We start from the raw sequence: 224,084 nt of genomic DNA on the forward strand, positions 1-224,084 counted from the left end.
CGGCCTCGGTGAGGTCGCGCCAGCTTCCCGACATGCCGCGCACGTTCGCCCGGCCGCCCAGGCGCCCCTCGGTCCCGACCTCCCTCGCCACCCGCGTCACCTCGGAGGTGAACAGCGACAGCTGGTCGACCATGCCGTTGATCGCCTTGCCGAGGCGGCGCACCTCGCCCCGGGCACCGCGGTCGAGATCGATCCGGCGGGAGAGGTCGCCCTTCGCCACCGCGTCGATCACGTCGGCGGCCCCGCTGACCGGGCCCACGAGCGCGTCGATCAGCGTGTTGACCGAGTCGACGCTCTCGGCCCACGAGCCCACGCCGGGGCCGGGGGTGAGGCGCTCGCCGAAGCGGCCCTCCTTGACCACCTCGCGGCGGACCCGGTGCAGCTCGTTCGCGAGGTGCTCGCGGCGGTCGGCGACCTCGTTGAGCAGCAGGCGGATCTCGCTGAGGATCCCGGGAGGTGCGTGTGGCACCCGGCGGCGGAAGTCACCGTCGCGCCAGGTGATGAGCGTCTGAAGGATCGGTCGTAGATCCGATTCGCTGTAACGTCGCTCCTCGACGTCGGACACGGTATTGACCGTGGTCATATGACCTCCCTGACTCCCGGGGGCGCGGCCGTGAGTCACCCCAGTCTGTCACGGTGCGCAATGTGTAGTCCCACCTTCGATTCACCCCATGTCAACGGGAAGTGTGGTAGTCACGGAACAGTGACCAGTGCTCCCCGCGCCGTTCTGGCGGCGACCTTCGCCCCAGGAGACACGGCCGTCCCTGCCGCCAGGCGGTTCACCATCGAGGTGATGACCGCCTGGGCCGCCGCGTCCGTCCTGGCGGTCGCCGAACGGCTGGCCGCCGACCTGTCGTCGCAGGTCACGGACGTTCCCTTCGAGATCGTCTGGAGCCATCTGGGTGATGGCCTGCGGATCGAGGTGCGCCAGAGGCAGGCTCCCGCAGAAAGCCCCGGCGCGCCGTCCGTGCCGGTGGAGGAATGGGGTGTCACCTTCGCCGGCCAGCAACGCACGCACTGGGCCAAGATCCGCCTGGCCGGCTCCTCCGGACGTCCGTCCTCGGAGTGGGCCACCGAAGAGCCCAGCCGTGGGCCGATATGGATGGGTTTTCTCGCCGATGCGAGCGACCTGCTGGCAGGCACTCTCGACCCTGACATGGTGCCCGCGATCATCTCGCAGATCGTGGTGCCGCGGCTCGCCACCTGGTGTGCCGTCTATACGTGGAGCAACGGCGGCGGTCCGCAGCGTCCAGCCTACCTCTGGCACACCGACGAGCGGCGCATCGACGAGCTCAGGGAGGAGCTCGCCGACGCCCAGATCCCGCAGGGCGGTGGGTCCATGCAGCTCGCCGACTCGCAGGTGCTGGTCATCCCCCTCCTGGCGCGCGGGCGCACGCTGGGCGCGATGTGCCTGGGGCGGCCCGACCGGTTCGCCGAGGACGTGTTCCAGTACGCCGAGGACATCGGCCGCCGTGCCGCGCTCGCCCTCGACAACGCCCTGCTGTACGCCACCCAGGCGGCGGCGAACCGGGCACTGCAGCGCAGCCTGCTCCCTCCGGACGAGCCGGGCGAGATCCCCGGTCTCGACCCCGCCGTGGTCTACGAGCCCGCAGGGGAGACCAACGAGGTCGGCGGCGACTTCTACGATCTTTTCGCGGCCGGTGACAGCGCCTGGCGGTTCGCGGTGGGCGACGTCTGCGGGACCGGCCCCGAGGCCGCCGCGGTGACCGGTCTGGCCCGCCACACCCTGCGCCTGCTCGCGCGGGAGGGGTACGGGGTGGCGGCCGTTCTCGAACGCCTCAACCAGGCGATCCTGGACGAGGGGGATCGTGCCCGCTTCCTGACGCTGCTGCACGGGGAGATCACGCCCGTGCCGAGCGGACTGGACGTGGCGATGGTCTCCGCGGGGCACCCGGAGGCGCTGCGGCTGCGGCCCAACGGTGACGTGGAGGCCGTGGTGACCTCCCAGTCGCTGCTCGGGGTCTTCCCCGAGGCGACCTTCAAGGCGGAACTCGTCCACCTCGACCCCGGTGACGTGCTTCTCGCGGTGACCGACGGGGTGACCGAGCGTCGCAGGGACGGACGGCTGCTCGACGACGACGCGGGGCTCGCCAAGCTGCTGGCCGAGTGCGTGGGGCTGTCGGCGCGGGCGGTCGCCGAACGGATCCGCCGCGCGGTCCAGGACTTCGCCCCCGAGCCGAGCGCCGACGACATGGCGATCGTGGTCCTGCGGGCCCGCTGACGGGGACCGCCGACCGGTCGGAGTCGGTCATCGGCCCTCTCGCCGGCCGGGCAGGGCCGTCCTCACCTCACGGGAGACCGTCACCCCTTCACCGTCGTCACCTCACGGGAGGCCGTCACCCCTTCGGGGGAAGGGCGTCACCTTTTCACGGGGAGACCGTCACCTCACGGGGAGACCGTCACCCCTTTGACGGAGGGCCGTCACCCCTTCATGAGGTGAAACCGTCGCCCTCCGACAGCGGAGTGTGCGCTAAATATTGGTTTTCACGTGTTTTCTGGCGAACTCCAGCTGTGCCGACATCTGCGCGATGCGCTCGGAGACGACCAGGGAGCCGTGGCCCGCGTCGTAGCGGTACACCCTGTGCTCGTGGTCGCGCTCGGCGAGCCGGGCCACGTACGCCTCGATCTGCCTGATCGGGCAGCGCGGGTCGTTCTCCCCGGCGAGGATGAGGAGCGGCGCCTCGACCTGGTCGACGTAGGTGATCGGTGAGCTGTGCACGTACCGCTCGCGCTGTTCCTCGGGTGAGCCGCCGATCAGCGCGCGGTGGTAGGAGCGCAGCGCCTCCGTCTCCTCCTCGTAGGCGGCGACGTGGTCGGCGATCGGCACCGTGGCGATGCCCGCCGCCCACATCTTGGGCTGGGTGCCCAGGCCGAGCAGCGTGAGGTAGCCGCCCCAGGAGGCGCCGGACAGCACCAGCCGGTCGGGATCGCAGACGCCGCGGTCGACCAGGGCGTCCCTGACGGCGGCCACGTCGGCCAGCTCGATGTGCCCGACGTCGCCGTGGAGGGCGTTGCGCCAGGCGGAACCGTAGCCGGTGGACCCTCGGTAGTTGACCCGTACGACCGCGAAGCCGTGATCCACCCAGGCGGCCACCTGGGGCACGAAGGAGTCGTCGTCCTGCGCGGTGGGCCCGCCGTGCAGCATGAAGACCGTGGGGAAGGGGCCGGAGCCGCGCTCGGGACGCGAGACCAGGGAGTGGATGCGGCCGCCGGGTCCTTCCACGTCCACGTCCTCGACCGGGACCGACGGGGGTGAGGTGGGGCCGCCGTGGTTCATGACCACGTGGCCGCTGGTCGATCGGATCAACGGCGGGTGGGCGCCGCTGGACCAGGAGTACTCGACGGAGCCGTCGGGGCGGGGCGCGGCGGCGTCGATCACGCCGTGCTGGGTCTCGATCGGGAAGAAACCGCCGCCGGGAAGGTCGTAGCGGGTCAGGTAGGTGCGGCCCCGGTTGCCTCGCACGACGAGCAGCGAGCGGCCGTCGTCGTACCAGTCGGCGGTGATCTCGCCCGGGTCGCGCAGCCAGATCTCCCGCTGCTCGCCGGTCTGCGGGTCCCAGACGAGGGGCTCGCGGCGGCCCCTGCGCTCGTGCAGGACGAGCAGGCGGCGGTCTCCGGACACGGGGGCGAAGCGCAGGCCGATGAGTCCCTTGCCGGGGCCGTCGTACAGGTCGCCGACGAGCGCGCCGTTGCGCCGGAGCACGCGCAATCCGGGGTGCCGGGCGTCGCCGCGCTCGCTGTGGCTGATCGCGATCAGCGAGCCGTCCGGGGAGACCGCGGCGACGGCGGCCGCCTCGGTGTGCTCGTAGATCGTCCGTGCGGGCTCGCCCGGCTGGACGAGATGGATGGTGAAGCCCTGTCCGGGCCTGGCCATGCCGATGACCGCCTCGCCCGTCGCGGAGAGCCCGAGCCCGGCGGGGAAGCCGGGGTCGAGGTCTATCGGCTGGTCGGGGCCGCCGTAGAAGGGCTGGCGCATCCACCGGCCCCACTCGTCGCCGTCGGTGTCGTCGAACCACCAGATCCACTGCCCGGTGGGATCGATCGCGCCGTACGAGGTGCCCTTGGGCCGGGAGGTCGCCTGGCGGGTGGAGCCGCCCGCGCGGTCCCAGGCGTAGACCTCCCACGCCCCCGAGGCGTTGCTGCGGTAGACGGACCGGCTGGGAGCCTGACCGGCCCACACGGGCAACGTCGCGCGCGGCGCGCGGAACCTGGCCTGCCAGCGCTCCTCCGCCTTCATGTGGGGCTTCCCTCCGTCAAGGCGTCAGCTTCACGCGCCCGGGCGCGGGCTCGCTGAATTGCGGTCCAGTATGTCGTCTTCACCGGCTAATTTCTTGGGGAATGTCTGGGAATTTCGGACTAAAAGTCACATCAGTAACAGGTGTCTCGAAGGTGACTGTCAAGCACACGGCTTGCTCACCGGCGACGCTTAAAGGTAGACATACGAAAAGAAGCCTCCACGGGGCTCATTTCCGGAAGCCCTCCGATCCTGCCTCGCATAACTTCCGTATCCGTATGCCAGGCGCTGGGCCCCATTCCCACGACCGCCTCGACCGCGTCGTGCCCCAGGCGCATCTCGAACGCGAGAAGGCTTCGATCCGTCTCGACGAAGTGCTCGTTCAGGCTTTCCGTCACCCGTCGCTCCTTCGAATCGTCCACCGAAAGGAGCCCCAGCCGCTCCACCAGTGGCGCGAGGTGCCGCGGGGTAGGCGTGACCACTACGAGCTCACCCTCCCCCTTGAGCACTCGTGCGAACTCTGCCCCATTTCTAGGGGCAAACACATTGAGAAGCACATCTATCGTGCCATCTCGCAACGGCAGTGGCCGCCACACATCGGCCACCACCGCCCCCACCCGGGCATGTGCCCGCGCCGCCCGCCTGATCGCGTGCTTGGAGACGTCCAGTGCCACCCCCGCGGCCCCGGGCAGTCCGTCGAGCGCCCGCGCGAGATAGTGCCCCGTCCCGGCCCCGGCGTCCGCCACCACCTTCGCGCCGGTACGGCAGGCGCCGGCCACCGCCTCCGCCAGCGGGGCGTAGTGCCCGGCGCCGAGGAACGCGTCCCTGGCCGCCACCATGGCCGCGCTGTCGGCCGTTCCCGGCACCCGCGACCCGGTCAGCAGGCTGACGTATCCCTGCCTGGCCACGTCGAAGCCGTGCCCCAGGGCGCACCTCAGCACCCGCTCTTCGAGCTCCAGGGAACCGCGGCAGACCGGGCAGGCGAGGTGTTCGACGACATCGTCCAGCATCTCCCCATCATCTCGCGCCCCGCCGAGGGGGGAATTGTCATGATGAGCGGGAGGTCGCACCGGCTCAGGTGGTCTGCTGGATCTGCTGGAGAAAAGCGGCGTTGGACGGGGTCTCGCTGAGCCTGTCGGTGAGAAGCTCCAGCGCCTGCTGCCTCTCCAGGCCGCCCAGCGTGCGGCGCAGCCGCCAGGTGAGCCGCCGCTCCCGGGGGTCGAGGAGGATCTCCTCACGACGGGTGCCCGAGGCGTCGAGGTCGACGGCGGGATAGAGACGCTTGTCGGCGAGGGCGCGGCTGAGGCGCAGTTCCATGTTGCCGGTGCCCTTGAACTCCTCGAAGAGGCTGTCGTCCATCCGTGAGCCGGTCTCGACCAGCGCGGTCGCGAGGATGGTGAGCGAACCGCCGTCGCGCAGGTTGCGTGCGGCGCCGAAGAAGCGGCGAGGGGGGAGCAGGGCCGTGGCGTCGATGCCTCCGGCGAGGGTGCGCCCGCCGCCGGGGGCGAGGTTGTTGTACGCGCGGGCGAGCCGGGTGAGGGAGTCGAGGAGGAGGACGACGTCGTGCCCGTCCTCCGCGAGGCGCTTGGCGCGCTCGACGGCGAGTTCGGCGACGGCGGTGTGGTCGCGGTCGGGACGGTCGAACGTGGACGCGGCGACCTCGCCCTGGATGGACTCGCGCATCTCGGTGACCTCCTCGGGGCGTTCGCCGACGAGCACGACGATGAGGTGGCAGTCCGGGTGGTTGGCGGTGATCGCGGCGGCCAGGTCCCGCAGGACCATCGTCTTGCCCGCCTTGGGCGGGGCGACGATCAGCCCTCGCTGGCCCTTGCCGACCGGGGCGAACAGGTCGACGACCCTGCCGGTCAGCGATCCGGTCTCCAGGCGGAGCCGGTCACGCGGGTGGATCGGGGTCATGTCCGCGAAGTCGGGCCTGTGCCGCCGGGCGGCGGTGCCGTTCACGCTCTCCACCCCCTCCAGCCTCTCGTACGGGGCACGTGCGGTGGCCACGACGTGGTCGCCGGGGCGCAGGCCGTACTCGGAGATCTGGGAGGGGGGAACGCGGACGTCGTGCGGTGACGGCAGGTAGCCGCGGGTCCGGATGTGCCCGGTACGGTCGCGGATGTCGAGCAGGCCGGTCACGGTCTCGACGGGAGCGTCGCGCCCGGGGGACCGGCCGCCCGCGGTCGTGTCGTTTCCGCGGGGGGTTTTCCCCGCGCCGCCCGCACGGGGACGCGGGACCTTCCTGGTGGTGATCTTCTCGACGCGTGGTTCTTTGAAGACGGGTTCCGTGGTCATGAGTGACCTTTCACGGGAGATACGGGAGATGCATGAGACGGGGACCGCACACCTGAGACAGGGGCGGTGAGAGAGAAAAGCGAGAAACGGGGGCGGATCATCGCACGCGGCCTAGCCAGCGGTGCGTCACGCCCGGTATCACGGTAGCACCGTTGCCTCATCCCGAACAGGAGAGCGGATGCTACATCGGTCTATAACGGTCGCCGGGGTCGAGGTGTTCCCGCTGTGTGACGCGGTGGGGGCGATGGGCGAGTCGATCCGGCGCCCGATGGCGCAGATGTTCCCCGGCGGCTGTCACGGCGGGTCGGACGAGTGGATCCTGCACTTCCACTGCTATCTGCTGCGCGACGCGGCGGGCCGTACGGTGCTGGTCGACACCGGCATCGGCCCCCGTGACTCGCTCGCGGCGAGCTGGGCACCGGTGCCGGGCTCCCTGGGGGCGGAGCTGGCCCGGGTGGGGACGGCTCCCGAGGAGGTGGACGCCGTGGTCATCACGCACCTGCACAGCGACCACGCGAGCGGCGCGGTGGTCGCGGGGGCGCCGGTCTTCGCCAACGCCCGGCACCTTCTGCAGCGCGCCGAGATCGACGCGGCGGGCGAGGAGGTCCTCGACCGCGTCGTGCGGCCGCTGGGCGATCGGGTACAGGCGGTGGCCGGCGGGGCGGAGGTGCTGCCCGGCATCCGGGTGCTGCTCACGCCGGGGCACACCCCGGGCCACCAGGTCGTCCAGGTCGGCGATCTGGTGCTGACCGGCGATGTGGTGCTGCATCCGGTGCAACTGGAGGACCCGCGAGTGCCCTACCTCTACGACGCCGATCCCGAGCTCGCCACCCTCACGCGGGTGGAGCTGCTCGACAAGGTCAGGGCGGCGGGCGGGATGATCGGCACCGCCCACTTCGCCGAGCCCTTCACCAGGATCGCCTGAACCCAGCCCTTCCCCGGCCCTTCGGAAGGTCGGTCCGCACCGGAGGCGCCGGGGGAGGACGAGCACGAGAGGAGCGATCTTCGCCGTACCCGGCAGGTGGTCAGGGGTTCGTCCGGGGAGCCGCGAGCAGGTTGCGGCGTGCCTTGCGCCGGTAGCGGATGACCTGGAAGGCGCCCAGTGCCCAGATCGGGTACTGCGTGGCGAGGGCCCAGCGGAAGGCGTCCAGGCCGTTGTCGCCCCTGAGGTCGAGGGTGACCCCGATCAGGGCGATCACCAGTATGGACGCGACGAAACCGCCGCCGTTCACGATGCCGGTGGCCGCGCCGATCCGGGTGGCCGGGTTGAAGGTCCTGGCGTAGTCGAAGCCGATCATCGACCCCGGCCCGTTGGCCGCCAGCACCGCCATGAGCACGACCAGCAGCCAGAGTGGTGCCCGTCCCGGCCAGAGCAGTACGACGGTCCACGTCCCCGCGGTGGTGCCGATCACGACGAACACCATCCGGGAGCGGTGGAAGGGGAACCGTCCGGCGAGATAGCCGAGCAGCGGCCCGCACACCATGCCGCACAGGGTCAGCGTGGTGAGCAGCACCCCCGCCGTCGAGGGGGTGAGCCCCTGCCCCTGGACCAGGAACGGATATCCCCACAGCAGCAGGAAGGCCGCGGCCGAGCACTGGGTGGCCGCATGGGTCCACATGCCCAGCCGGGTGCCCGGTTCCGCCCAGGCCGCCTTCAGGCTCGGTGGCTCCCCCACGACCTGGGGGAGGGTGTCACGCAGGACCGTGATCAGCAGGAACGCCGAGACCACGCCCACGACGGCGGCGATCAGGAAGGTCGGCGTCCAGCCGTAGGTGTGCAGGGAGTGGATGAGGGGCACCGCGGAGGCGATCGCGCCCAGCTGGCCGAGCAGGCCGGTGAGCTGGACCATCAGCGGGTTGCGGTGGGCGGGGAAGGAGAGGCGGACCAGCCTGATCACGCTGATGAACGTCATCGCGTCCCCGCACCCGATCAGCGTCCGCCCGGCGATCCCCGGTAGCAGTCCTTCCGCGAGGGCGAAGACGAGCTCGCCGCCGGCCATCACCAGGGCCCCCACGATCAGCATCCGCTTGGAACCGAGCCGATCGACGAGCACTCCCACGGGCACCTGCATGCCCGCGTAGACCAGCAACTGGCACATGGCCAGGATCGAGAGTCCCGCCGCGCCGACGTCGAGCCTCGCCGCCGCCTCGATGCCCGCCACACCCAGCGACTGCCGGTGGAAGACGGCGACGATGTAGGCGAGTACACCGGTGGCCCAGAAGAAAATCGCCCTAGACCGTGGTGTCATGGGGCGAATATTACTTTTTGGGGGTTTTATCAATACGGGCGGGGTCGTGAAGAGCCGGGATCCGCCTTCCCCCGACCGGTCGCCCCGCGCTCCGGAGGGCGGCGAAGGGGGTCCGGGCATGCCTCAGCCGGTGTGACCCGAGGGTCGCACCGGCTGGGGGAAGGCGTGGCGCTTAGCGGTGGTCCGAGCGCCCGTGACGACCGGCCACGAGCTGGTCGGTGGAGGCCTGACGGGGCACGTCGACCCGGGGGTGGGGTGCGGTGTCCTCGACACGGTCGTCGACGCCGTCGCGGTCGCGGTCGACCACGGGGGGCGTGGCGGTCGCGGGAGCGGCGGAGGCGGCCACCGGGGTCGTGGCGGTCGCGGCGGTCGCCGGAGTCTTGGGAGCCTCTTCGAGCTTGCGCTCCAGCTCCCGCTTCTCCTCCTCCAGGCGGGTGACCCGGTCACGCGCCTCGATCCGCGAGGCACGGAGCCTGCGGCGGTGCGCGGCCGAGCGTCGCATACCCGCGAACAGCATCCCCAGGCCGAGCAGGAAAACCGCTCCCGTGGCGACACCCGCGAAGAAGAGCTCCAGCTGGGACAGCTGGAACAGGCGGTCGAAGACCGTGAACGAAGCGGTGGCGGTCGATGTCGTGGTCTCGTCCCAGGAGACCGCGATCACGGCCGCACCCGCGACTACGATCAAGAGAAGTCCCAGCGCTATCATGTGTGACCTCACCTCAGACTTGGGCTGTTGTGGTAGCCCTTGCTGCCCTCGACGAGCGGGATTATTCATCGGATCCCGATGGGCGTCGGAGAATATGACGGACAGGCTTCCTGAAGGTGCCACCGATATCGACATTTGCCTCGATATCACCATTAATAGCGCAGAACGCGGCTTTTCGCCGCGTACCCACCGGGCCGCTCCTGGCCGGACTTCACGGTGCTCGACCGCTCCCCGGCCCAGCGGCACGTAGCGGTTCCGTTCACCGGGGCACCTGATCGGCCGGGGAGCCGCCACCGTAGCCTGGTCTCGACCGAGGAGGACCCCGTGACGCGCATCCTCGTCGTCGACGACGAGCCCCAGCTCCTGCGGGCGCTGCGCATCAACCTGGCCGCGCGCCGGTACGAGGTGGCCGTGGCCGACGACGGCGCCGCCGCCCTGCGCCAGGCCGCCGACTGGCACCCCGACCTGGTCGTGCTCGATCTCGGCCTGCCCGACATGGACGGGGTGGACGTCATCCACGGGCTGCGCGGCTGGACGAATGTCCCGATCATCGTGCTGTCCGGCAGGGCCGAGAGCCGTGACAAGGTGGAGGCCCTGGACGCGGGCGCGGACGACTACGTCATCAAGCCGTTCGGCGTCGACGAACTGCTCGCCAGGATCCGCGCGGTGGCGCGCCGGGTCTCCGCCACCGAGGAGGAACCGGCCCGGTTCGTGATCGGCGAGCACGAGGTGGACCTGGCGGGCAAGACCGTCTCCGGCGGCGTACGGCTGACCCCCACCGAGTGGCGCCTGCTGGAGATCCTGGCCCGTAACCCCGGCAAGCTGATCACCCAGCGCCGTCTGCTGAACGACGTCTGGGGCGCCGCCTACGGCAAGGAGACCCACTACCTTCGCCAGTACATGGCCCAGATGCGCAAGAAACTGGAGCGCGACCCCGCCCACCCGGTCCACCTGCTCACCGAACCGGGCATGGGTTACCGCTTCCAGCCCTGACCTGCCCCTTCGCCGGAGCCGGTCTCAACCAGCGGACACCCCCGTGTCAACCATGAGATGACCGGGAATCGGTCAGGCGTGAGTCCGTAGACCCTTTCTGGAGGCATGGTTGAGCACGCGGGGGGTGGTCACCGTGATGCTCGGCGCCGCGGTGCTCTTCTCACTGTCGACGCAGGGCGAGGACACGCGTGCGAGGGCCGCGCCCGCCCGGGTCGCGCCACTGGACAATCCGGACGGCGTGCGTCCCGGCCTGGCGCCCGTCAGATCGGCAGGGGATCGGGGAGCCGCCGTCAGGCTGATCGGCAGACTCAAGGTCAGGCCGATGGGCTCCAAGGCCGGCTACAGCAGGGCCAGGTTCGGCGAGAACTGGGCCGACACCGCCAAAGGGGTGCCGTACGCGCGCAACGGCTGCCGTACCCGCGACGACCTGCTGGCCCGTGACGGCGAGGACGTGCGCTACCGCCGAGGATCCGACTGCGTGGTCGTCTCCATGAGGCTGCGCGACCCCTACACCGGCCGGATCGTCCGCTGGACCAAGAAGCGCTCCGACGAGATCCAGGTCGACCACGTGGTCCCGCTCTCCTACGGGTGGCGGATGGGAGCCTCCCGCTGGCCGATGTCCAAGCGCAAGCGCATCGCCAACGACCCGCTCAACCTCATCCCGGTGTACGGCGCCGCCAACGAGGCGAAGGGCGGCTCGGGACCGGCGTCCTGGCTCCCTCCCGTACGCGGGGTCCGCTGCGCCTACGTCGTCCGCTTCGCCCAGGTTGCCGTGAAATACGACCTGCCGGTCACCCGCGCGGACAAGAAGGTCATGCTCGCCCGGTGCAGGTGACCTCCGCTCGACCGCCCCGAGGTCAGAAGCGGCGGATCAGGGCCTGCTTGGCGGTGGTGAACTCCTCGTCGGTGAGGATGCCGTCCCTGTGCAGGTCGCCGAGCTCGCGTAGGCGGCGCAGGAGCGAGTCCGGGTCGTCGTCGGCGGCGGGTGCCGTGGCGGCCTCGATCGAGAGGGGTTCGGCGGGAGGCGGGTGGGCGCCCGAGGGGTGCGGCAGCCTGGCGAGAACGGCGGCGACGAGCAGGGCCGTGGTGCGGATCTCCTTGTCGAATCCCCACAGGAGCAGGCAGTTCGGGTCATGCTTGGGAGCGAAATTGTGGGGTGCCGTGCCCTTCACATGGAAACGCAGGCAGCCGTTCTCCATGCCCGTGGCCGGGAACCACTCCACGCCGTTCAGGTCCTTCAGCGCGAACCGCTGGGAACCCGCCGACTTCTTGACCCCCTCCGCGGCCCAGTTCCATTCGAGACGGATCGACTCGCCGTCGAACGTGGCCGTGCCGTCGCCGGCCGGGACCACCACGGGGAGTTCGGGGCCGGGCATGAGGTAGCGCTCCGAGGGGCCGTCCGGCACCTGCTCGATCACCAGTGCGTTGCGTACCTCGGTGACGAAATACTCGGCGGCGCCGGTGCGGTTGGCGTCGACGACCAGCTGGTAGGGGTCGGCGTTGTCGGCGATCCGCCCGCGCGTCGCCTGACTGAACGGGTCGGCGCCCTCCCGCAGGCGCAGTCGCAGCCTGCCGCCCTTCTTGCCGGTTTCGTACGCGATGCCGGCCACCGCCTCCAGCGGCACCCGCACCTCTCCCAGCAGCTGTCGCAGTTTCTTCACACTCCGGTCGTGGCCGGGCACGATCCGCAGGATCTCGCCGTCGAACGTCCAGGTTCCGTCGCGCACCATGACCTCCGCCATACGGCGATCGTATGGCAAAGGTCACGGGGGGCTCGCGATCGAGTGGGTTGAGTCATCCCGGACCGGTTCTCCGTCGTCCCGGCACGAGAGCTCCGGTCGTCTTCGGACTCTCCACCCGGGTGCGCCTTGTCGCCGCGAAGAGGCTTCCGGCGGGCGCCCGCCGGGGCCGAGAACGGCGTAAAGGAACGTCGGGAAAGGGTGAAGAAAAGATACTGACATTGGCGTTCGGGCATTTCCCGGGATTTCATGGAGGGGCGGAGTCCACCCCTCGGTAAATGCCTGTTCAGCAACAAATGTCCGCTATACGAAGGGGGTAGGTGTGAAGTCCGGGATCGAACCGGTGGGGTTCTCGCTCGCCGGGGGGTTCGTCACCGTCGTCGCCACGGCCGCGACCGCCTCGCTGCTCCTCGCTCCGGCGGAGACCGCCGGCCGCGTACTGATCATGGCGATCGCCGTGTGCGCCTACGCCGCCCGCGGGGTCCGGGCCGGGGTCGCGCTGGCGACGGCCGTCATGGCGTGGTTCTTCGGCACCGGATTCCTGGTCAACGGTGCCGGGGAGCTCAGCTTCGGCAGGCAGGACCTGCTCCGCCTCGGCCTGTTCACGATCGTCGCGCTGGGCACGAACGCGTGCGTCGCCGGATGCCGGATGGTCGCCGCCAGGCGTCGCCTCCGCGTCCCGTTGCCGGGAGAAGACCCCTCGCGTCTGGTCCTCGCCCGAAACTGACGCGCCGCACGGCCCGAGGGCCGGGTGATCGTGGGGCGCGGGAGGCCGTGCGCGTTCGAGGGATTCGACATCGTTCGAGGGATTCGACATGGAGAATGCCGCGCCCGGCCGGTGCCGGGTGCGGCATTCTCTTTTGACGACATTTTTTCATTTGTCAGGCTCGGAACTCGGCGAGGTTCAGAGCGGCGGTGTCTCGTCGGTGAACTTGGCGCAGTTCGCGGGGTAGGCGGGAGGTCCATGAGGTGTTCCCGGAGCGAAGAAGCCTCCCGTCCGGGGAACCGGCCGCCCGAGAAGACACTTCGTCCGGGCGACCTGACCGGACGAACTCTGGACCGTGAGGTGAAGGTACGGAAGGGCGCCGTCATGGAGGATCGTCGTCGCGACGTCCACCACGTCGGTGGGATGACCGGGGATCTTCGAAAGATCGTGCCAGAGCGGAGTCGTGCGCGGATCGCGGAGTTGTGCCGTCCTGTCGTTCCTGACCGACGCGGTGATCGGTTCGAAAAGCAGGTACGACACCGAGACGGCGGAGGTCGGTGCCCCGGGGCCGATCGGTCCCGCGGGTCCCTCCGGGCCAGGTGCTCCAGGCTCGCCCGCGGCTCCGGTGGCGCCGGTCGGTCCCACCGGTCCGGTGGCGCCGGGTTCGCCGGCCGGACCGACGGGTCCCGGAGCGCCGTCCGCACCCGCGGGCCCGGGGGCGCCGACCGGACCTTCCGGGCCCATCGGCCCGACGAGGCCGACCGGTCCTTCGGGGCCGATCGGCCCCGCGGGTCCTTCAGGGCCGATCGGCCCCACCGGCCCTTCCGGGCCGATCGGCCCTACCGGTCCCGCGAGTCCCTGGGGACCTGCCGGACCCTCGGGTCCTTCCGGGCCGATCGGGCCGGTGAGCCCGTCCGGGCCCTGGGGGCCGATCGGTCCCGCGGGTCCCATCGGTCCCACGGGACCGGTGGCACCCGTCGCGCCCGCGGGTCCCATCGCGCCCGCCGGGCCCGGTGCCCCAGGAAGGCCGGGGGCACCGGTGTCGCCCTTCGGACCCGTCGCTCCTGTCGGTCCTGCGGGACCGGGAACTCCCTTGGGGCCTGCCGGGCCGGCCGGGCCTGCGGGGCCGACCAGAATCGCGGGCCCTGCCGGATTCGCCAGGCCTGCCGTGTCCGTGGATCCCGCCGGTTTCGCGGGTCCCGCTGATTTGGCAGGTTCCGCTGGTTTCGCGGGCCCCGCGGGTTTGGCCGGACCGGGTAGGCCGAGCGGATCGCGTGGAACATCTGGAAGATCCGTTTTGGCGGGATTTTCTTTAGCGGGATTCGCCGGGATCGCCGATTCCGACGGCAGTTCGAGACTCGAAGATTTCTTTCCGCGGTCCCGGCCGCTCCTGCCCTTTCCGCTGCCCCGATTCTTGCCGGGACGATCGCGGTCACACACGCAGTTCTGTCCACGGCACTTGCAGTCTTCCCGCCCGAGGGTTCCGATCAGGGAGAAGCTCGCGCCCCCGGGCGCGCCGATCGTCCTCCCGACCGGGACGGTCTCGCTACCCGCGGCTCGCGTGCTGAGGAGAACGACTCCCGTGGTGTCGGTCACGGCGCCGGCCGGTGCCTGGCAGGAAAGTGCCAGAATGGCGCCGATTGCTGTTGTCGCGACGGACCGGTTTCGAGCGTGTTGGCTGGAATTAATGTTTTGAGCCCGTCTTCTACCGCTAAAAGTCATCGCATTCCATGTCTTTTGTGATTTCAGGAGATCGGATTGCTTGAACCGCGACGATGGCGGCAAGCAGGAGTTACCCGATGATCGACATGGCAAAGCGCGACCCTCGTTAAGAAGGTTTAAACGGATTCGTCAATGGCGGGGATATGTCCAGGTTGCTGGATTCCCCGTCGTACGGTCGCGGCAGATGGTGCTCTCTCGATTCGTATATCCGAGTCGAGGCATTTTTGTTGCCCGTAATGATTTTTGAGATGATTATTCGGGCCAAAATCAGTGACGTGCGTCGTGCCGTCCCCGGCGGTGGGACCGGAAGTGCCGGATCCCGCCGCCGACAGGTGTCGTGGGTGAACCGGTGGACGCCCTCCCGGGTCGTGTCCGCCGGTCGTGTCTACTGACCCTCGCTCGCCTGCGCCTCTCCCTGCTCGGCGAGCGTGCCGCACTTGTAGCCCGCCTCTCGCTCCGGCTGCAGCTGGAGGTTGCCGAGGAGCGTGCCGTCGATCGGGCGCCGGAAGGTCTCCAGCTTGTCGCAGTCGTAGAAGACGTAGGTGCCCTGGCTCTCGCCGAGCAGCATCATCCACCGGCCGTCGTAGAGGGGCTTGTTGTCGTCGGCGTTCTTGATGACGGCCCACTGGTCCTGGAAGCCGACGTAGGGGAGCAGGTCGTTCGCCCGTCCCGTCTCCTGCATCTCGATTGCGCCCCTGGTCATCTGCAGGATCAGCAGGAATCCCAGGCCGATGCCCGTGAGGGCGCCGGTGAGCACCTTCATGCCGGCGCGGCCGACGGGCTTGCGGCGCAGCAGCCGGAACGGCACCAGGAACGTCAGCACGCCCAGCCCCACCGCGACGACGACCATGACGGCGATGTCGAGGTCGCCCACGAGGTTCAGCAGACCCCAGTAGGTCGCGCCACACCACAGCGCGGCGAGCAGGGCGGCCACCCAGGGGCGGCGCCGTACGGCCGTCATGACCTTTCCGACCGCGCCGAGGGTCACCTTGTCGGCGAGCCAGCCCACCCCGACGACGAGGCCGAGGAGCGGCGCGATGAAGAGCAGGAGCAGGATCAGCGTCCCCATCAACCGGCCGAGCAGGACGGACTGGTCGATTCCCGCCTGCTGCGGGCTGATGCCGAACACGCCGTACATCTGCTCGACGCCGAGGTATAGGACGGCGTAGAACGCGACGCCGATCGGGACGATGATCGAGCCGATGCGCTCGATCATCGCCAGCACGCCGCTGCCCTCCTCCTCCGTGGGTTCCACGGGCTCTGCGGAGGTTTCGGCGGGAGGCGCAGGGGGGATATATGCCTGTCGCTCTGAAATATCCTGGCTTGTCACGAAGAATGATGTTAGGTCATGGCGATTGACGCGACGTTGACTATCTGTAAACGCGTCGGATCCGCCCTTCACCTGGGCGGGAGCAGTGGAGACCGGCTCTCCTCGAAAAACCGTCATAGGGGGACGAATCGCCCGCCCGGGGTTCCCTTGCTCGCAGTGTCCCGCAGTCCGGAGTGGTCCCACTAACCTCCGGGATGTCCTCCTGATCTGTGAAAAGTAACTATAAGTTTTTGCTGCGCGACCTAAAGTGATGGAGCTAGCCTGCCTACCGACACAGGCGGACCGTGGCGAGGGCGACGGGAGCGCGAGCGAACGACGAGACACGGCGAGAGATGGCGAGAGACGGTGAAGGCATGGTGATGGAAGGCGCGGTGGCCGTGGTCACCGGTGCGGCACAGGGCATCGGCGAGGCCGTGGTGCGAGCCCTGACGGCGACGGGCACACGTGTCGCCGCGCTCGACGTGAACGCCGAGCGGGTCGCGCGGGTCGCCGCCGACCTCGGCGTCGCGGTCGCCTACCCCTGCCAGGTCACCGACAGCGCCGCCGTCGACGACGTGGTCGCGCGGGTCGAGGCCGATCTCGGCCCGATCGAGCTGCTCGTCAACGTCGCGGGGGTGCTCTGCTCGGGACCCGCCGTCGCCATCAGCGACGACGACTGGGCTCGCACGTTCGCCGTCAACACCGGCGGAGTCTTCCACCTGTCCCGCGCGGTCGCCCGCCGGATGATCCCCCGCAGATCCGGGGCGATCGTCACCGTGGGGTCCAACGCCGCGGGCGTGCCCCGGACCAACATGTCGGCCTACGCCGCCTCCAAGGCCGCGGCCGCGCAGTTCACCAAGTGCCTCGGCCTGGAGCTGGCGCAGTACGGCATTCGCTGCAACGTGGTGTCGCCCGGCTCCACCGACACTCCCATGCAGCGTGCCCTGTGGGCCGGCGGCCACGACGCCAGGACGGTCATCGACGGCTCGCCGGCCAGTTTCCGGGTGGGCATCCCCCTCGGCAGGCTGGCCGATCCCGCCGACATCGCGGACGCCGTCCTCTTCCTGGCCTCCGACCGTGCCAGGCACATCACCATGCAGGACCTGTACGTCGACGGGGGCGCCACGCTCCGGTCGTAGTACGGCACACCCCCCGTTCCTGGATTTCTCCCGACAGGAGACCTCTTAGCCATGTCGTCGAACGACACCAGCACCATGTCTCGAACGCCCGACCTTCTGGGAGATTACGAGCCCGGCACCTTCTTCTTCACCTCGCCGACCAGGACCCTGCTCGCCAGAGGGGTGGTTCAGGAGGTCCCCGACTCCGGGACGACGAGCCTGCAGGGGCGCGTCGCCTCGGCCCTGCGCGACGCACGGGATTCCGGTCACCCCAATCCCGTGGTGGTGGGCGCGGTTCCCTTCCGCGACGACCGTCCCGCGCGCCTGCTGGTGCCCGCCACCGTCTGCTGGACGAGTCCGCCGACCGGCCTCTCCGCCGCCCCCGAGCAGGTCACGGGAACGTTCACCGGGGTCGGTCCGGTCTCCGATTCCGACGACTACATGCGCGGTGTGGAGAAGGCGCTGGTCAAGCTGACCGCCGGAGAGCTCCAGAAAATCGTGCTGGCCCGGACCCTGGACATCACCATGGGCGCGCCCGTCGACGTCGGCCGCATCCTGCGCAACCTCGTCCGGCGCGACCCACAGGCCTACGGTTACGCGGTCGACCTGCCGTCGAGCGACGACACGGCCCGTACCCTCCTGGGAGCCAGTCCCGAACTCCTCGTCTCCCGCTCGGGCCGCAGGATCACGACGAACCCGCTCGCGGGGTCCGCGCCCCGCCACCCCGACCCCGTCGTCGACCGCGAACGGGCCCGCGCTCTGCTCGCCTCGGACAAGGACCTTCGCGAGCACGCCCTGGTGATCGAGAGCATCGTGGAGGCACTGCGCCCGTACTGCAGGAAGTTGTCCGTCCCCGCCGGGCCCTCGCCGCTGTCCACCGCCTCCATGTGGCACCTGTCGACCCGGATCACCGGCGTGCTGGACGACCCGACGGTCACCTCGCTGGAACTGGCCACCGTGCTGCACCCCACCCCCGCCGTCTGCGGCACGCCCGCGAGCGCCGCGCGTGAGGCGATCGAGGAGATCGAGTCGTTCGACCGCGGTCTGTACACCGGCCTGGTCGGGTGGGGGGACGTGACGGGCGACGGCGAATGGGTCGTGACCATCCGCTGCGCCGAGGTCGCCGACCAGACCCTGAGGCTGTTCGCGGGCGCGGGGATCGTCGCGGGGTCGGTACCGGAGACCGAGCTCGCCGAGACGACCGCCAAGTTCCAGACCATGCTCCGCGCCGTCGGCCTGGACCAGGACCGCTGACCCGCCGGCACGGGAAACGATCCGCCGTCACGGGCGATGGTCCGCCACGGGGAGACGACTCGCCGTCACGGAGGAGGTTCACCGTCGCGGGAGGCGGTCCGCCACCGCGAGAAGGTTCCGGCACCGCAGAGGAGCCGCAGAAAAAACTGCCGAGAAGCCGCAGGAAACCCCACGAAAACCGAGGAAAGGAGACAGTGCCCGTGGCCCTCCCCCAGATCGCCTCCTACCCGCTGCCGAGGGAGAACGACCTGCCCGAGAACCGGGTGAGCTGGCGTCCTGATCCGCGCCGCGCCATCCTGCTGGTCCACGACATGCAGAACTACTTCCTCGCCCCCTTCGCCGCCGACGCCTCTCCGCTGACCGGGCTCATCGCCAACATCGGTCTCCTGCGCGACGCCTGCGCGGAGCTGGGGGTTCCCGTCGTCTACTCGGTGCAGCCCGGCGGTCAGAGCAGGAACGAGCGCGGCCTGCTCCAGGACTTCTGGGGGGCGGGCATCCCCGGTCCTCGCGAGAGCGAGATCGTCGCGAGCCTCCTTCCCGCGGAGTCCGACATCCTGCTCACCAAGTGGCGCTACAGCGCCTTCCACCGGACCGACCTGCGGACCCGGATGGACGCGATGGGACGCGACCAGATCATCGTCTGCGGTGTCTACGCGCACATCGGCTGCCTCATGACCGCCTGCGACGCCTTCATGCAGGACCTTCAGCCGTTCCTCGTCGCCGATGCCGTCGCCGACTTCTCTCCGGAACATCACGCCATGGCCCTCACGTACGCCGCGCAACGCTGCGCGGTCACGATCGCCACCCGTGGGCTGGTGGGCGGGTGGGAGCCGGTGCCGCCGCCCGCCGAGACGGTCGGCGGCATGTAGGCGGGCACGGTCGGCGAGGCTGCCTTGAATACTAGCGGGGGGTATCCTTTCGCAGGGGAAGCCGAGCGGAGGGGGCGAGATGTACGGATACACCGCCAACAAGCAGGACCATGTGCGGCGGCTACGTCGGATCGAGGGGCAGGTGCGGGGCCTGCAGCGGATGGTCGAGGAGGACAAGTACTGCATCGACATCCTCACCCAGGTGTCGGCGGCCAACCGGGCGCTGCAGTCCTTCGCGCTGTCCCTGCTGGAGGAGCACCTGGCGCACTGCGTGGCCGAGGCCACCGCCAAGGGCGGAGCCGAGGCCGAGGAGAAGGTGAGGGAGGCGTCCGACGCGATCGCCCGCCTCGTCCGTTCCTGAGCGAGTCGTGATGGGCGGCGCCGTTCTTGAGCATGCCCTGATGGGCGGCACCGTTCCTGAGCGAGCCGCGACGGACGGCGCCGTTCCTGAGCGCGTGGTGATGGGCGGCGCCGGTGGGTGGAAGGCCGAACAGGCCGGACGCGTGTGCCGGACGATCCCTCCTGGCCGTGACGCTGTCCGCCGCGACCGAACGCCGACCCCGGACGACCGGCGGGGACGGGCAAGCGCGGAGTCTCGGTGAGATGCTCCGCCCCCGCCCCCGCAGATCGTCAGGGCCGGACCGGCCTTTGCCGCCTCACGCCGTCGCCGGAGCGGCCCTCGGCGGGGTCGCCAGGCGCCCCGATCGATCCAGAACGGCGACGGCCGTGGCGCAGCCGAGGCCGATCAGTGCCAGGACCAGCCACGGCAGGCTCGGCAGGCCGACCCGCGTGCCCAGATCCAGGGCCGACCCGGTGAGCAGGTTGCCCACGGCGATGCCGACGCCGGCCAGGGTGCTGTAGAGCCCGTAGTACGTCCCCACCATGTGCCGGCCTCCGAAGGTGGCGACGGTCGCCATCTCGAACGGATAGATGATCATGGTGGCCAGGCTGAGCAGCACCGTGGTCCCCAGGACGGGGACGAGCGCGAGCATCAGGGCGGTTCCGCCGGGCGGCACGACGGCGGTGCCCGCCCAGGGTGCCGCCAGGGCGAGGGGGACGAAGGCGAGTCCCATCAGGACCAGGCCCCACGCGATGGCCTGCGGCGGTCGCCACCGCCGGGTCGCCCACGCGGTGAGACGGGCCTGGCCCGCCAGGGTCATCACCGCCGAGACGGCGAACACGAGGGTGATTCCCAGCTCACCGCCCGTGGCCCGGCGGATCTCCAGCGGCAGCCCCAGGTAGATCTGGAAGTTCAGCACGTAGGAGCCGATCATGGCCAGGGAGAACAGCAGGAACGGCCGGTCACCGACCACCTCGCGCCAGGCCGGCAGCACGCCTCGCCCCTCCTCGCCCTCCGGAGCGGCTCCCGCGGGCAGGGCTCGCGTCTGTGCGACCGTCAGGACCGCGAACATCACGCCCGCGACCAGGCAGACGAGCCTGAAGGCCACCGCGTTGAGCAGCAGGCCGACGAGCGGTCCGATCAGGATGCCGACCTGGGAGAAGGCGTTGAACACGGCGAACGCCTCGACCTTGCGCGCTCCGGCCTCGCGGGCGAGGTAGGCCCGTACGGCCGGGTTGAACAGCGCGCCGGCGAACCCGGTCAGGGCCGAGGCGACCACCAGCGCGGGCAGGGAGTCGGCCACGGCGAGCAGCAGGAACGCGACCGTGCGCAGCCCGCAGCCCGCGACGATCATGGGCTTGTGGCCGAGCCTGTCGGCGAGGGTGCCGCCCACCAGGAACATGCCCTGCTGGCTGAGGTTGCGGATGCCCAGGACCAGGCCGACCAGTGCGGCCGGCAGCGCCAGCGTTCCCGACAGGTGACCGGCCAGATAGGGCATCAGCATGTAGAAGCCGGTGTTGATGGTGAGCTGGTTGATCAGTAGCAGTCTCACCGGCCGGTCGAAGGAGCGGGCCAGAGCGACGGTGCCGCTCACCGGAGGCCACCTTTCCCGGTCGTCTCCCCGGCGGTTTCGGCGCGGGCGCCGTCTTCCGCGGCGGCCGGCGACGTTTCCACGACGCCGTCTTCCGGGAAGCCGGCACCGTCTTCGGGGAAGGCGACCCCCTTTTCCAGGGACACGTCCTTTTCCAGGGAGACGTCGCCGTCTTTCCGGAAGGCGTCGCCGTCTCTCGGGAAGCCGGCCGGGTCGGGTACGGTCGCGCATCGCGTCCAGCGCGTCACCTCGCGTTCGGCCGGATGGGCGATCTCGTCGGGGTCCGTCGTCGGGGGTGCGCCGAGCAGGCCGCGTTCCGCGCAGTAGTCGTCGTTGAAGACCGTGTCGAAGTAGCGGTGCGGACCGTCGGGGAAGATCGCCGCTATCCGGGTGTATCCGGGCAGCGTGCGGGCGAGCCAGGACGCCACCAGGGCCACCGCGCCGACGCTCCAGCCGCCGGTGGCGTACCGCAGCGCGGCCAGGCGTCGGCAGGCCCAGACCGCCTCCGCGGGCGCGACCCAGTGGACCTCCCCGAAGGCCTGGTACGCCACGTTGCGCGGGTGGATGCTGCTGCCCAGGCCGCGCATGAGCCGCGAGCGCGCGGGCTGGCCGAAGATGGTCGAGCCGATCGTGTCGACGCCGACGAGCCGCAGGTCGGGATAGAAGCGCCGGAGCGCGCGATGAACGCCGGCGCTGTGACCACCGGTGCCCACACTGCACACCAGGACGTCGATCCGCCCGAGCTGACCGGCCAGTTCGACGGCGAGTCCCGCGTAGGCGGCGACGTTGTCGGGGTTGGTGTACTGGTCGGGGCAGTAGGCGTCCGGGTGCTCGCCGAGCAGTTCCCGCACGCGCTGTCGACGGGCCTGCTGCCAGCCGCCCACCGGATGCGGTTCGGTGACGACGACGACGCGGGCCCCGTAGGCCGACAGCAACCGGTGCATCAGCGGTTCCATGCCCGGGTCGGTCACCAGCGTCACCGGGTGGCCGTGCACGATGCCGGCCAGCGCCAGGCCCAGCCCGAAGGTCCCGCTGGTGGACTCCACGATGGGTGCTCCCGGTCGCAGCAGGCCGCGCTCGCGCGCCCGCTCGACGATGTAGAGCGCGGAGCGGTCCTTGATCCCACCGGGATTGCCGCCCTCCAACTTCGCCCAGAATCCGTGCCCCAGCCCCGAGGCGATCTCGGGAACCCAGAGCACGGGGGTGTTGCCGACCACGTGCTCGGGAGTGTGGCAGGTGGCTCCGGTGATCAGCCGGCCGAGTGAGGCGGTGTCGATCTGCGGCCGTTCGGCCGCTACCTGTGGTGAATTAAGTGTGTATGTCATGATCCGTTTCCCCTGGATGCGATGTGATCAACTCGCTTCTGGGCACGCTTGAGCGACGGCTCCACCGCTCATGAGGAACTCGCGAGGAGCCTCGTGAGGAGTGCGGAGTCGTTGACCGGCGGGCCCGCGGGGCGGGCTATATACGGGAAACGGATTTGAGAAGGAGTAACACCGCGCCCGGGGGCGGGCGGACCGGTCGCGCGCGGCGCCACGCGGGCGACGGCGGGGGTGCCGGGGCCTCGTCGACGGCCACCGGGTCACCGATGACCGGGCCGGTCGGCACCGGGGCGCGCGTACCGGTGATCTGCGCTCCGGCCGCCGCCCCGCACAGGTGGTGATCCTCCTCGGCGGGTGGTGGCGCCGGGCACGGTACGTGATCCGCGGGCACCTCCGCGCCGATCGCGGTGATGGGGCCGGCGGCGGCGGTGGTCGTGGTCGTGGTCGCGGTGGCCGGTGACCGATGGCCGGGGGCGTGGAAGTGCCCCCGGTGCGCGGGGGCCACGACGCACAGTGCCAGATGCATCAATATGACGGCGCCGAGCGCGGCCAGTCCCAGCGCGAGGGTGACGCCTCCGCGCTGCGCGACTCGCCGCATCGACACGATCATGACCACAAACGTACATTACCGTCTGCGGTCGCATGACTCCGGGGGGTTACTTTATGTCGCTAAAGGGTGCTAGATGGGTAGTTATGAGGGCAGAGGGGCCGGTGATGCCGATGTGGGGTATCTCGGTGGATCCGCTTCGGCCGGCCTCGCGATGGCCGGGATCGAGGTGGAGGTCCTCGACGGTGCGGGCGAGGCGCTGGACGCGCGTCCCGCGCATGGTTTCGTGTACGGATGGGCGCGGGGACGTCGCGTCACGGAGGGTGTCGTGGCAGCGGTCAGGGGGCTTGGAAACCGGCCTTGGTCAGTGCGTCCTTGCCCTGCTGTGACAGTACGAGGTCGACGAAGCGCTTCGCCGCCTCGGGGGCGGGTGCGCCGGACAGGGCCGCGATCGGGTAGTCGTTGATCGCTTTTTCGGCCTCGGGGAAGTCGATGCCCTGGACCTTGCCGCCGGAGGCGATGACGTCGGTCCTGTAGACGAGGGCGGCGTCGACCTCGCCGAGTTCGACCTTGGTGAGGGTGGCCTTGACGTCCTGCTCCAGGGTGACGGGGGTGACCTTGAGGCCGGCCGCGTCCAGGGCCTTGACCGCGGCGGCGCCGCAGGGCACCTGTTCGGCGCAGAGGGCGACCTTGACCTTCGGGTCGGCCAGGTCGGCCAGATCGTCGACCTTGGCCGGGTTGTCGGCCGGGACGGCGATCTGGAGGACGTTGCGCGCGAAGGTGGTCGGGGTCGTGGCCAGGGAGGCGTCGGTGACGGTCTTCATCGTGGCCGGGCTGGCGGCGGCGAAGACGTCGGCAGGGGCGCCCGCGACGATCTGCTGGGCCAGGGTGGCGCTGGAGCCGAAGCTGAAGCGCACCGTGGTGCCCGGGTTCGCGGCCTCGAAGGTCTTGCCCAGCTCGGTGAACGTGCCGGTCAGCGACGCGGCGGCGAGCACCGTCAACGTCGTGGTCCCGTCGCCGGAGGAGGCCGTGGTGGGGGCCGGGGTGTCGGAGCCGCAGCCGGACAGGACGGAGGCCAGCGTGAGGGCGAGGGGGGCCGCGACGGCCCACCGGGGAAGACGCCTGAACAACGGGGGCTCCTTACCGGCTCACCGTGCTGAGTCGAGACATCGTGAACAACCACACTACCTTCGCATATTCCTGCTCCAATGGCTAAATCACCTGGCAGTCATGCGCTATTGACCCCTTCTCCATCGCATGTGCGAGGGCCGTCCAGGTCATCGGAGCGGCACCGGACGGACGGGGCGGACGGATCGGCGGGGTGGCGAGTGGAGGGGCCCTGCGTTCCCCCTTGGGGGGCGACGCCCTGCTCGGTGCACAGCGGTCCGGCCTCCGGTCGGCCCGAACTCCATAAGAAATGGCTCTTGGGCTTCATAAGAAGCCCTTATGGCACGCCCATTGCTCCACTGGTATTGCCGCACATAGCGTGAATATCAGCCGTGGTCATATCGAGCGAAGGAGGAAATGTGAAATTTGGGATATATCCCGCTTACATCTGCGGCCGAGATGTCACCGGCGAGAACGCCCAGCTTGTTCACACGCTCGCCGCTCGGGCCCTTATCGAGGACACCTTCCCCACCCTGGGGCTCAAGCGTGATCTCGATCTGGGAATCACCGATTCGCACACCGCGGGGGAACGTGTCGTGGGGGCGTGCGTCGTCGCCGACGAGAGCATGACGACCCTCGCCCTGGAATCGGCCGCCGCCGCCGCGCCGCAATGGAGGCGCGTTCCGCTCGGCGAGCGAATCGAGATCGGACGCCGCATCGCGAAAAGAATTCTTGAGCACCTCGACCCCCTCGTCGAGATCCTCGTCGCCGAGGGCACGCCGCGCTCCGCGGCCCAAGGCATGATCGGCGGGCTCCCGTACACCAGCTGGAGCCGGGAGACCCTCGAATGGTGCGCCGAGCAGATGGAGTTCCGCCGTTGGGACGGCGACCGTGAGATGATCCTGCGTCGCGTTCCGGACGGGGTCGTCTGCATCAACCCACCCCAGAACGCCGCGGCGGTCAACGCGCTGAACGGCCTCACCTCCCTCATCGCGGGCAACACCGTGGTGGTACGCGCACCGCGGGGGGTCGCTCTCAGCTGCATGTACGCGATGCGGGAGATCGTGGCGCCGGTGCTCGAAGAGGCGGGAGCCCCGCCGGGAACGATCAACGCCCTCTGCGGGCCGCCCATGCTCGACGCCTGGATGGCGAGCGAGCACGTCGACGACATCCTCTATTTCGGGGGCAGCAAGAAGGGGCTCGAGTTCGAGGGCGAGTGCATCGCCGCGGGCAAGAAGCCGATCCTGGAGCTCGCGGGCAACGACTGCTGCGTGGTGTGGCACGACGCCGACCTGGACGCCACGGTGGAGACCCTCACCCAGTTCTTCATGAACTCCGGACAGATCTGCAACGTGCCCAACCAGGTGGTCGTCCATCCGGCGATCGCGGACGAGATCATCGAGCGGCTGGTCGTGGCCACCCGGAGGATCCAGCCGGGATACCCGGACGAGGCCGGTGTGGTGCTCACCCCGGTTCTGGGGGTCGACTGGTTCTTCGGCTGCCTGGGGGAGGCCCTTTCCAAAGGTGCGAAGCTCGTCCACGGTGGCCGCCGCCTCGAAGTGGACGGATCACCGTCCGAGACGGGGTTCTTCGTCGAGCCGAGCATCGTCCGTGTCGACGGGCTCGGCAACGCCAGATCGCTCTCGGTGGTCCGCGACGAGACCTTCTTCCCGCTTCTGCCGATCATCGTCCCCGACGCCGGGACGGATGACGAGGCTCTCCTGGAGGAGGTGCTGGCCTTCGTGAACACCAACGCGTACGGCCTGCGTAACTCCGTCTGGTCGACCGGGACCTCGACGATCGAGCGGTTCCTGGAGGGGGTCGTCAACGGCGGCAACCTGAAGATCAATGATTCGCACAGTGGCTTCCTGCCCTTCCTGCCCAACCAGGGCGGGCCCGGTCTCACCGGCGGTGCCTTCGGAGAGGCGAGCCACCCCATGCTGCGCACCACCCGCCTGCAGGGTGTCAGCGTCATCCGCCCGGCGGACTGAGAAGGAGCATGCGTCATGACATCTCGCATTCTGAAGGCCACGGTGCCGGCGACGGCGGCCGAGGTGATCGAACGGCTCGGCGACGAGGCGACATTCCCCGCGTACGCCCGTGACATCGTCTCCGTCTCCGACACCGGCGACGGGCTCCGCCAGTGGGTGCTGGCCTTCCGCGGAGGTACGGCGCGGTGGGTGCAGCGCAGTCAGGGGTCCGGAGACGGCTCGCAGCCGTACCGCATCGAGTTCGAGCAGGTCAGCGGGGATTTCCAGCACCTCAGGGGGGTGTGGACGAGCACGGACCTGCCCGAGGGCTGCGAGGTCGTGTTCGACGTGAACTACAGCACGAGCGTTCCCCACTTCGCGGGGGCGATCGACTCGGCCGTCGGGCGGGTGCTGATCCGCAGTGCCCACCAGATCATGTTCGCCGTCGGAGGCCCGGTGCGTGTCACGGCCGGCGGTCACCACCTGCGGGACCTGCCGGAGGGCTTCGTACCGGAAGGGATCACGGACGACGCGGTTCGGTGACCTCCGGAGTCCCGGATCCCCGGAGCTCCGAACGCTTCGGCCCGGGGACGGGCCTTCGCGTTCGTCGCCACGCCGGTGTTCCGAAGCACCGTCATCGGTGGGGCGACGAAGGCGGGGGCACCCGTCGGGCCCGGAGATCAGCGGGAACTGATCGACAAAGCGGTCATTGCTTGACGAAATAGGCGAATGGGGGAAATTTCGCCAGATGGTCACTCGCTTTCGCGACCCGACCGGGGTTCACAAGCAAAAAGCCTGGTCACCATTTCTGGTGACCAGGCTCTCGCTTCGGGACATTCAACGTCGGGGTGACAGGATTTGAACCTGCGGCCTCTTCGTCCCGAACGAAGCGCGCTACCAAGCTGCGCCACACCCCGGTCGCACGTCCGGACTTGCTCGTGCTTGGGAAAGTCTAGCGGACTTCGTGGGTGCTTGCGTCGCCACGGCGACGGGGCACCAGAGTGAGGAGGCTCGCCTCGGGATAGCAGGAGAAACGCGCCGGGGCGTAGGGGCTGGTGCCGAGACCGGCGGAGACGTGCAGGTAGGCGGAGTCGTGGCGGCTCATGCCCTTGACCCGGGCCCGGTCGATGCCGCAGTTGGTGACCAGCGCGCCGTAGAAGGGGACGCAGAGCTGACCGCCGTGGGTGTGCCCGGCGAGCAGCAGCTGGTAGCCGTCGGCGGCGAAACGGGTCATGTTGCGGGGCTCCGGCGAGTGCATCACGCCCAGGCGCAGGTCGGCCGCCGCCGGGGCGGGGCCGGCGATCAGGTCGTAGCGGTCGAGGTTGATGTGGGAGTCGTGGATGCCGCCCACCGCCACGTCGAGATCGCCGACCTTGAGGCGGGCGGTGGTGTTGTTCACGTCCAGCCAGCCCTCGGCGGCCATCGCGGCGCCCAGCTCCTCCCAGGGGAGGTTGGGGATCTTCTGCCCGTAGTCGGCCTTGGAGGTGCGCCAGAGGTAGCGCGCCGGGTTCTTCGGCCGCGGCTCGTACATGTCGTTGGAGCCGTAGACGAACAGGCCCGGGCGTGACAGCAGGGGCTCCAGGGCGTGCATGAGAGGCGCGACCGCGTCGGGGTGCGCGATGGAGTCGCCGGTGTTGACCACCAGGTCGGGGTTGAGGGCGCCGAGCGAGCGCACCCACTCGATCAGCCTCCGCCTGCCGGGGGTGAGGTGCAGGTCGGACAGGTGGAGGATGCGCACCGGCCGCTGTCCCGGCTCCAGAACGGGCACGTCGAAGCGGCGCAGCCGGAACGCGTTGCGCTCGACGACCGAGGCGTACGCGAGGCCGGCCAGGCCGACGCCGAACAGGGACAGGGGCACCGCGGCTGCTTTCCTCACCTTCTCATCATGCCCGAGATCGAGCCCTCGAACGGAAACTCGGGATACGGCGGGGCTGGTGAGGCGGCAAGATGGACATCATGAGCGCATTGAAGGACAAGCTGAAGGCCGATCTCACGGCCTCCATGAAGAGCAGGGACGAGATCCGCACCCGCACGATTCGCATGGCCCTCGCGGCCGTGAACGTCGAGGAGGTCTCGGGCAAGACGGCACGCGAGCTCAGTGACGACGAGATCGTCAAGGTGCTGGCCAAGGAGGCGAAGAAGCGCCGCGAGGCGGCCGAGGCGTTCAGCGGTGCCGGCCGGGTGGAGCAGGCCCAGGCCGAGGTCGACGAGCAGGCCGTGCTTGAGGCGTACCTGCCCGCGCAGTTGTCCGACGAGGAGCTCGCCGGGCTCGTGGACGAGGCCGTCGCCGAGAGCGGCGCCACCGGGCCGCAGGCCATGGGGCAGGTCATGAAGATCGTGAACCCGAAGGTCGCCGGACGCGCCGAGGGCGGTCGCGTCGCGCAGGCCGTACGGGCCCGCCTGGCGGCGTCCTGACCTGACGATCCGGCGGAGCTGAGCGGCCCTGCCACCGCGGCTGCCCGGCTGATCCGGGTGCGGGGCCGCACCGGCGACAACCGGTTCGCCCCGAACGAGGGGTGCGGGCCCCGGTGCGGGGCCCACGCGGCGAGAGCCCTGCTCGCCGGACCTCTCGGAGATCCGGCGAGCAGGGCTCCGACGGTTTTGAGGCCGCCTAACGGGACGGCGGGGCTTCGAGGGCGTTACTACGGGACGACCGGGGCGACCGGGGCGCCGCCGAACGGACCGAACGGGTCACCTCCGTTGACCTCCCGGCCGTCGCCGCCCGGCCTGAACGGGCCGTTGCCGTTGTCGCCCCGGTTGTCACCCCGGCGGTCTCCGGGGCCGTCTCCGGGGCCGTCACCGTCGCGCTTCGGCGGAGGCTTGGGCTCGCACCGGCCGGCGGAACAGCCGCCGAAGCGCGACATGTTCACCGGGGTGAAGGGAGTCGCCTCGACCCCCTTGAGCGCGCCGAGCATGGAGTTCTTCCAGATCCGCCCGGAGATCGAGGCGCCGTACACGTAGCTGTAGTAGCGCCCGCCGATGGTCACGCCGGTCAGGTCGTGCTTGAAGGCGCCGCGCGGGTCGCCGAGGCTGACCGCGGAGGCGAGATCGGGGGTGAACCCGGCGAACCAGGCGGCGGTGTAGGCGTCGGTGGTGCCGGTCTTGCCCGCCGCCGGCCGGCCGATGCCGCCGACCTCGGTCATCGTGCCCTTGGTGAAGACCCCGGACATGATGTGGGTGGCCGCGTCGGCGACCTCCTCGTCGAGGACCTGCTTGCACTTGGGCTTGTAGGAGGTCTTCTTGCCGTCGCGGTCGGTGCTCTCGGTGATCACCATCGGGGTGCAGTAGGTGCCGCGGGCGGCGATCGTCGCGTAGGCGGCGGAGACCGTCACCGGGTCCATCTCGTTGATGCCGAGGGTGAAGGTCTCGAACTCCTTCAGCGGCTCGCCGTCGGCACGCTTGATGCCCAGGCTCTTGGCCATCTTGACCGTGTCGCAGAGGCCGACCTCCTGCGACAGGCGCATGAAGAAGGTGTTCACCGAGCCCAGGGTGCCGGTCGTCAGGGTCTTGAAGCCGCCGCCGCCCTCGCTGGAGTTCTTGACCTCGTGGTTCGTGTCGCCGACCACGTTGCCCTTGCAGTCGCGGAACGCGCTCCTGCTGGGGGCCTTGTAGCCGGAACCGGTGCCGAAGCCGTCGTTCAGCTTCATGCCCTGGTCCAGGGCGGTCAGCAGGGTGAAGGGCTTGAACGTGGAGCCCGCCTGGAAGCCTGCTCCGCCGCCGTGCGTCCTGTCGCCGACGAGGTTGTAGCTGATCTCGTTCTTCTTCTTGTTCCTGCCGAACTTGCGGCTGGCGGCCATCGCCTTCACGGCGCCGGTGCCGGGGACGATCATCGCCTGCGAGGCGACCGGCTTGTCGCTGGTCTTGACGTACTGCTTGATCGCCTTCTCCGCGGCCTTCTGCGCCTTCGGGTCGAGCGTCGTCTTGATGACGAGGCCGCCCCGCTGCAGCAGCCTCTCGCGCTGCTTGCGGGTCTTGCCGAAGTCCTCGTTCGTGGCGATCTCATGCCGCACGTAGAGGCAGAAGTACGGGTAGGGGCTCTCCTCGCAGCCGCCGGGAGCCTCGACGTTCTTGTAGCCGAGCTTCTTCTTCTTGGCCTCCTCCGCCTCCTGCGGCGTGATCTTGCCGAGCTCGGCCATCCGGTTCAGCACGGTGTTGCGCCGAACCAGCAGCCGGTCGCGGGAGGCCTTGCCCGCGTTGGGATCGGTCACGCTCGGGTTCTGCACGGCTCCGGCGAGGGTGGCCGCCTCCCACAGGGTGAGCTTCGAGGCGGGCTTGTTGAAGAAGCGCTTGGACGCGGCCTGGATGCCGTAGGCGCCCGCGCCGTAGTAGGAGATGTTCAGGTAGCGCTCAAGGATCTCCGACTTGGTGTACTTCTCCTCGATGGCCAGCGCGTAGCGCAGCTCGTTGAGCTTCCTGGAGAGCGTGGGAGCGATAGCGGCCTCCTGCTCCTCCTTGCTCTCCGCGGCGTTGACCAGCACGAGCTTGACGTACTGCTGCGTGATGGAGGAGCCGCCCTGGACGACCCCGCCGCCGGAGACGTTCTTCACGGCCGCGCGGAAGGTGCCCTCCAGGTCGATCGCCCCGTGCTCGTAGAACCGGAAGTCCTCGATCGCCACGATCGCCGTCTTCATGACGTCGGCGACCGCGTCCAGCTTCACCGACTCGCGGTTCTCGAAGTAGAACTGGGCGAACTGCTTGCCGTTGGCGTCGAGCAGGGTGGTCTTCTCCGCGAGTGGGGGCTCCTGGAGCTCTTCGGGGAGAAGGCGTAGCTCGTCCGCCGCCGCGTTCACCGTCAGCCCCGCGCCACCCACCGTCGGAAGCGCCACGGCGGCGACCAGCACACCCGTGACGGTCGCCGCGCCGAGCAGCTTCACCACGTTACCGATCGCGCCGATCACAGACCGCTGGTCTTTGCCTTGAGCTTGCACGAGTCCCAGAGTACGTCGGGCAGATGACCCATACGGTAACGGAACGCCATCTTAGTTTGGCTTTGTCCTGTATCTCGGGCAGGTGACTAGTCATTCCCGGCCAGATGGCCGTGGATGACCATGTGAGAATTTGGTCCCGCCGGGGTCTGTCGGCCCGAACGTCTGGTTGCGTACGTTCTCTTTCTGCAGCAATTGAATACCGAGGCCTGACGCCCGCGCCCGTCGGCCCAAGTCACGACTGACCACCTAAAGGGGAGTGGGGTCGAATGTGGATCACGGATTGGACCTCCCGTGCGGCCTGTAAGGGTGCGGATCCTGACGCATTGTTCGTTCAGGGCGCTGCCCAGAACCGAGCGAAGCTGATCTGCCGAGGATGCCCGGTCCGGACCGAGTGCCTCGCCGATGCGTTGGACAATCGCATCGAGTTCGGGGTGTGGGGCGGGATGACCGAGCGCGAACGCCGAGCGCTGTTGCGTCGGCGACCGGATGTCGACTCCTGGCGGGACCTGCTGGAGTTGGCCAAAGAGGAGTACGAGCGGACTAACGAGCTGATCGCCGGCTGAGTTCGCGCCGATCCCGTACGGCCGGCGCCGGGCGTCGGCCGTACATGCGTATAACGATTGTATGAAGGTCAGGGAGTGTGCCGCCGGGCGCGCTCCCTGACTCGTTTCCTCCTCCCGGAGACCGCGGAGGCCGGAGGGAGGCGCCTCCTGGCGGGCGGCCGGGAGGCGCCGGGCCGCACCGGCCGATCGGTCGGCGTCCGGGCGTCCCCTAGCGGGCGGCCAGAAGCCGACCCACCTCGCGCAGTCCTTCCAGGTCGTGCACGTCCTGCGCCATCGCGGGGACCCGCGCGACGGGCACCGTGGGATGGGCGGAGACGAAGTGCTCCTCCTCGCGCTGCTCGCGGGCGGCCAACTGCATTCGTCCGGCGTGCAACCGCAGCACGGCCGAGGTGAGCTCGTGCTCGCCGCGCGACTCCAGGTCCTCGGCGGCGGCGGTGCTCCGCGCCCCGGACAGCATGGAGGCGGGTGAGCGGTGCACCCGGTTGACCACGAGACCCGCGAGGGGCATGCGCTCCTCGGCGAGCCTCTCCACGAAGTAGGACGCCTCGCGCATCGCGTCGCGCTCGGGCGAGGCGACGACGACGAACGCCGTCCCCGGGGCCTGCAGAAGCCGGTAGGTCTGCTCCGCCCGAGCCCTGAAACCGCCGAAGACGGCGTCCAGCGCGGACACGAACGTCTGCAGGTCCTTGAGCACCTGCGCGCCCAGCAACTTGGTCAACGCCCCGGCGACGATGCCGAAACCGGCGTTGAACAGCTTGAACGCGCTGCGTCCCCCGGCCTTGGCGGGAAGCATGAGCAACCGGATGAGCTTGCCGTCGAGGAAGCGGCCGAGCCGCTCGGGGGCGTCGAGGAAGTCGAGGGCGGAGCGGGACGGCGGGGTGTCGACGACGATCAGATCCCAGTCGTCCGACCGCCTGAGCTGGCCCAGCTTCTCCATCGCCATGTACTCCTGCGTGCCGGAGAAGCTGGACGACAGGGACTGGTAGAAGGGGTTCGTCAGGATCTGACGGGCTCGCTCGGGGTCGGCGTGCGCCTCGATGATCTCGTCGAAGGTCCGCTTCATGTCGAGCATCATGGCGTGCAGACGGCCCTCCCCCTCGACGTCCGTGACGGGCCTGGGGGTGTTGTCGAGCTCGGTGAGCCCCATCGACTGCGCGAGCCGCCGCGCGGGGTCGACCGTGAGCACCACGGCGGAACGACCCCGCTCGGCCGCGCGCAGTCCCAGCGCCGCGGCGGTGGTGGTCTTCCCGACACCGCCGGAACCGCAGCAGACGACGATGCGGGTGTTCGGGTCGTCGATGATCGCGTCGAGGTCGAGGAACGGGGGGGTCTTCACGCTGCTCCCTGGTTGCGGATCGCTTCCGCCAGCTCGTACAGCCCGGCCAGATCCACCCCGTCGGCCAGCAGCGGCAGGTCGTAGCGAGGGCGGGCGGCCTCGTCCAGCGCCAGTCTCTCCTGCCGCTCCAGCTCGGTGCGGTGGGCGTGCTCGGCGATCTCCTCGCTCAGGGCCTCGGCCACCGTGACCGCGGCGGAGCCGCCGTCGGTGAGCCCCGCGGCCTTGAGGCCGAGTGCCAGCTCGCCCGGGTCGAACCTGCCCTCGGCGGCGGCCTCCAGGACCGGGGCGGGGAGCAGCGACTCGCGGATCATGTTGACGAAGATCCCACCGGGCGGAAGCCCGGCGGCGCGAAGCTCGCGCAGGCCGTCCAGGGTCTCCTGGACCGGCATCTCCTCCAGGAGCGTGACGAAGTGCACGGCGGTCTCCGGGGAGGACACGACGCCGTTCACCAGGTCGGCGTGGTTCTTGATCGGGCCGACCCTCGCCAGCCCCGCGACCTCGTTGGTGACGTTGAGGAAGCGTGCGATCCTGCCCGTCGGCGGCGCGTCCAGCACGACCGCGTCGTAGACCCTCCTGCCGTTCTTGCCCTTGCGCCGGACGGCCTCGCTCGTCTTGCCGGTGACCAGGACGTCGCGGAAGCCGGGGGCGATGGTGGTGGCGAAGTCGACGATGCCGATCTTGCTGAGCGCCCTGCCCGCCCTGCGCATGCCGTAGAACAGCTCGAGATATTCGAGCATGGCCTCCTCGGCGTCGACGGCCAGCGCGTAGACGTCCCCGCCGTCGGGCGCGACGGCGATCTTGCGCTCCTCGTACGGCAGCGGTGGCAGGTCGAAGACCCGGGAGATCCCCTGGCGGCCCTCGACCTCGACCAGCAGGACCTTTCCACCACCCGCCGCGAGGGCGAGCGCGAGTGCGGCGGCGACCGTGGTCTTGCCGGTCCCGCCCTTGCCTGTGACGACGTGAAGGCGTACGCCGTCCCAATCGGTGTCGCGAGCTCTCACTCTTCGAAGGCTACCCAACCGGTACTTGACAACTCCTCGGCGCCTTCCTCCGGAGGCTCCCCGAGCGCGGGCACCCGCACCGTTCCCCACCCGAGGAGGGCGGACCGGCACGGACGGCCACCCGCTCGGGAGTGCCGCGGCCGAGCGGGCGTGCGACCGTTTTCCGCTGGTCGCCGGGGTGAAGCGGGCCGCGGGCGTCGGAGCCGGACCCGGCGCGCGGCCCGGTGAACCGTACGCCGCCGTCTCGCTAATCGATCGGATGCGGAAAGTAAATATGCAGATTCTCACAGCCTCCCGGGGTGGACCGTCCTGATCGTCGGTCCGGGCCCGCCCGGGGACGGGTGAGGGAGGCGAGACGCCCGAGAGGGCGCGGTGGGCCGTTCGCCGCGAGCGGTCTCGCTAATGTGTCCCGCATGACGAAATGGGAGTACTCGACGGTGCCGCTGCTGGTCCACGCGACGAAGCAGATTCTCGACAACTGGGGGCAGGACGGCTGGGAGCTCGTCCAGGTCGTGCCCGGCCCCAACCCCGAGCAGCTGGTCGCCTACCTGAAGCGGCCCAAGCAGTGACAGGCGAGGAGAGACTGGCCGAACTCGGCCTGATCCTGCCGGAGGTGGTGCCGCCGCTGGCGGCGTACGTCCCGGCGGTACGTTCCGGCGGCCACGTCCACACCTCGGGGCAGCTCCCGATCGTGGACGGCAAGCTGATGGCGACCGGGAAGGTCGGCGCCGAGGTGGACGTCGAGGACGCCTACGCGCTCGCGAGGGTGTGCGCGCTCAACGCCCTCGCCGCGGTCGCGTCGGCGGCCGGGGGATTGTCGAACATCGTGCGGATCGTCAAGGTGGTCGGCTTCGTGGCCAGCGCCCCTGACTTCACCGGGCAGCCGCAGGTCGTCAACGGCGCGAGCGACCTGTTCGCCGCGGTGCTCGGCGACGCGGGCAGGCATGCCCGTAGCGCGGTCGGCGTCGCCGTCCTCCCGCTGGACGCGCCGGTCGAGGTCGAGGTGATCGCCGAGGTTCGCTGAAGGTCGTCAGGGGGTCCGGAGTCGAGAAGGGCCCCTGACGGCCCGGTGGGCTTCGCCGGCGGCGGCTGAGGTCTCTCAGATGGATGAGGCTCGGCGGGGCCGTACGGGCGCGGTGAGGGCCCGCCGGAGCCGTGTGGGTGCGCCCGCCGGGCGGGGCGGCTCCGCGGGCCGGTGACAGCCCGCCGCATGCCGGTTTTTATCCGGATGAGGCTGCATCTGTCGTAGCGAGGCTGTTTTTATCTGGGTTTAGCCGGATGGAACAACGATTGTCCGAATGGTGCGGTGGTTGTCCGGGGCGGCGGCCGTGCCACATGATGGACCTGAAACCGAGTGATGTTCTGGTGGAGGGTGTCAAATGGGCGGTATCCCGCTCCCCGGTGAGCTGGGCGAACGTGCACGCGACATTCTGGCCGGGCGGGTGGCCCCCGTCCCGGCCAGGGACGCCGCCACCGTGGTCGTCCTCCGCGAGGACGCCGGCGGGCTGGAGGTCTACCTGTTGCGGCGCAGGGCGAGCATGGCCTTCGCCGCCGGGGCCTACGTGTTCCCCGGCGGGTCGGTCGACCCGCGCGACACCGACCAGGTGATCGCCTGGGCCGGTCCCCCGCCCGCCGCCTGGGGCGAGATCTTCCGCGCGGACGAGCGGACCGCGAGGGGCCTGGTGTGCGCCGCCGTACGGGAGACGTTCGAGGAGTCGGGGGTGCTGCTCGCCGGACCGTCCGCGGAGTCCGTCGTGTCCGACACCACCGGCGACGACTGGGAGGCCGACCGGCTCGCCCTGATCGGCAAGACCCTCTCCTTCGCCGACTTCCTCGACAGGCGCGGCCTGGTCCTCCGCGCCGACCTGCTCCGTCCCTGGACGCACTGGATCACCCCCGAGGTCGAGGCCAGGCGCTTCGACACCCGGTTCTTCGTCGCGGCGCTACCGCCGGGCCAGCTCACCCGCGACGTCGGCGGCGAGGCCGACCAGGTCGCCTGGGTGCGGCCCGCCGACGCGCTCGGCCAGGGCGAGACCGGCCAGATCTTCCTGATGCCCCCGACGCACCGCACGCTCACCGAGTTGAGCGCCTACGAGAGGGTGCCCGAGGTGCTCGCGGCCGAGCGTGAGATCGTGACGTTCATGCCGGAGATCGCCGAGGTGGACGGGGAGATGCGCATCGTGCTCGACGACGACTACCGGTTCGGTGCGCGATGAGCGGGTTGCGGATCCCCCTGGAGGGGCCCGACGGCGCCGGCACGGACCACGCGTTCAACCTCCTCGCCCCCAACCCCTCCGAGATGACCCTGGACGGTACGAACACCTGGGTGATCGGCCTTCCCACGGGCGCGGAGGAGGTGTTCGTCGTCGACCCGGGACCGGACGACCACGAGCACCTTTCGCGGGTCGCCGGGCACCTGGCGGGCCGCCGGGTCGCCGCGATCCTGCTCACCCACGGCCACCACGACCACAGCGGCGGCGCCGCGACGTTCGCCGGACTGGTCGGCGCGCCCGTCAGGGCGCTGGACCCCGCGCACCGGCTGGGCGAGGAGGGGCTCGGCGACGGAGACGTGCTCACGGCCGGGGACCTGGAGGTTCACGTCGTGGGCACACCCGGCCACTCGTTCGACTCGCTCTGCTTCTGGCTGCCGCAGGACCGGGCGATCCTCACCGGCGACACGGTGCTCGGCCGGGGTACCACCGTGATCGCCTCGGACGGCGACCTGGCCGACTACCTGCGCTCCCTCGACCTGCTGCGGGCGAAGGCCGAGGGGGTCGGGGCCGAGGCGCTGCTGCCCGGCCACGGTCCGGTGCTGCCCGACCCGATCGGCGCCCTCGACGGCTACATCGCGCACCGGCGGCGGAGACTGGACCAGATCCGGGAGGCGCGGCGGCGGGGCGCGACGACGCCCTCGGAGATCGTCGAGATGGTCTACGCGGACGTGGACAGGGCGCTCCGGCCCTACGCCGAGATGTCGGTCCGCGCGCAGCTCGCCTACCTCGACGACTAGAGACGGTCCTCGACGGTCGGAGACGGTCGGGCCGGCCTCTGAGGGCGGTCCGCTCCGTTGGGGGATCCCGTTCGGAACGGTCCTTTTTCCGGCGAACCACCCTCCGCGCGCACTTCCTGTCTCCGCCGGGTCAGCGCGAGCGGTTGTGCAGCCGCTCCAGGTCCATGATGACCACGGCCTTGGCCTCGATGCGCAGCCAGCCTCGCTGGGCGAAGTCGGCCAGCGCCTTGTTCACGGTCTCCCGCGAGGCGCCGACCAGCTGGGCGAGCTCCTCCTGGGTGAGGTCGTGGTGGACCCGTACGCCGTCGTCGATCCGCTGGCCGAAGCGGTCGGCCAGGTCGAGCAGGGCCTTGGCCACCCGGCCCGGCACGTCGGTGAAGACCAGGTCGGCCAGCACGTCGTTCGTACGGCGCAGGCGCTGGGCGAGGGCGCGCAGCAGGTGGAGGGCGACCTCGGGGCGGCCGGTCAGCCAGGGCCGCAGGTCGTCGTGTCCGAGCCCGGCCAGGCGGACGTCGGTCAGCGCGGTGGCCGACGCCGTACGGGGACGGGGGTCGAACAGGGACAGCTCGCCGAACATCTCGCCCGGGCCGAGCACGCTGAGCAGGTTCTCCCGGCCGTCCGGCGAGGTGCGGGAGAGTTTGATCTTGCCTTCGAGCACCACGTAGAGGCGGTCTCCGGTCTCGTTCTCGCTGAAGAGGGTCTGTCCCTTGGGCAGCTCCACCTCCGAGATGCTCGTGCGCAGCGCGGCGGCGCTCTCACGGTCGAGCGCGGCGAACAGAGGGGCCTTGCCCAGCACGTCGTCGGAGTTCACAGTGCCTCCTGTTTCACGGCTCACGCAGTCATTGTGACCCATCCCGCCGCGCCACTCTCCAGAGGGCCTTGAGCGTAGGCTGTCGGAGTGCTTCGCAACGTCAGCCCCGGTGGTGAATCCCAGCTTGCCCTGGTCCGTCGAGCTCGTCGAATGGATCGGATTCTGGTGGAAACCTATCCTGACGCCCACTGCGAACTCGACTTCCGTGATCCTCTCGAATTACTGGTCGCGACGATCTTGTCCGCCCAGTGCACGGACAAAAGGGTCAATACAGTCACTCCTACCCTTTTCGCAAAATATCCTACGGCGGAGGACTACGCAGGTGCCGACCGGGCCGAGCTTGAGGGGATCATCCGGCCGACCGGCTTCTTCCGCGCCAAGACCACCAGCATCATCGGCATGGCCCAGGCCCTGTGCGAGCGCCACGGCGGCGAGGTCCCCGGCCGCCTCAAGGACCTGGTGGCCCTGCCCGGAGTCGGGCGCAAGACCGCCAACGTCGTGCTCGGAAACGCCTTCGGGGTGCCCGGGATCACCGTCGACACCCACTTCCAGCGGCTCGTCCACCGCTTCCGCTGGACCTCGGAGACCGACCCGGTGAAGATCGAGCAGGTCGTCGCCGGGTTCATCCCGAAGCGCGACTGGACGATGATGTCCCACCGCCTGATCTGGCACGGCCGCCGGATCTGCCACGCGCGCAAACCGGCCTGCGGGGTCTGCCCGCTCGCCGCGCTCTGCCCGTCGTACGGCCTGGGCCCCGTCGACGCGGCCCAGGCCGCCAAGCTGGTGCGTCCAGGGCCTTTCTCGTGATCTCCCCCCTGCCCGTCGCCGGATGACCGCCCGGCCTGCGTCTCCCGGTGTCTCCCCGTGTCCTCCGGCGCCTCCTGGGTGTCTCCCGGTGTCGGTGGATCCGCGAAGGCCGGGAAGCGCGGGGCGGGGCATCGTGTTGCAGAGAACCGGAGGTGTGCCCGTGGAAGAGGTCCCAGGGTGGTTGGAAACGCTGACGGAGCGGGTCACGGGGATGCCGCCCGCACCGCTGCTCCGCCCTCCGGTGTCCGGGGGGCGGCGGGCGGCGGTCCTCCTGCTCTTCGGCGAAGGGCCGCTCGGCCCGGACGTGCTGCTCATCCAGCGCAGCTCGCGCGGGCGTACGCACGCGGGACAGCCCGCGTTCCCCGGGGGCGGGGTGGATCCCGAGGACGACGGCCCGATCGGTGCCGCGCTGCGCGAGGCGGGCGAGGAGACCGGTCTCGATCCGGCGGGCGTCCGGGTGCTGGGGACCATGCCCGAGCTGTATCTGAGCCACAGCGACAACCGGGTGACCCCGGTGCTGGGCTGGTGGCACACCCCCTGCGCGGTGCACGCGGCCTCGCCCGACGAGGTGGAGTCGGTGGAGCGGGTCCCGATCCGCGAGCTCGTCGACCCGGCCAACCGGATCGTCCTGCGCCACCCGAGCGGTCACCAGGGGCCGGCGTTCCGGGTGCGCGGGCTGCTGGTGTGGGGCTTCACCGCGGGAGTGCTCGACGGGGTGCTCGGTGGTTCCGGCTTCGAGCTTCCCTGGGACCGGTCACGGGTCGAGGACATCCCGCCCGACGTCCTCAACCTCGCGTCCCGTTGACAGGGCGAGGCCGAGGCGGGCCCAGTCGGCCACGTCCTCGTCGGGATCGAGGGTGAGCCGCCGCAGCGCGGCCAGACCCGTCGGGTCCGGCGGGCTGCCCATGATGTTCGGCAGCGCGTACGCGGCCCCGTACCTTATCCGGGGATCGTCGTGCTCGGCGAGGGCGATCACCGACGGCAGCGCGCGGCGGTCCCTGAGATGGCCGAAGGCGATCAGCACCGAGTAGAGCACCAGGCAGTCGTCCTCCCGGACGGACATGGCCCGCAGCACCGGCAGCGTCCGGTCGACGAAGCCGAGCCGTCCCAGGATGTCGACCCCGAGCATCCGCTCGGCGGCGGTCTTCCCCGAGCACAACCTCCGTGCCGCGGTGAAGGTCTCCAGATCGCCGCGTTCCTGCAGCTGGGTGATCGCGCGCCAGCGTGCCGCACCCTCCTGATCGCGTTCTCGCAGCGCGGTCTCGATGAGAGACTCCACCGCCGCCCCTCCGATCATCGCCATCTGGCCACGATAACCGCAGAGAGCTCACGGAAGGGGTGCACGCGCGGGGCGGTGGCTGGATACCGTAAGGGAGTGAGCGGTGATCTCCTCGATCTCATCCTGATCGCCCTGATGGTGGCCTTCGCGGTGTCGGGATACCGCCAGGGGTTCATCATCGGGGCCCTGAGCTTTGTCGGTTTTGTCGGTGGCGGCCTGCTGGGCATGTTCATCGCCCCACCCCTCGCCGGGGCGGTGGTCGACGGCGAGACCGAGCGTGCCCTGCTCGCGATCGTCATCGTCTTCCTCACCGCCACGGTCGGGCAGTTCGCCTCGTCCACGATCGGCGCGGTGGTCCGCAGCCATGTCACCTGGGAGCCCGCCAAGGTCGTCGACGCGGTCGGCGGCACCTTCGCCAGCGCCTTCTCCGTGCTGATCATCGCGTGGCTGATCGGCTCGCTGGTGGCGTCGTCGCAGTTCACGCTGATCAGCGAGCAGGTCAACAGGTCCCTGCTGCTGAGCACGGTCGACCAGACGCTGCCCAGCGCGGCCAAGGACCTGCAGGTGCCGTTCAAGAACTTCATCAACACCTCCGGCTTCCCCAAGGTGTTCGACGCCATCGGGGGCGGCCAGCTCGTCGACGTCTCGCCGCCCGACCAGAGCGTGGCGAAGGGCAACAAGCAGCTCACCCGGGCACGCCGGGGCATCGTGAAGGTGCAGGGCGTCGCCACGAGCTGCCGCAAGCACATCGAGGGCACCGGGTTCGTCTACGCCCAGAACAAGATCATGACGAACGCGCACGTGGTCGCCGGGGTCAACCAGGGCCTGCAGGTCACCGACTACCTCAACAAGACCCACCCGGCCAAGGTCGTGCTCTACAACCCCGACCGGGACATCGCCATCCTCCACGTCCCCGGGCTCAACATGCCGATCCTGCGCTTCGACGGCACCGCGCAGAAGGGTGACGACGCGATCGTCGCCGGATTCCCGCACGGCCACGGCTACACCATGAACGTGGCCCGCATCCGGGTGCAGCAGAAGGCAAAGGGCCTCAACATCTACGAGCGCAAGTCCGTCGTCCGCGACGTGTACGCCATCCGCGGCCTGGTCCGCCAGGGCAACTCGGGTGGCCCGCTGCTCACCACCGACGGCAAGGTCTACGGTGTCGTCTTCGCCGCGGCCCTCGACCAGCAGGAGACCGGCTACGTGCTCACCGCCGCGGAGGTCGCGCCGGACGCCGAGGACGGCTCCAAGCTCTTCAACCAGGTCGACACCCAGGAGTGCGACCAGAACTAGCCCGTCGACGAGAACCCGCGAACGGCTCCCGGAGCCCTTCGCGGACCGTCACGGCCTCGCCCTCACCGCCGCGCGGAGGGGCGAACGTCAGAGAAGGGCCTCGATCCTGGCGATGGCCACCTCGGCCTCCAGGTCGTCGAGTTCGTGGGCGGTCCTGGCGATCAGCTCGTACGGCATCCCGTAGCGGCTGATCCGGTCGGCGCCCCGCACGAACAGCGTCGCGGCCCCGCGCCGGTTGCCCCGCTGCAGGTGGGTGAGGCCGACGCAGATCTGCGCCAGTCCCTGCCAGAGCTCGCGCTCCTCCTCAGGGGAGTTCTTCCAGCGGCCCTCAAGCACCTCGTGGGCGTGGAACGGCCGCCCCTCGCCGAGCAGGCGGCGCGCCTCGGAGATCGCCTCCTCGGCGCTCGGCGCGTAGTCGTCGGGGATGCGCTCCACGCCCTCGGCGCCGTGGGGCAGCGGGCGGCCGAACGCGTCGCGGGGGCGCTGGTTGCGCGGCCTGCCGTCGGGATCCCGGTCGCGTCCACTCATCGGTCGGGCTCCGGGTCGGACAGCCAGGCCACGAGTTCGGCGTCGAACTCCTCGGGGCGCTCCTCGTGCGGGAAGTGCCCGGCACCCTCGATGAGCCGCCACCGGTAGGAGGCGGCGACGTAGCGGCCGGAGCCCTGGGCGGTGCGCGGCAGGATGTGCCCGTCGAGCGCGCCGTGCAACTGCAGGGTCGGCGCGTTGACCTGGGTGCGCATGGTCTTCGCGTAGCGCCACCCGTCGGGGCGGAGCTGGGAGCGGCCGAACCAGCGGTGATACTCCAGCGCGCAGTGCGAGACGTTGCGAATGCGGAACGCGTCGCGATAGGTCTTCGCCACGTCCTCCTCAGGCCAGCCGGGCCCCGACCACTGATCGAGCAGCCGCCCCACCCTGGCGCCGGAGTCGGCGGTCAGACGCCGCTCGGGAAGCAGTGGCAGCTGGAAGCCCAGCGCGTAGCGGGCCGCCCTGAACTGGCCGAAGGGCTCGGTGAACAGCGTGGTGCGGAGACGCCGGGGGTGCGGTGCCGAGACCGGGACCAGCCGCAGGACCGCCTTGGGATCCGTCACGGCCATGGTCCAGGCGAGCAGCCCGCCCCAGTCGTGGCCGACGACGACGGCACCGGTCTCGCCCAGCGCCCGGATCAGCCCTGCCGCGTCGGCGGCCAGGGTGTGCAGGTCGTAGCCGCGCGGAGGCTTGTCGCTGGCTCCGTAGCCCCGCAGGTCGACGGCGACGGCGCGATAGCCGGCCGCGGGGAGCGAGACGAGCTGGTTGCGCCAGCTCCACCAGAACTGCGGGAACCCGTGGAGCAGCAGCACGAGAGGGCCCGTACCGGCCTCCACGACGTGGAAGCGGGTGCCGCCGGCGTGGACGGAACGGTGGGTCCACGGGCCCTCGATCCTGACCAGGGACTCGTCGGGCCTGCTCACTGGCTCGGTCTCACCGGGTCGCGATGGCCGCCCGTCTGGCCGGCCGTGGCCACAGCCGTGTCGAGAGCGGGGTCGTGCCCGCCGCTCTTGATGGTCTTGAGCGAGCGCAGCGTCCGCTTCATCCCGGTCAGGCCCTTGAGCCGCCGTATGCCGATGAAGACCAGCAGCGCGGCCACGATCAGGTAGAACACGGTGACGATCAGGAAGGCGAGCCAGGTCCACACACCTGCGGCGACCAGGGCGTAGGCGATCGTGAAGGAGGCGAGGATCAGGCACAGGTGCGCCATGAACGCCGCGGCGCCGAAGAGCCCGGCCGCCGTACCGACCCGTTTGGCGTCGAACCTGAACTCGGCCTTGGCGAGCTCGATCTCGGCGCGTACCAGGGTGGATATGTGGTCGCTGGCGGCGGCGACCAGCGCGCCCAGTGACTCCTCCTGTGGTTCCGCGGGCGGGATATGTGTCATGGACGATCTCCTATCGAGGGCCTTTGTCGAACATCATGCTGCGCGTCGAGGTGGTCGCGCACGCACACCCGCAGCGGAACCGGCGCCGCGAGCACGCCGGGGTGATCGCGTACGTGTCATCAAATACCTGCGTCATCAAGACTTCCGACTTTAGTCCTGAGGCGGAAGGGAGGCGTGGGGCTGCACCCGTTTGGTGAGGTCTCGGCTGTTCGGTGGTGAGAACCTGCACCGCGGGTCCGCCGCCGGGCGGACGGCACGTGAAGCCGCTGCGGGACCGTCGGACCCCTGACCGGGACGGCGACCGCCGGGGCGACTCCCGCCCCCTGAGGGAAGGAGTTCCCGGTTCCCGCGGGCTACGGCGGCCTTCGGCCGTGAAGATGATGTTCAACGGGCCGGGTGCTACCCCGGCGGCGGGCCGGTGAACATCGCCGGGCCGATGAGAGCCGACGAGAAAAGGCTTCCGGGCGAGAGGGACCCCGTCACCGCGGTGACCGGCGGGAGGGCCGGGAGACGCCGCCGTCACCGGAGCCTGTTGAAGGCCCGGCGACGTCGAGGGACCACGGGGAGCCTTCCGGCGAGACCACGTGAGACCACGTGAGACCACGTGAGAGCACTGAAGGTCCGCGACGGCGACGTCGAGGGACCGGGAGCCCGCGTGAGTTCGCCGGAGGCTCCCGGGGAGGGCTTCTCACGAGGGCTCGGAGTGCTCAAAAGCTCCGGGTGGGCCGTGTCTTCGGCGTCTTCGGCGTCTTCGGCGTCTTCGGCCCACCCGGGTTTTCCGGTCGGCTCAGTCCTCGCTCTTGGCGCTGGGCAGCTTCTCCGAGATGAGGTTCATCACCGTGCTGTCGGCGAGGGTGGTGACGTCGCCGACGCTGCGGTTCTCCGCCACGTCACGCAGGAGGCGTCGCATGATCTTTCCGGAGCGGGTCTTGGGCAGCTCGGGGACGACGAGGATCTGGCGCGGCTTCGCGATCGGGCCGAGGGCCTTGGACACGTGGGCGCGCAGCTCGGCCGCGATGTCCTCGCCCTCCTCGGCGTTGCCGCGCAGGATCACGAACGACACGATGGCCTGCCCGGTCACCGGGTCGGTCGCGCCGACCACGGCCGCCTCGGCGACCTTCGGGTGGGAGACCAGCGCCGACTCGACCTCGGTGGTGGAGATGTTGTGCCCGGAGACGAGCATGACGTCGTCCACCCGGCCGAGCAGCCAGATGTCGCCGTCCTGGTCCCTCTTGGCGCCGTCGCCCGCGAAGTACATGCCCTCGAAGCGGGACCAGTAGGTGTCGATGTAGCGCTGGTCGTCGCCCCAGATGGTGCGGAGCATCGACGGCCACGGGTCGCGGATCGCGAGGTAGCCGCCACCGCCGTTGCCCACGCTCTGGCCCTGGTCGTCGACCACGTCGGCGGTGATGCCGGGCAGCGGGCGCATGGCCGCGCCGGGCTTGCCCTCGGTGACACCGGGCAGCGGGCTGATCATGACGGCGCCGGTCTCGGTCTGCCACCAGGTGTCGACGACCGGGGTACGGTTGCCGCCGATGTGCTCGCGGTACCAGATGTAGGCCTCGGGGTTGATCGGCTCGCCGACGCTGCCCAGGATCCGCAGGGACGACAGGTCGTACTTCGCGGGGATGTCGTCGCCCCACTTCATGAACGTACGGATGGCCGTCGGGGCCGTGTAGAGCAGCGTGACCCCGTACTTCTGCACGATCTCCCAGAACCGGCCCCGGTGCGGGGTGTCGGGGGTGCCCTCGTAGATGACGCTCGTCGCGCCGTTGGCGAGGGGGCCGTACACGATGTAGGAGTGGCCGGTCACCCAGCCGATGTCGGCGGTGCACCAGTAGACGTCGGTGTCGGGCTTGAGGTCGAACACCGCGTTGTGGGTGTAGGCGGCCTGGGTGAGGTAGCCGCCGGTGGTGTGCAGGATGCCCTTGGGCCTACCGGTCGTCCCGCTGGTGTAGAGGATGTAGAGCGGGTCCTCGGCGTCGTTCGGCCGTGCCTCGTGGACGTCGGACTGCCGGTCCACGACGTCGTGCCACCAGACGTCCTTGTCGGTCTGCTCCACGTCCTGGCCGGTCCGCCGCACGACGAGGACGTGCTCGATGCCGGGGCACTCCTTGACGGCCTCGTCCACGGTCGGCTTGAGCGCGCTGGGCGCGCCACGGCGGTAGCCGCCGTCGGCGGTGACCACGAGCTTGGCGTCCGCGTCCAGGATCCGTCCGCTGAGCGCGCTCGCGGAGAATCCGCCGAACACCACCGAGTGGATCGCTCCGATCCGGGCGCAGGCCAGCATCGTGATCGGCAGCTCGGGGATCATCGGCATGTAGATCGCGACCCGGTCGCCCTTGCCGACGCCCAGCTCGGTGAGTGCGTTGGCGGCCTTGGAGACCTCGCGCAGCAGGTCGGAGTAGGTGAGCGTACGGGTGTCGCCCTCGGGCTCGCCCTCCCAGTGGTAGGCGACCTTGTCGCCGCGGCCCGCCTCCACGTGGCGGTCGACGCAGTTGTAGGCGATGTTGAGCTCGCCGCCGACGAACCACTTGGCGAAGGGCGGGTTCCACTCAAGGGTGGTGTCCCAGCGCTTCGACCAGGTCAGGCGGTCCGCCTGCTTCTCCCAGAAGGCGAGGCGGTCCCGTTCGGCCTCCGTGTAGGCGTCGGCGGTCACGTTCGCGGCCGCGGCCAGGTCGGCGGGAGGTGCGAACCGCCGGGTCTCCCGCAGCAGGTTCGACAGCGTCTCCTGGGTCTCACGCGACTTGGAACCAGGGTTCTCCGGGGCCACTACGCACTCCTCACGTACTGCTATCGACGGTCGTGTCCCACTTCACCAGGCCACATGTGTCCGCCACAAGAGGTCTAGACAGGTCTGTACCAACCGGTGATGAGGGGCCATATACGGTCAAACGCCTCATTTCTAGGGAGTTCCACCCACGGAACGCTGCGTTTTCGACACCGTAGGAATGTGGACGGCGTTGTTCAATGTGCGGTGGCGAGGTGGTGCGCCGGACGGTGCCATGCGCTCGGTGAACGGTTCGCACGCCGTGTTCCCCGAGCCGCCCCCGGTAAGCCTCCTGAGCCTCCTGAGAGAGGGCTCCCTGCGAGGGCTCCCGAGGACGGGGTGCCCCGAGGAGCTGTCTTCCCGGAGGTCTCGCGAAGGCCGCCTTCTCCCGCGAAGGCGGCCTTCCGAGGAGGTCTCCGTGGGTGGCCTCTCAGCGGCGAGGTCTTCAGAAAGGGTCTTCCCGGGCGGTCTCCCACGCATCTCACGGCCTCTCAAGGGTCGTTTCCCGCGGGGGAGGCTCCTTCGGACGGGCGGAGACGCGACCCGAAGTGCCGCATGGTCTGGCCGAAGTCCCGCCGAACGGCCCCGATAGGGTCGGGCAGCGTGAGCGACCCATTGGCTGTCATCGCGGGAATGCCCGGAGTGTCCGAGGCGGTCACCGACGCGCGCAAGGCCGTCGACCGGCTCTACGGGCACCGCGTGCTGCGACGTAAGAGTCCGGAGGTGTCGGCCAGATCCGCGTTGCGCGGCGCACGCGCGTCAGCGGCCCTGGAGGGCGTGGACGTGCCCCTCGAAGCCATCCCCGAGGTCACCGATCCCGTGGTACAGGGCGCGCTGCGGGTCTCGGCCGAACTCGGGCGACTCGGCGCGACCTGGCGGTCGGCGCCCCGCCAGGTGCTGGCCAGGCTGCATACGCTCGCGGCCTCGGGGCTCATCGGAGACGGCGGGGGTACGGGGGACCTCGGCCGCCCCAGGGCCGTCGCGGAGGCGCCCGACCCGCTCGGCCTGGGGGCCGCCCCCGGTCCGCAGGAGACGGTGGCACGGGTGGACGGGCTGGTCCGGCTGGTGACGGCCTCGTCGAAGGCCCCCGCCCTGGTGCTCGCCGCCGTCGTACACGCGGAACTGGCCGTGCTGCGCCCGTTCGGTACGGCGGACGGTGTGGTCGCGCGGGCGGCGGAGCGGTTGACGCTCGTGGAGTTCGGCCTGGACCCGAAGTCGCTGGTCGCCGTCGAGGTGGGCCACCTCGAACTCGGCTCCGCCTACGGGGAGGGGTTGCGGTCATATCTGAGCGGTACCCCCGAGGGCGTCGCCGCGTGGGTGCGGCACTGCGCGTCGGCGGTCACGCTGGGCGTACGAGAGGCCACGGCGATCTGCGAGGCCATGCAGCGCGGCTGACCTCGGACCGGCCGGCCGTGGGCTCAGCGGGTCGGTGCGAGGGCAGTGGGGTCGGCGGGGGCGGGGCAGCGGGGCGGCGCGAGGACACTTGCCCGCGTCCCTGAGCCCGTCCGCGCATTCGCGTCCGACCTGCCCCGGGATCGGCTCGATCGCACCCGTGGCCTGCCCGCCTACTCACTCATTGGTGCCGCTGAGTGACGACTGACCGCGCGTTCGATCACCGAACGTCACTGATTGCGGACATCCGGCGGGATCGGCCGTACATACCGACGGCGCCCCTGGTGTGGGGGCGCCGTCGCCGACATGTCCCGACCGAGTTACCAAGCGTGCACCTGATAATCGCTGAAGCGGGGCAAGCCCGATTCAGCGCGCCTCCCGCGGCTGACGGTACGTGGGTACTCGGCGGCCATGCCCGGACAACTGGTCCGTAAAACCTTTGTACGTCCGATCCGCGCAGATGGGAACCCCTGGGAGCAAGACCTTTACGGATCAGGGGACATTAATGGACGAATCCTCTCTTATGTCGTTTTATGCTTCGCTGCGCATGCCCGGTGTGGCGTCCGGCGGGTGCCGTGACGCCTCGGTGGCGATTACCGAGCGTCACCGTCGTTCGTGTGTGCGTGGCGCGCGCCTCGGCGGGACCGTGTCCGGAGACTGGACCGTTGCATTAAAAAAACTGGTGGAAATCCAGGATTACTCCTCGACGGAACTCAAGTTGATCGGGCAGCATGAGGTGTTATCTCCCCAAACCGGAGTAACTGCGCAGGTCGCAACACGACCCTCTCGCTGTGCTCCGGTCGGTTGTTGAAGGCTTTCTTCCGAAACGGGACCGGCTCTACCCCCCCAGAGCCGGACCGGTTGGCGACCCCCGCTCTCTCCCCCCCGGCGGGGGTCGCCCTTTTCTTCGAGCGCCCTCTGCCCCGGCGGCATGACCTCCCGACCTCCCGACCTCCCGGCCGACGACCGGTTATCCACAGGCTCTCCCTGTCGGCAAGGGTTATCCACAGTGCGGCGTTCGGTTTCCCCTGATGGGGAGGTCGTCGCGGAAAGTGGAGCCCCCGCACCCCAGGGAGGCATCCGTGGACCGTCCGCTGATCATCACCGAAGACCACGATCTGCTCGACGACCTGCTTCGTGTAGCCGCCGCGGCCGGAGCCGAGCTCGACGTCGCCCACGTGCCCGCGCACGCCCGGCCCTATTGGAACCGTGCTCCGCTGGTCGTCGTCGGGGGCGACGTGGCCGACGCCCTGGCCGCGACCGGTCCGCCACCTCGCTCCCGTGTCTTCCTGGCCACCCACACCTCCGAAGATCCCGACACATGGCGCAAGTGCGTCGCGGTCGGCGCTCAGGGCGTGCTGGAGTTGCCCGCCGCGGAGCGACAGCTGGTCGACGAGTTCGCCGACGCCGTCGAGCCGCCCGCGACACCCGGCTCCGTGGTGTGTGTCGCGGGAGGGCGGGGAGGAGCGGGAGCCAGCGTCCTGGCGGGTTCGCTGGCGATGGCCGCGTCCCGGCGGCGCATCCGCACCCTCCTCGTCGACGCCGATCCGCTCGGCGGAGGTCTCGACCTCCTCCTCGGCCAGGAGGAGTCCGACGGGGCGCGCTGGTCGGACCTGGTCGCCCGTGAGGGCAGGGTGAGCCATACCGCGCTCCAGGCGGCCCTGCCGACCTTCGCCGGGCTGACCCTGCTCTCCTTTCACCGGGGCGAGGTCGATCCGATCCCGGCCGAGGCGATGCGCTCGGTTCTTGAGGCGGGCCGCAGGGGCTTCGACCTGGTCGTCGTCGACCTGCCGCGCCACCTCGACGAGGCCGCTGTGGAGGCGCTCGGACGAGCCGCCACGACCCTTCTGGTCGTCACCGCAGACGTGCGCGGCGTGCTCGCCGCAGCCCAGGTGCTCGCCGGGCTGCGCGGGCACACGGGTGAGGTGCGGGCCGTCGTGCGCAGCGGGGTCCTGAACGACGACGTGGTGGCGGCCTCGCTCGGCATCCCGCACGGCGGCAGCCTCCCCGACCAGCCTCGTCTGGCCGCCGCGCTCGAGCGGGGGGACGTCCCCCCGCTCGGCCGCCGCACCTCTCTCGGGCGGTTCTGCTTCGCGTTCCTGCACGAGTTGTTCGGGCCGGACGCGTGAAGCGGGCCGACACAGCCGTGACGGTCTCGCCGGAGCTGGTGGAGGCGGTCCGCGTACGACTGGCTCGAACGGGCGTCGAGCCCAGTGCCGCGCACGTCGCGGTCGCGCTGCGAGCCGAGCGGGCGATGCTCGGTGACGCGGAGATCCTGGCGGTGGCCCGGGTCCTGTGCGCCGATCTCATCGGGGCCGGTCCTCTGGAGCCGTTGCTGGCCGAGGCCGAGGTCACCGATGTGCTGGTGAACGGCCCACGCGAGGTGTGGGTCGACGACGGCGGTGGGCTACGCCTGACGTCGATCGTCTTCCCGAGCGAAGACGCTCTCCGGCGGCTGGCGCAGCGCCTCGCCTCCGCCGCGGGCAGGCGCCTCGACGACGCGTGCCCGTACGTCGACGCACGTCTCGCCGGAGGTGTCCGGCTGCACGCCGTCCTTCCGCCCGTGGCGCCCAACGGCACCTGCCTCTCCCTGCGGCTCCCGCCCAGACGCACCTTCACCCTTACCGACCTGGTCGAAGCGGGCGCGATCAGGGCCGACAGCGTCTCCGTTCTCACGGCGGTGATCGAGTCGAGGCTCGCCTTCCTGGTCACGGGCGGTACGGGTACGGGCAAGCCGAAGCACTACTTGTGACACCATTAAACCATGAGCGAGTACATCCCCCAACGAGCCGTCATCTTGTGCCGAATCAGCGACGCCCGCGACGAGGACACGACCGGAGTCGACGACCAGGAGCGGCACTGTCGTGGAGTGGCCGACCGCCTCGGCTGGAAGGTCTGGAAGGTCGTCGTCGAGAACGACGTGTCCGCCTACAAGCGACGGAAGGTCCAGCTCCCCGATGGCACCCACGGCCTGCGGACCGTCCGGCCCGGCCTGCGCAACGCGATCACGTGGCTGTCGACCGGCGAGGCCGACGGGCTGATCGCCTACGACCTTGACCGGGCAGCCCGCGATCCCCGCGACCTTGAGGACCTGATTGACGCCGTCGAGATGCGCAAGCCACGGCCGCCGGTGGCGTCGGTTACCGGGTCACTGCGGCTCGCGAACGACGCCGATATCACCATGGCGCGGGTCATGGTAGCTGTAGCCAACAAGGCCTCCCGGGACACGGGCCGCCGGGTCTCAAACGCTCGCCTGCGCATGGCGACCAACGGTGAGTACGGCGGCGGGATCCGCCCATTCGGCTTCCTGAAGGACGGCGTCACCGTGGAGCCGGCCGAAGCGGCCGAGATCGTCAAGGCGACGGACGCCCTCCTCGCAGGGGCGAGCCTCCGTTCCGCCGTCCGCACGATCAACGCTGCGGGTGTCAGGACGTCGCGTGGCAAGGAGTGGAGCACGGTCGAGCTGAGGGACGTGCTCCTGCGTGCCAGGAACGCTGGTCTCGCCGTCCACAAGGGCGAGGTGGTAGGCCAGGCCTCCTGGCCCGCGATCGTCCCTGAAGAGTCCTGGCGGGCAGTCGTCGCGCTGCTGAGCGACCCCGCACGCAAGACGTCGCCGAGCAACCGGGCGCGGTGGCTCGGGTCCGGCATCTACATCTGCGGGGGGTGCGGGGAGACCGTTATCTGCTCTCGCTCCAGCCAGGCCCGGAACCCGTGCTACCGGTGCCGCCCGCCACGTGGAGGGTCCCAGCGTCCGGGCAACCATGTCACACGAACTGCGGCACCGCTGGACGCGTTCGTGGAGGAACTGGTCATCGAACGGTTGTCCCGGTCTGACGCGGTTGAACTGCCCCTGCAGGACCGGGGGGAGGACGTTGCCCCTCTGCACGTCGAAGCTGTCACGCTGCGGGCCCGGCTCGACGAGCTGTCGACGCTGCACGCTGACGGGGCGATCGACGCCCGCCAGCTCGTGACGGGCAGCACGCGGCTCCGCAGCCAGCTCAAGGAGGTCGAGAACCGGATCACCGCAGCGAGTCAGGGGAGCGTCTTCGCCGGGGTCGTTGGCACGGAGGACCCACGGGCCACGTGGAAGGGGCTGGACCTCGGCCGGAAGCGCGCCATCCTCGACGCATTGATGACCGTGACGATCCTTCCGGCCCGTCACGGGCGGGCTTCTGACGGCAGCTACTTCGACCCCGCCTCGGTGAGGATCGAACCGAAGCGGTGACCAGGAGGCCGAGGGAGGAGGCGCAAGCGCCCCTGTCGGCCTCCTCCCGCATGGCTCAGCGGGGCTCAGGCGGCGTTGCGGGTGCTCTCCGGCTCAGCAGCGGCCGGAACCGCGCCGCGCATCAGGATCGAGATGCGGGCCTTCTGCTCGGCCGTGAGCGGCGGAAAGCCATCGACGATTTCGCGGACGAGTGCCGCGTACTTGTACTCGTTCACCTCGGCCCTCACAGGTTCGACCTGCTTCTGTCTCGTGCGTTCTCTCACGGGTTCAAGGATTCCGGCCGGGGCGAATGGGCGCCAGTTACGACATAACTAGACCCTTTTGCGACTTTCGTTGAGTTGGGATGTGGTAGCCAGGCCATGTGGAGCCGTGATAGGGCTACTCCGAGACGGCTACGACACCATGGGGGCGCGTTTTACCGAAGCCTCCAGAACGCCCCAGGGTCGCCCTGTAGCCGCTTGGCGAGAATCCCGAGGGCGGTAATTGATAGGGCTGGAGAGCGACTCTCAGGGCCGTGTGGAGGCTAATGCGGCCGAAGGTCGAGGAAGCGGCCGAGGGTATCCATTCCCGCGATTAATTGGCCGGAGGTCGTGTCATTGGCCGAGGGTGTCCGTCCCTGATTTCCTGCATCCTCCAGCCTGCGGGTTCGGTGTGTGCCCCTTCAGTGTGCGAGCGCGGAGCGCGCGCACCCGTAGTACGAAGTACTACGGTCTACCCCTCTAATGACCTCTTCTTTTGGGGAGCCTCCGTGCACCCCACCCGGAGTCCTGGTGCACCCCCCCTGGAGTCTTCGGGCACCCCCTCCACTTTGACCGGGAGCCCTCGAGCATCCTCGCGCGTCGGAAATCCCAACTGGAAATCGGCTACGCGCTACTCGCCCCGCCTCTGGTGACCAGGAATTGCTACCGGATAGGGCCATCCTGGTACCGTGTAATTGCGGCATAAGCCATGAAATCAAAAAGGCCCGCGAGTGCGGTAACACTCCGGGCCGGTGAGACGAAGGATTGGGCTTCATCTATGGACAGTGTAGCAGGTCAGAGGGATATTGAGCGATTCGCACAGGCTAACATTCGCGTCGCACTCTCGGACCATTTAACAGCTTTCGACTGCCTCATGTACTGGTATTTCCAGTCGAACATGGACTACTACAACGGCCTTACGAAGCCGTTCAAGCGCGCCGATCTCATGGACGTTTTCGGCGTGAGCGTAGACACCATCAAGCGGTCCCTGAAGCGCCTCAGCTCCTCGGGCTGGATCAGCCTGGAAGACCTCGGTCACGAAGGCCAGCGGCCAACCCTCCACGACTGGCCGTCCGCTGAGGACACGTTCCACGGCATCAGGGATACGAAGTTCGCCAAGTACCTGGATGGCAAGGGCTGGGCGCGGCTCTCCCGCGAAATCATGTTCAGCGGCCTGTCGCCCCGCCAGATCCGGATCTGGGTCGTCCTGATGATCCTCAAGGGGCACGACAAGAACCGGCCGGAGAGCTTCGGGTGGGCCTACATCACGCACGCCGAGCTGGTCGCGTTGATCCGCGATCCCGGAACCAAGCTGCACCCCAAGACAGTCGGATCAGACACCGAGCAGCTGGAGGAACGCGGCCTCGTCGAGATCGACGAGTACGCCGTCCACGGCCGGATGAACCGCTACCGGCCGACTGACCGGCTCCACATCATCATGGTGGAGGTCGAGCCCGAGGCCGAGCAGGAAGAAACCGCCGAGATCATCGACTACATGCCCGGCTCGGAGCACATCCGCATCTGCCTCGAACTCCTCGACCGCTGGGTCAGTGGAACGATCGGCGAGGACTGGCGGGATCACGAATACGAGCGGGGCGAGGAGTATGACGAGGTTCTCGACGCCATCGAGAAGGCGCTCGAGGAAATGGGCGATCCGGCGATTGTCCGCATCCGGATCAACACCGGCCTGAAGACCTACGGGCCCGGCTACCCACTCGACTTCATCAGCAAGGTCCTGGACTTCAACGCCGACCCGCTCAGCGATGAGGAACTGACCAAGCTCCTGGACCACATCGACAGCCGGAGCCACTGAAAGGACACCAGCCGAGGACTCCGACATGCCAGCCTTCCCGGCCGTGCCGTACTCGGCAGTCACGTTCCCCGATGACGAGTGCCTGATCGTGCCCATGCGCCTGGCGGAAGGGCTGTGTACCGCCGGGACCGTCCTGCTCTGGCTGCTGCTGGTCCGACTCGACGAGAGGCACCCCGAGGTCGAGGTGTCCATGGCGCAGCTGGAGCGGCACACTGGCTGGACCCGCGCGGAAATCGGGGAGCATGCGCGGGCACTGGCCGCCGACGACTGGGTGAAGATCGGCAGGGGAAGCGTGCCCGTGGCCTACGTCTACCGGCTCCAGCGCAGGCCGACCGTCACCCAGATCAGGGAGTGGGCTGAGGACCTACGCGAGCCGAGGCGAAATGCCCCGTCCGTCCCCGTCCCGCTCAGCCCGCAGACCCACAGCCTCACGCGGCGTTCTGGCTCGGGCGGGTAGCTGACCCGCTACCCCCGCAGTAAATCGGGCGAGCGACGGATGCCCGATGCTCTCGACCACCCCATCGGACCCATACCGCGAGGCCTTCCCCGGCTCTCCGTGTCGTCCGGCAGCCCAGTCTCTCCGCACCGGCTCGGATTTTCTGGCCTGACGTCCTCGATCAGGACCACCGCGGATTGCCTTTCCGCAGGTCAAAAATAGTGCCGTATTTTCCTGGACCTCAGCCGGCGAAAATCGGCGAGGGTCTGGCCCGGGTCCTCTTCCACCCCCTACAGCGACACCCTCACGTCACGTGCCGCCTGGTGCCTACCGTGACCGTCGACCCCGTGCCCTGGTCCTCGTCGACCAGTTCGGCACCGTGCCGCCAACTCTCTGCCGTCGACCAACTGTCCCAGGCCCTCGGACACCTGACTCAGCGGTCGGGCTCAGATGGAGGCTCCTCGAACACGGCTCGGACTCGCTCGACAAATCGGGTGCCCCTCACCCAATTTCGGCGGACAAAGGGCCCAAGTACACCCTCCTCCTGAGCGATGCGGTGTGTGGCCAGAATCTGGGCGCGGGTATAGCGGCGACGCGTACCGCGTGGGTCATCGCTGGTGGAGCGGTTCTTGGTGGCAGGAAGGATGCCATCCCGCTCCCACTGACGAATGGTGTCAGGCCTGCGGTTCAGAACGGCGGCCAGCACCCCGATGGGGAAGAGGTCGAAGTCCCTGCCACGCTCCGAGACATAAGGCCTATAGCCTCGCAGCGGATTCGCCGGAGGCTGCGGATCGGGCGGAGGCTTCCGAGCAGGCGCAGCGGAGCCCGTCGGCTTGTCGTCGGCGCGCTCTTGTCGCTGAAAATCCGGCTGGTCGAGGCGAGGGCGACTGTTCCGCAGGGCAAAGCGGATGACATCACCCTGGCGGGCCCGGAGGTTGCCCCCGCCGATGTCGAAAAGATCAAGGCCGTGCTCCCGGGCGAAGCCGAGGACCCAGTCGTTGTCGACGTCGAGGTGGTCAGCGATCCTCTCGACGCTCCACAGGGGGTCTTCTCCAGGCGGGCACATGTCCGCCATCCTGGCGTACTACACGGGGCGATCCCTGCCACTTACCGGCAGCCGTCGACCAACTACGCCAAGTCCCCGGCCCCCTGTCGGTCGGGCCTTGGGTGCAGTCGGGCGCCGAGGGGGCCGGAACAGTGGCCGTGTCCGGCCGACTCGCCTGGTTCGTCAGGAGACGCGGTGGAACGAGAACTCGGTGCCCTTTTTGTCTGCGGGGATCAGCTGGTACACCGTCACGCCGCAGGCGTCGCATGAAACTGGGTTCCAGCCGAGTAGGGCAATGAGGTTCTCGCATTCGGAGCATTGAACGGCTGGGGTGTCGCATTGGTCGCAGCTGCCGCCCGTTATGGGGGAGCCGTCACCTTCCACATCAGGCCGCTCTGCTAGGTCGACTGAGCCGTGCTCGCAGTTGTCGGTCGGGCAGCTGTGCCACGGTGGTTCGTATTCGTCGTCCATGAGTCATGGCTATCAGGCCTGCGCGGGGTCGGGGTAGCCGGTTTCAGGATCGTCCCCTCTAGGCAAGCCTGCGACCGACGTACCCGGCGGGCGGCCGACGGCACCGCGTACGTCACCTGTACGTGAAATCGGTGACGTACCAACCCTCGGCGCCCTGGCGTCACGACTCAACCCGGGTTCGCCTCGGTAGTCCGGTTGGATGAGCTGCTGACAAACCCCGCAGACGTGCTCCACTCCCGAGCACCACCTCCGGCTTGGTCCTCCGCCCGCGCTTCAGATGTAGCCCTCCGTGTGTGAATTCCCCTGTCGGCAAGCCGATCGTCGGGCAAAGTGGGCGTCATGCGGCGCTTCCCCCAATTCGTCCGGCGACTCCGCCGCCAGCCCGTTCTTGAGACAAAATCAGCCAAGCTACTGCCGATCGGCTGGGCCTTAACCCTCACCCTGGCGCTTGCTGTGACGGCGACAGGGCTGCTGTTATTCGGCGCGTTAGCCTGGCTTGGGCTCCCTGCTGCCACCGGTAAGCGGCCAACCGTCGCCGAGTTCCTCGACACGTTGAAGATCGTGCTTGCGGTCATCGGCGGAATCGGCGGCGTAGTGGCCTTGGTCGTCGCCTACCGCAAACAGCGCATCAGCGAGGAGGAGAACCATCGGGCCCGAGAAACCGCTCGGCGTGAGGACGTCAAGCTGTATGTCGACCGCTTCGACAAGGCCTCAGGCAAGCTGGGGGACGCCTCCGCCGCCGTCCGACTGGCTGCCGTTCACGCCCTGGCCTCCCTCGCCGACGATTGGTCCGGAGGCCGTCAGATGTGCATCGACGTGCTTTGCGCCTACCTTCGCATGCCACTCGAACCCGACGCTGACCAGGACCCTGCAGGGCTGGCCACCTGGCGGGCCATGCGAGAAGTACGCGCCACGATCCTGCGCCTCATAGGTGCGCACCTGCACCGTGACGCCCCTATCTCCTGGGCTGGGGCCGACCTCGACTTCACCGGCGTTGTCTTCGACCAGGGCGCAGATTTCAAACATGCGGTGTTCTCGGGCGGCCAGGTCTCGTTCGCTGACGCGGTGTTCTCGGGCGACACGGTCTGGTTCACCGACGCAGCGTTCTCGGGCGGCCAGGTCTCGTTCTTCGGTGCGAAGTTCTCAGGTGAAATGATCTGGTTCACCGGTGCCGAGTTCTCGGGCGGCACGGTCTCGTTCGATGATGCTGAGTTCTCCGGTAGGGCGATCTCGTTCGGCGATGCCGAGTTCTCGGGCGGCGAGGTCTCGTTCACCGACGCGGTGTTCTCGAGCATCGGCATGGTCTGGTTCGGGCGCGCGAAGTTTGCGGGTGGCGAGGTCTCGTTCACCAACGCAGCGTTCTCGGGCGGCACGGTCTTGTTCACCGACGCAGCGTTCTCGGGCGGCCAGGTCTCGTTCTTCGGTGCGAAGTTCTCGGGCGGCAAGGCCTCGTTCTCCGGTGTGGAGTTCTCAGGCGGCGAGGTCTGGTTCAGACACACGGAGTTCTCGGGCGGCGAGGTCGTGTTCAGCGATGCGGGGTTCTCGGGCGGCGAGGTCGTGTTCAGCGATGCGGGGTTCTCGGGTGGCAAGGTCGTGTTCAGCGATGCGAAGTTTGCGGGTGGCGAGGTTGATCTCACAGCTGTTGCTGACTGGTCCTGCCCACCTATCGGGCTTCCTGACACGGCGGAGGGGCTACGACTCCCAGGGCAGCCCACAGCGCAACCAACTGATGAAGCTGGAGGCCAGTCGGCGAGCGGCGATCTGAACAGGGCTTCTGGCGCCAATGCCACCGGAGCGGTATGAGCCGCGCGACTTGGATGCTCTAGACGAAGGCTCGGCGGTTCTGCTGCCAGGGAGAGGCGATGAAACAGTCCTGGAACGTGCCGAATGACTTCTGGGTGATGCAACGACGAGCCCGTTGGCTGCGGACCCTGCGGGTGACCATCCAGGGTGAGCCCGAGCAAAAAGGAGCCAGGGGACGGCGGTCGGCAGTCGATTTCCAGCAGCAGGTCATCGACCAGATGGCTGTAGCTGGGCGGCGTGCCTTCACTGGGCCCGTTGCGCTGGACCTGTTCTTCAAGACCAGCCGCAAGAATCCGCCGGCGATCCATCGCGTCGCCAAGCACGTGCTCGACCTGCTCGGTCCAGCCGATTCGGCGGTCCGGCCGCGCCGAAGCAGTGTGCTGTACCGCGACGACCGGCAGGTCAAGTTCTTGTACGTGGACCTGGACCAGGCGTGGAACCGTGACGAATTACGAGCCTTGGATCCGGCGTCGGCGAACCCATCGGACATCTGGGCCCCACCTGCTCCTCGGTCCAGCCAGCAGCTGCTCCCCCCCAACCCCACGGAACCGACGAGTGACGGTGAGGGTTTGCGTCCCCGTATCGTCCGGTCCCATGAACCCGGCGGGCGGACGATGCTTATGGCTCGCCCCGGCCGGGACGTCATCGCCGATCTCATCTTGGCGAACCGGCTCAGGCATATCCGAGATGACGAGGATGACGAGGACTCCAGTCCTTTCGTCGCCCCCGACCTCCCCGACGACTTCGAGGACCCCCCAGACGATCCCACGATGTTTGGCGACGAGGACGCGGAGCTGTGGGCGTACATCGAACGTTCCAGCCGATTCTGGTGGCTGACACGGTTTCAGGAGGCGGTCCTGAGCCAGATTGACGCAGCGCTCTGCGCTGGCTTGTGCATGTACTTCGACGGCCTGTCCCAGACGACGCCGCCTGGTTGCCCTGAGCCGTATCGCAGCAACTTCGACCGTCTCCTCTCCGACTCGCGGACTATGAGTCGGCGGCAGCTTCTGGCACACCCGCTGACGCTGTCACTCCCCGGGCTTCCCCGAAACGGCCGCGAAGGCGAGGAGTTCAAATCGGCTCTCCGGCAGCGCATGGAGGAGTTCAAGGCGCGGCGCCCAATATTCAACTTCCTGACCGTCCCGGTGAAGATGACCTTCCTGGTCGTGCCTCCCGAGCAGGGCAAGGACCTCGACAACATCGCCCTGACGGCCGTACCTATCGCGCATGAGGTGCTCAGACCCCACATCGAGCCGCATCTGCTGGCTCCCCAGCCTCTCGATGATGAATCCGCTAGATGGTGGGCGGAGGCGCTTCGGCGGCTGCGGTCGCTCAACGCGAACAGCGTGACCGCCTACCAGGTGATCGAGCTGCCCCGATCCCCCCAGGACCCGCCGGAAGGGGTTCTTCGGCTAGCGCTCGGAGTGGCTTCGCGCCGCAGCTGGTGGGACCAAACGGCGGACTACGTCAACAAACGGATCGACACGGCTGATGATGTCGCGGATTGGGACCTGCACCTCTGGTAGAGGCTAGGCGTAAGTGGCGGCTGACATGGGGCTCCTGCGGGTCGAGGATGTGGTGGTACAGCGTTCCCACGCTCACCCCCAGCAGCCTGGTGATCGGGTGCGGGTGCCCGACGCCGTTAGCGTCGGGCACTGGCACGCCGCGCCCAGCGCGGTCACATCGCGGTATCGAGCCCGTACCACGGGTTACGCCTGCGCCGCTGCTCCGCATGCATGACGCGGGCCTGGGCGGTGCCGAGCCGCCGACACGCCTCGTCCCGGCGGCGGAGCTGTTCGGCCATGTGCGGCGCACCGAGCCGGTCCCACGCCGCCAGCCACTTCACCGCGCTCGGCTCCGGCACGCCGCATATGTCGACGATGACCTCCACCGTCTCGCGGTGCAGACTGCGTCTTCCGCCCAGCTGGGCTCCCACGGTGGACCGCCGCAGGCTCCCGCCACGGTCGTTGACCTCGTCGACCAGAGCGCGCTGCGACAGGCGCTGGGTGGCCAGCAGATTACGCAGTCCCTGAAGCAGGTCGGGGTAGTCGCGGAAGTGCGGCGGTTCGCCGTTGTTGTCCCGGATGCGCTGCGCGCCCACGGCGGCGGAGGCGGCTCTCCATCGGAGACGGAACTCCTCCTTATCGAGGCCGAGCACTTTTACCAGGACGTCCACCGTGGCGAACGGGGGCAGGACGCGCCCCGACAACGCCCGCGACACCGTGCTCTGCGAGAGGTTGGCTTTCGTCGCCAGCTGGTTCTGCTTCCACTTCAGCTCCTTCAGCCGCCCCTTCAGCGGTGTGATCAACGCGGCCACCCTCCTCTTGGCCTCGCTGTTCCTGGTGATGTCGATCACGGTCCATGTCATCGGCGCTGGATTCCTCCTCGCTCGCTGCAGGTCGGGATGACCTGCGGTGATGGCAGGAGCATGGGGTCGTCGGCCTGCGATGTCCAGCCGTAAATGATCGACTTGCGCCGCTGGCTACGAACAACGCTTTTGCTCAGCTCGCGGTCAGGCGTCGGCGCAGCTCGACGCCGGGGTACCGGCGATTCACCGTCTTTTCCATGATCTTTATGCACTCTTCGATTCTGACTCCTGATAAACTTTCTTCTCAAGAGCTAGAAACGGCCCCAAGGAGCACTCTGTGACCGACCTCCTCCCCGCCCCCGTCGCTCCGGCCGTCGCCCCCGTTGCCCAGCCCGTTCACTCGGCCGCCGACTTCGCGGTGAGCGACGCGGCCAGGGAGGCCGTCCTGGCGGGCATCCCCGCATCGACCCGGCGCGCGTACGCCGCCGACTGGTCAGCCTTCACTGCCTGGTGCGCCCGGCACGGTCGCCTCCCGCTCCCGGCGACGGCCGAGACCATCACTGAGTACGTCACGCACCTGACGGCGACTCCGTCGGCGAAGACCGGCCGCCCGCTGGCGCCTTCCAGCATCGAGCGGGCCCTGGCCGCCATCCGGACGATGCACAACGCTGCCGACGCTGTCCCGCCGCAGACCAAGGCCGCGCGTAAGGTCCTGTCCGGTTACCGCGAGCGCCTGGCCCTGGCGAAGGATCCGGCCGCTCGCACGCGTAAGGCCGACGCGGCTGTGCCGGATGTCCTGCGCGCGATGCTGACTGCCGTCGACCGCTCGACCCTGGCGGGGAAGAGGGACGCCGTGGCGCTGCTGCTCGGGTACGCCTGCGCCGCCCGCGTCTCCGAGCTGGTGGCTCTGGACATCGCCGACGTCTGCGAGAAGTCCGAGGGCCTCGAAGTCACCATCTACCGGCGGAAGATCAAGACGTTCACCGAGGTGGCCGTGCCGTACGGCCGCATCCCCGCCAGCTGCCCCGTCCGCGCGGTGCGCGATCTCCTGGCCGCCATGGCCGAGGCCGACCGCACGTCGGGCCCGCTCCTGGTGCGCGTCGACCGGCACGGCCGGATTGCCCCGCCGATGATGCGCAAAGGTCTGCCCATCGGCGACCCGCACGGGCGCATGACCGCCGAGGCCTGCGGGGAGATCATCGGCAGGATCGCTGCGGCCGCCGGGCTGGAAGGCCGCTGGACCGGTCATAGCCTGCGGCGCGGCTTCGCCACGGCCGCCCGCCGCGAGGGCGCCAACCTGGAGAGGATCGGCCGTCACGGTGGCTGGAAGGACGGCTCCACGGCCCTGCTCGGCTACCTGGAGGAGGGGGACAAGTGGAAGGAGAACCCCGTGGCGGGACTCTGACCGACCGCAGAAGAGCGCCCGTTCCTTGATGAGGGGGCGGGCGCTCCGTCATTCGTGGGTCAGGCTCGCTTCCAACGCCACTGCCCGTTGGGGTACACCGAGCACTTGTATCGCCGGTTGGTGACCTTCGCGGTGCCGAACTTGTTGCGGGCCGCAGCGGGGCAGTAGGCGCCGGGCGTAACGCATTTCCAGGTCTGGCCAGCACGCCGGTACTGACATGCGGCCGACAACGACACGGCAGGCGCGGACGCGACGACAGCCGATGCTGCGGCAGGCAGGGTGACGGAGACGGGCGCGACGAGCGCAGAACCGACCAGGGCGACGGAGGCGAGCAGGCGTCTGAACAAGGAGGGAGCTCCCAGAGCAGGGGATGGGGTCGCCTGTGAGACGGCTAGTCGTCGGCCCCAGTTGTCTGGGCGGAGCCGTTTCGTTGGGGTACCAGGTGGCCACGACCCCCGCCGGGCTAGCGCCAACCTGGAGAGAATCGGCCGTCACCGGGCTGTAGTCGTCCGACCTCGACGGCCGCCAGGAGCGCCTGCCCTCCCGACAAAAGGCACCCCACCCACCGTTAAGTCGCCCTCCCACAAGGCCTCCGGTCTGGGTTTCCGCGTAGCTGACGGCCCCCTGCGCGGGACAGTGGCCGATTCCGGAGTGGTAGTCGAGGGCAATTCCCGGCATTATCAATTGATTGATCGTGGCCAATACAATGAGCGTATGAGGCAAATCCGTGTATCGCCGGAGCGGTTCAGGCAGCTCCGGGAAAATGTAGGCATGAGCGCTCGCGCTCTGGCTCGTCTCATCGGTACGAGCCCTCAGCAAATCTGGCGCCTGGATTCCGGGCGATCCACCAGCATCAATTTCCTCGTCCGCCTGGTGCCGGTGTTCAGCGAGGATTCCGTAGCTGATGCCATCGTGGACCAGGGGCAACGTGCCCGGTTCGTCGAGCACTGCGCCCACCTGCGCACCCTGATTACGATCTAAACGCCCCAGTCGGGACGGCTCGAAAGACCCTCTGAGAAACACCTGTGGCTAACTCGAAAAAATAATCGGACACGATTCGCGCTCTGTCGTCCCTCCTGGTCAACACGACAGGAGAAAGAGAAATGAGCCGCAAGCGACCCGCTGTAGACGCGCGAGTCACCCGGTACCTCCGGGACAATTCCTCGGCTACCCCTAAGGCCATTCGGCGGTTCGCCGAGAAAATCGTGGTGCTCGAAAATGGCTGCTGGCGCTGGACAGGCGCGACTAATGCCCGGCGCTCCGGTGGACCGCGTGGTCTGTTCTGGGCCGGGACCAGGTTCCAGACCGCCTACAGGTGGGCCTGGGAGGCCATCAACGGCCTGGTGCCCGAAGGCCTGGAACTCGATCACTACGGGTACCCGGACGACGGCTGTATCGGCCCGCTGTGCGCCCACCCGGACCACGTCAGGCCGGTGACGCACCGCGAGAACGTGCTACGCGGCAATGGCCCGAGCGCGCGGAACGCCCGGAAAACGGCCTGCCCCAAGGGCCACCCGTACGACCGCGTAACCGCCCGAGGCTGGCGTCAGTGCTCCATCTGCACGGCCGCCCAGGCCCGCACGCGTTACGAGGCCACCAGGCCCCTGCATGACCTGACCGTGTCGACCATCTCCGCATCCGGCCGTCCGGCCGACTGATTCCTCAGGAGTACCTCATGATCAATTGGAACCACATCAGCGGCATCTCTGCCGCCCGCCGTGCGCGTGTCGCGAGCGTCGGCGATGCCCTCCATGGCTTCGCCGCTCACTTGGCTGGCGATGGCGAGGACGGCGTCAACGAGCCGCACTGGCCGGGCATTCACCAGCCACCTGTAGCGCGCCCTCGGCCGACCCTGGGCCCCATTCCGCCCGTGGGTAGTTCCCGGCCGTTGGTGGCCGCCACGGCGCCGCCTAGAGCTGGTTACGCGACGTTCCGGGGTGGGGCCATCGGCCACACGGTCCCGGCCGTCCAGGCCTCGCCGATCACCGGGATGACGGTGTAAAACGGCAGGTCCTGGAGCGTCTCGGACTGCTCCTGTGCGACATGAGCGGCGCCCCCGTCCAACGCTCATTCGCCACTCGGGCTCTCGAGGCCCTGGCGCTCGTCATCAACGGCCCTATCGCGTGACTCGGTCTGGTCGAGTCCTCGCCTCGCGGCGCCAAGTAGTTACTAGGTGGCTGGATCCGCATGTGGACGAAACGCGGATCTCCCCGTCCCTGTAGTTGGGATCCAGCCACCGCGAACGCGGAACGAGGTCCCAACTCAGGTCGGCCCCGCACAGGGGCCACCGCGGTTTGTCATACATGTCTCTGACCTGCGAAAACTTACGTGTGGACGGTTTGCCGGCCCGCCTCAGTCGCAGGGGTGCGTATTAAGTATGTTCAGGCCGGTGCGGCCGGGTCCGCCTCGGGTTCGTCCTCGACCGCGACGAACGTTCCCTTGGCGGGCAGAGTCACGACGAGTCCCCGGTCTCGCAGCTCCTCGACGGCCCTTCGGGCGGTGCCGAGCGCTACGCCGTACTCCTCGGCCAGGGCGCGTTCTCCGGGTAGGCGGGATCCGGGGCGGAGGTCACCGGCGGCGATGCGCAGGGCGATGTGGTCGGCCATCTGGGCGTAGACGTACGCCATGTCCGACGGGTTGAAGTCGGGGACTTCCTGCGCATCTGCCATAGCACTCAACGTAGAACGGCCTTGAGCTGCATAAATGTGTGGGTAGCGGTCTACCGCTGTACACCGCTCTATACCGCGTCATAGCCTGCGAGCATGGAAGGCGAAACCGGCGACGAGCCGAAGATCCTGGGCTACGAGGTCGCGCACACTGACGTTGGCTGGGAGGCGAAGTATCTCGGCCTGTTGACCGATAAGGCATTCGCGAACGGGTGCGAGCGGGTCCTGGTCGACGAGAACCTAGCCCGGCTGAGAATCCGAGCCGTGAAAAACCGGATCAAAGCGTGGTCCTGGGAGTACGAGCCGCCCGAGGACGACGTACCGGCATGAGTTCGTCCGCCTCGGCCGGATGCCGTGTGGTCGTCGACTCCCTGTTCTTCAGCCACACTTTCACCCAGTCGGCCCGAAGGCTCGTCGGCAACACCGGTTACGTGCTCTGGCTCATCACGCGAGGCTCGTCTACCTACGCCCTGGTCGAGATGGACGACGCCGTGCCTGGGTTTCCGGGCCAACGGCGGTGGACGATTCACACGGCCGATCTCACGGTGATCTCGTACCCATCGCGGGCGCGTGCCGAGCCGGTGTTCTACGTGGTCGGCTTCGAGAACTTCCCCGTCGTCCTCAAGGCTAATCGAGGGATCCGGCACGCGGTGCCCGGTAACCGCGCCGACCGCGATATCACCGAGGCGATCTGCGGGCTGGACGTCAGACCGGTCGACTCCTCGGGCATCGGCAGGATCGCGTTCGACTCGGGTTCCTCGCTGGCCTGTTCCGGTTGCGTGGCAAACCTCTCCGTCCGGCACCCCGAGGGCGACCCCGAAACCGGCGCCTCGGCAGGGTAGCGAGCACCGGGGATGTGTAACTGCCTGCGGCGGTTGGCCCACGGATATACGCTCTTCGCAATGTCCGTGTGGTTACGGCCTGGGCATCGGCGTTCGAGCTGTTTCGGAGCACTTTCCGAGGGAGCGAATTAGAGGTAGCCGCCTCTCGTCGATGCTTCCTGACGTTGCTTTCCCTCACGGCCATCTCGACCCGGGTGGCTCCCGGTAGGCAACCCGTTCCATCCCTAATCACGCCTTGCCAGAGGAACACCCGTTGCTGCGCCCGCAGCGTCGGTTGGTCATCGAAGCAAAGGACCAACGTGAAAGGGTTCCCCCAGTGGCTGCGCGTTCTCGTGGCAGCCCTGATCGCTCTACCCCTGCTGGTGCTCGTCCTGGCGCTGTTTCCGGGGCTGCTCTTCTGGCCGTTCCTACCGAAGGATCGCCAGGACTGGGTCCTCGAAGTGCTTGACCGCCTCGTGAAGTGGATCAGCGCGATGTTCGGTGGCGACCAGGACAGCTGAAGTCCGCAGTGTCCCGCAGGGTCCAGGCCGTACCGTCTGGATCCTGCGGGCGCGATCGAGGTAGCGGACCCGCTACTCGGCCCCGCTACCGTCCTGACCTGCATGGACGTTCTGAGGTAGCGGGTCGCCGGCAAAGTCCGGTGCCCCGAGAAACCGACCCCTGGGAGGGGCTGGAGACACCGAACCCGCCGCTACCTGGCAGTCAGCTCACGGCGCTCAACGGCGGCGTCGATCTCCAGGCGCTTGCACCCCTTCAAGACCCTGCCGTCGGCCTTGACATCCTCGGACGGGACACCGCAGCCCCGCACCAGCGACGAGACCGACTCGGCCGTCAGGTCCCCGTACGCCTCCGGCCGGGTCTCGGCGAGCATCTCGGCCAGCGTCTGCCACTGCAGGCCCGCGCGGCCGGTAGGCCACACGCGGACGACGTCGGCCAGGACATCAAGCCGAGGCTGTTCTTCCTGGCTGGTCTGGACGCGGCCACCGCGCAGCTGCACGGCCCGGTTGAGGATCTTCTTCGCCTCGGCCTCGGAGGGGTAGAACGACCTGACGGCGGAGGGGTCCTTCAGGCCAGTGACCATGCCCCACCCGGCGTCGATCTCCGGCCGGAAAGAGGTACCGGTGATGCCGCGCTTGTAGCTCCCGGTGCCGAGGATCATGTCGTTGGCCACCTGGTCCTGGACGGCCAGGCACCAGCGCATGTTGACGCACCGGGTGATGTTCGGCGGCAGGCTGTCCTTGTCGGGGATCTGGGTGGCGAGAATGACGATGAGCCCCAGGGCGCGACCGCGCTTGATCAGCCGCTCGGCGCCGACGGCGGCATCCTTGTCGGCCAGGAACAGCTCGTGCGCCTCGTCGATGAGGATGACGACCGGGTGCAGGCCGACGCCTGCGGTGGCCAGCTCCGGCGTCACCTTGCCCTCGGGCGCCTTGCCCTCGGCCCGGAATTTCTTGATCCGCTTACCGCGCCGCTCGGCCTCGGCCAGGCCCCACGCGATGATCCCGGCGCCTCCGGCGATGGCCTCATCGTCGACACCGCAGTAGTACTCCGACGCGATCGGCTCGAAGTCGGCGAAGTCGGCGGTGCCCTTGTACTCGGCGATCTTGAATTCCACCGTCGAATCCAGCGCGGCGACCAGGGCCAGGGCGCGGGCGGCATACGACTTGCCCGACCCCGGCATGCCTCCAATCAGCCAGTTCCGGGCGAACAGGGGCGAGGACACCGGGCGCTGGCGCTGGTCGGCGCCGAAGGCCACCGGCTCGAACACCGACGTCCGCGCGCCGTCGGCGAGGATGCCCCACTTCGGCGGGCGCATCTTCGACGCGGGCTGGTAGCCGACCCACAGGTCAAGCTGTCCGGCGTGGTCGGGGCCGGGAATCGGCCAGACCTGGTCGATGGGGAGCCGCAGGGCTGACGAGAGCTTGCCGCGCTTCTCGACCACTGACACGGCTTCCACGCCAGCCGGGAGGTTCACGCGCGCCAGCTGGCCGGGGCCGTCCCGGTGGATCTCGGTCGGGAACGTGATCGCCTTGGGGTCCTTCATCCCGGTGATGCCGAGAACGCACAGGGCTTCCCGGACACGCTCGGCCGTCAGCCGGTGGTACCTGGTCACGGAAACGGCGACCGAGGTAAGGGGCTTGTCCGCCGGGCGGCCGACCTGTGCCAGGCCAAGCGTCAGACCTCCGTAGAGCATCGCCTGAGCCCACCAGGGCAGCAGTACCCACGACGCCGTCCCGATGCCTCCCAGGCCCGCCAGGCCCGCCGCAGTGGCGACCATGCGACGGCGGACCGTCTGGTCTCGCTGCTTGACCAGACGCAGGTAGGCGTCACTGTCCTTGGCGATGACCATGGACCGCCGCAGCGGGCGGGACTCGGCGTCGGTCATCCACTGCCAGGTGCGGCCGACCAGGCGCCCGCCGCCGACCGGCGTCCACCGGATGACCCGCAGGCCGTACACCGGGGAGCGCCAGGCGTGGAAGGCGACACGGTAGGCGACGGTGCCCGCCCACCAGCGCGCCGCAGCGGCCAAGTCGGTACGGGAGCGAGCCCACGCGGGCAGAATCGGCTGACGGGTGACGTCTCGGCCCGTGACCGTGGCGTAGATGGCGACAGAGTCGCCGTCAACGTCCTCGGGAAGATCAACTGGCCTTCCGGTCAGGGTCTCCTCTGCGGTGCTCTCGGCGTCGATCATGGGGCTCTCGTCGACATCCGGGACCACGTGCAGGGTCGGGCGCTCGATCTCGGCAGCAGCCATCTCAGGCACCTCCGGCCGTGCAGAACGGGTGACGAGCGTCGAGGCCGCAGGAGGGGCAGGTGATGCCCTCGGCGACGTCTGCGGCGAGCTTGCGGACGATGTCGTCGAACCGGCGCAGGTGCTCGTAGGCGCCGAAATTCGGGTCGCCCAGGAACTTGGCGGCGTAGGCCGCGACCGCAGCGGGGCCGTAGTCGGTCAGGGCCTCGGTGATCTTGTTCAGCAGCCGGGAGCGCAGCCAGGCCGGGGCCGACCGGTAGTGGTCCGGGAGCAGGCCGAGCACATCCCCAGCCATCCGAGGAAGGTTTTCCCGGTTCGCCGGAGGCGTCGTGACGGCGTCTCGCGCGTTACGGTCCGCAACGACGCCTACGGCGAGAGGAGAAGCAGGGTTTTCGTCGTTGTTCTTCTTCCTGGTCTTCTGGTTGTTGTTCTTCTTAAAGAGGGTGGAAAATCCGTCGTTGGTCGCGACCTGCGACGATGCCTCGTTCTTGCTGGTGGCAGCCTCCGCCGGGTTATCCGTCACAGGGCCGACCTGGGCATCGGCGGTGTTTCCCCTGGTAGCGCCCATTGACGGGTAATCCGTCGTAGGTGCGGGCTGGCCGTGCTCACCAGCGACGGGAATTCCGTCGTTGGTCGCGACCTGCCGGTTTCCGGCCGTCCAGGGGTCCATGAGGATGTAGTCGGTGCTGCCGAGCTTCCCGCTGGCCGCGCGCTGGCGCTCCCGGATGAGGTAGCCGTAGCGCTCCAGCTCCTTGAGGGCGCCGCGTACGGCGTCACGCCCGTCCGGTGCGGCGGCGATGAGGGTCTTCTCCGAGATCCGGAAACCGACCTTGTGGGAGGCCATCCAGGCGAGGACGCCGCGCGCCTTCCAGGTCAGCCGCTTGTCGCGGACCCACCTGTTACTGATCGTCGTGAAGTGATCCGTGGGCAGTTCAGCCCGGCGGATCCCCGGGGTACGGTTGGGCAAGGTTCGCTCCTGGTAAGCGCAGGGGTGGCCCTAGACCCCGGGCCGGTGGTGGTGCACCGACCGGGGTCGCACTGTCTTGGTGGCTTCGTCAGGCCCTCGTGTGAGCTGAGGGCGGGGGCTCAGAGTTCGTCGCGAAGGGTCTGCGCGGTGGCGCGGCTGCAGCCGAGCGCCTTCCGGATGGCCTCCGCCGACGGCTTCGCCGGGAGAGCGCCGTTCGCGATCAGGAGCGTCAGGCTCGTCCGGTGGTCGCCCAGAGAGCGGCCACGCGGAGGGGTAGCCGTCCGGGTCTCCGAGCCTCCATCCGATTGCTGCTCAGCAGGGGCGGAGGGCGAAGGCCGCCGGGTAGCCGGAGGGGTGTACGCGCAAGCCTCCGCGCTGGTGCTCCGGCTGTGGTCCAGCGCCGTGAACGCGGCCAGGATGATCGGGAGAGCGGTCACGATAGCCACGGCCACGACGGGTCCGAGGGTGTGGAGGACCAGAGCGGAGAGGGAGAAATCGTCGGCCACGCCGGGGAGGTGGCGCCAGGCGTTCATACCGAGCGTGAGGGCCAGGAACAGGTACTCGATCCGCGTGAGCGTCTTACTCGCGATGGGTTGGCCGTGGGTGGCCATGTAGGCACGGGCGCCGACGACGACCAGCAGGGCCATGCTCATGAACGGCTCGACGAGCCAGGCGAACACCCATGACGGCGACCAGGCCGGAGCACCCTCGGAGGCGAACACCTGGACACCGGCCGTCGACCAGGCCAGCGCGAGCGTCAGCGACATCATGGCCACGGTGACCAGGAGCTTGCGCATCCGGGAGGCCTGCCAAGCCTTCATCGCCGGGTCCTGGGCCAGCTGGTGAAGGCGTGCGGCCTCGTGTGCAGCTCGGCGACGCTTGCGTACGCGGACGGTGTCCAGCTGCAGCGGGGTGTCGTCGTCCTGCAGCTCGGCCAGCAGCCTGGCCTCGGCCACCTCGGCCCGGAGCTGGCGCACGCGCCGGGTCTCGCCGGTCACGGCCGGGACGTTGGTGGCGGGCTGGGTCACGGGCTCCTGGGCGGCCAGGAATGCCTCGGTCTCGCTGATGAGCGCGGAGACGTCCTCCGGCTCGGGGATGCTACTAATGGTCATGGGTCCACTCCTGGTGTCACAGGCGGGGGTCAAGGCCCCGAGCAGGTGTTCCAGCACCGGCTTGGGGCCGATTCGCGCTAGGTGTGTCTTTTACGCGATATGGGCAAGACGACGCTGCTCTCCGCCCTGCTCTCCCTGGCTCACCCCGGCGAGAGGCTGCTGCTCGTCGAAGACTCGGCGGAGCTGAGACCGCTGCACCCCCACGTCGTCCGCCTTGAGTCGCGCCCGGCCAACCTTGAGGGTGCGGGCGGTGTCGGCCTGCGTGATCTCGTCCGTCAGGCCCTGCGGATGCGCCCCGACCGGCTTGTCGTCGGAGAGGTGCGGGGAGCCGAGGTAGTTGATCTTCTTAATGCTTTGAACACCGGTCATGAGGGAGGTTGCGGCACCCTGCACGCCAACACCGCGACCGATGTGCCACCCCGTCTGGAGGCGCTGGGGTGCGCGGCGGGTCTCAGCCGGGAGGCGGTCCACAGCCAGATCGCCGCCGCCTTGGACGTTGTCGTCCATCTGGTTCGTGACCGTGCCGACGGACGTCGCCGGGTCGCCGAGATCTGCATGCTGGTCCGTCGCCCTTCGGGGCTGGTCGAGGCCGAATCTGCTCTCACCTTCGCTCCGGACGGGCAGGTGACCCCCGGCCCAGGTCTGCCGGCCCTCGCGGCCCGAGCCCCCGGCGTCGCCGATTCATGTCAGGCGGTGTCCGCGTCCTGTCACCGCCGGGAGGCTTCCCCGGACGCGCCGGGTGATCCGGGTGATCCGGGTGATCCGGGTGATCCGGGTGATCCGGGTGATCCGGGTGATCCGGGTGATCCGGGTGATCCGGGCTTTGACGAGCCGAGGGCGTGGTCGGTGCCACGGTCGATGTCACGGCCGGCGACATGATGGCGACCGCCCTGGTCCTCGCCGCTGTGGCGGCGTGGCTGTGGATGGGGGCGGACCTTGGCGCCGCTCGCCTGCGCCGGATGAGGCGGCGCCGCCCGATCGTGCAGGGTTCCCTCCACGAGAGGTTCATCGCGCGGGCACGGCCTTCCAGGCGTGCGGACGCCTGGCGGATCGCGTCGATCGAGCTGTGCCAGGGGCTCTCCGCCGAGCTGGCGGCGGGACGGACGGCGGGCGAGGCGCTGGCGCGGGCCGTGGGGGCGGCGGGCTTTCCCGAGCCCGTGGCCCTGCGCCCGCTGGTCGCGGCGGCGAGAGACGGAGGTGACGTCCCCGCCGCTCTGCTGGCCGTGGCACCCGAACACGGCGGCGAGGCGTTCCGGGGGCTGGCCGCCTGCTGGAAGGCGAGCGTGACCGCCGGGGCGGGTCTGGCCGTTCTCGTCGACCGTGTCGCCGGTTCGCTGCGAGAGGCCCAGGCTCATCGTCACGAGGTCGCCGCCCAGCTCGCCGGTCCCCGCGCCACGGCCCGGCTGCTGGCGGCTCTGCCCGTTCTCGGTCTGCTGATGGCAGCCGGCCTTGGCATGCGCCCGCTGCACTTCCTCTTCGGCGGCCCGGCGGGTGCGGGCTGCCTGGTCGTCGGCCTCGCGCTCGACGCCTGTGGTCTGTGGTGGACCCACCGTCTGGTCACTCGTGCCCAGCGGATCTGACAGCCACGTGCCCAGAGGATCTGGCCGGTGAGTGCCCCGTGCGGGTTGCCCACCACCCTCGACCTGCGCAGGTCCCCCCACATCGCCCACCCCGGGTCCCAGCACGCCTTTCGGCCGCCAACAGGGAAGGAGCTCGTCGCCCTTCTCAGCACGCCTGCCGGGCAAGGTCAGACCCGCAACCTCGGGAGGGCTGAGGCCCGTGTCCAGGAGTGAGGAAGGCAGGACATTAGGCCAGGGGGTTCAGGAAGCCGTGACGTGAGGCCGACGGAGGCGAAAACCAGGACGTGGAGATGTGGGCAGAACGTGGAGACGTGGGGAGGAAAGGTAATGATCATCTTGCTGGCCGTGGTGCTCGCCGGAATCGCCGGCCGACTGTGGAGCACCCGGAGAGAACAATCCGACCGGCTCCGCCACGTGCGGAGTTCACCTCACCCGGCCGGGTTCCCCGGGGTGGGGCAGCCGACTGGGCTCCCTCGGGTGCGGCAAGAGGCGGAAGCACCCGCGTTTTCCTCTGCGGGGACGGTCCGAGGACCTGCGGGGACGGTCCGAGGACCTGCGGAGGTGGACCGAGGACCTGCGGGGATGCTCCGAGAGCCGAGAGGAAGGACGGCCCGGGAGCCGAGGGAGAGGCGACGGCCGGGCCGGGGCGAACTCGCGACCGCCGTAGCTCCAGGGCTGGTGGCGTTCCTGACAGTGGGCGGCCTGCCGGGAGTGGTCATGGGCGTCGCCGGTTTCTGGATCGCACTGATGATCCTGCGCAGGCGGGAGCCACCCGAAGTTCGTGAGGAACGCAGGCGGTTGACCGCGGATCTGCCGCTGGCGGCCGACCTCATGGTCGCCTGTCTGCGCGTCGGTCAGCCGATCACCGGAGCCATCGATGTCACGGTGGAGGCGATCGGGGGACCGCTGGGCGAGAGACTGGCCTGGGTGAGTGGCCAGCTGAGGCTGGGAGCCGCGCCGGAGGACGCCTGGCGGGCTCTGGCCTCCGAGCGCCCGCTCGCCCTTTTGGCCCGTGCCATGAGCCGGGCCGCGTCGAGCGGCGCACCGGTGGCCGATGTCCTCACCAGACTCTCCGACGATTCTCGCCGTGTCGCCCGCGCCGCGTCCGCGGCGGCCGCCCAACGGGTCGGGGTCCAGGCCGTCGCTCCCCTGGGACTGTGTTTCCTGCCCGCGTTCGTCTTCCTGGGCATCATCCCCGTCGTGGCCGGCCTCGCCGGCGAGGTGCTGCTCCCCTGAGTTATCCACAGACTTTTCCCCACAGCGAGGGGTTATCCACAGTGTGGTGTTCGGCTTCCCGATCAATCACATGCCCGCGCACGCCAAGCCTTGGAAACCGGGTATTGCGGGCCACGGCCTCGGCTCTTCCTCGAAGGGCCGAGGCCGTGTTCGCGTTATACGGCTGCCGGGTCGGGCCAGCCGTGCACACCGATGCCGACTCCTTCGCGGTAGAGCCTGATCCCAGCGACCGTGTACGGCACGGTGTTGTCCGGCAGGAAGTCGATGGGCACCCACTCGACCTTGGCGCACTTGTTCGGCTCGGCGTTGACTACCTCGCCGTCCCAGCGGAGCGCGACGAAGAAGAACCCGACCCGGGGCTGCCCCTCTGGAGACAGGTGGTGCACCACGGTGGCCGGTCGCAGATCACCTGGGGCGATGACAGCCCCGATCTCCTCGCAGGCTTCACGGATCGCGCAGTCGATCACGGTCTCGCCGGGGTCGAGGTGTCCGGAGGGCAGACAGTACAGCCCGTCGGCGTACCCGGTGCCCTGGCGCAGGCACAACAGGATGTGGCCGTCGCGTTCGAGGATCACGTGCACATCGACGGTGACCTGCTGGCGCTGCGTCATAAGGTCGGTGGCCTTTCCCGATGGGGTGACGCCCGCGACGATAGCTCAAGGATGTGGCTGGTGAGGGCCGAAGCGGCGTCTTGCGGTGACAGATGACCAGTGTCGATCCGATGGAAGGCGAACCCATCGGAAGTCAGGATGTCGCCCAAGTCCTCGTACAAGGTGGCCTCGGCGAGACTGGAGCCTTCGTGCTCGAACCGGGAATGCGCGCCCCGAACGGCGAGTCGTTGCTCCAGGACGGGCGCCGCGGCGGTCACCAGGACGGCTAGGTTTGGTCGGGTGGCTGGTGCGTTGAGTTGGCGGATGTAGTCCAGTGGGACGCCGTCTCTGCTCTGTAGTACGTAAGAGGAGGGCACGTATCGGTCGCAGACCACCACCGCCCCCTTCGCCAGCGCGGGGTGGATCTCAGTCTCCAAGTGGTGGTAGCGGTCGGCGGCTACCAGGCAGGCCAGCGCGGTCCCGGAGAACGTCGCGGTCTGCTGGCGGGCCATCGTGCCGAGGGGGCCGTCGGACGGTTCCCGGGTCGCCAACACCGGGCATCCGGCCGTGGCGAGTTGCTCGGCGACCAGGGCGACGAGGGTGGACTTGCCGGCGCCGCCGGGCCCGTCCAGGGTGATGAGCAAGCCGGGCATCACATGCTCCTCTGAAGGCGGGCGTGCTGGGCACGAGCGAGATCGGCCAGATGCTGGTGAATCTCTTCCTCGGTTGCTTCCCCGAATTGGATACCGGAGCTGAAGTTGAACTCGTCACGGCCACGCAGCGCCTCTTCGCCGCCGAGGTCGACGGGCGCGTAGTCGAGCAGTTGGTCAGCGGTGTACTGACCGGTGGCCATGAGCCGCGTCCACTCTGGGGTGCCGGGGTAGGGGCGGAACTGGAACACGCTGGTCCGGAACGTTCCAGGCTGGTTGTCGTTGAGGTCCCACAGACGGTGGATCAGGTCGACGGTGGCCCTCATCTCCTCCCGGGTTTCGGTGGGGAAACCGAGGATGAAGTAGCCCTTCACCTTGATGCCGCGGCTGGTGAGGCGCTGGACGACGCTGAGGATCATCTCCCGGGTGATGCGCTTGTCGATGTAGGTCAGCATCCGCTCGGATCCGGATTCGATGCCGAGCGCGACTTCCCGCAGCCCGCAGGCAGCGAGCAGGTCGAGAGTGGCGTCAGGCGCCCGGTGCAGAACGTTGATTCGGCCGGTGGCGTCCCACACCGCCCACTCGCCGATACGGGCCTGGGCGAAGGCGCCCATCATCTGGTCGATCACCCGCCGGGCGCCGAGGAACAGGTCATCGACGAACCGGAACGCCGTCACCCCGCGCTCGGCGCGAAGCTGGTGCATCTCGGCGATGATGTCGAGCGGGTCCCGCACCCGGATCGTCACGTCGGGGTTCGCACTGACCGCGGCGCCGCAGAAGCTGCAGTCGTAGGGGCAGCCGCGGGCCCCGACCATGTTGGCCTCGATGCGGCCGTCGTCGGCGAGGTATGGGTCCTGGGCCAGAAACTCCCGGTTCACAAACGGGAGGCTGTTGATGTCCGGGGCCAGGTGGTGGCTGGTGCCAGGTCGGCCGCCGGTGACCGGCGTGCCCAGGAGCGGGTCGATCCACATGAGGCCGGGCAGATCAGCCCGGTTACGGTGATCGGCGAGAAGTTCCACCACCCGGGTTTCGGCTTCGCCGAGGATGAGGGCGGTGCAGCGGGCCATGCGCGGGTCGGTGAGGATCGGGACGGGCATGGCCTTGGCGTGGTGGCCGCCGACCATGATGCGGATGCCGGGGGCAAGGGCGGCGGCGATGTCGGCGCTGATCTCGTAGGTGGGGGCCAGCAGGTTGAATCCGGCCCAGCGGGGGGCGGCCTGGTTGATCAGGTCGATGGTGTCGGCGATGGGTAGGCCGGCGGCTTCGGCGTCCAGGATGCCGACCTGGTAGCCGTGCTGGGCGGCGTAGGTGGCGATGTAGGCCATGCCGAGGACGGGCAGTGTGTAGTCGTTGACGCGGGGCCGGAGGGTGTAGTCCCGCAGGGGGGCGTTGACGAGGAGCAGGTCGAGCTGCGCAGGGGCGGTGCCTTGTTCAGTGGTGCGTACTCCCTTGATCAGTGCGTGCATGCTGGTCTCCCCAGGCGAGTGTGAGCACAGTGAGTGTGGATAGGTGCGGCCCGGCCAGGTGCTGCCAGCCAGCGGCGAACTCCGGTTCGGTGGCGGGCCAGGTGGTGGAGGGGTCTGCGAGGGCCGCCCAGGTGCGGACGGCGAGGTCGGCGTAGGGGTAGAGGCTGTAATCGCCGCTGTAGTCAGCGACGGCGGCTCCGGCGGTCCAGGGGCCGATGCGCGGCACCGCCTGTACGGCCTTGACCAGGACCTCGGGGTCGAGGTTCGCCCACTCGACATGGTGGGTCAGGTAGGCGGATGCGGCGGCTCGCAGTGGCCGCCGCTTGAACGCCATCCCCAGGGCGGTGAACTCCTCATCGGGGAGGGCGAGTACCCGCTCGGGGGTAGGGATCAGCGCAGTATCCCCAACTCGGTCGCCAGCGGCGGCTCGGAACGCGTGGTGCATCTTGCGGGCCTGTCCGGCGCGGATGACCTGCCGGATGATCGCGGTCGCCAGCGCCTCCCATAGGTCAGAGTTACGCCACCTCCGGACCGGGCCGAGCCGGTCGAGGGCTGTGCGCAGCCCCGCGGGGAGCGGCGCGTCGTGCAGGGTGGTGGGGTCGTAGGTGTCGAGAGTCGGGGCGGCACCGTCGCTGTTGAGCGGGGTGACGGTGTCGGGGTGGGTGATGAGCCAGGTGCCGGTGGGGGTCCGCATAGCGCGCAATGGAGTGGTGGTGTGGTCCCATCCGGGGTGGTCGAGCATGGTCCAGGTCATGTGCGCCTCCAAGGTGCGGAGTGGATTGGTGGGGCAGCTGCGGTCGAGGTGGGCCGCGTGGCCGCCACGGTAGGACATCGAATGTCATCGGGGCTGTCGTTTCATGGCTGTGGGAAGAGGGCGGACTATTACCGGTCTCGCCTGGCCCCGCGGGGAGTCCGGCACGGGAGGCCACTCGCCGTGCCGCCGCGCTGCTTATGGAGCCGTGGCTGGCTCGGTGTGGTGCTCGCCGAGTTGTCCGGCGATGCGGCGTGCGACTTGCGGTACGCCATCGGCCGTAGCGGAGGTGGCGGGTTCTTCCATGAAGGTGGTGCCCCAGGTGAAGAACTCGCCGTTGTGGTCGGCCCACACGGTCAGCTCGGGGCTGATGACGAGGCGGGGTGGGCCTTCGTCGTAGGAGATCTCCGAGAGGATCCCGTGTTCATGCAGCTCGGTCCGCAGACACCTGAGAGCGGTGATCGCGCCAGGCCGCCGGGTGGTCGCGCCGAACCGGTCGCCGACCGGCGTGCCGTAAGGCGGGATCACGACCGAGTCCTTTCGTCGGGGTGGGGCCGTGGCCCCGGGACGAATCCCGGGGCCACGGGGACTGGTGAACCCGGGTGGCCGTCCGCAGCGGGTGTGAGCTGCGCGGCGCGTGGAGGCAGGGTCCACCAGAGTTCGAGTTCGGCCTGTTCCATCAGGTCCCACAGCTCACCGGCGCTTTGGGCGTGGATGATGCGGCATTCGCGCGGGTCGCTGCATTCCCATGCTTCGAAGCGGCGGTGTCGCAGGCTCCACATGACCAGCCAGGTCGGCGCGTACTGCTGCACCTGCCTGGCGGCGCGGGTGGCGTCGGCGTCAGCGCGGGACAACATACTGTGCCGGGATCACGTCGGCCAGCAGCGGCAGCTCGCCTTCCAGGAGGCTGGCGGCGGGGCGGGCGCGCAGGATCCGGTAGTGCTCGGCGAGCTGGGCCGCTGCCACGGGCAGCCTCAGCGCGGAGCTGAGCAGGGGTGAGCCGGAGTGGCTGAGTTCGGGGCTGGTCCACCAGAAGTTCTCGCCGTCGGTGTAGGCGAGCAGGCCGAGGAAGACGGAGACGATGGCGTTGCCGGAGGCGAGGGGGTGGACGTCGGCCGAGATGCCGTAGACGTTGCCCAGGATGGCGGCGAGTTTCTCGGCGAGCTGGACGGCGGTCGGCTGTTCGGCGGGGGTGGGCGGCGGAGCGGCGTACGCCTGGGAAACCGGAGCACTGCCGCGCCTGCTCATGGGGTTGCCCTGCGGGGTCGCGTTCATGCTGCGGCCTCCCAACGGTGGGGCTGCTGCCGTCGGGGTGCAGGGGTGTTCGGGGGGCGGCTCCGGCCGGGGGCGGCGGTGGGCCCCGGCCGGAGGGTTTGGGGGGCGAGCGGCCAGGTGGCCGGCTTCAAGCCCGTGCTCGGAGGTGAGGCACTGTGGTCGTGCGCGCGAGCCGCGATGCGGGCCCTGCGGTGGGCGAGGGTGTCGCGGGCGAGCGCCAGGCGGGTCGCGCGGTCGGTTCGCGTCTCGACCGGGCGGGGTGCGGGACGTCGGCTGTCGTCGCGTCGGGCCGGTGCGGTGGCGGCGGGTCTTAGGGCCGGGCGGGGGAAGGGGCGCGGCGTTCGCTCGGGCAGTGGCGTGGGTTCGATGGGAGCGGTCGGTGCGGGCGGCTCGGAGCGGCGCTGCGCGGGGACCAGGGGGATGACCTCGGCGGGCGCCACGACGACGGGCTGCTCGACCAGAGGGAAGGGCTGCGGGCCGGTGCGGCGGCGCGCTTCCAGGCGCATCGCCATCAGCGTGCCGGTCGGCTGCGCGTACTCGTGGTCGTTGGCCTGGCCGGGACAGTGGTGGGCGTAGGGGGCGTGTCCACAGACGGCGCATCCCATCGGCAGCGGCGGCGCGTCGTTGAAACAGGTACAGCCGCTTGTCGTGGTCCGGTCGAGAACCGGAGCAATAGGGTTGTTCATCGGGTCAGGACTCGCTTCCTGATCAAGAGCCCGTTCGGTCGTGTGCAGCGCCGGACGGGCTCGTTTATGGGCGATGAAGCTCGCTGTCTGTAATGCTGGAGTTACCGTTCATCTCTCGGAAGGCCGTTGAGAGGACTCCTGTAGGACTTTCATGGGTCATATTGAAATCTTGATGTCAGCACAGAGGCCTTTTGGATACGCTGAAGTCCTTCAATGGGTTAGCCGTGGAGGTCGTCGTGTCCCGAGAGTCAGGCAACGTCAAGCTCAAGGCGGCTCGCCAGCACGCCGGGTACGCATCGCAGCAGGCTCTGGTCGACGCGCTCGCTCGAGTCGGAGCCGAACTCGGCGTGGCCGACGCGGAGGTGAGTCTCCGGCAGGTTCGTCGATGGGAGAGCGCCACCCCGCCATGGCCGCACGCCGTGCACCAGCGCCTGCTGGAGCACACGCTCGGGATGCCGGTCGACCAGCTCGGGTTCACTCCGCCCTGGGGCGATCACTCCAGCCAGGCCGCGCCGGTCAGGTCTGGGGTGGCCACTCACCCTGTCGTGCTGCCACTGCCGCCCTCAACTCCGACGGCCGCGACGCAGCCCGCTGCGGTGGCGGTGGACTACGCGGCGGTGACCAGGGCTTACCGGCGGCTGTACTGGCGTGTCCAGCCGCCCCTGATTCGCTCCGCCGCAGCGGAGCACGCGAGGTTCGGAACTCAGCTTCTGAGCGAGATGGGCGGCATGCCTCGCCGAGATCTCGCGGCGGCTCTGGCTGAGTCGCTACTGCTGGTGGGACGTATCGAGTTCTTCGACCTGCGGCAACCGGCCGAGGCCGACGCCAGGTTCGTCGAGGCTCTGCAGGCGGCCGGTGTCGCTGACGAACAGCTGCTCGGTGCCGCCATTCTGGGACACTCGGCGTTCGTACCCGGGTGGGCGGGAGATCGGGACAGCGCAGCCGAGAGGCTGCGTGCCGCCCGCGCTTACGCGCGCCGCGCCGATGCGGTGCCTGCCTTGTTCACGGCGTGGCTGTACGCGGTGGAGGCCGAGTGCGAGACGCGATGCGGCAAGCACCGGGAGGCGCTGCGTGCCGTCAGCCACGCGGAGGACGCCGTGGTCGGCGTCGACGAGACCCCGCTGCCGGAGTGGTTCGACTGGTTCTCGCCACTCCGGCTGGCCGCCTTCAAAGGCAACACCCAGCTCAAGGTCGGCCACCTTCCCCAGGCTCGGCAGACGCTGCTCCAAGTCCTGGAGAATCTGCCCGAGGAGCACAGGAAGCAGCGCACCGTCGTGCTCGGGGACCTGGCCGCGGTCGCCGCGGCCGAGGGGGACCCGGAGGCAGCCTGTGCCCGCGCGGGTGAGGCGCTCGATCAGCTGTCGATCACGTGGTACGCGACGGGTATGGAGCGGATCCGCGAGGTCCGGCGGGCTTTGGAGCCGTGGGGTGACCGCGCGTGCGTCACGCGGCTGGACGATCGGTTGTACGAATGGCGTACCACCCTCATCGCGCTGCAGCGTTGAGTGCGCGTACCTTGTCCGGTAGTTCGGCCAGGGAGTCGATCCGCAGCGAGGGTACGCGGTCGGCGTCCGGGTCGGCCTGCTGGATCACCCCCCACGGGCCGCGACGGATCAGCGCGGCGCGCATCCCGGCTGCGATCGCCGGGTGGATGTCGTTGTCCAGGCGGTCGCCGACGTACAGGATCTCCTGCGCTTCGAAGGGGACGACGTCGGCGACCTGCTTGAAGAACTCCGGGTCCGGCTTGGAGGCGCCCCAGTCGTCGGAGGTGCCGATGAGGTCGACGTCGGCGGTGAACAGCTCGCGAAGGATCCGGCCCGCGCGCACGGTCTGGTTGCCCGCGATCCCGAGCCAGAGCCCATCGTCGCGCAGGGCGGTGAGGGTCGGCCGGACGTCGGCGTACAGGTCCTCCTCGCCGAAGGTCTCCGGCTGTCCGGCGGCGGCGCGCTTCTCGCGTTCCTCGTAGAGGTCGAAGCCGGGCCGGAACACCTGGAACGTCTCGCGGTAGTCGAGGCCGCGGGCGATGGTCGCGCCGAAGACGGCGCTGAAGGTGTGGCGGGGGACGTTGAGCCAGTCAGCCCAGGTGCCGTACTCGCGACTCTCGTCCACCAGGCACTCGCCGACGTCGAAGACCACAGCGCGGATCATGATATGAGCCTATTGGGCTCCAAGTGTGTCGGCCAGTTCACCTTTGGCCACGACGAATCGACCGGCCGGTTCCGTGAGGAGCCTGGACAATTGCCTAACATGATGGGATTTCCGGCTTCGAGCCGACCTTTCTCGTCGGACTCGAAGCCGTCCGTGAGCGACACGGGCCAGGTCTGGCCACGCTTGGTGGCCAACGTCTGACGGGATTCGCGCTCGTACGTTTTGTCGAGGACGGGACTGGTACGCCGATTGCCCGATCGTCCTGCCGTCGCGGGACTACCGGGAGGCCAAGGTCAAGCCGGATCACGCGGAGCAGTTCGATCGGCTGCTGGGCAAGGCCGCCCGGGTACGTGTGATGGATTTCGACCACGCCAGCCGGGACGCGTACGTCGCGGCCAACGAGGCGGTGCTGGGTTCGGTCGACGAGCTCGTGGCGGTGTGGGATGGCGAGGCGCCTGTTGATGCGGGCGGGACGGCGGGCGCTGTGGAGGATGCTCGCCGCCGTGGCGTGCGGGTGACCGTGATCTGGCCCGAGGGTGCCGCCAGGGAGTGATGAGCGCGGCGGCGCACGCCTGGGAAGGGAGTTTGCCGCCGAGCCTGACGGAACCGTATGCCAAATTGGTCATGGCTAGCCAGGGCCATATTCGGCCTCCTGGGGCCACCTAACCTCTTGCCCGTGACAATTGATCACGAGGGGGTACAGGCGCCCTACCTTCAGCTGGCGGACATCCTGCGCGCCGAGACCCTCCACCCCGACGTCACCGGCATCCCCGTGCACGGTGTGGAGCCGAGCCAGCTCGTCCTCGCCACTCGCGCAGGCGATGATAACCGTCTGCTCGCGCCCTTACTCGAAGCCGCCAGGACTCATCTCACGAGCAGTCTCGTCGTGGTAGGTGTCGCTGGCGAGGCACCGCTTCCTTGAGTTATCCACAGAGTTTTCCCCGCCCGGAGGGGTTATCCACAGGAAAATGGCGCCACCTGTGGATAAACGTCAGGAAATTTCCTCATTGAGAACCTGGAAAGGCTCCTATCGGCCGAAGGGGCCCCTTCGTGCTGCTGAGCCCTTTTTTCGCTTGCCGAGCTGTGGATAACCGAAGGCTCTTTCCCCAGAACGTGGTTCGGGTCAGCGGTGCCTCGGGCGTATGGAGAACCCTGACGGTACCGATGCCGGGCGGTGGGTCCGGTGGAGATCTTCAGGAGGAGCAGATGGCTCGAACGAGTGCTGTTCACACGCGGCGCGACCGGTGGCGGTGGTTGCGCGCACGGTGGGCGCTGCTGGTCGCCGGCGCGCACCGTGACCGAGGCATGTCCACCGCTGAGTACGCGGTCGGGACGATCGCCGCCTGTGCTTTCGCCGCTCTTCTTTTCAAGGTGGTGACGAGTTCCGAAGTCCAACAGATGATCACAGGTCTGATCAATCGAGCGCTCACCGTGGCCGGATGATCCTCCCGGCACCGTTGATCTCCTCCCGCCGGTCAGGTTCCCGCCGGTCCAGGGGTTCGGTGACAGCGGAGACGGCCGCGGCGCTGCCCGCCCTCATGGTCGTTCTGGGAGCCGGGCTGTGGGCCGTGGCGGCGGTCGAGGCGCGGCTGGAGTGTGTGGACGCCGCGCGAGCCGGGGCCAGGGGTGCTTCGCGTGGCGAATCCCTTGAACGGGTTCGGGGCGGTGTCCTGTCCGTGGCTCCGCCGGGCGCCGTGGTCACGGTGACCCGGAGCGCGGAGGTGACACGGGTGGAGGTGTCCGCGACGGTCAAACCCCGATGGGGTGCCTCGCTCCCGAGCGTGACCGTCCACGCGACCGCCGTGTCCGTCACCGAGCCAGGGTTGGAACGGTAAGTCAGGCATGGCCGGTATGGGGAGCCAGGGCCGGAACGGTAGGCCGGGCATGGCCGGTGTGGGGAGGGAGAACACGCAGCGGGGGTCGGCGACGATCTGGACGGTCGGGCTCATGGCGCTGGTCTTCGCGGTCGCGATGGCGGTCGTGTTCACGGGCATGGCCAGGGTCGCGCGCCACCGGGCACAGAGCGCCGCCGACCTGAGCGCGCTCGCCGCCGCCCGACTCGCCTTCGCGGATCCGGGCCGGAGCTGCCTGAGGGCCTCCTCGCTCGCCGCGGACAACAAGGCCAGGATCACCCGCTGCTCTCTCAGCGAGGGGGGTGTCGCGGATGTCGAGGTGGTCATGGAGGTCTCGCTGCCTTTGAAAGGGCCGGTGGCGATCACCTCCAGGGCACGTGCGGGACCTGTTCACATCGTTGATCCAGGACCTTGACGGCTGATCGAGCAGAGCAGCGGTGAAGGGCATCGAGTAAAGCAGCGTTGAGTAAAGGCAGCGGGGAAGAGCTCATCCGCCGTCCGTCATCCTGGCGGCTCTCCCACCTGTCACATCCGAAGTGTCCTGAGTTTTCGGAGAAAGCGGGAGCACGTCCGCAGGGTCCAGGGGAAGTGAGGAGAGGTTCGCGGGCTCTTGGGGGAGCGGGGAGGTATCCGGGGGGTCCGGGAGGAGCGAGGGCATGTCCGTGTGCTCCCGGGAGAGCGGGGAGACGTTCGCCGGCTCTTGCGGGAGCGGGGGCGCGTTCGTGGGCTCAGGGAGGACGTCCGTGGGCTCGGGGAGAAACGGGGGTGTGTCCGTGGGCTCGGGGGAGAGCAGGACGGCGAGAAGCCGGAGGGCTCCGGCCTTGTCGAGAGGTTCGTTGCCGTTGCCGCACTTGGGAGACTGGATGCACGACGGGCAGCCGCGCTCGCACTCGCAGGAGGCGATGGCCTCGCGGGTGGCCGTGAGCCAGTCGCGCGCGCGGGCGTAACCGCGTTCGGCGAAGCCGGCGCCGCCCTCGTGGCCGTCGTAGACGAAGACGGTGAGCACCCCGGTGTCGGGATGGAGTTCGGTGGAGACGCCTCCGATGTCCCAGCGGTCGCAGGTCGCGAAGAGCGGCAGCAGGCCGATGGAGGCGTGTTCGGCCGCGTGCGCGGCGCCGCCGAGGTCCAGGCCCTCCTCGGCGAGGGGAAGGATCGCCGAGGTGGGCAGCGTCCACCAGACGGCCCGGGTCCGTAGCGTGCGCGGGGGCAGGTCGAGAGGTTCGTCCCCCATGAGTTCACCGCTCTGGGCTCGGCGCTTGAGATAGGCCACGACCTGGCTCGTCACCTCGACCGCGCCGAAATGGAGCTCTCCCTGACCGAGAGGGTGCGAGCGAAGGGACTCGATGACCGAGATATCGGTGACATCCCTGGCGAAGGTCGTGTAGTCGGGGGTTCCCGCCTCGACCAGCGCGACCCCCGCCTCCAGGTCGAGTTCGGCCACCAGAAATGTCTCTCCCTGGTGCACGTAGACGGCGCCGGTGTGCACGGCCGAGTGGGCGGAGGGTTCGTCCACGGTGCCGAGCAGCCGTCCTGTGGACATCTCGACGACCTGAATGGGCGCGGCGCCCGCCCCTCGGATGTCGGCGAGGTCGGTGGCGCGTTCCCGGCTGGTCCAGAACCAGCCTGTGGCGCGTTCCCTGAGCAGGCCGTCCCCGACCAGATCGGCGAGCACCTCCTTGGTGGTCGGGCCGAAGATGTCCAGTTCGTCGTGGGTGAGCGGGATCTCGGCCGCCGCCGCGCACAGATGGGGCCCCAGCACATACGGGTTGCCCGGGTCAAGCACGATCGTCTCGACGGGACGGCCGAACAGGGCTTCCGGATGGTGGACGAGGTAGGTGTCCAGGGGGTCGTCCCTCGCGACCAGCACCGCCAGCGCGTCCTGCCCGTCCCGTCCCGCCCGCCCGGCCTGCTGCCAGAGAGAGGCGCGGGTCCCGGGCCACCCCGCGATGAGCACGGCGTCCAGCCCGGAGACGTCGACACCGAGTTCCAGCGCGTTGGTCGTCGCGAGGCCGAGCAGTTCGCCGGAGCGCAGGGCCCTTTCCAGGTTCCTGCGATCTTCGGCCAGGTATCCGGCCCGATAGGCCGCGACCTTGCCGGGCAGCTCCGGGGGCGCCTCCCCGTCGATGACGAGGTCCTGGAGCTTGGCCCGGGTGGTGAGGGCCACGGTCTCGGCGGCCCTGCGGGAGCGGACGAAGGCGAGGGTCCGCACGTCGGAGGCGACGAGATCGGCCAGGAGATCCGCGCTCTCGGCGGTCGCGGGGCGCCGGACCGGGGCGCCGCCCTCGCCGCGCAGATCGGTCAGGGGTGGCTCCCACAGTGCGAAGGTGGTCGCGCCCCGAGGAGAGGTGTCCGTGGTCACCTCGGCCATCTGGAGGCCTGTCAGGCGCTGCGCGAAGACCCCGGGCTCGTTTGCCGTCGCCGAGGAGAGCAGAAACGCCGGTCGGGAGCCGTAACGCGCGCAGATCCGGCGCAGGCGGCGCAGGATCTGCGCGACGTGGGAGCCGAACACGCCCCGGTAACCGTGGCACTCGTCCACGACGACCATTCGGAGCCGCCGCCAGAAGAGCGACCACTGAGCGTGACGGGGCAGCAGGCCGCGGTGAAGCATGTCCGGGTTGGTGAGTACGTAGTTGGCGTGCTTGCGCACCCAGGCCCTCTCCTCGAAGGAGGTGTCGCCGTCATAGGTCGCGGCGCGGAGGCCGGGAGGGTCGAGCTCGCGCAGCGCGCGGAGCTGGTCGGCGGCGAGTGCCTTGCTGGGCGACAGATAGAGGATCGTGCCGCCGTCGAGCGTCGAGGAGAGTGCCGGGACCAGGTAAGAGAGGGACTTGCCCGACGCCGTCCCTGTGGAAATGATCACGTTTTGGCCACGGTGGATCAGATCCGCGGCCTCGGCCTGATGTGGCCACAGGCCGGAAATACCGAGGTTCGCCCAGCGCGTAACCAGCCGCTGGTCGACCCAGTCGGGCCATCGGGTATCACCGGCCTGACGTGCGGGAACGTGCTCCACATGGGTAACACGCGCCCGACGTGCGGGAACGTCGAGGAGGCGGTTGAGGGCGGTGCCCGCGCTGAGGGGCGAGGATGAGGGCGGGGTCACTGGTTTCCAGTCTCACATCTGTGGGCAGAGTCGCCGGGAATCGTGATTTCGTATAGACACTGAGCGTACGCATGGTTGAATGCCGCGCGTCGGGGCTTGTCGTCCGGGGGTCACCCGGTCCCAGGAAGGCATGCTCGAATCGGTACTTTCGCAGGCAAGGCGCTGGAGGATCTGTGGATCTGAAGTTGGACCACCATTCCGAGGACCGTCTCACCATCGTTGAGGTTGAGGGTGAGATTGATGTCTACACCGCGCCCAGATTGCGTGAGCTCCTGATCGACCTGGTCAACAAGGGGAATTTCCACCTGCTCGTCAACATGGAGAAGGTTGACTTCCTTGACTCCACGGGCCTTGGTGTCCTGGTCGGCGGGCTCAAGCGAGTTAGGGCGCACGATGGCTCACTGGAGCTTGTCTGCACCCAGGAGCGCATCCTGAAGATTTTCCGGATCACTGGACTGACGAAGGTCTTCGGGATCTACGCCTCGGTCGACGAGGCCAAGGAAGCTCACGGTCGAGACAAGTAGTCGTGGCTACCGTCGAGCTGACGTTCAGCGCTCTCCCCGCGCATGTGCGGACGGCACGCCTGGTGGCCACGGCCATCGCCAGGCGTACCGGCGTACAGGAGTCGTTGCTGGACGAGGTACGGCTCGCTGTTGGAGAGGCGTGCTCGCGGGCTGTGGAGGCACATCGCCTCCACTGTCCGGGAGAGCCGATCCGGATCGAGCTACGTGATGACTTAGGGCGTTTTGAGGTGACAGTCACCGACTCCGCCCCTAGTGATGAGCTGGAGCATGATCGGGCCCTTCTGGGGTTCGACGATCCGTTCGGGCAGCTTCCCGATGACCTGATGGCCGGTTTCGGCATCGCGGTCATCGCGGGGCTGGCCGACGACGTTCAGGTCTACCCAAGCCAGAAGGGCATGTGCATCCGCATGAGCTGGCCGGCGGCGACGAACGGAATGTCTCCGGTCTGAAAAGCAGACTTCGACAGCCGGGCGTGTCCATATGGACACGCCCGGCTGTTTTTGTTGGGAGTGCGCGGCCACAAGATCGTCTGTGATGACCTCCGTGCTGGGGTCGCCATCCGCCCGTCTCGCCCGTCTCGCCCGTCTCGCCCGTCTCGCCCGTCTCGCCCGTCTCGTCTGTGTCGTCCGTGGTGTGGCGGTCATCGACCCGAGGTGTGTTCGTTGGAGACGTGTCCGGAGGCCGGATGATCTCGCCTCGCCAACGGGCCGCCGATGGCGCTCGCCGGGTCCGCCTCGCCGTTCGCCGGGGCTGAGAGCCGAGGCGGAGAGAGAGGCCGCCGAGACCCGGCGCGGCGACGTCGTTCTGCCTGCCTCGCCGTATGCCGGGGCTGCGGGTTGGGGGCTGAGGGTGGGGAGAGGGGCCGCCGAGACCCGGCGCGGCAAGATCATCCCGGCCTGCGCCGCCGTTCACCCGGCTGAGAGTTGAGGGCGGAGGGAGGGGGGCCCGGAGGATCGTCCGTGATGTCCGGTGGGCGAGCCTGGTCGTTCCCCGAGGAGATTTCAATTTCGGTCAAAACTTAACGTGGCTGTTTCTTGACTGAAACTGGGAGGAAACAGGAGCTGAGGGGTGGATGTGACGGATGAAATGACCCCATAAGCAGGTCGGCTGTCAAAGGGGGCCGCTCGTGTCGTCAATTGGGCGGGGGCAGAGGCTTCATATCCGCGTCGTCGCTGCGTAGACTCCCGGGACCGGCCAAGGTTTATCCTTCGGAGCGGCCCGTCACGCGAGCCGTACTCCGCGGGGGTCTGCAACTGGAAGCGGCACTGCCCACCATCCCGGAGTGCGCCGCCTCAGCCGCCTGACAATCACCGCAGCGCACTCCGGGCAGGACGTGTTCCCGTCTTGCCAAGGAGAGTCGGATGTCTGTGCTCCATCTCGCCGCTGCGGAGCCAGCGGTTTCCCTAAGTGGTCACCACTTCACCATCGTCATCGTGGTCGCCGCCGTCGCCCTGCTCGCACTCGCCGTCGCCGGCACACTGGTGCGGGAGGTGCTGTCCGCCGACCAAGGCACCGAACGTATGCAGAACATCGCGAGAGCCGTCCAGGAGGGGGCTTCCGCGTATCTTGCGCGACAGTTCCGGACGCTCGCGCTATTCGTCATCTTGATCCCGTTCCTGCTGTACCTTCTCCCGGCCGAGACGACCAGCGTGAGGATCGGCAGGTCGGCGTTCTTCGTCGTCGGCGCGCTGTTCTCGGCGTTGACCGGATTCATCGGCATGTGGCTCGCGGTCCGCGGCAACGTCCGTGTCGCCGCCGCCGCCCGCACGTCCGGTGAGAAGGTCGCCATGCGGATCGCCTTCCGCACCGGTGGTGTGGCCGGAATGATCACCGTTGGCCTCGGCCTGCTCGGCGCGGCCGTGGTGGTGATCGCCTACGGGGGCGAAGCCCCGGCCGTGCTGGAGGGCTTCGGCTTCGGTGCCGCGCTGCTCGCGATGTTCATGCGAGTCGGCGGAGGCATCTTCACCAAGGCCGCCGATGTCGGCGCCGACCTCGTCGGCAAGGTCGAGCAGGGCATTCCCGAGGACGACCCGCGCAACGCCGCCACCATCGCCGACAACGTCGGCGACAACGTGGGTGACTGCGCGGGCATGGCCGCCGACCTGTTCGAGTCCTACGCGGTCATGCTGGTCGCCAGCCTGATCCTGGGCCGGGTGGCCTTCGGCGTCGAGGGACTGGTGTTCCCGCTGATCGTGCCCATGATCGGTGTGATCACGGCGATCATCGGCATCTTCGTCACCGCCCCGCGCGCCGGGGACCGCAACGCGATGGCCGCGATCAACCGGGGCTTCTTCATCTCGGCGGCCATCTCGGCGGTCCTCGTCGCCGGCGCGGCCTACCTCTACCTGCCGGCCAGCTTCTCCGGTCTGACCAATGTGAGCCCGGAGATCGCCGCGGTCACCTCGGACCCGCGTCTGATCGCGATCGGGGCGGTGCTCATCGGCCTGGTCCTGGCGAGCACCATCCAGATCCTCACCGGCTACTTCACCGAGACGAACCGCCGCCCGGTGCAGGACATCGGCGAGAGCTCTCGTACGGGCCCCGCCACGGTCATCCTGTCCGGCATCAGCGTCGGTCTGGAGTCGGCGGTCTACTCCGCGCTGATCATCGGAGCCGCCGTCTACGGAGCCTTCCTGCTTGGCTTCGGCAACGTCACGATCGCGCTGTTCGCCGTGGCGCTGGCGGGTACCGGCCTGCTGACCACGGTCGGCGTGATCGTGTCGATGGACACCTTCGGTCCCGTCTCCGACAACGCCCAGGGCATCGCCGAGATGTCCGGCGACGTCGAGGGCGAGGGCGCTCAGGTCCTCACCTCGCTGGACGCCGTCGGTAACACCACCAAGGCCATCACCAAGGGCATCGCGATCGCCACCGCCGTGCTCGCCGCGACCGCGCTGTTCGGCGCGTTCCGTACGGCGGTCGAGGGCGAGCTGGTGGGTGCGACGGCGAGCGTGAAGGAGGCGCTGGGCTCGTTCAGCGCGTTCAGCCTGAGCGTCGACTCCCCGAACGTGCTGGTCGGTCTGATCATCGGCGCCGCGGTGGTGTTCATGTTCTCCGGCCTGGCGATCATGGCGGTCGGCCGCGCGGCCGGACGGGTGGTCTTCGAGGTGCGCGAGCAGTTCCGCACCAAGCCGGGCATCATGGCGGGGACGGAGCTCCCCGACTACGGCAGGGTCGTCGACATCTGTACCCGCGACTCGCTGCGGGAGCTGGCGACGCCCGGCCTGCTCGCCGTCCTCACCCCGATCGCCGTCGGTTTCGCCCTCGGGTACGCCCCGCTCGGCGCGTTCCTGGCCGGTGCCATCGCCTGTGGCACGCTCATGGCGGTGTTCCTGGCCAACTCCGGTGGTGCCTGGGACAACGCCAAGAAGCTGGTCGAGGACGGTCACCACGGTGGCAAGGGCTCGCCGGCCCACGAGGCCACCATCATCGGTGACACCGTCGGCGACCCGTTCAAGGACACCGCGGGACCGGCGATCAACCCGCTCCTCAAGGTGATGAACCTCGTGGCGCTGCTGATCGCCCCCGCCGTGGTGACCTACGCCGACAACCCGACGCTGCGCATCGGCATCACGGTGGTCGCGGTCGGCATCGTCGTCGCCGCGGTCGTCTTCTCCAAGCGTCGTTCGGCGGGCATCGCCCCGACGGAGGAGAGCAACTCCGACCGGGAGCCGGAGCAGGTCTCCAGCTGAGCGAACGTTCGACGGAAACGTTTGACGGAAACGTTTGACGGAGGGGTGCACGGGCCACGTGCACCCCTTCGGCGTGTGCGGGCCACCCCGGTGGGAAACTGGCCCGTATGGAACAGCAGCCTTCCGGAGGCAAGACACTCGTCCTCATCCTGCTGGCGATGGCCGCGATGTTCGCGGTGATCGTGGGTCTGGCCGTGTGGGCGTCGCGATGACCGCGCGCACGCTCGTCGTCCTGCGCCACGCCAAGGCGGCTCACACCTCCGGCCTCGCCGACAGGGAACGCCCCCTCACCGATGTCGGCGAGCGCGACGCCCTCAAGGTCGGCGCGGCCCTCGTCGGTATGGACCTCACCCCCGACCTGGTGCTCTGCTCGCCGTCGGTACGGACCAGGCGGACCGCCGACCTGGCACTCCCCGGTGCGGAGACCCTCATCGAACCGGCCATATACGAGGCATATCCCGACGAGTTGCTCACGCTGATCCGGCGGAGCGATCCCGAGGTGCGCACGCTGGTCCTGGTCGGCCACAACCCCGGGGTTCAGGAGCTTGTCATGCAGCTCACCTCGGCCGACGGCGACGCCGGGTTCCCGCCCGGCGCGTTCGCCGTCATCGGGGTCGACGGCGAGTGGGCCGAGCTCGACACCGGCCGCGGCATCGTCCACTGGACCCCCAGGAAGCACTGAGAATCCGCGCGAGAGCTGAGACACGAGCGACCGTCTCAGCTCTTCGGCGAAGCCTCGGGACAGCCGTACGGTGATCGCGTTCGCGGGTGGCCCACCCCACCGATCACGGTCAGCGTTCGGCGGCGGTGACACCGTCCTCGGCGTCGGCGTCCTCCACCTCGGCGCGCGGGATGCCCAGCAGGTAGAGGATCGAGTCGAGGTAGGGGACGTTGACCGCGGTGTCGGCGGCGCGGCGGACCACCGGCTTGGCGTTGAACGCGATGCCGAGACCGGCCGCCGCGATCATGTCCAGGTCGTTGGCGCCGTCGCCGATGGCCACGGTCTGGCTGATCGGGATCCCCGCCTCGCGGGCGAAGCGCTCCAGTGCCCGCGCCTTGCCCGGCCGGTCGACGATCTCGCCGACGACCCGCCCGGTCAGCACGCCGTCGACGACCTCCAGGGTGTTGGCCGCGGAGTAGTCGATCCCGAGGTCCTCGACGAGGGCGTCGGTGAGCTGCGTGAACCCGCCGCTGACGATCGCGAACCGGTAGTCGAGCCGCTTGAGCGTCCGTACCAGCGTCCGGGCGCCGGGAGTCAGCACGAGCTCCTTGCGTACCTTCTCGAAGACCTCCTCGGAGAGGCCCTCAAGCTGCGCGACCCGGCGGCGCAGCGACTCGGCGAAGTCGAGCTCGCCGCGCATCGCCTCCTCGGTGACCCGGGCGACCTCCTCCAGGCAGCCGGCGTGCGCCGCGAGCAGCTCGATCACCTCGGCCTGGATGAGCGTCGAGTCGACGTCCATCACGATCAGGCGCTTCGCCCTGCGGTGCAGGCCGGTCCGCTGCACGGCGACGTCGACCTGCTGGGCGTGCGCCTCGACGGCCAGCTCCGCCCTGAGGGTGTCGGGGTCGGCGCCGGAGAGCGAGAGCTCGATGCAGGTCACCGGATAGCTGGACAGGCGCTCGATCCGGTCGATGTTGGCACCGGCCGCGGCGATCCGCCCCGCGATCCCCGCCATGGCGGCGGGCTGCAGCGGTGAGCCGAGCACGGTGACGTCGAGCCGCCCCCTGCGCCGCTTCTCCTTCGAGTCGGAGCCGGTGGACAGCTCCACGTGGAGTCCGAGGTCCTCCGCGGCCCGCTCGACGGCGGTCCAGAGGGCCCCGAGGGTGCCGCCGGTGCCGGTCGGCGTGTCGCCCGCGTACGAGACGAGGACGCCGAGGGTGAGCCGGCCGCGGATGACGACCTGCTCCACGTCGGCGACGATGACGGGGAAGCCGGCCAGGACCGAGAAGAGGCGTGAGGTCACGCCCGGTCGGTCGGGGCCGTTCAACGTGATCAGAAGCGTGCGCTGGTTCATCGGTTCCTACGGTACTTGGCTCCGGATTCGACCGTGAATGTGGTTCATCATCCGGACGCCTGGAGTTCGCGGGGCCCTCAGGTCCCGCGTCATCTGCAAATGTCTTCATGAACCTCATGACGACCCTTCCCGTGGAGTCGCGCCTCGCCCGCTACAGCGTCGGGCTGGCCGCTACCGCCGTCGAGATGCGCGAGGCCCAGCGCCTGCGCCACCGCGTCTTCTCCGAGGAGATGGGCGCCCGGCTGGACAGTCCCATCACCGGCCTGGACGTCGATCCGCTCGACGCCTACTGCGATCACCTCCTGGTGAGGTGCGACGACACCGGTGAGGTCGTCGGCACCTACCGGCTGCTCGGCCCCCGCAGGGCCGATCGCCTCTACTCCGACTCCGAGTTCGATCTCAGCGCGCTGGCCGGTATCCGGGGGAACATGGTCGAGACCGGCAGGGCCTGCGTACACCCGGAACACCGGGGTGGCGCGGTGCTCGGGCTGATGTGGGCGGGTATCGCCCGCTACATGACGGCCGGGGGGTACGGCTGGCTGGCCGGGTGCTGCTCGGTGCCGGTGGCCGACGCGGCCGGGATCATGGAGCGGGTGCCGCTCTCACCGCCGGGCTACCGCGTCACGCCGCACCGCCCCTGGCGGGCGGGCCCGGTCTCCGGCTCTCCTCGCCGGAGAGGCCGGAGAGGGAGGTCGGGCCCCTCGGCCGCTTCCGGGTCCGTGCCGGTCTTCCCGATCGGCGCCGGAGCGGCGCGGTCGCCGCGGGAGGACGCCTCGAAGCGTACGGCCGCCACGAGCCCCGCCGCCGACCGGGGGCGGGCGACGCTGCCGCCGCTGCTGCGCGGGTACGTGCGGCTGGGCGCCTGGGTCTGCGGCCCGCCCGCCCACGACCTCGACTTCGGTACGGCCGACTTCTTCGTCCTGCTCTCGATGGCCGAGGCCGACCCCCGCTACCTGCGCCACTTCCTGGGAGCCGCATCGTGAGCCCGTGGATACCCGTGGCGCCGTGCACGCCCGCCGGCTGCCTGTTCCCACCAAGATCGAGGGCCGAGGCGCCGCGCAGGGCGCTGCGACTCGCGGCGGTCGGGCTGGTCGTCCTGGCGGGAGTGGTCCTCACGCTTGTGGCCCGTGGACTCGGTGCGACGAACAGGATCCGGCTGACGAGCGTCTGGTCCCGGCTGGTGCTGCGGGCGGTCGGCGTACGGATCGAGGTAAGGCGGGGGTTCGCGTTCATGGCCGGCTCGGTCGCCGGGCCATGTCCGGTCGCCGACGGATCGTCCGGGGCCGCTCCGCTGGTCGTGGCCAACCACGTGTCGTGGCTGGACCCGCTCGTGATGGCGGCGGTCCTGCCGTGCCGGGTGCTCGCCAAGCAGGAGGTCCGGGCGTGGCCGGTGGTCGGCCTGCTCGCGACGGGTTCGGGCGCGTTGTTCGTCGACAGGGACCGGCTCTCCGCGCTGCCCGGGACCGTCGCCGACGTGGCCGCGGCGCTCGCCGCCGGCCATCCGGTGGCGGCCTTCCCCGAGGGGACGACCTGGTGCGGGCGTGGGATGGGCTCGTTCAGGCCCGCCGTTTTCCAGGCGGCCCTGGACGCGGGGGCCCCGGTCAGACCGGTCGCGATCAGATATCTGGAGGGGGAGGACGTCCTGGCCAGCGGACCCGTCTATGTCGGTGACGACATCCTGTGGGCGTCGATCCGCCGCGTGGTGGCCGTCCGGCGGTTGACGGTGGAGGTGACGATGCTGCCCCCCGTGCGGGGACGCGACCGCGGGGAGCTGGCCTGGACGGCCGAGTCGTCCGTCGCCTCTGTGCTGGTCGCCGGGGCCGCGCACGGTGTTCCCGCCGCGGCCTGATCCGACCTCGGAGCCCTGGCCCCGGCTAGGCCGAACCCAGGTATGTGATGACGGCCGCCACCCTGCGGTGGGTGTCGGGACTGTTCTCCAGGGCCAGCTTCATGAAGATCGAGTTGACGTGTTTCTCGATGGCGGAGACCGACAGGTGCAGGGCGCGGGCGATTCCTCCGTTGGACAGGCCGTGCGCCATCTCCCTGAGCACGTCCAGTTCCCTGGGGGTGAGTTCCGCGGGCGGGGGGCCGCCGCGTACCCCGCGCTTGGCCAGCAGGCCCTCCACCACCTTGGGGTCGATCACCGAGCCGCCTCCCGCCACCGACCTGATCGCGCCGAGCAGCTCGTCGATGTCACCGACCCGGTCCTTGAGCAGGTACGCACGACCCTCGGTGCCGTCCCTGAACAGATCCAGGGCGAACATCGCGTCGGAGAACTGGGAGAGCACCACGACCCCGATGTCCCGTGAGGCGGCGCGGATGCGGTGCGCCGCGTCGATGCCCTCCATTCCCGGGCGGACGAGATCGGCCGAGCCCGGCATCCGGATGTCGGTGACGACCACGTCGGGGCGCAGCCGTCTGGCGGCGTCGAGCAGGTCGTCCGCGGTGCCCACGGCGGCGACCACCTCGATCTCGCCGGAGGTCTCCAGGAGCCTGCGGGTGCCCTCACGCACCAGGTAGTGGTCCTCGGCCAGGACGACTCTCAGTTCAGCCATGGATCGCGCACCGTCCGGAACTCACCATGGGGAGATCCTGCACGGTGCGCGGGCGCCGTGTACATGAGGTTGCCCGCACTCGTCGCCGTCGCCGTCGCCGGGATCCGGGATCCGGGATCCGGGAACGGAGCCGGTGGTGGGAGCGAGCGGAACGAACCGAAACCGGTGGCGAGATCGGAACCAACCGGTTCCGGAACCGGGAACGGGAGCGGGAGAGGCGGACGGTCAGCAGGTGAGAGGTACGGAACGCGTGGTCAGCGGAGCACTCGGGTCTTCACCCGCACGTACTTGATGTCGGTGCCGATGTCGATGCCGTAGATGTCGAAGGTGTCCAGCCCGCCAGCGGGGACGTCGATCGAGACCGAGCCGAAATTGGCGGTCGCGGTGCCGCGGGCACCGTTCTTCAGCCAGACCTTGACCTTGAGGGTGGCCGTTTTGCCGGGGTTCAGGGTGTCGAGCAGACAGCCCACCTCGCGCCCCGAGATCTCGCAGTACGAGCCGGCGGGCTTGCCGACGATGCGGATCTTGGAGATGTGCGGGGAGAGACGGCCGCCGACGTAGGCGATGTCGGTGTACCACTTGCCGACGTTCTTGATCTTCAGCGTGTAGACGTACGAGTCGCCCGCCCAGGCCTTGCGCGGGTAGAAGACGGTCGTCTTCAGCGGCGCGAGCGGCGGGCCCGCGACCTTCTGCGGTGCGGCGATCGGGGGGGCCGAGGCGTTCGCGGGCGCGGGGGTGAGCAGCATGCCTCCCGCCAGGGCGATGGCGGCGATGGCGGCCAGGTGCCGGCGCATTTTTACTCCAGTCGGATTTCGTCCCGTTGATTACGGATCATCATGGGAGATCCGACTTGTAAACCTCTTGCGATTGACTATCCGCTAACCGGTGATCAGGTGGACATCGCCGAATTCGTGCCAGAGATAGCCCTCTCCGAGCGCCTCCGCGTACGACCGCGAGAGCAGATCGCGGCCGGCGATCGCCGACAGCATCAGCAGGTGGCTGGAGCGCGGCTCGTGCAGCCCGGTGAGCAGGCCGTTCACCGCCCTCACTCCGACCTCGGGGGTGACGATGTGCGAGGTCCAGCCGTCCGCGGCCCGGACACGGCCGGTGGCCAGCGCGGCCGTCTCCAGCGCCCTGACCACGGTCGTGCCGACCGCGATCACCCGGCCGCCCGACTCGCGAGCGAGCTCCACCTGCCGCGCGGTGGCCTCGGGCACCTCGAACCGCTCCGGATACGGTGGCTCGTCCTTCTCCGGAGACGCCACCCCCGTGTGCAGGGTGATCGGCGCGATCCCCACCCCGCGCGACACCAGGGAGGTCACCAGCCCGGTGGTGAACGGCCGCCCCGCGCTGGGCATCTCCGCGCTGCCCGGCCGCACGCCGAACACGGTCTGGTAGTCGGCGAGCGGCCAGTCCCTGTCCACGTACGAGTATCGGATCGGCACGCCGTACCGGCGGAGGTAGCCCGTGACCTCCCGGTCCAGCCTCGCCCGCCACAGCCGCGGCGTCTCGCGTCCCAGGAGCCGCAGGGTCGCCCCACCCGGCAGCGGCAGCCACTCCCCGTCCGCACCGCCCCGGTAGGGCTCACCGGCGGGGCCTCCGGCGAGGCCCGTCCGCTCCCTGAGCCTGCGGAGTTCGACCAGCCAGGTACCGTCCTCACGCTCGGTGGAGAAGTGCACCGCGAGCCGATCGAGCCGGACGGCCGCGGGAAGCGTGCCGGAATTGTTCACCACGAGCAGGTCGCCGGGGCCGAGCAGACCGGGAAGGTCGGCGAACGCGTGGTGCCCGATCTGTCCGGTGCCCCGCTCCGAGACCAGCAGGCGCACCCCGTCACGGGCCAGCCCTCGGGCCTCCGGGGGCTCGTGCGCCTCCAGCTCGCGCGGGAGCACGAAGTCCGCGGCCATCGCGTCCGCCGCGGGCGCGCTCACGTCCCCTCCCCGTACGCACGCACGGATTCCGTCGCCGTTCTCACAGGTCCTCCTCGTTCGGTGCCCCGCCCGTTCATCCGTGCCTCACCCGGCCGCTGTCCGGGCGGTCGGCGATCAGCCGCAGCAGGGTGGGAACGACGCTTTCCGGGGCCGGGGCCTGTTCGGCCTCCTTGGCGCCGACGGCGTCGGCGAGCATGGCGGTGGACATCTCGCCCGGATCCACCCACCAGACCGCGACGTCGGGTTCCTCGACGGCCAGCACGTGGGAGAGCCGCTCCAGGGCGGCCTTGGTCGCGCCGTATCCGCCCCAGCCCTCGGCCGCCTCCACCGCCGCGTCGGAGGAGATGTTCACGATCGCGCCGCGCCGCTCCCTGAGCCCGCGCAGGTTCGCCTGAATCAGTGCCAGCGGGGCCAGTACGTTGGCCTGGAACAACTCCTGGAGCGTGTCGAGCGGGTATCCGGCCAGCGGCGGCAGCGGGACCGCGCCCAGCCCTGAGGCGTTGTTGACCAGCAGGTCCAGCCCGCCGTGTTCCTGTACGGCCCGCGCCAGCCGATCCCGGTGGGCGGGGTCGGCGACGTCTCCGGCCAGGGCGAGGGCGCCGAGCTCGTCCGCGGCGGATCGCAGCGCGTCCTCACCCCGCGCGGTGAGGACGAGCCGCCAGCCGTCGGCGGCGAGGGAGCGGGCGAGTGCCAGGCCGAGGCCGCGGGAGGCGCCGGTGATGAGTGCGGTCTTCGTCATGCCTCGACGCTAGGAGCCGCGCGCCCGCCGTACATCGGCCGCCGGACCTGGCCGGAGGTGGGCCGATGGGCTTAGGACCGATGGAGTAGGCGGCGGACCTCCACCGCCGCCTAGAGTCGTCTCGTGAACTCCGAGAGCGAGGACAGGGACGCCGTGCTGCACGCGGTGAGCTCGGCCGTCCTCGCCGTGACCAGGCATCTGTCGGTGCGGGAGGTGCTCCAGGTGATCGTGCGGTCGGCGCGGCGGTTGCTGGACGCACGCTACGCCGCGCTGGGCGTGCCCGACGACCAGGGGGCGTTCGCCGAGTTCGTCGCCGAGGGCATCTCCGACGAGCAGTGGGACGCGATCGGGCCCATGCCCCGCCAGCACGGCATGCTCGGCGCGATGCTGCGCGAGGGCACGCCGGTCCGGCTGCCCGACATCCGCAGGGACCCCAGGTTCGAATACTGGCCGCGGGCCCATCCGGTGCTCAAGGACTTCCTCGGGGTGCCGATACTCGACGGGGACGAGGTGCTCGGCATCATCTTCCTGTCCAACAAGCGGGCCCCCGGAGGCTTCACCGAGGCCGACCAGCGGCTGCTCACCATGTTCGCCGCGCACGCCGCGATCGCCCTCACCAACGCCCGCCTGTACGAGCGCGGCCGGGAGCTCACGCTGGTGGAGGAGCGCACCCGGATGGCGAGGGAGCTGCACGACGCGGTGACCCAGAAACTGTTCTCGCTGCGCCTCACCGCGCAGGCCGCCGCGTCGCTGGTCGTCGACGATCCCGTACGGGCGCTGCGGGAGCTCGGCCAGGTGGAACGGCTGGCGGGAGAGGCACTGGCCGAGTTGCGCGCGGTGATCGTGGAACTCCGCCCGGCCGACCTCGACCGGCACGGCCTGGCCGAGACGCTCCGCAAGCACGTCCGTCTGCTCGACCGGCTGCACCCGGCCTCGTTCTCGTTCGAGGAGTCCCCGGTGTGCGAGCTCGAACCGGTGATCGAGGTGGCCGTCCTGCGGGTGGCCCAGGAGGCGCTGCACAACGCCTCAAGACACTCGGCTGCGCGTGTGGTCGAGGTGCGGCTGGGCTGCGAGGGCGGGCGCGTGGTTCTTGAGGTGAGTGACGACGGGGCCGGTTTCGACGTGACCGCCGCCGCGGGGAGAGGGCTGGGAATCGCCTCGATGGGCGACAGGGCGCAGGCCGTCGGCGGCGACGTGCGGGTGACCTCGGAGCCGGGACGGGGCACACTCGTCCGGCTGGAGGTGCCCGCGTGACCCGTGATGCGGAGAAGGATGATCGTTCGACCCGGCGTCCGGGGGAGTCTGCCGTAGGCGGTCCCGACGATGGTCGTCCGGTCCGTGGCCCGGGTGAGTCGCCGGAGTCTGCCGTAGGCGGTCCTGACGATGGTCGTCCGGTCCGTGGCCCGGGTGGGTCCTCGGGGTCGGCCGTACGCGGTCCTGACGGCGACGACCGGGTGATCCGCGTCCTGATCGCCGACGACCACCCGGTCGTGAGGCAGGGCCTTCGCACCTTCCTGGACCTGCAGGAGGATCTCGCCGTGGTCGGCGAGGCCGCCGACGGCGCCGAGGCGGTCGCCCTGGTGGAGTCTCTCGCCCCCGACGTGCTGCTGCTCGACCTGAAGATGCCGGTGCTCGACGGGCTCGGCGCGCTGCTGCTGCTGGGCGAGCGAGGGCTGTCGCCGAAGGTGCTCGTGCTGACCTCGGTGAGCGACAGGGGCGACGTGGCTCCGGCGATGCGAGCGGGTGCGGCGGGCTTCCTCTACAAGGACGTCGAACCGGCCGCGCTCGTGCGCGCGATCCGGGCGGTGTACGGCGGCCAGGTGCTGCTCGCCCTCGAGGCGGCCGAGGCGATGCTGGCCGGTCCCGAACCCGTCCGGGCCGCGCGGGAGGGCGGACAGGAGGACAGGTATGTGGCGCCGCTGACCGATCGGGAGCGCGAGGTGCTCGCGTTGATCGCCTCGGGCCGTTCCAACCGGGAGATCGCCAGGCAGCTCGCGGTGGCGGAGAAGACGGTGAAGACCCACGTCTCCAGCGTGCTGATGAAGCTGGGCGTGCAGGACAGGACCCAGGCCGCTCTCTACGCGGTGAGAAACGGTCTGGCCTGACGGCGGTGTCCCGGTGGCCGGATCCTCGGACCGGCCCTCGGGCCGGTCCTCAGACCAGCTCGGTGATGGCGTGGTGGGCGACCACCCTGGCCCGGCGCACCGCGCGGTCGAGCTCACGCAGGGCCCCACCGCGTACGGCGATCTGGCCCGAGGTGAGCCCGCGGTCGTCGGCGACGCGGAGCACCGCGGCGAGGCGGGCGGCGAGGGCGGCGACCCGGTGGGCCCTGGCGGGGTAGCCGGGGGCCAGGCCGTCGTCCACGATCTCCAGCCGCCGGTGGCCCTGGGCCGGCCCCTCCACGCCGAGCAGGGCGTCGGTGGCCACCCGCATCGCGCGGGTCAGCTCGTGCTCGGCCTCGGCGAGGGAGGGCAGGGCGGGGGCCGTGGTACGGGCCTCCAGCACGGTCCAGCGAACCCCGGCGTACGATGACCCGCGGCGGTCGTTTACCGGGATCAGGCCGAGACATCTGTCGGGAAGCACGGCTGTCGCCGCCTGCCCGGCCTCGATGGCCGCGGAGTTGAAAGGGGGCGGTCCGGTGAGACCGAGTGGGTCGCCCGCGACGGGAAGGGCCAGTCGCAGCGATTTCATGCCCTCGATCCGCAGGTCGGCGAGGAATCCGCGGAGGGCGAGGTCGCCGGTCTCACCGGCGACGAGTTGGGGGCCTGCCTGCCGCTCCACGCGGTCGGCGGCCTCGTCGAGGCCGACCTGTCCGGCGAGCCAGGCGTTGCCCCAGCAGACCAGGGTGGCCGAGATCGGTGAATCAGGGTGCACCGATCCACGATATGCGCTTGTCCTGCAATAGGTTTTGTTCGAGCGATTCACAAGGAGGCGTAAGGGATGGGCGGTCAGGTGCTTCGGCTACAGGACGTCACCGTCCGCAGGGACGGAGCGGTCCTGCTGCGGGAGATCGACTGGACCGTTCACGAGGACGAGCGGTGGGTCGTCATCGGCCCCAACGGCGCGGGAAAGACGACGTTGCTGCAGGTGGTCGGGGCGATGCTGTTCCCCACCGAGGGCGTCGTCGAGATCCTGGGCGAGCGGCTCGGCCAGAGTGACGTCTTCGAGCTGCGGCCCCGCATCGGGCTCGCGAGCGCCGCGCTGGCGGAGAAGGTGCCACCGGACGAGAAGGTCATCGATCTGGTTCTCACGGCCTCGTACGCCATCCTCGGCCGCTGGACGGAGGAGTACGACTCCCACGACGTGACGCGTGCCGTCGAGCTGATCGACCAGCTCGGCTGCGCCCACCTGATCCGGCGCCGCTTCAACACGCTGTCGGAAGGGGAGCGCAAGCGGGTCCAGATCGCCCGCGCGCTCATGCCCGACCCGGAGCTGCTGCTGCTGGACGAACCCGCCGCGGGCCTCGACCTGGGCGGGCGCGAAGACCTGGTGCGCCGCCTGGCGACCTTCGCGCACGACCCGAAGGCGCCGACCATGGTGCTGGTCACCCACCACGTGGAGGAGGTGCCCAGTGGGTTCACCCACGCCCTGCTGCTCCGGCACGGCTCGGTGGTGGCCCAGGGCCCGATCGACCAGGTGATGACTGCGGAGAACCTGTCGCACACCTTCAGCGTCCCGCTCACCCTCGATCGGGGGCGCGAGGGCCGCTGGTACGCGCGGGCGCACCAGCTCTGAGGGGAACCCGAGAGGTTCCGAGATCGTTTCGGTCGTTCAAAGGCCGTTGAAGGGAAAAGCAAATATCCTGCCGGGTCAAGAGTTCCACGTGACTCGACCGCCCGGGGTGGTTCATGGAAGCGCTTGTCGCCGCACTCGTCATCGTGGTCGTGGCGGCGTTCGCCGTCCATCGGATGGTTCGCGTCGTGCCGCACGCCACGGCGGGTGTCGTGGAGCGGTTGGGGCGCTACCACAGGACGCTCGGTCCCGGGCTGAACCTCGTGGTGCCGTTCATCGACCGGATCAAGGACATGGTCGATCTTCGTGAGCAGGTCGTCGCCTTCCCGCCGCAGGCGGTCGTCACCTCCGACAACCTCGTCGTCTCGGTCGACACGGCCGTCTCCTTCCAGGTGACCGACGCCCGCGCGGCGACCTACGAGATCGCCAACTTCCTGGTCGCCGTCGAGCAGCTCGTCGCCACCACGCTGTGCGACGTGGTCGGCGGGATGGATGTGGACCGCGTGCCGGCCTCCCGTGAGGAGATCGGCGCCGAGCTGCGCCGGGCGCTCGACGACGCGGCGGGCGGGTGGGGCCTGCGGGTCGGCCGGGTCGAGGTGAAGACGATCGACCCGCCCGTCTCGATCCAGGAGGCGATGGAGAGGCACTCCCGCGCCGACCACGACAGGCGGGCCGCGCTGCTCGCGGCCGAGGGGGAGAAGCAGGCGGCCGTCCTCGCCGCCGAGGGGCGGAGAAAGGCCGCCGTACTGGCCGCTCGCGGCGAGGCGGAGGCGACCGTGCTCAGGGCGCGGGCCGACGCCGAAGCCAGGGCGACGCGGGCCAGGGCGGAGGCCGACGCGATCGACATGCTTTTCCGCGCCGCCCGTGACGGCAGGCCCGACCCGGAGCTTCTCGCCCACGAATACCTGCGGGCGCTCCCCGAGCTCGCCAAGGGGGACGCGGGCAAGCTGTGGATCGTCCCGCCGGACCTGAGACGGACCCTCGAAAGCCTCGCGGACCTTCTCCCGGACAGGGACGAGCCCTCCGGAGAGTTCGACGGAGGTGTGTCTTCGGGCGGTTCGGTCAGGGAGGACGGGCCGGGCGGACACCAACCTTCGGGCGAGGAAGAGGTGCCGGGCACGTGGGAGCCCTCGGTCAAGGGAACCTCGGTCAAGGGAACCTCGGTCAAGGGCGGTCCCGTTAAGGACACCCCCGCCACCGGGTGATCTCGATCTCCTCCTACCATCCGGTGAGGGCCGTGCACCTGCCTATGGGCGCGAGCCTGACGAGTGAGGGGAAGCGCATGACACCGTGGGAGGCGGTCGCGATCTTCGTGGCCGGCGTCGGGGCGGGGGGCATCAACGCCGTCGTCGGTTCCGGGTCTCTGATCACGTTCCCGACGATGGTCGCGCTGGGCATGCCACCGGTCATCGCGAACGTCTCCAACACCGTGGGCCTGGTCCCGGGGTCGATGACCGGCGCGTTCGGCTACCGGGAGGAGCTGAGGGGGCAGCGCCCGCGGCTGATCAGGCTGGGGGTTCCCGCGCTGGTCGGTGCGCTGATCGGCGGGGTGCTCCTGCTGTACCTTCCCGCGGAGACGTTCGACGTCGTCGTGCCCGTCCTGATCGCCCTGGCGTGCGTGCTGGTGGTGATCCAGCCGAGGCTCAACGGCTGGCTGAGCGCCCGGCGGGAGCATCCCCATCCGCACGGCGGCCCCTGGCTCTGGGGTGGCGTTCTCGTGTGCGGCATGTACGGCGGCTACTTCGGCGCGGCCCAGGGGGTGCTGCTCATCGGGCTGATGGGCAGTTTCCTCGACGAGGGCCTGCAGCGGATCAACGCGGCCAAGAACGTACTCGCGCTGCTGGTCAACGCGTGCGCCGCGCTGCTGTTCATCGTGGTCGCGGAGGTCGACTGGCTGGCGGCCCTGATGGTGGCGCTGGGCGCCGCGATCGGCGGTTTCCTCGGCGCGAAGATCGGCAGGCGACTGCCGGCCCCGGTGCTGCGCTGGTTCGTGGTGTGCGTCGGGATCGTGGCGATAGTCAAACTGGTGTACGGGTGAACCTGCCTGCTACCGGGTACTTATTCAGGTATGAAAGGTGACAAAGTCGAGGTTGTCATCGACGCAGGAGACAGTTCCCGTACCTACGAGGTCAGCGCCACCAGAGCGGGGCGCCGCGTTGAGGTGGCCAACGCCCGAGGCGGCGTTGTCGAGGTGAGCGAGGTCACCCGGAGCGGAACGGCCGTGCGCACCGCCCGCTTCATGTCCAGCCGTATTCTCGCCCTGGTCGAACACCCCGCCGACGGCAAGCCGGCCTAGGCCGGGCCGACGGCGGTAGCCGGTTCTCGTCACGCCCGGGTGGGACGTACGGTCACACCTGGGCGGGACGGACCTGGAGCACCCCGTCGCGGCGGATCCGGGTCTCGAAGGACGGCTGGGGGGCGGTGGCCGGGCCGTGTACGACGGCTCCGTCGGAGAGCCTGAAGGTGCTCCCGTGCCACGGGCAGACCACGCAGGCGGTCCCCTCCTCCGAGATCAGACGCCCCTGGTGGAGCGGGCCCGCCAGGTGCGCGCACTGGTCGGCGAGCACCGTGACGTTCGCGCCGACGCGCAGCACGAACAGATCGATGTAACCCAGCCTCCGCGTCACCGGGCGCCCGTCCGGCAGGTCGCCGACGTCGCACAGGTCGTGCCAGCCCAGCGGGACCAGGTGGGCGACGGACTCGGCGTGGTTCGCCCCGGCCGCCTGCCGGTAGGCGAGGTGGCCGCCGAGGTAGCCGCCCACGCTCGCGGCCCCCAGGCCGGCGAACGACAGCACCCGCCCGGTCCGGTCGCGCCCGGCCATCCGCAGCACCAGCGAACCCGCGTAGAGCCCGAGAGCGGTCAGGTTGGCGATCGCGTGCACGAACCCCACCCGTTGCTGCTCGCGGTGGAGCGCCGACCAGTCGGTGATGCCCGCCGCCATCGCGGGCATCGCGGCCGCGAGCCCGCCCGCGACCAGCATCCGCGACGCCCGCGGATCGGAACGGGTCACGTCGAGCACCGCCGTCGCCGTCCAGAGACCCAGGCTGACGTTGGCGAGCGGTGGATGCAGCGGTTTGCCGATCGGCACCCCGTGCAGCAGGTCACGCAGCGGTCCTGGACCGATCCGCCGGCGCACGGCCTTGGCGAGCACGCGGATCGGTCTGTCGGCCTTGGGCGAGCGTTCGATCCGATCGGTGAGCTCGACCCCGGGCACCAGACGCCTGGTCCGACGCCCTGTTTTGACAGTTTCCTTCACCATTGCCCCCTCCTAGACCATAGGGACCTACCCGAGAACGGCGTTATGCACGCGCCAAATGCCCTCGGCTGACGGAGAGGGCGATGATCTCGGTGGCGTAGGCGCCCAGTGTCGCCGATCCCTCCTCGATGATTTTCACCTTCTCCAGCACCTGCTCGGCCGTCACCTTGTACAGCGACCAGGTGCCGCCCTCGTTGTGGTGGTTCGCCATGATGGGGGCGATCCGGTCGAGGGCCTTGGCGAATTTGGCCTCCGGCGTCCTGCGTTCCTCGAACTCGTCCCAGAGCTCGCGCAACCGCGCGGCCTGGTCGCAGGGGAGCAGCCCGAAGATCCGGTCGGCGGCCTTGCGCTCGATGTCCAGCTGGGCCTCGACGGCCGAGGCGTCGTAGATGAACGTGTCTCCCGCGTCGATCTCGACGATGTCGTGGACGAGCAGCATCGCGACGACCCTGTCGAGGTCGGTGCCCGGTGGCGCGTGCTCGGCCAAGACCATCGCCAGCATGCCCACGTACCAGGAATGCTCGGCGTCGTTCTCACGCCGCGACCCGTCCATGAGGGTGTTGCGGCGGACGATGCGTCTGAGCTTGTCGATCTCCATGGCGAAGGTGAGCTGAGCGTGCAGACGGTCCTGTGCTGGAGGGGTGGTCACGCGCGCAAGCCTAATGCGCGTCGATCCCGCTTTTCCGAGCGATCATGGGATCACGCCCGGCCGAGGGTGACGGGAACCCCGTTGAACACGGCGTTTCCCGAGGGTATGTCCACGACGGAATCATCTGTCAGCGTGTTCGCGTTCACTCCCGCGTGCTTGGCGGCCACCGGTTGCGAGGTGCCGGAGTGCCCCCATCCGTGGGGCAGGCTCACCACCCCCGGCATGATCGTGTCGGTCGGCTCAAGCGGCACGACCAGCTCTCCGGCGGCCGAGCGCACCACGGCGTGCTCGCCCAGCCCGAGCCTGCTCACGTCGTCCGGGTTGATCTGCAGGGTGCACCGGTTGGTCCCGCCGACCAGCGGCCCCACGTTGTGCAGCCAGCTGTTGTTGGAACGCAGATGGCGCCGCCCGATCAGCACGATCTCCGCGGGCGGGACGGCGAGCCGCTCGCGCAGCCGCGCGGCGTCCTCGACCAGCTGCGGCGGGGCGAGTTCCACCCGTCCCGAGGCCGTACGGACGATCTCCGCCAGCCGGGGCTCCAGCGCTCCCAGGTCGATGCCGTGCGGGCTCGCCAGGAGAGTGGCCAGGGAGAGTCCGTACGGTCCGAGCCTGAGCATGGCGTCCAGCCGCCTCTCCGCCCCGCTGCCGCCGTCCAGGGAGGCGCGCAGCTCGGCGGGGTCCGCGCCCTCCACCGGAGATCCGGGCGTCTCGACGGCCCTTCGGAGCATCCGGTCGAGGATCAGCTCGTCGAGCAGGGCCGGATCGGCGTCCGCGCCCTGACCCGAGGCGATCATCGCCAGCCGTGCCATGATCTCGGCCTCCGACGGACGTCCCGGCTCCAGCGGCAGGACCGGCGGGGAGAACCTCGCGTAGTTGCGGACCGCGAAGGCGAGCAGCGTCAGGTCGTAGTGCGGCGACTGCGTCACGCGCGGCGGCGGCAGGATCACGTTCGCGTGCCGGGTGGTCTCGTTCAGGTACGGGTCCACGCAGACCATGAACTCCAGGTCGCGGAAGGCCCCCTCCAGCCGTGGTCCGCCCGGCGCCGACAGCACCGGGTTGCCGGCCACCACGACCAGCCCCCGGACCTGCCCCTCTCCCGGCGTCTCGATCTCGTCGGCGAGGGTGGCCACCGGGATCTCGCCGTTCGCCTCCGGCAGCCCCCGGACGCGGCTGTGCCAGCGTCCCGTGACGTACGGCCTGCTCCGGCGGCCGTTCTCCACGGCGGTCTTCGCGAACATCACCCCGCCGGGACGGTCGAAGTTGCCGGTCAGGATGTTGACGACGTCGACCAGCCACTGCGCGACGGTGCCGAACTCGGCGGTGCAGGTGCCGATGCGGGCGTAGACGGCGGCCGTCGGGGCCGCCGCCAGCTCACGTGCCAGCCGTACGATCTCCCCGGCCGGTATCCCGCACATCGGGGCCACGACCTCGGGGGCGAAGTCCCGCGCCAGCCGCCGTACCTCCTCCAGCCCGTCGATCCCGATGCCGCCGATGTCGGCGCCGACCGAGGTGAGGTCCTCGGCGAGGAGGGTGTGGACGATGCCGAACAGCAGGTAGGCGTCCATGCCCGGGCGTACGAACAGGTGCTCGTCGGCGAGGGCGGCGGTGCGGGTGCGGCGCGGGTCGACGACCACGAGTTTGCCGCCGCGCCCGCGCAGCGCCTTGAGACGGCCGGGGAAGTCGGGGGCGGTGCAGAGCGAGCCGTTGGACTCCAGCGGGTTGGCGCCGAGCATCAGCAGGTGGTCGGTACGGTCCAGGTCGGGCACCGCGATCGCCATCGGGTCGCCGAGCATCAAACCGCAGGAGACGTGCTTGGGCATCTGGTCGACGGTGCTCGCGGAGAAGACGTTGCGGGTGCCGAGGGCGCGGATCAGCGGCCCGCCGTACAGGGCTCCCGCCATGGAGTGGGCGTTCGGATTGCCGAGGTAGACGGCGAGCGAACCGCGGCCGTGGGCGTCGATCACCCTGCCGAGGCCCTCCTCGACCGCGCGGAACGCCTCCTCCCAGGACGCCTCGCGCCACTCCTCACCCGTACGGATCATCGGGACGCCGAGCCGGTCGGGGTCCTCGTCGAGGCGGCCCAGGCTCGCCCCCTTGGGGCAGACGAACCCTTTGGAGAAGGGGTCGTCCGGGTCGCCCTTGACCGAGGTGACGTGTCCGGCGTCGTCGAGGGTGAGCCGGAGGCCGCAGACGGCCTCGCAGAGAGGGCAGGTCCTGTGAGCTGTTCTCATCGGCGCTCCTGGGTTCGGCGAATGAACTCATCATGGCCGTCGGTCCGGCACGGGGAAAGCCCCGGAGCGTGGCTTGGATTCAAGGGGGCGTCGCGACATCTCGATCCGAGAAGTCGCGACGACCCCTTGAAACCGCCTGGGCTCCGGGGCTTTCCTTCGCGGCCGGGTGGAGGTTCACGCGGCCTGTCGGCGCCTCCCGGGAAGCTCGCCGGGTCCGGGGAACTCGCCGGGTCCGGAGAACGGGACGGTGGCGCGGTGGATGTCGGGCTCCTCCTCCGTGGTGCGGCGGGCCTGTCGGGGGTGGCCGGTCTCCGTGGTCCGACCGGCCCGCGGGGCGTGGCCGGCCTCCACGGCACGGTGGGCTTCTGCCGTATGGAGGGCGGCCTCTGTGGCACGGTCGGTCTCCGTGGCGTGGCCGGCCCGCAGGCACACCCAGTTCGTCCGCCCGTAGAGACGGTCGAGACCCACCGGGGGACCGAAGACCTCGCCCCCACGGACGATCTCGACCGTCAGCAGGTTCCCCCACCTGAGGTGCCGGGACACCACGGCGTCGCGGGCGTAGCACGCCGCCGCGATCTCGGCGGAGAAGGCGTCGAAGTCCTCGGCGCAGGTTCCCGCCCTGGCGAGGACGAGCGCCTTCTCCCCGGCGACGGTGGGGGTGATCCACAGGATCAGCGGCAACCGGCCGAAGCGGGTGTGTATCCCGGTCTCCGCGCACGCCCGCTGGAGGCGGTGCCGGGAGACCAGGCACCACACGTGTGCCGTCACCCACTTTCTCCCGAAGCCGGAGGCCACGGGGGTGACGGCGGCGCAGACCACGACGAGAAACGGCCACCAGTCGCCCTCGCGGAGCGAGAGGGCCACGGTGACCGTGAGGAACGAGGCGGCGGCGAGCAGCGCGACCTCCGTCCGCCAGCGCCACAGCCGGACGACGAGGCCCGCACGGCTGGGCGGCCGGCCGCCGGGGTGGCCGTAGCGGCTGCCGCGGAGGTCACGCCGCGACATCGCCGCCCGCCCCCTTGTCGTGGACGGGCGCCAGGGTGAGGGCGGGAGCGGCCGTCCGCTCGGCCTTGAGGAGGTCGAACCGCGGCTCGCGGTAGTGCCTGGCCCCGAAACCGGTCCGGGTCACGCTCCAGCCGAGCCGGTAGGCCCACTCGTCCTGGTCCATGCAGAGCTCTCGGTCGGTCACATAGATCAGGTCGAGAATGAAGGTCTTGATTCCGTGGGTTCTGTTGGTACGGTGGAAGGACATAGGAGACTCCCTTCGTGGCTTTGACGCGGAGTTCTTGTGCCAACCGGGTCGGTGGCCGCCGACCCGGTGTTTTTTGTGTCCGATCAGGACACTCTCGTGAGTGCGTGCGACTTTGGGCCGTCGCCGGCCGATTACCGCTGCTCCCCCTGTCGGCCTCCCCGTGTCAACTCCGTTTCTTCGAAGACGGCGCCGTTGCCGAAGAGCCGCGTGTCTGTTTCACACCCGCGGCTCACGAATGCCCTCGAAGACGCCCTCCGGATGATCGCCGGTGGCTCCCCCGATCTTGCGAGGACCTTCCTGTTCTGATAGTCGCTCAGCATAGATTTGGCTGCAAGACTTGCCGTAAGGAAAAAAGCAATAAACTTCCGCAGATGCACTGCAACCATCAGTGTAATTTGCACTACTATTCATCGAGTTCCTGTTGAGGCCGTGACAGCCGCTCGCCCGTCATGGTGAGGAGGTCGTGATGTCGGAACGTGGCAGTCCAGCACTCCGTCAGCGTTGGCTGGGCATGGAGCTGCGCCGGCTCCGCGAAGGCCTGAACATGACGGGCGACGAGGTGTCCGGTCGCCTGGGGTGGTCGACCGCGAAGGTCAGCCGGATAGAGACCGCCAAGACGCTGGCCAAGGAGGCGGACGTCGAGGCGCTCGCCGACCTTTACGGCGTCGACGAGCGGCTCAGGGAGACCCTGGTCGCGCTACGGCGTGAAGCCTCCAGGAAGGGCTGGTGGGAGAGATATCGAAATTCCGTTCCCGATGACTACATCACGCTCATCGGGATGGAGGCGGAGGCCACTGAGATGCGTAACTGGGAACCCCAGATCGTGCCGGGGCTTCTCCAGACGGAGGAATACGCTCGTGCGGTCATCTCGGTGGGGCAGCATGCGAGCCAGGTGCCGTCGAGTTGGTTCCAGGATCGGGTCGAGGTGCGGATGGCGCGTCAGCGTACGTTGCTGTACGACTCCAGGCCGCTGACCCTGCTGGCGGTGTTCAACGAATCCGTGTTGAAAAGTCAGTACGGTGACGCTCGCGTCATGCGAGATCAGCTGCGACACCTGATCGAGGTTTCGGAGCTGGAACACGTAGATATGAGAATTCTTTCCAAGGATGTTCCGCCACCGGTGTCCACGGGACCGTTCGTGCACCTTACCTTTTCCGATTTTCCGGACATAGTCTACCTTGAATCGCTTTTCGGTGGACGGTACGTGGATGATGTGGAAAAAGTGTACGGGTATGAGCGTGCCTTTGAGCATTTGATGGAACGAGCTCTTCCAGAGGCCGGCTCGCAGGAGCTGATCAAAGAGGTAAGCGAGCATTGGGGCAGGTAGCGACCGGTCTGCCAACCGGCGACTACCGTCATTTTTATGGAAAGAAAAATGAACGCGACTGATTTCAGCGGTGCGATGTGGAAGAAGAGCGCGCACAGCTCTCCGAACGGCAATTGCGTCGAAGTGGCGACGCTGAGCGGAGGCGGCGTAGGGGTTCGGGACAGCAAGAACGGATCCGGGCCCGTGCTGGTCTTCACTCCCGATGAGTGGAAGGCATTCGTCGGCGGAGTGAAGGACGGAGAGTTCGACATATAGCAGAAGCGGCTCCAGTGCTCACCTGGAGAAAAAGAGCCGCTCCGCTGCGATTACCGCGTTTCATTGTCTCTGCTCACCGGATGGATTGACCGCCCGCCGGTGGAGCAGGGGAGAATCATCGCACACCGGGGAAGCGCGTCGGACATGGTGTCCTATCTGGACACGTCCAATACCTTGCACGTTTTCCATCACGCCTTCATTCTTAAGGTGCCCTATGGCCACCTATGGGAGAGGAGGTGAGATGTGTCCGATATTGACCAATATGGAGTGATCTGGCGAAAGAGCAGACTCAGCGCCGCGAGTGGCAACTGCGTTGAGGTGGCTCGCCTGGCCGGCGAGGGGTTCGCGGTCAGGGACAGCAAGGACAGGCGCGGACCGGTGCTGCTCTTCGGCGGGACCGAGTGGAGCGAGTTCGTCGCGGCGGTGAAGAGCGGAGACTTCGATCTCTGAGTGACCGTCCTTTCAGGACCGGGGGCTTGCCCAACGGCGGGACAGCCCCCTTTCGTGTTCCAGGGAACAGTCCGGAACGGTCACGTGAGGCCGTAGGGCCCGCGGTCTCCGGGGAGAAACGAGTCGTGCGAGGACAGGCGGCCCCGGAACACCCTGTCCGGGGACGGCCCGCGACGCCGGGCACCGGCGACCGGCTCCGGCTTTTCGCGGGAACGAATCCGGCGGCGCGAGTTGTGACACGGGGATGGACGAGATGGCATCCTCGGATACCGATGGACACGTACACAGCTCGCCGCCTCGCCCTGGTCGCCGCGGTCACCGCCTCAGCCGTGCTTCTCGCGGCCTGCTCCGCGGCCGAGTCGGCCGCCCCCGAACCGTCCTCCGACGCCGTGAAGAAACCCACCGAACCGGCCGAGGCCACCCCCCCCACGCCCGAGCGCAAGCCGTACACCATCTCCTTCGGCGGGGATGTGCACTTCGAGGGCGTGCTGCGAAACCGGCTGAACGCCGATCCGAAGACCGCGCTCGGCCCGATCGCCAAGGTGCTGAGAAGCTCCGACCTGGCGATGATCAATCTGGAGACGGCGATCACCACCGGCGGCACCCCGGCCCCCGGCAAGCAGTACACCTTCCGTGCCCCGGCGACGGCGCTCACCGCGCTGAAGGCGGCCGGGGTGGACGTCGCCTCCCTCGCGAACAACCACGGCATGGACTACATGCAGAGCGGGCTGACGGACTCTCTCGCCGCCATCAAACGGTCCAAGTTCCCGGTCGTGGGTGTGGGCAGGAACGAGGCCGAGGCGTACAGGCCGTGGCGGACGACCGTGAACGGCAACCGCGTCGCCATCATCGGCGCTACCCAGGTGCTGGACGCGGAGTTCATCCAGGCGTGGACGGCCTCGGGCGACCAGGGCGGCCTCGCCTCGGCGAAGAACGAGGCGAGACTGCTCCAGGAGGTGCGCAGGGCGCGCAAGAACTCGGACACCGTGATCGTCCATCTGCACTGGGGTACCGAGCTGCAGAAATGCCCCAACGAGGCGCAGCGTGGCCTGGCGCCCAAGCTGGTCGCGGCCGGCGCGGACGTCGTCGTCGGCGGCCACGCGCACATCCTGCTTGGTGCCGGATACCTGAAGAACAGCTACGTCAGTTACGGTCTGGGCAACTTCGTCTTCTACAACTGGGGACCGGAGACCGGCAGGACCGGTGTGCTCACCTTGACGATCAACGGCCGCAAGGTGCTCAAGGACCAGTGGACCCCGGCCACCATCCAGGGCGGGGTGCCGGTCCCGATCACCGGGACCGGGCGGCAGCAGGCGGTCGCGGACTGGAAGGCGCTGCGCGGCTGCACCGGCCTCGCCGCCCGGCCCACCCGCTCCGAGTGACTCGGGGCGGGCCCGGCGGAGGTTCCGGACATCTCCCGATATTCCGGAGGAGGCGCGGAACAGGTTCCGGGCGTCTCGTGCGGCAGGAGGGCGTGACGCCGGTGGAGGAGCCAGGTGACGTCCCCCCGGCACTCACACACCGCCTCACATGCGGCGTTGCGCGGTTCGTCCGGTCCACCCCGGGGTGGAGAAAACTCGTGATTGGTGAATAACTACTGACCCTGACGTGTCAGAGGGGCAAGATGGTGTGGTGTCCACCATGTCCTGCGAGGAGCGCGGAGAGGCTCCACTGCGGCGCCAACCCACCCAGCGACGGAGCGCGCGACGTGTCGAGCGGATGCTCGACGCATGCGCCGACCTGCTGGACGAGATCGGCTACGACGCGCTCTCCACCACGAGGATCGCCGAGCGCGCGGGGGTCGCGATCGGTTCGGTCTACCAGTTCTTTCCCGACAAGCGAGCCATCACCCAGGCGGTGACCCGGCGGCACGTGGAGGGGTTCGTCTCCCGTATCGGCAGGCGCTTCCTGCTGGAAGACTACGAGGGCTGGTGGGACGCGGTCGATGCGATCATCGACGAGTACGTGGAGATGCACAGGACCGTGCCGGGTTTCCGGTCCCTGCACTTCGGCGACGTGGTCGACCTCAACCTGCTCGACGCCTCGTCGGAGAACAACACGGTGATCGCCGGACGGTTGCGCGGTCTCCTCCTGCAGGAGTACGGGCTGGCCGACAGCGAGGAGTTCGACCTGGCGATCCTCGTCGCGGTCGAGGCCGGGGACGCCGTGCTCAAGCTGGCCTTCCGGCGCGATCCGAACGGCGCTCCGGAAATCGTGGCCGAGGCGAAGCGCCTCATCCGGGGCTATCTGAACCGCCAGTTCGCCCGCGTCTCGGTCTGAGAGCCATCGCCCCCCTGACGAAGCGCGAGCCGCGCGAAGGGGCGAGCCGTCACCGCGCCCGTGTTCCGGGCTGAGGGAATACGGGCTGAGGGGATACGGAAGGGGAAGCCTCGACGGGGGGTGTGCCGGTGCCCTCCGGCAGGCTCTCGACGCCGAACGCGTCCGGTGCGGTGAGCGCGTCCGGCGCGGCAGGCATGTCCTCCCCCTCCCGGTGTCGTCCGCCCCGGCGTTCGAGCTGGGACCACCGCTCGGGGAAGGCGGCCTCAGGGCGCCCCTGCGCCGCCAGCCCCTGCCGCGCGGGCTCCGGTACGCCCTGCCCCGGCGTTTCCCGCCCTCGTGTGCCACGTTCCCGAGTACTCGGCCCTTGTCCCTGCGGGACGCGTTTCCTGACGACGTGTCCGCGCGCACGCGGCCGCTCGTCCTGCCGCCGTTCCGTACCCGCCACCGGAACGGGAACGACCGCGGACAGTCCGGGTGGCCGTGTCCTCGGCTCCGCGCGAGACCTCCCCGAGGAATCGCACGACTCACGGCGGGACGAGATGATCGGCTGGAGCCGCCTCTCCCGGTGGTTTCGTTCGACTTTCCTGATCCGGGCGGCGAGCCTCTCGCCACGGATGCGGTTCTCCAGGGTGACCAGCTCCCGGTGTGCCTGCCCGATCGCCTCCATCTTGACCGAGAGGTATCCGGCGGACCCGGGAACGACCACGGAGAAGGCCAGAAGGAGCATCAACGTGAACGATGTCTGCTTGGACATGCCCATCGCGACCCCTTCCCGTGACCCGCTCCTCTGTCAGTAGTCGTTGGTCATATGCCCGTTTTGCTGGGAAAAAACGCGCAGCGTAGTAGTTCGTTTGCCCAAGGTAACGTGGCCAATACCTGCCGTTGGCCGTACGCGGTCGAGCGTCGCTCGGTACTCTCGCGATGTGGCGCATGTGACACGTGAGCAACTTGATCGATTGCTTGAGCAGGCACTTCTGGCCGACGATCACGAAGACCTGGCCCGGCGACTCGAAGACCTGGTCGAGACGTACGCGTCCGGCGACATATCACGGGCGGCGATCCTCGTGCTCGCCGCCGAGGAGTGGCGGCAGGCCGGACAGCCCGCCCGGGCCTTCGACTGCTTCCAGCGGGCGGTGGACGACGGCGGCGAGGTGAGCGTCGATCCCCGGGCGGGGATCGCCGACACCCTCTTCGAGCTCGAACGGCCTGACGAGGCGAGGGAGGTGATCGCGGCGATCCGCGCCGTCGGTGACGTCACCGCGGCCACCGCCCTCACGGTCGCCGAGACCCTCGTCGCCTACGGCGACCTCGGAGAGGCCCATCAGTGGGCGACCGAGGGGGCGCACCGGGCGGTGGAGGGCAGCGGCGAGCACATCGCCCTGCTCAGAACCCGCTACCGGATTCGCGTGGACCTCGGTCTCCCGGAGGACGACCTCGACGCCCTCCTGGACGCCTCGCACTGACGGCGCCCCGGTCCCGCCGACCTGACATGCGGCGGGGGAGGGCCGTGCCCCGTGAGGCACGGCCCTCCCCCGCGATGGTTCGGCGGTGGATCTATGCCGACCCGCGGGCTGATCCGCGGATCGGAGGCCGGTCCACCTGCCGGCTCCGCATTTACTCCACGTTGAGGTTCGGGAGCGTTCCCTCGGGCGCGGGAAGAACGGGAGCCGCTTCGGCGCTCTGCACCGTGGTGCCGCTCGTGCCACCTTCCGTCGTGGCCTCGCCGGCCGCGGGAGCGTCCGGCGGCACGGGGGCCTCCGGGCGCGCGGCGGCCGGCGGCTCCACCGTGGGCATGTTCGCGGTGGGTGCGTCGGCGGTGGGTGCGTTCGCGGTCGGCATGTCCGCGGTGGGTACGTCGGCGGGCACGTTCGCGGTGGGCATGTCCGCAGTGTGGGTGTCCGCGGTGGGTGCCTCGGTGGCGGGTGTGTCCGCGGTGGGCATGTTCGTGGTGGGTGCCTCGGTGGTGGGCGCCTCGGCGGTGGTTGCGTCGGCGGCGGGCGCCTCGGCAGCGACCGCGTCGGCGGCGGGTGCGTCGGCGGCGGGCGTCTCGGCAGTGGACGCCTCGGTGGAGGGCGCGTCCGCGGCCGGCATGTCCGTGGTGGGTGCGTCGGCAGCGGGTGCGTCCGTGGTGGGTGCCTCGGTGGTGGGCGCCTCGGCAGCGACCGCGTCGGCGGCGGGTGCGTCGGCGGCGGGCGCGTCCGCGGTCGGCAGGCTCTCGGTGACGGCCTCCGCCGGGACGAGGTCGGGCATCGGAGGCGCGGGCACGTTGACCGGTGCGTCCGAGGTGCCCGAGGTGACCGGCACCTCGACGAGCTCACCGGGTGCCGGCGGGGCCGGAGCCCGCAGCCAGCTGATGCCGTCGCCGGGAGCACCCGGCGTGCCCGGCAGTTCCGGTGCCTCGGCCATGATGCTCACCCACGAGTTCGTCCACTCGTGACCGGGAAGGCTCGACAGCCCGAAGGCCCCGGCGTCCGCGAAGTCGACCACGGCGGAGGGCTGGGAGAACTGGGGCAGACCGGTGACGCGTGCGAGCCGGTCCGCGGTGACGGACGTTTCCCCGATGTTCGCGGTCACCGGCGCCTCAGCACCGGCCACGGCCGCCGGCGCCTGCTCGCTGTTCACCGTCACCGGCGTCCCCGGAGGAGGCAGCTCCGTGTCGCTCACCGTCACCGGCGCCTCGCCGCTGGTCGCGGCCTGTGGCGTCACGGTGCTGTCCGTCGAGAGGTTCGCGGCGCTGTCCGTGGTCGGCGGGGTGACGGTGCTGTCCGTCGTCGACAGGCTTGCGCTGCTGTCCGTGATCGATGGGGTGACGGTGCTGTCCGTCGTCGACGCTGTGACGGCGCTGTCCGTGGTGGGAGCCCCCTCGGGCGTCGCGGCGGTTCCGGCGGCGCCGGTCTCCTCGCACGCGGGCTCCACCGGTCCGGGCGTTCCCGGAGCCGTCGCCGTGCCCTGCTCCTGGCAGGGCACGAGCTCCGCCGACGCCGGGGAGGCCATCGTGAGGCCGGCGCCGACCGTGAGCACCGCCATCGCAAGGATTCCCCGGATGTTCCGTGATGAATTCGACATTCGCATCCCCCTGTTGCGTTCGGTAATCCGACGAAAACCGAACGTAACAGGGGGGTCTCGCTCAGGGGCGGGCTTAGCTCAATGGTGGTCAAGCCATTACCGGGCCGCGTCGGAGGCGGTCAGGTCCTCACCGGCCTCCAGCCGCCCGCCGTCGGCTCCCACCGACCTCCACCCGGCCTGCCGATTTCATCGCGCGGTCGCCGTCAGGCCCTCACCGGGCCGATGGACAGGGAGTCCCTCGCCTCGTCGAGGTCGACCAGCACCTCGTCGCCGTCCTGGACCTCGCCGGAGAGGACCTCCTTGGCCAGTTTGTCGCCGATCGCGGACTGGACGAGGCGGCGCAGCGGACGCGCGCCGTACAGGGGGTCGTAACCCGTCAGCGCCAGCCAGTCGCGCGCCGCCGGGGTCACGGTCAGCGTGAGCCGCCGGTCCGTCAGGCGCCTCGCCAGGTGGGCCACCTGCAGGTCCACGATCCTGGACAGCTCCTCGGTGCCGAGCGCGTCGAACTGGATCACGTCGTCGAGCCGGTTGAGGAACTCCGGCTTGAACGAGCTTCTGACCGCCGTCATCACGGCGGCCCGCTGCGCCTCCTTTTCCAGGCCCGGGTCCACGAGGAACTGCGAGCCGATGTTGGAGGTGAGGATCAGGATCACGTTGCGGAAGTCGACCGTCCGGCCCTGTCCGTCGGTGAGCCGCCCGTCGTCGAGCACCTGGAGCAGGATGTCGAAGACCTCGGGGTGGGCCTTCTCGACCTCGTCCAGCAGCACCACGCCGTAGGGCCTGCGCCGCACGGCCTCGGTGAGCTGGCCGCCCTCCTCGTAGCCCACGTAGCCGGGAGATGCCCCCACCAGGCGCGCGACGCTGTGCTTCTCGCCGTACTCGCTCATGTCGATGCGGACCATCGCCCGCTCGTCGTCGAACAGGAAGTCCGCCAGCGCCTTGGCCAGCTCGGTCTTGCCGACGCCCGTCGGGCCGAGGAACAGGAAGCTGCCGGTGGGCCGGTCGGGGTCGGAGATGCCCGCCCGCGCCCGCCGTACGGCGTCGGAGACCGCCTCGACCGCCTGTCGCTGGCCGATCAGCCGTCTGCCGAGCTCCTCTTCCATACGGAGGAGCTTGCTGGTCTCGCCCTCAAGCAGTCGGCCGGCGGGGATACCGGTCCAGGAGGAGATCACCTGGGCGATGTCGTCGGAGCCGACCTCCTCCTTGACCATGGGGTCCTCGGGCTGGGCGGCCTTGCTCGCCTCGGCGAGCTCGGCCTCCAGCTTGGGCACCTCGGCGTACATCAGCCGCGAGGCGGCCTCGAAGTCACCGTCGCGCTGCGCGCGTTCGGCGGAGCCGCGCACCTCGTCGATCTGCTTCTTCAGGTCGCCGACCCGGTTCAGCCCCGCCTTCTCCTGCTCCCAGCGGCCGACCAGGGCGTTGAGGTCCTCCTGGCGGTCGGCGAGCTCCCCGCGGAGCCGTTCCAGCCTCTGCAGGCTGCTCTCGTCGGTCTCCTTGGCGAGCGCCAGCTCCTCCATCTTCATCCGGTCGACGTTCCGCTGGAGCTGGTCGATCTCCACGGGACGGGAGTCGATCTCCATGCGGAGTCGGGAGGCCGCCTCGTCGACGAGGTCGATCGCCTTGTCGGGCAGGAAGCGGGAGGTGATGTAACGGTCGGAGAGCGCGGCGGCGGCCACGAGCGCGCCGTCGGAGATCTGGACCTGGTGGTGCGCCTCGTAGCGGCCCTTGAGGCCGCGCAGGATGGCGATGGTGTCCTCGACGGTGGGCTCGCCCACGTAGACCTGCTGGAACCGCCGCTCCAGCGCGGGGTCCTTCTCGATGCGCTCGCGGTATTCGTCCAGGGTGGTCGCGCCGATCATCCGCAGCTCGCCGCGGGCCAGCATGGGCTTGAGCATGTTGCCCGCGTCCATCGCGCCCTCGGCGGCGCCCGCGCCGACCATGGTGTGCAGCTCGTCGATGAAGGTGACGACCTGGCCGTCACTTTCCTTGATCTCCCCGAGCACCGCCTTGAGGCGCTCCTCGAACTCGCCGCGGTATTTGGCGCCGGCGACCATCGCGCTGAGGTCGAGGGCGATCAGGCGCTTGTCGCGCAGGCTGGAGGGGACGTCGCCCGCGACGATCCGCTGGGCCAGCCCTTCCACCACCGCGGTCTTGCCGACGCCGGGCTCGCCGATGAGCACCGGGTTGTTCTTGGTACGGCGGCTGAGCACCTGGACGACGCGCCGGATCTCCGAGTCGCGGCCGATCACCGGGTCGAGCTTGCCCGCCCTGGCCCGCTCGGTCAGGTCGATCCCGTACTTCTCCAGCGCCTGGTAGGTGTCCTCCGGCGTCTCGCTGGTCACCCTGGCGTGCCCGCGCACCTTCTCGAAGGCGTCGAGCAGCGCGTTCGGGCTCGCGCCGTTGGACCTGAGCAGCGTGGCGACGGAGCCGCCGTCGGTGGCGAGACCGACCAGCAGGTGCTCGGTCGAGACGTAGTCGTCCTCAAGTCCGCGGGCCCGCTGGGCCGCGGTGTTCATCACGGTGAGGAGCTGCCGGGAGCTCGACGGGGCGCTGACGGTGGAGCCCTGCGCCTTCGGCAGGGCCGCGAGCTGCTTCTCGGCCTCGACGCGCAGTTGCTTCCAGTCGGCGCCCACCGCTTCGAGCAGGGGCACGGCGGTGCCACCGGTCTGGGTGAGCAGCGCGGTGAACAGATGGGCCGGGGCGACCTCGGGATTGCCTTCGGCGGCCGCCCGCCTGATGGCGGAGGAGACCGCCGCCTGGCTCTTCTGGGTGAGCTTGTAGTCCATGCTTGTCAGGCCTCACTCGAAAGTGCTGTGTCATAGGGCGACGCCGGCCCGGCGGATCCTCACGGGGCGTGTGCCCCCGGCGCGTTCTCACGGCCGGTCACAGACGCGTCCTCAAGGTGTGGGACGGAGTCTCAGGCGGGGGGCAGCTGATACTGGATGAGCGCGCGGATCGTGTTCATCTCCGCGCGCAGGCGGTGGTTCTCGTCACGCAGGCGCATGGCCTCCGTTTCGAGGACGAGGATTCGCTTGATGCCCGCGAGGTTGATGCCCTCCTCCTGGGAGAGCCGCTGGACCTCGCGGAGCATCATGATGTCGCGGGTGGAGTACAGGCGTCCGCGACCGGCCGTACGGCCTGGACTGACCAGGCCGAGACGGTCGTACTGGCGCAGGGTCTGCGGGTGCAGACCCGACAGCTGGGCGGCCACCGAGATCACGTAGACGGGTGTGTCGTCCGACAGATCGAAGTAGTTGGCTTCCATGGCTACTCGCTTCTGGCCTGTTCGATCAGGTCCGCCCGCGGGTCACCACCCGAGGTGGCGTCGCGGAAGTCCTCAAGGGCGCCTCTCGCCTTGTCTTCCAGCTGTTGCGGCACCAGAACCTCGATCGTGGCGAGCAGGTCGCCCTTGGTGCCGTCCTTGCGCGCCACGCCCCTGCCGCGCACCCGGAAGGTGCGGCCGTTCGGGGTGCCCTCGGGGATGCGCAGGGTGACCGGCAGCCCCTTGAGGATCGGCACCTTGATCTCGGCGCCCAGTGCGGCCTCGGTGAAGGTGACCGGGACGGTGACCGTCAGGTTCTCTCCCGTCCGGCCGAACACGGGGTGCGGCTTGACGTGGATCTGGACGTAGAGGTCACCGGCAGGACCACCGTTCTCGCCGGGTGCGCCCTTGGCCTTGATCTTGATGCGCTGGTTGTCGCCGACCCCCGCCGGGATGCGGGCCTGGATCGTGCGGGTGCTCTTACCCCGCCCGCTCCCGTCGCACACCGGGCACGGGTCGTCCACCAGCAGGCCGCGGCCCTTGCAGTCGCGGCACGGCTCGGAGAAGGCGAAGTTGCCGAGGTTGCGGCTGGCCGCCCCGGTGCCCTCGCAGGTCGGGCAGACCCGCGGGGTGGTTCCGGCCTTGGCGCCGGTTCCTCCGCATCCGGTGCACGCGGAGGAACTGGTCAGGCGGAGCGACACCGTGGTGCCCTCCACCGCCTCGGAGAAGGAGAGCGTGACCTCGGACTCGATGTCCTGGCCGCGCCGCGCCCTGCTCGTCGTCCCCCCGGGGCGGCTCGCGCCGCCCCGGTTGAAGAGCCCACCGAAGATGTCGCCGATGCGCTCTCCGGTGCCGCCCTGGTGTTGCTGCTGGCCGGTCCCCCCGAACAGGTCCCCCAGGTCGAACGGGAAGCCACCCGAGCGCGGAGCCCCCCCGCCACCGGCGTAACCGCCGAGACCCGATCCGAACAGCGTCCGCGCCTCGTCGTACTCCTTGCGGCGCTTGGTGTCGGAAAGGATGTCGTACGCCTCGGAGACCTCCTTGAACTTCGCGGTGCTCTCGGAGGTCGCCGAGCTTCCGGGGTTGGCGTCCGGGTGATACTGCCTGGCCAGCTTCCGGTACGCCTTCTTGATCTCATCGGCCGTAGCGGTCTTGGGCACACCAAGGACGGCGTAGTAGTCCTTCTCCAGGTAGTCCTTGGTGCTCATCTACGTTCCTTCTCAGAGATCAGATGTGGGGGTGTCAGTTGTCGTCCGCGGCGGGCTCTTCTGGCTCCGCGACCGCGACGCGCGCGGGGCGGAGCACTCGCTCGCCGATCCGGTAACCGGGCTGCAGGATCTCCACGCACGTCGGCTCCGTGACGTCGGGGGAGTAGCTGTGCATCAGGGCCTCGTGCACCGTCGGGTCGAACGGCTCGCCCTTGGTGCCGTAGGTGCTCAGCCCCAGCTTCCCGGTGGCCGCCTCCAGTGATTCGCTCACCTTGGCGAAACCGCCGGTCAGCTCCCCGTGGTCACGGGCCCGGCCGATGTCGTCGAGGACCGGCAGCAACTCGGCCAGTACGCCGGCCACCGCCTGCTCCTTGACGGCCACGCGGTCTCGCTCGACCCGCTTGCGATAGTTGGAATATTCGGCCTGAAGACGCTGCAGGTCCGCGGTGCGCTCGGCGAGCTGGGTGGCCAGCTCGATCGAGGCCAGGTCGGACGCCAGGGAGGACGACGACTTGTCGGTCGTCTGCTCCCTGTCGTTCTGGCCCGTGGTCTCGGCCGGCTTCGTCTCGCGTATCTGCCCCGTCTCCGGGTCTATCTTCCGGTTGTCGCGGATCACCGGCTCCTCCTCGGAACCGTTCTCGCGCGTGCTCACGCTGGTGCTCCCCTCGGCGTTCCGGCCGTCACTTGGCGCCGTTGTCGCGCTTCGGCTCGTCGTCCACGATCTCGGCCTCGACCACGTCCTCGTCGGCCTTCTGCCCGTCGGTGGCGTCCGCGCCGGGAGCGCCGGTCGGGGTCTCGGACCCCTGCGCCTGGGCGTAGATGGCGGATCCCATCTTCTGGCTGACCGTGGCGAGCTTCTCCGCGGAGGTGCGGATCACGGACGAGTCGGTGCCCTCCAGAGCCTTCTTGAGCTCGGCGACGGCCTCGTTGACCTCGGTCTTGATGTCGTCCGGGACCTTCTCGGCGTTCTCGCCGAGGAACTTCTCGGTCTGGTAGACGAGCGAGTCGGCGTTGTTGCGGACCTCGGCCTCCTCGCGACGCTTCTTGTCCTCCTCGGCGTAGGACTCGGCCTCGCGCATCATGCGCTCGATGTCGTCCTTCGGCAGCGCGGAGCCGCCGGTGATCGTCATCGTCTGCTCCTTGCCGGTGCCGAGGTCCTTGGCGGAGACGTTGACGATGCCGTTGGCGTCGATGTCGAAGGTGACCTCGATCTGCGGGATGCCGCGCGGCGCCGGGGCGATGCCGGTCAGCTCGAAGGTGGCCAGCTTCTTGTTGTACGCGGCGATCTCGCGCTCGCCCTGGTAGACCTGGATCTGCACCGACGGCTGGTTGTCCTCGGCCGTGGTGAAGACCTCGGAGCGCTTGGTCGGGATCGTGGTGTTACGCTCGATGATCTTGGTGAAGATCCCGCCCTTGGTCTCGATGCCCAGGCTCAGCGGGGTCACGTCGAGCAGCAGGACGTCCTTGACCTCGCCCTTGAGCACACCGGCCTGCAGGGCGGCGCCGATGGCCACGACCTCGTCCGGGTTGACGCCCTTGTTGGGCTCCCGGCCCGCGGTCAGCTCCTTGACGAGCTCGGCCACGGCGGGCATGCGGGTCGAGCCGCCGACGAGCACCACGTGGGCGATGTCGGAGACCTTGATCCCGGCGTCCTTGACGACCTGGTTGAACGGGCCCTTGCACCGCTCGAGGAGGTCGGCGGTGATCCGCTGGAACTCGGCGCGGGTGAGCTTCTCCTCCAGGTGGAGGGGACCCTCGGCCGAGGCGGTGATGTAGGGAAGGTTGATGGAGGTCTCCGACTGGCTGGAGAGCTCGATCTTGGCCTTCTCCGCTGCCTCGCGCAGGCGCTGCAGGGCCATCTTGTCCTTGGTCAGGTCGACACCGTGCGCGTTCTTGAACCGGTTGGCCAGCTCGTCCACGACGCGCTGGTCCCAGTCGTCACCACCGAGGTGGTTGTCGCCGCTGGTGGCCTTGACCTCGACGAAGCCGTGGCCGTCCTCCTGGCCGACGTCGAGCAGGGACACGTCGAAGGTGCCGCCGCCGAGGTCGAAGACGAGGATGGTCTCGTCCTTCTCCTTGTCCAGGCCGTATGCCAGCGCGGCCGCGGTGGGCTCGTTGATGATGCGCAGCACGTTCAGGCCGGCGATGGTGCCGGCTTCCTGGGTGGCCTGGCGCTGGGCGTCGTTGAAGTAGGCGGGAACGGTGATCACCGCGTCGGTGATCTTCTCGCCCAGGTAGGCTTCCGCGTCCTGCTTCAGCTTCTGCAGGACGAACGCGCTGATCTGCTGCGGGTTGGACTTCTTGCCGTCGATCTCGACGGACCAGTTGGTGCCCATCTCGCGCTTGACCGAGCGAATCGTCCGGTCCACGTTGGTGACGGCCTGCCGCTTGGCGACCTCGCCGACGAGGACCTCGCCGTTCTTCGCGAACGCGACCACGGACGGCGTGGTCCGCGAACCCTGAGAGTTGGCGATGACGGTGGGCTCACCGCCCTCGAGAATCGAGACGACGGAGTTGGTCGTCCCCAGGTCGATACCTACCGCACGTGCCATGAGTACGTCCTTGTAGTCAAAGTTGAGTCGATGGGACTCATAGTGGAACCTCGTGTGAGGTTTGTCAAACGACTTGAGTCTACTGGGCTCAACCTTCTGACGCGCGGCGGCATTCCCGATTTCGGGAGGAAGGCGAAGGCGTGTCAGCGGGCGCCGTCGACCACCTTGCGCGCGCCGAGGGGCTTCTTGAGCTTGACGGTCGTCACCTTCTGGATGGCGATCTCGATGCAGGCGACGTTCTGCGCCTTGCTGCTCGGGCCCTCCCAGAGGGTGACGGTCACCCGCTTGGAGGTCTCGCGCACGGTGACCCGGTCAAGCACGTTGCACGGCTCCACCCCGGACCACCAGACGATCCGCAGGCTACGGCCGTCCTTGGACGGCTTGGCCGTCAGCCACCGCACCTTGCGGGGATTGTCGGTGTGGCCCTCGGGTTTCGTCGGTTTCGGGGTGCCGCTCGTCGTGGGCTCCTCCCGGGGAGCCACGGTGTGGGCCGCCGGTTCGGAGGGGCTGCCCGGGACGGAGGTGGTCTGACTCGCCGGACGCGAGGGGGAGGTGGTGACGGTGGCGCTGGGTTCGGTGCCGCAGCCCAGTGCCAGCAGAAGGCTTCCGGCCAGGATAGAGGTCGCGATCATACGCATACCCCTAAGACGGATCGGGCTCCCGGGCGGTTCAGGACACCCCGATGTCGCCCCGGTAAGACCGCCGGGACGGATGGTCACCCGTCGCCTTCGACTCATACACGGGATGATTCCCGCCGGTGGCGGGGCCGATAGGCTGCGGGGAGTTCCGATCCACGATTTCGAGGTGCTCACATGATCGCGATTCTTGGCACCGGCAAGATGGGAGAGGCCCTGCTGTCCGGGCTGCTCAGAGCCGGGTTCAAGCCGGGCGACGTGATCGCGACGGCACGGCGTGCCGAGCGCGGCCAGGCCCTCGCGGAGCGGTACGGCGTGCGGGTCGCCTCCAACGCCGAGGCGGCGAAGGACGCGGACACGATCATCCTCGCGGTCAAGCCGCAGGACATGGGGTCCCTGCTCGCCGAGATCGCGGGGCACATCCCGGCCGACCGCCTGGTCGTCTCGGCGGCGGCGGGGATCACGACCTCGTTCGTCGAGTCGAGGCTCGGCGCCGACATCCCGGTGGTCCGGGTCATGTCCAACACACCGGTGCTGGTCGACGAGGCGATGAGCGTGATCTCGGCGGGCGCCCACGCCTCCGAGGAGCACCTCAGGCGTGCCGAGGACCTGTTCAGCCCGGTCGGCAAGGTGCTGCGCATCCCCGAGTCGCAGCAGGACGCCGCCACCGCCCTTTCCGGCAGCGGCCCCGCCTACTTCTTCTACCTGGTCGAGGCGATGGTCGACGCCGGCATCCTGCTCGGCATGCCCCGTGCCGCCGCCCTCGACATGGTCACCCAGTCGATCGTCGGAGCGGCGATCATGCTTCGTGACTCGGGGGAGCACCCCGTGATCCTCCGCGAGGCGGTCACCTCCCCGGGCGGTACGACGATCGCGGCCATCGCCGAGCTGGAGCGGCACAGCGTCCGTGCCGCCTTCCTCGCCGCCATCGAGGCCGCCAGGGACCGGGGGCGCCAGCTCGCCGAGGGCTGAGCCCGTCTCCTCCCGTACGCTTTCCGCGGCCGGCCGACCGCCTGGTCGCCTCGGCGGAGGCGGCGACCCCGTCTCCTCCCGCGCGCCTCCCGCGGTCAGAGGACCGTGCGGGGTCTCCTCCACCCGACCTCCTCGTCAGGAGGTATGGCGACCCCAGGAACGTCCGCCGTTCAGGAGGGACCTGCTCAACGTGCCTGTTAAAGCAATAAATCGAGATATTTCGCTCAGATGAAAACAGGCACGTCCTCCAAGACGGCTGCGTAAACGCCATTCCGTACACGTGCGGTAACGTCGAGCCGGGAGCAGGAAGATCGGGCCGTGACGTGTGGCGTCGCGACCAGACAGGGAGTGCCCATGAGCCGGTCCGTGCGGGTTGTCTGGGACGATGCGCTCACCTCGTACGACTTCGGCCCCGAACACCCGCTCGCGCCCGTACGGGTGGAGCTGACCATGGCGCTGGCCGGGGAGCTCGGCGTGCTGGACCAGGTGGAGATGAGCGGTTGCGCGCCCGCCACCGACGACGAGCTGGCCCTCGTTCACCGGCGCGACTACATCGAGGCCGTCAAGCGGGTCTCCGCCACCGGGCGGCCCGACGTGGCCCACGGGCTCGGTACCACGGACAACCCCGCCTTCGCCGGGGTCCACGAGGCGTCCGCGCTGATCACCGGTGCCAGCCTGGCGGCGGCCCGCGCGGTGTGGAGCGGTGAGGCCGAGCACGCGGTCAACGTCGCGGGGGGCCTGCACCATGCGATGGCCGCCGTGGCGAGCGGTTTCTGCGTCTACAACGACCCGGGCGTGGCGATAGCGTGGCTGCTCTCCCAGGGCGCTTCCAAGATCGCCTACGTGGACGTGGACGTGCACCACGGCGACGGCGTGCAGGCGCTGTTCTACGACGACCCCAGGGTTCTCACCATCAGCCTGCACGAGAGCCCCCGCACCCTCTTCCCCGGCACCGGTTTTCCCGAGGAGCGTGGCGCGGAGGGCAGCGCGGTCAATGTGGCCCTGCCGGCCGGATGCGGCGACAGCGGCTGGCTCAGGGCCTTCCACGCGGTGGTTCCGCCGCTGCTGCGGGAGTTCGCCCCCGAGATCCTGGTCACCCAGCACGGCTGCGACAGCCACGCCCTCGACCCGCTGGCCAACCTCATGCTCAGCCTGGACGGCCAGCGGGCCACGTACGCGGCGCTGCACGAGCTGGCCCACGAGACCGCGGGCGGGCGGTGGATCGTGACGGGTGGCGGGGGATACGAGCTGGTGCAGGTGGTGCCCCGGGCGTGGACCCACCTGATCGCCGAGGTGGCGGGCCACCCCCTCGATCCCCGGACGGCCACCCCCGAGGCGTGGCGCACGTTCGTCAAGGAGCGGACCGGCCAGACGGCGCCGTTGACACTCACCGATGGTCGAAATCCGGAATTTCCGGATTTCTCCACTGGTTATGACCCAGCAGACCCGATCGACCGGGCCATCATGGCGACGAGGAACTCCGTCTTCCCCTTCCACGGGCTCGATCCCCTCCCGTGACCCATGGCCCCCGATGATCGAAACCGAGGACGAAGTGCCCCTCCCAGCACCCGAGCCGCGACGCGAAGCGTCGCCGACAACGCGAGCCGAGCTTCGTGAGCACCTGATCCGTACCCGGATCGCCGGTGATGTGGCGACCAGCCGGGAGAACAACCTGGACCACTACCGGTCGCTTTCCAACCGTGATCCGCACTACATGTTCGGGCTGACGATGGACGGCGCGTGGTCCTACCGGGACGTGCTGGAGCTGATGGCGAAGTCGGCCGGGGTCGTGGCCGATCCCGGGCACCGGGAGGGGCAGGACACCATCGACCCCGATCGCACGATCGAGGCGACGGAGAAGATGGGCGACACGATCGCCGGTGTGCTCCAGGGGGAGAACCCCAGGATCCTGATCGCCACCGGGCACCCCACCGGCCTGCTCACCGTTCACATGGCCCTGGGCCGGATGCTCAGGGCACGCGGCGCGACCCTGATGGCACCGGCCGAGGGCTGGTCGTACTGGGGCAGCGGTTTCGGGCGCAGGCGCAAGATCCGTTACATGGACGACGTCGCGATGCTCGACGACAAGGGCGCCTTCGTGCACACGCACGACCCCGCCCCGATGCGCGCCATGATCGCCGAGCTGGGTGCCGACCGTCCCGATCTGGTGATCGCCGACCACGGCTGGGCCGGGGCCGCGGGCGAGGCGGGCATCCTCACGGTCGGATTCGCCGACAGCAACGATCCCGCCCTCTTCGTCGGTGAGGCCGAGGGCAAGATCGCGGTCACCGTCCCGCTCGATGACAACGTGCTACCGAGGTATTACGAACCGCTGACGCACCACCTGGTCGAGAGGGTCGTGCGAGCCCTCTGAGACGGGGGATGCGCAAATTAGGACATCCCTATACGGGCATTTCGCGCCTGCATTCCACCTACCTCGCCGCCCGTTTGCCAACTTTTTGGGGATTGTGGGCGACTCTAATGGGAGACAGTTGGTCCGTTCCAAGATCAATTCGGGAGGCACGATCAGGCTGCTGGCCAGCGTTTTCATGCGTTTCGCTGACGCGGGACTCCGAGGGCTGAGAAAATAGGGGGTTTGCGTGGCAGGGGTCCCGATTTACGCTGACGGCAGTACACGTGCGTGAGCAATGGCACCAGTGGGGATAACCCGGATACACGTGCGGAAGAGGCGTCCGATGGGTGCAGGCGAAAGACCTCTCAGCGAGGTGAAGTTCCTGACGGTGGCAGAAGTGGCCACTGTCATGAGGGTGTCCAAGATGACTGTGTACCGACTCGTGCATTCGGGCGAGCTGCCGGCCATCCGGGTCGGTCGATCCTTCCGAGTGCCGGAGCAGGCGGTACACGATTATCTCAGGGATGCCTACATCGAGGCAGGTTGAGGCAGGGCGAGCTCGACGCGTCGAGCCGGGCGGCCGGGGGGAGTGTTCCGGTCGTGAGGTGAAGGCGCCAGGCCGCTCACGGTCCTGCTCTTTTCCGGTCTGTCGGGGCACGATCTCCGGTACGGCCGCGCGAGAGCCGGGCCTGGCCTCATCGGGGTAGCGACGTGGTCGTCACGTCGTGAGTTCATGCGCCCGGGGTCCCCCCAGGGGCGATCTACCGTGGATCGCCGGTAGTCTGTTGTGCCGGTGTGCTATCGCGCACCGGTTCGACAATCTCGGCTACCAGCTACCTGGGGGTCCCGTGGGCTCTGTGATCAAGAAGCGCCGTAAGCGCATGGCGAAGAAGAAGCACCGCAAGCTTCTGAAGAAGACCCGCATCCAGCGGCGTAACAAGAAGTAGCGCGGATCTGCGAGGCGCCGATGACCCACACCGTGCTTGTCACCGGGGTCTCGCGCCACATCGGCGCCCGAGTGGCGAGCGTTCTCGCGGATGACCCGGACATCGACCGGGTCATCGGAGTGGATACGGTGCCGCCGCCCTCGCTCTCACGTGATGGCGGCGTACCTCTCGGCCGGACGGAGTTCGTCCGCGTCGATCTGCGCAGCCCCGACATCGCCCAGGTGATCGCGGCCGCCGACATCGACACCGTCGTTCACATGAGTCTGGTGAGCGCCCCTCCCCGGAGTGGTGGCCGAGCGCTCATGAAGGAACACAACGTCATCGGCACCATGCAGTTGCTCGGTGCCTGTCAGCGGTCCGCGACGGTGCGCCGTGTCGTCGTGCGATCGACCACCGCCGTCTACGGTTCCTCCCCGCACGACCCCGCGGTCTTCACCGAGGACGCCGAGCCGGGAGAGCCTCCGAGCCGTGGCTACGCCAAGGACGCCTCCGAAGTGGAGGGCTACGTCCGCGGTTTCGCCAGACGGCGGCGCGATGTGGCGGTGTCGACGCTCAGGTTCGCCAACTTCATGGGACCAGGCGTCGACTCACCGCTGACGCGTTACTTCACCCAGCCCGTCCTGCCGACCGTGTTCGGGTTCGACCCGCGGCTGCAGTTCGTCCACGAGGACGACGCGGTCGAGGTGCTGAGGCGGATGGCGATGGAAGACCACCCGGGCACGTTCAACGTGGCCGGAGACGGCGTGCTGCTGCTGTCGCAGTGCGCGCGCAGGGCGGACCTGCTCTCGATGCCCGTCCCCTCCCCCGTCTTCCGTTTCATGGGCGAGCTCGCCCGGAGCGCGGGACTGGTCGGTTTCTCTCCCGAGCAACTCCGCCTGATGTGCCACGGACGCGTGGTCGACACCACCGCGCTGTGCACGGCTCTCGGCTGGAAGCCGAAATTCTCCACCGCCGCCGCCTTCGAGGACTTCATCCGCGCGCGTGACCTGTCAGGGGGCCTGCCCTCCGCCCTGGCGGACATGGTGTCCCGGCCGGTGCCGGGGTGAGCGATACGGCGAACGGCAGTGGGGACGGCGACCACCGGCTGGCCGAGACGCTCGCCTTCCTGCGCCGTCGCCTGACCGGAGAGTACGAGGTCGACGAGTTCGGGTTCGACGCCGAGCTCACCGACAAGGTGCTCCTGGAACTGATCCGCCCGCTGTATCACCGCTGGTTCCGCACCGAGACCTTCGGCATGCGCAACGTACCCGGTGACTCCGGAGCCCTGATCGTGGCCAACCACTCGGGCACCCTCCCCCTCGACGGGCTCATGCTCCAGGTGGCCCTGTACGACGACCACCCCGAGCGTCGCGCGCTCCGTCTCCTGGGGGCCGACCTGGTCTACCGGCTCCCGGTGCTCGGCCACCTCTCCCGCAAGACCGGCCACACCCTCGCCTGCCGCGACGACGCCGACCGGTTGCTCCGCAAGGGCCAGATCGTCGGTGTCTTCCCCGAGGGGTTCAAGGGGGTCGGCAAGCCGTTCTCCGATCGCTATCGGCTACAGCGCTTCGGCCGGGGTGGGTTCGTCGCCTCCGCCATCCGCGCGGGTGTGCCGATCGTTCCCTGCGCCATCGTGGGCGCGGAGGAGATCTACCCCAAGATCGGCGACCTGCGCCTCCTCGCCAGGGCCTTCGGCCTGCCCTACCTGCCGATCACGCCGCTGTTCCCCTGGTTCGGGCCTCTCGGGCTGGTCCCGCTCCCGTCCAAATGGATGATCGGCTTTGGCGAGCCGATCCGCACCGACGAACTCGACCCCACCGACGCCGACGACCCCATGCTGGTCTTCAACCTCACCGACCAGGTGAGGGAGTCCGTCCAGCAGCGGCTCGACGAGCTCAGGCTCAGGCGCGGTCACGCCTTCCCGCCCTTCTTCTGAGCCCTTCCGAGGTCTCACGGCACTCTCACGGCACCGCGGCTGTACCGCGAAGGGAGAAACAGTCCTCAGCGGCCGGAGCGGTAGAGGCGGCGCAGGGCGACGGCGGCGGCGATACCGCCCGCGAGGGCACCCGCGCCCGCCGCGATGGGCAGGCCGACCATGGTCGCCTTGCGTCCCGTACGGAAGTCCTTGATGTCCCAGCTGTTCTGCCGGGCGAACTCGCGCAGCTCGGCATCGGGGTTGATCGCGGTGGCGTGGCCGACCAGGGAGAGCAGGGGCAGGTCGTTGGCCGAGTCGCTGTAGGCGGAACAGCGGGACAGGTCGAGACCCTCCCTGCGGGCCAGGGCCCGCACGGCCTCCGCCTTGGCGGGGCCGTGAAGCAGGTCACCGACGAGGCGGCCGGTGTAGACGCCGTTCTCGGTCTCCGCGACGGTGCCGAGCGCGCCGGTCAGCCCGAGACGCTGGGCGATCACACGGGCCAGTTCCACCGGGGTCGCGGTGACCAGCCAGACCCGCTGGCCGGCGTCGAGGTGCGCCTGCGCGATGGCGCGGGTGCCCGCCCAGATACGGTCGGCCATCACCTCGTCGTAGATCTCCTCGCCGAGCCGGACGATCTCCTCGACCTTGTTGCCCGCCACGAACGCGAGCGCGGTCTCCCTGGCCTCCTCGATGTGCGCGGGGTTCTCGTCGCCGCGGACCCGGAAGATCAACTGGCCGAGCGCGAACCTGAACAGATCCCTGCTGGTGAACAGGCCCCTGGAGGCGAGACCGCGGGCGAAGTGGTAGATGGAGGCGCCGCGCATCATGGTGTTGTCGACGTCGAAGAAGGCCGCGGACACCGGGTCGGGCTCGGCCATCGGCATCGCGACGGCGGCCGCGGCCGCGACCTCGCCGGCCGCGATCTCCCCCACCGTCGCCCGACCGGCTGTTCCCGCCTGGTCCCGCCGTCGTAGTAGCCGCCTCATAGCCACTCAGCTTAACCGCGACAGAGTGGTGAGATCGGTAGCGTCCGTGTTAGCCGGATGTGACGTCTTGGCGTCGTACGACGGTCATGCGGCATCGCGCGAGCCCGGTGGAGTCGGGTTTTCCGGCCCGGTGAGGGACGCGTCGGACGCGTCGGACGTGACGGTCGCGCGGTCGTGGACGGGCGAGACCTCTGTCCGGCTCTCCCCGCGTGAGGGGCGGCCCGGGAACCATTTTCGAGGCTGCCGCGAACCCTCGCACGTGCCGGAGACCTCGGTGAATGCCCGTTCCTGGGGGAACCGTTAATCGGGCGGGGCGAGGCCCTCGATGTAGTTGAGATAGACGTGGGCCTTGCGCTGGTTCTCCGCGCCCATCTTGGGGATCATCCCGGTGATCTGGGTGCGCTGTTTCTGGACGAAACGCTTGAGCTCCCTGGTGCGCGTGGAGTCGCGGCGCCGTATCTGCCGCAGGGAGGTCACCGCGGAGCGGGTGGTGTCCTCCATGGCCTGAAGGGTCTCCCCGATCACCTTCTCGCCCTCGCCGGAGCCCAGGAGTTCCTTGACCTCACGGGCGCGGGTCTCGGCGTAGCCGAAGGAGCGGTCGGCCCGCTCGGCGTCGTCGCTGCTCAGGTGGAACAGTGTGTTCTCGGCGGCGCGCTTGAGCGGATAGAAGGTGTCACCGGGCATCGACCGGTAGGTCCCCATCACGGACGCGACCATCGCGACCACCAGGGCGGTGCTGAGCAGTTGCGGGAAAAGTCCCGCACGGGATCTCCGCCGGGAGTGGCGGGGGCCCGCCGGGCGCCGCTCGGCGGTGTCCTCTGCCTGAGGGGGGCGGGTGAGCTGCTCACGGAGCCTGGCGTTGAACTCGGGCCGGGGGCCGGCCGTCATGCGGGCTCCCAGCCGTGAAACACGGTTTTGGATGCGTGCCTGCGACCTCCGTGAGAATCCAGGCAGCCACTTCCCCATGAACGCTCCCTGCCGCCCCCAGCTCATGATCCATCGGTGTCACTTGCCTAACGACGACTCGGCACGGCAGGTTACGCGCTGCGCCGTATCGGCATGGGAACCTCGTCCCCGGCATGGCGGCCGCACCGGAGGGCTGGAGCCGACCGGGGGCGGCGCCGGCGTTCAGGTGTCAGCTGAGGTCCGGGGGCAGCGCGCGGGCCAGGGCGCGGATCGCGCGGAACTGGAGTGCCTTGATGGCGCCGCTCTTCTTGCCCATGATGAGCGCGGTCTCCGCCAGTGACATGCCGTGCAGGAAGCGCAGCACCACGCACTCCTGCTGCTCGGGGCCGAGATCGCGGACGGCGGTGAGCACCCGGTCGCTGACCATCGCGGTGACGACGGCGTTCTCCGGGATGTGCGGGCCGTCGAGCGGGGTGTCGATCACCTCGGCCGTCGTGACCTCAAGACGGTATCTGCCGGACTTGAAGTGATCGGTGATCAGGTTTCTCGCGATGGTCACGAGCCAGGCGCCGAAATCACGCCCCTGCCAGGTGAAGTCCGTGATCCTGCGGAGCGCGCGGAGAAAGGTCTCGCTCGTGAGATCCTCGGCCAGCGGATGTGAGCCGACCCGGAAGTAGATGTAGCGGTACACCAGGGTGAGGTAACGATCATAGAGCGTGCCAAAAGCATCCGAGTCTCCGGTCTTGGCACGCAAAACGAGCCTCCGGAGTTCTTCGGAGGCATCCTCACGCACGGTGAGGTCGCTGCTGCGGACGGGTCGGGTTACCCCGGTCGTCGTAGGGAGGTGCCCGGCGAGCGGCCACGTTTCAGGCATCCGGTATCCCTGAGGGGAGGGGGTACGGCGTGCTCGCTCACTCTAGAAATCATCTAGTAATTCCACAATCCACTTTGGAATGTCGTGACTGGGGGTAACCGCCGTATACGGTGTTGGGTCGGTCGTTTCGGACCGGCTCCGGGAGCCGACTCAGGGTTCGGCTACCGGTTGGGGGGTAATGTCCGGCAGCATTGGAGACACCATGGAAGTCCTCGTCGCTGTCATCGCCTTCGCCGGTGCATTGCTCGCAGCCATCGCCACCGGCGCTCTCATCAGCCGTCTCCGCAGTGAGCCCAAGGGCTGGCTGATCGCCTGGAGCATCACGACGGCGTCTCTCGCCGTCTCACTGGGAGTAATCGCCACCGGCTATTTGATCGGGTTTGGGACGGGCACGTTCCGGATTTATCAACTGACCGGATCCATGCTGGCGCCGCTGTGGCTGATCGTCGGGATCATCCAGTTACTGGCCCGTAAGAGCGCGGTCAGGTTCTCCTCCTGGCTTCTGGGGATCGCCCTCACCGTCATCGCCACGGTGATCCTCGCGGTCGACCCCGTCCTGCAGGAGAAGGACTTCACCAAGGCCCTCCCGCTGGGCGGTCGCCACTGGGGCCTGTTCCCGGCCTCCCTGCTCCTCGCCGTCCACGTGATCGTCGCTCTCGTGCTGCTGGGCGGGCTGGTCTTCGCGGTCATCCGCTGGCGTGGCGGTGACGACTACGACGCCGACAACATGCACGCGCTCCTGGTGCTTGCTCCCACCGGCCTCGCCCTCGTCGGTGCCGTCAGCTTCGCGGTGCCCGGGATGTTCACCGCGCTTCTGCTCTTCGTCACCGCCGCCGCGGTCTGGTACGTCGTGCTGCGCCCGCTCGCGCCCTACGAGGACGACGACGAGGAGGAGGGCGACGAGTGGGAGGACCGCCCTGCGCCCCGTCGCCCCGAGTACCAGCCCCGTGACGTGCAGGTCGCCGGCCGTCGCGTGACCCCGGAAACCCCTCCCGCCCGGACTCTGGCCGAGGAGACGCCGCGCCGCTCCGGTCTCGGCGACCTTGTGGCCGAGTATCGGGCGGGCGAGCAGGACGTCGACTACGCTGCGCGCATGCGGCAGCAGCCCTCCCAGGGCGACGACAGGTTCGGTGGTCCGGCCACGGGGATGTTCATGGCGGGCGAGTACGGAATGCCGCCCGCCGACCAGCCGCCCGCCGCCGACCCGGGCAGGCGCGGCGGTGATCCCGGAAGGCAGTCACCGCCGCCGGTGACCGGTCAGTTCGGCATGTCGAGCCCCGGTCCCGCGACAGGGGAGTACAACATCCCCGCCCATGAGTTCGGCAGGCACGGTGCCCCGGGGTCCGGCAGGTCCGCGGGCCCTGGCACCGGGGAGTTCGGCAGACCAGGGGGCACCGGGGAGTTCGGCAGCCCCGGGGGTACGGGGGAGTTCGGCAGGTCCGCGGGTCCCGGCACCGGGGAGTTCGGCATGCCGGGCGTGCCGGGCGCCGGCAGGCAGGGCAGCCTCCAGCCCATGCCCGCCGACCAGGCGTTCGGCGGCGCGCCCTCCCCGGGCTCCGAGCGGGGACGCGGAGGGTCCAGGGGATATGACCGGGAGGGCTCCCCCGGCTACGAGCAGCCGTTCGGCGGCGCCTCTCCCTCGACCGGCGCCCTCTATCCGGGCGGTCCGGGAATGCCGGGGGGCGCCGGTGACCTGCCGGGCGGCTCGAACCGTCCATCACCGAGCATCTTCGGCCTGCTCACCGTCTTCACGCTGCTCGACGGCACGGGCGAGAGGTTCGACCGGCTCGCCGAGGAGACCGTCGATTCGGTACGCCGCTCCGAGCCGGACACGCTCGTCTACACCTGTCACTCGGTGAAGTCGGCGCCCCTTCAGCGCATCGTCTACGAGCTCTACCGTGACGAGGTCGCCTACGCCGACCACCAGCGCCAGTCCCACACGCAACGTTTCGTCACCGAGCGTCAGACGATGGTGCTCGCCACCAATGTGATCGAACTCACAGTGAACGCCGCGAAGGTGATGCCGCTTCCGATGGCCTTCAGGCCGTGAACGCGGGCCGGCCGCGTGGGGTCGGCCGGCGGGCGTCCGATGGTGGTGATCGGACCGATCCTCCACCGGGCCGGGGGCGATCACGTCGGCCGCCCATCCGCCGGGGCGCTGCGGCCGTGTCGCGCATCGCGGGAGACTCGGGAAACGACCTTGGGGACGAGCGGCGCCGTTCAGGGACGAAGAGCGTCCTTGCCCTCAGGTGCCGAGGCCCTCAGGCGCCGAGGGCGGCGCGGAGACGGCTCTCGTCGACGCGCCAGAAGTCGTGCTGCACCCCGTCGACGAGGGTGACCGGGATCATCTCCCAGTAGCGGGCCTCATCCTCGGCGGAGGCCGTGATGTCGCGCTCCTCCCACGGGACGCCGAGTTCGGTGGCGACCCGCTCGATCACCGCCCGTGCGTCGTCGCACAGGTGGCAACCGGGTTTGCCGAGCAGGGTGATGCGATGGTCTCGCGGTGACATGACCGTCACGGTAGCCGAATCGCGGCGCCGCGCCGACTCTCGTGGCGAGCGGTGAAGATCCGGTCCGGGGCGGGGAGAGGCCCGGCGGAACGGGGCGTGTGTCCGTGGGAGGCGCGGGTCCTGGACCTGGTGAGCGGGCGAAGACGCACAGGTCCGGGCCTGACGAGCGGGTGAAGACGCACAGGTTCGAGGCCTGACGAGGGGGCGGGGAGAGGACCGGCGGGGGGTGCGGCCAAGATTGTGAACACTCACTTTGTGCATCGGTTCACAAAAGGACTAACCTGAATGACAGTGGTTTCACCTCGTCATCCGTCGCGTCCGGGCCGCGCCGGCCGCCTGTCCCCCTGGAGCTCCGGCACGTGATCCGCCGTCTGTCCCAAGCCCGCGACCGCGGCATCCCCGAGGCGACCGTCGCCCGGCTGCCGCTCTATCTGCGAGCGCTGAACGGCATGGCCGAGCGTGGCCTGGCGACCGTGAGCTCGGAGGACCTCGCCGTCGCGGCGGGCGTCAACTCGGCCAAGCTGCGCAAGGATCTCTCCCACCTGGGGTCGTACGGCACCCGCGGGGTCGGTTACGACGTCGAATATCTCATCTACCAGATCTCCCGCGAGCTGGGCCTCACCCAGGACTGGGCCGTCGCCATCGTCGGAGTGGGTAACCTCGGGCGTGCGCTCGCCAATTACGGCGGGTTCGTCTCCCGCGGGTTCAGGGTCGCGGCGCTGCTCGACGCGGACCCCGAGGTGGTGGGCGACCACATCGCGGGATTGAATGTGGAGCACATCGACGAGCTGGAAGCCGTGATAACACGGCGGGGAGTGTCGATCGTGGTGCTTGCGACACCGGCCACGGCGGCCCAGCAGGTGGCCGACCGGGTCATCGCCATGGGGGTCACCAGCATCCTGAACTTCGCCCCTGTCGTCCTTTCCGTGCCAGAAGGCGTGGATATCCGTAAAGTCGACCTATCGATTGAACTCCAGATCCTGGCGTTCCACGAGCAACGCAAGGCGGATCGGATGACTGGGGGGCCCGTGATGGCCGAGGAGTGGCCCGAGGCGGTGGACTTGTGAAGAGGCATGGCACACGGGTCGGCGGGCATGTCATCTCCCGGCTCCTCCGGACGAGCATGAGCACGACGGGCGTGTCGACCGCGACGTATACCGGCGGGACGAGCCCGAGAGCGGATCACGTCCTCTCCCGGAAGGCCGGTGGGGGCCGATGAGCGTTCTCGTCGTCGGCCTGAGCCACCGGACGGCACCGGTGGCCATGCTGGAGCGGGTCTCCGTCTCGGGCGACTCGCTGGTGAAGCTGCTCCAGGACGTCCAGCAGGACGCCCACGTCGCCGAGGCCATGGTCGTCTCGACCTGCAACAGGGTCGAGGTCTACGTCGAGGTCGACCGGTTCCACGCCGCGGTGACCTCGATCTCCCGGTTGCTCAGCACCCACTCCGGCGTCCCCATGGAGCAGCTGGCCTCCCACCTCTACGTGCACTACGAGGACCGTGCCGTCGAGCACCTGTTCTCCGTCGGTTCCGGCCTCGACTCGATGGTCGTGGGAGAGGGACAGATCCTCGGCCAGGTGCGTTCGGCGCTCAGGCTCGCCCAGCAGGAGGGCACGCTCGGCCCCACGCTCAACGAGCTCGTCCAGCAGTCACTGCGGGTGGGCAAGCGCTCCCACACCGAGACCGGCATCGACCGGGCGGGCGCCTCCCTCGTCGGGGTGGGGCTCACCCTCGCCGAGCGCGCTCTCGGTCCCCTTGCGGGGAAGCGGGCCCTGGTGGTCGGCGCGGGCTCGATGAGCGCCCTGTCGGCCGCGACCCTGCAGCGGGCGGGCGTCACCGACATCGTGGTGGTGAACCGGACCCACGACCGCGCGGTGCGGCTGGCGCGGACGGTCGGCGGCAGGGCCGCCGGCTTCGGCGACCTGGCGGCCGAGCTGGCGGAGGCCGACCTGGTCATCTCCTGCACCGGCGCCACCGACGTGGTCATCACGGCCGACATGGTGGCTCCCCGTGAGACGTTCCTGCTTGACCTGGCCCTGCCGCACGACATCGATCCCGCCGTACGGCGGCTGCCCGGTGTGACGCTGGTCGACCTGGAGTCCATGCAGGAGGGTGAGGCCGACGCCGGCACCGACGACGGCGGTCGCGCCGAGGCGGTCGTCGCCGTGCGCGAGATCGTCGCCGAGGAGGTCACCGCCTACCTGTCGGCCGAGCGCGCCGCGCGCGTCACGCCGACCGTGGTGGCGCTGCGGAGCAAGGCGGCCCAGGTGGTCGAGGCGGAGCTCGGACGGCTCGTGGCGCGGGTGCCCGATCTTGAGGGGCGTGTCAGGGACGAGGTGGGCCAGACCGTGCGGCGCGTGGTCGACAAGTTGCTCCACGAGCCCACCGTGCGTGTCAAGCAGCTGGCGGAGTCCCCGGCAGGTGATCATTACGCGGAGGCGCTGCGGGAGCTGTTCAATCTTGACCCGAAGGTGCCAGAAGCGGTGAGGTGCGTCGAGACGATCGATGTCGAGCCGGGTAGGAACACCGAGCCGAGCAAGAAGGAGGCAGACCTGTGAGCAGCGTTTCCTCTCCGCTCCGGCTGGGGACGAGGCGGAGCGTCATGGCGACGACGCAGTCCGGCCTGGTCGCCGCCCGCCTCACCGAGCTGACCGGCGCGGCCGTCGAGCTGGTCGGTGTCACCACCTTCGGCGATGTGACCAAGTCCGACCTCACGCAGCTCGGCGGTACCGGGGTCTTCGTCAGCGCGCTGCGCGACAAGCTGATCGAGGGTGCGATCGACTTCGCGGTGCACTCCCTGAAGGACCTGCCCACCACGCCCGACCCGCGCGTGGTCATCGCGGCGATCCCGCCGCGCGACGACCCCAGGGACGCCCTGGTGAGCGTCGCCAAACTGGCCGACCTGCCGTCCGGCGCGGCGATCGGCACGGGCTCACCGCGGCGGATCGCCCAGCTTCGGGTGATTCGTCCTGATCTTGATTACGTGCCCATCCGCGGTAACGCCGACACCCGCATCGGCAAGGTGACCTCCGGCGAGCTGCAGGGCGTCGTGCTCGCCGCCGCCGGGCTCGGCCGGCTGGGCCGCGAGGCCGAGATCTCCCAGATCTTCGAGGTCGAGGAGATGCTGCCCGCCCCCGGGCAGGGGGCGCTGGCCGTGGAGTGCCGCTCCGACCGCGCCGACCTGGTCGAGTTGCTGAGCGTGCTCGACGACGCGCGCACCCGCGCGGCGGTCACCGCCGAGCGCGCGGTGCTCAACGCCCTGGAGGCGGGGTGCGCAGCCCCGGTGGGCGCGTACGCGGCCGAGAACGGGCACGATCTGATCCTGACCGCCGCTGTCGTCGCCGTCGACGGCAGGCGAGCGGTGCGCAAGTCCACCGCCGGAAGCCCTTCCACGCCCATGGATCTCGGTCGCGACCTCGCGGCCGAGATGATCGCGGAGGGGGCCGGCACGTTGATAGGGGAGCAAGCACATTGAGCTCCGGAAGTACCACCTTCGAGCGCCCGTCCGGGTTCGTCGCCTTCGTCGGGGCCGGCCCCGGTGATGAGGGCCTGCTCACGCTGCGCGGCGCCGACCTGCTTTCCAAGGCGGACGTCGTCATTCTCGACCGGGAGGCGTACGGCCCGCTGTTGCGCCACTGCCGTGAGGGCGTCGACGTCGTCGACGCGGCCGAGGACGGCGCCGTCTCGCTGAAGGTCGTCAAGGCGGCCAAGGGCGGGAGCTGCGTCGTACGGCTGTGCGCGGGCGATCCGATGTTCTTCTCCTCGATCACCGAGGAGGTCGCGGCCTGCGCCAAGGCGGACGTGGAGTTCGAGATCGTGCCCGGTGTGCCGCCGGCGACGGCGGTGCTCACCTACGCGGGGATCCCCGCCGCGGTCTCGGTGCCCGAGTTCCGGGTCGTGGACGCGACCCAGATCGACGACTGGGCCGCGTACGCCACCGGATCGAGCACTCTGGTGATCTACAACGGCGTGGCCGAGGCCGTTCCGATCGGAAAGGCGCTGATCGCGGCGGGCCGCCCCGACTCGACGCCCGTGGCGGTGAGCAGCGCGGGCACCACGACCGAGCAGCACACCGTGGTGACCACGCTGGGCAGGCTCGCGCCCGATCTCAAGCACGCCGGGATGGCCGAGCCCGCGCTGATCGTGGTCGGCGAGGCCGTCGGCATGCGCGACCGGCTGTCGTGGTTCGAGACCAAGCCGCTGTTCGGCTGGCGGGTGCTCGTCCCCAGGACCAAGGAGCAGTCGGCCGGCCTGGTCGAGCAGCTGCAGTCGTACGGCGCGGTGCCCGAGGAGGTCCCCACGATCTCCGTCGAGCCGCCACGCACCCCGCAGCAGATGGACCGCGCGATCAAGGGCCTGGTCACCGGACGCTACGAGTGGGTGGCGTTCACCAGCGCGAACGCGGTCAAGGCCGTGCGTGAGAAGTTCGAGGAGTACGGCCTGGACGCCCGCGCGTTCGCCGGGCTCAAGGTCGCGGCCGTGGGCGAGAGCACCGCGCGGGCGCTGGTGAGCTTCGGCGTCAAACCGGATCTGACGCCGACCGGCGAGCAGTCGTCGGAGGGCCTGCTCGCCGAGTGGCCGCCGTACGACTCGATGCTCGACCCGATCAACCGGGTGCTGCTGCCCCGCGCCGACATCGCGACCGAGACGCTCGTGGCGGGGCTCACCGAGCTCGGCTGGGAGTGCGACGACGTGACCGCCTACCGGACCGTCCGCGCCGCGCCGCCGCCCGCCCCGACCCGCGAGTCCATCAAGGGCGGCGGGTTCGACGCGGTGCTGTTCACCTCGTCGAGCACCGTCCGCAACCTCGTGGGCATCGCGGGCAAGCCGCACAACGTCACGGTCATCGCCGTGATCGGCCCGCAGACCGCCAAAACCGCCGAGGAGTTCGGGCTCCGCGTCGACGTCATGGCCGACAAACCTTCGGCTTCCGCCCTCGCGGCGGCGCTCGCCGAGTATGGTGCCAAGCAGCGGCAGGCCGCGGTCATGGCGGGGGACACCCCTCGCAGGCCCTCGCAGACCCGGCGGGGAGCCCGGCGCCGCGCGAAGTAACCTTGGAAGTGGTCGCCGCCCGCGCACGACGGGCGGGCCGGCCGCGTTCGACGGCCCCCGGCGAGCGTCGCGGGCCGTGATCGGCGTTGCGGTGACAACGCGATCGGTTTCATGATCGGCGTTGCGGCCGGTCTCATGATCGGCGTTGCGGCCGGTCTCATGATCGGCGTTGTGGTCGGCGGCACGATCGGTGCCGCGTCGAGTGGTGAGTCAGGAACACACAACCGAGATCCTCCGGCCCGCGATTCCGTTACCGGCCGGGGGGAGGGGAAGCACCATGACGGCTCAGTTCCCTGTCGCGCGTCCGCGCAGGCTCCGTCGTACGGCGTCGATGCGCCGGATGGTGGCCGGGACCCGGCTGCACCCGGCGGAGCTCGTGCTGCCGATGTTCGTGAAGGAGGGCATCACCGAGCCGAATCCGATCGGCTCGATGCCCGGGGTGTTCCAGCACACCCGCGACTCGCTGCGCAAGGCCGCCCACGAGGCCGCCGAGGCCGGGGTCGGCGGGCTGATCCTGTTCGGCATCCCCGAGGTGAAGGACGGCCGGGGCTCGGCGGCCGACGACCCGGAGGGAATCGTCCAGCGCGCCGTCGCCGACCTGGTCGCCGACGTGGGCGACGCGCTGGTCGTGATGACCGACACCTGCCTGGACGAGTTCACCGACCACGGGCACTGCGGCATTCTGACCCCCGAGGGTGAGGTCGACAACGACGCCACCCTGGAGCGCTACGCGTCCGCCGCGGTGGCCCAGGCGCGGGCCGGATCGCAGGTCATCGCGCCGAGCGGCATGATGGACGGCCAGGTCGCGGCGATCAGGGCGGCCCTGGACGGCGACGGCTTCGAGCAGGTCCCGATCCTGGCGTACTCGGCGAAGTACGCCTCGGCGTTCTACGGCCCGTTCCGCGAGGCGGCCGAGTGCGCTCCTCAGTTCGGTGACCGCAACGCCTACCAGCAGGACGCGGCGGGACCGGCCGGTGAGGCGCTGCGCGAGGTGAGACTGGACCTCGACGAGGGCGCCGACGCCGTGATGGTCAAGCCCGCGCTGGCCTACCTCGACATCCTGCGCCAGGTGCGCGACGCCGTGGACGTGCCGGTGGCGGCGTACCAGGTCAGCGGAGAGTACGCGATGGTCGAGGCCGCGGCGGCGAACGGCTGGGTCGACCGGGACCGGGTGATCATGGAGTCGCTGGTCGCGATCCGCAGGGCGGGGGCCGACATGATCCTCACCTACTGGGCCACCGAGGTGGCGGGGAAACTGAGGTGAGACCGGCGGCGCGTGCCGAGAACTGGAGGTTCGCCGCTTGATGGAGATGCGGGTGCGTTAGAGTGCGATAACCGGTGCGGATGTGTCCCAGGTGGCGTAAACCCTGGATATTCGACGATCCGACTGACCAGAGTGTGGACAGGTCGACCGCATCCGGGGTGCACGCGGGATGCGCGGACGACGGAGGACACAATGGTCGGGGTACCGATGGTTCGTCGAAGTAGACGGCATGGCCATCCGAAGCAGATGATCAACTTTGTGCTGGAGTACGCCGCCCTGGGCTGGGCGAGCTGTCCCGGCGCGAAGCCGCTGAAGGGCGGTTCGCGCTCCTGTTCCTGCGACAGGATCGGCTGTCCCGACCCGGGGGCACATCCGCTCTCGCGGGCCTGGCAGATGCAGGCCACCACCGACCCGGCCCTGCTCACCAACTGGTGGCGGTACGAGCCGGAGGCGAACGTGATCCTCCCCACGGGACGGGTGTTCGACGTCTTCGACGTACCGCTCGCCGCGGGGCGCACCACCCTCGCGAACATGGACTCCGCCGGAGTCGCCTCGGGCCCGGTCGCCGTCAACGGCGACCGGGCCCTGTTCTATGTGGCCACCAGGAACGCCTCCGACGACGAGGACGAGTGGTGGACCTGCGCTCTGGACTTCGGGCCTTCCACCATCGAGGAGATGCCCGGCCTGCGCTGGCACTGCCGCGACAGCTACGTCCTCGCCCCGCCCTCGCTCCTGCCGACCGGTGGGTCCGGCTCGTGGTTGCGCCCGCCCGACGGACGCCCGCTGCCCGACCCGCTGCGCGTCCTCGACTGGCTCGCCGACACCTGCGAGTGACGCTTTTTCCGGGGGTCCTTCGGTGACTACTACCCTGGAGGGCGTGAGCCGTACTGAGAACTCCGAGGCCCTGTTCGCCCGCGCACGTGAGATCGTCCCCGGAGGCGTCAACTCCCCGGTCCGAGCCTTCGGCGCCGTCGGCGGGACACCGCGCTTCATGACCTCGGGGCAGGGGCCCTACATCGTCGACGTCGACGGCAACCGCTACGTCGACCTGGTCTGCTCGTGGGGGCCGATGATCCTCGGCCACCGGCACCCCGCCGTGATCGAGGCCCTTCAGGAGGCGCTGCGCGACGGCACCTCGTTCGGTACGGCGACGCCCGGCGAGGTCGAGCTCGCCGAGGAGATCGTCGCCCGCGTCGAGCCGGTGGAGAAGGTCCGCCTGGTCAGCTCCGGTACCGAGGCCACCATGTCCGCGGTGCGGCTGGCCCGCGGGTTCACCGGCCGGTCCAAGATCGTGAAGTTCGCGGGTTGCTACCACGGTCATGTAGATGCCCTTCTCGCCTCGGCAGGCTCCGGCGTGGTGACCTTCGGTTTGCCCGATACTCCGGGGGTGACCGGTGCTTCTGCTGCCGACACCGTGGTGCTGCCGTACAACTCGGTCGAGGCGGTGACGGAGGCGTTCCAGACCTTCGGCGCCGAGATCGCGTGTGTGATCACCGAGGCGTGCCCGGCCAACATGGGCGTCGTCCCGCCGCTCGACGGGTTCAACGCCACGCTGCGCGAGCTGTGCACCGCGTACGGCGCCCTGCTCATCGTCGACGAGGTGCTCACCGGATTCCGGGTGTCGGAGTCCGGCTGGTACGGGCTCGACCCGGTCGAGGCCGACCTCATGACCTTCGGCAAGGTCATGGGCGGGGGGCTGCCCGCCGCCGCGTTCGGCGGGCGCGCGGACGTGATGGCGCACCTGGCCCCTGAGGGGCCGGTCTACCAGGCGGGCACCCTGTCGGGAAACCCGCTCGCCTGCGTCGCCGGCCTCGCCACCCTGCGCGCCTGCGACGAGGGGGTCTACGACCGGGTCGACGCCGCCGCGCTGGTCATCGGCCGCGCCGCCGCCGACGCTCTGTCGGCGGCCGGGGTGCCGCACCGGCTGCAGCGGGCCGGGAGCCTGTTCTCCGTCTTCTTCACCGACGAGCGGGTCACCGACTTCGATGCTGCTCAGAAGCAGGACACCGCCGCTTACCGGGCGTTCTTCCACTCGATGCTGGAGCAGGGGGTCTACCTGCCTCCTTCGGCGTACGAGGCGTGGTTCTTGTCCTCCGCTCATGATGACGAGGCTCTTTCCCGTATCGCTGAGGCGCTTCCCGCTGCGGCTAAGGCTGCGGCACAGGCCGTCTGAGCCGTTCTGGTTACAGGTCGCGTGTCGCTCGGCTGTACCGGTCGATGAGGGTGCCGAGGTGGGCGGCGAACTCGGGGGAGTCGAGGACGTCGAAGTCCACGTCGAGCATGCCCAGATAGAGGGTGAGCATCTGGAGGGTGTCGGCCCCGGCCTCGATCACGCACGTGTTCTCGTCGACGGCCTCCAGCAGCACGGAGGGCGGTAGCCGTTCGGCGACGGCCTCGGCCGGGGCGTGCAGCCGCACCCGTGCCCGGTGCCGCCACAGTGCCGCCCCCACACCACGTTGTACGTGGGCGACGACGTCACCGCCGGGCGGCTCCCGGGGAGCGAAGCGCGGACCGGTCGGGGGGCGCGGCCCGATCCGGTCGGCGCGGAACGTGCGCCAGTCGCGCCGCTCGACGTCCCAGGCGACGAGATACCAGCGGCGGCTCATGTGGACCAGCCGGTACGGCTCGGCCAGCCGCCGCGTCACCGTGCCGTCGTGGCCGGTGTAGTCGAACCGCAGGCTCTCACGGTCGCGGCACGCTCCCGCCAGGGTGCCGAGAACCTTGGCGTCCACGGTGGGGCCGTTGTTCTGGACGGCCACCACGGTGGTCTGCAGGGCGTCCACGCGACGTCGCAACCGGGAGGGCAGGACCTGTTCCAGCTTGGCGAGGGCACGCAGCGACGTCTCCTCGATCCCGGCGACCGTGCCTCCGGCGGCGGTGCGCAGGCCCACCGCGACGGCGATCGCCTCCTCGTCGTCGAGCAGCAGCGGGGGGAGGGCGGCGCCGGCTCCGAGTCGGTAGCCACCCGCGGCGCCGGGGGTGGCGTGTACGGGATAGCCCAGCTCGCGCAGGCGTTCGACGTCGTTGCGTACGGTGCGGGTGGTCACTTCGAGGCGTTCCGCGAGCTGCGGGCCGGTCCAGTCCCGGGGACTCTGCAGCAGTGAGAGCAGGCGGAGCAGGCGGGCCGAGGTCTCCAACATGTCTTTCATTGTGGCTGACAATGCGGAACGGACCTTTCCGCATTGGTGTCTACGGTTCTGGCATGAGCAACGACACGGGGATCCGCCCGTTCCGCATCGACATCCCCCAGGCCGACCTCGACGACCTCGGTGATCGGCTCGCCCGCACCCGCTGGCCTCGGGAGGTGGCCGGCACCGGTTGGGGGCGAGGTGTTCCGCTGGACTACCTGAAGGGCCTCGTCGCCTATTGGGGTGATGGTTTCGACTGGCGCGCCCAGGAGGAGAGGCTGAACGCGTTCCCGCAGTTCGTCACCGGCATCAACGGCCAGGACATCCACTTCCTGCACGTCCGCTCCCCCGAGCCGGACGCGCTGCCGCTGATCCTCACCCACGGCTGGCCCAGCTCGCCGTACGAGTTCCTTGAGGTGATCGGCCCGCTGACCGACCCCCGCGCGCACGGCGGCGACCCGGCCGACGCCTTCCACGTCGTGATCCCCTCGCTGCCGGGGTACGGGTTCTCGACGCCCGTGAAAGAGCAGGGATGGGGAAACCTCTTTCGCGTCGCCCAGGCATGGGCGGAGCTGATGAGCCGCCTGGACTACGGCCGCTACGCGGTCCAGGGGACCGACGCCGGCTCGGGGGTGGCGGGGATACTCGCCATGATCGACGCGGGGCGGGTGGTCGGCACACACCTGACCGGGACGACGGCGGCGATGCCGTTCGGCCCTCCGATCGAACTCGCCGGCCTGTCGGAGGCCGACAGGGCACGCGCCGAGCGGTTCAACGCGTCCCAGGCCGACGGGTTCGGCTATCTGCACATGCAGGCGACCCGCCCGCAGACGCTCGCCTACTCCCTGAACGACTCGCCGGTGGGCCAGCTCGCCTGGATCGCGGAGAAGTTCGCCGAGTGGACCGACCCTGAGGCGAAGCTGCCGGAGGACGCGGTCGGCCGCGACCAGCTGCTCACCTGCGTGAGCCTCTTCTGGTTCACGGGCGCGGGAGCCTCCTCGGCGCATGCTGTTTACGAGGGCATGCAGGCGTATCGCGAGATGGCTGCTCGGCAGGGGGATGATCACGCCGGTGGGTGGCAGGGGCCGCCTACGGGTGTCGCGGTGTTCGCCGCTGATACGACGATTCGGAGTGTGATGGACCCTGGGGGGTTGATCGAGCACTGGTCGGAGTTCGGGAGGGGTGGCCACTTCCCGGCGATGGAGACTCCCGACCTGCTCACCGAGGACATTCGCGCCTTCTTCCGTTTGCACCGCTGACGCCTGGGGGTTCTGAGGCTTGGGGGTTCGCGCGAACAGTTGGGCAGGGCGCCGAATCTCAAGCGGGGTGTGTTCTGTGTGCTCGTGTTCTGGTGAAGGCTTCGGTGTGTTCGCGCTTCGGTGCGTGCGCGCTCCGGTGGGCGGGTGCTCCGGGCGGCCGTCGTTGGTGGTCGTCTGGTGGGTCAGGCCTCCGGCCTGGCGGGCGCGCTGGTTACGGATTTTTATAAGCCGCCCGGAACACCCGCCCACCTCCGCACACGGCCCGTCTCGCCGTAGGTGGTGCGGGCCGTAGTCGCTTCCTTTCGGGCCGCCCACGGGGCTCTGGGGATGCTGAAGCAATCCGTACGGGGTCGTTCGGGGGTCGTCGCCGTAGCTGAAGCGTCGGTGCGGAAAGGAGCGCATGGGGCTCGCCGTGAGTCCACCGGGCTCGTCGTGGTTCGCCGTCGGTTGGCTGGTTGGTTGGCGTGCTGCGCCTTGTCGTTGCTGGTCACGGACATCACGGCTTCGCGCAGGGACAGGTGTGGCCCTTTGATAGGGCACATCGTGATGGACGGCCACTGTGACCGAAGGGAGGGGTAGGTCTCGCAGGGCTTCGGCCGGGTGGGTTAGTTGGATGAGGAGCCGGGGGTGCCGGTGTTGCCGGCTTCGTCGGGGCTGTTGGTTTCGTGGGCGGGGAGGCGGAACCAGACGGCGGTGCCCGCTTCGGGGTCGTGGTGGGTGCCCCAGGCGGTGGCCATGGCCTCGACCAGGAGCAGGCCGCGTCCGCCGTCGCTGTCGAGGTCGGTCGCGCGGACGAAGGGCAGGCTGGTGGCCGAGCCGTCGTCGATCACCTCGGCGTGCACCATGTTGCCTCCCAGACCGAGGCAGACGGTCACCGATCCTGTGGCCGTACGCCCGGAGTCGGAGTGGACGACGGAGTTGGTCACGACCTCGCTGAGCAGCAGCACCACGTCATCGAGGGCGGTGGCGGTGATTCTGGTGTGCAGGAGGTGTCGGGCCCAGGCGCGGACGGTCGCGACCGAGTGGGGGGTCGCGGCGAACTCGGCGTGGCCCAGGGGGTGCAGTACGGCCCAGCGCTGCGAGGCTGTTCGCTGGCGTTCGTATCGGCAGGGGGCCTGGTAGGGCGCGATCACGCGATCGCCGCCGTGACGATGACGTCGGCGGCGTTGTCGGCGTCGGCGCAGATCGCTTCGCCGGGCCGCCACATCCTGGCCCACCAGGGGCGCCAGACGAACACCCAGCCGCGGGCACGGCGTACGGCGGTGATGCGGACGCGGGTCTCGTTTTCGGACATGACCTCCAGGATCGGCTGCCCCCTCTGGGGCAGCACCAGCGAGGTGCCCAGGCCCAGGCCCCGCAGGTCCCAGCCCAGCCGCACCAGATGAACGAACTGCTCTTGCGGATCGCGTGGCTCCACAGCCTTCCTTTCGTCGTTGATCGCACTGGCTCGCTCGCGCTTTAGGGACATCTATGCTCACGGACTGTCATCGGCCGTATGCTCAGAGCATGCAGTCTCTGCAGCCCCATGTGCAACCCCAAATGCATATGCACTCAAGAGGATCCATGGAAAGTTCAGCTTGCGAGAGCGGCCAAACCAGTAGAAACCTCATGGAGGCGGACACATGACCGAAGGCCAAAGCCCCACCGTCCGGCGACGACAACTCGGCATGGAACTGCGTCGGCTGCGCGAGCGTGCAAATGTGTCCGCCATTGAGGCGGGTGAGCGCATCGGTCGCTCCGACTCGACGATCAGTCGCTTCGAGACCGGCAGGGTCACTATCCGCCAGAAGGTCCTCGCTCAACTTCTTGATCTCTACGGTGCCGCCGACGACGAAACTCAAGCCGTACTCGACCTCGCACGCGAAGCGAGCAAGCGAGGATGGTGGCACATTCACGGAGATGCGGTGCCGTCCTGGTTCGAGGTCTTTATTGGGCTCGAAGCCGAGGCCACGTCAATCCAGACCTACCAACCTCAACTGGTGCCCGGTCTTCTCCAGACTGAAGCGTATGCGCGTGCTGTCATCGAAACAGACCACCCTGAAATGTCAGAGGAGGAGATCGACAGGCTCGTCACTCTGCGTCTAGCAAGACAGAAGCTCCTTAACCGGTCCAACCCTCCGGAACTGTGGGCGGTGATGAGCGAAGCGGCTCTACGTCACGCCATCGGCGGCCCGGCGACCATGCGCGAGCAACTCCTCAAACTTCGCGACACGCGACGACTCTCCTGCATTAACCTTCAGGTATTGCCCTTCGCCGGAGGTGCTCATCCCGGCATGCTCGGCCCTTTCCATCTCCTCGAGTTCCCCCCGACCTCGGAGACCCGTGTCGCCTACGTCGAGTACTTGACAGGATCCATATATCTGGAAAAGCCAGAAGAAGTACGCAGGTATAGACTCATTTTCGACCACCTTCGCGCGGCTGCCTTGCCGCCGAACAAGTCCATCGCGCTGATGAGCGCGGTCATAGAGGAGACGACTTCATGACTGTAGAAAAGCGTGAGTCGAGAGACCTCTCTGAGCTGTCTCGCGCTACGTGGCGCAAGAGCAGTCTCAGCGGCAACGGCGGTGCCGACTGTGTCGAGGTCGCCGTCGTCTTGGATATGGTCGCTGTTCGCGACTCCAAGGACCCCAGCGGCGCCACACTTGTCTTCCCTCCGGGTGACTGGACCGCTTTCCTCGGTCGCGTCAAGGCTGGAGACTTCGACACACGTCCCTGACCGCGTGACAGATTGAGAAGGGCTCCGGGTGTGAAAGGGAAGACGGGTGGCCCAGCATTCCATGACCGACGCCATATGGCGCAAGAGCAGCTTGAGCGGCAGCGGCAACAACTGCGTTGAAGTCGCCTCCGTCTCGGGCTTGATCGCTATCCGCGACTCCAAGAATCCCGGCGGCGCCACGCTTGTCTTCTCTCGGGATGACTGGTCTGCCTTCCTGGGTCGCGTCAAGGTTGGGGACTTTGATCCGAGGTTCTGATGTGGACGGATCGGAGAAGGGCTCTTGGAAAGTTAGGAGTGCGGGTGTCCCATGGTTGATCTGGTGAGCGCTGTCTGGCGTAAGAGTTCGCGTAGTAATGGCAATGGTGGAGCGTGTGTCGAGGTGGCGCGCAATCTGGTTGGGGTTGTGGCCGTTCGGGACAGCAAGGACATCTGTGGGCCGGTGCTGGTCTTCTCCCCTGGTGGGTGGCGGGCCTTTGTCGGTGGGGTCAAAGAGGGTGTGTTCGACGGGTTGGGGTGAGGCGGACGCCTACCTGGTGAGACGGTCGAGGTCGTCGGTGGTCCAGCCTCCTGGGGTGGGGAGGGCGGGCGGTCGAGGTCGGTGTCCATGGGGGGGCACCGTAGCTTTTGGCCCTGTGGGACGTCAGACTCTTTCCGCCTCCGGTGTCGTCTCGGTCAGGGCGGGGGTACTACGGGTGCGGGTGCTGGAGTAGAGGACGCCGGAGATGATCAGGGTGGCGGCGAGGAGTTTGGTGAGGGAGATCGACTCGCCGGTGAACAGGGCGGCGGAGGACATGCCGAAGACCGGGACGAGCAGGGCGGAGGGGGCGACCACCGAGGCGTCGTAGCGCTGGAGCAGGAAGCCCCAGATGCCGAAGCCGCCGAGGGTGGAGATCAGGGAGACGTAGAGGACCGAGAGGCTGCCCTCCACGGAGAACTCCAGGTGGGGGACGCCCTCGACCAGCAGGGACAGGGCCGTCATGGGGATGGCTGCGACCGCGCTGATCCAGACCATGAAGCGGAACGGGTTGGGTGGGGCGGCGTTCCTGACCGCGATGTTGCCCATGCCCCAGAAGAACGCCGCGCCGATGACCAGCAGGAACGCGCCGATGGGGCTGCCGGTGCCCAGGTCGGTGGCGATCAGTGCCAGACCGGCGAACGCGACCGCCATGCCGATGATCCGTCGCCGGGTGAGCCGTTCGCCCAGCAGGGCGACCGCCAGGATCGCGGTGAAGATCGCCTGGACCTGGACGACGAGCGAGGTGAGCCCGGCGGGCATGCCCGCCCGCATGCCGGTCAGCAGCAGGGCGTACTGGCCGATGCCGAGCGTGGCGCCGGCCATGAAGACCTTCCGCCAGGGCACTCCGGGGCCGCCGACGAGCAGTACGGCGGGGAAGGCGGCGAACAGGAAGCGCAGCGCCACGTAGAGCAGCGGGGGGAAGTGGCGGAGTCCGGCCTCCATCACCACGAAGTTGAAGCCCCACAGGGCGGTGAGGGTGATGGCGAGCAGGAGGTGCCGGGTACGCATGCAGCAATCGTCGTTTCGACTGATATTTCAGCACAAGCGAGACCTTCTTGCTTGTGTCGTTTAGAGTTGCTTACATGTTGGATCTCAACCGGCTCAAGGCGCTGCACGCGGTTTCCGTCTACGGTTCGGTGGGGGCCGCGGCCGAGGCGCTCATGGTGACTCCGTCGGCGGTCTCCCAGCAGCTGGCCAAGCTGGAGCGGGAGACGGGGGCGCCCCTGCTGGAGCGTCACGGGCGCGGGGTGCGGCTGACCGACGCGGCCGGGCTGCTCGCCGACCACGCCGAGCGCATCCTCGCGCTGGTCGAGATGGCGGAGGCCGATTTCGAGGCGCTGCGCGGCGAGGTCGTGGGGCGGCTGGGCATCGGCGCCTTCCCCACGGCGGCGAGAGGGCTGATGCCCGCCGCGCTCGCGCTGTTGCGCTCACGCCACCCCGACCTGCGCCTGCAGCTCATGGAACGCGAGCCGGAGCGGCAGATCCGTGAGGTGGCGAGGGGCGAGCTCGACCTCGCGGTGATCCAGGACTGGATGAACCGTCCGATGGCGATCCCCGAGGGGTTGTCCCGGGCCACGCTCTTCGACGACATCGCCGACGTGATCCTGCCCGCGTCCCACCCGCTGGCGGGTCGTGCCGAGATCGAGCTCGCGGAGCTGTCGGGGGAGCAGTGGATCAGCTCCTCGCCCGGTACGGTCTGCCACGACTGGCTGGTCTACACGCTGCGTTCGGCCGAGCTGGAGCCGGACATCACCTGCATGACGGACGAGTATCCGACCCAGATGGCCCTCGTCGCGGCGGAGCAGGGGTGCGCGATCATCCCCCGGCTGGGCCGCGACTTCGTCCCGCAGGGGGTGCGGGTCGTCCCGATCCGGTCGCGTCCGACGCGCAGGATCTACGCGCTCTGGCGCAGTGACGCCGCCCGCCGTCCGGCCATCCGGGCCGCGGTGGAGGCGCTGAAGGCCGTCTCGGTCGAGTTTCGCGGGCCTGTGTCCGAGCCCGTCGAGTCGGCGACGATTCCGGTGGCGGTGGTTCGGGGTGGCCCAGACGGCTCTGGGTGACGTCGGGTTTCGGTTTTCATACGTGGCGCGTCATTTCCGATCCGGTTCGGTGGGTGACCAATGCCAGCTCGTGCGGAACCCGGGTCAGCCGAGGGCGATCGTCACCACGCCGCCGACGATGACGCAGGCCGCGAGCAGCCGCCGGGTCAGGTCGCCCTCGGCGAGCAGCCTGCCGCCGAGCACCACCGCGACGAGCACGCTGACCTCGCGTACCGGGGCCACCGCGCTGATCGGCGAGAACGTGTACGCGGTCAGCGCGAGGAGGTAGGAGAGCGGCATCAGCACCGCCGCGCCCAGCACCCGCGTCTTGTGCTCTCGCCAGACGGGCAGGATCAGGCCCCTGCGGCGGGAGCCGAGCACCGGCGAGGTGAGGACCAGGGCGCGGCCGAGGTCGCCGCCGTAGTTGAGCAGGATCGGCGCGACCGCGAAGGCGCTGACGACCTGCTTGTCCCAGACGGTGTACGCCGCGATGAACACTCCGGTGGCGAGCCCGTACCCGATCCCGCCCAGGTCCTGGCGGCTGGGGCCGTGCGCCGCGCCGAGCAGGAAGACGCCCACCCCGACGAGCAGGATTCCCGCGACGCCGACCGGGCCCGGCCGCTCGCCCAGGAAGAGGACGGCGACCAGGCTGGCCAGCATCGGCCCGGTGCCCCGGGCGATCGGGTAGACCATGGAGAGGTCGCCGTGCCGGTAGCCGCGCTGGAGCAGCATGAAGTAGCCCAGGTGCAGCGTGGTGCTGGCGGCGATCACCGCGAGGTCGGTCCAGGAGGGGCCGGTGCCGCCGAGGAGGAGGTGGCCCACCGCGACCGGGGTCCAGAGGAGGGTGGAGGCGGCGGCGACCATCCAGACGAAGACGACACCGTCGGCGTCGGCCGCCTGCTTGCTCATGAGGTTCCAGCAGGCGTGGGCGACGGCGGAGGAGAGGACGAGGGCGAGCGCGAGGGGGCTCACCCGGGTGACCCTATCCTGCCTCGTTCGACCCACCTGCCAGGCAGGTACCCGGTGCCTCTCGGTAGGCTGGCGGACACCATGGCTGAGACCACCGTCGTTCACCTCCTGCGCCACGGTGAGGTGCACAATCCCGCGAACGTCCTGTACGGCAGGCTTCCCGACTACCACCTCTCCGACAACGGCGTCCAGATGGCCGAGACGGTGGCGAAGGCGGTCGCCGGACGTGACGTCACCGCGCTGTTCTCCTCGCCGCTGGAGCGCGCGCAGGAGACAGCGGCCCCGCTCGCCGCGACCTTCCACCTGGATGTCACGATCGACGAGCGGCTCATCGAGGCCGAGAACATCTTCGAGGGCCTCTCCGTCGGCAGCTTCCGTAATCCGCGCTTCTACCGCTACCTGTGGAACCCGCTGCGCCCCTCGTGGGGGGAGCGTTACATCCACATGGTCAACCGGATGAGGGCCGCGATCGACACCGCCCGTGACGCGGCGCGCGGCCATGAGGCGATCATGGTGAGCCACCAGCTCCCGATCTGGACGATCAGGCTCGCGGCCGAGGGCAGGCGCCTGCCGCACGACCCGCGTCGCAGGCAGTGCGGGCTCGCCAGCCTCACGAGCTTCTCCTTCGAGGGAAACCGTCTGATCAGCGTCGGATACAGCGAGCCCGCGGCGGCGCTCGTCAAACGCCCCACTGTGCCGGGCGCCTGACCTCGCCGGTACAGTGATTGCTCTACCGGTTGTAGTACAGGGAGCCTCCGTCACCCATGCGCGCACAATCCTTCGCCGCCGTCGCGCTGCTGATCGCCGTGGCCGGATGCGCCGGAAACCCGGGATCGCAGCCGCAGAGCGGTGACACCCGTTTCGTGGCCGGTGACGGAAAGATCACCCTGTTCCAGGCCGAGGACCGCAAGGTCGCCCCGCAGGTGGAGGGGGAGACCCTCGACGGGGGCACCGCGAGCCTCGCGGCGCACAAGGGCAAGATCGTGGTGCTCAACTTCTGGGCCTCCTGGTGCGCGCCCTGCCGGGCGGAGGCGCCGGTGCTCAAGGACATCCACGCCAAGAAGAAGGCCGACGGCGTGGAGTTCCTCGGCATCGACTTCAAGGACCGCAAGGCCGACGCCCTGGCTTTCGAACGCAGCCACGAGCCGGGTTACCCGAGCATCTTCGACCAGCCGGGCAAGGTCGCCCTCTCCTTCCAGGGGACGGTGCCGCCCGCGGCCATCCCGTCGACCCTGATCATCGACCGGCAGGGCCGGATCGCCGCCAGGGCGCTCGGCGCGGTGAAGTACAACGACCTTCTCGACGCCGTGACCAAGGTCGGCGATGAGAGATAACCGCTCGGGGTCGTCGTGAGCGCCGACCTCGTGGGCACCGTCGCCGGCGGTTCGCTGGCGCTGGCGCTGCCGATCGCGGTCGCGGCCGGGCTGGTGTCGTTCATGTCGCCGTGTGTGCTGCCGCTGGTTCCCGGCTACCTGTCGTACGTGACCGGTATGAGCGCCGACCCCAGGCGGGGGCGGATGGTGGCGGGCATCGTGCTGTTCGTTCTGGGGTTCGCGGTCGTGTTCGTGGCCGGGGGAGCGCTCTTCGGCGGCCTCGGCGCGGTCCTGTTCACCAACGCGGGGATCATCACGCGGGTGCTCGGCGTCTTCACGATCGTGCTCGGCCTCGCCTTCATGGGGGTGATTCCGGGGCTGCAGCGCGATTTCCGCATCCACCGGGTCCCGGCCGCGGGGCTGGCCGGGGCGCCTCTGCTCGGCCTGGTGTTCGGGCTGGGCTGGACCCCCTGCATCGGCCCCACCCTCGGGGTCGTGCTCACCCTCGGCCTGAACGAGGGCAGCGCCGGTCGGGGGGCGCTGCTCGCCTTCGCGTACGCGCTCGGCCTCGGCCTGCCGTTCGTGGCGGCCGGACTGGCGTACAGCAGGGCGCTGAGGACGTTCAAGGCGGTACGCCGGCACTCGCGGCTGATCACGAGGGCGGGCGGCGTGATGCTGGTTGTCGTCGGCGTGCTGCTCGTCACCGGGTTGTGGGGGGAGCTCGTCGCGATGACGCAGGGCTGGGTCGGCGGATTCGAGCCGGTGATCTGATGGTGTCGATCGACCCGAAGACGGGGGAGCGAACGGTGAGCGAGGCGCGGCGGCCCGCGGGTCTCGGGGTCGTGGGGTGGGCGCGCTGGTTCTGGCGGACGCTCACCTCGATGCGGACCGCGCTGATCCTGCTGTTCCTGTTCGCCCTGGGCTCCATTCCCGGCTCGATCTGGCCGCAGCGCGGGGTCTCCGACGCCATGGTCGTCCAGTACTTCGACGACAGTCCGGAGCTCGCCGAGTGGCTGGACAGGTTCTGGCTGTTCGACGTCTTCAGGGCGCCCTGGTTCGCCGCGATCTACCTTCTGCTGTTCGTGTCCCTGATCGGCTGTGTGCTCCCCCGTACCGCGACCCACCTGCGGGAGCTGCGCAGGAAGCCGCCCGCGGCGCCGCGCAACCTGGGCAGGCTGCCGCAGCACGCCTCCTTCGAGGCGGATCTCACCGTCGAGGAGGCCGCCGCGAGGCTGCGCGCCAGGCGGTTCCGGGTGACCACGGGGCCCGGCTGGGTCGCCGGGGAGAAGGGTTACCTGCGCGAGACCGGCAACCTGCTGTTCCACGTGGCCCTGCTCGGCCTGCTGGTCGCGGTCGGGATGGGGTCGCTGTACGGCTACCGGGGCAACGTGCTGGTCGTGGAGGGCGAGGGGTTCGCCAACACGGTCGCGGCCTACGACCGCTACATGCCGGGCACCCAGGTGAACGCCGAGTCGCTGGAGCCGTTCTCCTTCACCGTCGACGACTTCCAGGCGACCTACATCGCGACGGGTGAGAAGAGGGGACAGGCCCTCGACTACGAGGCCAGGCTCAAGGTCGAGGACGCCCCGGGCGCCGCGCCGCGCGACTACGTGCTGAAGGTGAACGAGCCGCTGGACGTCAACGGCACGCTGAGCTACCTGATCGACCACGGCTACGCGCCGACCTTCAAGATCACCGATGGTGAGGGCGAGGTCGCCTTCGAGGGGCCGGTGCCCTGCCTGGTGGTCCAGCCCGCCACCTTCACCTCCGAGTGCGTGATCAAGGTCCCGGACGCGCGGCCCGAGCAGCTCGGCGTCCTCGTCGGCTTCCTGCCGACGACCGTCCCGATGGGCTCGGAGTGGGTCTCGGTCTTCCCCGGCGCCGCGAACCCCACCGCGCAGGTGTACGGCGCCTTCGCCGGTGACCTGGGGCTGAAGGACGGCCGGCCGCAGTCGGTCTACGAGCTCGACCCGGCGAGCCTGAAGAAGATGAAGCCGCTGTTCATGAAGGCCGACCCGCTGGCGCTCGGTGAGAAGCTCACGCTGCCGAACGGCGCGGGCTCGATCGAGTTCACCGGTGTGCGGGAGTGGATCGCCCTGCAGATCACCCACGATCCGGGCCGGATGCCCGCGCTGGTGGCCTCGATCCTCTGTGTCGCGGGCCTGGTGCTGACGCTCACCGTTCGCCGCCGCAGGATCTGGGTGCGGATCCACGGGGATCGCAAGGTCGAGGCGGGCGGTCTCACACGCACCGAGGGCGGCGATTTCAGCGAGGAGTTCACCGAGATCGTCTCCGTTTTGAACCCAGGAGTTCCCGATTCAGGAGTGAAGGATGTCCGCTGAGGTCGATGCCGGCCTCGCCACGCTGAGCGACCAGCTCATCTTGGCGACGGTGCTGCTCTACGTCTTCGCAATGATCGCTTACGCCCTCGACCTCGCCTTCGGGCGGCAGGCGGGGGCGTCTCGGCAGACGGTGGCCCGCGCGGACCGGCCGGTCCTGGCAGGTGTCGGCGGGGGCGCCCCGGCCGACACCGCCCCCGCCGAGGACGCTCCCGCCGTCAAGGCGCCGCCCGCCTGGGCGGCGTGGGCGGGGCCGGTGGCCGTCGGGCTGAGCTGGCTCGGCTGGGTCGCCAACCTCGCCTCCATCCTCACCCGCGGCCTGGCCGTGGACCGGTGGCCGTGGGGCAACATGTACGAGTTCGTGGTCGCGATGTGCTTCGCGGCGGTGAGCGCGTTCCTGTTCATGCAGCTCCGCTACCCGATCCGCTTCCTGGGCGCGTTCGTCACGGTCGCGAGCGCGCTGGGGCTCGGTTTCGCCGTGCGGTACCTGCACGTGCAGGCCGGTCCCGTGGTGCCCGCGCTGGACACGTACTGGGTCGCGATCCACGTGTCGGCGGCGATCGTCGCGAGCGGGATGTTCATCGTGGCCGGAGTCTGCGGCATCCTCTATCTGGTCAGGAAGGACGCCTCGGTCCGGCTGCCGTCCCGGCAGGACCTGGAGCGGGTCGCGCACCGGGCCATCGTGATCGGCTTCCCGATCTGGACCTTCGCCGTCATCGCCGGGGCGCTCTGGGCCGACAAGGCGTGGGGCCGCTACTGGGGCTGGGACCCCAAGGAGATCTGGGCGTTCATCACCTGGATCGCCTACGCCGCCTACCTGCACGCCAGGGCCACCGCGGGCTGGAAGGGAAAGGCGGCGACGATCGTGCAGCTCATCGCCCTCGCCTGCCTGCTGTTCAACCTGGTCGGGGTGAACATTTTCCTCGGGGGACTGCACTCCTACGCCGAGGTTCCGGGCTGATTCTCGGCACCGAGATTTCCTCGGGCCGAATTCTTTCCGCTGGAATTCCACGGCGAATTGCCGCGCCGAGGTTCCCGCCGATTACCGCGCAGGTTTTCGTGCGGGAATTCGGTTGTCCGTAACTGACCTATCGGTCGCGCGTTAGGGGCCGATTCCGGTGCGTTCTCAGTCGTCGTCACGCAGGCGGCGGTCGAGATCCTTGAGGAAGTCGGGGTCGTCGTCGGGGCCCTTCGGGGCCTCGGGGCGCGACGGCGCGTCCTCGACACGGAGGAAGCGGGGCGGTCTGGGGCCGGTCGGCCGGCCGAGCAACAGCCAGAAGACGCCCCCCGCGATCGGCATCAACACCACGATGAGCACCCAGAGGAGCTTGGGGAGGTTCCTGGATTCCTTGTCCGGCGTGGTGATGACGTCGAACAGGCAGTAAAGCCAGAAGGCGAGTATCGCCAGACCAAGCAGGGGCATGCCCGAACTGTAAGCCATCATGAGACCTGCTGCGGTCCCACACCACGTTACGGATGACTGGCAAGGCTCCCACCCCTTACCGTAGGAGCCGTTGCCACTTCCCCAGGGGGTGTGATGGCACATTCGGGCGACAAGGGCCGCCATCGACGGCGGTGGTGGCAGCGAGGTCCGGCCACGCGTGCGGAGAGTGCCGTGCGGGAGGCTCCGCGTGAGGTTCCCCGCGGGGCGGAGCGCCGGGTCGGGACGGTCACGGCCCCGGTGGCCGACCGCCCGCAGTACACCTGGAGAGACTTCGAGCTCGACGAGAGTCCCCGGGCCCAGCCCAACTCTCCCGACACCCCCGACCTGGGGGACGGCCTGCGCCACTGCGGGCGTCTGGAGCGCATTCTGCACCGCCAGTGGGACTCGCGGTGGGAGGCGCCGCCCCCCGAGGCCGTACGGGCGGTGGAGAGCCTCGCGAGGCTGCCCGACGTGTTGAAGGACAAGCTGGCCGACGGGCTCGACGGCATCTACGTCGGCGCGGGCGGGGTGCCGGAGCTGGACGACATGGGATACCTGCGCGGCGCGCCGCTCCCCTCGGGCCGGGCGACGTGGGACATCTGCGCGGGGGCGTACGGCGATCGCAAGATCGTGGTGGGAGACCGGCCCTCGCCCACCCCCGACGTGATGATGCACGAGGTCGGGCACGCCCTGGACGACGTGGACGCCCCCGGCGGCGGCTGGGTGTCCGACTCCCCGGAGTTCGCCGCCCTCTACGAACAGTGCGTTCCCGCGCTCGCCTCGGCGTTCCATCTCCAGTCGGGAGACCTGGGCCGCAAGGAGTTCTTCGCCGACGCCTTCGCCGCGATCGTCTCCCGGCAGCGCCCCGCGCTGGTCGACATGCTGGGCGGCGACACACGGATGGCGCTCAACGTCATGTTGTTCTTCAACCGGCGCTACGGAATCTAGGTGATCTGGGATGTACGTCGTCAGGCTCGCCGACGGGACCCTGCGGGTGCCGCAGACCCTGGTCGGCGATGACGGGCGTCTGATCGGCAACGCCTACGTGGAGGTCTCTCCGGGAGATCCCGACTACGACCGATGGCTCGCCGAGTCGCTCACCGAGGAGGAGCTGTCCGAGCGGCGGCGCCGATGGCTGGAGGAGAACGACGAGCTGGAGCGGGAGTTCCTGGCGTTCAAGGCCGAGCAGGAGACCTAGAGGCTCGGGGGCCGCGCGGGGCCGGGCGGGTTCGAGTGGAGGAAGGTCGTGGAGCGGGTGGGCCGGTGACGGGGGAGGTCATCGTCCGTGTCGTGGCTCACACGACTCCACGGTGACCCTGCGGCTTCCGGGTAAGGCGCGCAGGATCACCGATGGTGTGACGTCCTAAGTCGTCAGACGCGCGGGGACTCGCCTGCCGGCCGTTCGGCCGTCAAGACGTCCTCTCCGCGCAGAAGGGCGTGCACTTCCGACTCGCGGAAACGCCGGTGCCCTCCGGGGGTACGGATGCTGCTGATGCGGCCTGCCGCGGCCCAGCGTGTAACCGTCTTTGGGTCGACCCGGAAGAGGGCGGCAACCTCTCCGGGCGTCAGCAGACGCTCGCTGCTACTCTCCACAATCTCTCCCCCTCGCATCCCGCTTCCTGCCAGCGGGCGGACAGGTAACCAGTGTGCCGAGCGAAGCCTGATTTATCCGTGCTTTCCAACAAAGATCACGGGTTGTTATCTACTGCCTGCCCGATTGTTATATGATAGAGCCTTTTTGGGACTCTCGTGGGTGTTTCTTTACGAAACAGATCTCTTGGGAAGACTAGCAGCGCTCGCAGTCGATGCGAAGAGTTACCCGTAGGGCCACCGCGATCGCGACCGGTTGGGCGAAGTGACGTAGCCTCGACGCTGTGCATCCCGTCATCGTTTACACCGCGTCCAGGATCGGCCTGCTGGCCGTGAGCCTGGGAGTGCTCTATATCCTCGGCCTGCGCCAGCCCCTGGTTCTCCTGATCGCCGCATTCCTGGTCAGCGGTGTGGCCAGTTACGTCCTGCTCTCGAAGCAGAGGGACGCGGTGAGCGAGCGAATCACTAAGAACCGGGAGTGATCGGCAACGGGAACATGCCGACCCGGGCATGGTACTCGTGACCAAGGCGGGTTGTGTCACTACCAACCAGTAATCCGCCGGGATGCGCGAGGAATGCCTTGACCCCGATTCCGCGGTCCCGGGTGGGGTTCCATGTCAGGGCCCTGCCGGTGCGCGGATGGATCGCGCCGATTCCCGGCCGCGCCACCGCCCCCGGGCCCGCGGAGTCGCGTCCGTCCGGATTGTTCAGCCAGCGCTGGTGCCCGCCGACGTAGACGGCCGCCCCCGTCGCCGCCACCGAGTACAGCGAGTCGCCCCCGGTGTGGTTCACCCAGGTCGGCTTCACCGCGCCGCGCGCGCCGGTCTCGAAGCGGGCGGCGGTGTCGCACATCCTGTCCGGACCTCCGGGCCCGCCGGTCGTGACGACGACGAGATAGCTCCCGTCGGGGGCGAGGTCCACCCCCCGCAGATAGCCGGGGAAGTCGGCCATGCACCGGCCCCGGTAGGCGTCGGTCCGCCACGGCGCGACCGTGGCCGGGGAGGGGGCGAGGCCGGGCGACGAACCGTCGGGTGCGGCGGCGTTCGGCGAGACGAGGCCGGGCGGGGCGACCGAGATGAGGCCGAGCTGGGCGCGCGGCAGGCCGCCCAGGGTGGTGAAGTCGCCGGCGACCGCGAGCCTGCCGTGGCCGAGGGCCATCGCGTGGATCCTCGTCCTGCCGCCCCTGGGCGCGCCGGGCTCGATCGTGAAGGACGGGTCGGCCGCGCCGGTGACGGCGTCGAGCCTCGCCAGTGCCGTACGGGCGACGGAGCCGACGTGGGTGAAGTCGCCGCCCGCGTAGAGGTGGCGTCCGAGCCTGGCCAGGCCGGTGACCGCGCCGCCGCGCACCTGGGCGCCGAAGTGGGAGACCGGCGAGCCGTCGGAGAGCCGGAGCAGGACCAGGCCCCGCGTCTGGGCGCCGCCGGTCCTCGTGAACCGCCCGCCCGCGTAGACGGTGCCGCGGACCCCCGCCGCCAGCGCCAGAACCGGCCGGTCCAGGCGCGGCGCGAAGCCGGGCAGCACCCGGCCGGTGGCCAGGTCGTACGCGAAGAGGTTGGCGCGCGGCAGCACCGTCGCGCTCCCGGCCTCGCGGACCTCGCCGAACGAGCCGCCGACCACCACCGTGCCGTCCACCAGCGCGATGGCGTTCACGATCCCGTCGAGCACGTGGGGAGTGGTGTCCACCGGATCGGCCGAGACGACCCCGCCGTGCTTCGTGGTGCCGGCGACGGCCACCCCGGCCGGGAGCACGGAGAGCACGGAGAGCGCGGAGAGCAGGGTGAGGGCCGCGACCAGCACGTAAGTGGCTCTGGCAAACATTCGACAATTTTTAGCATGCCGACGGTAATGGAATGACTACTTTCCGTGGATTGTCGGGGCGGCCCTAGGGTGGGAGGCATGACGCGCGCTTCTCTGGACAAGCAGCCGCACGAGGTCGCCGCGATGTTCGATCGCACGGCCAGGCGGTACGACCTTGTCAACGACGTTATCTCCCTGGGGCAGGTCCGGCTGTGGCGCAAGGCCGCCGCGGCGGCCGTCGACGCGGGCCCCGGTGAGCTGGTCCTCGACCTCGGCGCGGGCACCGGCACGTCCACCGACGCGTTCACCACGCTGGGCGCCCGCGCCATCGCCTCCGACTTCTCGCTCGGCATGCTGAGCACCGGGGTGCGGCGCAGGGGCGGCTCCGGCATCCACGGAGGGGGCGTGCGGGGGGTCAGCTTCGTCGCGGGCGACGCGCTGCGGCTCCCCTTCGCCGACGAGGTCTTCGACGCGGTGACGATCTCCACGGCGCTGCGCAACGTGCACGACACCGGCCAGGCGCTGCGCGAGATGTACCGGGTGGCGAGGCCGGGCGCGCGGCTGGTGATCCTGGAATTTTCACACCCGACGCCGAAATCCTTCGATCTCGTGTACTCGCAGTACCTGATGAAGCTGATGCCGCGCGCCGCGAAGCTCTTCGGCTCCAACGACGACTCCTACGAGTATCTGGCGGAGTCGATCAGGGCCTGGCCGGACCAGGCGGGGCTGGCGAAGATCATTCAGGGGGCGGGCTGGGAGCGCGTGGCCTGGCGTAACCTGACGATGGGGATCGTGGCCCTTCACCGTGCGTACAAGCCCTCCTGACTTTCTCGGGCGATGGCGACACCCGCCTGACACTTTGCCCTCCGAAGGCGTTAGACTTCGGCGCGACAAGTTTGTGAAGACCTTCACAAAGGAACGAAAGGCCCCTTACCCCGAGGCCCCCACAGCGTGTAGGACAGGACAGGTCCCGTGACCGTGCCAGCCGCCACACAGCGGAAAGTCGCTGAGGCTGACGCCGACGTCATCGTCGTCGGCGCCGGGCCCGCCGGTTCGACAACCGCTTTCCATCTCGCGCAGGCCGGACTCGACGTCCTGCTGCTCGAGAAGACCACCTTCCCCCGTGAGAAAGTCTGCGGCGACGGGCTGACCCCCCGGGCGGTGAAACGGCTCATCGCGATGGGGATCGACATCGACGCCCCCGGCTGGGTCCGCAACAAGGGCCTGCGCGTGGTCGGCGGCGGGATGCGCTTCGAGCTCGACTGGCCCGAGCTGTCGAGTTTCCCCGACTTCGGGCTGGTCCGCACCCGCCAGGACTTCGACGAGATCCTCGCCGCCAACGCGGTCAAGGCGGGCGCCCGCCTGCTGCAGGGGGTGAACGTCACCGCCCCGATCCTCGACGAGCGCAGCGGGCACGTCGTCGGCGTCGTCGCGAAGCGGGACGGCGAGGAGGTCGTCTACCGCTCGCGGCTGGTGGTCGCCGCCGACGGCAACTCCACCCGCGTCTCCCTCGCGATGGGGCTGCACAAGCGCGAGGACCGCCCGATGGGCGTCGCGGTGCGGACATACTTCGAGAGCCCCCGCCACGACGACGACTACCTGGAGACCTGGCTGGAGCTGTGGGACGGCGACACCCTGCTGCCCGGCTACGGCTGGATCTTCGGCGTCGGCGACGGCACCTCCAACGTGGGCCTCGGACTGCTGAACACCAGCGAGTCCTTCAAGGGCATGGACTACCGCGACCTGCTCAAGCGCTGGGTGAAGGGGATGCCCCCCGAGTGGGGCTACGTCGAGGAGAACATGACGACCCCCATCAGGGGCGCCGCGCTGCCGATGGCCTTCAACCGCCAGCCGCACTACACCCGGGGCCTGGTGCTGGTGGGCGACGCGGGCGGGATGATCAACCCGTTCAACGGCGAGGGCATCGCGTACGCGATGGAGAGCGGCCACATCGCCGCCGAGACGATCGTCCAGGCGCTCGGCAGGGTCACCCCCGCGCAGCGGGAGCGCGTGCTGCGCGCTTACCCCCAGAGGCTGAAAGACGCATACGGTGGTTACTTCACCCTCGGCAGGGGGTTCGTGGAGCTGATCGGGCATCGCGGGGTGATGAACTTCGCCACGCGTCACGCGTTGCCACACCCCCACCTGATGCGGTTCGCGCTCAAGCTCCTTGCTAATCTCACCGACCGGCGAGGTGACGCGTCCGACCGCATCATCAACGCCCTGTCGAAGGTGGCGCCACCGGCATGAGGTCGACGAATGCCGAGCACCTGGAGCCGTGGGCGATGATCGCTTTGCCTAGACTTTCGAGATACACCACAACGCAGAGCTACGCGCCGGCGCGCGTGGAGATGGGAGAGGAGGCGTAGCGATGGAGTTGTACGCACCCATCCTGGTGCTCGCCGTGCTCGCGGCGGGATTTGCGGTCTTCTCGGTGACGATCGCCCCCTTCACCGGTCCCAGGCGCTGGAACCGCGCGAAGCTCGACGCCTACGAATGCGGCATCGAGCCGACGCCCCAGCCGGTGGGCGGAGGACGCTTCCCGCTGAAGTACATGGTCACCGCGATGTTGTTCATCGTGTTCGACATCGAGATCATCTTCCTCTATCCGTGGGCGGTCGCGTTCGACAAGCTCGGGATCTTCGGGTTGGTCGAGATGCTGCTGTTCATCGTCACCGTGCTCGTGGCCTACGCGTACGTGTGGCGCCGCAAGGGTCTGGACTGGGACTAGATATGGGTCTTGAAGAGAAACTTCCGAGCGGGTTCATGCTCAGCACGGTCGAGCAGGTGGCCGGCTGGGCGCGCAAGAACTCCGTCTGGCCGGCGACGTTCGGCCTCGCGTGCTGCGCCATCGAGCTGATGTCCACCGGCGGTCCCAAGCACGACCTGGCGCGTTTCGGCATGGAGCGCGCCTCGGCGTCTCCGCGCCAGGCCGACCTGATGATCGTCGCGGGGCGGCTCTCGCAGAAGATGGCCCCGGTGCTGCGCCAGATCTACGACCAGATGGCCGAGCCCAAGTGGGTCATCGCGATGGGTGTCTGCGCCTCCAGCGGCGGCATGTTCAACAACTACGCGATCGTGCAGGGCGTCGACCACGTCGTCCCCGTCGACATCTACCTGCCCGGCTGCCCGCCGCGCCCCGAGATGCTCATCGACGCGATCGTCAAGCTGCACGACAAGATCCAGAACATGAAGTTCGGCGCGCACCGCGCCAAGCAGATCGACGAGCTCGAACTGCAGGCCCTGCGGACGCTGCCGCTGATCGACCAGGGGAGCGCCAAGAAATGACGAGCGAGCCCACCGAGAACCTCCCCGAGGTGCCGAAGGAGCCGATCGCCCACCTGGGCATGTTCGGCGCCTCGGGCACCGGTGACACCTCGGGCTACGGCCGCCTCGTCGTGCGGCGCAAGCCCGAACTGTCCAGCCCCCGCCCGTACGGCGGTTACTTCGACACCGTCGCCGACGAGCTGGAGCGCGCCCTCGGCGGCGACCTCGGCGACGCCGTCGAGCGCGTGGTCGTCGACCGCGGCGAGCTGACCTTCCACGTCAGGCGTGAGCGCCTGCTCGACGTGATGAGGATCCTGCGCGACGACGCCGCCCTGCGCTTCGAGCTCTCGCTCGGCGTCTCCGGCGTGCACTACCCCCACCTGGAGGGCCAGGAGCTGCACGCGGTGATCCACCTGTGCTCGATCACCCACAACCGCCGCCTGCGCGTCGAGGTCTCCTGCCCCGACGACGACCGGCACATCCCCTCCACGGTCTCCGTCTACCCGACGCACGACTGGCACGAGCGCGAGACCTGGGACTTCTTCGGCATCGTCTTCGACGGGCACCCGGCGCTGACCCGGATCATGATGCCCGACGACTGGGACGGTCACCCCCAGCGCAAGGACTACCCGCTCGGCGGAATCCCGGTCGAGTACCGCGGCGCCGAGATCCCCGCGCCGGACCAGAGGAGGTCCTACACATGAGCGTCCCTCACCAGGAGACGAAGGAGACGGTCGGGAACGGCCCGTACGACGCGTACGACGAGGCCACCGAAGGCAAGGTCTACACCGTCTCGGGCAACGACTGGAGCGAGCTGGTCGAGAGCCTCTCCGGCCAGCAGGACCAGCAGCTCGTCATCAACATGGGCCCCCAGCACCCGTCCACGCACGGCGTGCTCCGCCTGGTGCTGAACCTGGACGGCGAGACGGTCACCGAGGCCCGCACGGTCATCGGCTACCTGCACACCGGCATCGAGAAGAACCTCGAATACCGGACGTGGACCCAGGGCACCACGTTCGTCACCCGGATGGACTACCTGGCGCCGATCTTCAACGAGACCGCCTACTGCATGGGCGTCGAGCGGCTGCTCGGCATCACCGACCGGGTCCCCGAGCGGGCCCAGGCGATCCGCGTGATGATGATGGAGCTCACCCGGATCTCCTCGCACATGGTGGCGATCGGCACCTTCGGCATGGAGCTGGGCGCGACCACGCCGTTCCTGTTCGGGTCGCGCGAGCGCGAGATGGTGCTCGACGTGATGGAGTACATCACCGGCCTGCGGATGAACATGGCCTACGTCAGGCCGGGCGGCGTCTCCGTCGACCTGCCCGCGGGCGCCGTCGACAAGGTCGGCGAGCTGCTCAAGGTCATGCCGGGGCGCATCAGGGACATGCGCAAGATGCTGGACGCGAACCCGGTCTACCTGGCCCGCACCAAGGACGTCGCCTACCTCGACCTCACCGGCTGCATGGCGCTGGGCGTCACCGGCCCGATGCTGCGGGCCGCGGGACTGCCGTGGGACCTGCGCAAGTCGCAGCCCTACTGCGGCTACGAGACCTACGAGTTCGACGTCCCGACCGAGAAGACCGCCGACGTCTACGGCCGCTACCTGGTACGGGTCGCCGAGATGGAGGAGTCGCTCAAGATCATCGAGCAGGCTCTCGACCGCCTCTCCGGGCCGCTCAAGAACGGCCGGGTGATGGTCGACGACAAGAAGATCGGCTGGCCCGCGCAGCTCGCGCTCGGGCCCGACGGCCTGGGCAACTCGCCCGACCACATCGCGCACATCATGAGCGGCTCCATGGAGGCGCTGATCCACCACTTCAAGCTGGTGACCGAGGGCTTCCGGGTCCCGGCGGGGCAGGCGTACGCCGCCGTCGAGTCGCCCCGGGGCGAGCTCGGCGCCCACGTGGTCAGCGACGGCGGTACCCGCCCCTACCGCGTACACTTCCGCGACCCGTCCTTCACGAACCTGCAGGCCATGCCCGTGACGTGCGAGGGCGGCATGGTCGCCGACGTCATCTCGGCGGTGGCCTCGATCGACCCGGTGATGGGAGGTGTCGACCGATGAGTTCCAGCAAGGGTACGGACGGCCGGCCGGCGCACGAGAAGGTCGACGCGAGCACGGGCACCGGCCTGACGGGCGAGAGCGCCCTCGGGACGACCACCGCCCTGGGCGGCGAGCCCTCGAACGAGGCCGCCCGCGCGGGCGGCGAGGAGGTGAGCGCGACCGTGTCCAAGGGGTACGCGCCGGAAGTGCGGGAGCGCCTGGAGCGCGACGCCAAGGAGATCATCGGCCGCTACCCGAAGCCGCGGTCGGCCCTGCTGCCCCTGCTGCACCTGGTGCAGTCCGAGGACGGCTACGTCTCCGACGACGGCCACGAGTTCTGCGCCGAGATCCTCGGCCTGAGCAAGGCCGAGGTCGTCGGAGTCTCCACCTTCTACACGATGTACAAGCGCAGGCCGATGGGCCAGTACCACGTGGGCGTGTGCATCAACACGCTCTGCGCGGTGATGGGCGGCGACCAGATCTGGGACGAGCTGTCCGAGCACACCGGCATCGGCCACGACGAGACGACCCCCGACGGCAAGGTCTCGCTGGAGCGGCTGGAGTGCAACGCCGCCTGCGACTTCGCCCCGGTGATGATGGTCAACTGGGAGTTCTTCGACAACCAGACCCCGGCGTCGGCCAAGCAGCTCGTCGACGACCTCAGGGACGGCAAGGAACTCTCCCCGACCCGGGGTCCGAAGAAGCTCTGCACGTTCAAGGAGGCCTCCCGGGTGCTCGCGGGCCTGCCCGACGGCCTGGCCGGCGACGGCCCTTCGGCGAAGGGCGCCTCCCTGGAGGGCCTGAAGATCGCGAAGGCGAACGGATGGAAGGCTCCGGAGGCGTGAGCGTGACACGCAGCGGAGCCACCACGAGCGGACGCGCCGGTCAGACCGGCGCGTGCGGGCGTAACGAGCGTGCCGACAGGCACGGCGCGGCCTCGTCACGGAGCGACGGGCTGTCAGGCGAGGAGACGAAGTGACCACTCTCACCCCGGTTCTCACCGCGAACTGGGACCAGCCCAACTCCTTCACCCTGGAGGGCTACGGCGACTACTCGGCGGCCAAGAAGGCGCTGGGCATGGACCCCGACGCCGTCATCCAGGCCGTCAAGGACTCCGGACTGCGCGGCCGAGGCGGCGCGGGCTTCCCCACCGGCATGAAGTGGGGCTTCATCCCCCAGGGGGACGGCAAGCCGCACTATCTGGTGGTGAACGCCGACGAGTCCGAGCCGGGCACGTGCAAGGACATCCCGCTGATGATGGCGAACCCGCACGCGCTCGTCGAGGGCGTCATCATCACCGCGTACGCGATCCGGGCCAACCACGCCTTCATCTACGTGCGCGGCGAGGTGCTGCACGTGGTGCGCCGCCTGCAGGCGGCCGTGGCCGAGGCGTACGCCAAGGGCCACCTCGGCACCGACCTGTTCGGCTCCGGCTTCGACCTGGAGCTGGTCGTGCACAGCGGCGCCGGCGCCTACATCTGCGGCGAGGAGACGGCGCTGCTCGACTCGCTGGAGGGCTATCGCGGCCAACCTCGGCTCAAGCCCCCCTTCCCCGCCGTGGCGGGCCTGTACGCCTCGCCGACCGTCGTCAACAACGTCGAGTCGGTCGCGAGTGTTCCCTCCATCATCGCCAACGGCGCCGACTGGTTCGCCGGGATGGGCACGGAGAAGTCCAAGGGCTTCGGCATCTTCTCGCTGAGCGGCCACGTGACCAGGCCCGGCCAGTACGAGGCCCCGCTCGGCATCACGCTGCGCGAGCTGCTGGAGATGTCCGGCGGCATCCGCGAGGGACACCGGCTCAAGTTCTGGACCCCCGGCGGGTCGAGCACCCCGATCTTCACCGACGAGCACCTCGACGTCCCGCTGGACTTCGAGTCCGTCGGGGCGAAGGGCTCGATGCTCGGCACCCGGGCCCTGCAGATCTTCGACGAGACCACCTGCGTGGTGCGCGCGGTGCTCCGCTGGACGGAGTTCTACGCGCACGAGTCGTGCGGCAAGTGCACCCCCTGCCGGGAGGGCACCTTCTGGCTCAAGCAGGTGCTCAAGCGGCTGGAGAAGGGTCAGGGCACCGAAGAGGACCTGACCACGATCACCGACATCGCCGACAACATCCTGGGACGCTCCTTCTGCGCCCTGGGCGACGGTGCCACCAGCCCCATCCACTCGTCGGTGAAGCACTTCCGCGACGAATACCTCAAGCACTTCGAGATCGGCGGCTGCCCGTTCGATCACGCCCCGTCCACGGTGTGGGGTGCCCAGTGAGCGCGCGGATCCAGGCAACCGGCAAGCACAGCACCGTCTCGGTCACCAGGCCGACGGAGGAGACGCCATGACCGTCGAAACCACCCCGGAGCAGCAGGCGCCGGTGAACCTGGTCACCGTCACCATCGACGGCTTCCAGGTGAGCGTCCCGAAGGGCACGCTCATCATCCGGGCCGCCGAACTGCTCGGCATCCAGATCCCCCGGTTCTGCGACCACCCGCTGCTCGAACCGGCCGCCAACTGCCGCCAGTGCCTGGTGGACATCCCCGACGCCGGCAACGGCCGCGGCTTCCCCAAGCCGCAGCCCTCCTGCGCGATCGAGGTCGCCGAGGGCATGGTCGTGCAGACCCAGCTCACCTCCCCGGTCGCCGAGAAGGCGCAGCGCGGCGTGATGGAGCTGCTGCTCCTGAACCATCCGCTCGACTGCCCGGTCTGCGACAAGGGCGGCGAGTGCCCGCTGCAGAACCAGGCGATGTCCAACGGCCAGGGCGAGAGCCGCTTCGTCGAGAAGAAGCGGATCTTCGAGAAGCCGGTCGCGCTCTCCTCCGAGGTGCTGCTCGACCGCGAGCGCTGCGTCCAGTGCGCGCGCTGCATCCGCTTCTCCGACGAGATCGCCGGCGACCCGCTCATCGACTTCTTCGAGCGCGGCGCCAAGGAGCAGGTCGCCACCGCCGACGGCCGCCCGTTCGAGTCCTACTTCTCCGGCAACACCGTGCAGATCTGCCCGGTGGGCGCGCTGACCGGTGCCGCGTACCGCTTCCAGGCCCGCCCGTTCGACCTGGTCTCCACGCCCAGCGCCTGCGAGCACTGCGCGAGCGGCTGCTCGCTGCGCACCGACCACCGGCGCGGCAAGGTCACCCGCCGCCTCGCCGGGGACGACCCCGAGGTGAACGAGGAGTGGAACTGCGACAAGGGTCGCTGGGCCTTCACCTACGCCACCCAGCCCGACCGGCTGAAGACCCCCCTCGTCCGTGACGAGGAGGGACGCCTGGTCCCCGCCTCCTGGCCCGAGGCGTTCGCCGCGGCCGCCAAGGGCCTGTCCGCGGCACGCGGACGCGCGGGCGTGCTGGTCGGCGGTCGCCTCACCGTCGAGGAGGCGTATGGGTACGCGAAGTTCGCCCGGATCGCCCTCGGCACGAACGACGTCGACTTCCGCGCCAGGCCGCACTCCGAGGAGGAGGCGCGCTTCCTGGCGCACGCCGTCGCCGGCCGGGGCATCGAGGTCCGCTACGCCGACCTGGAGAAGGCGCCCGCGGTGCTCCTGGCCGGGTTCGAACCCGACGAGGAGTCGCCGATCGTCTTCCTGCGCCTGCGCAAGGCGGCACGGAAGAAGGGCCTGAAGGTCTTCTCGGTCGCCCCGTTCGCCGGTCCCGGCCTCGCGAAGATGGGCGGCACCCTCATCCCGGCGGTGCCGGGCACCGAGACCGCAGTGCTGGACGACCTGGCCGCGGTGGACGCGATCGCCGCCGAGGCGATCAGGCAGCCGGGCGCGATCATCCTCGCCGGTGAGCGGCTCGCCACCGTGCCGGGCGCGCTCTCGGCGCTGCTGCGGCTCGCCGACTCCACCGGCGCCCGGCTGGCCTGGATCCCGCGCCGCGCCGGTGAGCGCGGGGCGATCGAGGCCGGTGCGCTGCCGAACCTGCTGCCGATCGGCCGCCCGGTCGGCGACGAGACCGCCCGCGCCGAGGTGGCGAGGGCCTGGAACGTCGCCTCCCTGCCCGAGGGGGAGGGCCGCGACACCACCGCCATGCTGGCGGCGGCGCTCGACGGCCAGATCGACGCCCTCGTCGTCGCCGGTGTCGACCCCTACGACCTGCCGGCGCCGCAGGCCGCACTGCTCGCCCTGGAGAACACCCCGTTCATCGTGAGCCTGGAGCAGCGCGCCAGCGCGGTCACCGACCGCGCCGACGTGGTGCTCCCCGTCGCCGTGGTGGCCGAGAAGTCGGGCACCTTCGTCGACTGGGAGGGACGCGGGCGCACCTTCGCCGAGGCGATCCCGGTTCCGGGGATCATGAGCGACCTGCGGGTCGTCTCCGCCATCGCCGACGCGATGGACGTGCACCTCGGCCTGCCCGACCCGGCCGCCGCCCGCCGCGAGCTCGGCGCGATCGGCGCGTGGCGCGGCCCCAGGGCCGCGGCTCCCGACGCCACCGGCCGGACCGCGGCCAGGCCGGCCGCGGGAGAGGCCGTCCTGGCGAGCTGGCATCTGCTGCTCGACGACGGTCGCCTGCAGGCCGGAGAGCCGTACCTGGCGGGCACCGCCCGTCCGGCGTACGCGCTGGTGTCGGAGTCGACCGCGGCCGAGTCCGGCCTGGTCGACGGCGGCGAGATCGTCGTCACCGGCGAGCGCGGCTCGCTGAGCCTGCCCTTCCGGATCGCGGACCTGCCCGACCGGGTGGTGTGGCTGCCCGCCAACTCCGCGGGCCGCTCGGTCACCCGGGACCTGCGCGCCGTCGCCGGTGACGTCGTCAGGATCGGCGCCTCCTCGCCAGGCGTCGTGCCTGAAGTCGTGCCTGCAGGAGACGCCGCCGTCGCGCCCGCCGCGGCGAGCCCGGTCACGCCGGGCTCGGCGAGCACCGTCGCGGGCACCGGACCCGACGAGCGTGCCACCGGCACCACGGCCGGCGAGGCACGTGCCGCCGGCGAAGCCAACGAGGAGCGGTAATGAATGCCCGGACTCTTCTAGCGGCCGATCCGACCCTCGCCGACTTCGGCAAGGACCCGCTCTGGATCAGCATCATCAAGGCCGTCGTCATCTTCATCGTCCTGATGCTGGGCGTGTTGTTCGGCGTGTGGTTCGAGCGCAAGCTCATCTCCCGCATGCAGAACCGGTACGGCCCCAACCGGGCGGGCAAGTTCGGGTTGCTCCAGTCGGTGGCCGACGGTCTCAAGATGGGGCTGAAGGAAGACCTGATGCCCAGGACCGTCGACAAGGTGATCTACTTCATCGCCCCGGTCGTCCTGGCGGTCCCGGCCTTCATGGCCTTCTCCGTCATCCCGATGGGCCCGATGGTCTCGATGTTCGGGGTGCAGACGCCGCTGCAGCTCACCGACCTGCCGGTCGCGGTGCTGCTGGTGCTCGCGATGGCCTCGATCGGCGTGTACGGCATCGTGCTGGCGGGCTGGGGCTCGCGCTCCCCCTACTCGATGCTCGGCGGACTGCGGGCCAGCGCCCAGGTGGTCTCGTACGAGATCGCGATGGGCCTGTCGTTCGTGGGTGTCTTCCTGTTCGCCGGGACCCTCTCCACCTCGGAGATCGTCGCGAAGCAGGCGTCGGGCGGGGTGTTCCCGCTCTTCGGCCTGGAGATCCCGATGCCCTCCTGGTACATGGTCCTGCTGATCCCGTCCTTCCTGATCTACATCATCACGATGCTGGGCGAGACGAACCGGGTCCCCTTCGACCTGCCCGAGGGTGAGGGCGAGCTGGTCGGCGGCTTCCAGACCGAATACTCCAACTCGTTGAAGTTCGCGGTCATCATGCTCGCCGAGTACGTCAACGTCTTCGTGGTCTCCGCGGTCTCCATCACCCTGTTCATGGGCGGCTGGCGGGCCCCGTGGCCGATCTCGATGTGGGACGGGGCCAACACCGGCTGGTGGCCGCTGCTGTGGTTCTTCCTCAAGATGGTGCTGGTCTTCTCCTTCTTCGTCTGGTGCCGGGCCTCGCTGCCGCGCGTCAGGTACGACCAGCTGATGGCCCTCGGCTGGAAGATCCTCATCCCGGTCAACCTGGCCTGGATCATGCTCGTCGCCACGGTGCGGGCCCTGCAGCTGGAGGGCATCGACCGCTCGCTCGTGCTCATCCTGGCCGCGGTCGTGATGATCGCCTGCCTCGGGATCTGGTGGCGCTTCGACAGCGTGCTGCAGAAGCGCAAGGAGGCCAAGGCCGCCCAGGTCGAGGCCGAGTTCGAGCAACTCCAAGCCGAGCCGTCCGCGGGTGGCTTCCCGGTGCCGCCGCTCGACCTGCCGCACTACCACGGTGTAGCGCGCAAGGAGGTTCCCAGTGGGAGCAACTGATTGGCTGAACCCCATCAAGGGGTTCGGCGTGACCTTCCACACGATGTTCAAGAAGGTCGAGACGGTCAACTATCCCGAGGAGCAGCGGCCCACGGCGCCGCGCTTCCACGGCCGGCACCAGCTCAACCGCTGGCCCGACGGCCTGGAGAAGTGCGTCGGCTGCGAGCTGTGCGCCTGGGCCTGCCCGGCCGACGCGATCTTCGTCGAGGGCGCGGACAACACCGACGAGGAGCGGTTCTCGCCGGGTGAGCGCTACGGGCGCACCTACCAGATCAACTATCTGCGGTGCATCCTGTGCGGCCTGTGCATCGAGGCGTGCCCGACACGGGCGCTCACGATGACCAACGAGTACGACCTCGCCGACACCAGCCGTGAGAGCCTGATCTACACCAAGGAGATGCTGCTCGCGCCGCTCGGTCCCGGCATGGAGATCCCGCCGCACCCCATGCGTCTCGGCGAGAACGAAGAGGACTACTACCGGCTGGGACGCAACAATGGGTGAGACCATCACGTTCTGGGTTCTCGCGGTCGTCTCGGTGGGGGCCGCCCTCGGGCTCGTCTTCAGCCGCAGGGCGGTCTACTCGGCGCTGATGCTGGGCGTCGTCATGCTGTCGCTCGCCGTGCTGTACGCCGTCCAGGAGGCACCCTTCCTCGCCGCGGTGCAGATCATCGTCTACACCGGCGCGGTCATGATGCTCTTCCTGTTCGTCCTGATGCTCGTCGGCGTCGACTCCGCCGACTCGCTGGTCGAGACGATCAGGGGACAGCGCCTGTGGGCGTCCGTCGCGGGCCTGAGCTTCGCGGTGCTGCTCGCCCTGGGCGTCGGCAACGCCGTCTACGCTCCGCCCGTCGGCCTCGACGCGGCCGTGCAGGCGGCGGGCGGCAACGTGCCCGGTCTGGCGGAGCTCATCTTCACCAGATACGTCTTCGCCTTCGAGGTCACCTCGGCGCTGCTGATCACCGCCGCGCTCGGCGCGATGGTGCTGGCGCACCGCGAGCGCATCCGGCCCAAGGCCACCCAGCGTGACCTGGCCCGCGCCCGCTTCGCCGGCCCGCAGCCCTCGCCGCTGCCGGGGCCGGGCACCTACGCGCTGCACAACGCGATCGACATGCCGGCCCTGCTGCCCGACGGCACGGTCTCGGAGAAGTCCGTCAACCGGGTGCTCGCCCGGCAGGTCGCGGAGGGCTTCGAGCCGACCGACCCGGAGAAGGCGGCGCTCATCAAGCAGGTCCTGGAGAAGGAGGCGGCGCAGGGCCGTGACTCCGACTCGGGCGACGAGCCCGTCCATGTGAGGGACGCGGCACTCCAGCAGGAGGACGGCAAGTGACGACTCACTATCTGGTGCTCTCCGCGCTGCTGTTCGCGATCGGCGCCGTCGGTGTGCTGGTGCGGCGCAACGCGATCGTGGTGTTCATGTGCGTGGAGCTCATGCTCAACGCCTGCAACCTCGCGTTCGTCACCTTCGCCAGACAGCATGGCAACCTGGACGGCCAGATCATCGCGTTCTTCGTGATGGTGGTGGCCGCGGCCGAGGTCGTCGTCGGCCTCGCCATCATCGTGATGATCTTCCGAACCCGCAGGTCCGCGTCGGTGGACGACGCCAACCTGCTGAAGTACTAAGAGGTGGCCGTGGAACCCGCTGAGATCATCCAGCATTCCGGGGGCGTGATCGGAGTCTCCTGGCTCATGATCGCCCTCCCGCTGCTCGGCGCCGCGGTCCTGTTGCTGGGCGGGCGTCGCACCGACCGCTGGGGGCACCTCCTCGGCGTCGCGATGTCCCTGGCCGCCTTCGTGGTGGCGGTCGCCGCCTTCGTCGAGATCCTCGGCCTGCCCGAAGCACAGCGCCGCCAGGGCGTCGCGCTCTACCAGTTCATCCCCGGCATCGCCGACATGGGGCTGCTGATCGACCCGCTGTCGATCAGCTTCGCCCTGCTGATCACCGGTGTGGGATCGCTGATCCACATCTACTCGATCGGCTACATGTCGCACGACCAGGACCGGCGCAGGTTCTTCGCGTACCTGAACCTGTTCGTCGCGGCGATGCTCCTGCTGGTGCTGGCCGACAACTACGTCGCCCTGTTCATCGGATGGGAGGGCGTGGGCCTCGCCTCGTACCTGCTCATCGGGTTCTGGCAGTTCAAGCCCTCGGCGGCGGCCGCGGCGAAGAAGGCCTTCATCGTCAACCGCGTCGGTGACTTCGGCCTGCTGATCGCGATCTTCACGATCTTCACGACGTTCGGCACGGTCGCCTTCGGCGAGCTGTCCGGCCAGACCGTGGACGGGGCGCTCCAGTCCGGCGGCGTCTCGCAGGGCACGATCACCGCGATCGGCCTGCTGCTGCTCCTGGGCGCCTGCGGAAAGTCGGCCCAGCTGCCGCTGCAGTCGTGGCTGCTGGACGCGATGGAGGGCCCGACCCCGGTCTCGGCGCTCATCCACGCCGCGACCATGGTCACCGCGGGCGTCTACCTGGTCGTCCGCTCCGGCGCGTTCTTCGAGGCGGCCCCGACCGCGCAGCTCGTCGTGACGATCGTCGGTGTGGCCACGCTGCTCGCCGGTGCGATCATCGGTTGCGCCAAGGACGACATCAAGAAGGGCCTCGCGGGCTCGACGATGTCGCAGATCGGCTACATGATGCTCGGCGCGGGCCTCGGCCCCGTCGGCTACGCGTTCGCCATCGCGCACCTGATCGGGCACGGCTTCTTCAAGGCCAACATGTTCCTCGGGGCGGGCTCGGTGATGCACGCCATGAACGACGAGGTCGACATGCGCAAGTACGGCGGCCTGTTCTCGGTGATGAAGGTCACCGCGGCCACCTTCATCGTCGGCTACCTCGCGATCATCGGCTTCCCGCTGCTGTCCGGTTACTTCACCAAGGACGGCATCATCGAGACGGCGATGCACCACAACCAGATCCTGGGCTGGCTCGCGGTGCTGGGCGCGGGCATCACCGGCTTCTACATGTCGCGGATGGTCTTCATGACCTTCTTCGGCAAGAAGCGCTGGGCCGACGACGCGCACCCGCACGAGTCGCCCTCGGTGATGACCGTGCCGCTCATCCTGCTCTCGATCGGCTCGATCGTCCTGGGCGCCTTCATGATCCTGGACAACCGGCTCATGAGGTTCCTCGCCCCGGCGGTGGGCCGGCCCGAGGAGTGGCCGGTGTTTCACTTCGTCAGCGTCCCCGGCCTGACCACGCTCGCGCTGGTCGCCGTCGGCGTCGTGCTCGCCTGGTTCCGCTACGGCGCCGCCGAGGTGCCCCGGGTCGCCCCGCGCGGCTCGTTCGTCACCACCTTCGCCCGCCGTGACCTGTACGGCGACGCGCTGAACGAGGCGCTGTTCATGCGCCCCGGCCAGTGGCTGGCCCGCATCGCGGTGTTCTTCGACAACCGCGGCATCGACGGCCTGGTCAACGGCCTGGCGGCGGGGATCGGCGGGACCTCCGGGCGGCTGCGCCGCATCCAGACCGGCTACGTGCGGTCCTACGCGTTGTCCATCCTCTTCGGTGCCGCCGTGGTCGTTGGCGCGCTGCTCTACGTAGGGAACATGTGATGCCCTGGCTCTCGACCCTGATAGCCGTGCCCCTGCTGGGCGCGGTGGGTGTCTCCCTTGTCAAGAGTGACAAGCTCGCCAAGCTGCTGGCCCTGGTGGTCTCGCTCGTCGTGCTGCTGCTCACCGGCGCCATCGCGGCCCAGTTCAGCCCGTCCGGGACGCGGTTCCAGTTCGCCGAGGTCTACGAGTGGATCCCGAGCTTCGGCGTCCACTACGGCGTCGGCGTCGACGGCATCGCCCTGGTGCTGATCGCGCTGTCGGCGGTGCTGGTGCCGATCGTGATCCTCGCCTCCTGGCACGACGCCGACGGCTCGGGGGCCGCGGCACCGCCCAAGCGGTCGGTGAAGACCTACTTCGCGCTGCTGCTGGTGCTGGAAGCGATGATGATCGGCGTCTTCGCGGCGACCGACGTCTTCCTGTTCTACGTCTTCTTCGAAGCCATGCTCATCCCGATGTACTTCATGATCGGGTCGTACGGCGGGGCGCAGCGGTCCTACGCGGCCGTGAAGTTCCTGCTGTACTCGCTCTTCGGTGGCCTGCTCATGCTGGTCGCGGTGATCGCGCTCTACGTGGTCGCCCAGAAGAACACCTTCATGTTCCCCGACCTGATCGGGGTCGTTCAGGACCCGACCACGCAGAAGTGGCTCTTCGCGGGCTTCTTCATCGCGTTCGCGGTGAAGGCGCCGCTGTGGCCGTTCCACACCTGGCTGCCCGACGCCGCCGCGCAGGCCCCCGCCGGTGCCGCGGTGCTGCTGGTGGGCGTGCTGGACAAGGTCGGTACGTACGGGATGCTCCGCTTCTGCCTGGAGCTGTTCCCCGAGGCGTCGAAGTTCTTCACCCCGCTGGTGATCGTGCTCGCGGTCGTGGGCATCGTCTACGGCGCGATCGTGGCGATCGGCCAGACCGACATGAAGCGCCTGATCGCCTACACCTCGATCTCGCACTTCGGCTTCATCGCGCTGGGTGTCTTCGCGATGACCGCGCACGCGGGCGCGGGCGCCACCCTCTACATGGTGAACCACGGCTTCTCGACCGGCGCGCTGTTCCTCATCGCCGGATTCCTGATCTACCGCCGGGGTTCCAGTCAGATCGCCGACTACGGAGGCGTGCAGAAGGTCGCCCCGCTGCTCGCGGGCACCTTCCTGATCGCCGGTCTTTCCGGGCTCTCCCTGCCGGGTCTGTCCACGTTCGTCAGCGAGTTCATGGTCCTGGTCGGCACCTACGAGCGTTACCCGATCCCGGCGATCATCGCGACGAGCGGCGTCGTCCTCGCGGCCGTCTACATCCTGTGGATGTACCAGCGCATGATGACCGGTGCTCCGAACCCGGCGTACGCCGTGGCCGCCTCCTCCCCGAAGGAGCCGGTCTCCTCGGAGGAAGGATCCGCGCAGGTCACGGCCGACTCCCCGAAGAAGACCTACGCCATGCCCGACCTCAACCGGCGTGAGATGTACGTGGTGGCTCCGCTGATCGCGGTGCTCCTCATCCTGGGCTTCTATCCCAAGCCGGTGCTCGACGTGATCAATCCCGCGGTGGACAAGACGCTCACCAGCGTCAAGATCGACCAGCCCAACCCCGCCGTGGCAGACCAGAAGGGGGCCGGGGAGTGAACGACACCATCAAAGCCCCGATGATCGAGTACGCGTTGCTCTCGCCGCTGCTGCTCGTCTTCGGTGCCGCCATCCTCGGCGTGCTGATCGAGGCGTTCGCGCCCCGCTACCTGCGCAAGTCGATCCACATGCCGCTCACGCTGCTCGCCCTGCTCGGGGCGTTCCTCATGACGGTGCTCAACGCCGTCAACGGCCTGCCGGACACCCCGGCGGCGATGGGCTCCATCGCGGTGGACGGGCCCTCCCTGTTCATCTGGGGCATCATCCTCGTTCTCGCCCTGGTCAGCACGCTCCTGATCAACGACGAGGACCAGTTCGTCGCGCAGGCGGCGGCGGTGCCGGGAAGCCCCGACGAGGAGGAGGCGATCCTCAGCGGCCACGCCCAGACCGAGGTCTATCCGCTGCTGCTGTTCTCGGTCGGCGGCATGCTGCTCTTCGCCGCCTCCAACGACCTGCTGGTCATGTTCGTCGCGCTTGAGGTCCTGTCCCTGCCGCTGTACCTGCTCTGTGGCCTGGCCCGTCGTCGCCGCCTGCTCTCGCAGGAGGCGTCGGTCAAGTACTTCCTGCTCGGCGCGTTCTCCTCGGCCTTCTTCCTGTACGGGATGGCCCTGGTCTACGGCTACGCCGGATCGGTGGACCTGCGGGCCATCAGCGACTCGCTCAGCGCGGTCAGCGGCCAGGAGACGCTGCTGCTGATCGGTACCGCGATGCTCGGCATCGGCCTGCTCTTCAAGATCGGAGCCGCGCCGTTCCAGGCGTGGAAGCCTGACGTCTACCAGGGCGCGCCCACCGCGGTCACCGCCCTGATGGCCTCCACCGTGCTCGTCGCGGCCTTCGGTGCCGTCCTCAGAGTCTTCTGGGTGGCTCTGGGGGGTCTTGAGTGGAACTGGAAGCCGGTCATGTGGGGCGTCGCGATCCTGACGATGATCGTCGGCGCGATCCTGGCGATCACCCAGACCGAGATCAAGCGGATGCTCGCCTACTCCTCGATCGCGCACGCCGGCTTCCTGCTCACCGGCGTCGTCGCGGTCGGCGCCGCCGAGCAGAACGCGCAGGCCCTGTCGGCGATCCTGTTCTACCTGGCCGCGTACGGCTTCACCACGGTCGGCGCCTTCGCGGTCGTCACCATGGTCCGCGACGCGGGAGGCGAGGCCGGGCACCTGTCCCGGTGGGCCGGTCTGGGCAAGCGCGCCCCGGTGCTCGCGGGCATCTTCGCCTTCTTCCTGCTCGCCTTCGCCGGCATCCCGCTCACCAGCGGTTTCTTCGGCAAGTACGCCGTTTTCTCGGCGGCGGTCGCCGGTGACGCGCTGCCGCTGGTCGTCGTGGGTGTGGTCAGTTCGGCGATCGCGGCGTTCTTCTACGTCCGCGTCATCGTGCTGATGTTCTTCAGCGAGCCCTCCGCCGACGGGCCGTCCATCGCGGCTCCCACGGTGGGCACCTCGGCGGTGGTCGCTCTCGCGGCAGCGGCTACGGTAGTGCTCGGAGTCTTCCCGCAGCCGGTGCTCGATCTCGCGGACAAGGCTGCGTCCGCGCTGTTCATTCGCTAGAGGAGTAACGTTTCATGGCTGCGCCACCGGTTGTTGATCTCCCGCTTGTCGACGAACGGCTGGCGCAGGACCTCGCTACCGGACTGGCGGAGGTCGAGAAGCTGCTGCGGTCCTCGGTGCAGAGCGAGGACGCCTTCGTCACGGAGGCGTCCAAGCACCTCATCGAGGCCGGCGGCAAGAGGTTCCGGGCGATGCTGGTCCTGCTCGCCGCCCAGTTCGGCTCACCGGAGTCCGCGGGCGTGGTGCCGGGAGCCGTGGTGATCGAGCTGACCCACCTGGCGACGCTCTATCACGACGACGTGATGGACGAGGCCTCGGTCCGCAGGGGTTCCGCCTCGGTGAACGCCCGCTGGAACAACACCGTGGCCATCCTGACCGGCGACTACCTGTTCGCCCAGGCGTCGGAGATCCTCGCGGACCTCGGCTCCGACATCATCAGGATCCAGGCCCAGACGTTCTCCCGCCTGGTGCGCGGCCAGATTCGCGAGACCATCGGTCCTCGCCCCGGTGACGACCCGGTGGCCCACTACATCGGGGTGCTGGCCGACAAGACCGGCTCGCTGGTGGCCACCGGTGGCCGGTTCGGCGCGATGCTCAGCGGTGCCTCGCCCGAGATCATCGAGCGTGTGACCCGGGCCTGCGAGGCGATCGGGGTCGCCTGGCAGCTCGGCGACGACCTGCTCGACGTCGCCGCCGAGACGGGCGAGTCGGGCAAGACGCCGGGAACCGACCTGCGCGAGGGCATCCGGACCCTGCCGGTGCTCTACGTCCTCGCCTCGGACGCTCCCGAGAACGCCCGCCTGCGCGAGCTGCTGGCCGGTCCGGTGGCGGAGGAGGACATCGAGGAGGCCCTGCGCCTGCTCCGCGCCGACCCCGCGATGGAGCGTGCCCGCGCCGAGCTGCTCGCCTGGGCCGACCGTGCCCGCGAGGCGCTCAACGGCCTTCCCGACATCCCGGCCCGCGCCGCCTACCTGGCACTGTGCGACTACGTGGTGGAGCGGTCCGGCTGACGCCCGGCCCGTCGTGCGGGCCGGGGCACGGTCCCGCCGCCCGGCACCTGCCGGGGAGCCGTTCGGCCTGGTCTGACCACGTGGGGGAGTTGTCCGCCCAGCCCTGACCCCGTCGGGGCCCGTCACCCGCCCCGCGCGACCACGTCGTGAAACGTCCGGGCCCGCTGTCGCGGGCATGGTCATCCGCCCCGCGTGACCGCCTCGTGAAACGTTCGGGTGGGCCACCGCAGGCATGATCATCGGCTGGCTCGGCCGAGCTTTTTTCGTGTCTCTTCCACGATATTGCTTGCAGATGAAAGCAAATAATGTACGTGCATGTAGACTCCTGCCGATGGAACACCCCAGGAGGAATCACCATGTCGTGGGACCGTTTCGCCCTCTTGCACGCTCGCGTGGAGGCGGAGTTGACCAAGGCACTCCAGCGCGGGCACGGCCTCGGCCTGTCGGAGTACCGCGCACTGGGACGGCTCGCCACCGCTCCCGGCGGCTGCATGCGCATGCAGGAGCTCGCCGAGGCGGTGGGACTCAACCAGAGCTCGGTCACCCGCCTTGTCGCCCGCCTCGAATCGGCCGGAATGACCCGGCGTGACCTCTGCTCGGACGACCGTCGCGGCGTCTACTCGGTGATCACCGACGAGGGGCGCACCCGCCTGGCGGGGGCCACGCCCACCTACGAGCGCTCGCTCGCCGCGGCCCTGGAACAGGCCGACGTCGACCCGGAGCTCAGCCCGCTCGTCCTCGCGGTACGCGGCTCCTGACCGTCCCCGGTCACCGTGGCACGGTTTCCACGCTTTCCACACTCCCGGGCTCTCGTGCCGGGACGGATTCCGCGACCGTCCGGCGGGACCGGGCGGCCGCCCTGAGGCTGTCCCAGGTGAAGACCGACAGCGCCAGCCAGATGACGCAGAATCCCAGCCAGCGACTGGGCGGCATGACCTCCCGCATGACGAACACACCGCACAGGAACTGCAGCAGCGGGGCGATGTACTGCAGCAGGCCGATCGTGGTGAGCGGTATCCGGATCGCGGAGGCGGTGAAGCAGAGCAGCGGGACGGCGGTGACCACACCCGCCCCCGCCAGCAGCAACGCGTGGCCCGCTCCCACGTTGCCGAACGTGCTCGTCCCCTGCTGCTCCAGGTAGACGAGGTAGCCCAGCGCGGGCAGCAGCAGCACCAGCGTCTCGACCGTCATGCTCTCCGCCGCGCCCACCCCGGCGGTCTTCTTGACCAGCCCGTACGTGCCGAAGCTCGCGGCCAGCACGAGCGCGATCCACGGCGGCCGCCCGTAGTCGAAGGCGAGGATGACCACCGCCACCGTGCCCAGTCCCACCGCGACCCACTGCCACCTTCGCAGCCGCTCCTTCAGCAGGAACACCCCGAAGAGCACGCTGACCAGCGGGTTGATGAAGTAGCCGAGCGCTCCTTCGACCACGTTGCCGCTGTTGACGGCGTAGATGTAGAGGCCCCAGTTGACCGTGATGATCGCCGCCGCCAGGACGAGGAGGCCGAGCTTCCGCGGAGTGCGCAGGAGCGCGCGGAACCAGGACCAGTGGCGTCGCACCGCCAGAATGGCGACCACGGCGACGAGAGACCACGCGATACGGTGAGCGAGGATCTCCAGGGCGGTGGAGGGCTTCAGGAGCGGCCAGTACAGCGGGAACAGTCCCCACATGCTGTAGGCGGCGATGCCGTACAGAACTCCCCGGCGCGTTTCAGGCATGTAGCCCATCTTCGCCCCTTACTTTATTTACCGCAATTTAGTAGTGCTTTTCTATCTGTTAAGAGATCCTTACGGGAACACGGAGGGGTGGCCCGTGGTTGCCTCCTGGTGAGAACGTGTCAGGAGGAGGTTCACAATGGGCTGGTTGTTCGGCAAGGACAAGACGACGATGGTGTCCCCGGAGAACGCGCTCCCCGGCCGCCCCACACCGATCATGGTGCCCGGCCGGCACGCCGTCCTCGACGCCCCGCTCGCCCCGCCGTACCCCGAGGGAAGCGAGATCGCCGACTTCGGCCTCGGCTGTTTCTGGGGCGCCGAGCGCATCTTCTGGCAGACCCCGGGCGTGATCTCCACCTCGGTCGGATACGCGGGTGGTTACACCCAGAACCCGACGTACGAGGAGGTCTGCAGCGGCCAGACCGGTCACACCGAGCTCGTCCGCGTCGTCTTCGACCCCTCCAAGGTGTCGTACGAGGAGCTGCTGCGCGTCTTCTGGGAGGCGCACAACCCCACCCAGGGCATGCGCCAGGGCAACGACGTCGGCACGCAGTATCGCTCGGCGATCTACTTCAACTCCCCCGAGCAGGAGAAGTCGGCTCTCACCTCGCGTGACGCCTACCAGCAGGTGCTCACCGAGTCGGGCTACGGCCCCATCACCACCGAGATCGCCCCGGCGGGTGCCTACTACCTTGCCGAGGAGTATCACCAGCAGTACCTCTACAAGAACCCCGGCGGCTACTGCGGCATCGGCGGCACCAACGTCAAACTAGGTGACCCGTCCCAGTGGGGCGCCTGCCAGACGGGTCTGGTCCCGACCGAGGAGTAGCCTCCGGGGTCCACTCATACGGCTTCCGCTCATCTTGTGGGCGTGAGCCGTATTCGTTGATCGTCCGGTTTCGCCGTCTTCCTCGGCGAAGATGCTCCTTCGGTAGGCGGCTGTGTTCAGTTGAAAGCAGAGTGCGACGAAGGTGTGGCCTATAGCATCAACGCTATGAGCTGGGGTACCGTAGAACTGGAACCGGAAGTTCAGAAGTGGCTTGAAGGTCTACCTGCGGCATCGTTCGCGAGGGCGGCTTTCTATGTTGATCTGCTTGCGGCGGAAGGGCCCCTGCTGGGGGAGCCCTACACGAAGCAGCTTGACGGCAAGCTACGTGAGCTCCGGTTTCACCTTGACGAGTTCGCCATGCGCATCACCTACTGGATCGCACCTCATCGCCGGATCGTGCTCTTGACCGTGTTTCACAAGACGCGGATGCGTGATGACCGTGAAGTTGAGCGGGCTCGGCGAGCCATGCGTCGCTGTGTCGAACTGGCGCACACCGTCGACGAGGAGGAAGAAACAGCATGAGCGAGCAGGGGAGCTGGCGAGAGCTCAGAGATCGTCGGATGACCGAGCCGGGCGCGGCTGAGGCTTATGAGGCCACACGTCTCGCCTACGAACTGGGTAAGACGGTCCGGGGGATGCGTGAGGGGCGAGGCTGGAGTCAGAACGACCTGGCTCGTGCGGCAGGCATGACACAGTCGGCCGTGGCGCGCTTCGAGGCGGGCGGGACCATTCCCACGTTGCCGGTTCTGGAACGTCTGGCGCGTGCCCTGGACGCGGATGTCGAGGTTCGCTTTACACCACGGGCTCCCGCTGCTTGAGCCGAGGCCTCAACGCCGACAGGAAACCTGTCGTCATGCTGCCGACACCTCGCGGGTTACTGCAGCGTTGGTGGCACCAGCGTCAAGCTAGGTGACCCATCTGAGTGGGCCAGCTGCCAGACGGGCCTGACGGACTCGGAGAAGTGAGCACGGCAGCGGGAGACTCTCGTGCGGACTCAGGTCGGTGCCGGGACACCTGCCTCTTCGGCCTCATAGCCGGTGAGGCGTGACCTGACCTGACACGTAGCCTGGCCCAGGCTCATCCCACGACGGTCTGGGCTGTCGACGTCCCCGATGGCGATCTTTACTGCAGGACGTGCCTTAGCCGATGAGGCGTTTGCGCCAGTCGAGAGGGACAACAGTGATGGTCTGCAGGGGATCGCCGTTCCACTCCACCGAAAGGCCGGTCTCCTGGAGTGCGGCTACGGTCTCTCGGCCGATGGACGCCGTCGTATCCGATGAACAGTCGAATCCGCCGTACAGGAGTGCCAGCCCGTGGCCGGCTGTGGCCGAGTCCGTGCACTGGCTGTGGAAGTAGACATAGCCGCGGGCATCCGGTGAGCCTGTCGCTGCGATCTCCGCCTGACCGCAAGTACGGCAGCAGGCGAAGTTCTCCCTCGCCGTGATGCCTGTGGCTTCCAGGGCGGTGAAGGCCCGGCTGAGCCGTTCCGGGTCCGTCTCCCCCTTCCAGGAGGCTTGCTCCTCGACGCGCTCCAGCCACATTCGGTCCACTAACCGGCGTGCCTGTTCGGGAGAGACCGGTCGGCGGTCTCCTGACACGAGATAGTCCTGTGCGATCTCGGCCAGTTGTGCCCGTGTCGCGTAACCGCCCACGATCACTTCACGGATGCGCGCATCGAGCTCCTTGCGCTCGTCCTCGTCAAGTTCGAGAGACGGTGGAGGTTCGGGGAGGCCCAGGTCCAGCGGGGTCCAATTCAGGCCGGAGCCCCATTCGTCTTCAAGGCAAGCCCAGCGGGTCATGGCCGCGATCACCGACTCGGGCCTGTCGACTACCGCCTGGAAGTGCCGGTCGGATGCCCCGTCGCGGTGTTCCAGCTCATAGTCGCCTTCATCCTCGTGCCATACCTGGATGAAGACTTCGGGTAGGTCGGGAATCCGCTGGATAACCAGGAACCTATCGTTCTGACCGCCCAGCCGGTTGACCAGTTCGGCGAGTTTCCCAGCGCTTGCCCGGACGTGCCGGTGACCGTCCTCTGTCAGTACGGTGATCGCGAGCATGCCGGTCACTCTGACACAGGGCGCGGACAGGTGACCAGCCCAGGGGGCGGAAGCGCCTGCCGGGCACACAATTTGCGAAGGTCGTCGGCTACCCGGCGTCGGTTCGTGGCCGGAGACTCTCGCGGAGGGTTCCCTCATGGTGCAAATGCACTGAACGTTACTGCGGCACCAACGTCAATCCAGGTGATCCATCCGAGTGGGACGTTTGCCGGAGGGGCTTGGTTCCCGCAGAGGAGTAGAGCTCGACCGCTCGATCCAAGTGAGTGGTGAACTTCCCAGCCATTTGCTACTTGAAGTAGTAAACTGACTGCATGAGTGTGCCTGAGCGGGAGTTCGCCCCGGGGGACGGCCCGGCGGCCAAGGTGAGTGTCTCCTTGCGCGCGGGGAACATCCGGGCGGTCAGGGAACGCGTTGGAGCGCGCGGGTTCTCCGCCTATGTCGATGCCGCGGTTGAACGTCAGATCGAGCGGGATCTCCTGGAGGAGGCACTTCAGGCGAACGAGACCGCCTGTGGGCCGATTCCGCAAGGATTGCGCGATGAGGCGGCGGAGCTGTTTCGCAGCGTGAAATCCGCACCCGAGCTCCAGGAAGAGGGCGGATGGCGCGCACACGAAGCAAGCTGAGCGCGGGCACCGTGGTCCTCGACTGCGAAGGCCTCGTCAGGTGGTGCGAGGCCGATCAGAGGGTGACCGCGATCGTGCGCGAGGCCCAGGACAACGACTTCCGAGTCGTCGTCAGCGCGATGACGCCGATCGAGGCTCAGGACGTCCGAGTGAAGAATGATCGCCTCACATGGCATCTGTCCCGGCTGAAGGTCGAGCCGGTGACCGAGGACATCTGTGTGCGGGCGATCGAGCTTCTTCGCGAGGCTCGGCTGCACGGTCACAAGTACGCCATCGATGCCGTGGTGGCTGCCACCGCCTTGCGTGCGGTCAAGCCGGTGATCGTCCTCACCTCCGACGAGGACGACATGTACAAGCTCTGCGGAAAAACCGTCAAGGTCATCGGAGTCTGAGGCCCACCGGCCACTTGGCAGTGCACGGTGGCCGGCACCAGTGTGAGCTGCCCCGTCGGCCTGACCTCCGGCGAGGCCTGACCTGGATTTCACCGGCCGTACTCCATCCGGGTGTGGCCGGCAGCACCTGTCCAAGGTCCTCGGACGGCCACCGCGGCATCAACGGCACCAACGTCAAGCCAGGTGACCCGTCCGAGTGGGCCGCCTGCCAGACAGGCCTGATTCCCGCAGAGGAGTAATCCTCTGGATCGCGCTCGTACGGCTCGCACCCACTCTCCGAGCGTGCTCCGGAACCCCGATCAAGCAAACGGGTGAATCCTCACTACGCCGAAGCCCTGGTTTCGAGACGTGTTCGCGATCAGGGTTCGGCGGGATTTCCTTGTGACCCACAAGCGCCTCGCAAGCAGGTTCCGCCATGGTCCCAGGAGAAGGCGGCGATGAGGGAGGGCGGGATTGAAGGTTCCGGGACGTGCTTCCATGTGCCTGCTGGCGGCTTGCCTGTGCGAGCTGGTGGTCGTGGGAGTCGGCCTCGCTCTTCTGCCCGGCCTTGCGGCGGAGTCGGAGAGACAGGAGAAGGGCGGTGACGGGGTGAGCTTCTACACCGAGTTCGCGCTGGACAAGGCCCAGACGCTTCTGTACTCCTACGCCATGCTAGGGGCGATCACGCTGGCGCTGGCGGCTCTGGCATGGCGACGAGGCGGGACGCCGGGCACGCGGGCCGCCATGACGGTGGGCCTCGTACCGTACACGCTGCTCTGTTTCTTCCTGTGGTTGACGTCGGTTTTCCGGGCCGATGAAATCCTGGAGCGATACTCGCACCTGGCCGCCTGGCCGGCGATCGTGGTCTGGCTCCTCTACGTCGCCGCGACGATCCTGCTGTTCCTCTCCAGGAAGGACACTCGTGGGGCTGACCAGATGATCGTTTACAGGGGATGGTCATGAGCCAAGAGGCGCGTACACATACCCTGCGTCTCGGCCACCTGGTGAGGCTGAATCGTGCCAGGAGTGGCCGCCCGCCTGGTTCGGGGCTCGCTACGCAGGAAGGCGCAGGGTGAACGTCGTGCGGACGCCTGGCACGCTGGTGGCCGTGGCCGTGCCGCCGTGCGCCTCGGCCAGGTTGCGCACGATGGCGAGCCCGAGTCCGCTGCCCCCGGTCCGCCGGTTGCGGGACTTCTCGGCTCGCCAGAACCTGTCGAAGACGTGGGGGAGATACTCGGCGCGGATCCCGACCCCCGTGTCGGTCACCTCGATGACGACCCGGTCGCCGTCCTGGCGGGCGCACAGCGTGATGTGCCCGCCGGGTGGCGTGTAGCGCAGGGAGTTGGTGACCAGGTTGCCGACGGCCTGACGGAGCCGTACCGGATCCGCGGTCAGCGAGGGGTCGCCGATGACGGTGGTGGTCAGGGTGAGCCCCGCGGCCTCTGCCCGGCTTCGGTGAGCGGTGGCCACCTGGTCGAGAAGGTCGCCGAGGTGAACGGGTTCGACGTGCAGACGGAGTTTGCCCGCGTCGGCGAGGGCGAGTTCCTGAAGGTCGTCGACGATGTGCTGCAACAGCAGGATCTCCTCGACCAGTGAGGCGATCAGCGCCGGGTCGAGCTCGGCGACGCCGTCCTGGGCCGCCTCCAGCCACCCCCTGAGGTTGCTCAGCGGGGTCCGCAGCTCGTGGGAGACATCGCTGACCATGGCCTTGCGCTGCTCCTCCATGCGCTGAAGGTGTTCCGACATCTCGTTGAACGCCGTGGCGAGCTCGTTGATCTCGCCGGTCGTCCTGACGGTGACGCGGGCGGAGCTGTCCCCGTCACGCATCCGTCGCGCGGCGTGGGTGAGCGCGTTGACGGGCATGACCAGGCGCCGGGCCGCCATGACGCTCACGCCCACGGTCAGCACGAGCACGAGGAGGGCGGCGCCGGCGATCGAGGGGAGCGGGAAGCGCTGGCCGGTGGCCTCGGTGGGGGAGCCGATGTACAGGTAGGCCGCGGGGGCGACGTAGGGATCGAGTTGCTCCTTGCGGGCGGTGACGATGCAGGACGAGATCGTCTGTTCGGGTTCCGCGTCAGGAGGCCGCCTCTCCTTGGAAACCCAGGCGAAGTCGAGGCCGACCGAGCCCCGTTCCTTGCTCTTGCCTTTGAGGCATCTGCCGACCAGGTGGTTGAGCTGTTTCAACGCGGCCTTCTCGGTGCGCGTCGGCGCGCTGAAGGGAGTGGCGTCGCAGACGTCCCTCAGCACGGGGAACTCGCGCGGCACCGGGCGTGGCTCCTGGTCGGCCTCCATGGCGGTCGTCGTCACGACGGGCCGGCCGGTGTTCGAGACGGTCATCTGTACGGTCTGTCTGACACGGCCGGCACAGATGGCGTAGTTGTCGACGGCCTTGACCAGCCGGGCGCGCTCGGAGGCGGGCAGCAGGAAAGGACCCACCGCGCGTGGATCGATCCGGTCCCTGGCCGCCCCGGGCACCAGGGTCACGTCCACGGCCAGCGGGTCGACGACGGCCGACACCCTGGAGGGCAGTGGGGTCCCGGCGGTCGCCGAGTCCGCGATGAGGGTGCCCTTCTCGGTGGTCAACGCGATGCGACGGCTGTGCCGGGCGGCGAGATCACGTACGGTGGCGGCGACGCCCGACCAGTCCGGATGGCGGGAGGCGTAGCCGAGCAGGTTGTTGTTGATCTGGGCGTCGCTGGCCAGCGTCTGCCCCTGCTCGCGCTGGATGGCGCCGGAGGTGCTGCTCGCGGCCAGCCACGCCGTCGCGCTGATCGAGCAGACCGCCACGACGGCCGAACTCGTGAGCAGCCTGACGAACAGCGACCTCATGCGTGGGTCAGCTTGTAGCCGACGCCGTACACGGTCAGCAACCGGACCGGGCGGCGCGGATCAGGCTCGATCTTCCTGCGCAGGTTCATCACGTGCACGTCGACCGTGCGTTCGGTGATGAACCTGTCGAAGCCGTGGACACGCTCCAGCAACTGCTTCCTGGTGAACACCCGTTCCGGCTCGGCGGCCAGCGTCTCGATGATCCGGAACTCCGCGAGCGTACACTCCACCGGCGTGCCCGCCGCGGTGACGGTGTGCCTGATCGGGTCCACGACGAGATCGCCCGCCTGGAACAGCCGCCGGTCGGCGTCCTGGGACCTGCCGGTACGGCGCAGCAGCGTTCGCACGCGGGCCATCAGCTCACGGGGGCTGTACGGCTTGGCCACGTAGTCGTCGGCGCCGAGGTCGAGCCCCAGCAACAGGTCGTCCTCGGTGGACCTGGCGGTCAGCATCAGGATCGGCAGGTCGGACTCGGCACGTAGCACCCGGCAGACGTCCAGCCCGTCGACCTTCGGCATCATCACGTCGAGCACCACGAGGCCGGGATCCGCCCGCCTTGCCTCGTCGATCGCGGAACGCCCGTCGTGCACGACGAGGACCTCGTGGCCCTCCCGCTCCAGATACCGCCTGAGCAGTTCGGCCTGCTTGGGATCGTCCTCGGCGACCAGTACGTACGCGCACATGGCCTGAGGTTATGCGCATGCCAGGGGTGCATATGGGATCTGCATGACAACCAAACAGGTTTCACACATTCTGTCGCGAGGCTGTGGCGGGTGAGAACCAACCTGCTCGGTACGGCCGCCGCGGCGACACTCGTCCTCCTGCTGACCGGCTGTGCGGCCGACGCGCGCGGCGCCGTACGACATGAGCCTCCGAGCGGTGGCGCGCGGTCGGAGCCGGCGACAGGTGGCCCGCGGTCGGAGTCGGTGAGCGGCGCCGGATCGAAGATCGCGAGCGTCAAGGGGGCTCGGATCACGGTCTACCGGAACAAGGAGGGGGTGGCCCAGCGGACGATCACGAGCCCCAACGACTACGGCGCGACGCGGGTCTTCCTGGTGGACCGTGACGAGGGTGAGTGGCTGCGGGTGCTGCTGCCGGTCCGGCCGAACGGCAGCAAGGGCTGGATCAGGGCCACCGACGTGACGCTCGCGGAGACCTCCCACCGGGTGGAGATCGACCGCGGGGCGTTCAGGTTCACGGTCTACGACGGCGACCGGGCCGTCAGGACGGGCAAGGTCGCGACGGGTGAGGCGGGAACGCCGACGCCTCCGGGTCGCTATTTCTTCACCGAGCTGGTGAAACCCGTCGACGACGGCGGGGCCTACGGCGCCTACGCCTTCGGGCTGAGCGGCTTCTCGCCCGTGCTGAAGAGCTTCGCCGGAGGCCCGGGCCAGCTGGCGGTCCACGGGACGAACAAGCAGTCCGCCATCGGCACACGGGCCAGCCATGGCTGCGTCCGGGTCGGCGACGACGACATCAGGTGGATGGCGAAGAACCTGGCGATCGGTACTCCGGTCGTCATCAAGGGCTGAGGCCCGACTCGAATGAACAGGGGAATCCATATGAAGATCAAAGCCACGCTCATCGGCTTCAGCGCGGCGCTGGCTCTGGCCGCGGGCCTCGCGGGCTTTTCCGGTACGGCCGCGGCCGATCCCAGGCAGCCGTCCGCCTCACCCTCCCCGGCCCCGGCCGAGCGCCGGCCCGCGGTCGAGGAGCCGAGGCCGGTCCCGAGGGAGGCCGTCGTCGTCAGGCCGGCCTACACCGGCTGATCATGGAGCGTCGCCGCGGTTTCCGGGGCCCGCGGCGGTGTCTCCGGTGTCTCCGGTGTCTCCGGTGTCTCCGGTGTCTCCGGTGTCTCCGGTGTTTCTTGGCGCCTGCGGGCTCATGACGGTCCTCTCCTGCCCGCGGTCGCGTCGGCGACCAGGCCATCGCGGGCAGGAGCAGGACTCCGCTCCTCAGAGACGCGACGACCGGTGCGGCCGCGGGCGATCAGCCGGCCTTCCCGCCGCGGATATCCGCCGGTCGGCGGCTGTCGGCGGCCGGTTGACGGCACGACCGCGAGAGGGAGAGGCGTGACGTGTGTCGGGGCCGAGGCCTTCGCGTCCCGCCGAGGCGAAGCACCGCCCGGTGGCAGACCGCTTCGCCCTCGCCGACGGTGAGCAGAGGGGTTTTCTGTCGTCGGCTCTTTCTGTCGGCTCGTCCTGGTCGGCGTCCTCGGACAACGTTGTCGGTACGGTGATCCGGTGAGGCGGGGGAGGGTCAGGCAGGACGGGCGGTGGGAGTTCCTCCAGATATCCGTTCTGCAGCAGCCAGCTCACCGGAACCTCTTCGCTCGTCTGCGGGGCCTCGGGAATGTACTTGCTGAGCACGTGGTACTGCGTGCCCCAGCCCGGCATCTCGAACGCGAGGGAGACCGGGCCCACGTCGACGCGGAACGACTTGAGCACCTTGAACACGTGATAGTTGCACAGGTGTGTGGGATCCAGCGGGTTGGTGTTCAGGTTCCGTGGCGGCAGCGCGCGCCGGGTGAACAGGTCTCCCATCGGCGCCAGAAACGAGCCGCCGTAGCCGCCGAAACGGTCGAGTCTCATGCCGATCTGCAAAAACGTCGTCTTGACCAGCGGCCTGCCGTTGGGATAGTCACCGGAGTTGGCGAATCCGGAGTTGGGCGGGTAGCGATAGTCGTTCACGGTGTAGTTCCAGTAGCGCGAGAGGAAGTGCTGGGGGGTGAGACCGCCCAGTGGCACGTAACCGCGCAGGAGTGCGCCGAGATAGCCGGTCCGTGGCAGGAGTGTCGGTCCGAGGTCCGGGTCTCCGGTCACGTACGGCGGTCCGCAGACCTGCGCCCCGTTCTGCGGGCTCTGGTCATGAGCCACTCTCTCGGCAGACGGCGGTGCGGGTTGGAGATCCGCCAAGGTGATCAGTGGGGTTTTCCGCTGGGCGGGGCTGTCGGCACGCGCGGCCGTATCGCTCATGGCGCAGACCAGCGCGCATATCGCGGTGGCCAGTACGACGCTCCGTCGGTAATGTGGCATGACTTCCCTGCTGGTGTTAAAGGCAGACGGACGAGAATCGACCGACCACGGGCGAGTCGATGAAACGCCGACCCGCGATGCGCGCACCCCGGTCCACCCAGGATTCAGGAAGAACCGGTTCTCTCGGCTTCAAAAGCGAGAGGGTTATCCGAATTAGGGCACGTTGCTACAGGTGTGGTCGTACACGTTGGATCAGTGATTGATTCCTACATTCCCGATGTCGCATGGATTGCAGTGTCCAAGCCATAAGGGAAGGGCAAAAAATGGGGCGGGAAAGGGTTGGCTCGCCATATGGCAAATATCGGAATATGCGATCTCTTACGTGTTGAGTTAGCTATGTGTGCTATTCGCGGATCTCGTCACGATAATGTGGGGAAAATGTGCGGAGGTGTGCGCCGACCTTTCGCCGGGTGTCGCCGACACCTCGGTGATCGCGGTGGCCGGCAGACGTGGAGCACCCGAGGTGGCCACACCCGGTCGCGGTCATCCCGCCCGTCGTTCGGCGAGTGCCGGAAAAGGACAGGCGAGTGAGCGGTTTCCGGGCTGTGGGGAGCTCGGTGTGGGCCGAAAGTACGGCCTGCCGATGGATGATCGGCCGGTTCGGATCGGACCGTCCTACCGATGAGCGTCCGGGGTGCCGGCCGTCACGATCGGATCATGACCGATGAGAGCTCGACGGGACGCCCCCCGTCCGCGCAGTCACCGCGAAGCAGCCGGTCGACGAATGACCGGAACACGGCGGAGGCTTTCGCTGTTCGTGGCCACAACGTCGCCGCGACCTCCCGGCGGCCGGGCTGGCTTCTGCCCACCGCGCTGATCGCGCTCAGTGCCGTTCCGATGATCGCCGGAGCCGTCCGCCTGACCGAGTTGACGGTCGGCGCGGAGATCACGCCGGGAAACGCGCGGTTCTTCGCGGCACCCCTGCCCGTGGTGCTGCACATTTTCAGTGTCAGCGTGTACAGCGTTCTGGGAGCTTTCCAGTTCGCCCCCCGTTTCCGCGGCCGTAGGCCGGGCTGGCACCGCATCGCCGGGCGGGTCCTGGTTCTCTGCGGCCTCGTCGCGGCGCTTTCCGGCCTGTGGATGAACCTGTTCTATCCCCGCCCCGTCGGTGACGGTGATCTTCTCGCCGGCATCCGGCTCGTGTTCGGCTCCGCCATGGTCGTGGCCATCGTTCTCGGGCTCGCCGCGATCCGGCGGCGGGACATCGCCCGACACCGCGCCTGGATGATGCGTGGTTATGCGATCGGCCTGGGGGCGGGCACGCAGGCGTTGACCCACCTGCCGTGGTTCCTGATTTTCGGGACGCCCGACGAGTTCCCCAGAGCACTGCTCGTGGCCGCGGGGTGGGTGATCAACCTCACCGTGGCCGAATGGTTCATCCGCAGGCGGCCGATCGGTCGGAGTCGCGTCCTGGCGGGTCGTACCTCCGTGGGCGGTCTCGCCGACCGGTAAGGGCGACAGCGGTGCCTGAACCCTTGAGCACCCCTGACCGCGCTTGGGCGCGCCGCACGATTCATGTCGGCGGCGCGCCCGGCCGGACCGCGCTCCGCCAGGCGCTCCACGCCACCACCGCCGCGGCGGGCGGGGCGGGGGCCTCGCACAGCACCCGCCAGGTGCCGCAGTGGCAGGACTGGTAGCGCACCAGCCCTTCGCTGGTCCGGTGGTGGGAGCGGGTGTGCCAGTCATGTCCTTCGTGGTCGTTCATGGGTCCAGCGTGCTGTAATGGCATTGTGCATATCAACCCTTACGGAGCGGACGCGGTCCTGCTGATGGCGGACCTGGTCAACGTCCCGCCCGCCTCCCTCGACGACCTGGTGAAACGGTGCGCGGACGCCGGCCTCGTCATCGACCGCTCCCCGGGGGAGGCCGACCTGGTCGCCACGCTCAACCTGTCCGAGCAGTGGTGCGAGATCGTCGACACCCGCGACGAGCGCGCACGGGTCGCGCTGCTCAACGACCTGCTGGCCACCTCGGCGGCGCACCCCCGCGTCACCGACCACGACGGAACCGGCTGGCACCTGCACTACCGCGACGCGGACCTGCCGCTCGGCGGCGTGCTGCGCGCCCTGGTCGCGGTGGGCACCGCCCTGCATCTGACGGGGCGCGGCATGTCACGGCTGGCGCGCTGCGCACGCGACGGCTGCGGGCTGGTCTACGCGGACGTCTCGCGGAGCGGCCGGCAACGCTACTGCTCGCCGCGCTGCGCCAACCGCGACGCGGTGCGGCGGCACCGGGCCAGGCACGTCCCCTCTTCTACGGCTTCTACGGCGCATCGACGGTGAACCTCCGCTGAGCCTCGGGAACGTCCGGCAGATCGGCGATCTGGCGCAGCGGCGGTTCGAGGCGTCGCAGGCCGCGGATGCGTTCTGACCGTGACAGCTCGGCGACGCCGTACCGGCGATAACCGGTGGTGCGGTTACCGGCCTGGCTCCGTTCGAGTCTCCGGCCGACCGGACATCGAGGTCTCCGGTCGGCCCGGCCTCCGGTGAGGCGTGGATCCGCGGGTCGAGTCGGATCCCGGCTCTTCGCGTTCTCCTTCAGTGCCGCTTCAGGGCCGCGTCCGCACGCCGCGCAGGTACGTCTCGATCCGGTCGAGTGCTCCCGGCAGGACCTCTCCCACGAAGAAGTCGCGCATCTCGGGCGTCGGGAATCCGGTCTGCGTCACGGTGAAGAGCGTTCCGTCCTCGTGCTCCTCGAACGTGATCTCGATCGTGGTGGTCATGGTCATGCCGTCCGGGCTGGAGCCGACGGACTCGGTGACCAGGCGATGCGGGCGGTCGACGACCAGGAAGGTCTGCGTCTCTCGGAACAGGGTTTCGCGGTCGGGCCCCCACACCGCGGTCTGCCGGCCTCCGACGCGCAGGTCGACGTCGATCTCGACGATGCCGGGTTCCTCGTTGAGGATGTTGAACCAGATCTTCTGCTTCTCGGCGTCGGTGTAGGCGTCGAAGACCTCCTCCGGCTTCGCGGGCAGGACACGGCTCAGGTGGAGCCGATCGGTCTCGATGTTCTGGGTCATTGGTCGTCTTCCTTCGTGAGGGTGAAGTAGGCGTCGAGGCCGTCGAGCCGACGTTCCCAGAGCCGCTGGTAGAACCTGATCCAGGACATGGCGTCCTCCAGTCGTTCGGTGCCGAGGCGACACTGCCGCGATCGCCCGACCTTCTCCGTGGTGACCAGTCCGGCGTTCTCCAGGACGTGCACATGCTTCTTCATGCCGGTGAGCGACATGTCGAACGGTGCGGCCAGCTCGCCGATCGTGGCGGGCCCCTGGCCGAGCCGGATGAGGATCTGTCGTCGCGTGGCATCTGCGAGGGCCGCGAACGTGCGGTCAAGGACCTCTTGCTGAACCATGTGGTTCACTATAACTCATTGAACCATATGGTTCAATGATTGGCCCGGAGTGCTCCCCGGTCGGTTACCGCGTCGCCACGTGGTCGCGGGCCGTCGTCACGTGCTGACGGCTTTCGGGGGACATCGCGTCCCTCTATGGGGTTGCGGGCCTTCGCCATATACTGACGATTTTTCAGCGGATGTTGTGCTCCTGCTGTTTCCCCACGAGGTTCCGAGGACCTGACGTATGGCGAACCCGACGACCACTCGGCAATCACCGAATCCTGAGCAGGTCGACGCGCACTCGGTCGCCTCGCGTTCGATCGCCGAGCGCGTTCGTGCGCTGGGCCAGAACCGGATCGGGGCGCTGCTCCTGCTGCTCGCGACCTTCGCCGCGATCATCTGGGCGAACGCCTCTCCCGGCTCACACGACGCCTTCTGGGACACGCACCTCACCATCGGTGTCGGCGATCTTCATCTCGACTTCACCCTGCACGCGCTCGTGAACGACGCGCTCATGGCGATCTTCTTCTTCACCGTCGGGCTCGAAGTGCGCCGCGAGTTCGCGATCGGTGAGCTCACCAGCTGGTCCCGGGCGGTCGTGCCGGTGGCCGCGGCCGTCGCGGGGCTCGCGATCCCCGCGCTGCTGTTCGTGCTGATCGCCGCGGGGTCGGGACACGAGTACGCGTGGGGCGTCGTGATCTCGACCGACACCGCGTTCCTGGTGGGCGCCCTCGCTCTGATCGGCCCGCGGATACCGGGCAGGCTGAGGGTCTTCCTCCTCGCCCTCGCGGTGGTCGACGACATCGGCGCGCTCAGCATCATCGCGATCATGTACACCGAGAACCTCGACCTCCTCCCGCTGATCGTCGCGGCGGCCGGGCTCGCGGGTGTCTACTTCACGCGGTACCTGCGCGGCGGGCGCGGTCCGGTGTACGGCACGCTGGCGATCATCGTCTGGCTGGCGTTCCTCGCCTCGGGCGTGCACCCCACCCTGGCGGGCGTCGCCATCGCCCTTCTCGTACCGGTCTACCGGCCCGATCGACGGGACGTCGAGCACGCTCTCGACCTCGCGCGGGTGTTCCGTCAGTCACCGAACACCGCGTACGCCCGCGCGGCGGCGAACAGCCTGCGGGAGTCGATCTCGATCAACGAACGGCTCCAGTCGGCGTATGCCCCGTACGTCGCCTACGTCATCCTGCCCCTGTTCGCGTTGGCGAACGTCGGCGTCGAGATCAGTCGGGAAAACCTCGCCGCCGCGCTTGGATCGCCCCTGACCTGGGGAATCGTGGCCGGCCTCGTGGCGGGCAAGTTCGTCGGCGTCTTCGGCTCCACCGCGATCCTTCGCGTCCTGCGACTGGGAGAGCTCGGACCCGGGCTGACGCTCGACCGCGTCGCGGGCGGGGCCGCGCTGTGCGGCATCGGCTTCACGATCTCGCTGTTCATCGTCGACCTCGCGATCGACGACCCGGCGGCACAGAACGAGGCGCGCGTCGGGGTGCTCGCGGCATCCGTCATCGCCCTCCTCATCGCGACGGTGATCTTCCGTGTCTCCGACGCCCTGCGCCCGGGACCCGACTCCGAGGCGGCGCTCGCCCGCCCGGTCGATCCGAGGCGGGACCACGTCTTCGGACCGGTGGACGCGCCCTACACCATCGTCGAGTACGGCGACTTCCAGTGCGGCTTCTGCCTCAAGGCCTCCGGTTCCATCCTGGAGGTGCACGAGGTCCTCGGCGACGAACTCCGATACGTCTGGCGCCACGCGCCACTCACGCAGTATCACCCGAACGCTCTCGCGGGCGCCGAGGCGGCCGAGGCCGCGGCGCTTCAGGGCAAGTTCTTCGAGTTCGAGCGCGGCCTGTTCGCGGACCAGGAGAATCAGCGGCCTTCCGACATCATCCGTCTCGCGCGCGACCTCGGACTCGACATGGAGAAGTTCGAACGGGACCTCACGGCGCCGGAGGTCACAGGCAGGGTCCGCGACGACATGCTGGACGCCGAGGCGATGGGCATCACGGCGGTGCCGACGCTCTTCGTCAACGGCCGTCGGCACGTCGGACCCTACGACGCGCAGTCCCTCATCCGCGCGCTGGAGAAGTCGCGCGGGGACGCCGAGCCCGCCCTGCCGGAGGCGGTCGACGCTCTCGCGCCCGTCGCCCCGGGCTCGGCCGGTACGGTCCCCGCGGCGGGGGCGGCCGAGCCGGGTGCGGAGGCCGTGTCGGACTCGACCGACGCCCCCGCGCGGGAGGCGGACCGGTCTCCTGATCGCCCGGAGACGACCTGACGGGATCATGTGAGCGTCGCCCGTGCCGCGTGCCCGACGCCGGACACGCGGACCACGGGCGACGCTCAGGGAAGCGGCCATCCGTACGCTGGAGGAGGCGACCGCGGTCCACGCCGGAAACGGGATGGTCGGCTACGCGCCGCGCATGATCCACCGAGGGGGAGAGGGGATTTCCATGGCGGAGGAACTGTCGAATCTGACGGGCCTGCTGTACGAGATCGGGCTGCTCAAGCGTTACCGGCGCACGGGCTGGCTGGTCGCGGGGGTACGGGACCCCGAGAGCATCGCCGACCACTCCTTCAGGACGGCGATCATCGCGAGTGTGATCACGGCGTTGGAGGGCGGGAATCCCGAGCGTGCGGCGTTCATGAGCCTCTTCCACGACACGCAGGAGACCCGCATCACCGACATCCCCTATCTCGGCAAGCTGTACCTGAAGGCGACGCCGAACGAGGAGGTCACCGCCGACCAGGTACGCGGGGTTCCCGGGCCGGTGGCGGAGATGGTGAGCGGCGCGGTCGGCGAGTACGAGGAGAAGGCCAGTCTCGAAGCGGTCTGCGCCCGGGACGCCGACAAGCTCGAATGCCTGATCCAGGCGATCGAGTACCGCGAGCAGGGCCACCAGAACGTCCAGCCGTGGATCGACAGCTCACTCGCCGCCCTGAAGACGACGTCGGCGAAGCGCCTCGCGGACGAGGCGCTTCGCACGGGGTCGCTGGAATGGGTGAAACGCGTCCTGAACGGAGGCTGAGACACCTCGCGGTTACGGCTTGACCGGCTCCCGGTCGGTCCACTCGGCCTTGACGATCGCGTTCCAGTGGACGGCGGTGCCCGGCTTCGCCCAGCCGTAGGTTCCGGTCGGGGCGACGGCGACGAACCGGTCCGTGAGCAGGATGCCGGTCCGCGGGTCGACGACGAGCTGGCGCTCGAACTCGCCGGTGGGCCACTTCTCGGTACGGGCGATGCCCTCGCCCCTGCGGTCCAGCGCGTCGGTCACCTCACCCAGCGACCGCACGCCGTCCAGCCCGGCGAGCACCTGATAGGCCGCGGCCCGGACGGCGGGCTTGACGGGCATGTCGCTCAACAGGCCCGCGGTCACCTGGAAGAGCCAGGAGTCGGCGTCCTGCGGGTCGCCCGTGGATTCGGTGCCGTGCCCCCGGTACCCCTTGAGCAGGTACGCCTTCAGCTCGGCCGCGGTCGTGGGCAGATCTTGGAGCTCGGCCATCGAGACGTTCTCGCCGGCCAGGTCGGCGACCTTGTCGCCGTCGTTGATCGCGTTGCCGAAGGGCTTGCCGCCCTTGGCCTCGATGATCAGCTGTTCCCTGGCGCCGGCGTTCTTGTTCACGCTCACCGTCCACGTGGACGGCGAGCCGTCCCGCTTCCAGGCATCCTCCGAGCCGGACGCGGGCTTGGTGCCGAGGTTCTGGGACACCCACCAGCTTTCCCGCTCGGGCGAGCGGGCGATCCACGTCCGGCTGCGGCCCAGGCTGTCCACCGTGTACCGCGTCCTGGTGCCCACCTGCTGGGCGTCGCCGCTCACTTTCTCGACGTACCAGTAGGCCCCGCTGCCCTGGGGGGCCTTGAGCGACGACTCGGCCGCGACGAGGAGGAGCTGCCTGGCCGACAGCCGCGCCACCGGCTCCGACGAGTGCGTCGTCGGCTGCCGGTCCGTGGCGATCGGGGAGCCCGGAGGCGGTGTGGTGCCGCCGGTCGTGGCGATCGTCACGGCCGCGGCGGTGGCGGCGGCCACGCCCGCCAGGCCGAGCGCCCACCCCGGCCTGGGGATACCGGCCTTGCGGGTGCGCCCCGTCCTGGGCTGTGACATGGCGTAGGAGAGCTCGGCGGCACGGGTGTGCTCGTCGGCCGGGGTGTCGAGATGTGCCGGGCGGGCCGCCCGCAGCTGGTCCATCGGGTTCAAGACCACTCCTCACTGAGATTGCGCACCCGGGGCCGGGGGCGGATCGCCGATGCCGACTTCATCGCGTGGACCAGCCGCTTGCGGGCCCGATGGAGCCGTACGCGGAAGGTCGCGGCGGAACAGCCGATGACGCGTGCCGCGTCGCGCGGCGTGAGTCCCTGCCAGGCCACCAGGATCAGCAGCTCGCGTTCGTCCTGGTTCAACGAGGCGAGCGCGGTCATGACGGCGAGGCGTTCGGCGACCTGGTCGGCGTGGTCCTCTTCGGTCCACGCGCGCAGCTCGCGGGCGAGCGACTCGCGCCGGATCTCGGCGCGGGCGTTGTCGCGAAGCACGTTGCGTGCCACGCCCAGCAGCCATGGCAGGGCGGGCTCGGGCATGTCGTCGAATCGCCGCCAGGCGATCGCGAACGTCTCGCTCACCACCTCGTCGGCGATCTGCCTGCCCGCCTGGCTGACCACGTAGGCCCAGACCCGTTGTCGGCATTCGTCATACATCGTGGTGAACCGCTGTGACTCGTCCGTCACCGCCTGGCCCCCCTTCGTCCCGGATGATTGCTTCGACACCGGGAAGTGGGCCGGGATCCTCAGATGTTACAAACGACTCAAAATCCCCTTTTCACCTGGAAGTCGCGGGCACCCTTCGGCGCCGTGTGCGGCGGCACCTACATCCAGGCGGGCGGCTTCGGGGCGGCAGAGGGTTCGGCAGGGTCCGGTGTGCGTCGGAAACGCGGTGACCATGTCACCATTCGTCACCATCCACCGCTGTCCGTCGGCGCCGCGCGGTGCCTGACCGGCGAACCGTTAGGCTGAGGTCGTGACACCCGGTGCTGAGCGGGAGACGACGTTGCGCGCGGACGCCGCGCGCAACCGCGCACGGGTGTTGCGGGTCGCGAGGGAGCAGCTGGCCGCGGGCGACGACTCGCTCATGCTGAACACCATCGCCCGGCTCGCGGGGGTGGGCGTCGGGACCGTGTACCGGCATTTCCCCAACCGGCACGCGCTGCTGGAAGCACTGCTCGCCGAGCGCTTTCAGCAGTTCGTCGACGAGGCGCAGGTCGCGGCGGCCGACGAGGACGCGCGTGCCGGTCTGCACCGTCTCCTGCGTTTCGCTCTCGAACACGCGTTGAACGACGCCGGGTTCGCGGCGGTGCTCGGATCCGCCAGCGACGCCGACGCGCGGACCTCGGCGATGAAGGCCGAGCTCGACCGGGCCGTCGCGGAACTGCTCGACCGTGCCCGCGACGCGGGGGTCGTCCGGCATGACGTCGAGGCGGACGACATCCGCCGCCTGCTCTGCGGGGTCGAGCACGCGGTCCGCTCCGGTGACGACGACGCCAGGCACGCGCGGCTCTATCTCGACGTTCTCCTTGAGGGGCTGCGTCCCCCGCCGCGTTGAGGGGCCGAAAGGCTGCCCTCCCGTGTTGAGGGGCCGAAAGGTCGCCTCCCGGGTTGAGGAGGCGAAAGGCTGCTTCCGTGTTGAGGGGCCGAATGGCCGCCTACCGCGCCGACTTCGAGTGCCGGCCTGGCCTGCCGACGGTGTCCGGGACATCTGAGGGGCCGATCCCCGCGCCGGCGGCGGTCCGGAGCCGTTGAAAGCTCGCCTCCGGTGGCGGCGGTCGGGAAATCCAGGTACGGAGATACGCCGCCGCATGCCCGTTCCCTCTAATCGGATAGCCATCCGTTTGTGCTACGGTACGAACCAGGAAACGGATGACTATCCGCTAAGGATCGGCGGGTGGAGGGCGGAGCCATGGAGAAACGGGCTGTGGTGACGGCGGGGACCGGGGGGATCGGCCTGGAGACCGCGATGGGGCTCTCGGCGATCGGTTACGAGGTGACCGTGGTGGGGCGGAACGCCGAGCGGGGCGCCCGCGCGGTCGAGCGGATCGACGCGGTGGCGACCGGTCCGGCGGCGAGGTTCGTCGCCGCGGATCTCGCCTCGCTCGACGCCGTACGAGCGCTCGCGGCCGGCCTCGCCGAGGAAGGGCCGCTGAAGGTTCTGGTCAACAACGTCGGGGCGATGTTCGCCGACCGGCGACAGACGGTGGACGGGATCGAGGCGTCGTTCGCCGTGAACCACCTCTCGCCGTACCTGCTGACCGAGCTGCTGCTGGAGCCGCTCCGTGCCGGCGGGCCGAGTCGGATCGTGAACATCACCTCGGGATCGATCCGGACGGCCAAGCGCTCCTTCGACGCCATCGAGCCCCCGGGCGGCTACTACGGCTTCCACTGGTACGGCCGGGCGAAGCTCGCCAACCTCGCCTACACCCTGGATCTGGCGGAACGGCTGCGCGGCACCGGCATCTCGGTCTTCGCGGCCGATCCGGGTGGCGCGGCCACCGACATGACCGACGGCACCATGCGGTCGCCCAAAATCGTCTCGCCGGGGCTGCGGCTGCTCTGGCCGCTGGTCCGGCGAGTCTTCGAACGCGCCACGTCCGGTCCCGCGTCGGTGGCGGCACGGCCGTCGATCCTGGCCGCGGCCGACGCCTCGCTCGACGGGCGGACCGGCCTCGTCATCGGGCCGAAGGCCCGGCCCGTCACCCCCTTCGCCCCCGCCGCCGACCCGCGAACGGCGAAGGCCGTCCTCAGGCTCAGCCGGCAGGCGGCCCCGCTCGCTCCACCCGCCGACGTGATCGCATGAGATGAACCACCGGCGGCGGTACGCGAACCGGAACCCGGGCGGTTCCGGCCGGTGGCCGGCCTCCCGCGTCGCTCGGGAACAGGAGGATCGTTCCGATCGCTCGCGGGAGGTGGTCGTCGTGCGTGTGGCGGGTCGGGTGTCTCAAGAGGTTCGGGTGTCTCAGAGCGTGATGATGACCTTTCCCGGGGCGTGCCCCTCCTCCTGGTATCGGACGGCCGTCTGGGTGTCCTTGAACGGGTAGCCCCGATCGATGACCGGGGTGACCTTCCCCGCCTCGATGAGCTCGGTCAGCGTGATCAGGTTCTGCCTGTTCCCCACGCCCCGGGTCGCGTCCACGATGGCCGCCCTCTGGGACACGAACGGCGAGACCGCGAGTGCGGTGAACATGTGACTCATGGGCCGCAGCCACCGGCCGGACCGCCCGCCGATGAGGACGTAGGCCCCCTTGGGAGTCAGCGCCCGCCGGCACGCCGAGACCGAGTGGCCCCCCGCGATGTCCAGCAGGAGGTCGTAGCGCTTTCCACTCCGGGTGAAGTCCTCCTTGGAGTAGTCGATGACCTCGTGCGCGCCGAGCGACCGGACCAGGTCCATCTTCCTGGTGCTGCAGACGCCGGTGACCTCCGCGCCGAGCGCCCGGGCGATCTGCACGGCGAACGTCCCCACGCCTCCCGAGGCCCCGTTGATGAGGACCTTCTGTCCCGGCTGCAGCCGTCCCTCGTCGCGCAGGCCCAGCAGCGCGCTGATGCCCGCCATCGGTACCGCCGCCGCCTGCTCGTACGACAGGTTCTGAGGTTTCGGCGCGAGCGCGTCCTGTCCGACGCACACGTACTCGGCGAGGCCACCCTGCTTGAGCAGTGCGAACACCTCGTCGCCGGGGCGGAGGCCCGTCACGTTCCTGCCGACGGCCTCGACCTGCCCGGCCATGTCGGCGCCCAGAATGTCGATCTTCGGCTTGCGCAGCCCGAGGAGGCCGCCGCCCATCAGGCGCGCGGCATACGGCTCGCCTCTCATGATGTGCCAGTCGTAGGGCTGGACGGAGGTGGCACGCACCCGGACGAGCACCTCGTCGTCGCCGGGAACGGGCGTGTCGACGTCCGTCAGGTCGAGGACATCGGGTGAGCCGTACGAGCGCAGAACAAATGCCTTCATCGCATTCTCCTCATCCATCGCGGGTGGGTGCGGATCCGCCGGGGAGCGCCGTACTCGTGGACCGATGTCGTGTCCGGCATCGGGTGAGGCGGAGGCGCCTGCGGGGTGGCGTCGAGCGTGTCCCGTGCCACGAAAATCAATGTAGGAGGGCTCCGCGAGGAGCTCATCGGGCGAAAGTACGCCCGATCGATGGATGATCGGCCAGGTGTTTCCGGCCTTTTTTCGCGCCGCCCGGCTTAGGCGCCCGTCACCGCGGCGGGATCAGCCTTTGACGCGCCTGGTCTCGTAGGCCCACATCGCGATCTCGACGCGGTTGCGGGCGCCGAGCTTGGCCATCAGGCTGGCGATGTGCGTCTTGACGGTGCTGAGCGAGATGTGGAACTCGTCGGCGATCTCGTTGTTGGTCCGCCCCCGCGCCACGGCGACGAGGATCTGCTCCTCCCGGTCCGTGAGCGCCTCGACGGGTTGCGACACCGCTGAGGTGGGCCCGGTCTCGGCGAAGGCGTCGAGCAGCCGAGCGGTGATACTCGGGGCGATGAGCGCGTCGCCGTTCGCGGCGGCGTGGATGGCCTGGGTGAGCAGGACGGTGCCCGCGTCCTTGAGCAGGAAACCCCGCGCGCCGGCCCTCAGCGCGGCGTAGACGTATTCGTCGAGGTCGAACGTGGTGATGACGACGACGGCGAGCGGGTCCTCGACGGTCGGCCCCGCGAGAAGGCGAGTGGCCTGGATGCCGTCGAGACCGGGCATGCGAATGTCGAACAGGCACACGTCGGGGCGCAGGCGCCGCGCGAGTTCGACGGCTCGCCGCCCGTCGGCGGCCTCGCCGACGACGTCGATGTCCGGCTGGGCGTCGAGAATCATCGAGAGTCCGGTACGGACGATCTCCTGGTCGTCGGCGACGAGCACCCGGATGCTCATGTGGCCGACCCGGTGCGAGGCAGCACGGCGGTGACGGTCCAGCCCCGGTTGGAGTTCGGGCCCGCCTCACAGGTACCGCCGAGCAGGTCGGCGCGTTCGATCATGCCGATGAGCCCGTACCCCGGCGGTCCGGGCGGGCGGATGGAACCGGTCTCGCCGTCGTCGCTCACCCGCAGGTGCACCGACGTGTCGTCGGCGGTGACGCGGACCGCGACGTAGGTGGCGTGCCGGGCGTGCCGCCGGGCGTTGGTCACCGCCTCCTGGGCGAGGCGGTAGATCGCGGCCTCGACCGACGGGGGGAGGTCACCGAGGTCGTCCGGGATCTCCACCTCGACGGACAGGTCGGACGAGTCCTCGCTCGCGAGGTGCCGGAGATCGGTGATGCGCCGACCGGGTGCCAGGTCGGCGGGTTCGTCCCTGCGCAGGACACGGACCATCGCGCGCATCTCGGCGAGGGCGCGCGACGCCTCGGCCTCGATCAGTTGCAGCGCCTCGGTCGCGGCGTTCGGCCGCGCCGCCGAGGTGGCGATGCCCGCCTGGGCGCGGATCGCCATCGCCGAGACGTGATGGGCGACGGTGTCGTGCAGGTCGCGGGCGAGCTGCTCGCGTTCGAGCAGCTTGACCTGGTCGAGCTCGCGCGCCCGCGCTCGCGACCGGTAGCGGAGCGTCCCGCCCAGCGCGACGGCGGAGAACACGACGGCGAACCCGGCGATCGCGTCGGCGGGGGCGAGGCGGCCGAAGACGATCGAGAGCCCGACCGCGACGAGGACGATCGCCAATCCGATCGCGACCTCGCGTCCGGACCCCCAGCGGACCAGCGCGTACACCACGATCAGGAGGTACGCCATCGTGTTCGTCTCCGCGGAGACGCCGCCGGTCAGCAGGGGGGCCAGGCTCGTGGTGCCGAAGACGATCGCGACCACCAGCAGCGGTCTGGTCCGGCGCCACAACAACGTCGGGACCAGCCCGATGGTGACCGCCACCGAGAGGACCCGCGACGGAAGATCCGGTCGCAACACGCCTTCGAGCAGTGCGATCGGTACGAGCAGTCCCACCAGCGCCCAGTCCCGCCACACCCGCGCCGGCGGGTCGGGGGGACGGGGCTCATCCCACACGGATCGCACAAGGGGGAGCACCCCATCATGGTACGAGAGGTCGTACCGATCTGAATCGGCCCAAAGTACGAGAGACGCGTTCACCGAAAGTTCGGTGTTCCGGCGGTCTGGTGGTCCGACGCTTCCGTGTTCCGACGCTTCCGTGTTTCGAAGATTCGAAGGTTCGGCGTTTCGGAGGTCAGCGGTTCGGAGGGATGGCGGTTCGGTTCTCCGAGGGGGCAGCGGTTCGGAGGGGTGGCGGTCCGGCCGCCACCCCTCCGAAGGTGTTTTCCCGACTCCCTCGACGGGTTCGTCACCGCATGACCTCGTGGGAGGTCTGCGCCCGCCTCTGGGACGGAATGGTGCCGAGCGCACCGCTTTCCACGGGGAGTGTCTCGACCGCCGACGCCCGCCGACGGCGGCCGGCGCGCGGGATCGCGGCGATGAACAGCGCGCCCAGCAGGGCGGGCAGGACGAACCCGTAGAAGTTCCACTCGAATCCGAGCCCGGAACCCAGCAGCCAGCCGCCCAGGAGCGGTCCGGCGATCGCACCGGCCCTGCCCACCCCGAGCGTCCAGCCGAGGGCCGAGCCCCTGCCCGCGGCCGGGTAGAAGATCGCGACGTAGCCGTTGACCAGGATCTGGGTCCCCACGCTGCCGAGTCCCGCGACGGCGACGCAGAGCATCAGCAGGCCGGTGCCGAGGTCGAAGCTCATCAGGTAGATGGACACGGTGGCGGCGAGGAAGGCGCAGACCGTGATGGCCTTGGCCCCGATCCTGTCGGCGAGGACGGACATCACGATGGTGCCGACGATCGCTCCGATGTTCAGGACGAGCAGGAATCGCAGTGAGGGGCCGAGGGGATAACCGGCCTGGCGCATGATCTGCGGCAACCAGGTGTTGAGACCGTAGACCAGCAGCAGGCCGCAGAAGCTGGCCGCACCGAAGAGCAGGGTGGCGGCGAGGTAGCCCCGCCGGAACGGCAGCGTGAAGCCCTTCCTGTCGCGCGGCTCGCCGGGCTCACCGGGCTCACCGTGACCGTTGCCGAGGTCGAGCCCGTAGCGGGCGGCCACCGCCTCGGCCTCCGCCCGGCGTCCCCGCGCGAGCAGGTAGCTCGCCGACTCGGGAAGCAGCCAGATCGCGAGCGGCAGGATCAGCACGATGGGCGCGGCTCCGACCAGGAACATCACCCGCCAGCCGTGTTCGGCGAGAAGCGCCATCGCCACCAGCGCGGTCAGGCAGCCGCCCACCGGATAACCACAGAACATGAGCGCGTTGTAGAGATTGCGCCGGTTTCTCGGGGCGTATTCGACGGTCAGGGCGATCGTCGTCGGTACGACGCCGCCGAGACCGAGACCCGCGACGAAGCGGAAAAGGCCGAGGAGTTCGGGGGACGACGCCGTGGAGCAGAGTGCCATCGCGACGGAGAACCACGCGATGCTGACGAGGATTATCTTGCGCCGTCCGACGACGTCGGTGATCATTCCTGCGACGACCGCGCCGATCAGCATTCCGATCAGCGCGTAACTGCCGATCGCCCCGGCCTGCGCCGGAGTGAGTGCCCATTCCTGGTTGCCGAGCAGGCTGGGAACGACCGACCCGTAGACGATCAGGTCGTAGCCGTCGAAGACGATGGTGAAGAAGCAGATGGCGACGACGGCGAGCCCGCTCCTGGGGCGCGCGGGCGACGAACGCTCGGTCGTGTGCATTGTTCACTCCGGGACGTGAGGCTCGGATATGGGCGTTGTGGCGAAATTACAACGCGCGCACGACGACGGTCCAATAAAAATTGACGCCGAAAACGATAAGGGTGTTTTAATTTCCGGCCTTCGCCGTCTTTCTGTGTGCGAAAGGCGTGGTGGGATGTAATTAATGTATCGATACCGGGTCGATCATGATTTCAGGGGCATTTGAGAGGGCCGGAAGGCGAGTCGTTCCTGCCGGAGCGGCGGGCGGCCCGGCAGGGATCTCCGGAAAATCTCGCCACTTGTGATCGCCCTGGTGTGTCGAGGGCCGGTCGAACGCGGCCTGTCCGCCCGATGGCGGCCGGTCGGCGTCCGCGTTCCCGTCCGGCGGCGCCCGCTCGCCCTCCGCGTCCCCCGGCGAGGCCCGCTCCGGTGCGGGAGAGGGGGCGCTGCCCGGCCGCGCCGTCAGTCCTCGCCGGCGGGCACGGCGAGAAGTCGGACGTGCAGGGGAGGCGCGCCGAAGTCCTCGGGGTGGAGGCTGTCGTGGCGCGGCCATGCCCGCCGTACCCGGCCGCACCTGTGGAGACGGCTGTACGCAGCTCCACGGTGACCCGGTTCCTGTCTGCGGCGAAAAGAAATGAGTCGTGTGCCGTGGAAGGTTCCAATCGGCGGAAACCGGCCGAGGTAAGTGGTATAAGTATTAATAAATCACTTATCAATAGCGATTCTGGTATACGGGATACTTGTGGTGGTATGAGAGCTTTCGTATTGTCCGTGGCGGCCATTGGCACCCTGATCGCCGTCATCGGCTGGATGGGTTCCATCGACATCCGAGACACCTTCTCCGCCTCGGCCGTGAGCCCCGCCGCGAGTGACAAGCAGGAGATCAGGAGCTTCACGGAGGCGGGCGGGGGCGTGAGCGGCGCCTCCACGCCTGTGGACAGCGGGCTGAGCACCGCTTTCACCGCGGCGGACAAGCGGGTGGTCAAGACCTCCGTGACGAAGGTCGGCGGCAAGTCCTACCTCAGGGTGCAGGTGACGAACGGGTACGGCGCCGCGAGGCGGTTCTCCGTGAAACAACGGGTCTGCCTGAAGAAGAAGTGCCGGACGGTGACGACCGCCCTGTCGGTGAACGCCGGGCGGACGGCCTGGCAGGAGACGTATCTCGGTGTCGGCGCCTACAAGAAGAGCGGCACCTTCTCCGTCTCCGCGACGAAGCCGAAGCCGACGAAGTCCACCCCCGCGCCCCGGGTGACCGTCACCGTGGGACCCACGCCCCCCGCCGTGACCACCACGATCACGGTGACCGAGACCGTGACCACCACGGTGACCGCGACCGTCACGGCCACCGCCACCGCCACCGCCACCGCCACCGCCACCGCCACGGTGACGGCCACCGCCACGGTGACCGCCACACCGACACACACTCCCTGGCTGACGCCCACCCCCTGGCCGACACCTCCCCCCACGCTGCCGCCCTCCGTGGAGCCGACCGGCCCGTTCTGCGCCGCGCCCCCCAACAACTACGGGTTCACGTTCTGCCCCACGGGAAACCGGGTGTATCCGCCGGCGGAGGAGGCGTGCCTGGTTTTTCAGTGCATCGAGAACTTCCGCAACGGGGCGGGCTACCTGGTCATGTGCAAGGACAACACGGTGAGCATGTCGGGCGGGCTCAGCGGAGTCTGTTCCCAACACGGCGGGTGGCAGCGGGACATCTACCGCACCACCGCCTGACACACTTCGCGATCTTCGGCAGGCAGATTCGCACGAAGACGGCCACCACGCGATCGTTCAGAGTTCGTGACGACACTCGAATATCGCGTGATGGCCGTGAACGAACAGCACGGGCCTGACGGCTGGATGGTCGCTGTTCAGACGCGGGGCACGACGTGCCCGAAGCGGAACATCCGGGTCGGGTCGTAGCGGTCCTTGAGGGCGGCGAGCCTGCGCAGCGTCGGCTCCGGCCACGCGCGGGACAGATCGGCGGGCGCGAGCGCCGACCCGTGGAAGTTGAGCTGCGTCCCGCCGGTCTGCCAGGGAGCGAGGGCGTCGATCACGGCACCGCCCACGGCGGGGACGACGGTGTCCAGCAGCTCCGGCACGGGAGCGCCGATCACCAGCAGGGAGAAGGCCGCGTCCCGCCCGCCCACGGCGTTCGGGAGGTGCGGCTCGCGGCCCAGCGCCCCGCCGAGGTGGCGCAGCTCCACGACGGCGAGGGGCACGTCGGCCGCCGGGCCCGCCACCGCGAGGAGCGCCTCCAGGGTCTCCTCACCGAGCTCGCGCAGGAGGGCGCCGCGGTCCCAGGCCGGCATCGGGTCGACCGGGTCCCGGTGGACGGAGTCGATCGCGCCGAACGGCATCTGCCCGATCTCGCCGAAGATCGGCTCGGCGACGGCCCGCATCGGGGCGAGAAGGGCCTCCGCCTCCTGGGCGTCGCCGAGGTGGACGAAGCGCAGGTGGGTCACGAAACGCCCGCGCAGCGGCGGCGGGAGCTGGGGCAGCGGGGGCAGGCGCAGCATCGCCACCGAGGTGGTCGTGGTCTCCGGCAGCGTGGCGGTCCAGGCCCGGTAGGCGTGCAGGACGGCCGGGGTGTCCTCGGCGTCGAAGTAGAGGCAGCCTCCGTACAGGGTCGACACGGGGAACAGGTCGACGACCATGGAGGTGACCACGCCGAGGCTGCCCTTGCCGCCGCGCAGCCCCCAGAACAGGTCGGGCTCGGTGTTCCGGTCCGTCACCCGGATCGTGCCGTCCGAGGTCACGACGGTGATCTCCCGTACGTGGTCGGCGGCGAAGCCGAAGGTCCGTGACATGGGGCCGATGCCGCCGCCCAGCGTGTAGCCCACCGCTCCGACACCCGACGACGAGCCGCTCAGGGGTGCCAGGCCGTGCGGGGTCGCCTGCTCGATGACGTCGGCCCAGCGAGAGCCGGCGCCGATCCGTGCGCTGCGGCCGGAAGGATCGACGGTGACCTCGCGCATCCTGGAGGTGTTGATCAGCAGTGCCCCGTCGGCCGCCTGGACCGCGCCGTGGCCGGTGGCCTGTACGGCGACGGGAAGGGAGTGGGCCGCCGCGAAGCGGATCGCCGCCGCGACGTCCTCCGCGCCGGTGGCGCCCACGACGAGGGCGGGCCGGTGCGGGACCGCGGTGTTGAATCCGGCGATCTCCTCGTCGTAGCCGTCCTGCCCGGGGGTCAGGACGGGACCGACGATCTGGTGGCGCAGGGTCTCCAGCCCTCCGCCGAGGTCTTCCGCCGGGGGAAAGACGGTGGTCATGAGCGTTCTCCAGTGCTTCGTGGTGCGGGTGGGGAGTGGGCGAGGTCGCCGGGTGCCGATCGGACGGCCCCTCATTTCTCGCATCCGGCACTTGGAGATGACTGTATTACCGCTGGTATCGCGACCGCTCGGGGAGTTCGGGGGGACGAGACGGTCGTGTTCCTGCTTGGCGGCGGGCGCTCGGGGCGCTCGATCCGTGGGCGACGGAGGGCGGGTCGGACACTCGGCCGAGGCGTTCCTCGACGAGGCTCCGGAGCACGCCGAGCTGGTGAAGAAGATCCACCGGCGCCCTGGGCCGTGGCGCCTGGAACGCCGCGGTGCCCTACCTGCCGAGAAGATCCGCGTGAGCCGATCTCCTGCCGGGTCCCCGCGCCGGTGGTCCCCCCTCGGTGTCGCCCGTCGTGTTCAGTGGTCCCTTTTCCGCTTGGCGGGAGTCTTCTGATCCGCCTCGTCGGCCAGTTGATCCTCCACGATGGCGCACCAGCGATGCCATCGCGCTAGATCGAGATGCTCCTCCACATCGCCCACCCCCGCCTCTGCCATGAGCTGGTGGCTGCTCGCCGCCGCCTCGTGGGCGTTGACCAGCGCGTGGTGACCGTGATTGGCGAGTGATTCGCTAACAGCCAGATTCACGGCTATCTCTCCCATTGTCTTCGGTCGGTTGGAAAGTTCGTCGCCGAGCCCCTTCCCGGTGAAGTCGCGGCTCTCCGAATCGTCGCTCATAGCTGCTGAGTGCCCCACACGCCCTAGATCTATCTGCGACCCCCCATCCGATGTGGACGATTTCCGTACGCGGGAGCCGCGCGCCGGGTCCGGAGGGTCCCAAGCCCAGGACGCGATTCGCTTACGGGCGGGTTGCAGTTGGCCGGAGAGGGCCTTCTCACCAAGATCTTTAAAATAGCCTCGGCTCAACCGGCATAAGGATCGTGGGGGATGACGACGCGGCTTGATCTCTCGGTTCGCAGGCACGAGGGCGCCTCGGTGACCGTGCTCGCCGGTGAGCTGGACAAGCTGTCCAGTCCGCGGCTCCGCGATGTCCTGGTCACGCAGCTGGACGCCGGGGTGGGGAACCTGATCCTCGATGTCACCGCTCTGAGATTCTGCGACTCCACCGGGCTGTGGACCATGTTGGAGGTCCAGCGGCGCGCGAGTGCGGCGGGGGGCTGCCTACGGCTGGCCGGTGTTCACGGGATTCTGGAACGGATCCTGACGGTCACCGGCCTCGCGAGCGCGTTCTCCCTCGACCCCGACGTCCCCGCGTCGCTGCGGGCCGTCACCCCGGAGGCCCCGGAGGCTACACCGTCCGTGACTCCGGCGGTCCCGGACGCGGAGGCTCCCCGATCCGGGGCCCCGTCCGCCCAGGGCGCGGAGCCCTCACCGTCCGCGGTCCCGTCCGCCCCGGACGCGGAGCCCTCCTCCGACCCAGGCTGAGACGAGGCCCTTCAGGGCGGCGGTACGGCCGGCCGCGGTGAAGGCCGTCCCGTCGTCCCCGAAACCGCTCTCACCGGATCTGTTTCTCCTGCCCGGCCCACCCCGGCCGCACGGCGCCGCTCCCCCTCCCCGGATTCGGTGTCCGAGCACTTCACGGGCCGGTCAACGGGTACTACCCTGCACGGATGACGGAAGTGGAGTTGCGCGGATGGCGGCCCGACGACATGCCGGTCGTGCTCGACGCGTTCGGCTCTCCGGACATGGCGGATCAGGCGGCCCGGCCCATCGACACCGCGCAGGCGGCGCTGGAGTGGATGGGGCTGTGGGGGTTTCGTGATGACGCGCGGGCGTTCGCCGTGGTCTCCAACGGCGAGGTCGTGGGAAACGTCGCGGTGAGCAACATCGACGCGCACGGCACCGGCTGGGTCTCCTACTGGACGCTTCCGCGCGCCAGGGGGCGGGGGGTCGCCGTGGCCGCCACCAGGAAGATGACCGAGTGGGCGTTCGGGGAGCGGGGCCTGTTCCGCCTGGAGCTGGCACACCGGGTCGGTAACACCGCCTCCTGCGCGGTGGCGACCAGGGCCGGATTCCTGTCCGAGGGCGTCGAGCGGGCCAAGATCAGCTACGAGGGTGTCCGCTACGACGTGGAGCGGCACGCCCGCCTGGCCACCGACTGACCGATCGAGCGGCGGCACTCGGTCGCCGGCGCCCCTCGCTCGGTGACGAGACGGTGGTTCAGAGGCTTCTGAGACCGGCGAGGAGGTCACGGAGCAGGTTCTCGCGGGGGATCGCGGACGGGGGTGCCGGGGGCCGTACGGCGATCAGGCCGTTCTCGCGCAGGTCGCCGAGGAGCACCCGGAGCACCCCGACGGCGAGGGCGGTCCGCGCGGCCAGCTCGACGACGGGGGTCGGCGCGCGGCAGGCGTCCAGGATCGCCAGATGCTCGGGCTGCAGCCCTTGACGGGGGTCGCCGACCGCTACCACGCCGTTCGCCAGGTCACCGCGTCCGGCCGAAGGGCGCGGCCCCCGGTGGGGGTCGACCGCCACCACCACGGACATGAGGTCGAAATAGGCTCCCGCGACCCTGGTCCGGCCGCGGGTCATCGTGTAGGGGCGGATGATCGGGCCGTGCTCCCGGTCGTCCGGGCGCTCCTGTGTCACGGTCCATCCTCCTGCCCGGACTTCCCGCCGTGCGGCCATCCGTCGGGGAGCGCTCCGGACACGCCGCTCGGGACGGCACCCCCGTCGGCCTCCCGGGTTCCCGCGATGGTGCTTCCCTGGGAGGGGCGTTCCGCGGGTACGGTCTGGCGCACCCGTCTGGGCAGTTCGTCGCCCGGGGGTAACGGTAACCGTTCGACCTCGACCGAGCGGATGAACCGGGGATCGGCCGGCTCGACCACCAGCTCTCCGGGGAGCAGCACGATCGCCGTGGTGCCGCCGAAGGGGGAGGGCCGCAGGAAGACGCGGATGTCGTGCCGGACGGCGAGCTGCGCGACGACGAACAGGCCGAGCCGGTCGCTGTCCGCCAGGTCGAACTCGGGCGGGTCGGCCAGCAGCGCGTTGAGCCGGGCGGTCTCCTCGGGGGAGATGCCGAGCCCTCTGTCCTCGACCTCGATGGCGTAGCCCTTCGCGACCGTGTCGCCGTGGACGCGTACGGAGGTGTTCGGGGGAGAGAACATCGCGGCGTTCTCGACCAGTTCGGCGAGGAGGTGGATCACGTCGGTGGCGACGGCGCCGACCACGGACGGGCCGTGCGGGACGCCGATCGTCACGCGGGGGTAGTCCTCGACCTCCTCGATCGCGGCGCGGACCACGTCGTAGATCGTGACCGGGTCCCGCCATCCCCGTCCCGGGGCGGCACCGGACAGGATGAGCAGCCCCTCGGAGTGGCGGCGCATCCGGGTGGTGAGGTGGTCCAGGCGGAAAAGGCCTTCAAGGGCCGCCGGGTCGTCGGTCCGCCGCTGCATGCCCTCCAGCATGGTCAACTGCCGGTACAGCAGGGACTGGCTGCGCCTGGCGAGGTTCACGAAGACCTTGTTGACGCCCGTGCGCATCCGGGCCTGGCCGACGGCGGCCTCGACCGCGGTCCGCTGTACGGAGGAGAACGCCCTGGCGACCTCGGCGACCTCGGCGGTGCCGTCCGTCTTGATCTCGGGAGTCTCCGAGGAGACCTCCTCGCCCCGCCGGAGCCGCTGGACCACGTCCGGCAGCCGCTTGCCCGCGAGGTCGAGCGCCGCCTGCTGGAGGCCGACGAGCTCACCGGCGAGCCTCCGGCCGAACCGTACCGAGACGAAGACGGACAGCCCGACCGCGACCAGGCCGAGCCCTGCGGCGAGGCCGATCCGGACCATGATGTCCCTGGCGAGGGGCGCCGTCCGCTCGCTGATGCGCGTGCCGACGTCCCCGGCGCGCCTGTCGAAGTCGTCGGAGAGCCGTCCGGCGATCCCGGCCCAGGCGGGTTCGGGCACGGCCGACGCGACGACGGCGTCCTCGATCCTCTCGAACGAGGAGTGGTCGGAGGAGTCGCGCAGCGGGGTGTAGAGCGACTGGAACTCCGGGTCGAGCTGGTCGAAGCCCATGGAGTAGAGGAGCCTGCGGCCGGTGACCAGCTGACCGAACCTCGCGCGTTCCCCGGGGCTCATGGTCCCCTCGACGGCGGCCCCCGATATCAGCGCGGCCTGCTGGCTGAGCATCTCCCGGCTCCGCCCGACCATGACGAGGGCCCGCGTCTGGTCGGTCAGTTCCATGTCAGCGGATATCCGGATCTTCTCGTAGGTGTCGAAGGCGGCCTCGATGATCCCGCTGTAGGCGTCGAGGACCCGCAACCGGGGCTCGGTGCGGGTGTCGACCCCTCTGCGGATCTCGGGGAGCCGGTTCAGCGCGGCCAGAAGCCGGCTCAGGCGGTCCCAGGTGGCGGGGGTGAGGTCGGGACGGACTTCGGCGGTGAGTCGTTCCAGCTCGGCTCGGGCGCCGTTCGTCCGCAGGCGCTGGGCGTCCAGTTGCGAGCGCGGGACGCCGACGTCTCCCAGGACGGAGAGCGAGAGCATCCGCTCGTGCTGGAGCGCGGTGGTCACCTTCCTGGTGGGTGCGACCACGTGCTCGTAACCACTACGGATCTTGAGTAGCTCCTGCCCGTCCTGCACCGTGAGGTTGGCCGCAAATACCCAAATCGCTACAAGGGATATAATAGGTACCAAGAGTAAGGCGAAAATCTTTACCCTGATTGAGTATTTTCGGCTGGCCATAATACCTCGCACACCTTGAGATGCGTGGTTGACAATGGCCAAACATAGCAATGTGGGTCACTTGGGACCAGGCGTGCACGCGAGTCACGTTGAGATGATTTATCACGTTACTTTGCCCCAGAACCACGAGCACCTCATGGGCGGTCCGGAATCACGAGTCCCTCATGAGTGCCTCCGGGATGATCGAACAGGAGGGGGTCGACGATGCGGAAGATCGCGGACCTGATCGAAACCGAGGCCGAGCGCGCCGACCTGGCGGCGCTGGCCCGTGGCGGCGAGCTGGCGAGGGCGGGAGCGGTGCAGCTGGTCAGGTTCGGACCGCCGCGGGTGACCGCCGAGGTGGACGACGGCGCCGCGTGCGTCGACTTCCGGCTCGTCGACGAGGCCCTCCGCTGGCACTGCAGCTGTCCCGAAGGCAGGCAGGGCGCCTTCTGCGCCCACTGCGTGGCGACGGCTCAGTCGGTCAGGATCAGGACGGACAAGAAGGACTCTCCCGTCGTGCCGTCGGCGACGGCCTCGGAGAGAACGGTGAGAATCGCGTCGTAGGCCGGGCGGTCCTCCGCCCGGAGCGTCGACGGCTCCGACCAGATCAGCGCGTGCTCGCCCGGCGGCAGCCACGACAGGTCGGTCAGCACGTCGTAGAGCGCGTCGAGGTTGTGCCCGAAGGTGCCCGGCAGGTCGAGGGCCTCGGCGATCGCGTCCATCGCCTCGGCCGAAGTGGTGATCTTCACGCCGTCCAGCGGGTGCGGCGTGGCGCCGCCGAGCATGGACCGGACCTCCGTGGCCGGCCCGTGGCGGAACGCCCCCCTGGACACCGTGGTCATCGTCGCCCTCGGCGGGTCGCGGCGGGCACGCCCGTGCGGTCGCCCGTCTCGTGGGCGGCGCCTCTGGTCGTCATCGGCCCTGCCCCCTGAGCCGAGTGGTCGGCACTGTCTCTGGGAGATCTCACCCCGCCGAACTACCCGCGCGCGAACCCGCGAAAACAGGGTGACGGGCGTGTCTTCGCTGCTCACCGCCTGTCGGGCTCCTCACCCTCACCTCGTTGCGTTCCCGGACTCCCCGCCCAGGTCGAAATACTATTGTCTGGTTGTCAGACAATATGCCTACAATCACCCTATGAAAATCGCCGTGATCGGAGCCGCCGTACTCTGGGGGACGGCGGGAACCGCGGGCCTGCTCGTCGCCGGGGTCGATCCCGTTTCCCTCGCCGCCGCCCGCCTGGTGATCGGCGGCCTGGTCCTCGCGGCCGCCACCGCTCCCGCCGCGCGTCTCCTGCTCTCCCCCGGAGGCTTCTCCGGGGGCTCCTCCGCAGGTCCCTCCGGGGGCTCCTCCGCGGGTCCCTCCGGAGGGCGGGGGGACGACGGAGGTCCGGGGCGCGGCCCCACGGCACGCCCCGGCGCGCTCGTGGCGGCGGCGGTGGCCGTGGCGGCGTACCAGCTGTGTTACTTCGCCGCGGTCAGCAGGACCGGGGTGGCCGTGGGCACCGTGGTCGCCATCGGCAGCGGTCCCGTCTTCACCGGGCTGCTGTCCTGGCTGTTCGGCCGGGTGCGGCCCGGCCGCCGCTGGGCGGGGGCGACCGCGGTGGCGATCGCCGGTTGCGCCGTGCTCACCGGCGGGGGAGGCGAGGTGCGGGCCGACGGCGTCCTGCTCGCGCTGCTCGGCGGCCTGCTGTACGCCTTCTACGCGGTCACCGCGGCGCGGGCGATCGGAGCGGGCGCGCCCTCCGACGCGGTGATGGGGCTGATGTTCGGCGGGGCCGCCGTCGTCATGGTGCCCGTCCTGCTGTGGAGGGGCACCGGCTGGCTCGCCGAGCCGCACGGCCTGCTCGCCGCCCTCTACCTGGGCTGCGCCACCACCGCGCTGGCCTATTTCCTGTACGGGAGAGGGCTGCGCACGACCCCGGTCGCGACCGCCGCCACTCTCGCCCTGGCGGAGCCGGCGGTGGCGGCCCTGCTCGGGGTCGTCGTGCTCGGTGAGCGGCTCACGCCCACCTCGGTCGCCGGGCTCGTCCTGGTCGGCACCAGCCTGGCCGCGGTCTCCCTGCCGGAGCGCGTCCGCCCCGGAAGCCGGGGGAACGCTCCGGCGCAGGCCGGAAGCCGCCTGTGAGTGCGCTTACCGAAGCGCACTCACAGGTAACGGCAATAGGGTCGTCGGCGTGACTCTCCCGATCCATCCTGTCTCCGCCGTCGGCGCGCTCGCCGACGCTCTGCGCCGGCGGGTGCTGTCCGGCGAGATCGCCCCGGGTACCACGCTGCCGGAGCAGGAGCTCTCGGCCCTGTACGGGGTGGCCCGCCCGACCGTCCGCGAGGCACTCGCCGTGCTCGTGCACGAGGGGCTGCTCAGACGCGAACGGCACCGCAGTGCCCAGGTGGCCGAGGTGACCGTGGCGGACCTGGACGACCTGATGTTCGTCCGGCGCCCGCTGGAGGAGCTGACGGCCACCTCGCTGGCGGGGCGGCGGGTCGGGGAGGCCGACGCCGCGCTGGCGCGGATGGCCGCGCTGCCCGCCGACGCTCCCTGGTCGGAGATGGTGGCCGAGCACATGGCCCTGCACCAGGCGCTGGTCGTCGCGGTGGGCAGCCCTCGGCTGGAGCGGCTCTACGGCATGCTGGCCGCCGAGACCAGGCTCGGCCTGGTCAGGCTGCGCGTCGTCTACTCCGACCGGCACGTGCTGGTCGCCGAGCACCGGAATCTGCTCGACGCGATCGGCGGGGGGTCTCGGGAGGCCGCCAGGGAGGCGGTCGCGGCGCATCTCGACCACGGCTGGGGTGATCATTAGGGACCGACTTGCATGGCTCTATTGCACGCGGAGCCCTGAAGTCGTCACAATCGCGCCCATGCACGGCAACTCAGTGCCGGACTCCTACGTGTATGTCACCGAAGAAGGCGTGACCCGTCACTACGAGGACGGCAGCGTTGACGCCCTCGCGTGGGAGGACGTCGTCGAGGTGCGGATAGTGGGCGATACGGACCCGGACGGCTCAGAAGACTCGGACATCCTGTACATCCTTCTCGATCGACAAGGTCAGGGGTGTGTGGTGCCCCACTCGGCGACCGACGCGACCTTCCTCGCCCGTCTTCGATATCTCCCGGATTTCGACCTCGACCGGCTCGGCGCGGCGGTGGAGTCCGCGCCCGACGATTATGTCGTCGTATGGCGCAGTCCAGAACCACCTTCTGCTCTTCCGGATTTCGAATACGACTGATTCCCGCATTGCTGTCAAATGCGGCGGCCAAACTTACACGTTTGGATCGTTCCGTCAAGATGCCATCTCTGCCGCACTTCGTCCAATAGTGGACAGTGGCCGGTATTCCCCTAATCAATAGTGATCACTAGGATTTCCTAGGGTATCCACGCTCCTGATGCATTAGGGGATGCTGTCAGCCATTGAATGAGATGCGCGGCGCCTTATTTGGCTGCCTCGGGGCATCTCGGGTGGGATGGGGTGATATGAGAGTGGAAACTGAGGAGCTCGTCATCGGGCTTCTCAAAGGTCCCGCACGCACCGCTCCGAGCATCTGGACGCGATCCTATGTCCGCATCCTCCTCGCCGGGGATATCGCGTGCTCTGTCATCGCCTGTGAGACCGTTCTGGGCGTTCGCCTGTGGTTCGGCGCCTTCATCCCGGTGGAGGAGGCCCTGCTCGGGCTGGGTCTCGCCCTGATCTGGCCGCTCGCCCTGGTGTCCGGAGGCGCCTATCGCCGGCGTACGCACGGTGAGGGTACGGACGAATTCCGAGCGGTTTTCAACGGTGCCGCCGGTCTGACGGCGGCGGTCGCGATCGGTGCGTATGTCACGCAAACTCCGATCGCCCGAAGTTTTGTCATGGCGATGTTCCCGCTCGCTTTCACTCTCACGCTTTTCTTCCGCTACCGGATGCGTAAACGGTTGCACCGCAGACGCTCGCGCGGCGACTACATGCGTCACGTGGTCGCCGTCGGCCATCGGGAGTCGGTGCTCGACCTGGTGATGCAGCTGCGCAGGCAGCCGCACCACGGCATGACCGTCGTCGCCGCGTGCCTGCCCGCGGGTCCCGACCTGGTGGAGATCGACGGGGTTCCGGTCCTCGGCAACTTCTCCGACGTGCCCACGGTGGTGGCCGAGGTCAACGCCGACGCCGTCGCGGTTTTGGCCTGTCCGGAATTGGACGGCGCCGCGCTGCGCAGGCTCGCCTGGGGGTTGGAGGACGCCCGCACCGACCTGTTCGTGGCCCCCGCGCTGATGGACGTGGCGGGCCCGCGCATCAGCATCAGCCCGGTCGCGGGCATGCCGCTGCTGCACGTCGAGCACCCCGACTTCCGCGGCGCCCGGCGGCTGGCGAAGAGCCTGTTCGACCGGGCGGGGGCGGGTCTCGCCCTCCTGGTGCTGGGGGCGCCCATGCTGGTGATCGCCGCGCTGATCCGCGCGACCAGCCCGGGGCCCGCCCTCTTCCGCCAGGTCAGGGTCGGTAAGGGGGGCACCGAGTTCCAGGTCGTGAAATTTCGCACGATGGTGGTCGACGCGGAGCAGCTCAAGATCGACCTGGAGCGCGAGAACGAGTTCGACGGCGTCCTGTTCAAGATTAGGAACGATCCAAGGATCACCCGCGTGGGTGCCTTCCTGCGCCGATACTCCCTCGACGAACTGCCCCAGCTGCTCAACGTGCTGCGCGGCGAGATGTCCCTCGTCGGCCCGCGCCCTCCGCTGCCCGACGAGGTCAGGCAGTACGGCGCCGACGTACGCCGCCGCCTCGTCGTGAGCCCGGGCATGACCGGCCTGTGGCAGGTCAGCGGGCGCTCCGACCTGACCTGGGAGGAGTCGGTGCGCCTGGACCTCCGCTACGTCGAGAACTGGTCGCTCTTCCTGGACCTGCAGATCCTCTGGAAGACCTGGGGCGCCGTGACCGGCGGAGAAGGGGCCTACTAGTGAAAGCACTCGTGCTCGCCGGAGGGTCGGGCACCCGGCTGCGGCCGATCACCCACACCTCCGCCAAGCAACTCGTCCCCGTCGCCAACAAGCCCGTGCTCTTCTACGGGCTGGAGGCGATCGCCGCCGCGGGCATCCGCGAGATCGGGATCGTCGTCGGCGACACGCACGCCGAGATCGAGGCGGCCGTCGGCGACGGCCGCGCGTTCGGCCTGGAGGTCACCTACGTCCGGCAGCGGGCACCGCTGGGCCTGGCCCACGCGGTGCTCATCGCCCGCGACTACCTCGGCGACGACGACTTCGTCATGTATCTCGGCGACAACTTCATCGTCGGCGGCATCAACGACGTCGTCGAGCGCTTCGCCCGCGAGCGGCCCGCGGCCCACATCATGCTCACCAAGGTCGGAGATCCCCGGCAGTTCGGGGTCGCCGAGCTCGACGCCGCCGGCCGGGTGATCGGCCTGGAGGAGAAGCCACCCGTGCCCAAGAGCGACCTCGCACTGGTCGGCGTCTACCTGTTCACCGCCGCGATCCACGAGGCGGTGGCCGAGCTCAAGCCGTCGTGGCGGGGAGAGCTGGAGATCACCGACGCCCTGCACTGGCTGATCGCCGACGGGCGGCGGGTCGAGTCCTCCGTCATCTCCGGCTACTGGAAGGACACCGGGAACGTCACCGACATGCTGGAGGTGAACCGGCTGGTGCTGGAGTCCCTGCGGCCACGCCTGGACGGCCTGGTCGACGAGGCGAGCCAGCTGATCGGCCGGGTGGTCGTCGAGGAGGGCGCCACGATCGAGCGGTCCCGCGTCGTCGGACCCGCGATCATCGGCCCGGGAGCCCGGATCCGCGACAGCTACATCGGCCCCTTCACCTCGATCGCGGCGGACTGCGCGATCAGCGCGAGCGAGATCGAGTACTCGATCGTCCTGCCCAGGTCCTCGATCGCCGGGGTCTCGCGCATCGAGGCGTCCCTCATCGGCCACGACGTCGAGGTCACCCCCGCCCCCACCACCCCCAGAGCCCACCGTCTCGTGCTGGGCGATCACAGCAAGGTCCAGATCAGTTCATGACAACAGCCGACAGCGGGACGACCTCCGCCCCGTCGAACACTGCGTCGAGCACCCCGTCGAAGGTCCTGGTCACCGGGGGAGCCGGATTCATCGGCTCCCACTTCGCCCGGCTGCTCGCCGCGAGCGGGGCCGCCGTGACGGTCCTCGACAAGCTCACCTACGCGGGAAACCGGGCCAACCTGGAGGGGACGCCCCACGACTTCGTGCACGGCGACGTCTGCGACACCGAACTCCTGGCGGGGCTCGTCCCCGGCCACGACCTCGTCGTCAACTTCGCCGCCGAGTCCCACGTCGACCGGTCGATCGACGGCGCCGCCGACTTCGTGAGGACCAACGTCCTCGGTACGCAGGCGCTGATGCAGGCCTGCCTGGAGGCGGGCACCCCGAGGGTGGTGCAGGTCTCGACCGACGAGGTGTACGGGTCGATCGACGAGGGCTCCTGGGACGAGGGCGCGCGGCTCGGCCCGCGCTCGCCCTACTCCGCGGCGAAGGCGAGCGGAGACATGATCGCCCAGGCGTACGCGATCACCCACGGCCTGCCGGTCTCCATCACGCGCTGCGGCAACAACTACGGCCCCCGCCAGTATCCGGAGAAGCTGATCCCGCTCTTCGTCACCCGCCTGCTGCGGGGACGCAGGGTCCCGCTCTACGGTGACGGCGGCAACGTCCGTGACTGGGTCCACGTCGACGACCACTGCGCGGGCATCCGCGTCGTCGCCGAGCGCGGCGCACCCGGCGAGGTCTACCACATCGCCGGTACGGCGGAGCTGAGCAACGTCGAGCTCGTCGCCCGGCTCCTCGATGCCTGCGGCGCCGGATGGGACATGGTCGAGCGCGTCCCCGACCGCAAGGGGCACGACCGCCGCTACTCCCTGGACGACTCCAGGCTCCGCGCGCTCGGCTACCGGCCGTCCGTGCCGTTCGAGCGCGGCCTGGCGGAGACGGTCCGCTGGTACCGGGAGAACCCCGGCTGGTGGGAGGCCGCCGCGGAGGCGGCGGGCGCCGGCCCGGCGTCGGGCGGCGCGGATGCGCCCGGTGCGGCGGGTCCGGGGGGCGCGGCCGGTTCGACGGCCCCGGTGGGGCCGATGGGTTCGGCCGGTCCGGCGGAGATGGCCGGTGCGGTGGGCGGACGGCGAGGAGGGACGGCCGGATGACCCGCTGGATGATCATCGGTGCCTCCGGCATGCTCGGGACCGAGCTGGAGGCCCGCCTGCGTGCCGAGGAACAACCCTTCCTCGCGTTCGGCAGGCACGAGCTGGACCTCTGTGACACGTCCGCCGTACGCCACCTGATCGCGGCCTGCAGGCCCGACGTCGTGGTCAACTGCGCCGCGTGGAACGCCGTCGACGAGGCGGAGACGCGGGAGGACGAGGCGCTCGCGGTCAACGGCACCGCGGTGCGCCCGCTCGCCGAGGCGTGCGGGCGCGTCGGCGCGCGGATGATCCAGCCCTCCAGCGACTACGTCTTCGACGGCACCGCGCTGGACCCCTACCCCGAGGACGCGCGGCCCTGCCCGGTCAACGCGTACGGCAGGACCAAGCTCGCGGGTGAGCGCGCCGTGCTGGAGGTGCTGCCGCACGGCGGCTACGTGGTGCGCACGGCCTGGCTGTACGCCGCGACCGGCCACAACTTCGTCCGCACGATGATGCGCCTGGAGGGCGAGGGAATGGCCCCCGAGGTCGTCGGCGACCAGTTCGGCCAGCCCACCTGGGCCGGTGACCTCGCGGCGAGGATCGTCGACCTGGCGGTGAGCGACGCGCCGCCCGGCGTCTACCACGCCACCAACTCGGGCCACACGAGCTGGTACGACCTGGCCAGGGAGGTCTTCACGCTGCTCGGCGCCGATCCCGGCCGGGTGAAGGAGATCCCCTCCAAGGACCTCACGCGTCCCGCGCCCCGGCCCGCGTACAGCGTGCTGGGGCACGACGGCTGGCCCAGGGCGGGCCTGCCGCCGATGCGGCACTGGAAAGAGGCGCTGAGGGAGTCCCGTGTGCTCGCGGCGGGCTAGCGGGGGCGTCCGTGTCGAGGGCCGGGCACGGAAGAGGCCGGGCGGGACCCCGCCGGGCGGGACCTGGCCGACAGGGACCCGGTCGGCAGGGACCCGGTCGGCCGGGACCCGGTCGTCGGGCGCGAGAAGAAGGACCCAGTCGGAGAACCGTCGGACCGCGTCACGCGGCGAGGGAGCGCATTCATGACAACCTGCAGGCTGTGCGGCTCGACGAGCCTGGCCAGCGTCGTCGACCTCGGGGCGACACCGCCCTGCGAGCGGTTCCTCACCGCGCCGCAGCTGGAGGAGCCCGAGGTCACCTACCCGCTGCACCTGCGGGTCTGCACCGCCTGCTGGCTCGCGCAGATCCCGCCGATGATCACTCCTGAGGAGACCTTCACCGAGTACGCCTACTTCTCCTCGTACTCCACCTCGTGGGTGGAGCACGCGCGGGAGTTCGTGTGCGGGGCGGCCGAGCGGCTCGGGCTGGGGGCCGGGTCGTTCGTGGTCGAGGTGGCGAGCAACGACGGATACCTGCTGCGGCACGTCGTCGAGCGGGGCATCCGCTGCCTGGGCGTCGAACCGTCGGAGAACGTCGGCCAGGCCGCCAGGGACGCCGGGGTGCCGACCGTCACGGCGTTCCTCGGCCCGGAGACCGGCGCCTCGGTGCGCGCGGAGCACGGCCCCGCCGACCTGGTGGTCGCCAACAACGTCTACGCCCACATCCCGGACATCGTCGGCTTCACCCGGGGGTTGCGCGCCCTCGTGGCCGACGACGGCTGGGTCTCCATCGAGGTCCAGCACCTGCTCACCCTGATGGAGCGTAACCAGTACGACACGATCTACCACGAGCACTTCCAGTACTACACGGTCGCCTCCGCCCAGCGTGCCCTCGCCGCCGGCGGGCTCGCTCTCGTGGACGTCGAGTCGCTGCCCACGCACGGGGGCTCGATCCGGCTGTGGGCGAGACCGGTGGAGGCCGTGGACGCGCAGCGGGAGCCGGGCGCCTGGGGAGAGTCGGGCGTCCGGGAAGAGTTGAGCGTCCGAGGGGAGCTGGACGTCCGGGGAAGGCTGGGCGTCCGGGCGGAGCCGGGCGGACAAGCCGGGCCGGGCGGACAGGGCGGGCAGAACGGGTCGGGCGAGCGGAACGGGTCGCCGGACGGGCCGAGCGAGCGGGTGGCCGCGCTGCTCGCGGCGGAGAAGGCCGCCGGTCTGCACGAGCTGTCCGGGTACGCCGAGTTCGGCGAGCGGGTGGCGCGGGTGCGGCGGGACCTGCTGGGCTTCCTCCTCGACGCCGCCCGCGAGGGCAGGACCGTCGCGGGCTACGGAGCGCCGGGCAAGGGCAACACCCTGCTCAACCACTGCGGCATCCGGCCCGACCTGCTTCCCTTCACCGTCGACCGCAACCCGTACAAGCACGGCAGGTTCACCCCCGGCACGCGCGTACCGATCCTGCCGCCGGAGAGGCTCGCCGAGGAGCGGCCCGACTACGTGCTGGTCCTGCCGTGGAACCTCCGCGACGAGCTCGTCGACCAGCTGTCCTTCGTGCACGCCTGGGGAGGCCGGCTGGTCTTCCCCATCCCCGATCTGGAGATCGTCGAGGTGAACCCGTGAAGGTCGTCCTCTTCTGCGGCGGATACGGCACCAGGATGCGCACCGGCACCCCCGGTGACGTGCCCAAGCCCATGCAGCTCGTGGGGCCACGGCCGCTCATCTGGCATGTGATGCGCTACTACGCGCACTTCGGGCACACGGAGTTCATCCTCTGCCTGGGGTACGGCGCGCACCACATCAAGGACTTCTTCCTGAACTACCAGGAGACGACGTCCAACGACTTCGTCCTGCGCGCGGGCAGGGTCGAGCTGCTGTCCACCGACATCTCCGAGTGGTCGATCTCGTTCGTGCAGACCGGGATCGCCTCCCCGATCGGCGAGCGGCTGCGCCGGGTCCGCGACCACCTGGACGGCGAGGAGATGTTCCTCGCCAACTACGCCGACGTGCTCACCGACGCGCCGCTGCCGGAGATCGTCGACCGCTTCGCCCGGTCGGGCGCGGGCGCGTCGATGATGGTGGTGCCGCCCGCCGACACCTTCCACTGCATCGAGCTGGGGGAGCGCGGCACGGTCGGCGGGATCACGCCGGTGAGCGAGATGCCGCTCTGGGTGAACGGCGGATACTTCGTGCTCCGCCAGGAGATCTTCGACCACATCCCGGAGGGCGGCGACCTGGTCGCGGACGGCTGCGCGGAGCTGGCCAAGCGCGGCAGGCTGCTCGCCTACCCGCACCGCGGCTACTGGCGGCCCACGGACACGGTCAAGGAGCGGGTCGCCCTCGACGAGGCGTACTCGCGCGGCGACCGCCCCTGGGCGCTGTGGGAGCGCGAGCCCGTACCCGGATCGGTGACGGCCCCGGAGCGCGAGCCCGCACCCGGACCCGTGACGGCCTCGAAGCGTGACCTCGTACCCGGACCGGTGACGGCCCCGGAGCGCGAGCCCGCGCCGGTGCTCGGGCAGGCACCGGGGTACGAGTCGGCGGCGGTGCTCGAAGGCGGGCCCGCGGCGGTGACGGTCACGTGATCCGGTTCAGAGCGGCCAGGACGGGCCGGATCGCGCTGCTCGCCGCGCACTGCGACGACCTGGCGATCGGGGCGGGCGGCAGCCTGCTCACCCTCTGCTCCGCGCGCCCCGGCGTCCAGGTGGACGCCCTGGTGCTCTCCGGTGGCGGGACCGAGCGCGAGGACGAGGAACGCGCCGCGCTCGACGCGTTCTGCCCCGGCGCCGACCTGCGGCTCACCGTGCTCAAGCTTCCCGACGGGCGGCTGCCCGCGCACTGGGAGGAGGCGAAGGCGGCGGTGGAGGAGCTGCGGGCGCGCACCGACCCCGACCTGCTGTTCGCGCCGAACCCCGCCGACGCCCACCAGGACCACCGGGGCCTGGCCAAGCTGGTGCCCACGGCCTTCCGCGACCACCAGGTGCTCGGCTACGAGATCGCCAAGTGGGACGGGGACCTGGGGCGGCCCACGGCCTACCAGCCGCTCACCCCGGAGATCGCCGAGGCGAAGGTGGGCCTGCTCCACCGCCACTACCCCTCGCAGCGTCACCGTTCCTGGTTCGACCGCGAGGCGTTCCTGGGACTGGCCCGCATCCGCGGGATCGAGTGCCACGCCCGCTACGCCGAGGCGTTCCACGTCAACAAGCTGACCTTCGACCTGGCTGGAGGCTGAACCGGATGCGCGTGCTGCTGACCGGGCACCAGGGCTACCTGGGGAGTGTGATGGCCCCGGTGCTCGCCGCCGCGGGCCACGAGGTGACCGGG

General features: G+C 69.4%; 226 protein-coding genes, 1 tRNA gene and 2 pseudogenes (2 of these 229 cut by a window edge). 137 read left to right on the forward strand and 92 right to left on the reverse strand.

The features are described from left to right. Positions 1-583, reverse strand: partial view of a HAMP domain-containing protein gene (locus ABT352_RS04400; RefSeq protein WP_350942435.1) — the beginning only. It extends 3,590 nt beyond the left edge of the window; only the first 583 of its 4,173 coding nucleotides appear in the window; its start codon is at positions 581-583; its stop codon lies beyond the left edge, outside the window. 120 nt (positions 584-703) lie between these two features. Here ABT352_RS04400 and ABT352_RS04405 point away from each other — a divergent pair, with 120 nt between their 5' ends. Then, positions 704-2,242 (forward strand): PP2C family protein-serine/threonine phosphatase, encoded by a 1,539-nt coding sequence (locus ABT352_RS04405; protein ID WP_350942437.1) that lies wholly within the window; start codon positions 704-706, stop codon positions 2,240-2,242. A gap of 249 nt (positions 2,243-2,491) precedes the next feature. On the opposite strand, the gene ABT352_RS04410 is transcribed toward ABT352_RS04405, so the two are convergent. The 3 genes from ABT352_RS04410 to rho form a co-directional block, all read right to left on the reverse strand. Continuing rightward, positions 2,492-4,258, reverse strand: coding sequence for a S9 family peptidase (locus tag ABT352_RS04410; protein ID WP_350942439.1), 1,767 nt, complete (start codon positions 4,256-4,258; stop codon positions 2,492-2,494). A gap of 176 nt (positions 4,259-4,434) precedes the next feature. Continuing rightward, positions 4,435-5,265 (reverse strand): putative RNA methyltransferase, encoded by an 831-nt coding sequence (locus ABT352_RS04415; RefSeq protein ID WP_350942441.1) that lies wholly within the window; start codon positions 5,263-5,265, stop codon positions 4,435-4,437. A 64-nt stretch (positions 5,266-5,329) separates the two neighbouring features. Continuing rightward, on the reverse strand, positions 5,330-6,553 hold the full coding sequence (gene rho, locus ABT352_RS04420; protein ID WP_350942443.1) for a transcription termination factor Rho: 1,224 nt from the start codon (positions 6,551-6,553) through the stop codon (positions 5,330-5,332). 178 nt (positions 6,554-6,731) lie between these two features. Between rho and ABT352_RS04425 the strand changes: the two genes are divergently transcribed. After that, positions 6,732-7,478, forward strand: a complete 747-nt coding sequence (locus ABT352_RS04425) for an MBL fold metallo-hydrolase (protein WP_350942445.1) — start codon at positions 6,732-6,734, stop codon at positions 7,476-7,478. Between the two features lie 100 nt (positions 7,479-7,578). On the opposite strand, the gene ABT352_RS04430 is transcribed toward ABT352_RS04425, so the two are convergent. Then, positions 7,579-8,802, reverse strand: a complete 1,224-nt coding sequence (locus tag ABT352_RS04430) for an MFS transporter (protein WP_350942446.1) — start codon at positions 8,800-8,802, stop codon at positions 7,579-7,581. A gap of 172 nt (positions 8,803-8,974) precedes the next feature. After that, positions 8,975-9,487 carry a hypothetical protein gene (locus ABT352_RS04435; protein ID WP_350942448.1) on the reverse strand — a complete coding sequence of 171 codons (513 nt, stop codon included), beginning with the start codon at positions 9,485-9,487 and terminating at the stop codon, positions 8,975-8,977. A gap of 345 nt (positions 9,488-9,832) precedes the next feature. On the opposite strand from ABT352_RS04435, the gene ABT352_RS04440 reads away from it, so the two are divergent. Together ABT352_RS04440 and ABT352_RS04445 are read left to right on the forward strand one after the other, a co-directional pair. Beyond that, complete coding sequence (locus ABT352_RS04440) at positions 9,833-10,501, forward strand: response regulator (protein WP_350942450.1); 669 nt, start codon at positions 9,833-9,835, stop codon at positions 10,499-10,501. 109 nt (positions 10,502-10,610) lie between these two features. Continuing rightward, positions 10,611-11,336 carry an HNH endonuclease family protein gene (locus ABT352_RS04445; RefSeq protein ID WP_350942452.1) on the forward strand — a complete coding sequence of 242 codons (726 nt, stop codon included), beginning with the start codon at positions 10,611-10,613 and terminating at the stop codon, positions 11,334-11,336. Positions 11,337-11,358: 22 nt separating this feature from the next. On the opposite strand, the gene ABT352_RS04450 is transcribed toward ABT352_RS04445, so the two are convergent. After that, on the reverse strand, positions 11,359-12,243 hold the full coding sequence (locus ABT352_RS04450) for a DUF4429 domain-containing protein (protein ID WP_350942454.1): 885 nt from the start codon (positions 12,241-12,243) through the stop codon (positions 11,359-11,361). Between the two features lie 319 nt (positions 12,244-12,562). Between ABT352_RS04450 and ABT352_RS04455 the strand changes: the two genes are divergently transcribed. Then, a complete protein-coding gene (locus ABT352_RS04455) occupies positions 12,563-12,967 on the forward strand; it encodes a hypothetical protein (RefSeq protein ID WP_350942455.1) in 405 nt (134 codons plus the stop codon). Positions 12,968-13,144: 177 nt separating this feature from the next. On the opposite strand, the gene ABT352_RS04460 is transcribed toward ABT352_RS04455, so the two are convergent. Both ABT352_RS04460 and ABT352_RS04465 read right to left on the reverse strand, forming a co-directional pair. After that, on the reverse strand, positions 13,145-13,897 hold the full coding sequence (locus ABT352_RS04460) for a collagen-like domain-containing protein (protein WP_350942457.1): 753 nt from the start codon (positions 13,895-13,897) through the stop codon (positions 13,145-13,147). A 1,156-nt stretch (positions 13,898-15,053) separates the two neighbouring features. Then, on the reverse strand, positions 15,054-15,923 hold the full coding sequence (locus ABT352_RS04465) for a hypothetical protein (protein WP_350942458.1): 870 nt from the start codon (positions 15,921-15,923) through the stop codon (positions 15,054-15,056). Positions 15,924-16,351: 428 nt separating this feature from the next. On the opposite strand from ABT352_RS04465, the gene ABT352_RS04470 reads away from it, so the two are divergent. The 4 genes from ABT352_RS04470 to ABT352_RS04485 all read left to right on the forward strand — a co-directional run bounded on the left by ABT352_RS04470 (position 16,352) and on the right by ABT352_RS04485 (position 19,579). Continuing rightward, a complete protein-coding gene (locus ABT352_RS04470; RefSeq protein WP_350942460.1) occupies positions 16,352-17,116 on the forward strand; it encodes a 2,3-dihydro-2,3-dihydroxybenzoate dehydrogenase in 765 nt (254 codons plus the stop codon). 51 nt (positions 17,117-17,167) lie between these two features. After that, a complete protein-coding gene (gene dhbC / locus ABT352_RS04475; protein WP_350942462.1) occupies positions 17,168-18,349 on the forward strand; it encodes an isochorismate synthase DhbC in 1,182 nt (393 codons plus the stop codon). Positions 18,350-18,549: 200 nt separating this feature from the next. Beyond that, complete coding sequence (locus ABT352_RS04480; protein WP_350942463.1) at positions 18,550-19,218, forward strand: isochorismatase family protein; 669 nt, start codon at positions 18,550-18,552, stop codon at positions 19,216-19,218. Between the two features lie 79 nt (positions 19,219-19,297). After that, entirely contained in the window at positions 19,298-19,579 is a 282-nt protein-coding gene (locus ABT352_RS04485; protein WP_350942464.1) for a metal-sensitive transcriptional regulator, read from the forward strand. Positions 19,580-19,874: 295 nt separating this feature from the next. On the opposite strand, the gene ABT352_RS04490 is transcribed toward ABT352_RS04485, so the two are convergent. From ABT352_RS04490 to modA, 4 genes are all read right to left on the reverse strand, one after another. Next, the gene (locus ABT352_RS04490; protein ID WP_350942465.1) at positions 19,875-21,152 is read right to left on the reverse strand and encodes an MFS transporter; all 1,278 of its coding nucleotides are present in this window, start codon (positions 21,150-21,152) and stop codon (positions 19,875-19,877) included. Next, positions 21,149-22,474, reverse strand: coding sequence for a PLP-dependent cysteine synthase family protein (locus tag ABT352_RS04495; protein ID WP_350942466.1), 1,326 nt, complete (start codon positions 22,472-22,474; stop codon positions 21,149-21,151). The genes ABT352_RS04490 and ABT352_RS04495 overlap by 4 nt, the downstream gene beginning before the upstream one ends. A 136-nt stretch (positions 22,475-22,610) precedes the next feature. Further along, positions 22,611-23,081: a hypothetical protein gene (locus ABT352_RS04500; RefSeq protein ID WP_350942467.1), complete on the reverse strand. Its 471-nt coding sequence runs from the start codon at positions 23,079-23,081 to the stop codon at positions 22,611-22,613. A 275-nt stretch (positions 23,082-23,356) separates the two neighbouring features. Then, a complete protein-coding gene (gene modA, locus ABT352_RS04505) occupies positions 23,357-24,148 on the reverse strand; it encodes a molybdate ABC transporter substrate-binding protein (protein WP_350942468.1) in 792 nt (263 codons plus the stop codon). 396 nt (positions 24,149-24,544) lie between these two features. Between modA and ABT352_RS04510 the strand changes: the two genes are divergently transcribed. Both ABT352_RS04510 and ABT352_RS04515 read left to right on the forward strand, forming a co-directional pair. Further along, positions 24,545-26,116, forward strand: a complete 1,572-nt coding sequence (locus ABT352_RS04510) for an aldehyde dehydrogenase family protein (RefSeq protein ID WP_350942469.1) — start codon at positions 24,545-24,547, stop codon at positions 26,114-26,116. A 15-nt stretch (positions 26,117-26,131) separates the two neighbouring features. After that, positions 26,132-26,638, forward strand: coding sequence for a type II toxin-antitoxin system RatA family toxin (locus ABT352_RS04515; RefSeq protein ID WP_350942470.1), 507 nt, complete (start codon positions 26,132-26,134; stop codon positions 26,636-26,638). Positions 26,639-26,938: 300 nt separating this feature from the next. On the opposite strand, the gene ABT352_RS04520 is transcribed toward ABT352_RS04515, so the two are convergent. Together ABT352_RS04520 and ABT352_RS04525 are read right to left on the reverse strand one after the other, a co-directional pair. Then, positions 26,939-27,012 (reverse strand) — tRNA-Pro (locus ABT352_RS04520). Between the two features lie 35 nt (positions 27,013-27,047). Next, positions 27,048-27,971, reverse strand: a complete 924-nt coding sequence (locus ABT352_RS04525; RefSeq protein WP_350942472.1) for a metallophosphoesterase — start codon at positions 27,969-27,971, stop codon at positions 27,048-27,050. An 80-nt stretch (positions 27,972-28,051) separates the two neighbouring features. Here ABT352_RS04525 and ABT352_RS04530 point away from each other — a divergent pair, with 80 nt between their 5' ends. After that, positions 28,052-28,510, forward strand: coding sequence for a GatB/YqeY domain-containing protein (locus ABT352_RS04530; RefSeq protein ID WP_350942474.1), 459 nt, complete (start codon positions 28,052-28,054; stop codon positions 28,508-28,510). A 227-nt stretch (positions 28,511-28,737) separates the two neighbouring features. Here ABT352_RS04530 and ABT352_RS04535 read toward each other — a convergent pair whose 3' ends face one another. Beyond that, positions 28,738-31,023, reverse strand: coding sequence for a transglycosylase domain-containing protein (locus ABT352_RS04535; protein WP_350942475.1), 2,286 nt, complete (start codon positions 31,021-31,023; stop codon positions 28,738-28,740). A gap of 266 nt (positions 31,024-31,289) precedes the next feature. Between ABT352_RS04535 and ABT352_RS04540 the strand changes: the two genes are divergently transcribed. After that, positions 31,290-31,586, forward strand: a complete 297-nt coding sequence (locus tag ABT352_RS04540; protein WP_012887233.1) for a WhiB family transcriptional regulator — start codon at positions 31,290-31,292, stop codon at positions 31,584-31,586. Positions 31,587-31,794: 208 nt separating this feature from the next. On the opposite strand, the gene bagB is transcribed toward ABT352_RS04540, so the two are convergent. Together bagB and bagA are read right to left on the reverse strand one after the other, a co-directional pair. Further along, positions 31,795-32,922, reverse strand: coding sequence for an ATPase BagB (gene bagB / locus ABT352_RS04545; RefSeq protein ID WP_350942476.1), 1,128 nt, complete (start codon positions 32,920-32,922; stop codon positions 31,795-31,797). Further along, entirely contained in the window at positions 32,919-33,923 is a 1,005-nt protein-coding gene (bagA, locus tag ABT352_RS04550) for an ATPase BagA (RefSeq protein ID WP_350942477.1), read from the reverse strand. Before bagA ends, bagB begins: the two co-directional genes overlap by 4 nt. Before the next feature lie 413 nt (positions 33,924-34,336). Here bagA and sp36 point away from each other — a divergent pair, with 413 nt between their 5' ends. From sp36 to ABT352_RS04570, 4 genes are all read left to right on the forward strand, one after another. Continuing rightward, positions 34,337-34,492 carry a Sp36 family protein gene (gene sp36, locus ABT352_RS04555; RefSeq protein ID WP_012887236.1) on the forward strand — a complete coding sequence of 52 codons (156 nt, stop codon included), beginning with the start codon at positions 34,337-34,339 and terminating at the stop codon, positions 34,490-34,492. Further along, the gene (locus ABT352_RS04560) at positions 34,489-34,947 is read left to right on the forward strand and encodes a RidA family protein (RefSeq protein ID WP_350942478.1); all 459 of its coding nucleotides are present in this window, start codon (positions 34,489-34,491) and stop codon (positions 34,945-34,947) included. The genes sp36 and ABT352_RS04560 overlap by 4 nt, the downstream gene beginning before the upstream one ends. 355 nt (positions 34,948-35,302) lie before the next feature. Continuing rightward, positions 35,303-36,139, forward strand: a complete 837-nt coding sequence (locus ABT352_RS04565; RefSeq protein WP_350942479.1) for an NUDIX hydrolase — start codon at positions 35,303-35,305, stop codon at positions 36,137-36,139. Then, on the forward strand, positions 36,136-36,933 hold the full coding sequence (locus tag ABT352_RS04570) for an MBL fold metallo-hydrolase (protein ID WP_350942480.1): 798 nt from the start codon (positions 36,136-36,138) through the stop codon (positions 36,931-36,933). The genes ABT352_RS04565 and ABT352_RS04570 overlap by 4 nt, the downstream gene beginning before the upstream one ends. Before the next feature lie 130 nt (positions 36,934-37,063). Here ABT352_RS04570 and ABT352_RS04575 read toward each other — a convergent pair whose 3' ends face one another. Beyond that, positions 37,064-37,744, reverse strand: coding sequence for a Crp/Fnr family transcriptional regulator (locus ABT352_RS04575; RefSeq protein ID WP_350942481.1), 681 nt, complete (start codon positions 37,742-37,744; stop codon positions 37,064-37,066). A gap of 87 nt (positions 37,745-37,831) precedes the next feature. Here ABT352_RS04575 and nth point away from each other — a divergent pair, with 87 nt between their 5' ends. Next, positions 37,832-38,551, forward strand: coding sequence for an endonuclease III (gene nth / locus ABT352_RS04580; protein ID WP_350942482.1), 720 nt, complete (start codon positions 37,832-37,834; stop codon positions 38,549-38,551). 160 nt (positions 38,552-38,711) lie between these two features. After that, the gene (locus ABT352_RS04585; RefSeq protein WP_502992778.1) at positions 38,712-39,356 is read left to right on the forward strand and encodes an NUDIX hydrolase; all 645 of its coding nucleotides are present in this window, start codon (positions 38,712-38,714) and stop codon (positions 39,354-39,356) included. Here the strand turns inward: ABT352_RS04585 and ABT352_RS04590 are convergent. Then, positions 39,306-39,854, reverse strand: a complete 549-nt coding sequence (locus tag ABT352_RS04590) for a HEAT repeat domain-containing protein (protein WP_350942483.1) — start codon at positions 39,852-39,854, stop codon at positions 39,306-39,308. The genes ABT352_RS04585 and ABT352_RS04590 overlap by 51 nt on opposite strands. Positions 39,855-39,926: 72 nt before the next feature. On the opposite strand from ABT352_RS04590, the gene ABT352_RS04595 reads away from it, so the two are divergent. Then, positions 39,927-41,126 carry a MarP family serine protease gene (locus ABT352_RS04595; protein WP_350942484.1) on the forward strand — a complete coding sequence of 400 codons (1,200 nt, stop codon included), beginning with the start codon at positions 39,927-39,929 and terminating at the stop codon, positions 41,124-41,126. Positions 41,127-41,213: 87 nt separating this feature from the next. Here the strand turns inward: ABT352_RS04595 and ABT352_RS04600 are convergent, their stop codons facing one another. The 4 genes from ABT352_RS04600 to acs form a co-directional block, all read right to left on the reverse strand. Next, positions 41,214-41,654 (reverse strand): DUF309 domain-containing protein, encoded by a 441-nt coding sequence (locus ABT352_RS04600; protein ID WP_350942485.1) that lies wholly within the window; start codon positions 41,652-41,654, stop codon positions 41,214-41,216. After that, positions 41,651-42,574 carry an alpha/beta fold hydrolase gene (locus tag ABT352_RS04605; protein WP_350942486.1) on the reverse strand — a complete coding sequence of 308 codons (924 nt, stop codon included), beginning with the start codon at positions 42,572-42,574 and terminating at the stop codon, positions 41,651-41,653. The genes ABT352_RS04600 and ABT352_RS04605 overlap by 4 nt, the downstream gene beginning before the upstream one ends. Beyond that, entirely contained in the window at positions 42,571-43,038 is a 468-nt protein-coding gene (locus tag ABT352_RS04610; RefSeq protein ID WP_350942487.1) for a phage holin family protein, read from the reverse strand. Before ABT352_RS04610 ends, ABT352_RS04605 begins: the two co-directional genes overlap by 4 nt. A 787-nt stretch (positions 43,039-43,825) precedes the next feature. After that, entirely contained in the window at positions 43,826-45,811 is a 1,986-nt protein-coding gene (gene acs, locus ABT352_RS04615) for an acetate--CoA ligase (protein ID WP_350942488.1), read from the reverse strand. Between the two features lie 600 nt (positions 45,812-46,411). Between acs and ABT352_RS04620 the strand changes: the two genes are divergently transcribed. From ABT352_RS04620 to ABT352_RS04635, 4 genes are all read left to right on the forward strand, one after another. After that, positions 46,412-47,203 (forward strand): Fic family protein, encoded by a 792-nt coding sequence (locus ABT352_RS04620; protein ID WP_350942489.1) that lies wholly within the window; start codon positions 46,412-46,414, stop codon positions 47,201-47,203. Between the two features lie 1,079 nt (positions 47,204-48,282). Further along, a complete protein-coding gene (gene ssd, locus ABT352_RS04625) occupies positions 48,283-49,329 on the forward strand; it encodes a septum site-determining protein Ssd (protein WP_350942490.1) in 1,047 nt (348 codons plus the stop codon). Next, positions 49,326-49,952, forward strand: coding sequence for an ATPase, T2SS/T4P/T4SS family (locus ABT352_RS04630; protein WP_502992780.1), 627 nt, complete (start codon positions 49,326-49,328; stop codon positions 49,950-49,952). Before ssd ends, ABT352_RS04630 begins: the two co-directional genes overlap by 4 nt. A gap of 12 nt (positions 49,953-49,964) precedes the next feature. Further along, entirely contained in the window at positions 49,965-51,425 is a 1,461-nt protein-coding gene (locus ABT352_RS04635; RefSeq protein WP_350942491.1) for a recombinase family protein, read from the forward strand. 65 nt (positions 51,426-51,490) lie between these two features. On the opposite strand, the gene ABT352_RS04640 is transcribed toward ABT352_RS04635, so the two are convergent. Continuing rightward, positions 51,491-51,640, reverse strand: coding sequence for a hypothetical protein (locus ABT352_RS04640; RefSeq protein WP_350942492.1), 150 nt, complete (start codon positions 51,638-51,640; stop codon positions 51,491-51,493). An 898-nt stretch (positions 51,641-52,538) separates the two neighbouring features. On the opposite strand from ABT352_RS04640, the gene ABT352_RS04645 reads away from it, so the two are divergent. Both ABT352_RS04645 and ABT352_RS04650 read left to right on the forward strand, forming a co-directional pair. Further along, positions 52,539-53,477: a hypothetical protein gene (locus ABT352_RS04645; protein ID WP_350942494.1), complete on the forward strand. Its 939-nt coding sequence runs from the start codon at positions 52,539-52,541 to the stop codon at positions 53,475-53,477. Positions 53,478-53,502: 25 nt separating this feature from the next. Continuing rightward, complete coding sequence (locus tag ABT352_RS04650) at positions 53,503-53,934, forward strand: hypothetical protein (protein WP_350942496.1); 432 nt, start codon at positions 53,503-53,505, stop codon at positions 53,932-53,934. Positions 53,935-54,346: 412 nt separating this feature from the next. Here ABT352_RS04650 and ABT352_RS04655 read toward each other — a convergent pair whose 3' ends face one another. Beyond that, complete coding sequence (locus tag ABT352_RS04655; protein WP_350942498.1) at positions 54,347-54,988, reverse strand: hypothetical protein; 642 nt, start codon at positions 54,986-54,988, stop codon at positions 54,347-54,349. Positions 54,989-55,141: 153 nt separating this feature from the next. Continuing rightward, on the reverse strand, positions 55,142-55,429 hold the full coding sequence (locus ABT352_RS04660; RefSeq protein ID WP_350942499.1) for a hypothetical protein: 288 nt from the start codon (positions 55,427-55,429) through the stop codon (positions 55,142-55,144). 339 nt (positions 55,430-55,768) lie between these two features. On the opposite strand from ABT352_RS04660, the gene ABT352_RS04665 reads away from it, so the two are divergent. Both ABT352_RS04665 and ABT352_RS04670 read left to right on the forward strand, forming a co-directional pair. Then, positions 55,769-57,232, forward strand: a complete 1,464-nt coding sequence (locus ABT352_RS04665) for a pentapeptide repeat-containing protein (protein ID WP_350942500.1) — start codon at positions 55,769-55,771, stop codon at positions 57,230-57,232. Between the two features lie 59 nt (positions 57,233-57,291). After that, positions 57,292-58,758: a hypothetical protein gene (locus ABT352_RS04670; protein WP_350942502.1), complete on the forward strand. Its 1,467-nt coding sequence runs from the start codon at positions 57,292-57,294 to the stop codon at positions 58,756-58,758. 152 nt (positions 58,759-58,910) lie between these two features. On the opposite strand, the gene ABT352_RS04675 is transcribed toward ABT352_RS04670, so the two are convergent. Continuing rightward, positions 58,911-59,600 carry a helix-turn-helix domain-containing protein gene (locus tag ABT352_RS04675; protein ID WP_350942504.1) on the reverse strand — a complete coding sequence of 230 codons (690 nt, stop codon included), beginning with the start codon at positions 59,598-59,600 and terminating at the stop codon, positions 58,911-58,913. Positions 59,601-59,877: 277 nt separating this feature from the next. Here ABT352_RS04675 and ABT352_RS04680 point away from each other — a divergent pair, with 277 nt between their 5' ends. From ABT352_RS04680 to ABT352_RS04690, 3 genes are all read left to right on the forward strand, one after another. Continuing rightward, a complete protein-coding gene (locus ABT352_RS04680; protein ID WP_350942506.1) occupies positions 59,878-60,945 on the forward strand; it encodes a tyrosine-type recombinase/integrase in 1,068 nt (355 codons plus the stop codon). Between the two features lie 714 nt (positions 60,946-61,659). Next, on the forward strand, positions 61,660-61,926 hold the full coding sequence (locus ABT352_RS04685; RefSeq protein WP_350942508.1) for a helix-turn-helix domain-containing protein: 267 nt from the start codon (positions 61,660-61,662) through the stop codon (positions 61,924-61,926). Positions 61,927-62,150: 224 nt separating this feature from the next. Further along, on the forward strand, positions 62,151-62,603 hold the full coding sequence (locus ABT352_RS04690) for an HNH endonuclease family protein (RefSeq protein ID WP_350942510.1): 453 nt from the start codon (positions 62,151-62,153) through the stop codon (positions 62,601-62,603). Between the two features lie 723 nt (positions 62,604-63,326). Here ABT352_RS04690 and ABT352_RS04695 read toward each other — a convergent pair. Continuing rightward, positions 63,327-63,614: a winged helix-turn-helix domain-containing protein gene (locus tag ABT352_RS04695; RefSeq protein WP_350942512.1), complete on the reverse strand. Its 288-nt coding sequence runs from the start codon at positions 63,612-63,614 to the stop codon at positions 63,327-63,329. 93 nt (positions 63,615-63,707) lie between these two features. Here ABT352_RS04695 and ABT352_RS04700 point away from each other — a divergent pair, with 93 nt between their 5' ends. The 3 genes from ABT352_RS04700 to ABT352_RS04710 all read left to right on the forward strand — a co-directional run bounded on the left by ABT352_RS04700 (position 63,708) and on the right by ABT352_RS04710 (position 64,953). Then, a complete protein-coding gene (locus ABT352_RS04700) occupies positions 63,708-63,941 on the forward strand; it encodes a hypothetical protein (RefSeq protein WP_350942513.1) in 234 nt (77 codons plus the stop codon). Next, positions 63,938-64,453, forward strand: a complete 516-nt coding sequence (locus tag ABT352_RS04705; protein WP_350942514.1) for a hypothetical protein — start codon at positions 63,938-63,940, stop codon at positions 64,451-64,453. The genes ABT352_RS04700 and ABT352_RS04705 overlap by 4 nt, the downstream gene beginning before the upstream one ends. 299 nt (positions 64,454-64,752) lie before the next feature. Beyond that, positions 64,753-64,953 carry a hypothetical protein gene (locus tag ABT352_RS04710; protein ID WP_350942516.1) on the forward strand — a complete coding sequence of 67 codons (201 nt, stop codon included), beginning with the start codon at positions 64,753-64,755 and terminating at the stop codon, positions 64,951-64,953. Positions 64,954-65,144: 191 nt separating this feature from the next. Here the strand turns inward: ABT352_RS04710 and ABT352_RS04715 are convergent, their stop codons facing one another. The 3 genes from ABT352_RS04715 to ABT352_RS04725 all read right to left on the reverse strand — a co-directional run bounded on the left by ABT352_RS04715 (position 65,145) and on the right by ABT352_RS04725 (position 69,284). Beyond that, complete coding sequence (locus ABT352_RS04715) at positions 65,145-67,208, reverse strand: FtsK/SpoIIIE domain-containing protein (RefSeq protein ID WP_350942517.1); 2,064 nt, start codon at positions 67,206-67,208, stop codon at positions 65,145-65,147. A 1-nt stretch (position 67,209) separates the two neighbouring features. Beyond that, entirely contained in the window at positions 67,210-68,172 is a 963-nt protein-coding gene (locus ABT352_RS04720) for a hypothetical protein (RefSeq protein ID WP_350942519.1), read from the reverse strand. A gap of 119 nt (positions 68,173-68,291) precedes the next feature. Further along, positions 68,292-69,284, reverse strand: a complete 993-nt coding sequence (locus ABT352_RS04725) for a hypothetical protein (RefSeq protein ID WP_350942521.1) — start codon at positions 69,282-69,284, stop codon at positions 68,292-68,294. A 102-nt stretch (positions 69,285-69,386) separates the two neighbouring features. On the opposite strand from ABT352_RS04725, the pseudogene ABT352_RS04730 reads away from it, so the two are divergent. The 3 genes and pseudogenes from ABT352_RS04730 to ABT352_RS04740 form a co-directional block, all read left to right on the forward strand. Then, positions 69,387-69,956: pseudogene (locus ABT352_RS04730) on the forward strand (ATPase, T2SS/T4P/T4SS family); the annotation flags it as partial. A gap of 167 nt (positions 69,957-70,123) precedes the next feature. Beyond that, positions 70,124-70,864, forward strand: coding sequence for a type II secretion system F family protein (locus tag ABT352_RS04735; protein WP_350942522.1), 741 nt, complete (start codon positions 70,124-70,126; stop codon positions 70,862-70,864). 678 nt (positions 70,865-71,542) lie between these two features. Next, the gene (locus tag ABT352_RS04740; protein ID WP_350942524.1) at positions 71,543-72,100 is read left to right on the forward strand and encodes a type II secretion system F family protein; all 558 of its coding nucleotides are present in this window, start codon (positions 71,543-71,545) and stop codon (positions 72,098-72,100) included. Positions 72,101-72,255: 155 nt separating this feature from the next. On the opposite strand, the gene ABT352_RS04745 is transcribed toward ABT352_RS04740, so the two are convergent. From ABT352_RS04745 to ABT352_RS04780, 8 genes are all read right to left on the reverse strand, one after another. Continuing rightward, positions 72,256-72,711: an NUDIX hydrolase gene (locus tag ABT352_RS04745; protein WP_350942525.1), complete on the reverse strand. Its 456-nt coding sequence runs from the start codon at positions 72,709-72,711 to the stop codon at positions 72,256-72,258. Then, positions 72,708-73,343 (reverse strand): dTMP kinase, encoded by a 636-nt coding sequence (gene tmk, locus ABT352_RS04750; protein WP_350942526.1) that lies wholly within the window; start codon positions 73,341-73,343, stop codon positions 72,708-72,710. The genes ABT352_RS04745 and tmk overlap by 4 nt, the downstream gene beginning before the upstream one ends. Further along, entirely contained in the window at positions 73,343-74,806 is a 1,464-nt protein-coding gene (locus ABT352_RS04755; RefSeq protein WP_350942527.1) for a B12-binding domain-containing radical SAM protein, read from the reverse strand. The genes tmk and ABT352_RS04755 overlap by 1 nt, the downstream gene beginning before the upstream one ends. Further along, positions 74,772-75,638 (reverse strand): DNA glycosylase family protein, encoded by an 867-nt coding sequence (locus ABT352_RS04760; RefSeq protein ID WP_350942528.1) that lies wholly within the window; start codon positions 75,636-75,638, stop codon positions 74,772-74,774. The genes ABT352_RS04755 and ABT352_RS04760 overlap by 35 nt, the downstream gene beginning before the upstream one ends. Positions 75,639-75,755: 117 nt before the next feature. After that, positions 75,756-76,085 carry a hypothetical protein gene (locus ABT352_RS04765; RefSeq protein ID WP_350942529.1) on the reverse strand — a complete coding sequence of 110 codons (330 nt, stop codon included), beginning with the start codon at positions 76,083-76,085 and terminating at the stop codon, positions 75,756-75,758. Further along, positions 76,082-76,414: a hypothetical protein gene (locus ABT352_RS04770; protein ID WP_350942531.1), complete on the reverse strand. Its 333-nt coding sequence runs from the start codon at positions 76,412-76,414 to the stop codon at positions 76,082-76,084. The genes ABT352_RS04765 and ABT352_RS04770 overlap by 4 nt, the downstream gene beginning before the upstream one ends. Then, positions 76,398-76,832 (reverse strand): hypothetical protein, encoded by a 435-nt coding sequence (locus ABT352_RS04775; RefSeq protein ID WP_350942532.1) that lies wholly within the window; start codon positions 76,830-76,832, stop codon positions 76,398-76,400. Before ABT352_RS04775 ends, ABT352_RS04770 begins: the two co-directional genes overlap by 17 nt. Beyond that, positions 76,829-77,518, reverse strand: a complete 690-nt coding sequence (locus ABT352_RS04780; RefSeq protein WP_350942533.1) for a hypothetical protein — start codon at positions 77,516-77,518, stop codon at positions 76,829-76,831. The genes ABT352_RS04775 and ABT352_RS04780 overlap by 4 nt, the downstream gene beginning before the upstream one ends. Before the next feature lie 236 nt (positions 77,519-77,754). Between ABT352_RS04780 and ABT352_RS04785 the strand changes: the two genes are divergently transcribed. Next, positions 77,755-79,023, forward strand: coding sequence for an NsdA family TPR-like regulatory protein (locus ABT352_RS04785; protein WP_350942534.1), 1,269 nt, complete (start codon positions 77,755-77,757; stop codon positions 79,021-79,023). Here ABT352_RS04785 and ABT352_RS04790 read toward each other — a convergent pair. Beyond that, positions 79,004-79,666, reverse strand: a complete 663-nt coding sequence (locus ABT352_RS04790; RefSeq protein WP_350942535.1) for an HAD family hydrolase — start codon at positions 79,664-79,666, stop codon at positions 79,004-79,006. The two genes, ABT352_RS04785 and ABT352_RS04790, sit on opposite strands and share 20 nt — an antisense overlap. A gap of 355 nt (positions 79,667-80,021) precedes the next feature. Between ABT352_RS04790 and ABT352_RS04795 the strand changes: the two genes are divergently transcribed. The 5 genes from ABT352_RS04795 (at position 80,022) to ABT352_RS04815 (ending at position 81,934) form a co-directional block, all read left to right on the forward strand. Beyond that, entirely contained in the window at positions 80,022-80,219 is a 198-nt protein-coding gene (locus ABT352_RS04795) for a hypothetical protein (protein ID WP_350942536.1), read from the forward strand. 123 nt (positions 80,220-80,342) lie between these two features. After that, entirely contained in the window at positions 80,343-80,588 is a 246-nt protein-coding gene (locus ABT352_RS04800; protein WP_350942537.1) for a hypothetical protein, read from the forward strand. Positions 80,589-80,872: 284 nt separating this feature from the next. Next, positions 80,873-81,109, forward strand: a complete 237-nt coding sequence (locus tag ABT352_RS04805) for a DUF4244 domain-containing protein (RefSeq protein WP_350942538.1) — start codon at positions 80,873-80,875, stop codon at positions 81,107-81,109. A gap of 59 nt (positions 81,110-81,168) precedes the next feature. Next, positions 81,169-81,501, forward strand: a complete 333-nt coding sequence (locus ABT352_RS04810; RefSeq protein ID WP_350942539.1) for a TadE family type IV pilus minor pilin — start codon at positions 81,169-81,171, stop codon at positions 81,499-81,501. Between the two features lie 49 nt (positions 81,502-81,550). Next, positions 81,551-81,934, forward strand: coding sequence for an Rv3654c family TadE-like protein (locus ABT352_RS04815; protein ID WP_350942541.1), 384 nt, complete (start codon positions 81,551-81,553; stop codon positions 81,932-81,934). Positions 81,935-82,006: 72 nt separating this feature from the next. On the opposite strand, the gene ABT352_RS04820 is transcribed toward ABT352_RS04815, so the two are convergent. Then, positions 82,007-84,526 carry a DEAD/DEAH box helicase gene (locus tag ABT352_RS04820; protein WP_350942542.1) on the reverse strand — a complete coding sequence of 840 codons (2,520 nt, stop codon included), beginning with the start codon at positions 84,524-84,526 and terminating at the stop codon, positions 82,007-82,009. 263 nt (positions 84,527-84,789) lie between these two features. On the opposite strand from ABT352_RS04820, the gene ABT352_RS04825 reads away from it, so the two are divergent. The 4 genes from ABT352_RS04825 to ABT352_RS04840 all read left to right on the forward strand — a co-directional run bounded on the left by ABT352_RS04825 (position 84,790) and on the right by ABT352_RS04840 (position 89,514). Then, entirely contained in the window at positions 84,790-85,140 is a 351-nt protein-coding gene (locus ABT352_RS04825) for an STAS domain-containing protein (RefSeq protein ID WP_030916965.1), read from the forward strand. A 2-nt stretch (positions 85,141-85,142) separates the two neighbouring features. After that, positions 85,143-85,589, forward strand: a complete 447-nt coding sequence (locus ABT352_RS04830; RefSeq protein WP_350942543.1) for an ATP-binding protein — start codon at positions 85,143-85,145, stop codon at positions 85,587-85,589. A 912-nt stretch (positions 85,590-86,501) separates the two neighbouring features. Then, positions 86,502-88,832: a sodium-translocating pyrophosphatase gene (locus ABT352_RS04835; protein ID WP_350942544.1), complete on the forward strand. Its 2,331-nt coding sequence runs from the start codon at positions 86,502-86,504 to the stop codon at positions 88,830-88,832. A 208-nt stretch (positions 88,833-89,040) separates the two neighbouring features. Next, a complete protein-coding gene (locus tag ABT352_RS04840) occupies positions 89,041-89,514 on the forward strand; it encodes a SixA phosphatase family protein (RefSeq protein WP_350942545.1) in 474 nt (157 codons plus the stop codon). Positions 89,515-89,623: 109 nt separating this feature from the next. On the opposite strand, the gene serB is transcribed toward ABT352_RS04840, so the two are convergent. Continuing rightward, a complete protein-coding gene (gene serB, locus ABT352_RS04845) occupies positions 89,624-90,847 on the reverse strand; it encodes a phosphoserine phosphatase SerB (protein ID WP_350942546.1) in 1,224 nt (407 codons plus the stop codon). Positions 90,848-90,963: 116 nt separating this feature from the next. On the opposite strand from serB, the gene ABT352_RS04850 reads away from it, so the two are divergent. Next, positions 90,964-91,830, forward strand: a complete 867-nt coding sequence (locus tag ABT352_RS04850) for a GNAT family N-acetyltransferase (protein ID WP_350942547.1) — start codon at positions 90,964-90,966, stop codon at positions 91,828-91,830. Then, complete coding sequence (locus ABT352_RS04855) at positions 91,827-92,696, forward strand: lysophospholipid acyltransferase family protein (protein ID WP_350942548.1); 870 nt, start codon at positions 91,827-91,829, stop codon at positions 92,694-92,696. The genes ABT352_RS04850 and ABT352_RS04855 overlap by 4 nt, the downstream gene beginning before the upstream one ends. 25 nt (positions 92,697-92,721) lie before the next feature. On the opposite strand, the gene ABT352_RS04860 is transcribed toward ABT352_RS04855, so the two are convergent. The 4 genes from ABT352_RS04860 to ABT352_RS04875 form a co-directional block, all read right to left on the reverse strand. Next, entirely contained in the window at positions 92,722-93,402 is a 681-nt protein-coding gene (locus tag ABT352_RS04860) for a response regulator transcription factor (RefSeq protein WP_350942549.1), read from the reverse strand. A 254-nt stretch (positions 93,403-93,656) separates the two neighbouring features. Further along, a complete protein-coding gene (locus tag ABT352_RS04865) occupies positions 93,657-94,196 on the reverse strand; it encodes a hypothetical protein (protein WP_350942551.1) in 540 nt (179 codons plus the stop codon). An 84-nt stretch (positions 94,197-94,280) separates the two neighbouring features. Next, positions 94,281-95,330, reverse strand: a complete 1,050-nt coding sequence (locus ABT352_RS04870) for an S-adenosylmethionine:tRNA ribosyltransferase-isomerase (protein ID WP_350942552.1) — start codon at positions 95,328-95,330, stop codon at positions 94,281-94,283. Between the two features lie 73 nt (positions 95,331-95,403). Beyond that, a complete protein-coding gene (locus ABT352_RS04875) occupies positions 95,404-96,069 on the reverse strand; it encodes an SDR family NAD(P)-dependent oxidoreductase (protein WP_350942553.1) in 666 nt (221 codons plus the stop codon). 123 nt (positions 96,070-96,192) lie between these two features. Here ABT352_RS04875 and ABT352_RS04880 point away from each other — a divergent pair, with 123 nt between their 5' ends. Both ABT352_RS04880 and ABT352_RS04885 read left to right on the forward strand, forming a co-directional pair. Continuing rightward, positions 96,193-97,323 (forward strand): GAF domain-containing sensor histidine kinase, encoded by a 1,131-nt coding sequence (locus tag ABT352_RS04880; protein ID WP_350942554.1) that lies wholly within the window; start codon positions 96,193-96,195, stop codon positions 97,321-97,323. Between the two features lie 200 nt (positions 97,324-97,523). Continuing rightward, entirely contained in the window at positions 97,524-98,174 is a 651-nt protein-coding gene (locus ABT352_RS04885; RefSeq protein ID WP_350942555.1) for a response regulator, read from the forward strand. Positions 98,175-98,223: 49 nt separating this feature from the next. On the opposite strand, the gene ABT352_RS04890 is transcribed toward ABT352_RS04885, so the two are convergent. Next, positions 98,224-98,943: an Rv1486c family protein gene (locus ABT352_RS04890; RefSeq protein ID WP_350942556.1), complete on the reverse strand. Its 720-nt coding sequence runs from the start codon at positions 98,941-98,943 to the stop codon at positions 98,224-98,226. Between the two features lie 66 nt (positions 98,944-99,009). On the opposite strand from ABT352_RS04890, the gene ABT352_RS04895 reads away from it, so the two are divergent. From ABT352_RS04895 to ABT352_RS04910, 4 genes are all read left to right on the forward strand, one after another. Further along, positions 99,010-99,804: an ABC transporter ATP-binding protein gene (locus ABT352_RS04895; RefSeq protein WP_350942557.1), complete on the forward strand. Its 795-nt coding sequence runs from the start codon at positions 99,010-99,012 to the stop codon at positions 99,802-99,804. Between the two features lie 113 nt (positions 99,805-99,917). Continuing rightward, positions 99,918-101,006 (forward strand): SPFH domain-containing protein, encoded by a 1,089-nt coding sequence (locus ABT352_RS04900; RefSeq protein ID WP_350942558.1) that lies wholly within the window; start codon positions 99,918-99,920, stop codon positions 101,004-101,006. A 77-nt stretch (positions 101,007-101,083) separates the two neighbouring features. Continuing rightward, on the forward strand, positions 101,084-101,839 hold the full coding sequence (locus ABT352_RS04905; RefSeq protein ID WP_350942559.1) for a sulfite exporter TauE/SafE family protein: 756 nt from the start codon (positions 101,084-101,086) through the stop codon (positions 101,837-101,839). 30 nt (positions 101,840-101,869) lie between these two features. Continuing rightward, the gene (locus tag ABT352_RS04910) at positions 101,870-102,097 is read left to right on the forward strand and encodes a DUF8836 family protein (protein WP_329088968.1); all 228 of its coding nucleotides are present in this window, start codon (positions 101,870-101,872) and stop codon (positions 102,095-102,097) included. Positions 102,098-102,149: 52 nt separating this feature from the next. On the opposite strand, the gene ABT352_RS04915 is transcribed toward ABT352_RS04910, so the two are convergent. The 5 genes from ABT352_RS04915 to ABT352_RS04935 all read right to left on the reverse strand — a co-directional run bounded on the left by ABT352_RS04915 (position 102,150) and on the right by ABT352_RS04935 (position 107,190). Beyond that, positions 102,150-103,061: a Rieske (2Fe-2S) protein gene (locus ABT352_RS04915; RefSeq protein WP_350942560.1), complete on the reverse strand. Its 912-nt coding sequence runs from the start codon at positions 103,059-103,061 to the stop codon at positions 102,150-102,152. A gap of 40 nt (positions 103,062-103,101) precedes the next feature. Beyond that, the gene (locus tag ABT352_RS04920) at positions 103,102-103,656 is read right to left on the reverse strand and encodes an HD domain-containing protein (protein ID WP_350943540.1); all 555 of its coding nucleotides are present in this window, start codon (positions 103,654-103,656) and stop codon (positions 103,102-103,104) included. 101 nt (positions 103,657-103,757) lie between these two features. After that, positions 103,758-105,938 carry a molybdopterin-dependent oxidoreductase gene (locus ABT352_RS04925; protein ID WP_350942561.1) on the reverse strand — a complete coding sequence of 727 codons (2,181 nt, stop codon included), beginning with the start codon at positions 105,936-105,938 and terminating at the stop codon, positions 103,758-103,760. Positions 105,939-106,112: 174 nt separating this feature from the next. Beyond that, positions 106,113-106,943: a hypothetical protein gene (locus ABT352_RS04930; protein WP_350942562.1), complete on the reverse strand. Its 831-nt coding sequence runs from the start codon at positions 106,941-106,943 to the stop codon at positions 106,113-106,115. Next, positions 106,930-107,190, reverse strand: a complete 261-nt coding sequence (locus tag ABT352_RS04935; protein ID WP_350942563.1) for a hypothetical protein — start codon at positions 107,188-107,190, stop codon at positions 106,930-106,932. The genes ABT352_RS04930 and ABT352_RS04935 overlap by 14 nt, the downstream gene beginning before the upstream one ends. A 466-nt stretch (positions 107,191-107,656) precedes the next feature. On the opposite strand from ABT352_RS04935, the gene ABT352_RS04940 reads away from it, so the two are divergent. From ABT352_RS04940 to ABT352_RS04960, 5 genes are all read left to right on the forward strand, one after another. Continuing rightward, positions 107,657-108,517: a helix-turn-helix domain-containing protein gene (locus ABT352_RS04940; protein WP_350942564.1), complete on the forward strand. Its 861-nt coding sequence runs from the start codon at positions 107,657-107,659 to the stop codon at positions 108,515-108,517. Between the two features lie 36 nt (positions 108,518-108,553). Next, a complete protein-coding gene (locus ABT352_RS04945; RefSeq protein ID WP_350942566.1) occupies positions 108,554-108,772 on the forward strand; it encodes a DUF397 domain-containing protein in 219 nt (72 codons plus the stop codon). Between the two features lie 243 nt (positions 108,773-109,015). After that, complete coding sequence (locus ABT352_RS04950) at positions 109,016-109,222, forward strand: DUF397 domain-containing protein (protein WP_350942567.1); 207 nt, start codon at positions 109,016-109,018, stop codon at positions 109,220-109,222. 272 nt (positions 109,223-109,494) lie between these two features. After that, positions 109,495-110,604 carry a CapA family protein gene (locus ABT352_RS04955; RefSeq protein ID WP_350942568.1) on the forward strand — a complete coding sequence of 370 codons (1,110 nt, stop codon included), beginning with the start codon at positions 109,495-109,497 and terminating at the stop codon, positions 110,602-110,604. Between the two features lie 259 nt (positions 110,605-110,863). Beyond that, positions 110,864-111,502, forward strand: a complete 639-nt coding sequence (locus tag ABT352_RS04960) for a TetR/AcrR family transcriptional regulator (RefSeq protein ID WP_350943542.1) — start codon at positions 110,864-110,866, stop codon at positions 111,500-111,502. Between the two features lie 49 nt (positions 111,503-111,551). Here the strand turns inward: ABT352_RS04960 and ABT352_RS04965 are convergent, their stop codons facing one another. Continuing rightward, positions 111,552-112,256 (reverse strand): hypothetical protein, encoded by a 705-nt coding sequence (locus ABT352_RS04965; RefSeq protein ID WP_350942570.1) that lies wholly within the window; start codon positions 112,254-112,256, stop codon positions 111,552-111,554. A gap of 169 nt (positions 112,257-112,425) precedes the next feature. Here ABT352_RS04965 and ABT352_RS04970 point away from each other — a divergent pair, with 169 nt between their 5' ends. Beyond that, complete coding sequence (locus ABT352_RS04970; protein WP_350942572.1) at positions 112,426-112,965, forward strand: hypothetical protein; 540 nt, start codon at positions 112,426-112,428, stop codon at positions 112,963-112,965. 151 nt (positions 112,966-113,116) lie between these two features. On the opposite strand, the gene ABT352_RS04975 is transcribed toward ABT352_RS04970, so the two are convergent. The 7 genes and pseudogenes from ABT352_RS04975 to ABT352_RS05005 form a co-directional block, all read right to left on the reverse strand. Next, positions 113,117-114,529: a hypothetical protein gene (locus ABT352_RS04975; protein ID WP_350942573.1), complete on the reverse strand. Its 1,413-nt coding sequence runs from the start codon at positions 114,527-114,529 to the stop codon at positions 113,117-113,119. A gap of 242 nt (positions 114,530-114,771) precedes the next feature. After that, complete coding sequence (gene clpB / locus ABT352_RS04980; protein ID WP_350942574.1) at positions 114,772-117,354, reverse strand: ATP-dependent chaperone ClpB; 2,583 nt, start codon at positions 117,352-117,354, stop codon at positions 114,772-114,774. Positions 117,355-117,580: 226 nt separating this feature from the next. After that, positions 117,581-117,833 (reverse strand): annotated as a pseudogene (locus ABT352_RS04985) (heat shock protein transcriptional repressor HspR); the annotation flags it as partial. A 2-nt stretch (positions 117,834-117,835) separates the two neighbouring features. After that, complete coding sequence (gene dnaJ / locus ABT352_RS04990) at positions 117,836-119,038, reverse strand: molecular chaperone DnaJ (RefSeq protein WP_350942576.1); 1,203 nt, start codon at positions 119,036-119,038, stop codon at positions 117,836-117,838. A 34-nt stretch (positions 119,039-119,072) separates the two neighbouring features. Further along, positions 119,073-119,690, reverse strand: a complete 618-nt coding sequence (gene grpE / locus ABT352_RS04995; RefSeq protein WP_350942577.1) for a nucleotide exchange factor GrpE — start codon at positions 119,688-119,690, stop codon at positions 119,073-119,075. Positions 119,691-119,718: 28 nt separating this feature from the next. Further along, complete coding sequence (dnaK, locus tag ABT352_RS05000; RefSeq protein ID WP_350942579.1) at positions 119,719-121,590, reverse strand: molecular chaperone DnaK; 1,872 nt, start codon at positions 121,588-121,590, stop codon at positions 119,719-119,721. Between the two features lie 143 nt (positions 121,591-121,733). Next, positions 121,734-122,222 carry a hypothetical protein gene (locus ABT352_RS05005; protein ID WP_350942580.1) on the reverse strand — a complete coding sequence of 163 codons (489 nt, stop codon included), beginning with the start codon at positions 122,220-122,222 and terminating at the stop codon, positions 121,734-121,736. A 180-nt stretch (positions 122,223-122,402) separates the two neighbouring features. Here ABT352_RS05005 and proC point away from each other — a divergent pair, with 180 nt between their 5' ends. The 7 genes from proC to ABT352_RS05040 all read left to right on the forward strand — a co-directional run bounded on the left by proC (position 122,403) and on the right by ABT352_RS05040 (position 128,412). After that, positions 122,403-123,197 carry a pyrroline-5-carboxylate reductase gene (gene proC / locus ABT352_RS05010; RefSeq protein WP_350942581.1) on the forward strand — a complete coding sequence of 265 codons (795 nt, stop codon included), beginning with the start codon at positions 122,403-122,405 and terminating at the stop codon, positions 123,195-123,197. Between the two features lie 354 nt (positions 123,198-123,551). Continuing rightward, positions 123,552-124,715, forward strand: a complete 1,164-nt coding sequence (locus tag ABT352_RS05015; RefSeq protein ID WP_350942582.1) for an acetoin utilization protein AcuC — start codon at positions 123,552-123,554, stop codon at positions 124,713-124,715. A gap of 13 nt (positions 124,716-124,728) precedes the next feature. Further along, positions 124,729-125,571, forward strand: coding sequence for a phosphatase (locus ABT352_RS05020; RefSeq protein WP_350942583.1), 843 nt, complete (start codon positions 124,729-124,731; stop codon positions 125,569-125,571). Positions 125,572-125,893: 322 nt separating this feature from the next. After that, positions 125,894-126,097 (forward strand): helix-turn-helix domain-containing protein, encoded by a 204-nt coding sequence (locus tag ABT352_RS05025; RefSeq protein WP_012887307.1) that lies wholly within the window; start codon positions 125,894-125,896, stop codon positions 126,095-126,097. Positions 126,098-126,398: 301 nt separating this feature from the next. Further along, positions 126,399-126,497 carry a 30S ribosomal protein bS22 gene (locus ABT352_RS05030; protein ID WP_018654693.1) on the forward strand — a complete coding sequence of 33 codons (99 nt, stop codon included), beginning with the start codon at positions 126,399-126,401 and terminating at the stop codon, positions 126,495-126,497. A 20-nt stretch (positions 126,498-126,517) separates the two neighbouring features. Further along, entirely contained in the window at positions 126,518-127,543 is a 1,026-nt protein-coding gene (locus tag ABT352_RS05035) for an NAD-dependent epimerase/dehydratase family protein (protein ID WP_350942584.1), read from the forward strand. Next, positions 127,540-128,412, forward strand: coding sequence for a lysophospholipid acyltransferase family protein (locus ABT352_RS05040; RefSeq protein ID WP_350942585.1), 873 nt, complete (start codon positions 127,540-127,542; stop codon positions 128,410-128,412). The genes ABT352_RS05035 and ABT352_RS05040 overlap by 4 nt, the downstream gene beginning before the upstream one ends. A 65-nt stretch (positions 128,413-128,477) precedes the next feature. Here ABT352_RS05040 and ABT352_RS05045 read toward each other — a convergent pair whose 3' ends face one another. The 3 genes from ABT352_RS05045 to ABT352_RS05055 all read right to left on the reverse strand — a co-directional run bounded on the left by ABT352_RS05045 (position 128,478) and on the right by ABT352_RS05055 (position 131,157). Beyond that, positions 128,478-129,275 (reverse strand): HAD family hydrolase, encoded by a 798-nt coding sequence (locus tag ABT352_RS05045; protein ID WP_350943544.1) that lies wholly within the window; start codon positions 129,273-129,275, stop codon positions 128,478-128,480. A 402-nt stretch (positions 129,276-129,677) separates the two neighbouring features. Further along, entirely contained in the window at positions 129,678-130,265 is a 588-nt protein-coding gene (locus ABT352_RS05050) for a DUF5667 domain-containing protein (RefSeq protein ID WP_350942586.1), read from the reverse strand. 247 nt (positions 130,266-130,512) lie between these two features. Then, positions 130,513-131,157: a sigma-70 family RNA polymerase sigma factor gene (locus ABT352_RS05055; RefSeq protein ID WP_350942587.1), complete on the reverse strand. Its 645-nt coding sequence runs from the start codon at positions 131,155-131,157 to the stop codon at positions 130,513-130,515. Positions 131,158-131,359: 202 nt separating this feature from the next. On the opposite strand from ABT352_RS05055, the gene ABT352_RS05060 reads away from it, so the two are divergent. Continuing rightward, a complete protein-coding gene (locus tag ABT352_RS05060; RefSeq protein WP_350942588.1) occupies positions 131,360-133,207 on the forward strand; it encodes a hypothetical protein in 1,848 nt (615 codons plus the stop codon). A gap of 211 nt (positions 133,208-133,418) precedes the next feature. Here the strand turns inward: ABT352_RS05060 and ABT352_RS05065 are convergent, their stop codons facing one another. Beyond that, complete coding sequence (locus ABT352_RS05065; RefSeq protein WP_350942589.1) at positions 133,419-133,667, reverse strand: glutaredoxin family protein; 249 nt, start codon at positions 133,665-133,667, stop codon at positions 133,419-133,421. Between the two features lie 359 nt (positions 133,668-134,026). Between ABT352_RS05065 and ABT352_RS05070 the strand changes: the two genes are divergently transcribed. The 7 genes from ABT352_RS05070 to hemL all read left to right on the forward strand — a co-directional run bounded on the left by ABT352_RS05070 (position 134,027) and on the right by hemL (position 142,154). Beyond that, positions 134,027-134,734 carry a redox-sensing transcriptional repressor Rex gene (locus ABT352_RS05070; protein ID WP_350942591.1) on the forward strand — a complete coding sequence of 236 codons (708 nt, stop codon included), beginning with the start codon at positions 134,027-134,029 and terminating at the stop codon, positions 134,732-134,734. 148 nt (positions 134,735-134,882) lie between these two features. Continuing rightward, the gene (locus tag ABT352_RS05075) at positions 134,883-136,223 is read left to right on the forward strand and encodes a glutamyl-tRNA reductase (protein WP_350942592.1); all 1,341 of its coding nucleotides are present in this window, start codon (positions 134,883-134,885) and stop codon (positions 136,221-136,223) included. 44 nt (positions 136,224-136,267) lie between these two features. After that, positions 136,268-137,140, forward strand: a complete 873-nt coding sequence (gene hemC, locus ABT352_RS05080) for a hydroxymethylbilane synthase (protein WP_502992787.1) — start codon at positions 136,268-136,270, stop codon at positions 137,138-137,140. Next, positions 137,137-138,717, forward strand: a complete 1,581-nt coding sequence (locus tag ABT352_RS05085; RefSeq protein WP_350942594.1) for a bifunctional uroporphyrinogen-III C-methyltransferase/uroporphyrinogen-III synthase — start codon at positions 137,137-137,139, stop codon at positions 138,715-138,717. The genes hemC and ABT352_RS05085 overlap by 4 nt, the downstream gene beginning before the upstream one ends. Positions 138,718-138,994: 277 nt before the next feature. Continuing rightward, a complete protein-coding gene (gene hemB, locus ABT352_RS05090; RefSeq protein ID WP_350942596.1) occupies positions 138,995-139,981 on the forward strand; it encodes a porphobilinogen synthase in 987 nt (328 codons plus the stop codon). Positions 139,982-140,173: 192 nt separating this feature from the next. Then, positions 140,174-140,815 carry a bifunctional DNA primase/polymerase gene (locus tag ABT352_RS05095; protein ID WP_350942598.1) on the forward strand — a complete coding sequence of 214 codons (642 nt, stop codon included), beginning with the start codon at positions 140,174-140,176 and terminating at the stop codon, positions 140,813-140,815. Positions 140,816-140,858: 43 nt separating this feature from the next. Beyond that, a complete protein-coding gene (gene hemL, locus ABT352_RS05100) occupies positions 140,859-142,154 on the forward strand; it encodes a glutamate-1-semialdehyde 2,1-aminomutase (protein WP_350942599.1) in 1,296 nt (431 codons plus the stop codon). A gap of 10 nt (positions 142,155-142,164) precedes the next feature. Here hemL and ABT352_RS05105 read toward each other — a convergent pair whose 3' ends face one another. Then, a complete protein-coding gene (locus ABT352_RS05105; protein WP_350942600.1) occupies positions 142,165-143,121 on the reverse strand; it encodes a helix-turn-helix transcriptional regulator in 957 nt (318 codons plus the stop codon). Between the two features lie 62 nt (positions 143,122-143,183). Here ABT352_RS05105 and ABT352_RS05110 point away from each other — a divergent pair, with 62 nt between their 5' ends. Then, entirely contained in the window at positions 143,184-144,368 is a 1,185-nt protein-coding gene (locus tag ABT352_RS05110) for an epoxide hydrolase family protein (RefSeq protein ID WP_350942601.1), read from the forward strand. 605 nt (positions 144,369-144,973) lie between these two features. Here the strand turns inward: ABT352_RS05110 and ABT352_RS05115 are convergent. Together ABT352_RS05115 and ABT352_RS05120 are read right to left on the reverse strand one after the other, a co-directional pair. Continuing rightward, positions 144,974-145,501 (reverse strand): ATP-binding protein, encoded by a 528-nt coding sequence (locus ABT352_RS05115; protein WP_350942602.1) that lies wholly within the window; start codon positions 145,499-145,501, stop codon positions 144,974-144,976. Next, positions 145,498-145,785 carry a hypothetical protein gene (locus tag ABT352_RS05120; RefSeq protein WP_350942603.1) on the reverse strand — a complete coding sequence of 96 codons (288 nt, stop codon included), beginning with the start codon at positions 145,783-145,785 and terminating at the stop codon, positions 145,498-145,500. The genes ABT352_RS05115 and ABT352_RS05120 overlap by 4 nt, the downstream gene beginning before the upstream one ends. A gap of 205 nt (positions 145,786-145,990) precedes the next feature. Here ABT352_RS05120 and ABT352_RS05125 point away from each other — a divergent pair, with 205 nt between their 5' ends. The 4 genes from ABT352_RS05125 to ABT352_RS05140 are packed head-to-tail and all read left to right on the forward strand — an operon-like array spanning position 145,991 to position 147,601. After that, complete coding sequence (locus tag ABT352_RS05125) at positions 145,991-146,851, forward strand: helix-turn-helix domain-containing protein (RefSeq protein ID WP_350942604.1); 861 nt, start codon at positions 145,991-145,993, stop codon at positions 146,849-146,851. Further along, the gene (locus ABT352_RS05130) at positions 146,848-147,084 is read left to right on the forward strand and encodes a DUF397 domain-containing protein (RefSeq protein ID WP_350942605.1); all 237 of its coding nucleotides are present in this window, start codon (positions 146,848-146,850) and stop codon (positions 147,082-147,084) included. The genes ABT352_RS05125 and ABT352_RS05130 overlap by 4 nt, the downstream gene beginning before the upstream one ends. Before the next feature lie 46 nt (positions 147,085-147,130). Further along, on the forward strand, positions 147,131-147,340 hold the full coding sequence (locus ABT352_RS05135; RefSeq protein ID WP_350942606.1) for a DUF397 domain-containing protein: 210 nt from the start codon (positions 147,131-147,133) through the stop codon (positions 147,338-147,340). 51 nt (positions 147,341-147,391) lie between these two features. Next, complete coding sequence (locus ABT352_RS05140) at positions 147,392-147,601, forward strand: DUF397 domain-containing protein (RefSeq protein ID WP_350942607.1); 210 nt, start codon at positions 147,392-147,394, stop codon at positions 147,599-147,601. 123 nt (positions 147,602-147,724) lie between these two features. Here ABT352_RS05140 and ABT352_RS05145 read toward each other — a convergent pair whose 3' ends face one another. Further along, entirely contained in the window at positions 147,725-148,609 is an 885-nt protein-coding gene (locus ABT352_RS05145) for an EamA family transporter (protein WP_350942608.1), read from the reverse strand. 74 nt (positions 148,610-148,683) lie between these two features. Between ABT352_RS05145 and ABT352_RS05150 the strand changes: the two genes are divergently transcribed. Continuing rightward, a complete protein-coding gene (locus tag ABT352_RS05150) occupies positions 148,684-149,661 on the forward strand; it encodes a LysR family transcriptional regulator (RefSeq protein WP_350942609.1) in 978 nt (325 codons plus the stop codon). A gap of 84 nt (positions 149,662-149,745) precedes the next feature. On the opposite strand, the gene ABT352_RS05155 is transcribed toward ABT352_RS05150, so the two are convergent. Further along, positions 149,746-150,612 (reverse strand): EamA family transporter, encoded by an 867-nt coding sequence (locus ABT352_RS05155; protein WP_350942610.1) that lies wholly within the window; start codon positions 150,610-150,612, stop codon positions 149,746-149,748. 78 nt (positions 150,613-150,690) lie between these two features. Between ABT352_RS05155 and ABT352_RS05160 the strand changes: the two genes are divergently transcribed. Genes ABT352_RS05160 through ccsB form a run of 5 tightly spaced genes read left to right on the forward strand, consistent with a single transcriptional unit; the run spans position 150,691 to position 155,222 of the window. Next, positions 150,691-151,317 carry a histidine phosphatase family protein gene (locus ABT352_RS05160; RefSeq protein WP_350942611.1) on the forward strand — a complete coding sequence of 209 codons (627 nt, stop codon included), beginning with the start codon at positions 150,691-150,693 and terminating at the stop codon, positions 151,315-151,317. Positions 151,318-151,373: 56 nt separating this feature from the next. After that, entirely contained in the window at positions 151,374-151,943 is a 570-nt protein-coding gene (locus ABT352_RS05165) for a TlpA family protein disulfide reductase (RefSeq protein WP_350942612.1), read from the forward strand. A gap of 15 nt (positions 151,944-151,958) precedes the next feature. Continuing rightward, entirely contained in the window at positions 151,959-152,693 is a 735-nt protein-coding gene (locus ABT352_RS05170; RefSeq protein ID WP_350942613.1) for a cytochrome c biogenesis CcdA family protein, read from the forward strand. Continuing rightward, the gene (gene resB / locus ABT352_RS05175) at positions 152,693-154,264 is read left to right on the forward strand and encodes a cytochrome c biogenesis protein ResB (protein ID WP_502992789.1); all 1,572 of its coding nucleotides are present in this window, start codon (positions 152,693-152,695) and stop codon (positions 154,262-154,264) included. Before ABT352_RS05170 ends, resB begins: the two co-directional genes overlap by 1 nt. After that, entirely contained in the window at positions 154,254-155,222 is a 969-nt protein-coding gene (gene ccsB / locus ABT352_RS05180) for a c-type cytochrome biogenesis protein CcsB (RefSeq protein WP_350942615.1), read from the forward strand. The genes resB and ccsB overlap by 11 nt, the downstream gene beginning before the upstream one ends. Positions 155,223-155,387: 165 nt before the next feature. On the opposite strand, the gene ABT352_RS05185 is transcribed toward ccsB, so the two are convergent. After that, the gene (locus tag ABT352_RS05185; protein WP_350942616.1) at positions 155,388-155,684 is read right to left on the reverse strand and encodes a PLD nuclease N-terminal domain-containing protein; all 297 of its coding nucleotides are present in this window, start codon (positions 155,682-155,684) and stop codon (positions 155,388-155,390) included. A gap of 192 nt (positions 155,685-155,876) precedes the next feature. Here ABT352_RS05185 and ABT352_RS05190 point away from each other — a divergent pair, with 192 nt between their 5' ends. Together ABT352_RS05190 and ABT352_RS05195 are read left to right on the forward strand one after the other, a co-directional pair. Then, positions 155,877-156,632, forward strand: a complete 756-nt coding sequence (locus ABT352_RS05190) for a hypothetical protein (RefSeq protein ID WP_350942617.1) — start codon at positions 155,877-155,879, stop codon at positions 156,630-156,632. Positions 156,633-156,642: 10 nt separating this feature from the next. Further along, positions 156,643-156,882, forward strand: coding sequence for a hypothetical protein (locus ABT352_RS05195; protein ID WP_350942618.1), 240 nt, complete (start codon positions 156,643-156,645; stop codon positions 156,880-156,882). 173 nt (positions 156,883-157,055) lie between these two features. Here the strand turns inward: ABT352_RS05195 and ABT352_RS05200 are convergent, their stop codons facing one another. Further along, complete coding sequence (locus tag ABT352_RS05200; RefSeq protein WP_012887349.1) at positions 157,056-157,295, reverse strand: BldC family transcriptional regulator; 240 nt, start codon at positions 157,293-157,295, stop codon at positions 157,056-157,058. Positions 157,296-157,558: 263 nt separating this feature from the next. Between ABT352_RS05200 and ABT352_RS05205 the strand changes: the two genes are divergently transcribed. Then, positions 157,559-157,756 (forward strand): DUF4229 domain-containing protein, encoded by a 198-nt coding sequence (locus tag ABT352_RS05205; RefSeq protein WP_350942619.1) that lies wholly within the window; start codon positions 157,559-157,561, stop codon positions 157,754-157,756. Here ABT352_RS05205 and ABT352_RS05210 read toward each other — a convergent pair. Further along, complete coding sequence (locus tag ABT352_RS05210; RefSeq protein ID WP_350942620.1) at positions 157,740-159,092, reverse strand: hypothetical protein; 1,353 nt, start codon at positions 159,090-159,092, stop codon at positions 157,740-157,742. The genes ABT352_RS05205 and ABT352_RS05210 overlap by 17 nt on opposite strands. Before the next feature lie 78 nt (positions 159,093-159,170). Here ABT352_RS05210 and ABT352_RS05215 point away from each other — a divergent pair, with 78 nt between their 5' ends. From ABT352_RS05215 to ABT352_RS05300, 18 genes are all read left to right on the forward strand, one after another. Next, positions 159,171-159,896, forward strand: coding sequence for a demethylmenaquinone methyltransferase (locus ABT352_RS05215; RefSeq protein ID WP_350942621.1), 726 nt, complete (start codon positions 159,171-159,173; stop codon positions 159,894-159,896). Positions 159,897-160,043: 147 nt separating this feature from the next. Further along, the gene (locus tag ABT352_RS05220; RefSeq protein ID WP_350942622.1) at positions 160,044-161,321 is read left to right on the forward strand and encodes a geranylgeranyl reductase family protein; all 1,278 of its coding nucleotides are present in this window, start codon (positions 160,044-160,046) and stop codon (positions 161,319-161,321) included. Positions 161,322-161,442: 121 nt separating this feature from the next. Continuing rightward, on the forward strand, positions 161,443-161,802 hold the full coding sequence (locus tag ABT352_RS05225) for an NADH-quinone oxidoreductase subunit A (RefSeq protein ID WP_350942623.1): 360 nt from the start codon (positions 161,443-161,445) through the stop codon (positions 161,800-161,802). Between the two features lie 2 nt (positions 161,803-161,804). After that, positions 161,805-162,359, forward strand: coding sequence for a NuoB/complex I 20 kDa subunit family protein (locus ABT352_RS05230; protein ID WP_350942624.1), 555 nt, complete (start codon positions 161,805-161,807; stop codon positions 162,357-162,359). After that, entirely contained in the window at positions 162,356-163,042 is a 687-nt protein-coding gene (locus tag ABT352_RS05235; protein WP_350942625.1) for an NADH-quinone oxidoreductase subunit C, read from the forward strand. Before ABT352_RS05230 ends, ABT352_RS05235 begins: the two co-directional genes overlap by 4 nt. Continuing rightward, positions 163,039-164,409 carry an NADH-quinone oxidoreductase subunit D gene (locus ABT352_RS05240; RefSeq protein ID WP_350942626.1) on the forward strand — a complete coding sequence of 457 codons (1,371 nt, stop codon included), beginning with the start codon at positions 163,039-163,041 and terminating at the stop codon, positions 164,407-164,409. Before ABT352_RS05235 ends, ABT352_RS05240 begins: the two co-directional genes overlap by 4 nt. Positions 164,410-164,558: 149 nt before the next feature. Then, the gene (nuoE, locus tag ABT352_RS05245; protein WP_386202398.1) at positions 164,559-165,233 is read left to right on the forward strand and encodes an NADH-quinone oxidoreductase subunit NuoE; all 675 of its coding nucleotides are present in this window, start codon (positions 164,559-164,561) and stop codon (positions 165,231-165,233) included. A gap of 130 nt (positions 165,234-165,363) precedes the next feature. Next, on the forward strand, positions 165,364-166,650 hold the full coding sequence (nuoF, locus tag ABT352_RS05250; protein WP_350942628.1) for an NADH-quinone oxidoreductase subunit NuoF: 1,287 nt from the start codon (positions 165,364-165,366) through the stop codon (positions 166,648-166,650). A gap of 67 nt (positions 166,651-166,717) precedes the next feature. Further along, the gene (locus ABT352_RS05255; protein WP_350942629.1) at positions 166,718-169,315 is read left to right on the forward strand and encodes an NADH-quinone oxidoreductase subunit G; all 2,598 of its coding nucleotides are present in this window, start codon (positions 166,718-166,720) and stop codon (positions 169,313-169,315) included. Continuing rightward, a complete protein-coding gene (nuoH, locus tag ABT352_RS05260; RefSeq protein WP_350942631.1) occupies positions 169,315-170,664 on the forward strand; it encodes an NADH-quinone oxidoreductase subunit NuoH in 1,350 nt (449 codons plus the stop codon). Before ABT352_RS05255 ends, nuoH begins: the two co-directional genes overlap by 1 nt. Next, a complete protein-coding gene (gene nuoI / locus ABT352_RS05265; protein ID WP_350942633.1) occupies positions 170,651-171,166 on the forward strand; it encodes an NADH-quinone oxidoreductase subunit NuoI in 516 nt (171 codons plus the stop codon). The genes nuoH and nuoI overlap by 14 nt, the downstream gene beginning before the upstream one ends. Then, on the forward strand, positions 171,159-171,992 hold the full coding sequence (locus ABT352_RS05270; RefSeq protein WP_350942635.1) for an NADH-quinone oxidoreductase subunit J: 834 nt from the start codon (positions 171,159-171,161) through the stop codon (positions 171,990-171,992). Before nuoI ends, ABT352_RS05270 begins: the two co-directional genes overlap by 8 nt. After that, on the forward strand, positions 171,989-172,285 hold the full coding sequence (nuoK, locus tag ABT352_RS05275) for an NADH-quinone oxidoreductase subunit NuoK (RefSeq protein WP_350942636.1): 297 nt from the start codon (positions 171,989-171,991) through the stop codon (positions 172,283-172,285). Before ABT352_RS05270 ends, nuoK begins: the two co-directional genes overlap by 4 nt. A gap of 66 nt (positions 172,286-172,351) precedes the next feature. Beyond that, on the forward strand, positions 172,352-174,214 hold the full coding sequence (gene nuoL, locus ABT352_RS05280; protein ID WP_350943546.1) for an NADH-quinone oxidoreductase subunit L: 1,863 nt from the start codon (positions 172,352-172,354) through the stop codon (positions 174,212-174,214). Beyond that, positions 174,214-175,824, forward strand: coding sequence for an NADH-quinone oxidoreductase subunit M (locus ABT352_RS05285; protein WP_350942638.1), 1,611 nt, complete (start codon positions 174,214-174,216; stop codon positions 175,822-175,824). The genes nuoL and ABT352_RS05285 overlap by 1 nt, the downstream gene beginning before the upstream one ends. Further along, on the forward strand, positions 175,821-177,371 hold the full coding sequence (nuoN, locus tag ABT352_RS05290; protein WP_350942640.1) for an NADH-quinone oxidoreductase subunit NuoN: 1,551 nt from the start codon (positions 175,821-175,823) through the stop codon (positions 177,369-177,371). The genes ABT352_RS05285 and nuoN overlap by 4 nt, the downstream gene beginning before the upstream one ends. 14 nt (positions 177,372-177,385) lie before the next feature. Then, positions 177,386-178,381, forward strand: a complete 996-nt coding sequence (locus ABT352_RS05295; RefSeq protein WP_350942642.1) for a polyprenyl synthetase family protein — start codon at positions 177,386-177,388, stop codon at positions 178,379-178,381. Between the two features lie 356 nt (positions 178,382-178,737). Beyond that, on the forward strand, positions 178,738-179,139 hold the full coding sequence (locus ABT352_RS05300; RefSeq protein WP_350942644.1) for a MarR family winged helix-turn-helix transcriptional regulator: 402 nt from the start codon (positions 178,738-178,740) through the stop codon (positions 179,137-179,139). A 10-nt stretch (positions 179,140-179,149) separates the two neighbouring features. Here ABT352_RS05300 and rarD read toward each other — a convergent pair whose 3' ends face one another. After that, positions 179,150-180,100: an EamA family transporter RarD gene (gene rarD / locus ABT352_RS05305; RefSeq protein WP_350942646.1), complete on the reverse strand. Its 951-nt coding sequence runs from the start codon at positions 180,098-180,100 to the stop codon at positions 179,150-179,152. A 136-nt stretch (positions 180,101-180,236) separates the two neighbouring features. Between rarD and msrA the strand changes: the two genes are divergently transcribed. From msrA to ABT352_RS05320, 3 genes are all read left to right on the forward strand, one after another. Next, a complete protein-coding gene (gene msrA / locus ABT352_RS05310) occupies positions 180,237-180,926 on the forward strand; it encodes a peptide-methionine (S)-S-oxide reductase MsrA (RefSeq protein ID WP_350942647.1) in 690 nt (229 codons plus the stop codon). Positions 180,927-181,091: 165 nt separating this feature from the next. Beyond that, positions 181,092-181,448, forward strand: a complete 357-nt coding sequence (locus ABT352_RS05315) for a type II toxin-antitoxin system RelE/ParE family toxin (RefSeq protein ID WP_350942649.1) — start codon at positions 181,092-181,094, stop codon at positions 181,446-181,448. After that, positions 181,445-181,744, forward strand: a complete 300-nt coding sequence (locus ABT352_RS05320) for a helix-turn-helix domain-containing protein (protein WP_350942651.1) — start codon at positions 181,445-181,447, stop codon at positions 181,742-181,744. The genes ABT352_RS05315 and ABT352_RS05320 overlap by 4 nt, the downstream gene beginning before the upstream one ends. Positions 181,745-182,065: 321 nt before the next feature. Here ABT352_RS05320 and ABT352_RS05325 read toward each other — a convergent pair whose 3' ends face one another. Beyond that, a complete protein-coding gene (locus tag ABT352_RS05325; RefSeq protein WP_350942653.1) occupies positions 182,066-182,983 on the reverse strand; it encodes a DUF6891 domain-containing protein in 918 nt (305 codons plus the stop codon). A 311-nt stretch (positions 182,984-183,294) separates the two neighbouring features. On the opposite strand from ABT352_RS05325, the gene ABT352_RS05330 reads away from it, so the two are divergent. From ABT352_RS05330 to ABT352_RS05340, 3 genes are all read left to right on the forward strand, one after another. Beyond that, complete coding sequence (locus ABT352_RS05330; RefSeq protein WP_350942654.1) at positions 183,295-183,606, forward strand: hypothetical protein; 312 nt, start codon at positions 183,295-183,297, stop codon at positions 183,604-183,606. A gap of 62 nt (positions 183,607-183,668) precedes the next feature. Then, entirely contained in the window at positions 183,669-183,998 is a 330-nt protein-coding gene (locus ABT352_RS05335) for a PIN domain-containing protein (protein ID WP_502992792.1), read from the forward strand. Positions 183,999-184,451: 453 nt separating this feature from the next. Continuing rightward, positions 184,452-184,940, forward strand: coding sequence for a hypothetical protein (locus ABT352_RS05340; protein ID WP_350942658.1), 489 nt, complete (start codon positions 184,452-184,454; stop codon positions 184,938-184,940). A gap of 90 nt (positions 184,941-185,030) precedes the next feature. Here ABT352_RS05340 and ABT352_RS05345 read toward each other — a convergent pair whose 3' ends face one another. Together ABT352_RS05345 and ABT352_RS05350 are read right to left on the reverse strand one after the other, a co-directional pair. Beyond that, a complete protein-coding gene (locus ABT352_RS05345) occupies positions 185,031-186,806 on the reverse strand; it encodes a sensor histidine kinase (protein WP_350942660.1) in 1,776 nt (591 codons plus the stop codon). Continuing rightward, on the reverse strand, positions 186,803-187,489 hold the full coding sequence (locus ABT352_RS05350) for a response regulator transcription factor (protein ID WP_350942662.1): 687 nt from the start codon (positions 187,487-187,489) through the stop codon (positions 186,803-186,805). The genes ABT352_RS05345 and ABT352_RS05350 overlap by 4 nt, the downstream gene beginning before the upstream one ends. Positions 187,490-187,579: 90 nt before the next feature. On the opposite strand from ABT352_RS05350, the gene ABT352_RS05355 reads away from it, so the two are divergent. Beyond that, positions 187,580-188,338, forward strand: a complete 759-nt coding sequence (locus tag ABT352_RS05355; RefSeq protein WP_350942664.1) for a L,D-transpeptidase — start codon at positions 187,580-187,582, stop codon at positions 188,336-188,338. A gap of 30 nt (positions 188,339-188,368) precedes the next feature. Continuing rightward, positions 188,369-188,575, forward strand: coding sequence for a hypothetical protein (locus ABT352_RS05360; RefSeq protein ID WP_350942666.1), 207 nt, complete (start codon positions 188,369-188,371; stop codon positions 188,573-188,575). A gap of 186 nt (positions 188,576-188,761) precedes the next feature. Here ABT352_RS05360 and ABT352_RS05365 read toward each other — a convergent pair whose 3' ends face one another. Then, positions 188,762-189,841 carry a TNT domain-containing protein gene (locus ABT352_RS05365; RefSeq protein ID WP_350942668.1) on the reverse strand — a complete coding sequence of 360 codons (1,080 nt, stop codon included), beginning with the start codon at positions 189,839-189,841 and terminating at the stop codon, positions 188,762-188,764. Positions 189,842-190,498: 657 nt separating this feature from the next. On the opposite strand from ABT352_RS05365, the gene ABT352_RS05370 reads away from it, so the two are divergent. Further along, positions 190,499-191,293 carry a DUF2306 domain-containing protein gene (locus tag ABT352_RS05370; RefSeq protein WP_350942670.1) on the forward strand — a complete coding sequence of 265 codons (795 nt, stop codon included), beginning with the start codon at positions 190,499-190,501 and terminating at the stop codon, positions 191,291-191,293. Positions 191,294-191,354: 61 nt separating this feature from the next. Here the strand turns inward: ABT352_RS05370 and ABT352_RS05375 are convergent, their stop codons facing one another. Further along, entirely contained in the window at positions 191,355-191,546 is a 192-nt protein-coding gene (locus tag ABT352_RS05375) for a hypothetical protein (RefSeq protein WP_350942671.1), read from the reverse strand. A 25-nt stretch (positions 191,547-191,571) separates the two neighbouring features. On the opposite strand from ABT352_RS05375, the gene ABT352_RS05380 reads away from it, so the two are divergent. Then, complete coding sequence (locus ABT352_RS05380; protein ID WP_350942673.1) at positions 191,572-192,123, forward strand: CGNR zinc finger domain-containing protein; 552 nt, start codon at positions 191,572-191,574, stop codon at positions 192,121-192,123. A gap of 266 nt (positions 192,124-192,389) precedes the next feature. Here the strand turns inward: ABT352_RS05380 and ABT352_RS05385 are convergent, their stop codons facing one another. Both ABT352_RS05385 and ABT352_RS05390 read right to left on the reverse strand, forming a co-directional pair. Beyond that, on the reverse strand, positions 192,390-192,860 hold the full coding sequence (locus ABT352_RS05385) for an SRPBCC family protein (RefSeq protein WP_350942675.1): 471 nt from the start codon (positions 192,858-192,860) through the stop codon (positions 192,390-192,392). Then, positions 192,857-193,192, reverse strand: a complete 336-nt coding sequence (locus ABT352_RS05390; RefSeq protein WP_350942677.1) for an ArsR/SmtB family transcription factor — start codon at positions 193,190-193,192, stop codon at positions 192,857-192,859. Before ABT352_RS05390 ends, ABT352_RS05385 begins: the two co-directional genes overlap by 4 nt. A gap of 226 nt (positions 193,193-193,418) precedes the next feature. Between ABT352_RS05390 and nhaA the strand changes: the two genes are divergently transcribed. Both nhaA and ABT352_RS05400 read left to right on the forward strand, forming a co-directional pair. Then, a complete protein-coding gene (nhaA, locus tag ABT352_RS05395) occupies positions 193,419-195,455 on the forward strand; it encodes a Na+/H+ antiporter NhaA (protein ID WP_350942679.1) in 2,037 nt (678 codons plus the stop codon). Between the two features lie 175 nt (positions 195,456-195,630). Then, positions 195,631-196,206 (forward strand): HD domain-containing protein, encoded by a 576-nt coding sequence (locus ABT352_RS05400; protein ID WP_350942680.1) that lies wholly within the window; start codon positions 195,631-195,633, stop codon positions 196,204-196,206. Between the two features lie 12 nt (positions 196,207-196,218). On the opposite strand, the gene ABT352_RS05405 is transcribed toward ABT352_RS05400, so the two are convergent. Together ABT352_RS05405 and ABT352_RS05410 are read right to left on the reverse strand one after the other, a co-directional pair. Beyond that, positions 196,219-197,364 (reverse strand): CU044_5270 family protein, encoded by a 1,146-nt coding sequence (locus ABT352_RS05405; protein ID WP_350943547.1) that lies wholly within the window; start codon positions 197,362-197,364, stop codon positions 196,219-196,221. A 5-nt stretch (positions 197,365-197,369) separates the two neighbouring features. Next, complete coding sequence (locus ABT352_RS05410) at positions 197,370-197,897, reverse strand: RNA polymerase sigma factor (protein WP_350942681.1); 528 nt, start codon at positions 197,895-197,897, stop codon at positions 197,370-197,372. Between the two features lie 289 nt (positions 197,898-198,186). Here ABT352_RS05410 and ABT352_RS05415 point away from each other — a divergent pair, with 289 nt between their 5' ends. Both ABT352_RS05415 and ABT352_RS05420 read left to right on the forward strand, forming a co-directional pair. Next, positions 198,187-198,768, forward strand: a complete 582-nt coding sequence (locus ABT352_RS05415) for a TetR/AcrR family transcriptional regulator (protein WP_350942683.1) — start codon at positions 198,187-198,189, stop codon at positions 198,766-198,768. A 354-nt stretch (positions 198,769-199,122) separates the two neighbouring features. Further along, positions 199,123-200,016 (forward strand): SDR family NAD(P)-dependent oxidoreductase, encoded by an 894-nt coding sequence (locus ABT352_RS05420; protein ID WP_350942685.1) that lies wholly within the window; start codon positions 199,123-199,125, stop codon positions 200,014-200,016. A gap of 159 nt (positions 200,017-200,175) precedes the next feature. Here ABT352_RS05420 and ABT352_RS05425 read toward each other — a convergent pair whose 3' ends face one another. The 4 genes from ABT352_RS05425 to ABT352_RS05440 form a co-directional block, all read right to left on the reverse strand. Further along, the gene (locus ABT352_RS05425; RefSeq protein ID WP_350942687.1) at positions 200,176-201,165 is read right to left on the reverse strand and encodes an NAD(P)-dependent alcohol dehydrogenase; all 990 of its coding nucleotides are present in this window, start codon (positions 201,163-201,165) and stop codon (positions 200,176-200,178) included. 261 nt (positions 201,166-201,426) lie between these two features. Then, complete coding sequence (locus ABT352_RS05430; RefSeq protein WP_350942688.1) at positions 201,427-202,083, reverse strand: response regulator; 657 nt, start codon at positions 202,081-202,083, stop codon at positions 201,427-201,429. Next, positions 202,080-203,219, reverse strand: a complete 1,140-nt coding sequence (locus tag ABT352_RS05435) for a sensor histidine kinase (RefSeq protein ID WP_350942690.1) — start codon at positions 203,217-203,219, stop codon at positions 202,080-202,082. The genes ABT352_RS05430 and ABT352_RS05435 overlap by 4 nt, the downstream gene beginning before the upstream one ends. 271 nt (positions 203,220-203,490) lie before the next feature. After that, positions 203,491-204,885, reverse strand: a complete 1,395-nt coding sequence (locus tag ABT352_RS05440; RefSeq protein WP_350942691.1) for an MFS transporter — start codon at positions 204,883-204,885, stop codon at positions 203,491-203,493. Positions 204,886-205,635: 750 nt separating this feature from the next. Here ABT352_RS05440 and ABT352_RS05445 point away from each other — a divergent pair. Further along, positions 205,636-206,595, forward strand: coding sequence for a hypothetical protein (locus ABT352_RS05445; protein WP_350942693.1), 960 nt, complete (start codon positions 205,636-205,638; stop codon positions 206,593-206,595). Between the two features lie 137 nt (positions 206,596-206,732). On the opposite strand, the gene ABT352_RS05450 is transcribed toward ABT352_RS05445, so the two are convergent. Together ABT352_RS05450 and ABT352_RS05455 are read right to left on the reverse strand one after the other, a co-directional pair. After that, the gene (locus ABT352_RS05450) at positions 206,733-208,133 is read right to left on the reverse strand and encodes an FAD-binding oxidoreductase (RefSeq protein WP_350942695.1); all 1,401 of its coding nucleotides are present in this window, start codon (positions 208,131-208,133) and stop codon (positions 206,733-206,735) included. Positions 208,134-208,538: 405 nt separating this feature from the next. Next, positions 208,539-208,856, reverse strand: a complete 318-nt coding sequence (locus ABT352_RS05455; protein ID WP_350942697.1) for a hypothetical protein — start codon at positions 208,854-208,856, stop codon at positions 208,539-208,541. Between the two features lie 210 nt (positions 208,857-209,066). On the opposite strand from ABT352_RS05455, the gene ABT352_RS05460 reads away from it, so the two are divergent. Both ABT352_RS05460 and ABT352_RS05465 read left to right on the forward strand, forming a co-directional pair. Beyond that, positions 209,067-209,564, forward strand: a complete 498-nt coding sequence (locus tag ABT352_RS05460; RefSeq protein WP_350942699.1) for an anti-sigma factor antagonist — start codon at positions 209,067-209,069, stop codon at positions 209,562-209,564. A 185-nt stretch (positions 209,565-209,749) separates the two neighbouring features. Then, positions 209,750-210,241, forward strand: coding sequence for a GNAT family N-acetyltransferase (locus ABT352_RS05465; RefSeq protein ID WP_350942701.1), 492 nt, complete (start codon positions 209,750-209,752; stop codon positions 210,239-210,241). A 58-nt stretch (positions 210,242-210,299) separates the two neighbouring features. Here the strand turns inward: ABT352_RS05465 and ABT352_RS05470 are convergent, their stop codons facing one another. Further along, positions 210,300-210,725 (reverse strand): DUF742 domain-containing protein, encoded by a 426-nt coding sequence (locus tag ABT352_RS05470; protein WP_350942703.1) that lies wholly within the window; start codon positions 210,723-210,725, stop codon positions 210,300-210,302. Beyond that, on the reverse strand, positions 210,722-212,707 hold the full coding sequence (locus tag ABT352_RS05475; protein WP_350942704.1) for a sensor histidine kinase: 1,986 nt from the start codon (positions 212,705-212,707) through the stop codon (positions 210,722-210,724). Before ABT352_RS05475 ends, ABT352_RS05470 begins: the two co-directional genes overlap by 4 nt. 306 nt (positions 212,708-213,013) lie before the next feature. On the opposite strand from ABT352_RS05475, the gene ABT352_RS05480 reads away from it, so the two are divergent. Then, positions 213,014-213,355 carry a hypothetical protein gene (locus tag ABT352_RS05480; RefSeq protein WP_350942706.1) on the forward strand — a complete coding sequence of 114 codons (342 nt, stop codon included), beginning with the start codon at positions 213,014-213,016 and terminating at the stop codon, positions 213,353-213,355. On the opposite strand, the gene ABT352_RS05485 is transcribed toward ABT352_RS05480, so the two are convergent. After that, positions 213,265-213,633 carry a barstar family protein gene (locus ABT352_RS05485; protein WP_350942708.1) on the reverse strand — a complete coding sequence of 123 codons (369 nt, stop codon included), beginning with the start codon at positions 213,631-213,633 and terminating at the stop codon, positions 213,265-213,267. The two genes, ABT352_RS05480 and ABT352_RS05485, sit on opposite strands and share 91 nt — an antisense overlap. Before the next feature lie 292 nt (positions 213,634-213,925). On the opposite strand from ABT352_RS05485, the gene ABT352_RS05490 reads away from it, so the two are divergent. From ABT352_RS05490 to ABT352_RS05540, 11 genes are all read left to right on the forward strand, one after another. After that, entirely contained in the window at positions 213,926-214,915 is a 990-nt protein-coding gene (locus ABT352_RS05490; protein ID WP_350942709.1) for a DMT family transporter, read from the forward strand. A 49-nt stretch (positions 214,916-214,964) separates the two neighbouring features. Next, entirely contained in the window at positions 214,965-215,588 is a 624-nt protein-coding gene (locus ABT352_RS05495) for a GntR family transcriptional regulator (protein ID WP_350942711.1), read from the forward strand. Between the two features lie 58 nt (positions 215,589-215,646). Beyond that, positions 215,647-216,015, forward strand: coding sequence for a hypothetical protein (locus ABT352_RS05500; RefSeq protein ID WP_350942713.1), 369 nt, complete (start codon positions 215,647-215,649; stop codon positions 216,013-216,015). 245 nt (positions 216,016-216,260) lie between these two features. Further along, entirely contained in the window at positions 216,261-217,715 is a 1,455-nt protein-coding gene (locus ABT352_RS05505) for a sugar transferase (RefSeq protein WP_350942714.1), read from the forward strand. Then, entirely contained in the window at positions 217,715-218,782 is a 1,068-nt protein-coding gene (locus tag ABT352_RS05510) for a glucose-1-phosphate thymidylyltransferase (RefSeq protein ID WP_350942716.1), read from the forward strand. Before ABT352_RS05505 ends, ABT352_RS05510 begins: the two co-directional genes overlap by 1 nt. Continuing rightward, positions 218,779-219,936, forward strand: a complete 1,158-nt coding sequence (rfbB, locus tag ABT352_RS05515) for a dTDP-glucose 4,6-dehydratase (RefSeq protein ID WP_350942717.1) — start codon at positions 218,779-218,781, stop codon at positions 219,934-219,936. Before ABT352_RS05510 ends, rfbB begins: the two co-directional genes overlap by 4 nt. Next, entirely contained in the window at positions 219,933-220,790 is an 858-nt protein-coding gene (gene rfbD, locus ABT352_RS05520) for a dTDP-4-dehydrorhamnose reductase (protein WP_350942719.1), read from the forward strand. The genes rfbB and rfbD overlap by 4 nt, the downstream gene beginning before the upstream one ends. A 183-nt stretch (positions 220,791-220,973) precedes the next feature. Further along, positions 220,974-222,383, forward strand: coding sequence for a class I SAM-dependent methyltransferase (locus tag ABT352_RS05525; RefSeq protein ID WP_350942721.1), 1,410 nt, complete (start codon positions 220,974-220,976; stop codon positions 222,381-222,383). Beyond that, entirely contained in the window at positions 222,380-223,345 is a 966-nt protein-coding gene (locus tag ABT352_RS05530; RefSeq protein ID WP_350942722.1) for a sugar phosphate nucleotidyltransferase, read from the forward strand. Before ABT352_RS05525 ends, ABT352_RS05530 begins: the two co-directional genes overlap by 4 nt. Continuing rightward, positions 223,342-223,992, forward strand: coding sequence for a PIG-L deacetylase family protein (locus ABT352_RS05535; protein WP_350942724.1), 651 nt, complete (start codon positions 223,342-223,344; stop codon positions 223,990-223,992). The genes ABT352_RS05530 and ABT352_RS05535 overlap by 4 nt, the downstream gene beginning before the upstream one ends. 5 nt (positions 223,993-223,997) lie before the next feature. Next, positions 223,998-224,084: the 5' end (the start) of an NAD-dependent epimerase/dehydratase family protein gene (locus ABT352_RS05540; protein ID WP_350942726.1), read on the forward strand. The gene runs 948 nt beyond the window's last position; 87 of the gene's 1,035 nt are visible here — the first part of the coding sequence; its start codon is at positions 223,998-224,000; its stop codon lies off the right edge, out of view.

Origin of the sequence: Streptosporangium sp. NPDC000563 (assembly GCF_040299985.1) — a bacterium.
Taxonomy (GTDB): Bacteria; Actinomycetota; Actinomycetes; order Streptosporangiales; family Streptosporangiaceae; genus Streptosporangium.

What these genes read in the sequence shown, in the direction of transcription:
- ABT352_RS04900 (WP_350942558.1), top strand. Translation starts at nt 99,918, where the DNA reads ATGGAAGCGCTTGTCGCCGCACTCGTCATCGTGGTCGTGGCGGCGTTC.
- ABT352_RS04850 (WP_350942547.1), top strand. Translation starts at nt 90,964, where the DNA reads ATGACGACCCTTCCCGTGGAGTCGCGCCTCGCCCGCTACAGCGTCGGG.
- ABT352_RS04450 (WP_350942454.1), bottom strand. Translation starts at nt 12,243, where the DNA reads ATGGCGGAGGTCATGGTGCGCGACGGAACCTGGACGTTCGACGGCGAG.
- ABT352_RS04540 (WP_012887233.1), top strand. Translation starts at nt 31,290, where the DNA reads ATGTGGATCACGGATTGGACCTCCCGTGCGGCCTGTAAGGGTGCGGAT.
- ABT352_RS04425 (WP_350942445.1), top strand. Translation starts at nt 6,732, where the DNA reads ATGCTACATCGGTCTATAACGGTCGCCGGGGTCGAGGTGTTCCCGCTG.
- ABT352_RS04865 (WP_350942551.1), bottom strand. Translation starts at nt 94,196, where the DNA reads ATGCGCCGGCACCTGGCCGCCATCGCCGCCATCGCCCTGGCGGGAGGC.
- ABT352_RS05160 (WP_350942611.1), top strand. Translation starts at nt 150,691, where the DNA reads ATGGCTGAGACCACCGTCGTTCACCTCCTGCGCCACGGTGAGGTGCAC.
- ABT352_RS04940 (WP_350942564.1), top strand. Translation starts at nt 107,657, where the DNA reads ATGTCGGAACGTGGCAGTCCAGCACTCCGTCAGCGTTGGCTGGGCATG.
- ABT352_RS05450 (WP_350942695.1), bottom strand. Translation starts at nt 208,133, where the DNA reads ATGACCACCGTCTTTCCCCCGGCGGAAGACCTCGGCGGAGGGCTGGAG.
- ABT352_RS05015 (WP_350942582.1), top strand. Translation starts at nt 123,552, where the DNA reads ATGAGCCGGTCCGTGCGGGTTGTCTGGGACGATGCGCTCACCTCGTAC.
- ABT352_RS04930 (WP_350942562.1), bottom strand. Translation starts at nt 106,943, where the DNA reads ATGTCGCGGCGTGACCTCCGCGGCAGCCGCTACGGCCACCCCGGCGGC.
- ABT352_RS05330 (WP_350942654.1), top strand. Translation starts at nt 183,295, where the DNA reads ATGAGTGTGCCTGAGCGGGAGTTCGCCCCGGGGGACGGCCCGGCGGCC.
- clpB (WP_350942574.1), bottom strand. Translation starts at nt 117,354, where the DNA reads ATGGACTACAAGCTCACCCAGAAGAGCCAGGCGGCGGTCTCCTCCGCC.
- ABT352_RS05075 (WP_350942592.1), top strand. Translation starts at nt 134,883, where the DNA reads ATGAGCGTTCTCGTCGTCGGCCTGAGCCACCGGACGGCACCGGTGGCC.
- ABT352_RS04755 (WP_350942527.1), bottom strand. Translation starts at nt 74,806, where the DNA reads ATGCACGCACTGATCAAGGGAGTACGCACCACTGAACAAGGCACCGCC.
- ABT352_RS04565 (WP_350942479.1), top strand. Translation starts at nt 35,303, where the DNA reads ATGGGCGGTATCCCGCTCCCCGGTGAGCTGGGCGAACGTGCACGCGAC.
- ABT352_RS05480 (WP_350942706.1), top strand. Translation starts at nt 213,014, where the DNA reads ATGCGGAAGATCGCGGACCTGATCGAAACCGAGGCCGAGCGCGCCGAC.
- ABT352_RS04695 (WP_350942512.1), bottom strand. Translation starts at nt 63,614, where the DNA reads ATGGCAGATGCGCAGGAAGTCCCCGACTTCAACCCGTCGGACATGGCG.
- ABT352_RS05255 (WP_350942629.1), top strand. Translation starts at nt 166,718, where the DNA reads ATGACCGTCGAAACCACCCCGGAGCAGCAGGCGCCGGTGAACCTGGTC.
- ABT352_RS05020 (WP_350942583.1), top strand. Translation starts at nt 124,729, where the DNA reads ATGATCGAAACCGAGGACGAAGTGCCCCTCCCAGCACCCGAGCCGCGA.
- tmk (WP_350942526.1), bottom strand. Translation starts at nt 73,343, where the DNA reads ATGCCCGGCTTGCTCATCACCCTGGACGGGCCCGGCGGCGCCGGCAAG.
- ABT352_RS05050 (WP_350942586.1), bottom strand. Translation starts at nt 130,265, where the DNA reads ATGACGGCCGGCCCCCGGCCCGAGTTCAACGCCAGGCTCCGTGAGCAG.
- ABT352_RS04725 (WP_350942521.1), bottom strand. Translation starts at nt 69,284, where the DNA reads ATGACCATTAGTAGCATCCCCGAGCCGGAGGACGTCTCCGCGCTCATC.
- serB (WP_350942546.1), bottom strand. Translation starts at nt 90,847, where the DNA reads ATGAACCAGCGCACGCTTCTGATCACGTTGAACGGCCCCGACCGACCG.
- rho (WP_350942443.1), bottom strand. Translation starts at nt 6,553, where the DNA reads ATGACCACGGAACCCGTCTTCAAAGAACCACGCGTCGAGAAGATCACC.
- ABT352_RS05240 (WP_350942626.1), top strand. Translation starts at nt 163,039, where the DNA reads ATGAGCGTCCCTCACCAGGAGACGAAGGAGACGGTCGGGAACGGCCCG.
- ABT352_RS04925 (WP_350942561.1), bottom strand. Translation starts at nt 105,938, where the DNA reads ATGAGAACAGCTCACAGGACCTGCCCTCTCTGCGAGGCCGTCTGCGGC.
- ABT352_RS05405 (WP_350943547.1), bottom strand. Translation starts at nt 197,364, where the DNA reads ATGGACCAGCTGCGGGCGGCCCGCCCGGCACATCTCGACACCCCGGCC.
- ABT352_RS04790 (WP_350942535.1), bottom strand. Translation starts at nt 79,666, where the DNA reads ATGATCCGCGCTGTGGTCTTCGACGTCGGCGAGTGCCTGGTGGACGAG.
- ABT352_RS04645 (WP_350942494.1), top strand. Translation starts at nt 52,539, where the DNA reads ATGTACTGGTATTTCCAGTCGAACATGGACTACTACAACGGCCTTACG.
- ABT352_RS04570 (WP_350942480.1), top strand. Translation starts at nt 36,136, where the DNA reads ATGAGCGGGTTGCGGATCCCCCTGGAGGGGCCCGACGGCGCCGGCACG.
- ABT352_RS05145 (WP_350942608.1), bottom strand. Translation starts at nt 148,609, where the DNA reads ATGCGTACCCGGCACCTCCTGCTCGCCATCACCCTCACCGCCCTGTGG.
- ABT352_RS05165 (WP_350942612.1), top strand. Translation starts at nt 151,374, where the DNA reads ATGCGCGCACAATCCTTCGCCGCCGTCGCGCTGCTGATCGCCGTGGCC.
- ABT352_RS05345 (WP_350942660.1), bottom strand. Translation starts at nt 186,806, where the DNA reads ATGAGGTCGCTGTTCGTCAGGCTGCTCACGAGTTCGGCCGTCGTGGCG.
- resB (WP_502992789.1), top strand. Translation starts at nt 152,693, where the DNA reads ATGGTGTCGATCGACCCGAAGACGGGGGAGCGAACGGTGAGCGAGGCG.
- ABT352_RS05215 (WP_350942621.1), top strand. Translation starts at nt 159,171, where the DNA reads ATGACGCGCGCTTCTCTGGACAAGCAGCCGCACGAGGTCGCCGCGATG.
- ABT352_RS05210 (WP_350942620.1), bottom strand. Translation starts at nt 159,092, where the DNA reads ATGTTTGCCAGAGCCACTTACGTGCTGGTCGCGGCCCTCACCCTGCTC.
- ABT352_RS04635 (WP_350942491.1), top strand. Translation starts at nt 49,965, where the DNA reads ATGAGCGAGTACATCCCCCAACGAGCCGTCATCTTGTGCCGAATCAGC.
- rarD (WP_350942646.1), bottom strand. Translation starts at nt 180,100, where the DNA reads ATGCCTGAAACGCGCCGGGGAGTTCTGTACGGCATCGCCGCCTACAGC.
- ABT352_RS04935 (WP_350942563.1), bottom strand. Translation starts at nt 107,190, where the DNA reads ATGTCCTTCCACCGTACCAACAGAACCCACGGAATCAAGACCTTCATT.
- ABT352_RS05455 (WP_350942697.1), bottom strand. Translation starts at nt 208,856, where the DNA reads ATGAGCGACGATTCGGAGAGCCGCGACTTCACCGGGAAGGGGCTCGGC.
- ABT352_RS05360 (WP_350942666.1), top strand. Translation starts at nt 188,369, where the DNA reads ATGAAGATCAAAGCCACGCTCATCGGCTTCAGCGCGGCGCTGGCTCTG.
- ABT352_RS05320 (WP_350942651.1), top strand. Translation starts at nt 181,445, where the DNA reads ATGAGCGAGCAGGGGAGCTGGCGAGAGCTCAGAGATCGTCGGATGACC.
- ABT352_RS04485 (WP_350942464.1), top strand. Translation starts at nt 19,298, where the DNA reads ATGTACGGATACACCGCCAACAAGCAGGACCATGTGCGGCGGCTACGT.
- ABT352_RS05370 (WP_350942670.1), top strand. Translation starts at nt 190,499, where the DNA reads ATGACCGATGAGAGCTCGACGGGACGCCCCCCGTCCGCGCAGTCACCG.
- ABT352_RS05385 (WP_350942675.1), bottom strand. Translation starts at nt 192,860, where the DNA reads ATGACCCAGAACATCGAGACCGATCGGCTCCACCTGAGCCGTGTCCTG.
- ABT352_RS05365 (WP_350942668.1), bottom strand. Translation starts at nt 189,841, where the DNA reads ATGCCACATTACCGACGGAGCGTCGTACTGGCCACCGCGATATGCGCG.
- sp36 (WP_012887236.1), top strand. Translation starts at nt 34,337, where the DNA reads ATGACGAAATGGGAGTACTCGACGGTGCCGCTGCTGGTCCACGCGACG.
- ABT352_RS05440 (WP_350942691.1), bottom strand. Translation starts at nt 204,885, where the DNA reads ATGCACACGACCGAGCGTTCGTCGCCCGCGCGCCCCAGGAGCGGGCTC.
- ABT352_RS05200 (WP_012887349.1), bottom strand. Translation starts at nt 157,295, where the DNA reads ATGCGAGGGGGAGAGATTGTGGAGAGTAGCAGCGAGCGTCTGCTGACG.
- ABT352_RS04895 (WP_350942557.1), top strand. Translation starts at nt 99,010, where the DNA reads ATGGGCGGTCAGGTGCTTCGGCTACAGGACGTCACCGTCCGCAGGGAC.
- ABT352_RS04955 (WP_350942568.1), top strand. Translation starts at nt 109,495, where the DNA reads ATGGACACGTACACAGCTCGCCGCCTCGCCCTGGTCGCCGCGGTCACC.
- ABT352_RS05390 (WP_350942677.1), bottom strand. Translation starts at nt 193,192, where the DNA reads ATGGTTCAGCAAGAGGTCCTTGACCGCACGTTCGCGGCCCTCGCAGAT.
- ABT352_RS05105 (WP_350942600.1), bottom strand. Translation starts at nt 143,121, where the DNA reads ATGTTGGAGACCTCGGCCCGCCTGCTCCGCCTGCTCTCACTGCTGCAG.
- ABT352_RS05055 (WP_350942587.1), bottom strand. Translation starts at nt 131,157, where the DNA reads ATGCCTGAAACGTGGCCGCTCGCCGGGCACCTCCCTACGACGACCGGG.
- ABT352_RS04495 (WP_350942466.1), bottom strand. Translation starts at nt 22,474, where the DNA reads ATGACATACACACTTAATTCACCACAGGTAGCGGCCGAACGGCCGCAG.
- ABT352_RS05315 (WP_350942649.1), top strand. Translation starts at nt 181,092, where the DNA reads ATGAGCTGGGGTACCGTAGAACTGGAACCGGAAGTTCAGAAGTGGCTT.
- hemC (WP_502992787.1), top strand. Translation starts at nt 136,268, where the DNA reads ATGGCGACGACGCAGTCCGGCCTGGTCGCCGCCCGCCTCACCGAGCTG.
- proC (WP_350942581.1), top strand. Translation starts at nt 122,403, where the DNA reads ATGATCGCGATTCTTGGCACCGGCAAGATGGGAGAGGCCCTGCTGTCC.
- ABT352_RS05060 (WP_350942588.1), top strand. Translation starts at nt 131,360, where the DNA reads ATGGAAGTCCTCGTCGCTGTCATCGCCTTCGCCGGTGCATTGCTCGCA.
- rfbB (WP_350942717.1), top strand. Translation starts at nt 218,779, where the DNA reads ATGACAACAGCCGACAGCGGGACGACCTCCGCCCCGTCGAACACTGCG.
- ABT352_RS04840 (WP_350942545.1), top strand. Translation starts at nt 89,041, where the DNA reads ATGACCGCGCGCACGCTCGTCGTCCTGCGCCACGCCAAGGCGGCTCAC.
- ccsB (WP_350942615.1), top strand. Translation starts at nt 154,254, where the DNA reads ATGTCCGCTGAGGTCGATGCCGGCCTCGCCACGCTGAGCGACCAGCTC.
- ABT352_RS05035 (WP_350942584.1), top strand. Translation starts at nt 126,518, where the DNA reads ATGACCCACACCGTGCTTGTCACCGGGGTCTCGCGCCACATCGGCGCC.
- ABT352_RS04515 (WP_350942470.1), top strand. Translation starts at nt 26,132, where the DNA reads ATGACATCTCGCATTCTGAAGGCCACGGTGCCGGCGACGGCGGCCGAG.
- ABT352_RS05505 (WP_350942714.1), top strand. Translation starts at nt 216,261, where the DNA reads ATGAGAGTGGAAACTGAGGAGCTCGTCATCGGGCTTCTCAAAGGTCCC.
- ABT352_RS04410 (WP_350942439.1), bottom strand. Translation starts at nt 4,258, where the DNA reads ATGAAGGCGGAGGAGCGCTGGCAGGCCAGGTTCCGCGCGCCGCGCGCG.
- ABT352_RS04960 (WP_350943542.1), top strand. Translation starts at nt 110,864, where the DNA reads ATGTCCTGCGAGGAGCGCGGAGAGGCTCCACTGCGGCGCCAACCCACC.
- ABT352_RS05425 (WP_350942687.1), bottom strand. Translation starts at nt 201,165, where the DNA reads ATGAAGGCATTTGTTCTGCGCTCGTACGGCTCACCCGATGTCCTCGAC.
- ABT352_RS05235 (WP_350942625.1), top strand. Translation starts at nt 162,356, where the DNA reads ATGACGAGCGAGCCCACCGAGAACCTCCCCGAGGTGCCGAAGGAGCCG.
- hemB (WP_350942596.1), top strand. Translation starts at nt 138,995, where the DNA reads ATGACGGCTCAGTTCCCTGTCGCGCGTCCGCGCAGGCTCCGTCGTACG.
- ABT352_RS05350 (WP_350942662.1), bottom strand. Translation starts at nt 187,489, where the DNA reads ATGTGCGCGTACGTACTGGTCGCCGAGGACGATCCCAAGCAGGCCGAA.
- ABT352_RS04910 (WP_329088968.1), top strand. Translation starts at nt 101,870, where the DNA reads ATGAAAGGTGACAAAGTCGAGGTTGTCATCGACGCAGGAGACAGTTCC.
- msrA (WP_350942647.1), top strand. Translation starts at nt 180,237, where the DNA reads ATGGGCTGGTTGTTCGGCAAGGACAAGACGACGATGGTGTCCCCGGAG.
- ABT352_RS04835 (WP_350942544.1), top strand. Translation starts at nt 86,502, where the DNA reads ATGTCTGTGCTCCATCTCGCCGCTGCGGAGCCAGCGGTTTCCCTAAGT.
- dhbC (WP_350942462.1), top strand. Translation starts at nt 17,168, where the DNA reads ATGTCGTCGAACGACACCAGCACCATGTCTCGAACGCCCGACCTTCTG.
- ABT352_RS05485 (WP_350942708.1), bottom strand. Translation starts at nt 213,633, where the DNA reads ATGACCACGGTGTCCAGGGGGGCGTTCCGCCACGGGCCGGCCACGGAG.
- nuoL (WP_350943546.1), top strand. Translation starts at nt 172,352, where the DNA reads ATGATCGCCCTCCCGCTGCTCGGCGCCGCGGTCCTGTTGCTGGGCGGG.
- ABT352_RS04705 (WP_350942514.1), top strand. Translation starts at nt 63,938, where the DNA reads ATGAGTTCGTCCGCCTCGGCCGGATGCCGTGTGGTCGTCGACTCCCTG.
- ABT352_RS05185 (WP_350942616.1), bottom strand. Translation starts at nt 155,684, where the DNA reads ATGCCCCTGCTTGGTCTGGCGATACTCGCCTTCTGGCTTTACTGCCTG.
- dnaJ (WP_350942576.1), bottom strand. Translation starts at nt 119,038, where the DNA reads ATGAGCACCAAGGACTACCTGGAGAAGGACTACTACGCCGTCCTTGGT.
- ABT352_RS04795 (WP_350942536.1), top strand. Translation starts at nt 80,022, where the DNA reads ATGGATTTCGACCACGCCAGCCGGGACGCGTACGTCGCGGCCAACGAG.
- ABT352_RS04860 (WP_350942549.1), bottom strand. Translation starts at nt 93,402, where the DNA reads ATGGCTGAACTGAGAGTCGTCCTGGCCGAGGACCACTACCTGGTGCGT.
- ABT352_RS04600 (WP_350942485.1), bottom strand. Translation starts at nt 41,654, where the DNA reads ATGAGTGGACGCGACCGGGATCCCGACGGCAGGCCGCGCAACCAGCGC.
- ABT352_RS05270 (WP_350942635.1), top strand. Translation starts at nt 171,159, where the DNA reads ATGGGTGAGACCATCACGTTCTGGGTTCTCGCGGTCGTCTCGGTGGGG.
- ABT352_RS05490 (WP_350942709.1), top strand. Translation starts at nt 213,926, where the DNA reads ATGAAAATCGCCGTGATCGGAGCCGCCGTACTCTGGGGGACGGCGGGA.
- ABT352_RS05195 (WP_350942618.1), top strand. Translation starts at nt 156,643, where the DNA reads ATGTACGTCGTCAGGCTCGCCGACGGGACCCTGCGGGTGCCGCAGACC.
- ABT352_RS04975 (WP_350942573.1), bottom strand. Translation starts at nt 114,529, where the DNA reads ATGGCGGTGCTCACGGTCGGCGCCGGCCTCACGATGGCCTCCCCGGCG.
- ABT352_RS04965 (WP_350942570.1), bottom strand. Translation starts at nt 112,256, where the DNA reads ATGTCCAAGCAGACATCGTTCACGTTGATGCTCCTTCTGGCCTTCTCC.
- ABT352_RS05325 (WP_350942653.1), bottom strand. Translation starts at nt 182,983, where the DNA reads ATGCTCGCGATCACCGTACTGACAGAGGACGGTCACCGGCACGTCCGG.
- ABT352_RS05230 (WP_350942624.1), top strand. Translation starts at nt 161,805, where the DNA reads ATGGGTCTTGAAGAGAAACTTCCGAGCGGGTTCATGCTCAGCACGGTC.
- ABT352_RS05375 (WP_350942671.1), bottom strand. Translation starts at nt 191,546, where the DNA reads ATGAACGACCACGAAGGACATGACTGGCACACCCGCTCCCACCACCGG.
- ABT352_RS04660 (WP_350942499.1), bottom strand. Translation starts at nt 55,429, where the DNA reads ATGGACGACGAATACGAACCACCGTGGCACAGCTGCCCGACCGACAAC.
- ABT352_RS04430 (WP_350942446.1), bottom strand. Translation starts at nt 8,802, where the DNA reads ATGACACCACGGTCTAGGGCGATTTTCTTCTGGGCCACCGGTGTACTC.
- ABT352_RS05065 (WP_350942589.1), bottom strand. Translation starts at nt 133,667, where the DNA reads ATGTCACCGCGAGACCATCGCATCACCCTGCTCGGCAAACCCGGTTGC.
- ABT352_RS04805 (WP_350942538.1), top strand. Translation starts at nt 80,873, where the DNA reads ATGGCTCGAACGAGTGCTGTTCACACGCGGCGCGACCGGTGGCGGTGG.
- ABT352_RS05460 (WP_350942699.1), top strand. Translation starts at nt 209,067, where the DNA reads ATGACGACGCGGCTTGATCTCTCGGTTCGCAGGCACGAGGGCGCCTCG.
- ABT352_RS04470 (WP_350942460.1), top strand. Translation starts at nt 16,352, where the DNA reads ATGGTGATGGAAGGCGCGGTGGCCGTGGTCACCGGTGCGGCACAGGGC.
- ABT352_RS04675 (WP_350942504.1), bottom strand. Translation starts at nt 59,600, where the DNA reads ATGACATGGACCGTGATCGACATCACCAGGAACAGCGAGGCCAAGAGG.
- ABT352_RS04905 (WP_350942559.1), top strand. Translation starts at nt 101,084, where the DNA reads ATGACACCGTGGGAGGCGGTCGCGATCTTCGTGGCCGGCGTCGGGGCG.
- ABT352_RS05300 (WP_350942644.1), top strand. Translation starts at nt 178,738, where the DNA reads ATGTCGTGGGACCGTTTCGCCCTCTTGCACGCTCGCGTGGAGGCGGAG.
- ABT352_RS05430 (WP_350942688.1), bottom strand. Translation starts at nt 202,083, where the DNA reads ATGAGCATCCGGGTGCTCGTCGCCGACGACCAGGAGATCGTCCGTACC.
- ABT352_RS04775 (WP_350942532.1), bottom strand. Translation starts at nt 76,832, where the DNA reads ATGAACGCGACCCCGCAGGGCAACCCCATGAGCAGGCGCGGCAGTGCT.
- ABT352_RS04530 (WP_350942474.1), top strand. Translation starts at nt 28,052, where the DNA reads ATGAGCGCATTGAAGGACAAGCTGAAGGCCGATCTCACGGCCTCCATG.
- ABT352_RS04770 (WP_350942531.1), bottom strand. Translation starts at nt 76,414, where the DNA reads ATGTTGTCCCGCGCTGACGCCGACGCCACCCGCGCCGCCAGGCAGGTG.
- ABT352_RS05130 (WP_350942605.1), top strand. Translation starts at nt 146,848, where the DNA reads ATGACTGTAGAAAAGCGTGAGTCGAGAGACCTCTCTGAGCTGTCTCGC.
- dnaK (WP_350942579.1), bottom strand. Translation starts at nt 121,590, where the DNA reads ATGGCACGTGCGGTAGGTATCGACCTGGGGACGACCAACTCCGTCGTC.
- ABT352_RS05125 (WP_350942604.1), top strand. Translation starts at nt 145,991, where the DNA reads ATGACCGAAGGCCAAAGCCCCACCGTCCGGCGACGACAACTCGGCATG.
- ABT352_RS05140 (WP_350942607.1), top strand. Translation starts at nt 147,392, where the DNA reads ATGGTTGATCTGGTGAGCGCTGTCTGGCGTAAGAGTTCGCGTAGTAAT.
- ABT352_RS05400 (WP_350942680.1), top strand. Translation starts at nt 195,631, where the DNA reads ATGGCGGAGGAACTGTCGAATCTGACGGGCCTGCTGTACGAGATCGGG.
- nuoH (WP_350942631.1), top strand. Translation starts at nt 169,315, where the DNA reads ATGAATGCCCGGACTCTTCTAGCGGCCGATCCGACCCTCGCCGACTTC.
- ABT352_RS04610 (WP_350942487.1), bottom strand. Translation starts at nt 43,038, where the DNA reads ATGACACATATCCCGCCCGCGGAACCACAGGAGGAGTCACTGGGCGCG.
- ABT352_RS04945 (WP_350942566.1), top strand. Translation starts at nt 108,554, where the DNA reads ATGGAAAGAAAAATGAACGCGACTGATTTCAGCGGTGCGATGTGGAAG.
- ABT352_RS04500 (WP_350942467.1), bottom strand. Translation starts at nt 23,081, where the DNA reads ATGATCGTGTCGATGCGGCGAGTCGCGCAGCGCGGAGGCGTCACCCTC.
- ABT352_RS05150 (WP_350942609.1), top strand. Translation starts at nt 148,684, where the DNA reads ATGTTGGATCTCAACCGGCTCAAGGCGCTGCACGCGGTTTCCGTCTAC.
- ABT352_RS04745 (WP_350942525.1), bottom strand. Translation starts at nt 72,711, where the DNA reads ATGACGCAGCGCCAGCAGGTCACCGTCGATGTGCACGTGATCCTCGAA.
- ABT352_RS04875 (WP_350942553.1), bottom strand. Translation starts at nt 96,069, where the DNA reads ATGACGAAGACCGCACTCATCACCGGCGCCTCCCGCGGCCTCGGCCTG.
- ABT352_RS05225 (WP_350942623.1), top strand. Translation starts at nt 161,443, where the DNA reads ATGGAGTTGTACGCACCCATCCTGGTGCTCGCCGTGCTCGCGGCGGGA.
- ABT352_RS05500 (WP_350942713.1), top strand. Translation starts at nt 215,647, where the DNA reads ATGCACGGCAACTCAGTGCCGGACTCCTACGTGTATGTCACCGAAGAA.
- ABT352_RS05025 (WP_012887307.1), top strand. Translation starts at nt 125,894, where the DNA reads ATGGGTGCAGGCGAAAGACCTCTCAGCGAGGTGAAGTTCCTGACGGTG.
- ABT352_RS04460 (WP_350942457.1), bottom strand. Translation starts at nt 13,897, where the DNA reads ATGGGACCCGCGGGACCGATCGGCCCCCAGGGCCCGGACGGGCTCACC.
- ABT352_RS05465 (WP_350942701.1), top strand. Translation starts at nt 209,750, where the DNA reads ATGACGGAAGTGGAGTTGCGCGGATGGCGGCCCGACGACATGCCGGTC.
- ABT352_RS04650 (WP_350942496.1), top strand. Translation starts at nt 53,503, where the DNA reads ATGCCAGCCTTCCCGGCCGTGCCGTACTCGGCAGTCACGTTCCCCGAT.
- ABT352_RS05285 (WP_350942638.1), top strand. Translation starts at nt 174,214, where the DNA reads ATGCCCTGGCTCTCGACCCTGATAGCCGTGCCCCTGCTGGGCGCGGTG.
- ABT352_RS04780 (WP_350942533.1), bottom strand. Translation starts at nt 77,518, where the DNA reads ATGAACAACCCTATTGCTCCGGTTCTCGACCGGACCACGACAAGCGGC.
- ABT352_RS04915 (WP_350942560.1), bottom strand. Translation starts at nt 103,061, where the DNA reads ATGGTGAAGGAAACTGTCAAAACAGGGCGTCGGACCAGGCGTCTGGTG.
- ABT352_RS04760 (WP_350942528.1), bottom strand. Translation starts at nt 75,638, where the DNA reads ATGTCCTACCGTGGCGGCCACGCGGCCCACCTCGACCGCAGCTGCCCC.
- ABT352_RS04700 (WP_350942513.1), top strand. Translation starts at nt 63,708, where the DNA reads ATGGAAGGCGAAACCGGCGACGAGCCGAAGATCCTGGGCTACGAGGTC.
- ABT352_RS05110 (WP_350942601.1), top strand. Translation starts at nt 143,184, where the DNA reads ATGAGCAACGACACGGGGATCCGCCCGTTCCGCATCGACATCCCCCAG.
- ABT352_RS05045 (WP_350943544.1), bottom strand. Translation starts at nt 129,275, where the DNA reads ATGCCGATGGCCGAGCCCGACCCGGTGTCCGCGGCCTTCTTCGACGTC.
- ABT352_RS04665 (WP_350942500.1), top strand. Translation starts at nt 55,769, where the DNA reads ATGCGGCGCTTCCCCCAATTCGTCCGGCGACTCCGCCGCCAGCCCGTT.
- ABT352_RS05525 (WP_350942721.1), top strand. Translation starts at nt 220,974, where the DNA reads ATGACAACCTGCAGGCTGTGCGGCTCGACGAGCCTGGCCAGCGTCGTC.
- ABT352_RS04590 (WP_350942483.1), bottom strand. Translation starts at nt 39,854, where the DNA reads ATGGCGATGATCGGAGGGGCGGCGGTGGAGTCTCTCATCGAGACCGCG.
- rfbD (WP_350942719.1), top strand. Translation starts at nt 219,933, where the DNA reads ATGACCCGCTGGATGATCATCGGTGCCTCCGGCATGCTCGGGACCGAG.
- ABT352_RS04655 (WP_350942498.1), bottom strand. Translation starts at nt 54,988, where the DNA reads ATGGCGGACATGTGCCCGCCTGGAGAAGACCCCCTGTGGAGCGTCGAG.
- nhaA (WP_350942679.1), top strand. Translation starts at nt 193,419, where the DNA reads ATGGCGAACCCGACGACCACTCGGCAATCACCGAATCCTGAGCAGGTC.
- ABT352_RS04685 (WP_350942508.1), top strand. Translation starts at nt 61,660, where the DNA reads ATGAGGCAAATCCGTGTATCGCCGGAGCGGTTCAGGCAGCTCCGGGAA.
- ABT352_RS04715 (WP_350942517.1), bottom strand. Translation starts at nt 67,208, where the DNA reads ATGGCTGCTGCCGAGATCGAGCGCCCGACCCTGCACGTGGTCCCGGAT.
- ABT352_RS05420 (WP_350942685.1), top strand. Translation starts at nt 199,123, where the DNA reads ATGGAGAAACGGGCTGTGGTGACGGCGGGGACCGGGGGGATCGGCCTG.
- ABT352_RS04415 (WP_350942441.1), bottom strand. Translation starts at nt 5,265, where the DNA reads ATGCTGGACGATGTCGTCGAACACCTCGCCTGCCCGGTCTGCCGCGGT.
- ABT352_RS05005 (WP_350942580.1), bottom strand. Translation starts at nt 122,222, where the DNA reads ATGATCGCGACCTCTATCCTGGCCGGAAGCCTTCTGCTGGCACTGGGC.
- ABT352_RS04815 (WP_350942541.1), top strand. Translation starts at nt 81,551, where the DNA reads ATGGCCGGTGTGGGGAGGGAGAACACGCAGCGGGGGTCGGCGACGATC.
- ABT352_RS04920 (WP_350943540.1), bottom strand. Translation starts at nt 103,656, where the DNA reads ATGGAGATCGACAAGCTCAGACGCATCGTCCGCCGCAACACCCTCATG.
- ABT352_RS05095 (WP_350942598.1), top strand. Translation starts at nt 140,174, where the DNA reads ATGGTCGGGGTACCGATGGTTCGTCGAAGTAGACGGCATGGCCATCCG.
- ABT352_RS05295 (WP_350942642.1), top strand. Translation starts at nt 177,386, where the DNA reads ATGGCTGCGCCACCGGTTGTTGATCTCCCGCTTGTCGACGAACGGCTG.
- ABT352_RS04670 (WP_350942502.1), top strand. Translation starts at nt 57,292, where the DNA reads ATGAAACAGTCCTGGAACGTGCCGAATGACTTCTGGGTGATGCAACGA.